At 28.9% G+C, this 230,686-nt stretch carries 205 protein-coding genes, 11 tRNA genes, 2 rRNA genes and 12 pseudogenes (2 of these 230 running past the window's edge); 128 read left to right on the top strand and 102 right to left on the bottom strand.

Going from position 1 to position 230,686, the window contains the following annotated elements; genetic code table 11:
• The 5 genes from PG913_RS02440 to PG913_RS02460 all read left to right on the top strand — a co-directional run.
• Positions 1-883: ribosomal RNA gene (locus tag PG913_RS02440) — 23S ribosomal RNA — on the top strand; it begins 1,992 nt to the left of the window's first position.
• Positions 884-988: 105 nt separating this feature from the next.
• A 5S ribosomal RNA gene (gene rrf / locus PG913_RS02445) occupies positions 989-1,097 on the top strand.
• A 504-nt stretch (positions 1,098-1,601) separates the two neighbouring features.
• Positions 1,602-3,698: a phosphate acetyltransferase gene (gene pta, locus PG913_RS02450; RefSeq protein ID WP_271231472.1), complete on the top strand. Its 2,097-nt coding sequence runs from the start codon at positions 1,602-1,604 to the stop codon at positions 3,696-3,698.
• 3 nt (positions 3,699-3,701) lie between these two features.
• A complete protein-coding gene (locus PG913_RS02455; protein ID WP_271231473.1) occupies positions 3,702-4,883 on the top strand; it encodes an acetate/propionate family kinase in 1,182 nt (393 codons plus the stop codon).
• Entirely contained in the window at positions 4,883-5,674 is a 792-nt protein-coding gene (locus PG913_RS02460) for a tRNA pseudouridine synthase A (RefSeq protein ID WP_271231474.1), read from the top strand. The genes PG913_RS02455 and PG913_RS02460 overlap by 1 nt, the downstream gene beginning before the upstream one ends.
• On the opposite strand, the gene PG913_RS02465 is transcribed toward PG913_RS02460, so the two are convergent.
• The 4 genes from PG913_RS02465 to PG913_RS02480 all read right to left on the bottom strand — a co-directional run bounded on the left by PG913_RS02465 (position 5,671) and on the right by PG913_RS02480 (position 10,339).
• On the bottom strand, positions 5,671-7,197 hold the full coding sequence (locus PG913_RS02465) for an ArnT family glycosyltransferase (RefSeq protein WP_271231475.1): 1,527 nt from the start codon (positions 7,195-7,197) through the stop codon (positions 5,671-5,673). The genes PG913_RS02460 and PG913_RS02465 overlap by 4 nt on opposite strands.
• A gap of 130 nt (positions 7,198-7,327) precedes the next feature.
• A complete protein-coding gene (locus PG913_RS02470; RefSeq protein ID WP_271231476.1) occupies positions 7,328-8,191 on the bottom strand; it encodes a lysylphosphatidylglycerol synthase transmembrane domain-containing protein in 864 nt (287 codons plus the stop codon).
• Positions 8,184-9,137: a glycosyltransferase family 2 protein gene (locus PG913_RS02475; RefSeq protein WP_271231477.1), complete on the bottom strand. Its 954-nt coding sequence runs from the start codon at positions 9,135-9,137 to the stop codon at positions 8,184-8,186. The genes PG913_RS02470 and PG913_RS02475 overlap by 8 nt, the downstream gene beginning before the upstream one ends.
• A gap of 59 nt (positions 9,138-9,196) precedes the next feature.
• Positions 9,197-10,339 carry an acyl-CoA dehydrogenase gene (locus PG913_RS02480; RefSeq protein WP_271231478.1) on the bottom strand — a complete coding sequence of 381 codons (1,143 nt, stop codon included), beginning with the start codon at positions 10,337-10,339 and terminating at the stop codon, positions 9,197-9,199.
• Between the two features lie 89 nt (positions 10,340-10,428).
• Here PG913_RS02480 and PG913_RS02485 point away from each other — a divergent pair, with 89 nt between their 5' ends.
• The 35 genes and pseudogenes from PG913_RS02485 (at position 10,429) to rfbB (ending at position 43,218) form a co-directional block, all read left to right on the top strand.
• A complete protein-coding gene (locus PG913_RS02485) occupies positions 10,429-11,487 on the top strand; it encodes an anhydro-N-acetylmuramic acid kinase (RefSeq protein ID WP_271231479.1) in 1,059 nt (352 codons plus the stop codon).
• A gap of 207 nt (positions 11,488-11,694) precedes the next feature.
• Entirely contained in the window at positions 11,695-12,927 is a 1,233-nt protein-coding gene (locus tag PG913_RS02490; protein ID WP_271231480.1) for a Glu/Leu/Phe/Val dehydrogenase dimerization domain-containing protein, read from the top strand.
• 20 nt (positions 12,928-12,947) lie between these two features.
• Positions 12,948-14,420 carry a sodium/proton antiporter NhaB gene (gene nhaB, locus PG913_RS02495; protein WP_271232114.1) on the top strand — a complete coding sequence of 491 codons (1,473 nt, stop codon included), beginning with the start codon at positions 12,948-12,950 and terminating at the stop codon, positions 14,418-14,420.
• Between the two features lie 95 nt (positions 14,421-14,515).
• Complete coding sequence (locus PG913_RS02500; protein ID WP_271232115.1) at positions 14,516-15,190, top strand: MotA/TolQ/ExbB proton channel family protein; 675 nt, start codon at positions 14,516-14,518, stop codon at positions 15,188-15,190.
• A complete protein-coding gene (locus PG913_RS02505) occupies positions 15,190-15,582 on the top strand; it encodes an ExbD/TolR family protein (RefSeq protein WP_271231481.1) in 393 nt (130 codons plus the stop codon). Before PG913_RS02500 ends, PG913_RS02505 begins: the two co-directional genes overlap by 1 nt.
• 52 nt (positions 15,583-15,634) lie before the next feature.
• On the top strand, positions 15,635-16,492 hold the full coding sequence (locus PG913_RS02510; RefSeq protein ID WP_271231482.1) for an energy transducer TonB family protein: 858 nt from the start codon (positions 15,635-15,637) through the stop codon (positions 16,490-16,492).
• Positions 16,493-16,558: 66 nt separating this feature from the next.
• Complete coding sequence (locus PG913_RS02515; RefSeq protein ID WP_271231483.1) at positions 16,559-17,767, top strand: bifunctional folylpolyglutamate synthase/dihydrofolate synthase; 1,209 nt, start codon at positions 16,559-16,561, stop codon at positions 17,765-17,767.
• A 68-nt stretch (positions 17,768-17,835) separates the two neighbouring features.
• Positions 17,836-17,910: transfer RNA gene (locus PG913_RS02520), tRNA-Val, on the top strand.
• A 30-nt stretch (positions 17,911-17,940) separates the two neighbouring features.
• A tRNA-Val gene (locus PG913_RS02525) sits at positions 17,941-18,015 on the top strand.
• Positions 18,016-18,052: 37 nt separating this feature from the next.
• Positions 18,053-18,127, top strand: a tRNA-Val gene (locus PG913_RS02530).
• Positions 18,128-18,493: 366 nt separating this feature from the next.
• Positions 18,494-19,384 (top strand): Gfo/Idh/MocA family protein, encoded by an 891-nt coding sequence (locus PG913_RS02535; RefSeq protein WP_333780779.1) that lies wholly within the window; start codon positions 18,494-18,496, stop codon positions 19,382-19,384.
• Between the two features lie 101 nt (positions 19,385-19,485).
• Positions 19,486-19,914, top strand: coding sequence for an adenylyltransferase/cytidyltransferase family protein (locus PG913_RS02540; protein ID WP_271231484.1), 429 nt, complete (start codon positions 19,486-19,488; stop codon positions 19,912-19,914).
• A 7-nt stretch (positions 19,915-19,921) separates the two neighbouring features.
• Entirely contained in the window at positions 19,922-21,247 is a 1,326-nt protein-coding gene (locus tag PG913_RS02545) for a UDP-glucose dehydrogenase family protein (RefSeq protein WP_271231485.1), read from the top strand.
• Complete coding sequence (locus tag PG913_RS02550) at positions 21,247-22,263, top strand: NAD-dependent epimerase (RefSeq protein ID WP_271231486.1); 1,017 nt, start codon at positions 21,247-21,249, stop codon at positions 22,261-22,263. The genes PG913_RS02545 and PG913_RS02550 overlap by 1 nt, the downstream gene beginning before the upstream one ends.
• Positions 22,253-22,684: a hypothetical protein gene (locus PG913_RS02555; protein WP_271231487.1), complete on the top strand. Its 432-nt coding sequence runs from the start codon at positions 22,253-22,255 to the stop codon at positions 22,682-22,684. Before PG913_RS02550 ends, PG913_RS02555 begins: the two co-directional genes overlap by 11 nt.
• A gap of 5 nt (positions 22,685-22,689) precedes the next feature.
• Positions 22,690-22,875, top strand: a pseudogene (locus PG913_RS12990) (polysaccharide biosynthesis/export family protein); the annotation flags it as partial.
• A gap of 90 nt (positions 22,876-22,965) precedes the next feature.
• The gene (locus tag PG913_RS02560; RefSeq protein ID WP_271231488.1) at positions 22,966-24,672 is read left to right on the top strand and encodes a polysaccharide biosynthesis/export family protein; all 1,707 of its coding nucleotides are present in this window, start codon (positions 22,966-22,968) and stop codon (positions 24,670-24,672) included.
• An 8-nt stretch (positions 24,673-24,680) separates the two neighbouring features.
• Complete coding sequence (locus PG913_RS02565; protein WP_271231489.1) at positions 24,681-25,766, top strand: Wzz/FepE/Etk N-terminal domain-containing protein; 1,086 nt, start codon at positions 24,681-24,683, stop codon at positions 25,764-25,766.
• 129 nt (positions 25,767-25,895) lie between these two features.
• Positions 25,896-26,891: an SDR family oxidoreductase gene (locus PG913_RS02570; RefSeq protein WP_271232116.1), complete on the top strand. Its 996-nt coding sequence runs from the start codon at positions 25,896-25,898 to the stop codon at positions 26,889-26,891.
• A 7-nt stretch (positions 26,892-26,898) separates the two neighbouring features.
• Entirely contained in the window at positions 26,899-28,182 is a 1,284-nt protein-coding gene (locus tag PG913_RS02575) for a nucleotide sugar dehydrogenase (RefSeq protein ID WP_271231490.1), read from the top strand.
• Between the two features lie 440 nt (positions 28,183-28,622).
• Positions 28,623-28,850, top strand: a complete 228-nt coding sequence (locus tag PG913_RS02580) for a hypothetical protein (protein WP_271231491.1) — start codon at positions 28,623-28,625, stop codon at positions 28,848-28,850.
• A gap of 86 nt (positions 28,851-28,936) precedes the next feature.
• Complete coding sequence (locus PG913_RS02585; protein WP_271231492.1) at positions 28,937-30,214, top strand: oligosaccharide flippase family protein; 1,278 nt, start codon at positions 28,937-28,939, stop codon at positions 30,212-30,214.
• A 199-nt stretch (positions 30,215-30,413) separates the two neighbouring features.
• The gene (locus PG913_RS02590; protein ID WP_271231493.1) at positions 30,414-31,502 is read left to right on the top strand and encodes a glycosyltransferase family 4 protein; all 1,089 of its coding nucleotides are present in this window, start codon (positions 30,414-30,416) and stop codon (positions 31,500-31,502) included.
• Positions 31,502-32,527 carry an EpsG family protein gene (locus tag PG913_RS02595; RefSeq protein WP_271231494.1) on the top strand — a complete coding sequence of 342 codons (1,026 nt, stop codon included), beginning with the start codon at positions 31,502-31,504 and terminating at the stop codon, positions 32,525-32,527. The genes PG913_RS02590 and PG913_RS02595 overlap by 1 nt, the downstream gene beginning before the upstream one ends.
• Positions 32,524-33,612, top strand: a complete 1,089-nt coding sequence (locus PG913_RS02600) for a glycosyltransferase (RefSeq protein ID WP_271231495.1) — start codon at positions 32,524-32,526, stop codon at positions 33,610-33,612. Before PG913_RS02595 ends, PG913_RS02600 begins: the two co-directional genes overlap by 4 nt.
• Before the next feature lie 23 nt (positions 33,613-33,635).
• Complete coding sequence (locus PG913_RS02605; protein WP_271231496.1) at positions 33,636-34,697, top strand: hypothetical protein; 1,062 nt, start codon at positions 33,636-33,638, stop codon at positions 34,695-34,697.
• 42 nt (positions 34,698-34,739) lie between these two features.
• Positions 34,740-35,918, top strand: coding sequence for a glycosyltransferase family 4 protein (locus PG913_RS02610; protein WP_271231497.1), 1,179 nt, complete (start codon positions 34,740-34,742; stop codon positions 35,916-35,918).
• 83 nt (positions 35,919-36,001) lie between these two features.
• Entirely contained in the window at positions 36,002-37,195 is a 1,194-nt protein-coding gene (locus PG913_RS02615) for a phenylacetate--CoA ligase family protein (RefSeq protein WP_271231498.1), read from the top strand.
• Positions 37,196-37,197: 2 nt separating this feature from the next.
• Positions 37,198-37,806, top strand: a complete 609-nt coding sequence (locus PG913_RS02620) for a sugar transferase (RefSeq protein WP_271231499.1) — start codon at positions 37,198-37,200, stop codon at positions 37,804-37,806.
• Entirely contained in the window at positions 37,784-38,326 is a 543-nt protein-coding gene (locus PG913_RS02625) for a GNAT family N-acetyltransferase (protein ID WP_271231500.1), read from the top strand. The genes PG913_RS02620 and PG913_RS02625 overlap by 23 nt, the downstream gene beginning before the upstream one ends.
• 3 nt (positions 38,327-38,329) lie before the next feature.
• Positions 38,330-39,349 (top strand): ATP-grasp domain-containing protein, encoded by a 1,020-nt coding sequence (locus PG913_RS02630; protein WP_271231501.1) that lies wholly within the window; start codon positions 38,330-38,332, stop codon positions 39,347-39,349.
• Positions 39,350-39,356: 7 nt separating this feature from the next.
• On the top strand, positions 39,357-40,493 hold the full coding sequence (locus PG913_RS02635) for a DegT/DnrJ/EryC1/StrS family aminotransferase (RefSeq protein ID WP_271231502.1): 1,137 nt from the start codon (positions 39,357-39,359) through the stop codon (positions 40,491-40,493).
• Between the two features lie 97 nt (positions 40,494-40,590).
• The gene (gene rfbA / locus PG913_RS02640; protein WP_271231503.1) at positions 40,591-41,469 is read left to right on the top strand and encodes a glucose-1-phosphate thymidylyltransferase RfbA; all 879 of its coding nucleotides are present in this window, start codon (positions 40,591-40,593) and stop codon (positions 41,467-41,469) included.
• A complete protein-coding gene (gene rfbC, locus PG913_RS02645; protein WP_271231504.1) occupies positions 41,470-42,030 on the top strand; it encodes a dTDP-4-dehydrorhamnose 3,5-epimerase in 561 nt (186 codons plus the stop codon).
• Between the two features lie 54 nt (positions 42,031-42,084).
• The gene (gene rfbB / locus PG913_RS02650; RefSeq protein WP_271231505.1) at positions 42,085-43,218 is read left to right on the top strand and encodes a dTDP-glucose 4,6-dehydratase; all 1,134 of its coding nucleotides are present in this window, start codon (positions 42,085-42,087) and stop codon (positions 43,216-43,218) included.
• Positions 43,219-43,298: 80 nt separating this feature from the next.
• On the opposite strand, the gene PG913_RS02655 is transcribed toward rfbB, so the two are convergent.
• From PG913_RS02655 to porV, 6 genes and pseudogenes are all read right to left on the bottom strand, one after another.
• Complete coding sequence (locus PG913_RS02655) at positions 43,299-45,038, bottom strand: LysM peptidoglycan-binding domain-containing protein (protein ID WP_408648495.1); 1,740 nt, start codon at positions 45,036-45,038, stop codon at positions 43,299-43,301.
• A gap of 130 nt (positions 45,039-45,168) precedes the next feature.
• Positions 45,169-46,704, bottom strand: coding sequence for a glutamine-hydrolyzing GMP synthase (guaA, locus tag PG913_RS02660; RefSeq protein WP_271231507.1), 1,536 nt, complete (start codon positions 46,702-46,704; stop codon positions 45,169-45,171).
• A gap of 62 nt (positions 46,705-46,766) precedes the next feature.
• Positions 46,767-47,832 (bottom strand): annotated as a pseudogene (locus PG913_RS02665) (3-oxoacyl-ACP synthase III family protein).
• A 155-nt stretch (positions 47,833-47,987) separates the two neighbouring features.
• Entirely contained in the window at positions 47,988-48,470 is a 483-nt protein-coding gene (locus tag PG913_RS02670) for a cytidine deaminase (RefSeq protein ID WP_271231508.1), read from the bottom strand.
• A 74-nt stretch (positions 48,471-48,544) separates the two neighbouring features.
• On the bottom strand, positions 48,545-48,748 hold the full coding sequence (locus tag PG913_RS12850) for a hypothetical protein (protein WP_333780780.1): 204 nt from the start codon (positions 48,746-48,748) through the stop codon (positions 48,545-48,547).
• Complete coding sequence (gene porV / locus PG913_RS02675; protein ID WP_333780781.1) at positions 48,720-49,622, bottom strand: type IX secretion system outer membrane channel protein PorV; 903 nt, start codon at positions 49,620-49,622, stop codon at positions 48,720-48,722. The genes PG913_RS12850 and porV overlap by 29 nt, the downstream gene beginning before the upstream one ends.
• Before the next feature lie 374 nt (positions 49,623-49,996).
• Between porV and gldJ the strand changes: the two genes are divergently transcribed.
• A complete protein-coding gene (gldJ, locus tag PG913_RS02680; RefSeq protein ID WP_271231509.1) occupies positions 49,997-51,706 on the top strand; it encodes a gliding motility lipoprotein GldJ in 1,710 nt (569 codons plus the stop codon).
• 63 nt (positions 51,707-51,769) lie between these two features.
• Positions 51,770-53,023, top strand: a complete 1,254-nt coding sequence (locus tag PG913_RS02685) for a UDP-N-acetylmuramoyl-tripeptide--D-alanyl-D-alanine ligase (RefSeq protein ID WP_271231510.1) — start codon at positions 51,770-51,772, stop codon at positions 53,021-53,023.
• Between the two features lie 139 nt (positions 53,024-53,162).
• Here the strand turns inward: PG913_RS02685 and PG913_RS02690 are convergent, their stop codons facing one another.
• From PG913_RS02690 to PG913_RS02740, 11 genes and pseudogenes are all read right to left on the bottom strand, one after another.
• Positions 53,163-55,064 (bottom strand): polysaccharide biosynthesis protein, encoded by a 1,902-nt coding sequence (locus PG913_RS02690; RefSeq protein WP_271231511.1) that lies wholly within the window; start codon positions 55,062-55,064, stop codon positions 53,163-53,165.
• A 40-nt stretch (positions 55,065-55,104) separates the two neighbouring features.
• Positions 55,105-55,620, bottom strand: a complete 516-nt coding sequence (locus PG913_RS02695; protein WP_271231512.1) for a DUF2892 domain-containing protein — start codon at positions 55,618-55,620, stop codon at positions 55,105-55,107.
• Positions 55,621-55,680: 60 nt separating this feature from the next.
• Positions 55,681-58,824 (bottom strand): cytochrome c biogenesis protein CcsA, encoded by a 3,144-nt coding sequence (ccsA, locus tag PG913_RS02700; RefSeq protein WP_271231513.1) that lies wholly within the window; start codon positions 58,822-58,824, stop codon positions 55,681-55,683.
• Positions 58,825-58,930: 106 nt separating this feature from the next.
• The gene (locus tag PG913_RS02705) at positions 58,931-59,809 is read right to left on the bottom strand and encodes a phosphatidylserine decarboxylase (RefSeq protein ID WP_271231514.1); all 879 of its coding nucleotides are present in this window, start codon (positions 59,807-59,809) and stop codon (positions 58,931-58,933) included.
• Between the two features lie 4 nt (positions 59,810-59,813).
• Positions 59,814-61,878, bottom strand: a pseudogene (gene scpA / locus PG913_RS02710) (methylmalonyl-CoA mutase).
• Positions 61,871-62,512: a hypothetical protein gene (locus tag PG913_RS02715; protein WP_271231515.1), complete on the bottom strand. Its 642-nt coding sequence runs from the start codon at positions 62,510-62,512 to the stop codon at positions 61,871-61,873. Before PG913_RS02715 ends, scpA begins: the two are co-directional and overlap by 8 nt.
• Positions 62,505-63,854 (bottom strand): methylmalonyl-CoA mutase subunit beta, encoded by a 1,350-nt coding sequence (locus PG913_RS02720; protein WP_271231516.1) that lies wholly within the window; start codon positions 63,852-63,854, stop codon positions 62,505-62,507. Before PG913_RS02720 ends, PG913_RS02715 begins: the two co-directional genes overlap by 8 nt.
• A complete protein-coding gene (locus PG913_RS02725) occupies positions 63,854-64,171 on the bottom strand; it encodes an FtsB family cell division protein (RefSeq protein ID WP_271231517.1) in 318 nt (105 codons plus the stop codon). The genes PG913_RS02720 and PG913_RS02725 overlap by 1 nt, the downstream gene beginning before the upstream one ends.
• Positions 64,172-64,173: 2 nt before the next feature.
• Entirely contained in the window at positions 64,174-64,779 is a 606-nt protein-coding gene (gene udk, locus PG913_RS02730) for a uridine kinase (RefSeq protein ID WP_271232117.1), read from the bottom strand.
• 95 nt (positions 64,780-64,874) lie between these two features.
• A tRNA-Thr gene (locus PG913_RS02735) sits at positions 64,875-64,948 on the bottom strand.
• Between the two features lie 369 nt (positions 64,949-65,317).
• A complete protein-coding gene (locus tag PG913_RS02740; RefSeq protein ID WP_058884388.1) occupies positions 65,318-65,548 on the bottom strand; it encodes a hypothetical protein in 231 nt (76 codons plus the stop codon).
• A gap of 419 nt (positions 65,549-65,967) precedes the next feature.
• Between PG913_RS02740 and PG913_RS02745 the strand changes: the two genes are divergently transcribed.
• The gene (locus PG913_RS02745) at positions 65,968-66,573 is read left to right on the top strand and encodes a DUF1684 domain-containing protein (RefSeq protein WP_271231518.1); all 606 of its coding nucleotides are present in this window, start codon (positions 65,968-65,970) and stop codon (positions 66,571-66,573) included.
• A gap of 37 nt (positions 66,574-66,610) precedes the next feature.
• Here PG913_RS02745 and PG913_RS02750 read toward each other — a convergent pair whose 3' ends face one another.
• The 4 genes from PG913_RS02750 to PG913_RS02765 all read right to left on the bottom strand — a co-directional run bounded on the left by PG913_RS02750 (position 66,611) and on the right by PG913_RS02765 (position 69,295).
• Positions 66,611-67,315: a crotonase/enoyl-CoA hydratase family protein gene (locus PG913_RS02750; RefSeq protein WP_271231519.1), complete on the bottom strand. Its 705-nt coding sequence runs from the start codon at positions 67,313-67,315 to the stop codon at positions 66,611-66,613.
• Between the two features lie 3 nt (positions 67,316-67,318).
• Complete coding sequence (crcB, locus tag PG913_RS02755; protein WP_271231520.1) at positions 67,319-67,690, bottom strand: fluoride efflux transporter CrcB; 372 nt, start codon at positions 67,688-67,690, stop codon at positions 67,319-67,321.
• A 68-nt stretch (positions 67,691-67,758) separates the two neighbouring features.
• Positions 67,759-68,733 (bottom strand): DoxX family protein, encoded by a 975-nt coding sequence (locus PG913_RS02760; protein ID WP_271231521.1) that lies wholly within the window; start codon positions 68,731-68,733, stop codon positions 67,759-67,761.
• Between the two features lie 16 nt (positions 68,734-68,749).
• The gene (locus PG913_RS02765) at positions 68,750-69,295 is read right to left on the bottom strand and encodes a DUF1599 domain-containing protein (RefSeq protein ID WP_271231522.1); all 546 of its coding nucleotides are present in this window, start codon (positions 69,293-69,295) and stop codon (positions 68,750-68,752) included.
• 87 nt (positions 69,296-69,382) lie between these two features.
• Here PG913_RS02765 and folP point away from each other — a divergent pair, with 87 nt between their 5' ends.
• Together folP and cdaA are read left to right on the top strand one after the other, a co-directional pair.
• Positions 69,383-70,156, top strand: coding sequence for a dihydropteroate synthase (folP, locus tag PG913_RS02770; protein WP_456300665.1), 774 nt, complete (start codon positions 69,383-69,385; stop codon positions 70,154-70,156).
• Positions 70,157-70,239: 83 nt separating this feature from the next.
• Positions 70,240-71,022, top strand: a complete 783-nt coding sequence (gene cdaA / locus PG913_RS02775) for a diadenylate cyclase CdaA (RefSeq protein WP_271231523.1) — start codon at positions 70,240-70,242, stop codon at positions 71,020-71,022.
• A 47-nt stretch (positions 71,023-71,069) separates the two neighbouring features.
• On the opposite strand, the gene PG913_RS02780 is transcribed toward cdaA, so the two are convergent.
• The 3 genes from PG913_RS02780 to truA all read right to left on the bottom strand — a co-directional run bounded on the left by PG913_RS02780 (position 71,070) and on the right by truA (position 74,128).
• The gene (locus tag PG913_RS02780; RefSeq protein ID WP_271231524.1) at positions 71,070-71,558 is read right to left on the bottom strand and encodes a hypothetical protein; all 489 of its coding nucleotides are present in this window, start codon (positions 71,556-71,558) and stop codon (positions 71,070-71,072) included.
• Positions 71,559-71,627: 69 nt separating this feature from the next.
• Positions 71,628-73,343, bottom strand: coding sequence for an ABC transporter ATP-binding protein (locus tag PG913_RS02785; RefSeq protein WP_408648496.1), 1,716 nt, complete (start codon positions 73,341-73,343; stop codon positions 71,628-71,630).
• Positions 73,344-73,393: 50 nt separating this feature from the next.
• Positions 73,394-74,128 (bottom strand): tRNA pseudouridine(38-40) synthase TruA, encoded by a 735-nt coding sequence (gene truA / locus PG913_RS02790; RefSeq protein ID WP_271231526.1) that lies wholly within the window; start codon positions 74,126-74,128, stop codon positions 73,394-73,396.
• A gap of 269 nt (positions 74,129-74,397) precedes the next feature.
• Here truA and PG913_RS02795 point away from each other — a divergent pair, with 269 nt between their 5' ends.
• Entirely contained in the window at positions 74,398-74,892 is a 495-nt protein-coding gene (locus tag PG913_RS02795; RefSeq protein ID WP_271231527.1) for a metallophosphoesterase family protein, read from the top strand.
• A gap of 5 nt (positions 74,893-74,897) precedes the next feature.
• Here the strand turns inward: PG913_RS02795 and PG913_RS02800 are convergent, their stop codons facing one another.
• The 4 genes from PG913_RS02800 to PG913_RS02815 form a co-directional block, all read right to left on the bottom strand.
• Positions 74,898-76,715 carry an ATP-binding protein gene (locus tag PG913_RS02800; RefSeq protein WP_271231528.1) on the bottom strand — a complete coding sequence of 606 codons (1,818 nt, stop codon included), beginning with the start codon at positions 76,713-76,715 and terminating at the stop codon, positions 74,898-74,900.
• A gap of 52 nt (positions 76,716-76,767) precedes the next feature.
• Complete coding sequence (locus PG913_RS02805; RefSeq protein ID WP_271231529.1) at positions 76,768-77,442, bottom strand: hypothetical protein; 675 nt, start codon at positions 77,440-77,442, stop codon at positions 76,768-76,770.
• Positions 77,443-77,670: 228 nt separating this feature from the next.
• Entirely contained in the window at positions 77,671-78,315 is a 645-nt protein-coding gene (locus tag PG913_RS02810) for a response regulator transcription factor (protein WP_271231530.1), read from the bottom strand.
• A 220-nt stretch (positions 78,316-78,535) separates the two neighbouring features.
• Positions 78,536-78,970 carry a DUF4293 domain-containing protein gene (locus PG913_RS02815; protein WP_271231531.1) on the bottom strand — a complete coding sequence of 145 codons (435 nt, stop codon included), beginning with the start codon at positions 78,968-78,970 and terminating at the stop codon, positions 78,536-78,538.
• A gap of 205 nt (positions 78,971-79,175) precedes the next feature.
• Here PG913_RS02815 and rho point away from each other — a divergent pair, with 205 nt between their 5' ends.
• Complete coding sequence (gene rho, locus PG913_RS02820) at positions 79,176-80,933, top strand: transcription termination factor Rho (RefSeq protein WP_271231532.1); 1,758 nt, start codon at positions 79,176-79,178, stop codon at positions 80,931-80,933.
• 51 nt (positions 80,934-80,984) lie between these two features.
• On the opposite strand, the gene PG913_RS02825 is transcribed toward rho, so the two are convergent.
• The 4 genes and pseudogenes from PG913_RS02825 to PG913_RS12860 all read right to left on the bottom strand — a co-directional run bounded on the left by PG913_RS02825 (position 80,985) and on the right by PG913_RS12860 (position 82,515).
• Positions 80,985-81,533 (bottom strand): 5-formyltetrahydrofolate cyclo-ligase, encoded by a 549-nt coding sequence (locus tag PG913_RS02825; protein ID WP_271231533.1) that lies wholly within the window; start codon positions 81,531-81,533, stop codon positions 80,985-80,987.
• Between the two features lie 2 nt (positions 81,534-81,535).
• Positions 81,536-81,902: pseudogene (locus tag PG913_RS02830) on the bottom strand (MmcQ/YjbR family DNA-binding protein).
• Positions 81,899-82,279 (bottom strand): DUF4230 domain-containing protein, encoded by a 381-nt coding sequence (locus tag PG913_RS12855; RefSeq protein ID WP_333780810.1) that lies wholly within the window; start codon positions 82,277-82,279, stop codon positions 81,899-81,901. The pseudogene PG913_RS02830 and the gene PG913_RS12855 overlap by 4 nt, the downstream one beginning before the upstream one ends.
• Positions 82,280-82,305: 26 nt before the next feature.
• Positions 82,306-82,515, bottom strand: coding sequence for a hypothetical protein (locus PG913_RS12860; RefSeq protein WP_333780782.1), 210 nt, complete (start codon positions 82,513-82,515; stop codon positions 82,306-82,308).
• 123 nt (positions 82,516-82,638) lie between these two features.
• On the opposite strand from PG913_RS12860, the gene PG913_RS02840 reads away from it, so the two are divergent.
• Positions 82,639-84,888 carry a DUF6851 domain-containing protein gene (locus PG913_RS02840; RefSeq protein WP_271231534.1) on the top strand — a complete coding sequence of 750 codons (2,250 nt, stop codon included), beginning with the start codon at positions 82,639-82,641 and terminating at the stop codon, positions 84,886-84,888.
• A gap of 34 nt (positions 84,889-84,922) precedes the next feature.
• On the opposite strand, the gene PG913_RS02845 is transcribed toward PG913_RS02840, so the two are convergent.
• Positions 84,923-84,997, bottom strand: a tRNA-Pro gene (locus tag PG913_RS02845).
• A gap of 186 nt (positions 84,998-85,183) precedes the next feature.
• Between PG913_RS02845 and trxB the strand changes: the two genes are divergently transcribed.
• Positions 85,184-86,122 (top strand): thioredoxin-disulfide reductase, encoded by a 939-nt coding sequence (trxB, locus tag PG913_RS02850; RefSeq protein WP_271231535.1) that lies wholly within the window; start codon positions 85,184-85,186, stop codon positions 86,120-86,122.
• A gap of 216 nt (positions 86,123-86,338) precedes the next feature.
• Here trxB and PG913_RS02855 read toward each other — a convergent pair whose 3' ends face one another.
• The 7 genes from PG913_RS02855 to PG913_RS02885 form a co-directional block, all read right to left on the bottom strand.
• Positions 86,339-87,175, bottom strand: coding sequence for a hypothetical protein (locus PG913_RS02855; RefSeq protein ID WP_271231536.1), 837 nt, complete (start codon positions 87,173-87,175; stop codon positions 86,339-86,341).
• A 16-nt stretch (positions 87,176-87,191) separates the two neighbouring features.
• Positions 87,192-88,319 (bottom strand): M14 family metallopeptidase, encoded by a 1,128-nt coding sequence (locus PG913_RS02860; protein WP_271231537.1) that lies wholly within the window; start codon positions 88,317-88,319, stop codon positions 87,192-87,194.
• Positions 88,320-88,483: 164 nt separating this feature from the next.
• Positions 88,484-89,125, bottom strand: a complete 642-nt coding sequence (locus PG913_RS02865) for a peroxiredoxin (protein WP_271231538.1) — start codon at positions 89,123-89,125, stop codon at positions 88,484-88,486.
• 290 nt (positions 89,126-89,415) lie between these two features.
• Positions 89,416-91,212, bottom strand: coding sequence for an acyl-CoA dehydrogenase family protein (locus PG913_RS02870; protein WP_271231539.1), 1,797 nt, complete (start codon positions 91,210-91,212; stop codon positions 89,416-89,418).
• Between the two features lie 19 nt (positions 91,213-91,231).
• Complete coding sequence (locus tag PG913_RS02875) at positions 91,232-92,422, bottom strand: acetyl-CoA C-acyltransferase (protein ID WP_271231540.1); 1,191 nt, start codon at positions 92,420-92,422, stop codon at positions 91,232-91,234.
• Positions 92,423-92,448: 26 nt separating this feature from the next.
• Positions 92,449-94,854: a 3-hydroxyacyl-CoA dehydrogenase/enoyl-CoA hydratase family protein gene (locus PG913_RS02880; protein ID WP_271231541.1), complete on the bottom strand. Its 2,406-nt coding sequence runs from the start codon at positions 94,852-94,854 to the stop codon at positions 92,449-92,451.
• A gap of 36 nt (positions 94,855-94,890) precedes the next feature.
• Complete coding sequence (locus tag PG913_RS02885) at positions 94,891-95,325, bottom strand: MarR family winged helix-turn-helix transcriptional regulator (RefSeq protein ID WP_271231542.1); 435 nt, start codon at positions 95,323-95,325, stop codon at positions 94,891-94,893.
• A gap of 201 nt (positions 95,326-95,526) precedes the next feature.
• Between PG913_RS02885 and PG913_RS02890 the strand changes: the two genes are divergently transcribed.
• The 7 genes from PG913_RS02890 to PG913_RS02920 all read left to right on the top strand — a co-directional run bounded on the left by PG913_RS02890 (position 95,527) and on the right by PG913_RS02920 (position 101,432).
• A complete protein-coding gene (locus PG913_RS02890; RefSeq protein WP_271231543.1) occupies positions 95,527-96,456 on the top strand; it encodes an ABC transporter ATP-binding protein in 930 nt (309 codons plus the stop codon).
• A gap of 4 nt (positions 96,457-96,460) precedes the next feature.
• Positions 96,461-97,780, top strand: a complete 1,320-nt coding sequence (locus tag PG913_RS02895) for an ABC transporter permease (RefSeq protein ID WP_271231544.1) — start codon at positions 96,461-96,463, stop codon at positions 97,778-97,780.
• A gap of 100 nt (positions 97,781-97,880) precedes the next feature.
• Complete coding sequence (locus PG913_RS02900) at positions 97,881-98,705, top strand: mechanosensitive ion channel family protein (RefSeq protein ID WP_271231545.1); 825 nt, start codon at positions 97,881-97,883, stop codon at positions 98,703-98,705.
• 49 nt (positions 98,706-98,754) lie between these two features.
• Positions 98,755-99,918 (top strand): sigma-54-dependent transcriptional regulator, encoded by a 1,164-nt coding sequence (locus PG913_RS02905; RefSeq protein WP_271231546.1) that lies wholly within the window; start codon positions 98,755-98,757, stop codon positions 99,916-99,918.
• A 144-nt stretch (positions 99,919-100,062) separates the two neighbouring features.
• A complete protein-coding gene (locus tag PG913_RS02910) occupies positions 100,063-100,704 on the top strand; it encodes a peroxiredoxin (protein ID WP_271231547.1) in 642 nt (213 codons plus the stop codon).
• A gap of 80 nt (positions 100,705-100,784) precedes the next feature.
• Positions 100,785-101,093, top strand: a complete 309-nt coding sequence (locus tag PG913_RS02915) for a thioredoxin family protein (protein WP_271231548.1) — start codon at positions 100,785-100,787, stop codon at positions 101,091-101,093.
• A gap of 81 nt (positions 101,094-101,174) precedes the next feature.
• A complete protein-coding gene (locus PG913_RS02920; protein ID WP_271231549.1) occupies positions 101,175-101,432 on the top strand; it encodes a DUF6952 family protein in 258 nt (85 codons plus the stop codon).
• A 51-nt stretch (positions 101,433-101,483) separates the two neighbouring features.
• Here the strand turns inward: PG913_RS02920 and PG913_RS02925 are convergent, their stop codons facing one another.
• From PG913_RS02925 to PG913_RS02945, 5 genes are all read right to left on the bottom strand, one after another.
• Positions 101,484-101,771, bottom strand: coding sequence for a YciI family protein (locus PG913_RS02925; RefSeq protein ID WP_271231550.1), 288 nt, complete (start codon positions 101,769-101,771; stop codon positions 101,484-101,486).
• Positions 101,772-101,798: 27 nt separating this feature from the next.
• The gene (locus PG913_RS02930; RefSeq protein ID WP_271231551.1) at positions 101,799-102,470 is read right to left on the bottom strand and encodes an AIM24 family protein; all 672 of its coding nucleotides are present in this window, start codon (positions 102,468-102,470) and stop codon (positions 101,799-101,801) included.
• 14 nt (positions 102,471-102,484) lie between these two features.
• On the bottom strand, positions 102,485-102,646 hold the full coding sequence (locus PG913_RS02935) for a hypothetical protein (RefSeq protein WP_271231552.1): 162 nt from the start codon (positions 102,644-102,646) through the stop codon (positions 102,485-102,487).
• Entirely contained in the window at positions 102,639-104,090 is a 1,452-nt protein-coding gene (locus PG913_RS02940; protein WP_271231553.1) for a sodium:solute symporter, read from the bottom strand. The genes PG913_RS02935 and PG913_RS02940 overlap by 8 nt, the downstream gene beginning before the upstream one ends.
• Before the next feature lie 75 nt (positions 104,091-104,165).
• The gene (locus tag PG913_RS02945) at positions 104,166-104,795 is read right to left on the bottom strand and encodes an NAD(P)H-dependent oxidoreductase (protein WP_271231554.1); all 630 of its coding nucleotides are present in this window, start codon (positions 104,793-104,795) and stop codon (positions 104,166-104,168) included.
• Positions 104,796-105,029: 234 nt separating this feature from the next.
• Here PG913_RS02945 and PG913_RS02950 point away from each other — a divergent pair, with 234 nt between their 5' ends.
• The 4 genes from PG913_RS02950 to PG913_RS02965 all read left to right on the top strand — a co-directional run bounded on the left by PG913_RS02950 (position 105,030) and on the right by PG913_RS02965 (position 109,361).
• Positions 105,030-106,301 carry a DUF2851 family protein gene (locus tag PG913_RS02950; protein WP_271231555.1) on the top strand — a complete coding sequence of 424 codons (1,272 nt, stop codon included), beginning with the start codon at positions 105,030-105,032 and terminating at the stop codon, positions 106,299-106,301.
• Positions 106,302-106,328: 27 nt separating this feature from the next.
• The gene (locus PG913_RS02955; RefSeq protein WP_271231556.1) at positions 106,329-107,006 is read left to right on the top strand and encodes an NUDIX hydrolase; all 678 of its coding nucleotides are present in this window, start codon (positions 106,329-106,331) and stop codon (positions 107,004-107,006) included.
• 112 nt (positions 107,007-107,118) lie between these two features.
• Positions 107,119-108,591, top strand: a complete 1,473-nt coding sequence (locus PG913_RS02960; RefSeq protein WP_271231557.1) for a nicotinate phosphoribosyltransferase — start codon at positions 107,119-107,121, stop codon at positions 108,589-108,591.
• Between the two features lie 11 nt (positions 108,592-108,602).
• Positions 108,603-109,361, top strand: a complete 759-nt coding sequence (locus PG913_RS02965; RefSeq protein WP_271231558.1) for a phosphoribosyltransferase family protein — start codon at positions 108,603-108,605, stop codon at positions 109,359-109,361.
• Positions 109,362-109,447: 86 nt separating this feature from the next.
• Here the strand turns inward: PG913_RS02965 and PG913_RS02970 are convergent, their stop codons facing one another.
• From PG913_RS02970 to uvrA (PG913_RS02985), 4 genes are all read right to left on the bottom strand, one after another.
• The gene (locus PG913_RS02970; RefSeq protein ID WP_271231559.1) at positions 109,448-111,901 is read right to left on the bottom strand and encodes an alpha-ketoacid dehydrogenase subunit alpha/beta; all 2,454 of its coding nucleotides are present in this window, start codon (positions 111,899-111,901) and stop codon (positions 109,448-109,450) included.
• Positions 111,902-112,020: 119 nt separating this feature from the next.
• Positions 112,021-114,792, bottom strand: a complete 2,772-nt coding sequence (locus tag PG913_RS02975; protein ID WP_271231560.1) for a gluzincin family metallopeptidase — start codon at positions 114,790-114,792, stop codon at positions 112,021-112,023.
• 105 nt (positions 114,793-114,897) lie between these two features.
• On the bottom strand, positions 114,898-115,608 hold the full coding sequence (locus tag PG913_RS02980) for an LOG family protein (RefSeq protein ID WP_271231561.1): 711 nt from the start codon (positions 115,606-115,608) through the stop codon (positions 114,898-114,900).
• A gap of 102 nt (positions 115,609-115,710) precedes the next feature.
• A complete protein-coding gene (gene uvrA / locus PG913_RS02985) occupies positions 115,711-118,545 on the bottom strand; it encodes an excinuclease ABC subunit UvrA (protein ID WP_271231562.1) in 2,835 nt (944 codons plus the stop codon).
• Between the two features lie 109 nt (positions 118,546-118,654).
• On the opposite strand from uvrA (PG913_RS02985), the gene PG913_RS02990 reads away from it, so the two are divergent.
• The 24 genes from PG913_RS02990 to PG913_RS03105 all read left to right on the top strand — a co-directional run bounded on the left by PG913_RS02990 (position 118,655) and on the right by PG913_RS03105 (position 139,804).
• Positions 118,655-118,882 (top strand): PspC domain-containing protein, encoded by a 228-nt coding sequence (locus PG913_RS02990; RefSeq protein ID WP_271231563.1) that lies wholly within the window; start codon positions 118,655-118,657, stop codon positions 118,880-118,882.
• 8 nt (positions 118,883-118,890) lie between these two features.
• Positions 118,891-119,883: a potassium channel family protein gene (locus PG913_RS02995; RefSeq protein WP_271231564.1), complete on the top strand. Its 993-nt coding sequence runs from the start codon at positions 118,891-118,893 to the stop codon at positions 119,881-119,883.
• An 11-nt stretch (positions 119,884-119,894) separates the two neighbouring features.
• Entirely contained in the window at positions 119,895-120,794 is a 900-nt protein-coding gene (locus PG913_RS03000; RefSeq protein WP_271231565.1) for an SDR family oxidoreductase, read from the top strand.
• A gap of 84 nt (positions 120,795-120,878) precedes the next feature.
• Positions 120,879-122,462, top strand: a complete 1,584-nt coding sequence (locus PG913_RS03005) for an alanine/glycine:cation symporter family protein (protein WP_271231566.1) — start codon at positions 120,879-120,881, stop codon at positions 122,460-122,462.
• Positions 122,463-122,483: 21 nt separating this feature from the next.
• Positions 122,484-123,209: a ComEA family DNA-binding protein gene (locus tag PG913_RS03010; protein ID WP_271231567.1), complete on the top strand. Its 726-nt coding sequence runs from the start codon at positions 122,484-122,486 to the stop codon at positions 123,207-123,209.
• 25 nt (positions 123,210-123,234) lie between these two features.
• Entirely contained in the window at positions 123,235-124,401 is a 1,167-nt protein-coding gene (locus PG913_RS03015) for an acyl-CoA dehydrogenase family protein (protein WP_271231568.1), read from the top strand.
• A 217-nt stretch (positions 124,402-124,618) separates the two neighbouring features.
• A complete protein-coding gene (gene rpsU / locus PG913_RS03020) occupies positions 124,619-124,816 on the top strand; it encodes a 30S ribosomal protein S21 (protein ID WP_271231569.1) in 198 nt (65 codons plus the stop codon).
• Between the two features lie 89 nt (positions 124,817-124,905).
• Positions 124,906-125,793, top strand: coding sequence for a tyrosine-type recombinase/integrase (locus PG913_RS03025; protein WP_271231570.1), 888 nt, complete (start codon positions 124,906-124,908; stop codon positions 125,791-125,793).
• A 14-nt stretch (positions 125,794-125,807) separates the two neighbouring features.
• A complete protein-coding gene (gene hpf, locus PG913_RS03030) occupies positions 125,808-126,113 on the top strand; it encodes a ribosome hibernation-promoting factor, HPF/YfiA family (RefSeq protein ID WP_271231571.1) in 306 nt (101 codons plus the stop codon).
• 105 nt (positions 126,114-126,218) lie between these two features.
• Positions 126,219-126,292 (top strand) — tRNA-Thr (locus PG913_RS03035).
• 40 nt (positions 126,293-126,332) lie between these two features.
• Positions 126,333-126,415: transfer RNA gene (locus PG913_RS03040), tRNA-Tyr, on the top strand.
• A gap of 72 nt (positions 126,416-126,487) precedes the next feature.
• Positions 126,488-126,560 (top strand) — tRNA-Gly (locus PG913_RS03045).
• 14 nt (positions 126,561-126,574) lie between these two features.
• Positions 126,575-126,647, top strand: a tRNA-Thr gene (locus tag PG913_RS03050).
• Between the two features lie 74 nt (positions 126,648-126,721).
• Positions 126,722-127,912, top strand: a complete 1,191-nt coding sequence (gene tuf / locus PG913_RS03055) for an elongation factor Tu (protein ID WP_271232118.1) — start codon at positions 126,722-126,724, stop codon at positions 127,910-127,912.
• Positions 127,913-127,979: 67 nt separating this feature from the next.
• Positions 127,980-128,051: transfer RNA gene (locus PG913_RS03060), tRNA-Trp, on the top strand.
• A gap of 53 nt (positions 128,052-128,104) precedes the next feature.
• Positions 128,105-128,296, top strand: a complete 192-nt coding sequence (secE, locus tag PG913_RS03065) for a preprotein translocase subunit SecE (protein ID WP_271231572.1) — start codon at positions 128,105-128,107, stop codon at positions 128,294-128,296.
• 2 nt (positions 128,297-128,298) lie between these two features.
• Positions 128,299-128,847, top strand: coding sequence for a transcription termination/antitermination protein NusG (nusG, locus tag PG913_RS03070; RefSeq protein ID WP_271231573.1), 549 nt, complete (start codon positions 128,299-128,301; stop codon positions 128,845-128,847).
• A 68-nt stretch (positions 128,848-128,915) separates the two neighbouring features.
• Positions 128,916-129,353: a 50S ribosomal protein L11 gene (rplK, locus tag PG913_RS03075; RefSeq protein ID WP_271231574.1), complete on the top strand. Its 438-nt coding sequence runs from the start codon at positions 128,916-128,918 to the stop codon at positions 129,351-129,353.
• A gap of 20 nt (positions 129,354-129,373) precedes the next feature.
• Positions 129,374-130,063 carry a 50S ribosomal protein L1 gene (gene rplA, locus PG913_RS03080; RefSeq protein WP_271231575.1) on the top strand — a complete coding sequence of 230 codons (690 nt, stop codon included), beginning with the start codon at positions 129,374-129,376 and terminating at the stop codon, positions 130,061-130,063.
• 18 nt (positions 130,064-130,081) lie between these two features.
• Positions 130,082-130,597 carry a 50S ribosomal protein L10 gene (gene rplJ / locus PG913_RS03085; RefSeq protein WP_271231576.1) on the top strand — a complete coding sequence of 172 codons (516 nt, stop codon included), beginning with the start codon at positions 130,082-130,084 and terminating at the stop codon, positions 130,595-130,597.
• 46 nt (positions 130,598-130,643) lie between these two features.
• On the top strand, positions 130,644-131,015 hold the full coding sequence (gene rplL / locus PG913_RS03090; RefSeq protein ID WP_271231577.1) for a 50S ribosomal protein L7/L12: 372 nt from the start codon (positions 130,644-130,646) through the stop codon (positions 131,013-131,015).
• Positions 131,016-131,246: 231 nt separating this feature from the next.
• Positions 131,247-135,059 carry a DNA-directed RNA polymerase subunit beta gene (rpoB, locus tag PG913_RS03095; RefSeq protein ID WP_271231578.1) on the top strand — a complete coding sequence of 1,271 codons (3,813 nt, stop codon included), beginning with the start codon at positions 131,247-131,249 and terminating at the stop codon, positions 135,057-135,059.
• 107 nt (positions 135,060-135,166) lie between these two features.
• On the top strand, positions 135,167-139,438 hold the full coding sequence (gene rpoC / locus PG913_RS03100) for a DNA-directed RNA polymerase subunit beta' (RefSeq protein ID WP_271232119.1): 4,272 nt from the start codon (positions 135,167-135,169) through the stop codon (positions 139,436-139,438).
• Positions 139,439-139,495: 57 nt separating this feature from the next.
• Positions 139,496-139,804, top strand: coding sequence for a DUF3467 domain-containing protein (locus PG913_RS03105; RefSeq protein WP_271231579.1), 309 nt, complete (start codon positions 139,496-139,498; stop codon positions 139,802-139,804).
• Between the two features lie 58 nt (positions 139,805-139,862).
• Here the strand turns inward: PG913_RS03105 and PG913_RS03110 are convergent, their stop codons facing one another.
• A complete protein-coding gene (locus tag PG913_RS03110) occupies positions 139,863-140,549 on the bottom strand; it encodes a Crp/Fnr family transcriptional regulator (RefSeq protein ID WP_271231580.1) in 687 nt (228 codons plus the stop codon).
• 103 nt (positions 140,550-140,652) lie between these two features.
• Between PG913_RS03110 and PG913_RS03115 the strand changes: the two are divergent.
• The 3 genes and pseudogenes from PG913_RS03115 (at position 140,653) to hemN (ending at position 144,787) form a co-directional block, all read left to right on the top strand.
• A pseudogene (locus PG913_RS03115) lies at positions 140,653-143,024 on the top strand (heavy metal translocating P-type ATPase).
• Between the two features lie 17 nt (positions 143,025-143,041).
• Entirely contained in the window at positions 143,042-143,374 is a 333-nt protein-coding gene (locus PG913_RS03120; RefSeq protein WP_271231581.1) for a cupin domain-containing protein, read from the top strand.
• A 51-nt stretch (positions 143,375-143,425) separates the two neighbouring features.
• A complete protein-coding gene (gene hemN / locus PG913_RS03125) occupies positions 143,426-144,787 on the top strand; it encodes an oxygen-independent coproporphyrinogen III oxidase (RefSeq protein WP_271231582.1) in 1,362 nt (453 codons plus the stop codon).
• Between the two features lie 122 nt (positions 144,788-144,909).
• Here the strand turns inward: hemN and PG913_RS03130 are convergent.
• A tRNA-Met gene (locus PG913_RS03130) sits at positions 144,910-144,983 on the bottom strand.
• 100 nt (positions 144,984-145,083) lie between these two features.
• Between PG913_RS03130 and PG913_RS03135 the strand changes: the two genes are divergently transcribed.
• Positions 145,084-145,464: an START-like domain-containing protein gene (locus PG913_RS03135; protein WP_271231583.1), complete on the top strand. Its 381-nt coding sequence runs from the start codon at positions 145,084-145,086 to the stop codon at positions 145,462-145,464.
• A gap of 98 nt (positions 145,465-145,562) precedes the next feature.
• Complete coding sequence (locus tag PG913_RS03140; RefSeq protein WP_271231584.1) at positions 145,563-146,393, top strand: aminotransferase class IV; 831 nt, start codon at positions 145,563-145,565, stop codon at positions 146,391-146,393.
• Here PG913_RS03140 and PG913_RS03145 read toward each other — a convergent pair.
• Both PG913_RS03145 and PG913_RS03150 read right to left on the bottom strand, forming a co-directional pair.
• Positions 146,390-146,947 (bottom strand): YqgE/AlgH family protein, encoded by a 558-nt coding sequence (locus PG913_RS03145; protein WP_271231585.1) that lies wholly within the window; start codon positions 146,945-146,947, stop codon positions 146,390-146,392. The genes PG913_RS03140 and PG913_RS03145 overlap by 4 nt on opposite strands.
• A 199-nt stretch (positions 146,948-147,146) precedes the next feature.
• Positions 147,147-148,050: pseudogene (locus PG913_RS03150) on the bottom strand (DUF6607 family protein).
• Positions 148,051-148,140: 90 nt separating this feature from the next.
• Between PG913_RS03150 and PG913_RS03155 the strand changes: the two are divergent.
• The 3 genes from PG913_RS03155 (at position 148,141) to PG913_RS03165 (ending at position 150,867) form a co-directional block, all read left to right on the top strand.
• The gene (locus PG913_RS03155; protein WP_271231586.1) at positions 148,141-148,965 is read left to right on the top strand and encodes a TonB-dependent receptor plug domain-containing protein; all 825 of its coding nucleotides are present in this window, start codon (positions 148,141-148,143) and stop codon (positions 148,963-148,965) included.
• Between the two features lie 61 nt (positions 148,966-149,026).
• Positions 149,027-150,208, top strand: coding sequence for a TonB-dependent receptor plug domain-containing protein (locus tag PG913_RS03160; RefSeq protein ID WP_271231587.1), 1,182 nt, complete (start codon positions 149,027-149,029; stop codon positions 150,206-150,208).
• Positions 150,209-150,456: 248 nt separating this feature from the next.
• A complete protein-coding gene (locus PG913_RS03165; protein WP_271232120.1) occupies positions 150,457-150,867 on the top strand; it encodes an HmuY family protein in 411 nt (136 codons plus the stop codon).
• A gap of 69 nt (positions 150,868-150,936) precedes the next feature.
• Here the strand turns inward: PG913_RS03165 and uvrA (PG913_RS03170) are convergent.
• Positions 150,937-153,728 (bottom strand): annotated as a pseudogene (gene uvrA / locus PG913_RS03170) (excinuclease ABC subunit UvrA).
• A gap of 408 nt (positions 153,729-154,136) precedes the next feature.
• On the bottom strand, positions 154,137-154,997 hold the full coding sequence (locus PG913_RS03175) for a glycosyl hydrolase family 18 protein (RefSeq protein WP_271231588.1): 861 nt from the start codon (positions 154,995-154,997) through the stop codon (positions 154,137-154,139).
• Between the two features lie 1,053 nt (positions 154,998-156,050).
• On the opposite strand from PG913_RS03175, the gene PG913_RS03180 reads away from it, so the two are divergent.
• Both PG913_RS03180 and PG913_RS03185 read left to right on the top strand, forming a co-directional pair.
• Complete coding sequence (locus tag PG913_RS03180) at positions 156,051-156,638, top strand: RNA polymerase sigma factor (RefSeq protein WP_271231589.1); 588 nt, start codon at positions 156,051-156,053, stop codon at positions 156,636-156,638.
• 64 nt (positions 156,639-156,702) lie between these two features.
• Positions 156,703-156,843: a hypothetical protein gene (locus PG913_RS03185; protein WP_271231590.1), complete on the top strand. Its 141-nt coding sequence runs from the start codon at positions 156,703-156,705 to the stop codon at positions 156,841-156,843.
• Positions 156,844-156,878: 35 nt separating this feature from the next.
• Here the strand turns inward: PG913_RS03185 and PG913_RS03190 are convergent, their stop codons facing one another.
• Complete coding sequence (locus tag PG913_RS03190) at positions 156,879-157,535, bottom strand: endonuclease III domain-containing protein (protein WP_271231591.1); 657 nt, start codon at positions 157,533-157,535, stop codon at positions 156,879-156,881.
• Positions 157,536-157,660: 125 nt separating this feature from the next.
• Between PG913_RS03190 and bcp the strand changes: the two genes are divergently transcribed.
• A complete protein-coding gene (gene bcp / locus PG913_RS03195) occupies positions 157,661-158,113 on the top strand; it encodes a thioredoxin-dependent thiol peroxidase (RefSeq protein ID WP_271231592.1) in 453 nt (150 codons plus the stop codon).
• A gap of 50 nt (positions 158,114-158,163) precedes the next feature.
• Here bcp and PG913_RS03200 read toward each other — a convergent pair whose 3' ends face one another.
• Genes PG913_RS03200 through pyrC form a run of 3 tightly spaced genes read right to left on the bottom strand, consistent with a single transcriptional unit; the run spans position 158,164 to position 162,346 of the window.
• Positions 158,164-158,796 carry an alpha/beta hydrolase gene (locus PG913_RS03200; protein ID WP_271231593.1) on the bottom strand — a complete coding sequence of 211 codons (633 nt, stop codon included), beginning with the start codon at positions 158,794-158,796 and terminating at the stop codon, positions 158,164-158,166.
• A 56-nt stretch (positions 158,797-158,852) separates the two neighbouring features.
• Positions 158,853-159,143, bottom strand: coding sequence for a hypothetical protein (locus tag PG913_RS03205; RefSeq protein WP_271231594.1), 291 nt, complete (start codon positions 159,141-159,143; stop codon positions 158,853-158,855).
• A gap of 2 nt (positions 159,144-159,145) precedes the next feature.
• Positions 159,146-162,346, bottom strand: a complete 3,201-nt coding sequence (gene pyrC / locus PG913_RS12865; protein WP_333780783.1) for a dihydroorotase — start codon at positions 162,344-162,346, stop codon at positions 159,146-159,148.
• A 363-nt stretch (positions 162,347-162,709) separates the two neighbouring features.
• Between pyrC and bshC the strand changes: the two genes are divergently transcribed.
• Both bshC and rlmF read left to right on the top strand, forming a co-directional pair.
• Positions 162,710-164,302 (top strand): bacillithiol biosynthesis cysteine-adding enzyme BshC, encoded by a 1,593-nt coding sequence (gene bshC / locus PG913_RS03220; RefSeq protein ID WP_271231595.1) that lies wholly within the window; start codon positions 162,710-162,712, stop codon positions 164,300-164,302.
• Entirely contained in the window at positions 164,303-165,157 is an 855-nt protein-coding gene (gene rlmF, locus PG913_RS03225) for a 23S rRNA (adenine(1618)-N(6))-methyltransferase RlmF (RefSeq protein WP_271231596.1), read from the top strand. It begins immediately after the preceding gene.
• Between the two features lie 136 nt (positions 165,158-165,293).
• Here the strand turns inward: rlmF and PG913_RS03230 are convergent, their stop codons facing one another.
• The 7 genes from PG913_RS03230 to PG913_RS03260 all read right to left on the bottom strand — a co-directional run bounded on the left by PG913_RS03230 (position 165,294) and on the right by PG913_RS03260 (position 171,186).
• Positions 165,294-165,905, bottom strand: coding sequence for a WbqC family protein (locus PG913_RS03230; protein WP_271231597.1), 612 nt, complete (start codon positions 165,903-165,905; stop codon positions 165,294-165,296).
• A gap of 5 nt (positions 165,906-165,910) precedes the next feature.
• The gene (gene lepB, locus PG913_RS03235; RefSeq protein WP_271231598.1) at positions 165,911-167,491 is read right to left on the bottom strand and encodes a signal peptidase I; all 1,581 of its coding nucleotides are present in this window, start codon (positions 167,489-167,491) and stop codon (positions 165,911-165,913) included.
• A 79-nt stretch (positions 167,492-167,570) separates the two neighbouring features.
• Positions 167,571-168,275, bottom strand: coding sequence for a 4-hydroxy-tetrahydrodipicolinate reductase (gene dapB, locus PG913_RS03240; RefSeq protein WP_271231599.1), 705 nt, complete (start codon positions 168,273-168,275; stop codon positions 167,571-167,573).
• Position 168,276: 1 nt separating this feature from the next.
• Complete coding sequence (locus tag PG913_RS03245; protein WP_271231600.1) at positions 168,277-168,804, bottom strand: DUF5683 domain-containing protein; 528 nt, start codon at positions 168,802-168,804, stop codon at positions 168,277-168,279.
• Positions 168,805-169,037: 233 nt separating this feature from the next.
• A complete protein-coding gene (gene dnaN / locus PG913_RS03250; RefSeq protein ID WP_271231601.1) occupies positions 169,038-170,156 on the bottom strand; it encodes a DNA polymerase III subunit beta in 1,119 nt (372 codons plus the stop codon).
• Between the two features lie 84 nt (positions 170,157-170,240).
• Positions 170,241-170,876 carry a lipid A-modifier LpxR family protein gene (locus PG913_RS03255; protein ID WP_271232122.1) on the bottom strand — a complete coding sequence of 212 codons (636 nt, stop codon included), beginning with the start codon at positions 170,874-170,876 and terminating at the stop codon, positions 170,241-170,243.
• Positions 170,877-170,913: 37 nt separating this feature from the next.
• Positions 170,914-171,186, bottom strand: coding sequence for a lipid A-modifier LpxR family protein (locus tag PG913_RS03260; protein ID WP_408648497.1), 273 nt, complete (start codon positions 171,184-171,186; stop codon positions 170,914-170,916).
• A 69-nt stretch (positions 171,187-171,255) separates the two neighbouring features.
• Between PG913_RS03260 and ppk2 (PG913_RS03265) the strand changes: the two genes are divergently transcribed.
• Together ppk2 (PG913_RS03265) and ppk2 (PG913_RS03270) are read left to right on the top strand one after the other, a co-directional pair.
• Complete coding sequence (gene ppk2, locus PG913_RS03265) at positions 171,256-172,125, top strand: polyphosphate kinase 2 (RefSeq protein WP_271231603.1); 870 nt, start codon at positions 171,256-171,258, stop codon at positions 172,123-172,125.
• A 1-nt stretch (position 172,126) separates the two neighbouring features.
• Positions 172,127-172,906, top strand: coding sequence for a polyphosphate kinase 2 (gene ppk2, locus PG913_RS03270; protein WP_271231604.1), 780 nt, complete (start codon positions 172,127-172,129; stop codon positions 172,904-172,906).
• A gap of 1 nt (position 172,907) precedes the next feature.
• Here the strand turns inward: ppk2 (PG913_RS03270) and PG913_RS03275 are convergent, their stop codons facing one another.
• A complete protein-coding gene (locus tag PG913_RS03275) occupies positions 172,908-173,540 on the bottom strand; it encodes a low molecular weight phosphatase family protein (RefSeq protein WP_271231605.1) in 633 nt (210 codons plus the stop codon).
• A 73-nt stretch (positions 173,541-173,613) separates the two neighbouring features.
• Between PG913_RS03275 and PG913_RS03280 the strand changes: the two genes are divergently transcribed.
• The 5 genes from PG913_RS03280 (at position 173,614) to PG913_RS03300 (ending at position 178,939) form a co-directional block, all read left to right on the top strand.
• A complete protein-coding gene (locus PG913_RS03280; RefSeq protein ID WP_271231606.1) occupies positions 173,614-174,171 on the top strand; it encodes a DNA mismatch repair protein MutS in 558 nt (185 codons plus the stop codon).
• An 8-nt stretch (positions 174,172-174,179) separates the two neighbouring features.
• On the top strand, positions 174,180-175,334 hold the full coding sequence (locus PG913_RS03285; protein ID WP_271231607.1) for a cysteine desulfurase family protein: 1,155 nt from the start codon (positions 174,180-174,182) through the stop codon (positions 175,332-175,334).
• 218 nt (positions 175,335-175,552) lie between these two features.
• Positions 175,553-176,416 (top strand): PorP/SprF family type IX secretion system membrane protein, encoded by an 864-nt coding sequence (locus PG913_RS03290; RefSeq protein ID WP_271231608.1) that lies wholly within the window; start codon positions 175,553-175,555, stop codon positions 176,414-176,416.
• A 553-nt stretch (positions 176,417-176,969) separates the two neighbouring features.
• Positions 176,970-178,553 carry an OmpA family protein gene (locus PG913_RS03295; RefSeq protein ID WP_271231609.1) on the top strand — a complete coding sequence of 528 codons (1,584 nt, stop codon included), beginning with the start codon at positions 176,970-176,972 and terminating at the stop codon, positions 178,551-178,553.
• Between the two features lie 5 nt (positions 178,554-178,558).
• Positions 178,559-178,939, top strand: coding sequence for a hypothetical protein (locus tag PG913_RS03300; protein ID WP_271231610.1), 381 nt, complete (start codon positions 178,559-178,561; stop codon positions 178,937-178,939).
• Positions 178,940-179,049: 110 nt separating this feature from the next.
• Here the strand turns inward: PG913_RS03300 and PG913_RS03305 are convergent, their stop codons facing one another.
• Together PG913_RS03305 and PG913_RS03310 are read right to left on the bottom strand one after the other, a co-directional pair.
• Positions 179,050-179,820, bottom strand: coding sequence for a zinc ribbon domain-containing protein (locus tag PG913_RS03305; RefSeq protein WP_271231611.1), 771 nt, complete (start codon positions 179,818-179,820; stop codon positions 179,050-179,052).
• Between the two features lie 6 nt (positions 179,821-179,826).
• Positions 179,827-180,921, bottom strand: coding sequence for a Nif3-like dinuclear metal center hexameric protein (locus PG913_RS03310; protein ID WP_271231612.1), 1,095 nt, complete (start codon positions 180,919-180,921; stop codon positions 179,827-179,829).
• Between the two features lie 212 nt (positions 180,922-181,133).
• Between PG913_RS03310 and lpxK the strand changes: the two genes are divergently transcribed.
• On the top strand, positions 181,134-182,162 hold the full coding sequence (lpxK, locus tag PG913_RS03315) for a tetraacyldisaccharide 4'-kinase (RefSeq protein ID WP_271231613.1): 1,029 nt from the start codon (positions 181,134-181,136) through the stop codon (positions 182,160-182,162).
• A 57-nt stretch (positions 182,163-182,219) separates the two neighbouring features.
• Positions 182,220-182,678 carry a thioredoxin family protein gene (locus tag PG913_RS03320; protein WP_271231614.1) on the top strand — a complete coding sequence of 153 codons (459 nt, stop codon included), beginning with the start codon at positions 182,220-182,222 and terminating at the stop codon, positions 182,676-182,678.
• A 53-nt stretch (positions 182,679-182,731) separates the two neighbouring features.
• On the opposite strand, the pseudogene PG913_RS03325 reads toward PG913_RS03320, so the two are convergent.
• From PG913_RS03325 to PG913_RS03345, 6 genes and pseudogenes are all read right to left on the bottom strand, one after another.
• Positions 182,732-183,791 (bottom strand): annotated as a pseudogene (locus PG913_RS03325) (mannose-1-phosphate guanylyltransferase).
• 19 nt (positions 183,792-183,810) lie between these two features.
• Positions 183,811-184,110 carry a hypothetical protein gene (locus tag PG913_RS12870; protein WP_333780784.1) on the bottom strand — a complete coding sequence of 100 codons (300 nt, stop codon included), beginning with the start codon at positions 184,108-184,110 and terminating at the stop codon, positions 183,811-183,813.
• Positions 184,111-184,192: 82 nt separating this feature from the next.
• Positions 184,193-184,399 carry a hypothetical protein gene (locus PG913_RS12875; protein WP_333780785.1) on the bottom strand — a complete coding sequence of 69 codons (207 nt, stop codon included), beginning with the start codon at positions 184,397-184,399 and terminating at the stop codon, positions 184,193-184,195.
• A 141-nt stretch (positions 184,400-184,540) separates the two neighbouring features.
• Positions 184,541-185,224 (bottom strand): SDR family NAD(P)-dependent oxidoreductase, encoded by a 684-nt coding sequence (locus PG913_RS03335; RefSeq protein ID WP_271231615.1) that lies wholly within the window; start codon positions 185,222-185,224, stop codon positions 184,541-184,543.
• A complete protein-coding gene (locus PG913_RS03340) occupies positions 185,217-186,677 on the bottom strand; it encodes a hypothetical protein (RefSeq protein WP_271231616.1) in 1,461 nt (486 codons plus the stop codon). The genes PG913_RS03335 and PG913_RS03340 overlap by 8 nt, the downstream gene beginning before the upstream one ends.
• Positions 186,678-186,766: 89 nt before the next feature.
• Positions 186,767-187,807 (bottom strand): glutaminyl-peptide cyclotransferase, encoded by a 1,041-nt coding sequence (locus PG913_RS03345; RefSeq protein ID WP_271231617.1) that lies wholly within the window; start codon positions 187,805-187,807, stop codon positions 186,767-186,769.
• 185 nt (positions 187,808-187,992) lie between these two features.
• Between PG913_RS03345 and PG913_RS03350 the strand changes: the two genes are divergently transcribed.
• The 5 genes from PG913_RS03350 (at position 187,993) to PG913_RS03370 (ending at position 193,593) form a co-directional block, all read left to right on the top strand.
• Positions 187,993-188,244, top strand: coding sequence for a type B 50S ribosomal protein L31 (locus PG913_RS03350; protein WP_101915121.1), 252 nt, complete (start codon positions 187,993-187,995; stop codon positions 188,242-188,244).
• A gap of 93 nt (positions 188,245-188,337) precedes the next feature.
• The gene (locus tag PG913_RS03355) at positions 188,338-189,849 is read left to right on the top strand and encodes an FMN-binding glutamate synthase family protein (protein WP_271231618.1); all 1,512 of its coding nucleotides are present in this window, start codon (positions 188,338-188,340) and stop codon (positions 189,847-189,849) included.
• Positions 189,850-189,903: 54 nt separating this feature from the next.
• On the top strand, positions 189,904-190,998 hold the full coding sequence (locus tag PG913_RS03360; protein ID WP_271231619.1) for a class I SAM-dependent methyltransferase: 1,095 nt from the start codon (positions 189,904-189,906) through the stop codon (positions 190,996-190,998).
• A gap of 161 nt (positions 190,999-191,159) precedes the next feature.
• On the top strand, positions 191,160-191,579 hold the full coding sequence (locus tag PG913_RS03365) for a hypothetical protein (protein ID WP_271231620.1): 420 nt from the start codon (positions 191,160-191,162) through the stop codon (positions 191,577-191,579).
• 85 nt (positions 191,580-191,664) lie between these two features.
• On the top strand, positions 191,665-193,593 hold the full coding sequence (locus PG913_RS03370) for a M48 family metalloprotease (protein ID WP_271231621.1): 1,929 nt from the start codon (positions 191,665-191,667) through the stop codon (positions 193,591-193,593).
• A gap of 83 nt (positions 193,594-193,676) precedes the next feature.
• Here PG913_RS03370 and PG913_RS03375 read toward each other — a convergent pair whose 3' ends face one another.
• Together PG913_RS03375 and gcvP are read right to left on the bottom strand one after the other, a co-directional pair.
• Positions 193,677-194,846 (bottom strand): histidine decarboxylase, encoded by a 1,170-nt coding sequence (locus tag PG913_RS03375; protein ID WP_271231622.1) that lies wholly within the window; start codon positions 194,844-194,846, stop codon positions 193,677-193,679.
• A 402-nt stretch (positions 194,847-195,248) separates the two neighbouring features.
• Entirely contained in the window at positions 195,249-198,104 is a 2,856-nt protein-coding gene (gene gcvP / locus PG913_RS03380; protein ID WP_271231623.1) for an aminomethyl-transferring glycine dehydrogenase, read from the bottom strand.
• A 226-nt stretch (positions 198,105-198,330) separates the two neighbouring features.
• On the opposite strand from gcvP, the gene PG913_RS03385 reads away from it, so the two are divergent.
• The 11 genes and pseudogenes from PG913_RS03385 to PG913_RS03435 all read left to right on the top strand — a co-directional run bounded on the left by PG913_RS03385 (position 198,331) and on the right by PG913_RS03435 (position 208,987).
• A complete protein-coding gene (locus tag PG913_RS03385; RefSeq protein WP_333780786.1) occupies positions 198,331-199,047 on the top strand; it encodes a hypothetical protein in 717 nt (238 codons plus the stop codon).
• 96 nt (positions 199,048-199,143) lie between these two features.
• Positions 199,144-201,033 (top strand): phosphoglycerate dehydrogenase, encoded by a 1,890-nt coding sequence (gene serA / locus PG913_RS03390; RefSeq protein WP_271231624.1) that lies wholly within the window; start codon positions 199,144-199,146, stop codon positions 201,031-201,033.
• 94 nt (positions 201,034-201,127) lie between these two features.
• Positions 201,128-202,391: pseudogene (gene kynU / locus PG913_RS03395) on the top strand (kynureninase).
• 19 nt (positions 202,392-202,410) lie between these two features.
• Positions 202,411-202,839, top strand: coding sequence for a hypothetical protein (locus PG913_RS03400; RefSeq protein ID WP_271231625.1), 429 nt, complete (start codon positions 202,411-202,413; stop codon positions 202,837-202,839).
• Positions 202,840-204,235, top strand: a pseudogene (locus PG913_RS03405) (FAD-dependent oxidoreductase). It begins immediately after the preceding gene.
• Positions 204,236-204,273: 38 nt separating this feature from the next.
• A complete protein-coding gene (locus PG913_RS03410) occupies positions 204,274-204,699 on the top strand; it encodes a RidA family protein (protein ID WP_271232124.1) in 426 nt (141 codons plus the stop codon).
• 48 nt (positions 204,700-204,747) lie between these two features.
• Positions 204,748-206,190 (top strand): aldehyde dehydrogenase, encoded by a 1,443-nt coding sequence (locus tag PG913_RS03415; protein ID WP_271231626.1) that lies wholly within the window; start codon positions 204,748-204,750, stop codon positions 206,188-206,190.
• Positions 206,183-206,401: a DUF6500 family protein gene (locus PG913_RS03420; protein WP_271231627.1), complete on the top strand. Its 219-nt coding sequence runs from the start codon at positions 206,183-206,185 to the stop codon at positions 206,399-206,401. The genes PG913_RS03415 and PG913_RS03420 overlap by 8 nt, the downstream gene beginning before the upstream one ends.
• Positions 206,402-206,403: 2 nt before the next feature.
• A complete protein-coding gene (locus tag PG913_RS03425) occupies positions 206,404-207,180 on the top strand; it encodes an SDR family oxidoreductase (RefSeq protein WP_271231628.1) in 777 nt (258 codons plus the stop codon).
• Between the two features lie 111 nt (positions 207,181-207,291).
• The gene (locus PG913_RS03430) at positions 207,292-207,822 is read left to right on the top strand and encodes a 3-hydroxyanthranilate 3,4-dioxygenase (protein ID WP_271231629.1); all 531 of its coding nucleotides are present in this window, start codon (positions 207,292-207,294) and stop codon (positions 207,820-207,822) included.
• 79 nt (positions 207,823-207,901) lie between these two features.
• Positions 207,902-208,987: an amidohydrolase family protein gene (locus PG913_RS03435; protein ID WP_271231630.1), complete on the top strand. Its 1,086-nt coding sequence runs from the start codon at positions 207,902-207,904 to the stop codon at positions 208,985-208,987.
• Between the two features lie 105 nt (positions 208,988-209,092).
• On the opposite strand, the gene PG913_RS03440 is transcribed toward PG913_RS03435, so the two are convergent.
• The 11 genes and pseudogenes from PG913_RS03440 to rsfS all read right to left on the bottom strand — a co-directional run bounded on the left by PG913_RS03440 (position 209,093) and on the right by rsfS (position 219,011).
• Positions 209,093-210,433, bottom strand: a complete 1,341-nt coding sequence (locus PG913_RS03440; protein WP_271231631.1) for a TolC family protein — start codon at positions 210,431-210,433, stop codon at positions 209,093-209,095.
• 56 nt (positions 210,434-210,489) lie between these two features.
• Positions 210,490-211,737 carry an HlyD family secretion protein gene (locus tag PG913_RS03445; protein WP_333780787.1) on the bottom strand — a complete coding sequence of 416 codons (1,248 nt, stop codon included), beginning with the start codon at positions 211,735-211,737 and terminating at the stop codon, positions 210,490-210,492.
• Between the two features lie 120 nt (positions 211,738-211,857).
• Positions 211,858-213,522, bottom strand: a complete 1,665-nt coding sequence (locus tag PG913_RS03450; protein ID WP_271231632.1) for a peptidase domain-containing ABC transporter — start codon at positions 213,520-213,522, stop codon at positions 211,858-211,860.
• Positions 213,509-214,192, bottom strand: a complete 684-nt coding sequence (locus tag PG913_RS03455) for a TetR/AcrR family transcriptional regulator (RefSeq protein WP_271231633.1) — start codon at positions 214,190-214,192, stop codon at positions 213,509-213,511. The genes PG913_RS03450 and PG913_RS03455 overlap by 14 nt, the downstream gene beginning before the upstream one ends.
• A 189-nt stretch (positions 214,193-214,381) precedes the next feature.
• Positions 214,382-215,011, bottom strand: a complete 630-nt coding sequence (locus PG913_RS03460) for a YceI family protein (protein ID WP_271231634.1) — start codon at positions 215,009-215,011, stop codon at positions 214,382-214,384.
• A gap of 5 nt (positions 215,012-215,016) precedes the next feature.
• The gene (locus PG913_RS03465; RefSeq protein ID WP_271231635.1) at positions 215,017-215,274 is read right to left on the bottom strand and encodes an acyl-CoA-binding protein; all 258 of its coding nucleotides are present in this window, start codon (positions 215,272-215,274) and stop codon (positions 215,017-215,019) included.
• Between the two features lie 8 nt (positions 215,275-215,282).
• The gene (locus PG913_RS03470) at positions 215,283-216,077 is read right to left on the bottom strand and encodes a phosphatidate cytidylyltransferase (protein ID WP_271231636.1); all 795 of its coding nucleotides are present in this window, start codon (positions 216,075-216,077) and stop codon (positions 215,283-215,285) included.
• A gap of 3 nt (positions 216,078-216,080) precedes the next feature.
• Positions 216,081-216,245 carry a hypothetical protein gene (locus tag PG913_RS03475; RefSeq protein ID WP_271231637.1) on the bottom strand — a complete coding sequence of 55 codons (165 nt, stop codon included), beginning with the start codon at positions 216,243-216,245 and terminating at the stop codon, positions 216,081-216,083.
• Positions 216,246-216,405: 160 nt separating this feature from the next.
• Positions 216,406-216,672 (bottom strand): hypothetical protein, encoded by a 267-nt coding sequence (locus PG913_RS03480; RefSeq protein ID WP_271231638.1) that lies wholly within the window; start codon positions 216,670-216,672, stop codon positions 216,406-216,408.
• 37 nt (positions 216,673-216,709) lie between these two features.
• A pseudogene (ftsH, locus tag PG913_RS03485) lies at positions 216,710-218,615 on the bottom strand (ATP-dependent zinc metalloprotease FtsH).
• A 27-nt stretch (positions 218,616-218,642) separates the two neighbouring features.
• Positions 218,643-219,011, bottom strand: coding sequence for a ribosome silencing factor (rsfS, locus tag PG913_RS03490; RefSeq protein ID WP_271231639.1), 369 nt, complete (start codon positions 219,009-219,011; stop codon positions 218,643-218,645).
• Positions 219,012-219,097: 86 nt separating this feature from the next.
• Here rsfS and PG913_RS03495 point away from each other — a divergent pair, with 86 nt between their 5' ends.
• Complete coding sequence (locus PG913_RS03495; protein ID WP_271231640.1) at positions 219,098-219,835, top strand: biotin--[acetyl-CoA-carboxylase] ligase; 738 nt, start codon at positions 219,098-219,100, stop codon at positions 219,833-219,835.
• 1 nt (position 219,836) lies between these two features.
• On the opposite strand, the gene PG913_RS03500 is transcribed toward PG913_RS03495, so the two are convergent.
• Both PG913_RS03500 and pyrE read right to left on the bottom strand, forming a co-directional pair.
• Positions 219,837-220,226 carry an SRPBCC family protein gene (locus PG913_RS03500; protein ID WP_271231641.1) on the bottom strand — a complete coding sequence of 130 codons (390 nt, stop codon included), beginning with the start codon at positions 220,224-220,226 and terminating at the stop codon, positions 219,837-219,839.
• A 6-nt stretch (positions 220,227-220,232) separates the two neighbouring features.
• Positions 220,233-220,887, bottom strand: a pseudogene (pyrE, locus tag PG913_RS03505) (orotate phosphoribosyltransferase).
• 444 nt (positions 220,888-221,331) lie between these two features.
• On the opposite strand from pyrE, the gene dnaK reads away from it, so the two are divergent.
• On the top strand, positions 221,332-223,218 hold the full coding sequence (dnaK, locus tag PG913_RS03510; protein WP_101955071.1) for a molecular chaperone DnaK: 1,887 nt from the start codon (positions 221,332-221,334) through the stop codon (positions 223,216-223,218).
• Between the two features lie 118 nt (positions 223,219-223,336).
• On the opposite strand, the gene lepB (PG913_RS03515) is transcribed toward dnaK, so the two are convergent.
• The 6 genes from lepB (PG913_RS03515) to PG913_RS03540 form a co-directional block, all read right to left on the bottom strand.
• A complete protein-coding gene (gene lepB, locus PG913_RS03515; RefSeq protein WP_271231642.1) occupies positions 223,337-224,047 on the bottom strand; it encodes a signal peptidase I in 711 nt (236 codons plus the stop codon).
• An 11-nt stretch (positions 224,048-224,058) separates the two neighbouring features.
• The gene (locus tag PG913_RS03520) at positions 224,059-225,069 is read right to left on the bottom strand and encodes an OmpA family protein (protein WP_271231643.1); all 1,011 of its coding nucleotides are present in this window, start codon (positions 225,067-225,069) and stop codon (positions 224,059-224,061) included.
• Positions 225,062-225,481 (bottom strand): hypothetical protein, encoded by a 420-nt coding sequence (locus tag PG913_RS03525; protein WP_271231644.1) that lies wholly within the window; start codon positions 225,479-225,481, stop codon positions 225,062-225,064. The genes PG913_RS03520 and PG913_RS03525 overlap by 8 nt, the downstream gene beginning before the upstream one ends.
• Before the next feature lie 10 nt (positions 225,482-225,491).
• The gene (locus PG913_RS03530) at positions 225,492-225,956 is read right to left on the bottom strand and encodes a hypothetical protein (protein WP_172505431.1); all 465 of its coding nucleotides are present in this window, start codon (positions 225,954-225,956) and stop codon (positions 225,492-225,494) included.
• Positions 225,953-227,023 carry a hypothetical protein gene (locus PG913_RS03535; protein ID WP_271231645.1) on the bottom strand — a complete coding sequence of 357 codons (1,071 nt, stop codon included), beginning with the start codon at positions 227,021-227,023 and terminating at the stop codon, positions 225,953-225,955. The genes PG913_RS03530 and PG913_RS03535 overlap by 4 nt, the downstream gene beginning before the upstream one ends.
• A 154-nt stretch (positions 227,024-227,177) precedes the next feature.
• Positions 227,178-227,318, bottom strand: coding sequence for a hypothetical protein (locus tag PG913_RS03540; protein WP_232126323.1), 141 nt, complete (start codon positions 227,316-227,318; stop codon positions 227,178-227,180).
• A gap of 294 nt (positions 227,319-227,612) precedes the next feature.
• Here PG913_RS03540 and PG913_RS03545 point away from each other — a divergent pair, with 294 nt between their 5' ends.
• Positions 227,613-228,149: a hypothetical protein gene (locus tag PG913_RS03545; protein ID WP_101955067.1), complete on the top strand. Its 537-nt coding sequence runs from the start codon at positions 227,613-227,615 to the stop codon at positions 228,147-228,149.
• A gap of 11 nt (positions 228,150-228,160) precedes the next feature.
• Here PG913_RS03545 and PG913_RS03550 read toward each other — a convergent pair whose 3' ends face one another.
• Positions 228,161-228,610, bottom strand: coding sequence for a DUF7738 domain-containing protein (locus tag PG913_RS03550; protein WP_271231646.1), 450 nt, complete (start codon positions 228,608-228,610; stop codon positions 228,161-228,163).
• A gap of 198 nt (positions 228,611-228,808) precedes the next feature.
• Between PG913_RS03550 and PG913_RS03555 the strand changes: the two genes are divergently transcribed.
• Together PG913_RS03555 and PG913_RS03560 are read left to right on the top strand one after the other, a co-directional pair.
• Positions 228,809-229,027, top strand: a complete 219-nt coding sequence (locus PG913_RS03555) for a hypothetical protein (RefSeq protein WP_271231647.1) — start codon at positions 228,809-228,811, stop codon at positions 229,025-229,027.
• 90 nt (positions 229,028-229,117) lie between these two features.
• On the top strand, positions 229,118-229,489 hold the full coding sequence (locus tag PG913_RS03560; protein ID WP_271231648.1) for a hypothetical protein: 372 nt from the start codon (positions 229,118-229,120) through the stop codon (positions 229,487-229,489).
• 4 nt (positions 229,490-229,493) lie between these two features.
• Here PG913_RS03560 and PG913_RS03565 read toward each other — a convergent pair whose 3' ends face one another.
• Positions 229,494-230,216, bottom strand: a complete 723-nt coding sequence (locus PG913_RS03565; RefSeq protein WP_271231649.1) for an AAA family ATPase — start codon at positions 230,214-230,216, stop codon at positions 229,494-229,496.
• Between the two features lie 327 nt (positions 230,217-230,543).
• Here PG913_RS03565 and PG913_RS03570 point away from each other — a divergent pair, with 327 nt between their 5' ends.
• Positions 230,544-230,686, top strand: partial view of a 3'-5' exonuclease gene (locus PG913_RS03570; RefSeq protein ID WP_271231650.1) — the 5' portion only. Its footprint extends 685 nt past the window's final position; the window shows 143 of its 828 coding nt (coding positions 1-143); the start codon lies at positions 230,544-230,546; the stop codon falls past the right edge of the window.

Genomic DNA, 230,686 nt, shown 5'->3' on the forward strand with positions numbered 1-230,686 from the left:
CTGTCTCAGCCGTGAGCTCGGTGAAATTGTAGTATCGGTGAAGATGCCGATTACCCGCAGCGGGACGAAAAGACCCCGTGAACCTTTACTATAGCTTCGTATTGGTTTTGGATAAGTAATGTGTAGGATAGGTGGGAGACTATGAAGCGGCGTCGCTAGGCGTTGTGGAGTTACCCTTGAAATACCACCCTTTGCTTATCTAGAATCTAACTCAGCAATGAGAACAGTGCGTGGTGGGTAGTTTGACTGGGGTGGTCGCCTCCAAAAGAGTAACGGAGGCTTCTAAAGGTTCCCTCAGCACGTTTGGTAACCGTGCGTAGAGTGCAATGGCATAAGGGAGCTTGACTGAGAGACATACAGGTCGATCAGGTACGAAAGTAGAGCATAGTGATCCGGTGGTTCCGCGTGGAAGGGCCATCGCTCAAAGGATAAAAGGTACTCCGGGGATAACAGGCTGATCTCCCCCAAGAGCTCACATCGACGGGGGGGTTTGGCACCTCGATGTCGGCTCGTCACATCCTGGGGCTGGAGAAGGTCCCAAGGGTTGGGCTGTTCGCCCATTAAAGTGGCACGCGAGCTGGGTTCAGAACGTCGTGAGACAGTTCGGTCTCTATCTGCTGTGGGCGTTAGAAATTTGAGTGGATTTGACTTTAGTACGAGAGGACCGAGTTGAACTAACCTCTGGTGTATCTGTTGTTCCGCCAGGAGCATTGCAGAGTAGCTACGTTGGGAAGGGATAAGCGCTGAAAGCATATAAGCGCGAAACCCACCACAAGATGAGATTTCTTTAAAGGGTCGTGGAAGATTACCACGTTGATAGGATACAGGTGTAAAGGCAGTAATGTCATAGCCGAGTATTACTAATAACCCATAAGCTTATGTAGAAGTCTTGCGCTCGAAAGGGCGCAAGCACCAACTCTTTTGATTATTTACGATATAATTTTTACCAATATGTTAACTTATACAGTTGAAATATACTGAAACGATTTAAGGTGATTATCGCAATGGGGCTCACCTCTTTCCATCCCGAACAGAGAAGTTAAGCCCATTTGCGCCGATGGTACTGCCAATGGTGGGAGAGTAGGTCGTTGCCTTTCTTTTAAACCTCAATCTTTATAGATTGAGGTTTTTTTTGCGCCAAACTGAAATAATTAAAGCCCTTTTTTAATATCTAAACGTTATGCTGAATTTATTTTAGCATTGTATAAATCTAAGAACTACGATAAATCAGGATGTGAAACTGAAATAAAATCTCTTTGACGAATTCGGTTTTATAAAATGTTTTTAAATTAAATTTTAATAAGCTCTAAAAGTTATTCAGATAGTAAATTAGCCCTCACAGATTTTTAAAACTTGTGAGGGCTTTTTATATACCTAAGAATTTTTAAAGTATTATGAATTTTTAGCCCCGATTGAAGCAATTGTTTGAGCTCTTTTTTGTTTTTTTCTTCTAAAAAAATAAAAAAAGCGAGTGCGGAAAGCGGGAATAGCTTCTAATTATTTATCTTATAAAATTAAATGAAAATAAGTCAGTTTATTATACTAACAATTATCATAAAAAATTAATTTTATTTAGCCTAATTTTGCATAAAATCAGAAATATGAATAAAGCTGTTTATATTGCTGCAAGTGAAGCTAACTCAGGAAAATCGATGTTGAGTTTAGGTTTAATGCAGTTATTACTTCGTAAAAAACCAAAAGTTGGATATTTTAGACCAATTATTGATAATCCGTTAGGAGATAAAAAAGATAATCATATTAATACAATTCTGAATTATTTTAATATAAAATGTTCTTATGAAGATTGTTATGCTTTTACTCGGTCAGATTTAATTGATAGATTAAATGATGATAAAGAAGACGAAGTTATATCTGAAATTATAGAAAAATATAAGATTTTAGAAGAACAAAATGATTTTGTAATTGTTGAAGGTACTGATTTTTCAGATCATGGTGCTGTTATTGAAATGGATTTGAACGTTTTAATTGCAAAGAATTTAGGGATTCCTGTTATTATTGTTTCGGGTGGTTTGAATAAAACATTGGACGAATTTATACAAGGTTTACGTTTAACTTATGATTCATTTGTAAATAAAGACGTTGAAGTAATTTCGGTTGTAGCCAATAAAATTGAAGACATAAATATTAATACTATTGTTGAAGAAGTTGGTAGAAATTTACCAAAATCTGTTTCTATTAATGCGATTCCTATTGATAAAAAATTAAATAATCCGACGGTTAAAGAGCTTTTAAACGAAATTAAAGCAGACGTATTATTTGGTGAACATTTATTAAATAATACGACAGGTGATATAAAAGTAGGAGCGATGCAATTATCTCATTTTTTGCATCATTTGACAGAAGAAAGTGTTGTTGTAACTCCTGCTGATAGATCGGATATTTTATTAGGAACTTTACAAGCCAATATTTCAACAAATTATCCTGCTATTTCTGGTATTGTTTTAACTGGTGGAATTGCTTTAAATTCATCAATAATTAAATTGATTGAAGGTTTAGAAAAAATTGTTCCTATTTTATCAGTTAAAGAAGGAACTTTTGCGGTTACAACAAAACTTGGTAATGTAAGATCTCATATTTATGCAGATAATGTTGATAAAATAAAAATGTCTATCAATATTTTTGAAACTCATGTTGATGTTGCGGCTTTAAATGAAAAACTTACAACTTATAAAGGAACTGATATTCTTACGCCAAGAATGTTTCAATATAATTTATTGAAAAGAGCCAAAGAAGTAAAAAAACACATCGTATTACCCGAAGGAAATGATGATAGAATTTTAATCGCTGCGTCACAACTTCAAAAAACAAATGTTGTTAAATTGACAATATTAGGTAAAAGAGTAAATATTGAAACATCAATAAAACGTTTAAATATTTCTTTTGATTTTGATGCTACCGAAATTATAAATCCTATTGAATCTGATTATTTTAGTGATTTTTCAAATACTTTATATGAGTTAAGAAAACATAAAGGATTAAGTCCTGCAATGGCAGAAGATTTAATGGCCGATGTTTCTTATTTTGGAACAATGATGGTATATAAAGGCTTGGCTGATGGAATGGTTTCTGGTGCAGCTCATACAACACAACATACTATTAAACCCGCTTTACAGTTTATAAAAACAAAACCAGGTTCTTCGGTGGTTTCTTCTATTTTCTTTATGTGTTTAGAAGATAGAGTTTCTATTTTTGGAGATTGTGCGATTAATCCAAATCCAACGGCAGAAGAATTAGCAGAAATTGCTATTTCATCCGCAGATTCTAGTATTGCTTTTGGTATTAATCCTAAAATTGCGATGTTATCGTATTCATCAGGAGCTTCAGGAAAAGGTGAAGATGTTGATACTGTTAGAAAAGCGACTGAAATTATCAAACAAAAAAGACCCGATTTAAAAGTTGAAGGTCCTATTCAATATGATGCCGCTGTTGATGCATCAATAGGAAAAAAGAAAATGCCAAATTCAAAAGTTGCAGGTCAAGCAAATGTTTTAATTTTTCCTGATTTAAATACAGGAAATAATACCTATAAAGCGGTACAAAGAGAAACAGGTGCTTTAGCAATAGGTCCAATGTTACAAGGATTAAATAAACCAGTGAACGATTTAAGTAGAGGGTGTACTGTTGATGATATTTTTAACACCATAATTTTAACTGCAATTCAAGCTCAAGACAAATAAACATTGAAAGTATTAGTTATAAATTCGGGTAGTTCATCTATAAAATATCAATTATTTGAGATGCCATCGCAAGTAGTTATTTGTTCAGGATTGATTGAAAGAATAGGATTAGAAAGAGGTACTGTTCATTATAAATCATCAGAAAATGAAATTGAAGAACAACTTGAAATTAAAAATCATAAAGAAGGATTAGAAAAAGTAGTCGCTTTATTACTCGATAAAAAAGTAGGTGTTATTACTGCTACTGATGAAATTAAAATAGTAGCTCATAGAGTTGTGCATGGTGGAAATGCTTTTACAAAAACAACCATAGTTACTGATGAAGTTAAAAATAATATCAAAGAATTATTTTCTTTAGCACCACTTCATAATCCAGCAAATTTAGAAGGAATAGAAGTTGCTGAAAGTATTTTTACAAAAGCAACACAGGTAGTTGTTTTTGATACGGCTTTTCATCAAACAATACCTGTTAAAGCTCATAAATATGCTATTCCGAATAAATTTTTAGAAGATGATAAAATTAGACTGTATGGTTTTCATGGAACAAGTCATAAATATGTTTCAGAAAAAGCAATTGCATATTTAAAGAAAGAAAACAGTAAAATAATAACGATTCATTTAGGAAATGGTTGCAGTATTACAGCTATTGAAAATGGAAAAAGTATCGATCATAGTTTAGGGTTTAGCCCTGTTTCTGGTTTAATTATGGGCTCTCGTTCTGGTGATATTGATCATTCTTTAATTTTTCATCTGATAGATAATTTAGGTTATAATGCCGATTTTGTTAATAATATGTTGCAAAAAGAAAGCGGAATGCTCGGTTTAACAGGATTTAGTGATTTACGTGATATTGAAAAAGAGGCATTAAATGGCGATAAAAATTGTCAATTGGCTTTAGATATGAATGCGTATCGAATAAAAAAATATATAGGTTCATATATTGCGGTGATGAACGGATTAGATGCCATTGTTTTTACTGCGGGTATTGGTGAAAATTCAGTACTTATAAGAAAGTTAGTTTCTAATGATATGGAGTTTTTCGGAATAGCTTTAGATGAAGATAAAAATGATATTAGAGCTAAAAAATTAACAGAGATTCATAAAGAAAACTCTAAAGTAAAAATATTGGTAATTCCTACCAATGAAGAATTAGAAATAGCAAAACAATCGTACGATTTAGTATAATGATGAATTATAAACATACCTATTTAGTTACTATTCAATATTTAGGATTTCGTTTTCATGGATGGCAAAAACAGCCAAATTTAAAAACAGGTCATTTATTTTTAGATAAAACATTAAAATTTATTTATAAAGGAATTCGCCTTAAAAGTTTAGGCGTTGGTAGAACTGATGCAAGAGTATCGGCAACTCATTTTGCTTTTCAATTATTTATTGATGAAAAAGTAGATTTTGAGCAATTTATGATTGATTTTAACGCCAATGCACCTGGCGATATGCGAGCTTTAAAAATTGAAGATATTGATAATAATTTCAACATTATTCAACATCCGAAGTTAAAAGAGTACAGATATTATTTTTCTTATGGAGAAAAAAATCATCCGTATGCCGCACCTTTTTTAACTCGTTTTAGAGATGATTTAAATATCGAAATCATGAAAGAAGGCGCAATGTTATTTGAAGGTTTTCATAATTATAAAAGATATTGTACAAAACCATCCGAAGAAACAAAGGTTGAAAGAACAATCGAATATTGTCGAATTGAAAAAAACACCGAATTAACAGCTTCTTTTTTTCCGAAAGAAAGTTTTGTTTTAATTGTTAGAGGTGAAGGTTTTTTAAGAAATCAAATCCGTTTGATAATGGGAGGATTACACAGTTTAGGAAAAGGAGAATATGATTTAGATTTTATAAAAGATAGTTTAAATCCTGAAACAGATATCGAATTTATTAAAAATATCGCTCCCGCTTCAGGATTACATTTACATAAAATAGATTTTAAAAATTTAGATTAATTAGATTTAATCTTTAATAAATACGCATTGCTAAGTTTTGAATTTCTAGTTTTCGGATTTAGAAATTTAAGGTTTAGCTTTGTTATTCTAAAGTGATCAACTTTATGTTTTTTATCAATAATAAAACCTGCTGTTTCTATGGTTTTTATTGATGTATTTCGGATAACTATCCAAACATCTTTATTGATGTTTTTTAATTGTTGCTTGGTAATATGAGGTGTATTTCTTTTAGTGTAATAATCTAACGGCCAAGAAAAATCATTTTCATATAAATACACATCATCAGCATTTATAGTATCATCTTCATTTATAATTTTTGCTATTTTTAAACCTCCTTGATATTGTAATAATTCAGGATAAAAGTAAGAATTAAGTACAAAATTTACAAAAACCATCAATAATACCGAGCTTACTACTATTTTAAGCGGAAGAACTTCTTTTTTAAGTATTGTTAATACCAGTAATATTAATAAAACTAAACTTACTAAAATGATGAAAATACTAGGTGTATTAAAAGTGAAAAATAAAAGTAAGCTAGTAATGATTACCATTATTGGAGCTATAAAATAAACAATCCCCATAAAAACTTTTAATGTTTTTTGTTTATTATCTTTCTTTAAACTGTATAAAAATCCTGCTGTAAAAACAGCTAATAGAGGAAGTAATGGATTTAAATAATGTGGTAGTTTAAATTTTGAAAAACTAATAATAAAAAGTATTATTAAAACGCTTCCAATAGTTAAAAACTCGACTCCTTCGGTTTTTTTAAACTTGTTTTTTATCCATTTTTTTAATTGATAAAATAATCCGTAATACATTAAAAATGCCCACGGTAAAAATACCCAAAGTAACGAATGAAAAAAGAAAAAATAATCAGGACTACTTTGTTTAAAACCTTTTGAAGTAGCTCTATTTATATTCTGATTCCATAATATAAACTCAATTCCTTCCCATCCGAATTGAATATAATAAGCATATAAAACAGGCGTAATACTTAAAAATAAAGCGCAAATAGCTAACAATACTTTATAAGAAAATATAACATTATATTTTTTAGTATAAATTATATGTGAAAAAACAGAAAATATAATAATAGCAACTCCATAAAAACCTTTTGTAGAAAAAGAGATTCCCATTGCAATTGCTCCTAAAATAATTGGGAGTAATTTTTTTGTAGAAACATATTCAAATAATTGCCATATAGCAAAGATGGTTGCTCCTGTTAAAACGGCATCTGTACGAACATCATGATTTGCTAAAATAATAGATTGACTTGTTAAAAAAATCAGTGAACCGTAGTGTGCAACGCTTTTATCATATAGTTTTTTAGTTAATTTAAAAACAGAATAAGCTCCAATTATTGTCGATATTAAAGCAGGAATTCTGTATGCCCATTCATACAATCCGAAGATTTTAAAAGAAATAGCCGATAACCAAAAGTGCATATGAGGCTTATCTAAATAAGGAGTTTCTCCTTTAATTAGTTCTGCAAAATTATCGCTTAAAAACATACGCATAGCCATGGTGGCGTATGTTGCGCAGAATCATTAGCCATTAAAGGCATAAATACTCCAACAATATAAATCAATGCAATTAAACAATATAAATACTTAATGTTTTTTTGTTCGTAAAAAAAGGTCATAAAATGATTTTTTATTTAATTGATATTGTTTTCAAGCTTAATTTATTCAGAATAAAAAATACACCGACTAAAGATATTATTGCAGTAATAATATTAAAAGAAAGTCCTACGCTAATAGCTATTGCTTCATCAGTATTTAAAAAACTAGAAGCTTTTAAAAAGACATATTCTCTTGCTCCAAAACCAGCAAACGAAACTACCGAAAGTACTGATGAAACCAAAAAGGTAAAACAGTAACTTAAAGCATTAACTATATCTAATCTAAAAGCTTTAAGAATACAAATAATAGTACCTATCTGTAATAATTGAATTATAATTGAATAGAAAAAACTATACGTATAATAGTTGTTTGTTTTCTTAAAAATACGATTTAATAAAAATTTACCAACAAAAAATGAAATTACAGAAGTTATAATTCCAAGTATCAGAAATAATGGATTTGAAAAGAAAAGATAACTAGCCATTGTTATCAACAATGAAAAAATGGCTAATAATCCTATAAGTCTATCAATAAAAACACATTTTGTAAGCTGTTTCGCTTTCCATCCAAATTGTTTATTCAAAATAAATACTTTGTATGCATCGCCACCAACACCTCCAGGAATAAAAAAATTATAGAACATTCCAACAAAATAAAGTTTTAAGTTGCTGAATTTATCTAAAAGAAAATCATTTTTATGAAATATGTAATTTAATCTTATTGATGATATAAACTGTGAACTTATAAATAAAATAATTGCCACTAAAAGATAAAAGGTATTAGATTTTTTATATAAATCTAATACCTGAGTAAAATCAATTTTTTTAAAAACAAAGTACAAGAGAAGAAAACTTATACTAATTTTTGCAACTGTTTTAATTAATTTCTTATTCACTTAAATGAATTTTTCTGATTGTATAAGGTCGCTTACTTTGCGATTCGTAATAAGTTCTCATTAGTAAATCGGCAATAATACCAACCGTAAAAAATTGAATACTAATAACAACAAATATAACTCCTGCAATTAATAAAGGTCTTCCCCAAATATCTTGTCCTAAAAGTTTTAAAATTAATAAGTAAAAATTAATACCTAAACCGATAAACATAAAAAATAATCCGAAATTACCGAATAAATGAATAGGGCGTTGTAAATATTTTCTTTGGAAGATAATTAACACAATATCGTTAATTACTTTTATAGTTCTACCTAATCCGTATTTAGAAACTCCATGCATTCTTGCATGATGTTTTACAGGTACTTGTGCAATTCTTGCTCCGTTAAGGTGTGCTAAAAGATTGATAAAACGGTGCATTTCACCATATAAATTTAAACCTTTAGCAATATCTTTCTTAAAAACTTTAATAGCACATCCTTGATCTTTTAAATCTAAACGAGTAGCTCTTCGGATTAAAAAGTTGGCTATTTTTGATGGAAAAGTTTTAAAAATAGAATCTTTTCTTTTTGCTCTAATTCCAGTAACAACATCCCAGTCTTCACTGTGAGCTTTATCAATCATGTGTACAATATCAGAAGGATCATTTTGCATATCTCCATCAAGAGTTACTACATAATCACCTTTTGCATAGTCAAAACCTGCTGCTAAAGCTAAACTTTGTCCATAGTTTTTTCGAAGCTCAATAAGAGCAACGTTAGGGTTTTTCATATCATTAATCTTTTTCTTGGTATTATCCGTAGAAAAATCATCAATAAAAATTATTTCATAATTAAAACCTTTTAAACTATTGGTTATTCCTTCTGTTAAAGGTATTACATTATCTTCCTCGTTATATACAGGAATAATAACAGATATGAAACCATAGTCTTTTTTGTCAGCTAGCATAGATAATTATTTTGTGCGGCAAATTTACTATAAAGAATTTTATTATTATATGTTTAAAATTAATCTTTCAAAATACCTCTTGAAATTACAATTTTTTGAATTTCAGAAGTTCCTTCGTAAATTTGAGTAATTTTAGCATCACGCATTAAACGTTCTACATGATAATCTTTTACAAAACCGTTTCCTCCATGAATTTGAACTGCTTCAACCGATTGTTCCATAGCAACTTTAGAAGCATATAATTTTGCTACTGCACCAGACATATCGTAATTATTTCCTTGATCTTTATCCCAAGCAGCTTTCATAACTAACATTCTTGCAGCTTCAATTTCTGTGTACATATCTGCTAATTTAAATGCGATTGCCTGATGATTACAGATTTCTGTACCAAAAGTTTTTCGTTCTTTTGAATATTTTAAGGCTAATTCGTAAGCTCCAGAAGCAATACCTAAAGCTTGTGCAGCAATACCAATTCTTCCGCCAGCTAAAGTTTTCATAGCGAATTTAAAACCAAATCCGTCTTCACCAATTCTATTTTCTTTTGGAATTTTCACATCGTTAAATTGAAGTGTGTGCGTATCTGAACCACGGATTCCTAATTTATCTTCTTTTGGACCTATATGAAATCCTTCAGCATCTTTTTCAACAATAAAAGCATTAATACCTTTATGTTTTTTACTTCTATCAGTTTGTGCAATGACTAAATAAACATCGGCTCTACCGCCGTTTGTAATCCAGTTTTTTGTACCGTTTAATAAATAGTAATCTCCTTTATCTTCGGCAGTTGTTGCTTGTGATGTCGCATCAGAACCTGCTTCAGGTTCACTCAAACAAAAAGCACCTATTTGTTGTCCTGTGGCTAATTTTGTTAAGTATTTTTGTTTTTGTTTTTCGTTTCCATAGGCTTCTAATCCGTAACAAACTAAAGAGTTGTTAACTGAAACCATGACAGATGCCGAAGCATCAATTTTAGAAAGCTCCTCCATTATTAATACATATGAAATAGCATCCATTCCGCTTCCTCCGTATTTTGGGTTCACCATAATACCTAAAAAACCGACATCTCCCATTTTCCTGACTAACTCTTGAGGGAATTCTTGTTTATTATCTCTTTCGATTACGCCTGGTAATAATTCTGTTTGTGCAAAATCACGTGCAGCATCACGTATCATTATGTGTTCTTCTGTTAAGCTAAAATCCATAATTTATGATTGTTATATTCGTAAAAAATTCACTCAAAGATACTTTTTTAATAATATATATTTAGTGAAGTTTTATTATTTTTACGGATATGAATGATAACTTTTATTTTACAATAGGATTGATGTCTGGCACATCATTAGATGGAATTGATTTAGTATATGTTAAATTTGATAAGAATAATTATAAGAATTTCACTATTTTATCATCTGAAACTATCTCGTATACTGATGTTTGGGTAAATAAGTTAAGGTCGGCTATTAATTTTAGTAAAACAGCTTTAAATAAATTAGATTTAGAATATGGAGATTTATTAGGAAACGAAATTAATTTATTTATCAAAAAAAATAATATTAATAAAATTGATTTTATCGCTTCTCATGGGCATACTATTTTACATCAACCTGATGATGGAATTACACTTCAAATTGGTAATGGAAAAGTAATATCAGAAATTACAAAACAAAAAGTAGTTTGTGATTTTAGAACTCAAGATGTTAATTTAGGAGGTCAAGGAGCACCTTTAGTTCCTATTGGTGATGAGTTGTTGTTTTCTGATTATCAGTATTGTGTGAACCTTGGAGGTTTTGCAAATGTATCATTTAAAGAAAAAGAACAACGTATTGCTTTTGATATCTGCCCTGTAAATATTGTGTTAAATCATTATGTTCAAAAATTAGGGTTTACTTATGATGATAAAGGTGAAATAGCTAGAACAGGTATTGTAAATAATGAATTGCTAGAAAAATTGAATTCTTTAGATTTTTATAAAAAATCAGCACCTAAGTCATTAGGATTAGAATGGGTTCAAAAAAATATTTTTCCTATTATTAATAGCTTAGAAAAAGATATTCCTACTATTTTAAGAACATTTATTGAACATTCAGCAATTCAAATAGGAAAAATAATTTATAAAAGTGATGCTGTTTTAATAACAGGAGGAGGTGTTTTTAACGATTTCTTAATAGAAAAAATTGAATTTTATTCAGAACAAAAAAATGAAAAGACAACAACAGCACTTATAAACTATAAAGAAGCGTTGATTTTTGCCTTTTTAGGGGTGTTACGTGTTGAAAATCAGGTAAATTGTTTAAGTAGTGTAACTGGGGCTGAAAAAGACCATTCTTCGGGTATTATTTTTGATAGATAGACCTGCTTTTTTAAAATAAAAAAGTTTAGCTATCATTTTTTTATAGTAAGTTTGTAACAGTATGTTTTAATCTATTTTAATAAAAATTTAAATAATAAATAAATGAATCAACTTTAGCTTTTTTACAGATAGTATTCGATTTGCAGAAAAAGAAAGTAATGACGTTTTTAAAAACGTAATTAAGAACATTTATTAAAATATTATAAAATGAAAGAATTACTTAAAATATACGAAAACAAAGAGCCAGAAATCGTTTTTCATTGGAAAGACCAAGAAACAGAAGCCGAAGGGTGGACAGTAATTAACTCTTTAAGAGGTGGTGCTGCTGGTGGAGGAACCAGAATGCGTAAAGGTTTAAATAAAAATGAAGTTTTGTCTTTGGCTAAAACAATGGAAGTGAAATTTACAGTTTCAGGACCTGCAATTGGTGGAGCAAAATCAGGAATTAATTTTGATCCTAACGATCCAAGAAAAAGAGGCGTTTTAGAGCGTTGGTATAAAGCTGTTACTCCTTTATTAAAACATTATTACGGTACAGGAGGCGATTTAAATGTTGATGCTGATAAAGATGTAATTCCTATTACAGAGAGTTGTGGAGTTTGGCATCCTCAGGAAGGAATTTTTAACGGACATTTCAAGCCAACTGAAGCAGATAAAATAAATAGAATAGGTCAATTACGTCAAGGAGTAATTAAAGTAATTGAAGACAAGCAATTTTCACCAGATTTATCTAAAAAATATACTGTTGCAGATATGTTAACAGGTTATGGCGTTGCTGAAGCAGTTAAGCATTATTACAATATTTACGGAGGAACAATTTCAGATAAAAAAGCTATTGTTCAAGGTTTTGGAAATGTTGGTTCAGCAGCAGCCTATTATTTAACACAATTAGGCGCTAAAGTTGTAGGTATTATAGACAGAGATGGAGGTGTTATTAATGAAGAAGGATTTTCTATGGAAGAAATGACTGCTTTATTTTTAGCAAAAAATGGAAATAAATTAGTTGCTGATAAAATGATTCCTTTTGATGAAATTAATGAAAAAATTTGGAATGTGCCTGCCGAAATATTTGTTCCAGCAGCAGCTTCAAGATTAGTTTCTCAAGATCAAGTTCAAAAAATGATTGATACAGGTTTAGAAGTAATATCTCCAGGAGCGAATGTTCCTTTTGCTGATAAAGAAATTTTCTTCGGTTCTATTATGGAATATACCGATAAACATTTAAGTTTATTACCTGATTTTATTTCTAATTGTGGTATTGCTAGAGTTTTTGCTTATTTAATGGAAGCTAAAGTTGTGTTGCCAATGGAAGATAAAGCAATCTTTGAAGATACATCAAATACAATTAAAAAAGCATTACAAAGAACTTTTTCTAAAAGTGCTTCAAAAACAAAAATTTGTTCAACAGCTTTTGAAATAGCTCTAAAAGAGTTGGTTTAAAGGCACAATAAATAAAAATGATGTTTAAATATTTTTTAGGGAATAGCCCTAAGTGGTTTAAAATAACCATGCTTAGTTTTTTAGTTTTCAACGTGTTTTCCTTCTTTGTTTTAGGAAAAACAATAACAGCCTGGCTTTTTATAGCTGAGTTTATTTTTACTTTGGCAATGGCATTAAAATGTTATCCTCTTTTAACGGGAGGTTTGTTAGCCATTCAAGCTGTCGCTTTAGGGTTAACAACTGCTAAAAACGCCTATCATGAAGTAGATCAGAATTTAGAAGTAGTATTACTTTTAGTTTTTATGGTTGCAGGTATTTATTTTATGAAACCTTTATTAATGTTTATTTTTAGTAAGGTTTTTACGAAAATAAAATCAAAGGTAGTATTATCATTACTTTTTGTATTTTTATCAGCTGTTTTATCAGCATTTTTAGATGCTTTAACTGTAACAGCAGTATTAATTAGTGTTGCTGTTGGTTTTTATGGAGTGTATCACAAAATACATTCTAGTTCTGCCGATTATGATCATGATGGTATTTTAGATAGAGAAGAGTTAAGTGGTGAAACATTAGAACAATTTCGTGGTTTTTTACGTAGTTTAATTATGCACGGTGTTGTTGGTACAGCTCTTGGAGGAGTTTGTACCTTAGTTGGTGAGCCTCAAAATTTACTAATTGGTGAACGATTAGGTTGGGATTTTATTCAGTTTTTCTTAAAAATGGCTCCTATTACATTACCTGTTTTAGCGGCAGGAATGGTAACTACTGTTGTTTTAGAGTTAACAGGTTGGTTTGGTTTTGGTGATAAAATGCCAGAAGTAGCTGCAAGAATTATAGATAAATATACTGAACAGGAAGATGCTAAAAGAACAGATAAAGAAAAGTATGCTTTAATTGTTCAAGGAGTATCAGCTTTATTGTTAATAGCAGGATTAGCAATGCATGTAGCTCCTGTTGGTTTTATCGGGTTAGCATTAATAATTGTACAAACAGCATTTACAGGTATTACTGATGAGCATCAATTAGGACCTGCTTTTGAGGAGGCATTACCTTTTACAGGATTATTAGTAGTCTTTTTTGTAGTTGTAGCAATGATTCATGATCAGCATTTATTTAGTCCAATAATTGATTGGGCATTAAGTCAAGATCCAGCATCTCAACCAGGGTTGTTTTACGTGGCAAACGGATTTTTATCAGCAATTAGTGATAATGTATTCGTAGCAACCGTATATATTGGTGAAGTAGAACAGGCTTTTAAAAATGGAGATATAACAAGAGAGCATTTTGAAAAATTAGCTATCGCAATTAATACAGGTACTAATTTACCAAGTGTTGCAACACCAAATGGGCAGGCAGCATTTTTATTCTTATTAACATCATCTTTAGCTCCTTTAATTAATTTATCTTATGGTAAAATGGTTAAAATGGCTTTTCCTTACACAATTGTTCTAGGAGGATTAGGTTATATTATGGTAAAATTATTATTATCGTAAATAAATAAAAAAAATAGTGTATTTTTAAATCCTGAATTTATATTCAGGATTTTTTAGTATTATATAATAATAAAATTACGTTCACGTTAGGGTACATTCAAGAGGAAACGGGTTTAGTAGATGAAATATCAGCTGAAAAAACATTATCAATAATTCAGTTAATTAAAGATGGTGGATTAGGTGGTCAAGTTATTATCGCAATTTTATTTGTGTTATTAGCTGTTGCACTTTATATCTATTTTGAGCGCTTTTTTGCAATTAAAGCAGCATCAAAAGTTGATAAAAATTTCATGAATCAAATTAGAGATCATGTAACAGGTGGGAATTTAGATGGAGCTAAAGAATTATGTGAAAGCACTAATTCACCTACTGCAAGATTAATCGGTAAAGGAATATCTAGAATAGGAAAACCTTTAGAAGATATTAATAAAGCCATCGAAAATGCAGGGAAATTAGAGGTTTATAAGTTAGAAAGAAATGTTTCAGTAATTGCAACTATTGCAGGTGCAGCTCCTATGATTGGTTTTTTAGGTACAGTAATTGGAATGATTATTGCCATACATGAAATAGCAAATTCGGGTGGTCAAATAGATATTAAATTATTATCTGACGGATTATATACAGCAATGACAACAACTGTTGCAGGTTTAATTGTAGGTATTGTAGCTTATATAACTTATAATCATTTAGTAGTTCGTACTGATAAAGTAGTGTATCAAATGGAAGCAGTATCTGTTGACTTTTTAGATTTATTAAACGAACCTGCATAATGAATTTAAAGGGAAGAAATAAAGTAGATCCAAGTTTTAATATGTCGTCAATGACGGATATTGTTTTTCTGTTGTTAATATTTTTTATGCTAACATCAACCTTAGTTACTGTTAGTGCAATTGATGTTTTATTGCCAAAAGGAGGAGGTAAAACAGAAAATAGTACGGCAATAGCTGTAAGTATTACCGAAGATTCAGCTTTTTATATTGATAAAACAAAAATAAGTGCTATCGATTTAGAGCAAGCGATACTTACTAAAGTTGGTCCTGATAAGAAGAAAACAGTAGTTATTCGAGGAGATCAAAACGTAGCATATAAAAATGTAATGAAAGTGATTGACATCGCCAATAGAAATAAATTAAAAATGATTTTAGCCGTAAAGGCAAAGTAATTATTAAATATTTCAACTTGTTTTTTTATAAATGAGTGTAAAAATAGTATCGATGAAAATATTAGAAACAGAACATAAACGAAAATCAGCCGTAATTACGGCTGTCATTTTGATGCTTTTATTATTCGGGATTTTTAATTTCGGAATGAAATATTTAGATCCACCAACTGAATATGGAATCGCGATTAATTTAGGTACTTCCGATGTTGGTAGCGGTGAACCAGTTGAAGAAACACAAGTAGCATCATCAACAGAAGAAATTTTAGAGGAAGAGTTAGAAGAAGAGGAAGAAACTTTTGAAGAAGAAGTAAGTGAAGCTTCAGAAGAAATTCAAGAAGATGTTATTACAGATGATACGGCAGAAGATGTTCCTGTTGTTGAAAAAACGACATCTGAAAAAGATATAGTTAAAGAAAGGACCAAAGAAACTCCAAAAGAAGTAAAGCCAAAGAAGAAGAAAAAACCAAGTCCATCAAAAGCCGCTACCGATGCTTTGAATAGTTTGTTAAACGGTACATCAAAAGATGGTGCAGCAACAGGTGAAGGTGATGATACTGAATCAGGCGTAAAAGGAGGTAAAGATGGAGATGCTTCTTCTAATAAATATTATGGTAATTCAGGCGGTGGTTCTGGAGGTAATTATAATTTAGCAGGAAGAAAAGCATTATCTAAACCTGTAAAACAACCAGATTGCCAAGAAGAAGGTACTATTGTGGTGAGTATTGAGGTAAATCAGAATGGAAAAGTTATAAAAGTACAAACGGGAGGTTTAAAAGGAAGTACTAGTTCTGCACCTTGTTTGGAGAAAGCAGCCAAAGAAGCAGCTTTAAAAACAACTTGGAATGCAGATGGAAATGCTCCATCAAAACAAAGAGGAACTATTATCTACAAGTTTTCTTTATCGCAATAATTAATTTTTATTATTTAAATAAATATAACCTCCGATTATTCATCGAGAGGTTATAAAACAATATATATGACATATCAAGAAACCTTAGATTGGATGTTTGCGCAATTACCAATGTATCAAAAAGAAGGTAAAACAGCATTTAAAAAAGATTTAACCAATAGTATTGCTTTAAGTAAAGAATTGGGTAATCCAGAGAAAAAGTTTAAAACTATTCATGTTGGTGGAACTAACGGAAAAGGATCTACAAGTCATATGATTGCTTCGATTTTACAAGAAGCAGGTTATAAAGTGGGGTTATATACGTCGCCACATCTTAAAAATTTTACAGAGCGTATTCGAATTAACGGGCAAGAAATTCCGCAAGAAAATATTATTGATTTTATATCTAAAAATAAACAGTTTTTAGAAGCTCAAAAATTATCGTTTTTTGAAATGACCGTAGGAATGGCTTTTAGTTATTTTGAAAGTCAAAAAGTAGATATTGCTGTTATTGAAGTAGGATTAGGAGGTAGGTTAGATTCTACAAATATTATTATTCCAGAAGTTTCAGTAATTACAAATATCGGATTAGATCATACGCAGTTTTTAGGCGAAACATTACCCGAAATAGCTTATGAAAAAGCAGGAATTATAAAAGACAATATTTCTGTTGTTATTGGCGAGCGTCAAGAAGCTGTTGAAAAAGTCTTTTTATCAAAAGCAAATGACTGTAATTCTGAAATAGTATTTGCTTCTGATGGAGATTATAGTTATAAAACTGATTTGTTAGGTGATTATCAATCGAAGAATGTAAAAACGGCAGTTAAAGCGATTAGTCAACTAAAAGATTTTGTTATTTCTGAAGAAAACATCAAAAATGGATTATTACAAGTTGCAAAAAACACAAATTTAAAAGGACGTTGGCAAATTTTACAGCAAGAACCTAAAATAATTTGTGATACAGCACATAATAAAGAAGGCTTAATTTATACTTTAGCACAACTTAAAAATGAAGTTTATGAAAAATTACATATTGTTTTAGGGGTTGTTTCTGATAAAGACTTAGAAGCTATTTTACCGATGTTTCCTCAAAATGCTACTTATTATTTTTGTAAACCCGATATCGCAAGAGGATTATCAGAAAAAAAATTAAAAGATACTGCTGAGGTGTTTAATTTAATAGGAGAATCATTTAGTTCTGTTAATCAGGCTTTTGAGTCTGCTAAATTAAGTTCAACCAGTAAAGATGTTATTTATATTGGAGGAAGTACGTTTGTAGTTGCAGAAATTTTATAAAAATAATTGAAAAAAAACATTGTTAATCTAAAAAAGAGTTGTAGATTTGCACCCGCAATTAGCATGTAGGGCGCGTAGCTCAGTTGGTTCAGAGCACTTGGTTTACACCCAAGGGGTCAGGGGTTCGAATCCCTTCGCGCCCACACTGATTCCTAATAGTTAATTGCGTATTAGGGCGCGTAGCTCAGTTGGTTCAGAGCACTTGGTTTACACCCAAGGGGTCAGGGGTTCGAATCCCTTCGCGCCCACACAGAACACCTAATAAAAAAGTCCTAAAAATATTTTGGGCGCGTAGCTCAGTTGGTTCAGAGCACTTGGTTTACACCCAAGGGGTCAGGGGTTCGAATCCCTTCGCGCCCACTGAAAGTCTCATCATTTTTGATGAGACTTTTTTTGTTTTATAATATCTATTAAAAATGTTTTTTGTAGTTTCGTGAGCTATTTTACGAAGTGTTTTAGTAAGGATGAAAATGAGTGCACCAAAAAGGACTGAGGTATGTAGGATTGCTATTAGCAAGATTGTTTGCTAATAAATATTCTGTTATTGGTTTTGATATAAAAACTAAAAGAGTAGCTGGGTTAAAAAAGGTGTAGATAAAACTTTCGAGGTTTTATCTGATTTGTTAAATGGAGTATTAGTATCTAAAGATTCAGATGAAAAAGGAAAATAGCGTTGCTTATGATGTGAAAAATTTCCTTCCTCAAGAATATAAATAAAATATTATAATGAAAAACTTTGCTTTAATTGGAGCAGCAGGATATGTAGCGCCACGTCATTTAAGAGCTATAAAAGATACAGATAATATTCTAATAGCTGCGCTTGATAAATTTGATAGTGTAGGTGTTATGGATAGTTATTTTCCGAATGCTGATTTTTTTGTAGAGTTTGAGAGATTTGACCGTCATATTGAAAAAATTAAACGTAAGCAAAATATCCAATTAGATTATGTGAGTATTTGTACACCAAATTATTTGCATGATTCCCATATACGTATGGCTTTGCGAAGAGGGGCTGATGCTATTTGTGAAAAACCTTTAGTTTTAAATCCATGGAATGTAGATGCATTACAGGATATAGAAAAAGAATCAGGAAATAAAATTAATACGATACTTCAATTACGGTTACACCCAAGTATTATCGAATTAAAAGAAAAAGTTGTTGCTGAAAAAAAACTAGGTAAACAGCAAAAATATGATGTTGATTTAACTTATATCACTTCAAGAGGAAATTGGTATGATGTTTCTTGGAAAGGTGATCAAAGTAAATCAGGAGGAATTGCAACAAATATTGGTGTTCATTTTTATGATATGCTTTCTTGGGTGTTTGGTAATGTTCAAGAAAATACAGTACATTTAAGAGAAAAAGATAAATCAGCAGGTTATTTAGAGTTTGAAAATGCAAGAGTGCGTTGGTTTTTATCAATAGATGAAAACTCATTACCTAAAGAAGTTCAAGAGAAAAATCAAAGAACATACCGTTCTATAACTGTTGATGGAGAGGAAATTGAATTTAGTGGAGGTTTTACAGATTTACATACTGAAAGTTATAAAGGTATTTTAAAAGGTAACGGTTTTGGATTAATAGATGCTAAACCATCTATCGAAATAGTTCAATGATATTAGGAATTCTCCTATCGTAATTAAGGGTGAAAAACATTTTTTTTTAAATAGATAAAAGTATATTTGCCAAGCGAAAAAGAATTAAGAAAAAGAAAAAAATGAAAATAGGTGTCACATTTAGTGCTTTCGATTTGCTTCACGCAGGTCATGTTAAAATGTTAGAAGATGCAAAACGTCAATGTGATTATCTTATCTGTTGCTTGCAAACAGACCCTACCATTGATCGTCCAGAAAAAAATAAGCCCATACAATCAGTTGTTGAAAGATATATTCAATTAAAAGGATGTAAATATGTAGATGAAGTTGTTCCTTATGCAACAGAACAAGATTTAGAAGATATATTATGTTCTTTTAAAATAGATGTACGAATATTAGGAGATGAATATGCTGATAAAAATTTTACAGGAAGAGAATACTGTGAAAAGAATGGGGTAGAATTGTTTTACAATAAAAGAGAGCATAGGTTTTCTAGTAGCGGATTAAGAAAAGAGGTCGCTGAAAAAGAAAGTCTAAAGATTAAAAACTAAAAAAAACATGAATATAGCAGTTGTCGGTTCAGGTTATGTTGGATTAGTTTCAGGAGCTTGTTTTTCTGAAATGGGAAATAAAGTTACTTGTGTAGATATTGACCAAAATAAGATAGATAAATTACTTCAAGGTGTTGTTCCTATTTATGAGCCAGGTTTAGAGAAAATGGTTCTTAAAAATACAGAACAAAAGACACTTCTTTTTACAACTAAATTAGAAGATGCTATTTCTAATGCTGAAATCGTTTTTATCGCCGTAGGAACACCTATGGGGGATGATGGTGCTGCTGATTTACAATATGTTTTGGCTGTTGCAAAGGAAATAGGTCAAAAAATGAATAGTCGCTTAATCATTGTAGACAAATCTACCGTTCCAGTAGGAACGGCTGATAAGGTGAAAATAACTATTCAAGAGCAATTAGACTTAAGAAATATTTCAATTAAATTTGATGTTGTATCTAATCCTGAATTTTTAAAAGAAGGAGATGCTATTAATGATTTTATGAAGCCTGATCGTGTAGTTATTGGTGCTGAAACTGAGTATGCTTTTGATAAAATGAGACAATTATATACGCCGTTTACCATGTCACACGAGCGTTTTATAACTATGGATATTCGTTCAGCAGAAATGACTAAGTATGCTGCAAATGCTATGTTAGCTACTAAAATTTCATTTATGAATGAAATTTCAAATATTTGTGAAAGAGTAGGTGCAGATGTAAATAATGTTAGAGTAGGAATTGGTTCTGATAGTAGAATTGGATATAGTTTTATTTATCCTGGAGCTGGTTACGGTGGATCATGTTTTCCTAAAGATGTAAAAGCTTTAAAGAAAATAGCAGAAGAAAATGGTTATAATGCACAATTAATTACTTCAGTAGAAGAGGTTAATAATCGTCAGAAATTTGTAATTTCTGCAAAAATTGTAAAAAGATTTGGTGAAGATTTATCAGGAAAAACTTTTGGTCTTTGGGGATTAGCCTTTAAACCAGGAACAGATGATATGCGAGAGTCACCAGCTATTTATGTAGTTAAAGAACTTGTAAAAAGAGGTGCTAAGGTAAAAGCATATGATCCTAAAGCAATGGGTGAAGCACAGCATTTTTATTTAAAAGACGTTCAAGGAATTTCATATTTTGAATCAAAGTATGATGTTTTAAAAGATTCTGAAGCTTTAATTATGTTAACAGAATGGAAAGAATTTCGTTCTCCTGATTTCTCTGAAATTAAAAAACAATTAAGTTCTCCTATAATTTTTGATGGAAGAAATCAATATAATGCATTTAGATTAGAAGAGCAAGGTTTTGAATATTATCAAATAGGAAAAAATTAATGAAAATATTAGTTACAGGAGCTGCTGGTTTTATTGGTTTTCATTTAAGTCAAAGACTTTTAGAAAAAGGGTTTGAGGTTGTTGGTGTTGATAATATTAACGATTATTATGACATTAATCTTAAATATGCTAGGTTAAATGAACTAGGTGTTAAAAGAGAAGAGGCATCTCTTTTTTATAAGGAGTCTAAGAGTGAATCAAATGATAAGTTTAAATTTATCAGACTTAATTTAGAAGATAAAACAGAATTATTTGAGTTATTTAAAACTCAAGAATTTGATGTTGTTTGTAACTTAGCAGCACAGGCAGGTGTGCGTTATAGTATTGAAAACCCTGATGCATATATTCAAAGTAATGTTGTAGGTTTTTTAAATATTTTAGAATGTTCTAGGCATCATGCTATAAAACATTTAGTATACGCTAGTAGTTCTAGTGTTTATGGTGCTAATGCAAAAATTCCTTTTTCAGAAGAAGATAAAGTTGATGAGCCAGTAAGTTTGTATGCAGCTACTAAAAAAAGTAACGAATTAATGGCACATACGTATAGTCATTTATACAAAATACCAACTACAGGTTTACGTTTTTTTACGGTTTATGGACCTTGGGGAAGACCTGATATGGCACCTGTTTTATTTGCTGATGCAATGATAAATAATCGTTCTATAAAAGTTTTTAATCATGGAGATATGGAACGTGATTTCACCTATATAGATGATATTGTTACAGGTATTGAAAAAATAATTGTTAAACCAATATCAACTAGAAATCTATATAAAATATATAATATTGGAAATAACGATTCGGTAAAATTATTAGATTTTATTACTGAAATAGAAAAAAATATAGGTAAAGTAGCTCAAAAAAAAATGTTACCAATGCAACCAGGTGATGTGAAAAAAACATGGGCGAATGTAGATGAATTAATTAAAGATTATAATTATCAACCTACAACTTCTTTAGATAAAGGAATTAAAGAGTTTATTAATTGGTTTAAAATATTTCAAATTGAAAAGTAAAATAACATTTAAAAAAGAAATAATAAAAGCTGTTTTTATTATTTTTCTATCATTTTTTAGTTTTGTGGTATCTGCTCAAGGTGTATCATCACAGTTGAATAATATTCAAGTTGATAATCTTTCAGATAAACAAGTTGTTAGTTATCGTGATAAAATAAAACAACAAGGGTATACTTTAGAACAAGCTTTAGTTATGGCTAAATCTAAAGGAATGCCTGAAATAGAAGCTCAAAAATTAAAAACGAGAATACTTAATTTAGGAAACTCGAGTGTAGCCAAAACAGATGGAAATAAAATATTAAAAACTCAAGATAATATTTACTTTGGGTTAACAGGAAAAAGAAGTGAAGCTCAAAAAAAGAAAAACTTTTTGGGTATGACTTTTTTAATAATCCGAGTATTTCTTTTACACCAAACTTAAATGTAATAGCTCCTGAAAATTATATTATCGGAGCAGGAGATGTTATTTCTGTTGATTTATGGGGTGCAGCTGAAGTTAATTACGATAAAAAAGTAAATAAGCAAGGAGCAATTAATATTCAAGGAGTTGGATATATTCATTTAGTAGGGTTACCTATTAAAGCTGCCAAATCAAAAATCAAAAATAATTTAAAGAAAATTTATGCTGGAATTGGAGCTTCTTCCAATAGTTATAATAAAGTTAATATTGCAGTTTCTATAAAAGAAGTACGAAATGTTCAAGTGAGTATTGTAGGTGAAGTTAAAGTACCTGGTTCATATTCGTTAAGTGCATTTTCTACTGTTTTAAATTCATTATACGCAGCAGGTGGACCAACAAAAAATGGAACACTTAGAAATATTAGGCTTTTTAGAGCAGGAGAAAAAGTTGCTGATTTTGATTTTTATGATTTTTTAGTAAACGGATTAGAGAAAGGAAACATAACAGTACAAGATCAAGATGTTATAATTGTTAAACCATACGATAAATTAGTAACAATTGAAGGAGCTGTTAAAAGACCAGGTTTGTATGAAATGAAAACTTCTGAAACTGTTTCAGATTTATTAAAATATTGTAGTGGTTTTGTTTCAAACGCATACAAACAAAATATTGTTGTTGAAAGAGTTAATGGGATTCAAAAAGAAATTTTAGAAATACCTCAAGCAAAATTATCTGTAGAAAAATTAAGAGATGGCGATTTTATAAGAATTAATCAAATTACAGATAAATTTTTAAACAAAATAACTATAACAGGAGCCGTATTTCAACCTGGAAATTATCAATATAAAGAAAATTTATCGGTTGCTGACTTATTAAAAAAAGCAGAAGGGATTACTCAAGAAGCTTTTTTAGATAGAGCTATTATCACTAGAACTTATGATCAAACAAATAAAGAAACAATTTCATTTTCATTAAAAGAAAATAACGAAAATTTGTTCTTAAAAGCAAATGATAAAGTTTATATTTTTAGTAAAAATGAGCTAAAAGAAAAAGAGTTTATTACTATTAATGGTGCTGTAAATAAAGTTAAAAAAATTGATTTTACAGAAGGTTTGCAAATAGAAGATTTAATAGCGCTTGCAGGAGGTTTAAAAGATGGTGCAGATGCTACTAATATTGATGTTTCAAGAAGATTAAAGGATGGGAGTTTTGAAACCGTTAGTAAGAATTTTAACCTTAGTGCAAATACTAGCTTGAAGGGAACTGCTAGTAATAATTTCACTTTAAAACCTTTTGATATTATTTCTGTAAGATATTTAAAAGGATATACTAAACAGAAAAATGTGTTTATTAAAGGAGAAGTTAATTTTAAAGGTGCATATTCAATAGGATTAAAAAATGAAAAAATATCAGATTTAATTAAAAAAGCAGGTGGATTAACAAAATTTGCATACGTTCAAGGAGCTTTTTTAACGAGAAAAAATAATAAAAAAGAAGATAAAAAACAATTAGAAACACTTGTTGAAAATACTTCAGGTGTTAATACATCAGAAATAAAGAAGAATAAATCGTTTAAAGTAGGAATAAATTTACATAAAATATTAGCCAAAGGAGGTGAATCATCAAAATATAATTTAATTCTAGAAGAAGGTGATGAACTGTTTATTCCTTCAGAAAGACAAACCGTAAAAGTAGAAGGAGAAGTATTGTCTCCATCATTAGTTAGATACGAAAAGTCAAGGAGTTTTAAACAGTATATTGAAAACTCTGGTGGTTTTTCTTCAAAAGCAAAGAGAAATAGGGCTTATGTAATCTATGCGAATGGTGATATTAAAACAACAAAAAGTTTTTTATTCTTTAAATCATACCCAAAAGTAAAAGCAGGCTCTGTAATTTTAGTACCTCATAAGCCTCAAAATGTTAGAAAAGTATCAACACAGGAAGTTATTGCTATAACAACAGGTTTAGCTACGTTAGGGATTTTAGTTAAAACATTAACAGATAAATAGTGAGCAATATGGAAGATAAAAATACATACAATACTTCTGATGAAGTAGATTTATTGGGTTTATTTAAAACTATTTGGAATGGAAGAAAAACAATACTTCGTTTCTTACTTATTTTTGGATTCATAGGATTATTTATTGCTATTTTTTCAGCCAAACAATATACTGCTTCTACTATTTTAGTACCTCAATTGTCAAAGAATAATAGTAGTAATTTAGGTGGGTTAGCAGCTTTAGCAGGGATTAATTTAGGTAGTGGAAATACTGAAAGTATCAGTCCAAATTTATATCCTAAAATTACAGAAAGTATTCTTTTTAAAAAAGAATTATTAAATATTCCTTTGAAATTTTCTTATCTAGAAAAAGAAGTTACCTATAAAGAATATTACCTCAAACATCAAAAAACAAACGTACTCTCTTTTGTAAAGAGTTATACTATAGGACTTCCTGGTAAATTAATTGGATTGTTTAGGAAAAAACCTAACGTTATAATAGAAACAGTAAAAGAAAACGATGGTATTCATAGGTTAGAATTACAAGAAATAAACCTTTTCAGAAACTTAGGGAATCAATTAGATTTAGATATTAATGGTAAAGAAGGGTATGTGAAAATCTCTTTTTCGATGCCTGAAGCTTTGCCTGCTGCACAAATGGCTAAAAAAGTAAAAGAGTTATTACAAAAGACAATTACTGAATTTAAGGTACAGAAAGTAAAAGAGGAATTTATTTTTATAGAAGAACGTTACAATGAATTAAAAACAGACTTCGAAAAAAAACAAGTAATATTAGCTAGTTTTAGAGATAGAAATCAAGGATTAATAACCTCACGCTCAAAATCTCGTTTACAAAGTTTACAATCTGATTATAATTTAGCACACACCGTTTATTCTGAATTAGCGAAACAATTAGAAACACAAAAAATTAAACTAAAAGAAAATACACCAGTATTTACAGTTATAGAACCTGTAAGTGTACCTCTTCTGAAATCTAAACCTAGTAGAGTAAAGATTTTTATAATATGGTTATTCCTAGGGGTTATACTAGGAGTAGGAACTATTTTTGGGAGAAATTGGATTAAAAAATTGAAAGATGATTAAAATGTGTTATTTAGTTTAAAATATTTATTTTTTATGAGAATAAAACTTAAAAGTATTTTACATTAGCTTCTTAATAATTTAATTAAACACTATAAAAATTTCTTTACTATATATAAGGTAGAGTGACATATAAAAGATGATAAAAGAAAAAAATCTAAAAATATATTAATAACAGGTGGAGCAGGTTTTATAGGTTCTAATTTAGTAGCCTATTTTTTAGAAAAAAAGTACAAGGTAACAGTGTTGGATAATTTTTCAACGGGGTATCATCATAATATTGAACCTTTTTTTAATAATCCTGATTTTAATTTAATAGAAGGAGATATTAGAGATTTAGAAACGTGTAAAAAAGCCTGTGAAAACAAAGATTATGTTTTACATCAAGCAGCTCTAGGTTCAGTTCCTCGCTCTATTGAAGACCCAGTTACAACTAATGATGTTAATACCTCAGGGTTTTTAAATATGTTAGTTGCAGCAAGAGATGCAAGTGTAAAGCGTTTTGTATATGCAGCAAGTTCATCTACTTATGGAGATTCTGAATCTTTACCAAAAGTAGAAGATGTTATAGGGAAACCATTATCACCTTACGCTATTACAAAATATGTAAACGAATTATATGCAGATGTTTTTGGTAAAATGTATGGTTTAGAATGTATTGGTTTACGATATTTTAATGTTTTTGGAAGAAAACAAAATCCAAACGGAGCTTATGCAGCGGTAATTCCTAAATTTGTAATTCAGTTGATGAATTATGAAAGCCCTATTATTAATGGAGATGGAACATATTCAAGAGATTTTACATATATCGATAATGTAATTCAAATGAATGAAAGAGCAATGCTTGCTGATTCTGAAGTTGCTATAAATACTGTTTATAATACTGCTGTTGGAGATAGAACAACTATCAAAGAAATGGTTAATTTATTGAAAGAATATCTTTCGGAATATGATGCTAAAATAGGCGATGTTGAAATTACACATGGTCCTAACAGATTAGGAGATATTCCTCATTCATTAGCATCTATTGAAAAAGCAAAGAAAAATTTAGGGTATAAGCCAACACATGAATTCGCAAAAGGATTAAAGGAGGCTGTTTCTTGGTATTGGGAAAATTTAGAAAAATAGTTAAAAGATGATTAAAAAAATTGCAGTTATAGGTTTAGGATATGTAGGATTACCATTAGCAAGATTATTTGCTACAAAGTATCCCGTAGTTGGTTTTGATATTAATGAAGCAAGAGTTTCTGATTTAAATAATGGACATGATGATACTTTAGAGGTATCTGATGAATTATTGCAATCTGTATTGATAAAAGAAAATCCATTTAAGCAAAATAATAACGGGTTATTATGTTCTGCAAATACACAAGATCTTAAAGATGCAAATATATACGTAGTAACAGTTCCAACACCTGTAGATAAAAACAATCGTCCTATTTTAACACCTTTAGTAAAGGCTAGTGAAACAATAGGTAAGGTTTTGAAAAAAGGAGATATTGTTATTTATGAATCTACTGTTTACCCTGGAGCAACAGAAGAAGAATGTATTCCTGTATTAGAAAGAGTTTCGGGAATGAAATTTAATGAAGATTTTTACGCGGGATATTCTCCAGAAAGAATTAATCCAGGAGATAAAGAGCATACGGTTGAAAAAATATTAAAAGTAACCTCAGGCTCTACACCTGAAATAGGAGTAGTAGTTGATGGAATTTATAAATCGGTAATTACTGCTGGTACACACTTAGCGCCAACGATTAAAGTTGCCGAAGCGGCAAAAGTAATTGAAAATTCACAAAGAGATATTAATATCGCTTTTGTAAATGAATTGGCAAAAATATTCAATTTAATGGATATTGATACCCACGCAGTTTTAGAAGCTGCTGGTACAAAATGGAATTTCTTACCTTTTAAACCAGGTTTAGTTGGAGGACATTGTATTGGTGTTGACCCTTACTATTTGGCACAAAAAGCACAAGAATTTGGGTATCATCCAGAAATTATTTTGGCAGGAAGAAGATTAAATGATTCTATGGGGAAATATGTTGCCGAGCAAGTGGTTAAAACCATGATTAAAAAAGATATTCCTGTAAATAAAGCAGAAGTATTAATGTTAGGAGTTACATTTAAAGAAAATTGCCCTGATGTTCGTAATACGAAAATTATTGATGTAATTCTAGCATTAGAAGATTATGGAATGAAGGTAACCACCTACGATCCTTGGGCTAATCCGACGGAAGTGAAGCATGAATACGCAATAGAAAGTATACAAGAATTACCTAAAAGACAGTTTAGTGCTATTGTTTTAGGTGTTGCTCATAATGAATTTAAAGACTTAGATTTAGTAGCAATAACAAAAGAAACTTCTATTGTTTATGATGTAAAAGGGATTTTAGAGAATAGTGATAATAGGTTGTAGAGGTTTTTTGATAAAATAATAACAATAATTTTTTATAATATTTTAATAAGAATAGAAAAGGTTATTTTCTATTCTTATTAGGATTGTTAAAAGAGAATCAAATTATTTGTTTTAGGAAGATTTTCCTGTCTTAGAGAATAATCCACTAAAAGTTATTAGAGGCTATCTAAAAGAGAATAAGAAATATAATTTTGGTGAAATTAAAAGAACTCCCTACCTTCTTCTGTAGATAATATAATTAAAACGAATAAAAAAGTTTATTATATTCATTTTAAAGATAGTAAGTTTTTAAAACAGTTACCATTTATAAATGACACTATAGCTTATTATGATGGTTGGCATTTAAATATTTATAGGGCTGAAAAATTTTCTGAAAACTATGAAAAAGAATTCCTCCAATTTTTAAATGATAATGATATTTTAAAAAATAGTCAAAACTAATGAAAATATTACTAACGGGTTTTATCTGTTTTTATCTAAGTAAAAAATTTTTAGAAAAATGTTTTCAAGTGGTTGGTATTAATGATATTAACTATTATTTTGATGTGAATCTTAAATCTGTCATATTTAAAAATATTAGTATCAGTAAATTAAGTGCTAGTCTTTTTTATCAATTTAATTTAGAAGATAAAAAAATAACGCTTTTAAAAAGAAAACGTTTAATTTAGATGTAATAAGTAAAACAACTTCTATTGTTTATGATGTGAAAGGGATTTTAGAGAATAGTGATAATAGGTTGTAGTATATAAACATAATGAGAGATAAATTTAATCAAATAAAAATTTTACTTAATAATAATAAAAAAATAATAGAGAATTATTCATTTATGACTATTTTAAAGTTGTTAAATGTGTTTTTTGGGTTGTTAGTTTATCCGTACGCTTTGAGTAAATTGGGTTCTGAAACCTATGGAATTTATATTTTGGCACTATCAACAATAATATTTCTAACTACTTTAGTTCGGTTTTCTTTAGATTTGTTAGGAACTAAAGAAATAGTAGAGAATATAACGGATTTACATAAAAAATCAGAAATAGTATCTTCTGTAGTTTTTAGTCGATTATTATTATCTTTAGTCGCTTTACTCATACTCTTTTTATTGCAATTTTTCTTTGTTTTTATTGAAGAATATTTTTATATTTATTTGCTTTGTTTTTTAACTTGTTTCTCTCAAGTGTTTTTTCACCCTTGGTATTTTCAAGCAATACAAAAAATGCGAATTGTAACTTATATACAAGTAGCTTTTAAAATTTTATCATTACCTTTTATTTTTTTATTTGTGAAAACCCCGTCAGATTTATCTTTATTTGTGGCTATTACAATGATTAGTGCTTTTTTTGGTGCTGTAATTGCTTTCATTTATTTGTTGAAAGTTGAAAGGATAAAGATATTTTGGGTTGGCTTTAAAACTGTTAAAAATTATTTAACTTTAAGTTTGCCTTTATTTTTTACACAAATAATGGTTACAATTAAATCACAATCAATAATACAATTTATAGGAGTATATTTTGGTATGCATGAAGTTGCCTTGTATGATTTAGCACAGAAAATATTTAATATCCCTACGATGCTTGTATTGAGTATAAATGCAGCTATATTTCCTAAATTTGCAAATAATCCAAGCCAGAAAAATATAAATAAGGTAATAAAATATGAGTATATTATTAGTTTTTTCTGTATGTTAAGTATAATAGTGCTGGGTAAATGGGCTGTTTTAATATTAGGTGGAGAAAAGATGCAAGAAGCATATTACATTCTTGTTATTTTAAGTTTTAATGTTTTATTTTATTTAGTTATTGGAGCGTATCATTACTTTATTTTTATCCTAAATGATAGAGCAGATTTGGTGTCTAAAAATCAATTAATAGCATTGATTAGTTTGATTGTATTTAGCACTATTGGTTTGAGTTTCTATTTTAGTATTTATGTATTTGCAGTGGCATTGGTATTATCAGGAATGGCTGAGTTAGTGTATTGTATTTTGAAATCTAAAAAAATAACAGAATTAAATAATCTTAAGCAAATTTTATAAATGAAATATTCAGTATTGGTAATAGTTCTATAATGTTTAAAAATATATTGAAGGATTTGTTAATACTTTATTGAAACTAAATGTTTTTTAGATGAAATTTAAACAGGCTATTATTATTGTAAATAAAATTATTTATATACTTGATTTAAAGTTTTTACTTGTTTGGTTAAGTTAATTAATGATTAAGAAAAAAAATACTATGAAGAAAATACTATTTACCATATCAAATGTAGAAGCAAGAGGTGGTACAGAGCGTACTACTTATATTGTTGCGAGTGGTTTGGCTGAAAGAGGATATGATGTGTATTTGTTTTCTACTAAAGGAAAGGTAGAAGATATTGCTTATGAATATAGTGATAAAATTAATTTTATTATTCAAGAAACAGGTACAAATAAATTATTTTCATTTATACGTTATATTTATTGTTTAAGTAGGTTTTTAGTGAAAAATAAAATAACTACTTTGGTTAGTGTAGAAGCAATGTCTGTATTATTTACTTTCCCTACATTGCTACTTACATTTAGAAGAAAAAAAACACAATATGTTGTTTGGGAGCATTTTAACGCTTCGGTTACATTGGATAAAAAATTAAGGGTTTGGTGTAGGATGTTAGCAAGTAAATATGCAAATACTATCGTTACTTTAACACAAAGAGATGTAGCCTTATGGCAATATAAATTCAATGTAAAAGCACAAATATTATCTATATCAAATGCATCACCTTTTGAAGTTTCTAACAAAAGATATGCTTGTGATAGTAAAAATATAATCGCGATAGGTCGTTTAAGTTACCAAAAAGGTTTTGATAAGTTAATAACTATTGTTTCAAAATTGAAAGAAACACAAGATATAACAGGTTGGAAACTTCAGATTATAGGTAGTGGGGAAAATAAAGAAGCTTTAGAAAAACAAATTAAAGATTTAGATGTTGAAGATGTAGTAGAGATGGTAGCTAATACACCTAAGATAAAAGAATATTATCAAAATGCTTCATTTTTAGCGATGACCTCTCGTTTTGAAGGATTACCTATGACATTACTTGAAGGACAATCTTATGGATTACCACTTATTGCTTATGATTGTTTAACAGGACCTTCAGAGGTAATTAATGATAGTAATAATGGATTTATAATACCCGATGATAATGAAAATTCTTTTATAAATAAATTAAAGGAGTTAATGAATAATCAAGTATTAAGAACACAAATGAGTAGACAAGCAAAACTAGATATCGCTAATTTTTCAGAAGAAAAGATTATTAATAAATGGGTTGATTTGATAAATTAATGAATAAAATATTAAAAAATATTATTCCTTGTTTTTTTGCGACTATATATGCCTTATGGTTGTCTAGGTTACCTTTTTATTTATTTAAAGATAGGGATAACTATCTTGATTATGCAACAGATTCAGAAGGCTTAATTGATTATTTTACAAGAATTAATAATGTTGTATTATTTTTTAGAGAACCTTTGTGGCTGTATTTTAATAAATGGTTAATCTTTTTAGAGGATCCTGAATTAACGGTGCAAATATTTGTGTTTTTTGTTTGTTTTTCTGTGTTTATTTTTCTTTATAAAAACACTAAAAATATTTTATTTTTTCTAATTTTTCTAATTTTTCTATTTTTTAATGTACAGGCATTTGCTATGCAGTTAGTTACTTTTAGACAAGGTATTGGTGTTGCTTTTTTATTTTGGTATATCTTGTTATTTAAAGAGCATTTAACACATAAAAAACTAATCATTTTATTTACATGTTTAGCTTTAATTCACGCTTCTTTTTTCATAATACTTGCTGTTATTATATTAGACTGGTTTTTGTTAAATTATTTAAAATTTAAAAACGTTTATTTAAGGGTATTTACATTTACTATTGTATTTTTAATCATAAATATTTTGATTGCTCAGGTTGCTAAATACTTAGGAACAAAAGCACAATTAAATGGAGAAATTAGTGTGGGCGGAGGTGCATTTTTAATGTATGGAGTTATTTTTTTATATCTTCTTTTTGTAAAATCTAAAAAACAAGAAAATAGAATACAAGAGTTTTATTATATTTTTGCTTTGTCAGGGTTAGTTATTTACCTTACTTCTTACTTTACTTCGGGTATAGGTGGACGTTTGATAGGTACTTTTATTCCATTTTTTTATTTAGCAATTATGTATAGGGCAAAAACGGAAGATTTGTTATTTGTATTATTACTAATCTTTGTAAATTCATATTTATTTTTTAAAGGAGCAATTGAAGGGTTTACTAACGTTTCAGTAGATGAATTATTAAGTGAAATATTTAGTTTTAATATATTATGAAAATACTACAAATAATAAATAGTCTAGAGACAGGTGGAGCAGAAAAATTGATGGTTGATAGTGTACCTGTCTATTCTAAACAGGTAGAATTTATTGATGTATTGTTGTTAAAAGATTCTAACACTAAATTTAGAGAAAAATTACAAAGTAAAAATATAAAAGTAACTAGCTTAACAAAAGGCTCATTATATAATCCATTATTATTTTTTAAAATTATTCCTTTTTTTAAAAAATATGATGTAATACATGCACATTTATTCCCTACATTATATTGGGTAGTGTTAGCTAAGTTAATAAGTTTTTCTAAAATATCTATCGTTTATACAGAACATAGTACAAACAATAAACGAAGAGATAATGTTATTTTTAAATTAATAGATAAATTCATTTATGCAAAATTATCAAAAATTGGTTGTATATCCGAAGGAACATTTACAAATTTAGAAGAACATATAGGAACTTCAGAAAAATTATCTGTTATCACTAATGGGATTGTATTGGAGGATTTCAATAATCAACAAGTAAAACAAAAAGCATTAACGTATGATTTTTTTTCAAAAGAAGATTTTGTGTTAATTCAGGTTTCTAGTTTCAGAGAACAAAAAGATCAAAAAACATTGATTAAATCGCTACAATTATTACCTAAAAAAGTTAAACTATTATTGGTTGGTGATGGACATTTAAGGAAAGAAAATGAAATGCTTGTAAAAGAATTAGATTTAATAGATCGTGTAAAATTCTTAGGAAATCGATATGATATTCCTGAATTAATGAATTATGCAGATGTTGATGTATTATCTTCTGTATATGAGGGTTTTGGTTTGGTTGTGGTAGAAGGAATGGCAGCAGGAAAACCTGTCATTGCAAGTAATGTTTCAGGTGTTAAAGAAATCGTTGAAAATAGTGGTTTATTATTTGAAGTAGGTAATGAAAAAGAACTATCTAAAAAAATACAGTTTTTAATGAATGAAAATAATTATAATGAAATAGCCGATAAGTGCTATTTGAGAGCACAAGATTATTCAATAAAAAAAATGGTAGATAATTACATTAAAATTTACAAATCATGTATAGTAAAAAACTAAAATTTCTTGTTTTTATACTTTTTTTGAGTTTAAACTCTTGTGTACATAGTCAAGGTTTTCATTATAAAAAAGTAGATGGTATTCCTGTTTTTATTAAAGATTTTAAAGAAGGGAAAGAATGTAGAGCTTTATTAAAAAACACAGAATACACTGATGTTACGGATTACCTTCCTGCTAATTATATTAAAGATGCAAGCGTAGATTATACCAAGTATTTACAACAGGCTATTGATGAAAACTTGAATATTGTAATGCCTAATTTTCCTATTCTAATAAATGATAAAGGGTTGTCTTTAAGGGATAATCAAAAAATGGTTTTTAAAAGAAAATCTAAATTAATTTTAAAATCTTCTGCAAAAACTAATTACGAAATGCTTCGTGTAAATAATAAAACAAATGTTTATATTTTTTCACCTAAATTAGTTGGTGATAGATACGAACATTTGAATGAAAAAGGAGAGTGGGGAATGGGTATTTCTATAAAATCTTCGAGTAACATAGAAATAATTAACCCTCAAATTAAAAAGTGTTGGGGTGACGGAATTTACTTAGGGCAAATAGGTGATAAAATAAATAAGAACATTTCAATTAATTATGGTCTTATTGATGAAAATAGAAGGAATGGAATTTCTATAATTAGTGTAGATGGGCTGTCTATATCTAATTTAACAATAGCTAATACAAACGGAACTAATCCACAAGCTGGAATTGACTTTGAACCTAATGCAAATAATGAAAATTTAAACAACATAAAAATCCAGAATATGTATACATTTAATAATAAAAATATAGGGATGTTATTTGTGTTAGGAAATTTAAATCTTGAAGATAATAGGGCAAATTTTTATATCGAGAATTTTTCTGATAGTTTTTCTAAACGATCAGTTGCATTTCATAATATGAAAAATACAAATATATATGGGAATATTTTTATTAAAAATTTCAACTCTAATAATTGTAAAAATCCTATATATGTATTCAAAAATTCGTTACCTGCAAATTTAAAAATAAAGATTGATGTTGGTGAGAATAAATTAAAGGCAACTAATATTAAGTTGATGAATATTAAGCTATTGCATGACTAATAAAAAAACTAAATTAAACACTAAAACGGAACCTTGCAATAAATGAAAAAACCAAAAATAATAAGAATTACCACCGTACCAGGCTCATTAAATAGCTTGTTAAAAGGGCAATCTAAATTTATGTCGGAAAATGGCTTTGAAGTGGTTGGTGTTTCTTCTAAAGGGGAACGATTACAACAAGTAGCAATCGAAGAACAAATACGAGTAGAAGGTATAGATATGTCTCGTAAAATAACCCCTCTTCAAGATTTAAAATCATTATGGAAAATGTATCGGTTTTTGAAAAAAGAAAAACCAGAAATTGTACATAGTCATACCCCGAAAGCAGGAACTATCGGTATGATGGCTGCAAAATTAGCAGGTGTACCATATCGTTTACACACCATTGCAGGGTTACCACTAATGGAAGCCACAGGTAAAAAACGATACTTATTAAATGCCGTAGAAAAATTAACTTATGCTTGTGCTACCAAAATATACCCTAATTCTAAAGGCTTATATGATTTTATTTTAGAACAAAAATTTACTTCAAAAAATAAATTGAAGGTAATTGCTAATGGTTCTTCTAATGGAATTAATGTAGAACACTTTAGTCCTAAGCAAATAAGTGAAATTACCAAAACAGAATTAAAAGAATCATTAGGGATTAAACAGCAAGATTTTGTTTTTATATTTGTTGGTAGGTTAGTAAGTGATAAAGGAATTAATGAGTTGGTTGAGGCTTTTCAGCAAATAAAAGATAATACAAGTAAATCAGTTAAATTACTATTAGTAGGACCAGAAGAAAGAGAATTAGATCCTTTAGATGAAAAAACCATAAAGTTAATAGATGAAGATACTAATATTATTGCAGTAGGTTATCAAAAGGATGTTAGACCCTATTTTGCAATTGCAGATGCTTTAACATTTCCTAGTTATAGAGAAGGATTTCCTAACGTAGTTATGCAAGCAGGTGCTATGGGATTGCCAAGTATAGTATCAGATATAAATGGATGTAATGAAATAATTGAAGAAAATAAAAATGGTCTAATAGTTTCAGTGAAAAGTGTAGAAGTATTAAGTAAAGCAATGCTTCAAATGCTAGAAAACGAAAATTTAAATTCTCAATTACAACAGAATAGCCGAAAAATGATTGTAAATTATTACAAACAAAGTGTAGTTTGGAATGCATTGTTAGAAGAGTATAAGATTTTGTTAAATGTCAAAGGTAAAGTATTATGAATATAAGAGAATTAGGATTTAATCTAATTGATTTTCTCAAGGGAAGCCCAGTTAAAAAGGAGTATTTAAAATATGAAAAACTCATGTTTTCTAAATATGATGAGTCTTCATATCAGGAGCAATGTAGAAGATTGAATAAGGTGTTAAAATATAGTGCTAAAAAAATCCCCTTTTACAATGGGATTAATCATAATTCTTTACAAAATTATCCTGTAGTTACTAAAGATGTTATTAGGCAACAGCAAGAAAATTTTATTAGTCCTGATTATGATATATCCAAATTAACTCAATATCATACGAGTGGTTCAACAGGAACACCTTTTTTTGTGTATTATAGTCCTTATAAAGTTTTGTGTAACCATGTATCACTTATTTACCATTATAGGGAGTTAGGCTACAATATTGGAGATAAAATGTTTTATTTTCGAGCATGGAATGATTTAAATAATATGTCTTTTTTTACAAGGTTAAAAAAGAATATGGTAATGCAAAACTGTAGTGCTACCAAATCAAATATGGATTTTTTTTTTAAGAACCTAGATACTTCTAATAACTATTTATTAGGTTATGTATCTTCTTTTGTTGCTTACAGCCAAAAGTTAAAAGATAAAAAGGTTGAAGGAGTTAATGCTATCATAACAGGTAGCGAACATCTTTCAGATTCTGACAGGAATTATATTTCTAAAGCTTTTTCAGCACCTGTATATTCTCGTTATTCAAACGAGGAAAATGGAATTATTTCTCAGCAAATTATTGAAGATTCGTCAAAATTTAGAATAAATTGGCCTGATATTTGGCTTGAGATATTAAAAATTGATAGTGATGAACCTGTATTACCTGGTGAACAGGGACGTGTGGTAATTACTGATTTATGTAATTTAGCAATGCCAATTATTCGTTATGATACAGGAGATTTGTCATCGTATGATAAAATTGATAAATATAAAAATTCATTACTATGGATGAATAATATTGACGGTCGTTTGGTAGATAGTCTTTATGATACATCAGGTGAAATATTAAATTCATTTCATATCGTAAACTTATTTTGGAATACACAAGATTATTTGGATACTTTTCAGTTTATTCAAGAAGAGCAGAAAAAATACCTTTTAAAATATGTTTCAGATATAGAAATTGATGAAATATTGTTTTCTGAAATAATCAAGAATTTGATAGGAAAAGATGCAGATTTACAATTTGAAAAAGTTGATAAAATACCTTTACTTCGTTCTGGTAAAAGAAGGTATGTAATGAATAATTATAAAAAGATATAACTATGTATAAAAATATTTTTAAAAGGGTTTTAGATTTATTACTAACGGTTATTGGTTTTACAATTTTATTTCCTGTTTTTTTAGGATTAGTTTTATTTCTTGCTATTGCTAATAGTGGAAAACCTTTTTTCTTTCAAGTTCGTCCTGGTAAAGATGAGAAGTTGTTTAAAATTATAAAGTTCAAAACAATGAACGATAAAAAAGATATTAATGGGAACTTATTACCCGATTCGGAAAGATTAACAAAGGTTGGAAATTTTGTTCGTAAAACATCATTAGATGAAATTCCTCAACTATTAAATGTTTTAAAAGGAGATATGAGTTTAATTGGACCAAGACCATTGTTGGTATCTTATTTGGAATTGTATAACGATTTAGAGAAAACAAGACATTCTGTAAAACCTGGTATTACTGGGTTAGCACAAGTAAATGGGAGAAACACAATTTCTTGGAAAGAAAAATTTAAATATGATGTGGATTATGTAGAGAATATTTCTTTTTCTTTAGATGTTAAAATTTTTCTTAAAACAATATCAAAAGTACTATCATCAAAAGATATAAGTATTCAGCCAGTGAAAAAATTAAAAGATGAAAAAAATGAAAGTTTTTAGAATAAATTCAAGGCATTTACAAGAAAGAGTTAATTGGCTCAATAAACCTGAAATTTATTCTTTTTTAAATATGCAATATCCTATTGATATTGAACAAACACAAAAGTGGTATGAAAAAATAACTAAAGATAGTTCAAGAATTGATTTTGTGTTTTCTCAAGATAATGATGTTGTTGCAATGACAGGACTAACCTCGTTAGATTTGCAAAATCAATTAGTAGAATTCTATATTTTTGTAAATCCAGAATTTCAAGGTCGTGGATTTGGAAAGAAAGCAACAGTATTTAGTTTAAACTGGGCTTTTACGAATTATAATATTAATAAAATATATTTATATACGAACGATTTTAATACAAAAGCTAATGATTTGTATATCAAATTAGGCTTTGAATTAGAAGGGAAACTTAGACAACACAAGTTTAAGGATGGTAAAAATATTGATAGATGCATATATGGATTATTAAGAAATGATTGGGAAAAAATGCCCTATTCTACAACTAATATTCAATTAGAAATATAAACTATGAACATACTATTTACATGCGCAGGTAGAAGAAATTATCTAATCAATTATTTCAAAGAAACTTTAGGGGAAAAGGGCTTGGTTTATGCGGCTGATATGCAAGCAACGGCACCTGCTTTAATTGATGCAGACAAAGCTATAATAGCCCCATCAATTTATGATGAAGGGTATATTGATTTTATTCTTGATAAAGTAAAAGAATATAATATTAAAGCAGTTATTTCATTAAATGATTTAGAGTTACCTATTTTTTCATCAAATAAAGACAGATTTTTAGAATTAGGCGTAATGCCTATTGTCTCAAATTCAGAGGTTATTAATATAGCTTTTGATAAATGGAAAACGGTTGAATTTTTAGAAAAAAATGGTTTAAAAACACCTAAAACTTATATCGAGTTAGCTAAAGCTAAAGAAGCTTTAGTTAATGGAGAATTAAAGTACCCTGTAGTGGTTAAACCAAGATGGGGAAGTGGTTCAATAGCAGTCGATTTTGCAGAGGATGAAGAGGAACTTAATTTAGTATATCAACTTCAGAGCAATAAATTGAAGAAGAGTATACTTGCAACAGCAAGTAAAGAAGATTTAGGAAGAGCAATATTAATACAAGAGAAAATCAAGGGAATTGAATACGGGATGGACGTTTTAAACGATTTTGAAGGTAATTATTATAATACTTTTCTTAGAGAAAAGTTATCAATGAGGTCTGGAGAAACAGATAAAGCGGTATCTGTAATCAATGAAAAAATATCTAACATAGGGCGTATTATCGGTGAAAAATTAAAACATATTGGAAATCTTGATTGTGATGTTTTTTCAGATGGAAAGTATTTCTACGTATTAGAATTAAACCCTAGGTTTGGAGGAGGGTATCCATTTTCACATGAAGCAGGTGTTAATACACCAGCTATATATTTAGATTGGCTTTTAGGTGTAAAGGATGTCGATAAACATAATAATTACAAAGCTGGAGTTGCTTTTGCTAAATGTGATAGATTATTAAATATAACAAAATCATTATAATTTTAATATGAAAAATAAAATTTGGCTTTCTTCTCCACATATGGGAGGTTCAGAACAAAAATACGTGCAAGAAGCATTTGATACGAATTGGATAGCACCACTTGGACCAAATGTAAACGGATTTGAAAAAGATTTAGAAAATTATATCGGCGAAAAGTCAAATGTTGCTTGTTTAGTTTCAGGAACATCAGCAATACATTTAGCTTTAATATTATCAGAAGTTGGTTTAAATGATGACGTTATTTGTCAGAGTATGACTTTTTCAGCATCGGCAAATCCGATTAAATATCAAGGTGCAAACCCTGTTTTTATCGATAGTGAAAAAGATACTTGGAATATGTGTCCGATAGCCTTAGAAGAAGCTATTGAAAAAGGAATATCAAAAGGAAAAAAACCTAAAGCTATTATTGTAGTTCATTTATATGGAATGCCTGCAAAAATGGATGAAATTTTAGCAATTTCAAAAAAATATGATATTTCTTTAATTGAAGATGCCGCCGAAGCATTAGGTGCTACTTACAAAGGGCAGAAATGTGGAACTTTTGGCGATTTTGGAATATTATCATTTAATGGAAATAAAATTATTACCACATCAGGCGGAGGTGCTTTAGTTTGTAAATCTGAAAAAGATAAACAAAAAGCCATTTTTTTAGCAACACAAGCAAGAGATGATGCACCACATTATCAACATTCAGAAGTAGGGTATAACTACAGAATGAGTAACGTTGTTGCGGGTATTGGTAGAGGACAAATGGAAGTTTTAGATAAACACATTGGTTATCGAAGAGCTAACAATGAATTTTATCAAGAGTTATTTAAAGATGTTGATGGCATAACTGTATTTAAAGAACCAACCAAAGATTATTATTCAAATCATTGGTTAAGTGCTATTATTGTTGATGAAAATATCACAGGATTTTCTAGAGAAGATTTGAGATTAAGTTTATTAGAAGACAATATAGAATCTCGCCCTTTATGGAAGCCAATGCATTTGCAACCAGTTTTTGAAAGTACTGATTATTATGGAACTGATGTATCTGAAAAATTATTTAATGATGGATTATGTTTGCCTTCAGGTTCAAATTTAACAGCTGATGATAGAAACAGAATTCAAGAAGCTGTACATAAATTATTGAAAAAATAATTACTAAAAAAGATTTAATAATAAAGTATATAAAAAATAAGCTCAAGGTAATTCTTGAGCTTATTTTTTATAAATTAGACGATATTATCATAAAAAAATGAAAGGCATTATTTTAGCAGGCGGATCAGGAACACGCTTATATCCGATTACAAAAGGAGTATCAAAACAATTACTTCCTGTGTACGATAAACCGATGATTTATTATCCGTTATCAGTTTTGATGCTTGCAGGTATCAAAGAAATTCTTATTATTTCAACACCTAATGATTTACCTAATTTTGAAAAATTATTAGGCGATGGAACTGATTTAGGAATAACGTTAACTTATGCCGAACAACCATCTCCAGATGGATTAGCACAAGCTTTTATCATTGGAGAAAAATTTATAGGAAATGATGATGTTTCCTTAATTTTAGGCGATAATATTTTTTACGGTCACGGATTGCCAGAAATGTTATCATCTGCAATTAATAATGTTCAAAATGATAAAAAAGCAACTATTTTCGGCTATTATGTAAAAGATGCAAAACGTTACGGAGTCGTTGATTTTGATGATAATGGAAACGCAATATCAATTATTGAAAAACCTGAAAATCCGAAGTCAAATTATGCAGTTGTTGGATTGTATTTTTATCCGAATAATGTTATCAAAATAGCAAAAAAAGTAGTTCCTTCAGAAAGAGGAGAGTTAGAAATTACGTCTGTAAATCAACAGTATTTAAAAGATAAACAACTAAAAGTTCAACTTATGGGACGTGGTTTTGCTTGGCTCGATACAGGTACACACGATTCATTATTAGAGGCAAGTCAATTTATTGAAACCATCGAAAAAAGACAAGGTTTAAAAGTAGCTTGTTTGGAAGAAATCGCTTTATATATGGGCTATATTTCTAAAGAAAAAGTACGTGAATTAGCTGAACCGTTAAAAAAGAATGGCTACGGACAATATTTATTAAACTTAGTAAAAGAAGCCTAAATGAAGTTTATTAAAACAGTAATTGCTGATGTGGTTATTATTGAACCAACTATTTTTAAAGATGAAAGAGGTTATTTTTATGAATCGTTTAGTCAAGAAAAATTTGATGCCAATATAGGAGAAAATATAGAAACGACTAATTTTATTCAAGATAACGAATCAAAATCTACTTTTGGAGTTTTAAGAGGTTTGCATTTTCAAAAACCACCCTTTGCACAAGCAAAATTAGTGCGATGCAATAAAGGAAAAGTTTTAGATGTTGTAGTCGATTTAAGAAAAAAATCAGCTACTTACGGTAAACACATTAGTGTTTTTTTATCCGAAGAAAATAAAAAACAATTATTTGTTCCAAGAGGTTTTGCGCATGGTTTTGTGGTTTTATCCGAAGAAGCTATTTTTTCGTATAAAGTAGATAATAAATACGCTCCTTCGCATGAAGATGGTATTTTATGGAACGATAAAACATTTAATATCGATTGGAATATTGAGCAAGAAAAAATAATTTTATCAGCAAAAGATGAAATTTTAGGAACATTTGAAAACTTTGATTCTCCTTTTTAATTAAATACTTTAAGAATTGTAAATTTGAAATCTATCTAATAAACAATTCTTTTAATGAAAAGTATTTTAATTACAGGCGGTGCAGGATTTATTGGTTCACGTGTTGTTCGGTTATTTTCGAATAAATATCCAACATATCAAATTATTAATTTAGATGCTTTAACCTATGCAGGAAATCTAGGTAATTTAACAGATGTTGAAGATAATTTAAATTACACTTTTATAAAAGGAGATATTTGTGATGAAGTTTTAGTTAAAAGTATTTTTGAAGATTATAATATAGATGCTGTAATTCATTTGGCTGCGGAATCGCATGTTGACCGTTCTATTTCAGACCCATTTTCGTTTGTTAAAACAAATGTTTTTGGAACTTTAAACCTGTTAGAAAATGCCAAAAATAGCTGGAAAAATAATTTTGAAGACAAATTATTTTATCATATTTCTACAGATGAGGTTTACGGAAGTTTAAAAGAAATAGGTTTTTTTACTGAAAAAACAGCTTACGATCCTCATTCGCCTTATTCTGCATCAAAAGCATCATCTGATCATTTTGTAAGAGCTTTTCATGATACTTATGGTTTGCCAATTGTAATTTCTAATTGTTCTAATAATTATGGACCAAATCAATTTCCAGAGAAGTTAATTCCTCTTTTTATCGATAACATCATCAATAAAAAAATATTACCTGTTTACGGAAAAGGCGAAAATATTAGAGATTGGTTATATGTAGAAGATCATGCAATGGCAATTGATGTGATTTTTCATCAAGGAAAAACAGGTCAAACTTATAATATTGGTGGCGATAATGAATGGAAAAATATTGATTTAATTAAGCTATTAATTAAAGAAGTAGATATTGCACTGCAAAATGAAATAGGTACTTCTGATTATTTAATTACATACGTTACTGATAGGGCAGGACATGATTATCGATATGCTATTGATTCATCAAAACTTAAAAATGACTTAGGTTGGAAGCCTTCTTTACAATTTGAAGAAGGTATTCAAAAAACAATTCAATGGTATTTGCATAATCAAGAATGGTTAGGAAACATAGCAAAAAAAGAAGTTGTAATTTTATTTGAAGCAATTTCCCGCTTTCCGCACTCGCTTTTTTTTGAAGAAAAATCAAAAAAAGAGCTCAAACAAATGCTTCAATCGGGGCTAGAGATTTTTACTTTATTTTAAAAACTAGACAAAACAATAAAAAAAGCGCACATTTTAAATGTGCGCTTTTTTATGTAACTTAATTACATAATGTAAATTGTTTATTTCAGTCTAGTTAAGCTAAGATCTTTATTATATTTTACAATAAATAAACCTTTATTACTCATACTTCCTGAGCTTTTCTGATAATCAAATTTGTTTTCTAAACGAAGAGATACTCCTTTATTAAAAGTATCTAATAGTTCATTTCCTGATGCTAATCTCATTAAAACATCATAAGTAATATCAAAACCTTTAATAGCGTAATCTGAAGGAATTGTATTGTTTTTTTTGTAATATTTTTTATTGAAAGTTATTACATCTTTTGAAGATTCATCAGTAAAAGCATCTGATACATATGTAAAATCAACACTTGCTAATTTATTATTTTCTATTTTATCGTACGATTTATGTTTTTCTACGGCAAAAACACGCACTTTTACATTATCAGGAATACCAATCATACTATTTAAAACATCAGCAATAGCTACATTATCGTTTGATGTTATAATCACCCAGTTATCTTTTTTAGGAGTCATTTTACTAGTAAATAATGATCTTTTAATATATCCTTTTGTAGGTTTTAGAACATGTATTTTTTTAATAGAATCATGACTTTTTAATTGAGGTACAATTTTATATATTTTACTATTAGAATCATGTTCTCCATCACCTACTACAAAAATTTGTTGCCCATTATAAGTTTCTTTTAAATGAGAAATTAAATAATCAGTATAGTTCTTTTTATCAGGAGCAGTTTTAATTAGTTTAGTTGCTGAAAATTTGTCTTGGCTACTAGAAAAGTGAGGGAATATTACAGGAACATTAATTTTACGCGCAATAACTTCTGCTTTATCTGAATAAAAAGGACCAATAACAACATCAGTATCTTTTAATTTCTCTTCAGCTAATATTGAAGTAATATTTTTACCTCTATTTCCGGTATCAAAAAGATTTACATTTATATTGATACCTTGTTTTTTTATCGAATCGATAGCTATTTCTGAACCTAAATAAAAGTCAGTAACCATATTTGCTAATTTAGCCGAGCTATTTTTTTCTTTACTGAAAATATCAACAGCATTAGCTTCAGTGTATTCTTTTGCTTTAAAAGGAAGTAAAATAGATAAGTTAATACTTGTGTTTTCCTCAATATGATCTTTATAAAAAGAATAGTTTTCATTTGGATTTACATCTCCAATTGATTTTATTTTTAATAACTGACCAACTGATAATTGATTGTTCGCTATTTCGGCATATTCAGGATTTAAACGAACTAATTCTTCTTTTGAAATATTATAAAACCGAGTTAAACTATAAACGGTTTCTTTACTTTTTACGGTGTGAGTTAAAAACTGTTCTAAAACTTCTTTTCTGTCAATTGTTATTGATTTTTCAATAGCATTTACATTTAAAACTTCTCCAACATTTAGAATATTCTTTTGAATACCTGGATAGTTAGGATTCCATTTTATTAAGTCATTCTTAGAAACATTGTATTCTTTTGTAATTCGATATACTGTTTCACCTGCTTTTACTGTATGAGTTTTATACTCATAAATGGTTTGTTTAAAAACAGTTTTAATACTGTCAATAGCAACAGGGTTTTCTGAAATTTTATCTTCAGATTTATCGGTAATAACCTCTTTTTCTTTGGCTATATTAGATGAAGAAGTTCCTTTTTTTGTTTCCGTATTTGGAATTACAATTACTGTATTTGCACTTGGTCGTCTGCCAACATCAGGATTTAAACGTAATAAATCCCTAGTCTTTATATTCAATCGGTTTGCAATGTCTCGCATTGTTTCTCCTTTTTGAACTTTATAAGAGATATACCTTTTCTGCTGACCGCAAGAAACGGTGAATGTTAAAATGCAAATTAAAAGTAAAAATTGTAACTTCTTCATCTAGTAGCTTTTTAGTGTAAGGAATTTATTCCCATTCAATTGTAGCAGGTGGTTTAGAGCTTATGTCGTAAACAACTCTGTTAACACCTTTTACGTTATTTATTATTTTGTTTGATATTTTTTGTAAAAACTCATAAGGTAAATTTACCCAATCAGCAGTCATACCATCAGTACTTTCAACGGCACGTAAAGCAACTACTTTTTCATAAGTTCTTTCATCACCCATAACTCCAACAGAGTTTACTGGTAATAAAATTGCTCCGGCTTGCCATACTTTGTCGTATAAACCATCTTCTTTTAATCCGTTGATAAAAACAGCATCTACTTCTTGTAAAATACGTACTTTTTCTTCAGTAATATCACCTAAAATACGAATAGCTAATCCAGGACCAGGAAAAGGGTGACGACCTAATAAGTCTTTATCAATTCCCATAGAAGCTCCTACACGACGAACTTCGTCTTTAAAGATCATTCTTAAAGGTTCAACTATTTTTAACTTCATAAAGTCAGGTAAACCACCTACATTATGATGACTTTTAATAGTTGCTGATGGACCTCCGTTTACAGAAACAGATTCAATTACATCAGGGTAAATAGTTCCTTGAGCTAACCATTTTGCATTTTCAATTTGATTTGCTTCAGCATCAAAAACATCAATAAAAGCTTTACCAATAGCCTTACGTTTTTCTTCAGGATCACTTAATCCTTCAAGTTCTTTCATAAAACGTGCCGAAGCATCAACTCCTTTTACGTTTAAGCCCATTCCTTCGTATTGCTTTAATACATCGGTATATTCATTTTTACGTAATAAACCATTGTTAACAAAAATACAGTGTAAGTTTGCTCCAATTGCTTTGTGTAATAATACAGCTGCTACGGTAGAATCTACGCCTCCAGACAATCCTAAAACTACTTTGTCGTTTCCAACTTTTGCTTTTATACCAGCAACTGTTTCATCAACAAAAGAATCAGGAGTCCAAGTTTGAGCTACATCAGCGATGTCAACTAAAAAGTTTTGTAATAATTGTTTACCATCTGTAGAATGATATACTTCTGGGTGAAACTGAATTGCGTATGTTGATTCTCCTTCAATTTTATAAGCAGCATTTTCTACATCGTTTGTGCTTGCTAATAAAGTTCCGTTTGTTGGTAAATTTTTAATAGTATCTGAATGACTCATCCAAACTTGACTTCCTATTGAAATTCCTTTAAGAAAAGCTTCTCCTTCTTTTACAAAAGATAAATTAGCTCTACCATATTCTCTTGTATTTGAAGGTGCTACTAATCCACCAGAAAAGTGAGCTAAGTATTGCGCTCCATAACAAACAGCTAATACAGGTTTTTTACCTCTAATTTCTGCTAAATCTGGATGTAAAACCGCTTCTGAACGAACAGAGTTTGGGCTACCAGAAAGAATTACAGCTTTAAAGTCGTTTAAATTTGTTGGAATTTTGTTATACGGATGAATTTCACAGTAAATGTTCAATTCTCTCACTCGGCGTGCAATAAGTTGTGTGTATTGCGATCCGAAATCTAAAATAAGTACGTTGTGTTGTTGCATACGCAAAAATAGTACTTAGGTTTCAGATTTTAAGTATTTGATTTTAGATTTTTTAAACTTTTTTAATGGCGATAAACAATTGCGTTTATATTCATTCCTGAACCTACAGAAGCAAGGATGATTACATCTCCTTTTTTTACTTCCTGATTTTCTATATTTCCTTTCAAAACCATATCTAATAAAGTAGGTACTGTTGCAACAGAACTGTTTCCTAATTCATGAATAGTCACGGGTGTTATTCCTTGAGGAACGGTTTTTTCAATGAAGTTTATAAAAACGTTTAATGATGGCATCATCCATTTTTTCATTGGCTTGATGGATAAATATTTTTTTAACTTCGTCAATTTCAATACCACTTTTATCTAAAGCAGTTTTCATTGCTTCGGGCACATTTTTTAAGGCAAATTCATAAATTTTACGTCCGTGCATTTTTAAATAACGAACATCTTTATCTAAATTCGGATTAAAAGAGCTTCCAAAAAATAAAAAATAAGCTTCTTCTTTGGTATATGTTTGCGTAGCATGACTTAAAATTCCGTTATTACTTCCTTCTTTTTTTTCTAAAATACAAGCTCCAGCACCATCACTATAAATCATAGAGTCACGATCATACTCATCAACAACTCTTGATAATGTTTCACTACCAATAATTAAACATTTTTTGGCGATACCTGCTTTAATAAATGCTTGTGCCTGAATAACACCTTCAACCCAACCAGGACATCCGAATAAAAGATCGTAAGCAACACAATTCGGGTTCTCTATCTCTAATAAATGTTTTACACGACTCGCTAAACTTGGTAACATATCACTTTGGATTGTACCTTTTTTGACATCACCAAAATTATGAGCAAATATTATATAATCTAAATTTTCAGGATTGATATTAGAATCTTCAATAGCTTTTTTAGCTGCTAAATAACCTAAATCAGAAGATGTATATTCATTCTTGGCATAACGACGCTCTTCAATACCTGTTATTGATTTAAATTTTTCAATAATAACAGCATTATTATTTTTAAAAGAAGTTCCATCAGCATTTAAAAATGAACTTTCTAAAAATTGATTATTTTCTTTTTTGATAGAAGGAATGTATGAACCTGTTCCTGTAATTACTGCTGATGTCATTATAATTTTTTTGATTAAGAATACAAGTAAAGCATTTAAAATTAGATTTAAGCTTTAATGAATGTTCTTTTTTAGATAATTGTAGATTTCTTAAAAAAATAGGGATATAATTAGTTATTATTAATACTAATCTTCTTTTTATTGTTGATATTTAATTACAAGTAAGAACTATCAAATGAAAAAGGTAACAAAGAAAGGAGGGAAGCTGTTTTTACAATTTTACCAATTTCTCCCATAAATAATACTTCTATCGGTTCTTTTTGATTTATTTCATATTCCGATAATGTTTGTCTACAACCTCCACAAGGACCTACAGGTTTGTTTACCGTTAAGTTTTCCGAAGCAGCAGTAATTGCTAATTTTTTTATTTTTATTCCAGGGAATTCCGAACTAACTTTCCAAACACCAACTCTTTCGGCACACATTCCTGATGGATAAGCAGCATTTTCTTGATTATTTCCTAAGATAATTTCACCATTTTCTAATAAAAAAGCAGCACCAACTTTAAATTTTGAATATGGAGCATAAGCTTTTGTTCTTGCTTCAATAGCTTTATTCATTAATAGGGTGTCGTCTTGTGTTAATTCGGCTAGATTTTCATAAACGGTAACAGAAGTTTTTAATTCTAATTTTTCCATAATAAATAGTTTTAGTCAAAAAAAGCAGCCTTTTAAAAGACTGCTTTTATATTATGATATTAAAAAACTAAACTTTAATAATTGTCGTAAAGTTCACCTAAATCAAATGATAAAGAAAAGCGTAATGTGCTTTCTAAAGGATTATTAATTTCTGATGTATTTACTAAATATGATAAATCAATATTAAATGCTTTAGCTTTAAATCCTGTACCTAAGCTTAAAAATTGTCTTTGTCCTTTTTCTTTACTTTCATTGAAAATAACCAGCTCTAAGTGCAAATGCATTATTGTATAAATACTCAGTACCTAATGCCCAAGTTGTTTCTTGAAGCTCTTCACTAAAAGGTCTATCGCTTAAAGAAGTGAACATTCCATCGAACCAACCTCTAGTTGACCCTGGAGTTGAAGGAACTAATAATTTATTAAATTCTAAATTAAGTCCTAATATGTTTTTACTATCGATTATAAAATCAAAACCACCACCTAATTTAGCATTAGTAGGAATAAAATTTTCAGTTCCAGGAGTATACTCTACTTTAGGACCAATATTTGTAATATTAAAACCTAAACGGTAACGACCATTAAAATTCCCATAATTTCTTTCATCTGATTGATAATAACCAGAAACATCAACAGCAAAAGTATTTATAGCACTAATACTATTGTCATCAACATCTAAGTTTGAATTGATGTACTTTAAGCCAATACCCATTGAAAATTTTTCACTTAATTTCATTGAGTAAATACCTGTAATAGCAAATTCACTTGGATTTTTATAACCTAAATTAATAAGCTTATCATCATTACCTAGCTTATTAAGCTCAATTTTTCCAAGAGAAAAATATTTAACATCTACTCCCCAAGCTGCATTTTCTTTAAACCTATTAACATATGAAAGATTTCCAACAAATATATCATTAGTTAAATTACTTAACCAAGGCGTGTAATTTAAACCAACACTTACTTTATTTTTATTGAAAGCGGTTTTAGCAGGGTTATGAAAAATAGAAAAAGCATCTGAAGATGTTGCTACACCTATATCGGCCATACCCCCAGCACGAGCATCAGTTGATATTAATAAAAACGGGGTTGCTGTTGTAATTTGCGTTTTAGTTTGCGCTTTAATTTGAAAGGATAGAAAAGCAATAGACAAAAAAAAGATTAATTTTTTTAATGTAATATTTTGAATTATTTAGTTGAACAAATATAAGGTTTTCTTATAAAAAGTGAATTAATAGGTTTAAGTAAAACGGTAGGTATAATTAATTATTGTAATTTTTTATAAATTCATTTGTAAATGTAATTATTCTCTAATATTTTAAGTTAAAAGTACTCTTGTAATTAGCTAAATAATATTATTTAAAGTTTTATTTTTTATTTTTTTAATATAACTTTAATACTAAATATCAAAAACATTCGTTTCTAATTTTAAGAATAAGTCTGTTTATGTTTCAATTTATATATAAATTAGTTGTTAGGAATAAGAAATATTGTAAATTGCGCCAGCCTTAAAATAGTTAAAAACACATGAAAAGCACGTTAAAATTATTTAGTTTATTGGTTATCACGACATTATTAGTTGCTTCCTGTAAAAGTAATAGTTCAAGTAAATCATCATTAACCGGATGGAACTTTAATGATCCAAATTATGGTGGATACATTAAAGGAGAAGATAAGAAAGGAAAAGAGATCCCCCCAGGAATGACTCACATAGAAGGTGGAAGTTTTACTATGGGATTAGTACAGGATGATGTAATGTTCGATTGGAATACTACACCTCAAAAAATGCACGTTCGTTCTTTTTATATGGATGAAACAGAAGTTACAAATGCTGAATACGGTTTATTTATGCAGTATACAAAAGATGTTTTTCCTCCAGAAGAAGCTCAATTTAAAAATATTTATCAATCTGTTTTACCAGATACTTTAGTTTGGAGAAAAGGATTAGGAAATACGAATTTATTATCAGAAAGTTATTTAAGACACCCTTCTTATGCAGAATACCCTGTAGTAGGTGTTAGTTGGTTACAAGCTAATAAATATTGTAAGTGGCGTACAAATGCTGTGAATTTAAAAATTCTAATGGATAAAGGTGTTATTAAAAATATTTTTAAAGAAGATTCATTAAGTTTTAAAGGTAAAAATAATTTTGATACCGATACTTATTTAACAAATCCATATGCATTGTTTGAAGGTGATTCAACAATTTATAAAAAAGGAATTCCTGTACCAAGAAAAAAAGGAGACCCTAAACCAGATAAAGATAAGTTTTCTGGAAGACAAGTTACTTCATCAGATGGTATTTTAGCTCAGAAATTTAGACTTCCTACTGAAGTTGAATGGGAATATGCTGCAAAAGCAATTTTTGAAAACCGTGAGTATAACAATATCCGTGGTAGAAAAAAATATGCTTGGAACGGTAAATATACTCGTGATAGAGATAAAAGAAGAAGAGGTGACCAATTAGGAAACTTTAAACAAGGAAAAGGAGATTATAGTGGTATTGCAGGTTGGAGTAGTGATGGATCGGATATTCCTAATGCAGCAGCAAGTTATCCTCCAAATGCTTTCGGATTATTTGATATGTCAGGTAACGTTGCAGAATGGGTACAAGATGTATATCGTCCTATAATTGATTCTGAAGCAAATGACTTTAATTATTTTAGAGGAAATATTTTTACTAAGAAATTAATAGATCAGAATGGTAAAGTAGTTATTGTTGGTGATGAATTAGGTGAAATAGAATATGATACTTTAGAAAACGGAAGAATCGTACCAAAAGAATTACCTGGTAGCGTTAAGTTTATTCCTATAACGAAGGAAGATACTTATATGAGAAGAAACTATAATTTAGCAGATAATTCAAGTTTAGGAGATGGAGATCAAGCTTCTTCTAAGGATTATCAATTAGATAAAGATCAATTAGGAGAGATGTCTAGAATGTATAACTCACCTGAAAAACCTGAAGCAGATAGAGATTCTTTAGGTAATGTAGTTGATAACTATAAGTATGATTCAAAAACAAGAGCTACTTTAATTAGTGATAAATCTAGAGTTTACAAAGGTGGTGCTTGGGCAGATAGAGAGTATTGGTTAGATCCAGCTCAAAGAAGATATTTTCCAGAGTATATGGCTACAAACTTTATCGGTTTTAGATGTGCTACTGATAAAATGGGACCAATGATGTTGAATAAACGTAAGACACCTACACCAAAGTATTCAATGAATAAAAGATAAACGATTAAATTTTATATACTAAAACCTCATTGAATTTTCAATGAGGTTTTTTATTTTTACAATATGAAGATAGCAGATTTATATAAATTATATATTCAACATGGTTTAGTTGACACGGATACAAGAAATATCAGAAAAAACACTTTGTTTTTTGCTTTAAAAGGTGATAATTTTAATGGAAATAAATTTGCTAATGATGCATTAAAAAAAGGTGCTAAATTTGCTATTATTGATGAGTCTGAGTTTAAAACTTCTGATGCTATTATTTTGGTTGAAGATGTATTAAAAACACTTCAAGAGTTGGCTAGTTATCATCGTAAAATATTAGCAATTCCTATTATTGCTATAACAGGTAGTAACGGGAAAACAACAACCAAGGAGTTAATTAATACAGTATTATCTTTAAAATATAATACAACAGCTACAAAGGGTAATTTAAATAACCATATAGGAGTGCCATTAACACTATTATCGATGACGAAAGCTACCGAAATAGGAATTGTTGAAATGGGTGCAAATCACCTTAATGAAATTGCTTTTTTATCAAAAATGATAAATCCAGATTACGGGTATATTACTAACTTTGGAAGTGCACATTTAGAAGGTTTTGGTTCTTTAGAAGGTGTTGTAAAGGCAAAATCAGAGTTGTATGATTATTTAATTAAAAATAATAAAAAGGTTTTCGTAAATTCAAAAGATGCTATTCAGATAGAAAAAACTAAAAATGCTTCGATAATTTTATTTGAAGATTCACTTATTCTTCTTGATGCAAGTCCGTTTGTGAAATTATCATTTAAATCGATACAAATAGCGACAAATTTAATTGGAACATATAATTTTTCGAATATATGTGCTGCTATTACTATTGGTACTTTTTTTAATGTTCCTGTAAAAAAAATTAAAGAATCTCTTGAAAACTATTTTCCTTCAAATAATCGGTCACAAGTAATTGATACTGATTGTAATAAAATAATACTTGATGCATATAATGCAAATCCAACAAGTATGGAAGCTGCATTAGAAAGCTTTAAAGTATTTAGTGCTAATTCTAAAGTAATTATTCTTGGTGATATGTTTGAATTAGGTGAATATAGTGATAAGGAACATCAATCGATTGTTGATTTAGCTACAAGTTTTAATTTTGATAAATTATTTTTTGTAGGTGAAAATTTTTATAAAACAGAAAATAAACACTTTATGTTTAAGACTTTTGATGACTTAAAGAACTATTTGCAAGAAAATCCTTTAAATAAAAAATCTATTTTGATTAAAGGGTCAAGAGGTATGGCTTTGGAAAGAGTAGTGAAATTTTGTTAAAAATATATTGACTAAAACCAAATTATACTATTTTTTAGAACAATAAAAAGCAGATGATATATTTATATATCATCTGCTTTTTATTGTTACCAGATAGTTTCAATAAACTAGACTTAAAATATTTTTTTTAGATAAATTTTTAACCTTTTGTAATATCTAATTTTTCGTAAACTGAATTTTTTGATTTGTATTCAGGAACAATATATTTAATAAGTTGTACTGTTTTTTGATTATTATGTTCTTTATTCGCAATACATAAATCTGATATTTTATTACTAATAACTAATGTATCTAGTTTTTGGTTTTTAGCAATCATTATCTTTTCACGGTAGGTTGGTGTTGTATTTTCTCCATTTGCTAAAAGCTCTTCATATAATTTTTCACCAGGTCTTAATCCAGTTATTTTTATATCAATATCTTCTGGAAAATTTAATCCTGATAAATGAATCATTCTTTTAGCAATTTCATAGATTTTTACAGAATTACCCATATCAAAAATATAAATTTCCCCACCATTACCCATTGTACCTGCTTCAAGTACTAAACAACAAGCTTCAGGTATGGTCATAAAATAACGTGTAATATCTTTATGAGTAACAGTTAAAGGTCCACCATTTTCAATTTGACGTTTAAAAAGAGGAATAACAGAACCGTTAGAACCTAAAACATTTCCAAATCTTGTAATTGTAAATTTTGTTGTGTGATTTTCAGAATGACTTAAACAACTGATGTACATTTCTGCAACTCTTTTAGTAGCACCCATAACATTTGTCGGGTTTACTGCCTTGTCTGTTGATACCATTACAAAACGCTCAACATTATATTTTATTGATAAATCAGCAATATTTTTTGTACCTGCAATATTTATTTTAACAGCTTCATAAGGACTTGTTTCCATTAAAGGGACATGTTTATAAGCAGCAGCATGAAAAACTTTTTGAGGTTTATGTTGTTTAAAAATTTCTGAGATTCTTTTTTCATCTCTTACATCGGCAACTATAAATGTAATATTTTTTCTGTTTTCTTGAAGAAGTTCTTGTTGAAGATCATACAAGGCTGATTCCGCCTGATCAATCAGTACTAAATGTTTATGTTTATATAAACTAAGTTGTCTTGAAATTTCAGAACCAATAGATCCAGCAGCTCCAGTAACTAAAATAACTTTGTCATTTACATCTCTTTGAACTATAGGATTGTCTATTGAAATAGGTTTCCTATCTAATAAGTCATCTATTTTAATGCTTTTAATTTGATTTGCTTCTAAATCTCCATCAATCCATTTTGAAAGTGGAGGTATAATTTTAACTTTAACACCTAAATCTAACAATCTATCAGTAAGGTAAAGTAGTTTTTCAGATTTTATATTTTGGATAGAAATAATAACTTCATCAATTTCTTTGCTTTCGATGAATTCTTTATTGATAGTTGTACTATTATAAATACGAATTCTATCTATTTTTTTTCCAGTCTTTTTTTCATTATCATCAATAAAACCTAATACTTCATATTTGTTTTCGGTATCTCTATTTAAAGCACCGTAGGTTATTAATCCAGAATTTCCAGCTCCATAAACTAATACATTTGTAATCGTTTTTAACTCTGTAGATATTATTTCAAAAAAAGCTTTAAATACATAGCGACTAATAATTAAAACTAAAATAGAAATTAAATAATGAATAATTACAATCGATTTAGGAATTGTAAAACTTGGAATAATATTAAACGTATTATTTATTAAAACAATACTAATAGTTATCATTGAAAGTAAAGTAACACCAATAAAAACGTTAAAAGCATCGCGTGTACCTGTATGTCTTACAATACCGCGGTAAGATCCAACGGTAAGAAAGCTTATTAGTGCTATAAATGATATAAAAGGGACTTGATAATATAAGTTATTAAGATCAAAATTTAAACTAGCGTTAAAACGAACAGTATATGCTAAAATAAAAGATATACAGACCAAAAGTATATCTACAATTAAAACAACCCATCGAGAAGCATATTTTTCAAAAGCTTTTAAAGCTATTTTTTTTAGCATAATTTTTTTAATTTCAAAAGTACAAAATATTAAACAAAACTTAAATTTTCTTCATTTGTTGTTTCATCATTTGCATTTGTTCTTTAAGCATACCGTGCTTATCTAATTTTTTTGCTTCCGCCATTAAAATAGTAGCTTCCCTTTTTCTACGCTTAGTCATTGCTATTCCTGCTAATTGTAGTTTTGCCATAGCTAAATCATGATCCATTGCTAAACCAAGTTTTACTGCTTTTTTTAAGAATTTTTCAGCTTGAGTTATATTTGTTTGACTTAACATGATTCCATGTAAGTAATTATAATAACCTTCTTGTTTTGGAATTAATGCTGTAGCTGGGTCTTTAATACGATCTAACCATTTTTTAGTTCCTTCAAAATTTTGTTTACGCAATTCCATAAAGGCAAGTAAAATAAATTCGTTTTTAAAATAGAAAAATACGAAAATACCCGCTAGTAAAAGAATTGAAATTCCATTCATTATATGAATTTGAGAAAATTCATAAATAGCCCATAATGATATTAATCCAGCTATAATTAGTTTTATGTTTTTATTGAACATGTTTTTTTCTTTTTAATCTACGCACAAAAGTACATTTTTCTGTTAAAATAATTACTGAGTTTATTTTTTATAAAACTTTTTATATTTAAGCCAAGCAAGTGTCCCAAGAATAAAAACAAAACCAACTGAGTAATATGCTGAAGCAGGTGTAATTACCTTGTCTCCGCTTGCGTATGAATGTAATCCTGATAAGTAAAAATTTACACCAAAATAGGTCATCATTATAGAAGCATAAGCTAATATAGACCATAAATTGAAGGTGAATCGACTTCTTAATCCAGGAATTAAACGCATATGTAACACAAAAGAATATACCATTATTGATACTAAAGCCCATGTTTCTTTAGGATCCCATCCCCAATAACGACCCCAACTTTCGTTAGCCCACATACCACCTAAAAAGTTACCTATAACAAGCATAATTAAACCTACGGTTATTGCCATTTCGTTAATTATAGTTAATTCTTTTAAATGAAGATTCATTTTAGCTTTATTCTTTTTGTTTGTGAAAACTATTAAGAATAAAGAGAAAATCCCTAAAATCATTCCTAAAGAAAAAGGACCGTAACTCGCTACAATAATTGATACGTGTACATATAACCACCAAGAATTTAAAACAGGTACTAAATTTGCAATTTCAGGATCTAACCAGTTTTGATGTGCAAAAAATAGAATTATCGCTGTTAAAAATGTTGTTGCAGCAATAGTTAAAGATGAATTTTTCCCTAACAATAAACCAAATAACATTGTTGCAAGCCCTACGAATATAATCGATTCATAAGCATTACTCCAAGGTGCATTTCCACTAATATGCCATCTAGAAGCTAATCCTAAAACATGCGCGATAAACAGTATAATTACAATACCAATTAAACCTTTTACTACATAGTTAATCCAAGGTTTATTATTAAATATTTGAAAAAATACAAATACAATCATTAATAAACTTACGTATCCGTAATATTTAGAAAGTTTAACAAATATATTTACTTCATTATAGGCAATTTCTAATTTAATTCTATCATCAGAAGGAATAACTTCAGATCCAAATTTTCTTTGAAATTTTTTAATTCCGTCTAAAATTTTATTAGTTTCTGTATAATTACCAGTTTTTTTAGATTCTTGTAATAATTGAAAATAAACAGGTAAAGATTGTCTTACAAAAACAGAATCTGTTCCTTTAAAGTTTGCTTCTGATGTTTCAGGTTGTGAAACCCATTTATTTTCATCATTATTAGGTATAGGATAGATTCTTAAAATTCCACCACCTAAAGCTTGAGAAAGTAACCAAACTCTACGTTCTATTTTTACAACATCTTTTTCAAATTTACTTTGAATTCTTTTCTTTTGAGCTTCAACAACTAAATTACTAATTTTTGAAGTACCATTACGATCATAAAAATCAATAAAACGGGCATATACAGCTTTTTCTGAAACACCTAATATTTCACGAATTTTGGTATTTCCTTCTTCTAGATAAACAAAAGGAACATTTAACCAAAACATTGGAGATTCTGTAATTGATACTAAAATTTGACTAGGTGTTAAGTCTTTAAAGTTATTTGTATGTGCTACCTTTCTAACTAATTCAGATGCAAATGTGTGTGCGGGTTTCATACGTCCGCCAGTATCTTGTATTACTAATTCACTAAATAAAGCGGCATGTTCTTTATTAACTACTGATTTTTGTAAAATAGAATCTATTTGAGCTTCAGATATTTCTTGCGGTGCTGATGTTTTATGTTGAGAAAAACTTAAAGAAGCTGTTAATAATAGTAAAACTGAAAGCATTGTTTTCTTTTTTCTTATCTTTTCTAATGAATTTTTTAAATGATCAAAACGTGTATTTTTAACAAATAATGAGGCAATTAAACCAAAAAACAATAAGAAGTAACCAATATATGTAACCCAAGTACCTATAAAATCATGATTTATAGATAAGTGAGTTTGTTCTTTATCGCCTTCAATTTTATAACTAGATTGAAATAATTTGTATCCTTTATAGTCTAAAATATTATTCATAAAAATTCTAAAATCAAAAGTTTCTTTTTTATCTATAATAGTAACTTCACTTGCAAATGAAGCTGCATTTTCTGAACCAGGATATTTTTCTAATTGAAAATCATTTAATTTTACACTAAACGGTGTTTTACGTTGCTTAGAACCATACCAAGCTCTAAAGTTTAAACCATCAATACTAAATTGTTCTTTTCCTTCTACATTAAAACTTCCACCAGTTAAATTAATGCGTTCTGTTTTTCCATTAAAAGTGACATCAAAAATAACCATGTCAAATTTTTGATCATTTTTTTCTCCTCTAAGGATTTTCATTTCTCCTTTAACAGGTGGTTCAGGAACCACAAACGGAAGCCCTGAAACTTGATATAAAGAACGAAGATTAAAATTTTGAACAGTATCTTTTTTTACGAATCCTTTTCTTTGAGTAGCCATTACTTGATAGTTACCCGCAGCTTTAGTTTGTATTTTTAAAGAGTCATTTTGCTTAAATATATTAATATTAGCACCATCTTCTTTTGCATCAAACCCAACTAAAATATTATGAATATTTTGAATAGTACCTCTTTTAATATAGTGTTCATGTCTGCTTCCGCTAGAACTTTCTACAAACTTAAGATGTTCAATACCATTTTCATCTTCAACTAATTTTTCTTCAGCCCAAGGAATATAATCAACAAGATTGAAGTTTATTTTGTAATTTTCACTATCTTTTTTAGGTTGAAAATATTCTGTAAAATTTGCAGAATTACTTCCTAAAGCTGATAATAATAATTTATTATTTGTTTCTTTTTGAAACTCATTATTATCAATAACTACGTTTAAATAATTGATATCAGATAAAAAAGTATTGGTAGTTTCTCCTTCATCAATAATCATTAAACCTTCAAAACTAATATAACGGGTAATTCCTGCACCAATTAAAATCAATAAAAAAGAGATGTGAAATAATAATACCGACCATTTTTCTTTTTTATATAAACGATATCTAAAAATATTACCAAAAAAATTGACAACAAAAAAGAGCATAATTAATTCAAACCACCAAGTATTGTAAATTAAAGCTTTAGAGGTTTGTGTTCCAAAGTCATTTTCTATAAAAGTTGCGACTCCCATGGCTACGGCAAATATTAAAAATAATACAGCCGTTAAGCGGGTAGAGTAAAGAATGTCAAAGATTTTTTTCATCTGTAAATCTGCTAAGTATAAAACTGTGCAAATTTACGTATTAATGCGTTAATATGTTTAAGATTTTAATCATTTTTAAAGAAAGAAAACGTTAAAATAAAAAGGATTATAAACCTATTTTTTCGCCCATTTTAACGAAAGTTTCAATACGTTTTTTGGTGTTTTTTAAAATATCGGCATCTATTTTTAAGTTCTTTTTATCAACAATTATAACAATAGTAGATCCTCCAAAAGCAAAATAACCCATTTCATCACCTTTTTTTACAGGTGAATTTGGTGTATATGTATCTATAATACTTCCAACCATTGTAGCACCAACAGGGGCTACAATAATATCTCCTTTTACTTCGGATGATAAAATGCAGTATTCTCGTTTGTTTTCGCAAAAAACTTTTGTAAAGTTAGATGCTAGGGCATAGGGCGAAACTGAAAAATAATCTCCTTTTATTTTGGTCATTTTTGAAGGAGTTCCTTTAAACGGAAAATGATATCGATGATAATCATTTGGCGCTAATCTTAAAATAATTAACGATGAATTTTTATGCTTTTCGGCTAAAGCATCATTTCCTAAAAATTCTTTTAGTGTAAATTGTCGTCCTTTTACAAAAAACTTATCAATATCAGCAATGTTTTCAAAAGCCAACATTTTTCCATCTCCAGGAGAAACAAATCCGTTTTCAATAGGACGTGCGCCTCGTTTTAGTTTTCTGTAGAAAAAATCATTAAAAGAAACATAATCTTTTATTGGTTTTTGAGCTTCATTCATATCGATGCCTAATTCCTTTACAAAACCTTCAATTTTAGTAATTGAATTGGGTTTATCCATTCGTTTTCCATACCAAGAAGATAAAAATTTACGTTTTGCAATTGGTAAAAGTGCCATTTTACCAAATGGATTATTGTATAATAAATTTAAAAAACCTTCACCTGGTGGTGTTTCGGTAATTTTATTTCCTGATTTTCTGTCGATGAATTGTATTTTCATAATTTTATTCTTCTATACTATCAATTAAAATAGTTAACATTTCAATAGCGGCTTGTGCAATTTTAGTACCTGTACCAAAAATACCAACAGCCCCTGCGTCGAATAAGAATTGATAATCCTGTGCGGGAATTACGCCCCCAACAATAACCATAATATCTTCACGACCGTATTTTTTTAGTTCTTCAATTACTTGAGGCACTAATGTTTTATGTCCTGCAGCTAATGATGAAATTCCTAAAATATGAACATCATTTTCAATAGCTTGCTTTGTTGCTTCTTGTGGAGTTTGAAATAAAGGACCAATATCGACATCAAAACCTAAGTCAGCATAGCCTGTTGCAACTACTTTTGCACCTCTGTCATGACCATCTTGTCCTAATTTGGTAATCATTATTCGAGGTCTTCTTCCTTCTAATTTTGCGAATTTATCGGCAAATTCAGATGCTTTTTTAAATAATTTGTCGTCTTTTATTTCTTTACTATACACACCTGAAATAGTTTTATGTACTGCTTTATGTCGTCCGAAAATACTTTCTAAGGCATCAGAAATTTCACCTAAAGTAGCTCTGTTTCTGGCTGCTTTTATTGCTAAATTTAATAAATTACCTTTTTTTGATTTTGCACATTCAGTTAAATCTGCTAAAGATTTTTTTACTTTAATTTGATTTCTTTTCGATTTTAAATCATTTAATCTCTCTATTTGAGATAATCTTACAGATTCATTATCAATCTCTAAAATTGACAAATGATCTTCTTTTTCTAACGGATATTTATTAACACCAATAATTACATCTTGAGCACTGTCTATTTTTGCTTGTTTTTTAGCGGCAGCTTCTTCAATACGCATTTTAGGAATTCCTTTTTCAATGGCTTTTGTCACGCCACCTAACTCTTCAATTTCTTGAATTAATTCCCAAGCTTTATTACTAATATCTTCGGTTAGTTGTTCTAGGTGATAGCTTCCAGCCCAAGGGTCAACTGTTTTTGTAATGTATGTTTCTTCTTGTAAAAATATTTGAGTATTTCGTGCAATACGTGCTGAAAAATCGGTAGGCAAAGAAATCGCTTCATCTAAAGCATTTGTGTGTAAACTTTGTGTTCCTCCAAATACAGCAGCCATCGCTTCTGTTGTTGTACGGGTTATATTATTAAACGGATCTTGTGCTGTTAAAGACCATCCGCTTGTTTGACAATGTGTTCTTAATACTAATGATTTTGGGTTTTTAGGATTAAATTGTTGTACAATTTTAGCCCATAACATTCTTGCAGCACGCATTTTTGCTATTTCTGTAAAATGATTCATTCCTATTCCCCAGAAAAAAGATAATCTTGGTGCAAAAGTATCAATATCCATACCTGTTTCTAAACCTTTTCGGATGTAATCTAATCCATCGGCTAAAGTATATGCTAATTCAATTTCAGCACTTGCACCTGCTTCTTGCATATGATAACCAGAAATAGAAATAGAATTATATTTTGGCATATTTTCAGATGTATATTTGAAAATATCTGCAATAATTTTCAATGGATGGGCTAGGAGGATAAATGTATGTATTACGCACCATAAACTCCTTTAAAATATCATTTTGAATAGTTCCTGATAATAATTCAGGAGCAACACCTTGCTCTTCTGCAGCTACAATATAAAATGCTAGAATAGGTAAAACAGCACCATTCATAGTCATTGAAACAGACATTTTATCTAAAGGAATTTGATCGAATAGAATTTTCATGCCTTCTACCGAATCAATAGCTACACCTGCTTTACCAACATCAGCCTGTACACGTTCATGATCTGAATCATAGCCACGATGTGTAGCTAAATCAAAAGCAACAGAAAGTCCTTTTTGACCTGCTGCTAAATTTTTCCTGTAAAAGTCATTGCTTTCTTTTGCTGTAGAAAATCCTGCGTATTGACGAATAGTCCAAGGTCTTCGAACATACATTGTTGCGTAAGGACCTCGTAAATAAGGTGCAATACCTGCTATAAAACCTTCATGTTGCTTATTTTCAACAGTTGATTTTTTGTTTACATTTAATTGTATGTTTGATAGGTCTTTTCTACTCATTGTGATCAACTCTATTTAAAATAGCATAGTAAAATTCAAAAGCTATAAAAGTTTTTAAAGTATTATTTTTAAAACGTTCTTCTTTAAAATTTAAAAAAGCATAAACTGTTGTGTAAGGGGAGGTATCAGTTACTTCTCTAAGAGTCGTAACTATATTTTTTAAATTTTTGTTTTCACTACTATTTATAAGTTGTTTAGAATATTCATCAAAATAGTTAACACAAATAATGTCATCTGTTAGCTTTAATCTTTTATGATATTTTTTTGTTGCCTCATTAAGATTATTATAATCTATAATTATTCGATTTTCAGCGAGAGATCGTTTTCTTTTCTCTTTAATTGTAATCCAAATATAATTGGTTAATTCTTTTTTTGAAAGACTTAATAATTCTAATTCTTCTATCGAAGTTATTGCTGTTAAATTTTCTTTTTGATAAGATAGATCTTTTATATATTTTGAATAAGCAATATGTGACTTTTCTTTATCAATATTGTAATATTTACATATCTGATCTTCAAACGAAGAAACCATAGCTGTAATTAACCCATTATTTCTATTTGTAAACGGATTTTGTGCTATTAATACTTGAGTTATAAAAACCAAAAAAAATATGATTAAGTTTTTTCTACTCATTTTCTAACCTTTTTAGCTCTAACTTTTCAGTTAGTCTTTTTTGAATAATAGGAAGAATAAGTGTTTTATCATTTCTGATTTTTATAAAAGGATAAAGAGATAATTTATTACTCATTAAATCTTTATTGTTTTGTATTTTATTAGAACCCACTAAAACTAATTCGCCAGCATCAAATTTTGCTTGTTCTTTATCCGAAGAATCTTTAATTTTTCGTTGAATATTACCTTCTTTCAATTGTTTTAAAAAACCGCCACCTTTTTCGATTGTTTTAAATACGATTAAGGCATTTTGTGCTAGTTGTTTGGTAATTGATTCAATATAATAAGTACCATCAGCAAAGTTTTGAGCATCAGATAATTCACATTCCTGTTGTAAAATTAAAAGTTGATTTCTTGAAATTCGTTCTCCAAATTCATTAGAATGATGAAAAATATCATCATAAGAAATATTACTGATAGTATCAGCACCTCCTAAAATTGCGCTCATACATTCTGATGTTGTACGAAGTATATTTACATTATAATCGTATAATGTTTTATTTCTTGATGTTGGTTTTACAAATAAATGTGCCTTATTATTAGTAATATCGTACTCTTTTAAAAGTGCAGCCCATAAAATTCGGAAAGCTCTAAGTTTTGCTATTTCAAAAAAATAATTACTTCCTACTGAAAAGTTAAAATGAATTTGATGTGCTATTTTATTTCCGAAATAATTTAAATATTCATTAGCATGTGCAAGGGTGTAAGCTAATTGTTGCGTGCTATTTGCACCCGCATTTTGATATATAGAAGTGTTAATACAAATAGCATTATCAGCACTTTCTATTATTTTTTTAAGTTCTTTAATTCCGTTACTAGAATTGCTAAACCAATTTCCTGTACTTGCTAAATTACCAATAAGATCAATATTAAAATAACAATTTTTTGAGTTTACAAATTTTGAAATTTCAATAATAAAATCAGGAGTTAAAAATTTAAAATTAAAGTAAAGTAAGGTGTTTTTTATATCGATATTTTTTAAAAGTGCTTTGTAATCAAAAGGAGTTTTCGCTTTAAACTCGATTGCTTTAGCACCTCTTTTTAAAGAGTCAATAGCAAAATAATTTGCTTTTTCTGCTTCTTCAATATAAATAGATTGACAAATAGTAAATCCTTTTTCAGGGGCATTTGTACTTATATTTGTTTGGTCTTCTTTAGTATAAAAGGGTTTAACGGTAATTCCTTCATCGGTTTTCCAGAGTAGCGTGTCATTATAGTCATCGCCTTTAAGGTCAACTTGAATTTTCTGCTTCCATTGAGCAGCGCTAATTTCTTGAAAATCGTTAAATAAATAATCACTCATTATTTGGGTATCGTATCAAATTCTATAATATAAATATCTTCATTTTCCTTTTTCATCAAGTATCTTTCACGAGCGTAACGTTGTAGTTGAATAGGTGTTTGAAGTTTTTCAATAGTTTTTTTATCTTTTTTGATTTTTTCTTCATGATATTCTATCCAAACTTCTAGTTTATCAATTTCTTTATTAAACTCTCTATGTGTAAGGTAAGAATTTTCATCAAAAAAAAGCATCCAAATAACAAATACAGTTAAAATAATTACATAAATATTTGTTGCTATTTTAAAAGGTAGTTTATTTTTTATCGATCTTAAGTTCATAATTATAGACGATTACTAATTACAGTTCTAACAATATCGATAGCTACAGTATTATATTTATCATTAGGAATAATAATATCTGCATATGTTTTTGTAGGTTCAATAAATTGTTGATGCATTGGTTTGAGTGTATCTTGATATCTACTTAAAACTTCATCAATATCTCTTCCTCTTTCTTTGATGTCTCTACGAATACGTCTTATTAAACGTTCGTCAGCATCAGCATGTACAAAAATTTTTATATCACAAAGATTTCTTAGTTCTTTACTGTTAAATATTAAAATTCCTTCAATAATAATTACTTTTTTAGGAAGTGTTTTTATAGTGTCATTAGTTCTGTTATGAGTTTCAAAAGAATAAATTGGTTGTTGAATAGTTTTATTATTCTTTAAATCTTTTAGATGAGTTACAAGTAAATTGAAATCTATAGATTTAGGGTGATCGAAGTTTATTTTTGCACGTTCTTCATAGTTTAAATTATCTGTTTTACTATAATAAGAATCTTGTGAGAGTAGGCAAACTTCGTTTTTAGGGAGTTCGTTTATTATTTGGTTTACAACGGTTGTTTTTCCACTACCAGTTCCGCCAGCTATACCTATTATAAATATATTCTTCATGTAGTTTTTTTAAAATCTATGATGAAAGCAAATTTAGTAAAATAACTGCATAAAAAAAGTGTTAACTTTTCAGTTAACACTTTTTGAGCCAATGGAGGGACTCGAACCCACGACCTGCTGATTACAAATCAGCTGCTCTAGCCAGCTGAGCTACATCGGCTTGTATGCCTTAAAGACACTGCAAATATATATCCTTTTTAAGAAGTGACAAAATTTTTTTTCACTTTTTTTCACTTTTTTTAAATAAATTTAGTTAACTTACTAGTTTTTAAAATTTTATATTTTTAAGAAAAATGAATATTTTTTATTTTTTTATAAGGAAATGATATTTTTCACTTCTTTTTTTGAATTTAAGAAATCATTAACCTCATGTAAAAATAGAATTTAATAAAGAATTCGTTATTAAAACAAAAAAGCTCTAGTTTTTAGCTAGAACTTTTTTCAAAAATAAATATTATTAAGAATAATATTTTAAAAAATATTATCCTATATATACGGTAAACAAAATTTGTTTACTGTTGTAATAAATTTAAGCAGTTAAAGGTTTTCCTTTTAATCGTTTTTCAATTCTTTGTTTTACTACTGTTAATCGTTTCATAGCATCCATTAAGGCACTATCTTTCGTTTCTTTATATACTTCGTTTATTTCTAGTATTAAAGATTTTACTTCTCTTGAAGCTAATATTCTATCACTAGTAGTAATAAATTTGAATTTTCTGTGTTCAAATTCGTCTGCTTTACTAATTAATTCTGAATTCATAAAATACCTACTTATGTTTAATTAAATTATCCTTTAAATTTTAGTCTGGTAATTGATTTTTGGTTTTATACAAAAGGGTCAAAACATAAAATAAAATGGGCGACAAATATATCTAATCTTTTTGTAATCTATAATAAAAACATCAAATTGTTTTATTTATTTATAAAATTTATTTATATAGTTCATTAAAATTTAATTTCCCACTTTCATCAATTAATAGATGTAATTTCTTAAGTTAAATATAGTAAATATTTATGTAAACGCCAAGTTTATTAGTGAAATTTTAACATAATACCGTTGTTTTCTTGTTAATATTGTGTGTTATTTGATTAAATAACTATGAATAAAGCATTTTAAAGATGTGTTAGTTTATTTTTTTATGTAAAACATCTAATAATTTGTTTAAAATTATAAATTCCATGAAAAATATTTTGTTATTAATTTTTATATTAACCCTTTGCTCCTGTATAGATAAAGGGAAAAGAACTGTTTTTGGTGATTCAGATTATCAAAAGGAATTGAACGCTACTTTTAAAGATGCTTCAAAATCTCCCTTAACAAAAAAAGGATTAAAAAAATTTAAAGGATTAGATTTTTTCCCTATTCTAGCTAAATATAAGGTTGTTGCAAAAATAATTAAAACAGCAGATGCACCTACTTTTAGTTTTCCGACAACTACAGATAGGGTCGTGATGTATAAAAAATATGGTGTAGTTTATTTTTCTATTGATAAAAAAGATTTTGAGTTAGCTATTTATCAAGAGGAAAACCCGAAACTTACGTATATGAATAACTTGTTTTTACCATTTTTAGATAAAACAAACGGTAAAACTAGTTATGAAGGTGGTCGTTTTATAGATGTTTTAACAACAGATGAAACCGAAAACGGAACAATTATTATTGATTTTAACGAAGCTTATAATCCTTATTGTGTATATAGTAATAGATATTCGTGCCCTATTACTCCAAGAGAAAATTATTTAGATATTGAAATTAAAGCTGGAGTAATGGCTTATAAAAAATAATTTTAATAAGCCTGTATTTTAAAATACAGGCTTGTTTTTATCTTGTAGGAGGATGTAAACCTTCTTTTATATCTTCTGCGATTGCTTCTTCTAAAGATATTAAATGAGTTTCTCTAACTTTTAATTTTGTAGCAGTGTGTGCTTTTGGGTTTAATTTTGAAAACATTTTAGCAATTTTAATTGCAGTTGGTAATAAATGATTTTCAGGAACTACTTTATCTAAAAAACCTGCTGTAACTGCATTTTCTGGAGAATACATTTCTGCATTATTTACACTACGGTTAACATAAGTAGGAGTTAAGCGTCCTTTTGCCAATTGGATACCTGCATTATGCATTGCCATTCCTATCATAACTTCATTAAAACCTATCTTAAAATCACCTTCTGTACCAATTCTATAATCTGAAGAAAGTAATAAAAAAGCTCCTTTTGCAATTGCATGACCCGTACAGGCTACAATTATCGGATAAGGAAAAGATAACATTCTGTGTGATAATCGAGATCCTTTAGTTACCAGTTCTAAGGCTGACTCTGCTGATGTTGTCACGCTTTTTAAATCATATCCAGCTGAAAAAACACCTGGTTGACCTGTTAAAATGACTACTTTTTTTTCTTGTTCAGCTTTATCTAATAATAGATTTAACGAATCAATTACTTCGTGAGATATTGCATTTACTTTTCCGTTGTTAAGCGTAATAATTACGTAATTTTCTGCGGATGTGTATTGTGTTAATTCATTCATTATTTAAATAAATTTAGTTAGAAATATTCCTGTAAAAACGGCTAAAAAACCTAAAGTAAAACTAGCAATCGTATAAAAGGCAAATGTTGTGAAATCGCCAGATTTTAAAAAAGCATGATTTTCATAAGCAAAGCTTGAAAAAGTAGTAAAACCTCCACAAAATCCCGTTGCTATTAATAAGGTATGGTTTTGAGTTATAGCTTCATTTTTAGCTGCCAAACCTAATATTATGCCAATAATTAGACTACCTAATATATTAGCTGTAAAAGTACCATAAGGAATTCCTGTTTGTTGATTATTTAAAAGTTTTCCTATTAAAAACCTTAAAACACTTCCAAATCCACCTCCTATAAAAACGAGTAATAGTTGTTTCATATACTTGCTAAAATAATAAAACCTCACTGAAATAATGAGGTTTTGTATTTTTAAAATGTAGGATATTATTATTTTAAAGTAACATCATCTGCATCTGTCCAATTCCATTTACCAACAATTATTCCTTTTTCAACGGTAACAATCCCAGGGTTTGCTCTGATTACTGTTTTTAAAGCAGTTTCATCACAAAAACCAAAAGTATAAGGTAGGTTAAATTCTTTTTGAGTTGCTGCTAAGTTTTCAATATAAGAAGCTGATAATACATAAACTTCATAACCTTTAGCTTTGGCATTTGCAGCTACTTTTGCTATTGCTGTAATTCCTTCTTTTTCAGTTTTATCAAAATTATACATTAAAAGAAGCATTGCTTTTTCTTTAGCTAACATACTTTCAAGTAAATCTCCATCATCTGTTTCAATCATAAAATCATGAATTGGAGGTATTTCATCACTATCATCTTTGTACTTCATACCTTCAGCAATATCAGTGCCTATAGCGTAGGCTCTAAAATCAATAATAGGTAAATGATTTAAAACATGATATACAACAGCCAGTGAAAGTAATACAGATATATAAGTTGTTACAGCACTTATTTTATTAGAAATAATAGGCTTTATGTATTTTAATCCAACAATTAAAATAACGATAAAAACCATAAAGACCACATTTTTATAAAAAGTTTCTTTAGGAGTTAGTTTTAAAGCATCACCAAAACACCCACAATCTGTTACTTTGTTATAGGTATATGAATACCAAGTTAAAAATAAGAAAACTAAATTTAGGCTAAACAAGCTCCAAACTGTAAGTTTAGGTTTGTAGCCAACTAAAAGCATTACACCTAAAACTAATTCAACAACAATTAATAGAATAGAAAAAGGTAATGTATAAGGAATTAAAAATTCCATATTTAATACGCCTTCACTAAAATATTCTTGAAATTTATATTGAGAACCTATAGGATCTACGAGTTTTACAAATCCTGAATAAATAAATAAAAGACCAACTAATATTCTTGAAATATGTGTTAAAAGTTTTAAAATCATGCTTAAAGTTTTTAGGTTAATTATCTAGTTTTGAGTGATGAATTAATGCAAAAATAGCATAATTAATCATGTCTTGGTAATTTGCATCAATTCCTTCAGAAACCAAAGTTTTTCCGTGATTATCTTCAATTTGTTTTACGCGAAGTAATTTTTGAAGAATTAAATCAGTTAAAGATGAAATTCGCATTTCTCTCCAAGCTTCTCCATAATCATGGTTTTTATTTTCCATTAATTCTTTGGTGATTTTTACATGTTTATCATATAAAATGGTTGCCTGATTGGTATTTAAATCTGGTTGTTCAATAACACCTAATTCTAATTGAATTAACGCCATTATTGAATAATTAATGATACCTATAAATTCTGGTTTTTCGCCTTCATCTACTTTACGTTCAGTATTTTCTTGTAATTGACGGATGCGTTGCGCTTTAATAAATAGTTGATCGGTTAATGATGGAAGCCTTAAAATTCTCCAAGCACTTCCGTAATCACTCATTTTTTTGATAAACAAACTTCTACATTCTTCTATAACGGCATCATATTGTTTGGAGGTGTTCTGCATCTTTTTTATTTAAAAGTAATCCATCAAAAGTAGTAAATATTACAAGCTTTTCATTTATTTTTACTTTGAAATTTATGATTTATAATGATGACTATTAATTGCAAAGGAAATTTAATTGACCTCACGACTCCTAAAGTAATGGGGATTTTAAATGTAACTCCCGATTCTTTTTTTGATGGCGGAAAGTATAAAAATGAAAATGATATTCTTAGTCAAACAGCTAAGATGCTAAATGATGGCGCTACTTTTATTGATATAGGCGCATATTCTTCAAAACCAGGAGCAAAAGAGGTATCCGAAGCAGAAGAAATCCAACGAATTATACCTGTAATAGAACTATTAGTACGTAATTTTCCTGAGATAATTATTTCTGTAGATTCTTTTAGAAGTGAAGTTGTAAAACAATCAATAGAAGCAGGAGCTGCACTTGTAAATGATATTTCTGGTGGAGTTTTAGACGCCAATATGTTTGATGTTGTTGCTAAATTACAAGTGCCTTATATTATGATGCACATGCAAGGAACGCCTCAAAATATGCAATTAAATCCTATTTATGATGATGTAGTAAAAGAAGTAATTTTATTTTTCGCATCACAATTAGTTAAACTTCGTGAATTAAAAGTAAACGATGTTATTATTGATGTAGGTTTTGGATTTGGAAAAACTACCGAACATAATTATGAATTATTAAAAAAATTATCATTGTTCGAAAGTTTAGAAGTGCCTATTTTAACTGGCGTTTCTAGAAAATCGATGTTATATAAATTATTAGATATTTCACCACAAAAAGCATTAAACGCAACAACCGTGGCAAATACAATCGCTTTGTTAAATGGAACGAGTATTTTAAGAGTTCAATGATGTAAAAGAGGCTGTAGAAGCAGTGAAAATTGTAAATCAGTTATCATAAAATGATTGAATTTACTAAAAAACCAATGTAATTAATGAACTTAGATTTTATTGATTTTTCGTTTCTTGATTTGCTAGATATTATTTTAGTAGCTGTCTTATTGTATTATATCTATAAATTATTAAAAGGAACTGTTGCTATAAATATTGTAATTGGTATCACCTTTATTTTTCTAATTTGGAAAGTAACTCAAGCGCTTAATATGGAAATGTTGAGTGGTATTTTAGGATATTTATTATCAGGAGGAGTTATCGCTTTGATTATTGTTTTTCAGCAAGAAATTAGAAAATTTTTATTGATGATAGGGACAACTAACTTTTCTGCTAAAAGAAATTTTTTAAATCAGTTAAAATTTATGGAAAGTGAAATTAACACTGAAATAGATATTGAAACTATTTTAAAAGCTTGTATTTCTATGGCTAAAACAAAAACAGGAGCATTATTAGTTATTGAAAAAACAAATAATCTTGATTTTTTAGTTAATACAGGTGATAAAATGAATGCTTCAGTAAACGAAGCTATTTTAGAAAGTATTTTTTATAAAAATAGTCCACTTCACGATGGAGCAACAGTTATTAGAGATAATTTTATTGTAGCAACCCGTGTAATTTTACCCGTTTCTACAAGTACTAAATTACCTGCGCGTTTTGGATTAAGACACAGAGCTGCAATTGGAGTTACAGAAAAAACAGATGCTATCTGTTTATTAGTTTCAGAAGAAACAGGAGAAATATCTTATATAAATAATGGTGAATTTGTGTTGTATAAAACGTTAGAAGATTTACTAAAAAAATTACAAAATGATTTAACACCATAAAAAAAGCTCGCAATTGCGAGCTTTTTAACTTTTATGAAAATCTAAAATTATTTAGCAGGAGCCATTTTAGATTGAATAGCGCTAATTACACTATTAAATTTCTTTGCGCTTTCAGCGTCTAAAGAAGAAACAATTTCTTTTCCTTTAGCAGCTAATTCAAGACCTTTTTTAGCTAATGGAGCACTTTTTAAAACATCACCTTTAGCAGCGATATAATCGTTTGCATAAGAAGCATAGTTATTTAAGTATTCAGAAACTTTAGGATCTTTAAATGCAGGAATAGAAACTCCAGCAAGTTTAGATTTTACAGCTTCAGTAGCAGTATTAACCGCGTTAGTTGCAGCACTTGTAGTAGCGTCAACAGCTTTAGTTGCAGCATTAGTAGTAGCATCAACAGCTTTAGTTGCAGCATTAGTAGTAGCATCAGCAGCTTTAGCAGCAGCTTCAACAGTTGCATCTTTAGCTTCTTTAGCTTTCTTACAAGAAGTTGCTAATAAAGCACCAGCAACGCACATAGTTAAAATTACTTTTTTCATCGTTTTATGATTTTTAGTTTATAGATTGATAGGACAAATGTATTCTATTGTGCTTTGTAAACAAACTAATTACGAAGTAATTTCAGTCTTAAATTGTTTTTTATATAAGTTTTTATAATAGCCTTCTTTTTTATTTAATAGTTCGGCATGATTTCCTTTTTCAACAATCTCACCTTTATCCATTACAATAATGGTATCTGCTTTTTTTATAGTTGCTAATCTATGCGCAATTACTATTGATGTTCGGTTTTTTGTGATTTTATCAGTAGCGTATTGAATCATTTTTTCGGAATTTGTATCAACAGAAGAAGTTGCTTCATCTAAAATTAAAATACTTGGTTTACTAACATAAGCACGTAAAAATGCAATTAATTGTCTTTGTCCTGATGATAACATTCCTCCACGTTCTTTAACATTATAAGAATAATCATTAGGTAAACTCATAATAAAATCATGAATACCAATTTGTTTTGCAGCTTCTTTTACTTCATCCAAAGTAATATGTTTACTTTTTAAAGATATATTATTGAAAATAGTATCAGAAAATAAAAATACATCTTGTAAGACAACGGCAATTTTTTCACGTAAAGAATTAATTTCATAGTCTTGAACAGGAACATTATCTAAGCAAATAGTACCGCTATCTATTTCGTAAAAACGATTTATTAAATTGATAATAGTAGATTTTCCTGCTCCAGTAGCACCAACAATGGCAATTGTTTCTCCTTTTTGAACATCAAAAGAAATTCCTTTTAAAATTTCTTCTCCTTTAATATAACTGAAACGAACATCTTTAAAAGAAATATTTCCTTCTAAAGTATTTGTAGTAATTGTTCCGCTTTTGGTGATTGAACTTTTGGTATCAATAATATCAAAAACACGTTCTCCAGCTACAATTCCCATTTGTAGTTGATTAAATTTATCTGCAATTTGACGTAGTGGTCTAAATAGCATTTGTGCCATTTTTATAAAACCAATAATTGCACCAACCGATACTGCGTTATCTGCAATAACTTGTAATCCGCCATACCAAACAATTAAACCAATAGCTATTGACGATAATATTTCGGCAATTGGAAAAAAGATAGAGTAGTACCAAACAGTTTTTATGTAGGCTTTTTTATGTTTATCGTTGATGCCAACAAAGTTTTGATACTCTATTTTTTCTCGATTAAAAAGCTGTACAATTTTCATTCCTGTAACTCTTTCTTGAACAAATCCGTTGAGGTTTGCTACTTGATTTCGTACATCCTGAAAAGTTGATTTAATGGCTATTTGAAATAATTTTGTTGCATAAATTAAAATTGGTAAAGTTGCCAATGCAATAAGTGCTAACCTCCAATTGGTGTATAGCATTACAGCTATAACAACAATCATTTTTAAAATATCGCTAATAATCATAAAAACACCTTGCGAAAAGAAATTGGCAATTGTTTCAATATCTGAAACAACACGAGTAACTAATTTTCCTACGGATGAATTATCAAAATAACTCATTTTAAAAGATAAAATCTTTCTAAATGTTTTACTTCGGATGTCTCTAATAACGTGTTGTCCTACCCAATTTGCGTTGTAAATAAAGCTAAATTGAAATAATACTTGCACCAATAAAGTGATTAACATGGCAATTGTATAATACAATAATCGAGTTAAATCTTTATGAGTTGTAAAATCATCGATAGCTTTCATTAAAATAACAGGGCTCAATACTGCAAATATTGCTAAAAGTATGGTAGAGCTTGCTGCTATAATAAATCGTGTACGATACTGTTTTGCAAAACTCATAAGTCTTACAAAAATTTTAATGTCAAATGCTTTTCCTGTTGTTTTGCTCACTATATATAGGGGTATGCTACTTTTGTTAAAAATAATCCTTTTGCGGGAACTGATGTTCCTGCGTTACTTCGATTTTTACTTTCTATAATTTTATTAAAATCATCAATAGTTGTTTTACCGATGCCGATATCAATTAAAGTACCAACAATAGCACGAACCATATTTCTTAAAAATCGATTTGCGCTAATATGAAACGTTAATTCATTTCCATTTAATTCCCAAACGGCATTGGTAACATCACAATTAAAAGTATGTACATCTGATTTTACCTTTGAAAAACACTCAAAATCTTCATGTTCATATAAAATTGCTGCGGCTTTATTCATCAAGTCAATATCCAATTTCTGATTATATAATTGCCAAGAGGTATCTAATGAAAACGGATTTCTACCAAGCCAAATTTTATATTCATAACTTCTGCTACTTGCATCAAAACGAGTATGTGCATCATCATGCACTAATTTACAGTTAAAAATAACAATATCATCAGGTAAAAGCGCATTTAATCTGAAAGCAAATTTTTGAGTTAAAACGGCATCTGTATCAAAATGCGCAAACATTTGCGATGCATGTACGCCTGCATCCGTTCTTCCAGCGCCTGTAATACTGATGTTTTGTCTTAAAACAGTGCTAATTGCCTTGTTTATTTTTTCTTGTACCGAAACTGCATCAGGTTGTATTTGCCAACCATGATAATTTTTTCCTTTATACGCTAATTCAATAAAATATCTCAAAAAACCACAAAATTTAAGTTGCTAAATTATGAAATAATAGATGGACTTGTTAAGGCTAATTCAATAAATATCTACAGAAATTTTCTTTTAGATAATAATTTTTTGAAGCAATTTCCCGCTTTCCGCACTCGCTTTTTTTATTTTTCAAAAGAAAAAAATAAAAAAGAGCTCAAACAATTGCTTCAATCGGGGCTAGGCATTATTACTAATTTTGATAATTAGAAAAAGAAACTAAAACTTTTTAAAGAATTGATTAATTTAGCGATAATATGAAAAAAATACTTTTACTTTCTGACACTCATAGTTACATCGACGATCAAATATTAAAATTTGTAAAACAAGCCGATGAGGTTTGGCATGCCGGTGATATTGGTAATTTAAAAGTTACTGATACCATAAAAGAATACAAACCTTTACGATGCGTTTACGGTAATATTGACGATAATAATGCCAGAGCAGAATTTCCGTTAGATAATAAATTTATCGTTGAAGGTGTTTCAGTTTGGATTACGCATATAGGCGGTTATCCGAATGCTTATAAACCTAGAGTGAGGGAGGAGTTACAGAAAAAATCACCAAAAATATTTATTAGTGGTCATTCACATATTTTAAAAGTACAATACGATCAGAAATTTAATTTATTGCATTTAAATCCAGGAGCAGCAGGAAAACATGGTTTTCATAAAGTAAGAACGATGTTGCGTTTCGAATTAAATAAAGGAGAAATAACAAAAATGGAAGTTATAGAATTAGCTAAACGCTAACTTATTTATGAAAAATTAAATGTTTCTTTATCTTGAACAGGTACAATGATATTTATTTTTGTGCCTTTATTTTTTTCGGATTTAATAGAAAATGTGCCTTTCATCATTTCAATTCTTGCAGCTATTTGTTTTAAACCGATACCATTATTAATATTACATGATTTGGTAGAAAATCCAATTCCATCATCATTAACAAAAATAGTTAATTCTCTATTTTCTTGTTTTATAATTATTTGTGCATATTTAGCTTTACTGTGTTTAAGAATATTATTAGCAAGTTCTTGAATCATATTATATATTTTTATTTCAAAATCTTGTTTGTATCTATCGATGTTTTTAGTAGAAATGTCAAACCTTAATTGAGAGTTTGAATATTTTTCAACCATATCTTTTACGGCATATTCCAAACCAAATTTCAATAAAATAGAAGACACTAATTTATGAGATAAATCTCTAACTTTTTCAGAGGCATCTAATATAATTGCTTGTGTTTTTTCAATTTCTAAAGGATGATTTCCTTTAAATTGTTTTTTTGTAGCGCTTAAATGCATATTTGCTGACGATAATAAAGCACTTACATTATCGTGTAAAATTTCGGCTATTAGTTTGCGTTCTGATTCTTTAGCATCTATCGTAGCATTTAGTATTTTTGTTTGTGCTTCCGATTTTAATTTTTCGATACTTCGCTGTTGTTTTAAATATAAATTTTTCTGACGTAATTTATAGTTATACGTAATAATACATGAAATTATAATGACAAGTAAACTTAAAGCTCCGAATAAAAATGTAGTTTTATTGTCTTTTGCTTCAATAAGTTTTCGTTGTTCTTTAACTAAGTCTACTTTTTGTTGTTCTAGAGTTTCTTTATGTTTTACGGTTATTTCTTCAACGATACCTCTAACTTCTTTTTCTCGTTGATTATCTTCAATATCGTATGATAACTCTTGATAATCATAAGCTTTATAATCTTTTAAATTTCGCATAGCCCATGCTAAATTATAGTATAGTGTAGATTTGTGTTTAACAGCTATAGGACTGTTATTGTTCTTTATTAATTCAATAGCTTCTAAATAGGTTTTTTTAGCTTTTTTGAATTGATTAAGAGATAAGTATATACTAGCAAGGTTATTTAAAGAACTAGCTTGTTTTATTTTATTATTTCTTTTTTTCTGAATATTAATTGCTTTTATGGCAAAAAACTCAGCTTTTTCAAAGAGTGAATCTTGTTGATATATATTAGATAAATTAATGTATGAAAGAGCTTTGTGTTTTAAGTTTTCTTCATTTATTAAATTAAAATTTTCTAGTTTATTATAAAAGAATATAGCAGAATCTTTGTCACTTTTTGTCTTTTCTTTAGAAGATCTATTGCTATAGATTTTTAGATAAGCACTTCCTATTCTTAGATAAATTTTTATATAAAGAGTTTCTGTGTTTATAGTATTATTTTCTTTAGAAAAAGAGTGATTTTTTTTATTAAGAAAATGTAATGCTATTTTATAATACTCTAATGACTTTTTGTAATTGTTTGTTTTATTATATATATCTGCTATTAATCTAGCAGATAAGTGAGCTAGTTTATTATTTTCCTTACTTAGTTCAAATAATAAAAAACTCTTTTTTAAAGAAGAAACATATTCTCCTTTTTTATACTTTTTTAATATATTTTGATACTTATTTTTTAAGATAGAATCATTTTGAATAATAGAGATCTGTTCTAAATCATATTTATTAATATTAGCAACTATATCACAAGAAATAAAAAAAATTAACCAAATGATTAATAATTTTATCTTTTGATTAATTTTAATATGTTTTTTCACTTGAAAAATAATTTAATAGCTAGCTCAAAAATAATTATTTTAGATGATATAACTACTCTTCTCCAGTTTCAATTATAAGTCTTGGTTTTCTTCTATGAGGAGGAGGGTCACCTTCTTCTCCTCTTCCAGCATGTGTATAATTTACAAAATCTATTCTTAATGAATTATCTTCAGACAAAGTAATAGTTTCTGAAAAGTCTAGTTGCTTAGTTCTTCCTTTAGATAAATGTACTTCATAGGTTTCTATAGCTTCATTATAACTAAATTCAGTAGTTATATTTTTATTTACTTTAAAATTAAGTAAATAAGTACCATTACTGTTTTCAGTTACGCTATATGAGTTTAAAAATTCAGTTACACCACCTTTAGCAAAGGTAATATTATCATCTTTAATAGATATTTTTTTACGTTCTCCTTTATTAGTATCTAAAAAACCAATAATTAATTGATTATTTTCTGTAATAAAGTTATTTGTATATTTCTTTGCTGTTTTGCGATTTACTTCTGATAAAATAATTTCATTTGAATTATCAGTATTTTTAACAGTATTTACAACTGTATTAGTTGTTGTATTTAAATCGATAGAATAAGCACCGTTTACATCTCTTTTAACGGTGTACGATTCTAATAATTTCTGTTGTGGTGTATTTGTTACTTCTGTTTCGTTAGAAGAACACGATGCGAAAAATAAGCTTAAAGCTAATAAAATAGGGATTGCTTTTGTCATAGTTTAATATTTAGTTGTTTTTTATAAACAAAGACGATGTACCAAAATAGACACTATTTGGGGGAGTTTTTTTCGAAAACAAAATGAAGAGGTTTTCTATTTACATGTACATCGCCAAGTTTTTTTTAATGAAGTAGTTATTAGCGATGCATATTTATAATGAATTATAGATTTCGGGGGATTTTTCTTTATTCTTAAAGAATAAGGACTTGAAGGGTCTCTATAATTTTATACAATATTGTTTTTCACAGCGTACATCGCTAAACCTACTACGTTTCTTACTTTTAATTTTTTATACAAATTTCTACGATATGATTCAATCGTTTTAACACTAACCGATAGATTTACTGCTATTTCAGTAGAGCTTTTCTCTAAGGCTATTTGTTTTAATACTTCAGTTTCTCTTTCTGTTAAATCGTTTTTATTTAAATTATTTTCTTTAATTTTAGCATCAGATACATATAACTCTAATAATCTACTTTTAACACCATCGCTAAAGTATTGCATACCATTATTAACACTTCTTATAGCATTAATAATATGATCACTAGCATCACTTTTATCAATAAAACCATTAGCACCTAATAGTATCATTTCCTGAACTAATTTAGGATCACTTAAACTAGAAAGAATTATTGTTTTAATTTTTACATTACGTGTTTTGAATGTTTTTAAAACATCAATTCCATCCATTTCTGGCATGTTGATATCTAAAACTAATACATCAGCTTTGTTTTTAGTAGACCAATCTACTACCTGTTTCCCTGTTAAAGAATGACCTTCTATTTCAAAGTCATCTTCTGTATTTAATAAAGCAATCACTCCATCTATTAAGATTTTATGATCATCAGCAATGTGAACTTTAATTTTCATTATTTACGTTTACAAATTTATACCATAAAGATAGGGTGTACAATACCCAATACCCCTAATTATGCAATAGGGTTAACCCTATCAAAATAGGGTTAACCCTATTTTATTTAAGATTTATTTAACATTTCTTACGTGTGTTAAAACCGATGTGTACCAAAAATAAAAAACCGAGATCAAAGATCTCGGTTTTTTTCGCACTAAATATACTAATATGTTAGGTTTATCGTAATCTGTCTACAGATTTTACAAGATCTTCATCCTTCTTGATGGCTTTATTTGCTAAAACTAACAGCAAAATAACAATAACAGGAAAAAACATCCCAATACCTTTCTCAGAAACTAGCGCTTCTCCAGATAATGTTTGTGACAAATATATTAATATCCCTAATAAAAAAAGATTAATCAATATGTTTAAACGCCCTAAAACAAACTGTAACTGACGGTTTTTAAATAAAAACAATGTTACTATTGATAGTAAAGCGGAAATAAAAAATAATACTGGAGTTATTTTTTCTAAAATAGAAACTCCTGAAAATAAGTCTATAATATAAATAGGTGTATTAGTTTTCGAAGTCCAAAGACTACAAATAACAGTTAAGCCTGCAGAAATAATTGCTGCAATTAATATATATATAGATTGTTTTCTTTGTATCATGTTTATTATTAGATAGCAAATGTAATATTTATTTTTTTAAAAAGAAATATTACAAGTTAAATTATTTGTATATATTTGTCAAACAAGTATAAATACCTGCACAAAAAAATTATATAGTCCCTATATAATTGAAATCATATAAAAACTTAAATACAATTCAATCCTTTTATTTAAAGAAGGGTTACATAACTTAATTATTTTACGAATGCTCGAGATTTCAGAATTAAAAACTAAAAAATTAATAGACTTACAAGTAATTGCAAAAACTATAGGTTTAACTAAAGTAAGTCAATTAAAAAAATTAGATTTGGTTTATAAAATTTTAGATGCACAAGCGGAAGCTAGCGCTAATCAACCTAAGCCTATTACTGAAAAACCAAAGAGAAGAAGAATAGAAAAACCAGAAGAAGTAACTAAAGAAACTGTTGTAGAAAAAGTAGCAGCTGTTGAGGTTAAGGTTAAAGAGGAAAAAAAACCTATCGTTAAAACAACATCAGTTGTTTCTAATAAAGAAGTAGAGAAAACAGAAATAGTTACAGAAGCAGTTGAAACTATTGAAAAAAAGATTCAAGTAGTTGGTAAAGATGTGGTTGTTAAAGAACCTAATGTTGCTAAAAACCCAAAATTAGTTGTTAAAAAACCTGCTCCAAGACCAAGACCAAGAGCAGAAGTAGAAGCAGCTAAAAAGACAGTTCCAAGACCAAGAGCAGCAGTTGAAGCAGCTAAAAAGACAGTTCCAAGACCAAGAGCAGCGGTTGAGGCAGCTAAAAAACCACAACATAAAAATCAGAATCAAAATAAACCACAACATAAAAGTGGTAATAAATATAGAGATCCTGATTTTGAATTTGATGGTATTATAGAAAGTGAAGGAGTATTAGAAATGATGCCAGACGGTTATGGTTTCTTACGCTCATCAGATTATAGTTATTTATCATCACCAGATGATATTTATGTTTCTCAATCTCAAATTAAATTATTTGGATTAAAAACTGGAGATACCGTACTAGGTAATGTACGTCCGCCGAAAGAAGGTGAAAAATACTTTCCTTTAATTAGAGTGTCAAAAATTAACGGTTTAAATCCTAATATTGTTCGTGATAGAGTTTCTTTTGAACATTTAACACCGTTGTTTTCAGATGAAAAATTTAACCTTGCTGAAAGAGGAAGTTCTTTATCAACAAGAATAATTGATTTATTTTCTCCGATAGGAAAAGGGCAACGTGGTATGATTGTATCACAACCAAAAACAGGTAAAACAATGTTATTAAAGGATGTGGCAAATGCAATTGCTGCAAATCATCCTGAAGTATACCAAATTGTTTTATTAATTGATGAAAGACCTGAAGAAGTTACTGATATGAAGCGTAATGTTCGTGGAGAAGTAGTTGCTTCTACTTTTGATGAACCTGCCGATAAACACGTTCGTGTTGCGAATATCGTTTTAGAAAAAGCAAAACGTTTAGTAGAATGTGGGCACGATGTCGTTATTTTATTAGATTCAATTACACGTTTGGCAAGAGCTTACAATACAGTTGCACCGGCTTCAGGTAAAATTTTATCAGGAGGTATTGACGCTAATGCTTTGCATAAACCAAAACGTTTCTTTGGGGCGGCTCGTAATATTGAAAATGGTGGTTCGTTAACAATTATAGCAACGGCACTTACTGAAACTGGTTCTAAAATGGATGAAGTTATCTTTGAAGAATTTAAAGGAACTGGTAATATGGAATTACAATTAGATCGTAATATTTCTAATCGTAGAATTTATCCAGCTATTGATTTAATTAAATCTAGTACTCGTAGAGATGATTTATTATTAGATCCGAAAACAGTAAAACGTATGTGGGTGTTGCGTAAATATTTAGCAGATATGAATCCTGTGGAAGCAATGACGTTTATTAATGACAGAATTAGACTTTCTAAAAATAACGATGAATTTTTAATTTCGATGAACGGATAGTTTATTGAAATCAGTTATAAAATTAAAAATCCCGCATAATTGCGGGGTTTTTTATATAGGAAATATAATATTATTAAGTGGAATATCATAATTATTAGAATCTGTAATTTCAGTAATAGGTTCAAAAAAATTAAGCCCAATAGTAATTATGTCTTTCTTACAATTTGATAAAAAACGATCGTAAAATCCTTTTCCATAGCCGACACGATAATTTTGTTTATCAGAAATTAAAAGCGGAACAAAAACTAAATCAATATTTTTAACCTCAAATTTTTTGGCGTTTATAGGTTCAGGAATTCCGTATTTACTAATTTCTAAAGTAGTGTTTTTATCAAAAATAGAATGCTCTAAAGTGTTATCAGAAAAATTACTTTTACTAATAATTATTGTTTTATTTAAGCTTCTCAAATAATCAATAATAGGGTAGGTGTCAATTTCTTTTTGATTTTTAATCGATAAAAAAACATGTATATTCTGAATATTTGAAAAATCGATATCAAAAATTTGCTTATAAATATTTTTTTCAAAAGTATGAATTTCTTTTTCTGATAAACTTTTTCTTTTCTCTTTATAGATGTTACGAAGTGCTGTTTTATTCATAATTATAATAGATGAAGTTCTTTTTGTGCTTTTTTTGTCAAACCTTTAATTACTAAATTATAAGAATGATTTATTAATTCAACGATAAATGCATCAGAAATAGTCGTATTTATTAAAACTGTATTCCAATGTTTTTTATTCATATGCCAACCAGGAAGTATGTTTTCAATGTTCAGCGCGAAGTTCTAAAGACCATTTAGGGTTGCATTTTAAATTTATTTTAGCTTCGCCTTGTTCCCAATGATTTAGGTTTGTTAAAACAAACATTTTATCCATCACTTTAAAAACAAGTGTTACATCATCAAAAGGAAAATGTTCGGTAACTCCTTTTTTAGCAATACAATAATTACGAAGCTGTTCTATATTCATTCGTTTAATAATTTTTTATCTGGCTCAGGTAATTTTAAAGATGAATAATCTAATTCCCATCCAATAGTTTCTACTAGGTTTTCCATTAAATTAATCGCTTCTAAAGCTTCTTTATTGGCAGTTTGCATTAAGTTACTTTCGGGTATTTTTTGAAGAATATGTTCTTTCGCTTCTTTATTTACCTTTGTTAAATCTTCTGAGCTAAATTTATTTAATAACCCATTTTGAATATCGTAAAAGCGTAAGTTTGGTTCTACGGATAAAACTTCTGGTTGTGGAAATTCAGATATAATTAATGCTTTGTTTTTTGTATCGGTATACATTTTAATTTTCTTGAAATCAAAACCAATATGAACTTTGGCATTAATTAAAATAATAGCCTTCTTTTTACTTGTAAATAAACCTAAAAATTTTTCTTTAGAATTTTCAACTGATGATAAATTTCAGCAAATTCTCCTTCTACAGTAATAAGTTTTGAAACTTTTTTGATTTTATCTAACAATACTACAGATTGTTTTTCAGTGATATGTTTTCTATTTACTGAAGAAAATTTTTGTAAAATAAAATAAGAAATAATTGTACCAGCTATTAAACCTAAAAAAAGTAATTCCATAACTACAAAATTACGTAAAACAAAACAAATTAGTAATTAGTTGTATAATTTATAATGAAGATTATTTTTATTAAAACAATAAAAAAGTGGTACATTTATTTTTCAATTTTTAACTTTATTATAATGAAAAAGCTTCTTTTTTATAGTAAAATACTTCTTTTTTTAACTGTATTTTCTTTAAAAACAATCACTGCACAAAGGTTATCAGGATTTAAATTTCCTGAAAAATCTAAGAATTTAACATTAGAAGATAATAAAAAAGAAGATCACTCAATAGCTAGACTTTGGAATGAAGAGTTGTTAAAAGCTATTAGAAGTGATTATGCACGTCCAACAGTTCATGCACGAAATTTATTTCACGTAAGTGTAGCTATGTATGATGCTTGGTCAGTTTATAATGATGTTGCTAAACCTTATTTAGTAGGGAATTCTGTAGAAGGATTTAAAGTTGAGTTAAAAGATTTTATTTCGAATGAAGAAACTGATATCAGTATAAAAAAAACCATCAGTTATGCTGCTTATAGATTATTAAAGCATCGTTTTAAAAACTCTCCAAATTCAGAAGTTACTTTATTATCTATAAATAAATTAATGGAATCCTTAGGTTATGATATTAGTATTATTTCTACTGATTATTCAAAAGGAAATCCGGCTTTTTTGGGTAATTATATTGCTGATAATATTATAAAATTCGGATTGCAAGATGGTTCAAATGAACAAAATCAATATGAAAACTTGCATTATAATCCAGCTAATAATCCATTAGTACCAAATTCACCAGGAAATCCATTGATAAGTAATCCTAATAGATGGCAGCCATTATCATTAGAAATTAATATTGATCAAAGCGGTAATGTAACAGGAGAAGGTACTACTGATTTTTTAAGTCCAGAATGGGGAAATGTAGTTTCTTTTGCTTTATCTGATAAAAATTTAACAAGTTATAGTCGAAATTCAAATACTTATAATGTTTATCACGATCCAGGTCGTCCACCATATATAGGAAATGATAAAAATGAATCGGACATTTATAAATGGGGATTTTCATTAGTATCTGTTTGGCAGTCGCATTTAAATTCTGATGATAATGTTTTATGGGATATTTCGCCAAAATCATTAGGGAATGTTTCTTTAGATGATTATCCTCAAAATTTTGAAGATTATAATAAATTTTATAATCTTTTAGAAGGTGGAGATATAAGTAAAGGCTATGATAATAACCCTATAACAGGAGAGATTTATGAGGAACAATATGTGTCAAGAGGTGATTATGCTAGAGTATTAGCCGAGTTTTGGGCAGATGGTCCAGATTCTGAAACACCACCAGGTCATTGGTTTACAATACTTAATTATGTAAGTGATAATCCATTATTAGAAAAAAAGTTTGAAGGAAAAGGAGAAATAGTAAGTGACTTAGAATGGGATTTAAAAACCTATTTTACTTTAGGTGCTGCAATGCACGATTCAGCTATTTCTGCATGGAGTGTTAAAGGTTGGTATGATTATATAAGACCTATATCTGCAATTCGTTATATGGCAAATCAAGGGCAAAGTACTGATGTAGATTTGCCAAATTATAATAAAAATGGTATAAATTTAATACCTAATTATATTGAAGTTGTTACAAACTCAGACCCTTTATATTTAGAAAACTTAAGTAATTTAGGTAAAATAAAATTATATACTTGGAAAGGTCATAATTTTATTGATAATCCTGATACTGATGTTGCGGGTGTAGGTTGGATTTTGGCAGAAAACTGGATGCCTTATCAACGACCTTCTTTTGTTACTCCACCTTTTGCAGGTTATGTTTCTGGGCATTCTACATATTCAAGAGCTGCGGCAGAAATAATAACATTATTAACAGGATCTGAATTTTTTCCTGGAGGATTAGGGGAATTTGTTGCTAAGAAGAATGAGTTTTTAGTTTTTGAAGAAGGACCAAGTAAAGATATTGTATTGCAGTGGGCAACTTATAAAGATGCTTCTGATCAATGTAGTTTATCAAGGATTTGGGGAGGAATTCATCCGCCAATGGATGATATTCCTGGTAGAATTATTGGTAAAAAAGTAGGTGTTGATGTTTTTAATAAAGCCATAACTTATTTTCAAGGAAATAATAATGAAAATACTTTAGAAGAAAGTAAAACGATAGTGTATCCAAACCCAATAATAAGTAATCAAGAAATTAAGATAACGAATATGAATGTACATTCAAGTATTCAATTACTTGATTTAAATGGTAAAGAAATTAAAGTAGTAACTTATTTTAATAGTATTTCAAACACACTTTTTGTAAGTACAGATAATTTATCTAGTGGATTTTATTTTTTAAAAGAAGGAAGCAGTGTTTGGAAGGTTGTTATAAAATAAAAAAAGTTCAGATTTAAAATCTGAACTTTTTTAGTCGGGGTGGCAGGATTCGAACCTGCGACCTCCTCGTCCCAAACGAGGCGCGATGACCGGGCTACGCTACACCCCGTACGGTTATCAGTTTGCAAATCTACAACAAATAAATAGATCTGCAACAAAAAAATAAAAAAAATATTATTTTTTTTTCAACACTAAAAATAACTTTCATTTATTGTGTAATAATTAAAATATATATTAAAAGAAGATATTAGATGTCAAAAAAAATTACATTTGTAGTACCAAAAAATTTTAGATGATGGCAGAAAAAATTAAATGTTTAATTATTGGTTCAGGACCAGCAGGATATACAGCTGCAATATACGCTGCAAGAGCAGATATGAAACCTGTTATGTATACAGGTATGCAAATGGGAGGGCAGTTAACAACAACAACTGAAGTTGATAACTTTCCTGGTTATGCAAATGGAACAGATGGAACTGCAATGATGAACGATTTACAAAAACAAGCAGAGCGTTTTGGCACTGAAGTTCGTTTTGGAATGGTTACAAAAGTTGATTTAAGTACCGAAGTAGGAGGTATTCATAAAGTAATTGTTGATGAATCTATTGAAATAGAAGCAGAAACAGTTATTATATCAACAGGAGCAACTGCTAAATATTTAGGCTTAGAAAGTGAACAACGTTTAATTGGTGGTGGAGTTTCGGCTTGTGCTACTTGTGATGGTTTTTTCTATAAAGGGCAAGATGTAGTAGTAGTAGGTGCTGGTGATACAGCTGCCGAAGAAGCAACTTATTTAGCTAATATTTGTAATAAAGTTACTTTATTAGTTAGAAAAGATTATATGAGAGCTTCTAAAGCAATGCAACATAGAGTTGAAAAAACTCAAAATATTGAGGTATTATATAATACTGAAATAGATGAGGTTTTAGGTGATAAAGTAGTTGAGGGTGTTCGTGCGATTAATAATCAAACAAAAGATACAACAGAAATTCCTGTAACAGGTGTTTTTATTGCTATTGGACACAAACCTAATTCTGATTTATTTAAAGGTGTTTTAAATATGGATGAAGTTGGGTATTTAATTACCGAAGGAAAATCGACTAAAACAAATTTACCAGGTGTTTTTGCCGCTGGTGATATTCAAGATAAAGAATACCGTCAAGCAGTAACAGCAGCAGGTTCAGGTTGTATGGCAGCTTTAGATGCTGAACGTTATTTAGGTGCTTTAGAATAAATAGCAATATCTTTTAAAACATAAAAGAGCGTTTACATATTTTGTAAACGCTCTTTTTTATTAGATATTTTTATGAGAAATATTTTGGGCGTTACCCAAGGGTCGCGCTTTCGCTACTCGCTTTTTTTATTTTTTTAGAAGAAAAAAACAAAAAAGAGCTCAAACAAACCGCTCTATCGCTAACGCAAATACAATAGTTATTTAAAAATATAGCTATTATTTTTTATTATTAAAAGCATCCCAATAATTTGATAGGTAGATATTTATTTTATCAAAATCATTTTTATCAAGAATATTATTAAGGGCTTCGATATATTCAAAAAATTCATTTAAATAATCTTCTTTTAAGCCATTTAAACTTGGTGAATAACAGCTATCACTATCTAAAGCATATTTAAATTCTTCCATCAATTTTTCAAGAAATAAAAGTTTGTTTTCTTGAATATAATCAGAAAGACCATTTTCTAATAAATCTTCAAATTGTTCACTTCCGTGTTGCCCGCAACAGGTTATTAATCGAGCAATCGCAAGAGAACAAGTTTCTTTGTTCCATCCGTATTGTTCAATAAGTTCTTCCATATCGCCTCCCTGATTTACTTCGTGGTCTAAATCGCAGGTTCTTAAAAAGTTGATATATTCGGGCATCCATTTTTTATCTTTACTAACTAATGATAAAATAGCTTCTGTTCCTAACGGATTTTCGCAATCTTCCCAAATTCTCGAATCATATTCGCCGTCGTCAGTTACTTTAAGGTATTTAATTGTTGCTGATGATAAAGTATTGTATTTTCTTACTTCATTAAAAAGTGCTTTTTCATCAATAAATAATACTTTTGACGTATCATTTTCATCAATTAAGTTAATATTGAAACTAAATTGATATATTTTATGTTTCTTTTTTAAATCAATAATTAATGCTGTTAATTCTGATAAAATAGTTTCGATATCATTTTCACTTATTAATACTGTATTTGATTTTTTATCAAAAATAAACTCACCTTTTAATTTAGCATTATCATTTATTTCATAATTTATTTTAAAAGTAGTTTTCATAGTTTTGTTTTATCGTTTAGTTTTTTCCTGATAAAAATTTTTCTAAAGCTGTTAAAAAAGAAGCTCCTAAAACTTCCGAACGCTCTGCCGACCATCCTTTTTCTAAATCAGGAATAGCATCATTATCTTTAAAAGGCATTTCTAAGGTAAAAGACAATGTTTTAAAAAGTTCGCCGATTTGTTTAGAGCAAACACCTAAATTTGCTTGATTTGGTAAGCTGTTTTTATATTTATAAGTATCTTGAAATTCAGGAGTTACCGCCATCCATTCATTTTTAAAGCGAATTTCTTCGGATAAAATTTTATCAGTAATACTAGGGATTCCTTGTAAACTAGTTACAAAACTATATGGAATAGCTTCATCACCATGAACATCTAATAAAAAATCTAAACCAGTTTCTTGCATTTTTTGTTTGCAGTAAAAAACTTCAGGTTCTGTATTTTTATTAGGATTTTCCCAAACACGATTATAGTTTATTCCTAAGGTATTTACTCGTAAGTTTCCTGCTATACATCCATCAATATTCATGTTTGGAATCAGATAAAAACAACAGTTTGTTAATAATTTATCAATAGTTGTATCTTTTAAAACAAAACGATTTACAATTCCATTCATAAACCACTCTGCCATACTTTCACCAGGATGCTGACGTGCAATAATCCAGATGTTTTTTTTATCGGGACTAGGTGTTCCAAATTGTAGTAGTTCAATAGTTTTTTTATTGATTGTTTCGCCTAAAATAGTAGTCGTACATAAAGGACTTTTACTGGCCGTTGCTACTAAATCAAGATGTTGCTGATAAGTAAAAGGAGTAAAGTAGGCAAAACTCACTTCGGTTTGTGTAGGTGTAATACTAAAATAAAGTTTACCGTTTTTATATTCGGTGTTTTGTAAACGAAACCAATTTTTAGCATCATAAGAAGCGTTAGTTTTATAGTTGTCCCAACCATCAGGAAATGCACTTTCGTTCGCATTTTCAATACAAAAATTATAAGTGTTGCCAATTATAGCATCGGTAATTTTAAAATTAAACCACTGAAAAAAATCAGAATTAGTGTCTTTACGTATTTTTAATTGTGTTGTGTTTTTTTGCTGTGATACAACTATAATATTACCTGCATCAAAATTTGATGTAATTTGCATAGGTTGTTTTTTGAATTAAAAAGAAATTGTTACTTAACGACTATAACTATTCTTACAAATTTAATGTTTTGTTTTTTATGTGGAGAATCACTTTTATAAAAAAACACCTTACAAATTGTAAAGTGTTTTTTATTGATGTTTATTGTAATTAATAGAAGTACTATTTAATCTAAATTTGGTTGTGGAGTCATTCTTAAATAAGGTTTAACTTCTGTGTATCCTTTAGGAAAAATCGCAGGAATATCAGCAGTTGCAATTGCTGGTACAACTACACAATCATCACCATTATTCCAGTTTGCAGGTGTTGCAACTTTATGGTTTGCTGTTAATTGTAACGAGTCAATTACTCTTAATAATTCATCAAAATTTCTACCAGTAGAAGCAGGGTAGGTAATCGTTAATTTAACTTTTTTATCTGTTCCAATAACAAATACAGATCTAACGGTAAGTTGATTATCTGCATTAGGATGTATCATGTCATATAACATGGCTACTTTTTTATCTTCATCAGCAATAATAGGAAAGTTAACAGTCGTATTTTGAGTTTCGTTAATATCTTTAACCCATCCGTTATGAGAATCAAGTCCATCAACACTTAAAGCTGCTACTTTAACATTTCTTTTGTCAAATTCTGCTTTATATTTTGCAACAGTACCTAATTCAGTAGTACATACAGGAGTATAATCTGCAGGGTGTGAAAATAAAATTCCCCAATTATCACCAAGCCAATTATGGAAATTTATTTCTCCTTCTGTTGTTTGTGCTGTAAAGTTTGGAGCTTCATCTCCTAATTTAATTGTACTCATTTTTTTTTAGTTTTTATTTGAAAGATACTATTCTTTTTTATTTGGATAGTTACTTATTTAATGCATCTAATTTAGTAAATAAAAATGAAATAGAACCTCTATAAAAGCTTTTGTAACTAGCTTTTAAAGCTAAAATAATGTTAAAAATAAATATAAAATTAATTGATTTTAAAAGTATTTTGAGCTAATAAAAAAAGGTTGTCAAATTTTGACAACCTTTTAAACAAACAACTAAATTCTACAGTTATGACATTATAGAAAATTTTGTAATTAATTATAGTATTTTATAATTAGAAGCAGTATTTATTTTCTGCTTTTAATTTTTCAGCAATCATGTTACGTAATCCAATTACATTTGGCTGATTTGCATATTTTGTAAAACGTTTTAATCCCATTAACATCATACGTTGTTCATCACCTTCAGCAAAAGAAACAATTCCTTCTTTAGCATTTTTGATGATAATATCTACCGCATTATATAAATATAATTGAGACATTGCAATTTGTTCTTTTTGAGAATCTTCTCCAAAACGTTTTGCATTTTTTTCAGTTCTTAAAATAGCAGATTCTGCCATATAAGTTTCAATTAAAATATTAGAAGCAGCAGTTAACAATTGTTGATGTTCTTCTAATTCTGTTCCAAATTTTTGAATTGCAGATCCTGCAACCATCAAGAATACTTTCTTTAATTTAGCAACTATTTGTTTTTCTTCAGAAAATAATTCAGAATAATCAGGTGTATCAAAAGAAGGAATACCTAATAATTCTTCACCAACAGCCATCGCAGGGTTTAATAAATCTACATGACCTTTCATTGCTTTTTTAACTAACATTCCAACAGAAAGTAATCTGTTAATTTCGTTTGTTCCTTCATAAATACGAGCGATACGAGCATCTCTCCAAGCAGATTCCATAGGAGTTTCTTCCGAGAATCCCATACCTCCAAAAATTTGAATTCCTTCATCAGCACAAGCTTGTACATCTTCAGAAACAGCCACTTTTAAAATAGAACATTCAATAGCATATTCTTCAACACCTTTTAATTCAGCTTCTTGATGTGTGTTTCCTTCAGCTTCACGTAAAGCAATTCTATCTTCAATGTTTTTAGCAGCTCTGTATGATGCAGATTCTCCTACATATGCATTAGTTGCCATTTCTGCTAATTTCATTTTGATAGCACCAAATTCAGAAATAGCCGTTTTAAATTGTTTACGCTCGTTTGCGTAGTTTACAGCAATACTTGTTACTCTTCTTTGAGAATCTAAACAAGCAGCGGCTAATTTAATACGACCAATATTTAAGGCATTCATGGCAATTTTAAAACCATTTCCTCTTGCCGATAACATATTTTCGATAGGCACAATCGTATCATTATAAAATACTTGACGAGTAGAAGAAGCACGAATTCCTAATTTGTGTTCTTCTTCACCTAAAGTAATTCCGTTTGCATTGTTTTTATCATATTCAACAATAAAACCAGTAATATTTTTATCATCTTCGATACGAGCAAAAACAATCATAATGTTACAAAAACCTGCGTTTGAAATCCACATTTTTTGTCCGTTTAACTTATAATGCGTTCCATCTTCCGATAGGGTAGCAGTAGTTTTTCCTGAATTAGCATCAGATCCGGCACCTGGTTCTGTTAAACAGTAAGCACCAAACCATTCTCCTGTTGCTAATTTTGGAACATATTTTTGTTTTTGAGCTTCAGTTCCGTACAAAGTAATTGGCATAGTTCCAATACCTGTGTGTGCACCAAAAGCAGTACTAAAAGAACCTGTTCCGCTTGAAATATAATCACAAGTTAACGTGGTAGAAATAAATCCCATTCCTAATCCGCCATAAGCTTCAGGAACAGAAACACCTAAGAAACCTAATTCTCCAGCTTTACGCATAACTTCTTCGGTTAAGGCGTAATCTTTTGCTTCAAAACGAGCTTTATGAGGCATAATTTCACGGTCGTTAAATTCACTAACCGCTTCTTTCATCATTTTTTGCTCTTCGGTAAAATCTTCAGGAGTAAAAACATCTTCACATTTTGTTTCTTTTACTAGAAATTGACCTCCTCTTAATAAATCTGCCATTTTTTGTTTTTTTTAGTTATTAGTTTAAGAATTCGAAAATACCTGCAGCACCTTGTCCCGTACCTACGCACATAGTTACCATACCGTATTTTCCTTGCATATTACGCTTGCGCATTTCATCGAATAATTGAACAGATAATTTAGCACCTGTACAACCTAACGGATGTCCTAATGCAATTGCACCACCATTTACGTTTATGATGTCTGCATCTAATCCTAATTCACGAATTACTGCTAAAGATTGTGAAGCAAAAGCTTCGTTTAACTCAATTAAGCTAATATCTTCTTGTTTTAATCCTGCTTGTTTTAATGCTTTTGGAATTGCAGCAACTGGACCAATTCCCATAATTCTAGGAGGTACACCAGCAGCGGCATAACTTACCATACGAGCAATTGGTTTGATGTTTAATTCTTTTACCATTTCTTCGCTCATCACCATAACAAAGGCAGCACCATCACTTGTTTGTGATGAGTTACCAGCAGTTACACTTCCGTTTGTAGCAAATACAGGACGTAAACGTTCTAAACCAGCAATGTTAGATCCTTTACGAGGTCCTTCATCTTTTGTTACTGTATATTTTCTTGTAGCTTTTTTTCCGTTTTCATCTACATAAGTTTCTTCAACTTCAATAGGAACTATTTGATCTTGAAAACGATTTTCAGCTTGTGCTCTTAAAGCTTTTAAATGTGAGTTTAAAGCAAATTCATCTTGATCTTTACGAGAAATATTATACTTTTCAGCAACCGCTTCCGCAGTATTTCCCATTCCCCAATAATAATCTGCATGACCGTCAGCAACTAAATCGTAATTTAATTCTGGTTTAAATCCTGTCATAGGTACAGAACTCATACTTTCAGCACCACCAGCAATAATACATTCTGCCATTCCTGACTGTATTTTAGCTACTGCCATACCAATTGTTTCTAATCCTGATGAACAAAAACGATTTACGGTTACTCCAGGAATGTCATCAATTTTTAATCCCATTAAAGAAATTAAACGTGCCATGTTTAAACCTTGTGATCCTTCAGGCATTGCGTTACCAACAATTACATCGTCAATACGTGTTTTATCAAAATCAGGTAACTGTTCCATTAAATATTCAATGGTTTCCGCAGCTAGTTCATCGGCTCTTTTAAAGCGAAATGCACCTCTTTTTGATTTTCCAATAGCGGTTCTATATCCTTGTACTATATATGCTGTTTTCATTTTTTTCTGATGTTTTAGAGTGAAGTTTAGTTACGTAATGGTTTTCCTGTTTTCAACATATGTTGAATACGTTCTAACGTTTTACGTTCTGTTGTTAAACTTAAAAAGGCTTCACGTTCGAGGTTTAATAAATACTGTTCAGAAACTTTTGTTGGTTCTGATAAATCTCCACCAGCCATTACGTAGGCTAACTTGTTTGCAATTTTCTGATCGTGTTCTGATATAAATCTACTTGCATACATAGAATCAGTAGCAACCATAAAAGCACCTAAGGCTTGTTTACCTAAAACTAAAACATCTTTACGAGAAGTTGGTTGTGTATAACCAGCTTCAGCCATTAATATGGCGTGTTTTTTAGCTTCGGCAATTTGACGATCTCTGTTTACAACAACAACATCTTTTCCTTTTTGTAATAAACCTAAATCGTATGCTTCGTAAGCTGAGGTACTTACTTTTGCCATACCAATAGTTAAGAAATATTCTTGCAATACGTTCAACTGAACATCTCCTGTACGGAAAGTATCTGAGGCACGTAAAGCCATTTCTTTAGAACCACCACCTCCAGGGATAACTCCAACACCAAACTCGACTAATCCCATATAGGTTTCAGCAGTGGCAACAACTTTATCAGCATGTAATGATAATTCACATCCACCACCTAAAGCCATACCGTGAGGAGCTGAAATTGTAGGAATTGAAGAATAACGCATACGCATCATGGTATCTTGAAAATACTTGATAGCCATATTTAATTCGTCATATTCTTGTTCAACAGCCATCATAAATATCATTCCAATATTTGCTCCAACCGAAAAATTTGCGCCTTGGTTACCAACTACTAATCCTTGAAAATCTTTTTCAGCTAAATCAATTGCTTTGTTTAATCCTGCTAAAACATCACCACCAATAGTGTTCATTTTAGATTGAAATTCACAATTTAAAATTCCATCACCTAAATCTTCAATAACAACCCCTGAGTTTTTAAATACTTCGTTTGTTTTTCTGATATTATCTAAAATGATAAATGAATCTTGACCTGGTTTTTTAGTTTGAGTTTTACTTGGAACATCATAAAAATAAGTAGCGCCTTCTTTAATAGTATAAAAAGAGGTTTGACCATTTGCTAACATTTCAGTAATCCAAGTAGCAGGTTCTTTACCTTCTGCTTTCATTAATTCGATACCTTCTTGAACACCTACGGCATCCCAAATTTCGAAAGGACCATTTTCCCAACCGAAACCTGCTTTCATAGCATCGTCAATTTTATATAATTCATCAGAAATTTCTGGAATTCTATTTTGAACATACGCAAACATTGCTGCGAAGTTTTTACGGTAAAATTCTCCCGCTTTATCTTTTCCGCCAACTAACACTTTAAATCTGTCAATTGGTTTGTCTATTGTTTTTGTTAATTCTAAAGTAGCAAATTTTGCACGTTTTTTAGAACGATATTCCATCGTTTCTAAATCTAAGGTCAAAATTTCTTTTTTCCCTTCAGCGTTTACAACTTTTTTATAAAAACCTTGTTTAGTTTTACTTCCTAACCATTTATTTTCCATCATTGTATCGATGAAATCAGGTAGTTTAAATAAATCGTGTGCTTCGTCGTTTGGGCAGTTTTCGTAAATACCGTTTGCAACGTGTACTAAAGTATCTAAACCAACAACATCAACAGTTCTAAAAGTTGCCGATTTTGGACGACCAATTACAGGACCTGTTAATTTATCAACCTCTTCAACGGTTAAACCTAATTCTTTTACTTGATGAAATAAAGATTGAATTCCGAAGATTCCAATTCTATTTCCAATAAAAGCAGGAGTATCTTTAGCTAAAACTGAAGTTTTTCCTAAAAATTTAGAACCATAATCCATTAAGAAATCAGTAACTTCTTGTTTACAATCAGGACCAGGAACAACTTCAAATAATTTTAAATAACGTGGAGGATTAAAAAAGTGAGTTACAGCAAAATGTTGTTGAAAATCTTCGCTTCTTCCTTCGTTCATAAACTTGATAGGAATACCAGAAGTGTTTGAAGAAATAATAGTACCAGGAGTACGGTATTTTTCTAGTTTTTCAAAAACGATTTTTTTAATATCTAATCGCTCAACAACAACTTCCATAATCCAATCTACATCGGCAACCTTTGAAATATCGTCATCTAAATTACCAGTGGTAATTCTTTCGGCGAATTTTTGAGAATAAATTGGCGATGGTTTCGATTTTAAAGAAGCACTTAAAGCGTCATTAACCAAACGATTACGAACAGCTTTATCTTCTAACGTTAGTCCTTTTGCTTTTTCTTTGTCGTTTAGTTCTCTAGGAACAATGTCTAATAATAAGACTTCAACGCCAATGTTTGCAAAATGACGTACAATACCACTTCCCATAATACCCGAACCGATAATTGCTACTTTTTTAATTCTTCTAGTCATTTGTTTTTTGGTTTTATACAGCTTTTTTTATTGGTATCAATATACCATCTTTTCTGTAATAAGTTTGTTTATGGTTGTTGTTACTTTAAAAAAAAGATTTAACTCTTCTTCTGTAAGGTGTTTTTTTACTTCATTATTAAATTGATATACATGTCCTTTTGAAATTTCACGCATTTCTTTACCATAATCAGTAAGTTTAATGATTACGCTTCTGCCATCATTTGGGTTTTTTTCTCTGTATATAATTTCTTTGTCTTCCATTGTTTTTAGTAAACGAGAAAGACTCGTTGGTTCCATTCCCATTAGTGGACCTAATGCGGTTGAAGGAGTTCCTGTTTCGAAATCGATATTCAACAAAACAAAAGCAGTTGACATTGTACTATCATGCTTTGCAGCTTGTTCGTTGTACATTTTTGCAACAGCTTGCCAAGTGGCTCTTAGTTGATGATCTATTGATTTATTTTTATCCATGTGAGCCAAAGATATAGAATTTTATTATGCATGCATAGTATTTTTAATAAAAAGTTATGCATGCATAGTAAATTTAACATTAAATTAAAGTGTAACGTTTGGAGTAAACTTGTTACTAATAAGTATAAAAATATGTAATTTTGTCATTATTGGTTTTTGAAAAAGAACAGTAAATCAACTACAAAATCAACTATAAAAAGAATGAGTAATTTATTAGAAATTAAAAATGTAGTAAAACGTTATGGCGATTATACTGCATTAAACGATGTTTCACTATCAATACCTAAAGGAAGTGTTTTTGGTTTACTTGGACCTAACGGAGCAGGAAAAACATCTTTGATTAGAATTATAAATCAAATAACCGTACCTGATAGTGGTGAAGTTATTTTAGATGGCGAAAAATTAGCACCACATCATATAGAATACATTGGATATTTACCTGAAGAAAGAGGTTTGTATAAATCGATGAAAGTAGGTGAACAAGCTTTGTACTTGGCTCAGTTGAAAGGAATGACTAAATCCGAAGCAAAAAAACGCCTTAAATATTGGTTCGATAAATTTGAAATAACTACTTGGTGGGATAAAAAATTAGAAGAGCTATCAAAAGGAATGGCGCAAAAAGTACAATTTATTGTTACGGTTTTACATCAGCCTAAATTATTAATTTTTGATGAGCCTTTTTCTGGTTTCGATCCAATTAACGCACAATTAATCGCCAAAGAAATTTTACAATTGCGAGATGAAGGCGCTACGATTATTTTTTCAACCCACAGAATGGAATCGGTAGAAGAAATGTGTGATGAAATTGCATTGATTCATAAATCGAATAAAATATTAGACGGTAAATTAGATGATATCAAACGTCAGTTTAGAACAAATACGTTTCAAGTAGGTTTAAATACAGTAAATCCGAATGAAGTATCATCAAAATTAAAAGAAAATTTTAAGGTTTTTCCTGCGGATTTTAAATTGTTAAATGATGGTTTAAAATTAAAAGTACAATTAACCCAAGGAAATTCTGCAAACGATTTGTTATCATTTTTAACCACCCAAGGACAGGTGCAACATTTTGTAGAATTAATACCAAGTGCTAACGATATTTTTATTGAGTCAATACGTAAAAACAGCTAAAAAAATGAACAAGTTAAAATTAATTATAGCACGAGAATTTAAAGCTAAAGTTAAAAATAAATCGTTTATTATGATGACTTTTTTAAGTCCTCTAATAATGATTGCTATGATGGCATTGGTTGTTTTTTTGATGAAACAAAATGATCAGAAAATTAAAGAAATTGTTTATGTAGATAATTCAGGTGTTTTTTCTAAAGATAATTTTAAAGATACTGAAACCATAAAATATCAAGATTTTACAAAATTAGGTATAGAAGAAACTAAAAAGAAAGTTGAAGAAGGAAATCATTTTGGGGTTTTATTTATACCCAAGCAAGATAGTTTAGAATTATTAGCAAAATCTGTTGAATTTTACTCAAAAGATACACCAGGTTTAACTACTATAGAAAACATAGAACGCAACGTAAATACCCATTTACGTAATTTAAAAATGAAGGAATTAGGCATCGATTTAGAAAAAATTAAAGCCACAAAAATTTCTTCGGATATAAAAATGTATAATTTTTCTGGTGAAAAATCTTCAAAAATGATTAACAATATGAAGATTGGAGTAGGAACGATTGCAGGATATTTGCTGATGATGTTTATGATTTTGTACGGAACATCGGTTATGCGTAGTGTTATCGAAGAAAAAACAAGTAGAATTGTTGAGGTTATTGTTTCATCAGTAAAACCATTTCAATTAATGTTGGGTAAAATTATCGGAAACGGAGCTGCTGGATTATTACAGTTTTTTATCTGGGGAATTTTATTATTAATAGGTGTTGTTGGGGTTTCTTTATTTATCGGAATTGATACTTCACAAGTTTTTTCACAAGATATTGATGTTGATCAAGTGGCAAAAATGCAAGAATTAATGGGGAATAAAGCCGGGTTATTTTTAGAAATTAGAAAATTACCTTGGTTTACTTTATTTTTCTTATTCATATTTTATTTCTTAGGAGGCTATATGTTGTATAGTTCATTATTTGCTGCAGTTGGTGCTGCAGTTGATAACGAAACAGATACACAACAATTTATGATGCCAATAATGCTACCGTTAATGTTAGCGGTTTATGTTGGTGCATTTACGGTAATTAACGACCCACATGGACCTGTGTCTATTATTTTTTCATATATCCCTTTAACATCGCCAATAGTTATGTTAATGCGTGTGCCATTCGGAGTTGCTTGGTGGGAAATTGCTTTATCAATGTTATTATTAGTACTTACTTTTATTGTGATTGTTTGGATTGCTGCAAAAATTTACAGAGTAGGTATTTTAATGTATGGTAAAAAACCAACCTATAAAGATTTATGGAAGTGGATTCGTTATAATGGGTAAATAATAGTAGATATAGTATCAAACAAAAAAAGTAGTTATTTTAAAAATATAACTGCTTTTTTTATGTTTAAAATGAACAAATTATTATAATTTTATTGGTATGAAAGAACTTAATAAAATATTGAATTATACGCTTCAATTTAACAAAGAAATAGGAATTAGTATTAAAGCTATTTTAATGCTATTAATTATTTTAATGCTAGCTTCCTTCTTATTAAAATACTTTGAGAAATTTGTTAAAAAAAGACTTCAAAATGAAGATGAAAATAAATTCAATACCGTTTTCTCTTTTGCTAGTTGGTTGTTATATATTATTATCTTTTTAACTACTTTAAATTCATTAGGAGTAAACGTAACCGCTATTTTTGCAGCTTCGGCAGCATTATTAATTGGTGTTGGTTTGGCGTTGCAAACTTTTTTTCAAGATATAATCTCAGGTATTTTTATTATTGTAGATCAAAGTGTGCATGTTGGTGATATTATTGAATTAGACGGAAAAGTAGGTAGAGTTGAAGAAATAAAATTAAGAACAACTCGTGCAGTAACTATTGACAATAAAGTATTGGTGATTCCTAACCATAAATATTTAACAAATAGTTTATACAATTGGACACAAAACGGTACTACAACTCGTGAATCTGTTTTAGTAGGGGTTGCCTACGGAAGCGATGTTCAGTTGGTAAAAGAATTATTATTAAAAGCAGCAAACGAACATCCGAAGGTATATCAACATCCTGCTCCTTTAGTGATTTTTGAAAACTTTGGTGATAGTGCTTTAGAGTTTAAGTTGATATTCACTTTAAATGATAGCTTTCAGGCACAAATTCCTAAAAGTGATTTGAGGTTTACAATTGATGAGTTATTTAGAACTCATCAAATATCAATTCCTTTTCCACAAAGAGATATACATATTATAAATAAATAAGTTTGATGGCGTGATTATTGTATTAATAATAACGCATAAAATTAAATATATGAGCAAAATATTAATAATAGAAGATGAAGCGGCAATCCGTAGAGTTTTAAAAAAAATTATTTCAGAAGAAAATGATACTTATCAAGTTGAAGAGGCTGAAGATGGATTAGTAGGAATTGAAATGATTAAAAATAAAGATTATGATTTAGTTTTGTGTGATATTAAAATGCCAAAAATGGATGGTGTTGAAGTATTAGAAAAAGCTAAAAAAATAAAACCTGAAACACCAATGGTAATGATTTCTGGTCACGGAGATTTAGATACCGCAGTAAATACAATGCGTTTAGGTGCTTTTGATTATATATCTAAGCCACCAGATTTAAACAGATTGTTGAATACTGTTCGTAATGCTTTGGATAAAAAAGAGTTAATTGTAGAAAACAAGCGCTTAAAGAAGAAAGTAAGCAAAGGTTATCAAATGATTGGTGAGAGTGATGCGATTACTCATATTAAAGAAATTATAGAAAAAGTAGCAGCTACGGATGCACGTGTTTTAATTACTGGACCTAACGGAACAGGAAAAGAATTAGTCGCACATTGGTTACACGAAAAATCAGATAGAGTAAAAGCAGCAATGATTGAAGTAAATTGTGCTGCTATTCCATCAGAATTAATAGAAAGTGAATTATTTGGTCATGTAAAAGGTTCTTTTACTGGAGCAAATAAAGATAGAGCAGGAAAGTTTGAAGCCGCAAACGGTGGAACTATTTTTTTAGATGAAATAGGTGACATGAGTTTATCGGCACAAGCTAAAGTATTAAGAGCTTTACAAGAAAATAAAATACAACGTGTTGGTTCGGATAAAGATATAAAAGTAAATGTGCGTATTGTTGCTGCAACAAATAAAGACTTGAAAAAAGAGATTTCAGAAGGTCGTTTTCGTGAGGATTTATATCATCGTTTAGCAGTGATTTTAATTAAAGTTCCTTCATTAAATGATAGAAGAACTGATATTCCTTTATTGGTAGATTTTTTTACTTCAAAAATTTCTGAAGAACAAGGAACTCCTAAAAAAGCATTTTCTAAAGAAGCTATTAAATTACTTCAAGAATATGATTGGACAGGTAACATTCGTGAATTACGAAATGTAGTAGAACGTTTAATTATTTTAGGAGAAAAAGAGGTTTCTGAAAAAGATGTAATATTATTTGCTAGTAAATAGGTAAAACTAATAACTTAATTAGTTTGCTATAAGAAAAGCTGATGTTTGTATAAAAAATTAGCATCAACTTTTTTGTTTTCTACTAGTTTTGCTTGGTATATTTGTAATAATAAAAATGTATAATAATCAATAAAAAATATAAAAATGGCAACAACAGTAGGTAAAAAATTTCCAGGTTTAAGCGTAGACGCAATGAACGAAATGGGAGATACTTTTAAAGTAAATGTTTTAGAAGAAGCTGTAAAAAACAAGAAAAAAGTATTATTATTTTGGTACCCAAAAGATTTTACTTTTGTATGTCCTACAGAATTACATGCTTTTCAAGCAGCTTTAGGTGAGTTTGAAAAAAGAAACACTATTGTAATTGGTGCTTCTTGTGATACTCCTGAAGTTCACTTTGCTTGGTTAAACCAATCTAAAGATAACGGAGGAATTGAAGGTGTAACTTATCCTTTATTAGCAGATAGCAACCGTAACTTATCATCAATTTTAGGTATTTTAGATATTACTGATGAGGTTTTTGATGAAGCAACTCAAACTGTGCAAGTAGTTGGAGATAATGTAACATACAGAGCTACTTATTTAATTGATGAAGAAGGAACTGTATTTCATGAAGGTGTTAACCACGTACCAGTTGGTCGTAACGTAAACGAATTTTTACGTTTAATTGATGCATATTCTCATGTTCAAACAAACGGAGAAGTATGTCCTGCAAACTGGGAAGAAGGTAAAGACGCTATGAAACCAAATGCAAAAGGAACTGCTGAATATTTAGCATCTCACTAATATTATATTTTGAAAGGAGCTAGTTCGTGTAATCATTGGGGGATGAAATACACGAACTCCTTTTTTAAAACATTAAAACTATGGTACAAGAATTAAGTCAAGATAATTTAGCAGATTTAGTAGCAGGTAACAAAAAAGTAGCTGTACAATTTTCAGCAACTTGGTGTGGTAACTGTCGTATTATGAAACCAAAATTTAAGAAGTTAGCTTCTGAAAATGAAGAAATGGTTTTTTTAATTGTTGATGCAGAGAAATTTCCAGAAAGTAGACAATTAGCAGACGTTAGTAACTTACCTACTTTTGCTACTTTTGTAGATGGTAAATTTGTAAATCAAGTACAAACAAATAAATTCGATTCTTTAAAAGAATTAATTAACGAGGTTGTATAATTTTAGTTAACTCGATCGGAATCGAGAAATTATATAAATAAGGTCTCGACTCCGATCGACCTAATAAAAAAACATTGTATTATGAAATTACCAGTTATAAAACACTTAACTTCTTTTATTGAAGAAAACGATCAGGATTATGTACTTGAAACGATTGAAACATTAGAAGCCTTAACGGAAGTTCCATCTTTAAAAGATGAAGAATTAGATGTTATTGGTGAGTTAATATCAAATATGTACGGAGCTATTGAAGTTGATAAAATGATAAAAGAAGGTACACCTAAAAAAGAAGCGTTAAATAATTTTATGAAACGTGTTTTAGGTTCTATTGATAAATAGTTTTTTAAAATATAAAAAAATCCCGAGTTTTATAACTCGGGATTTTTTTTGTTATTTTAATAAAAATTTTAGTTCATTACAGGTTTTAGTAGGAGTAAATACCGTCAATTCATAATTAGCTAAATCATGTATTTTAAAAGGGTCTTTTTCAATGATTTCTTGTAATACCGATTTATTAGTAATTTGACATAGTATTATACCACCAGTTCTGGGATTTTTTCCTCCTGAAAGAAGGAAGTTTCCTAATTTATATTGTTCATTTAGAAATTGAATATGCTCGTTTAAAAATTGGTCAATTTTATTTAATTCTGTTTTGTAAGTCAGGTTTATAAGGAACATTTTTTAATGTTTTTTGTTAATGAATTTCTATTTCATAAAATTAAATATTCCATCTAGTATTCCGCCACTACTTGTGTGTTCTCCTTTTTTTCTTGTTTGAATCCAAACTTTACCATTTCCTTTTATTGCAAATAATAACCCTTCACCAGTTGTTATAAATTCTTTAAGATTTCTTGAAATAGTTTTAATTTTTAACGTGTCTTCAAAAGCAATTAAGGCATTTTCATCAATAAAAATAGGTTTTTCAGAATTAATTTTTTGTTCAATAATTTTTCCATAACCTTTTAGAAATAATGTTCCACTTCCTACAGTTTTTAACTTTAAACCATCATTTAATGTAGTTTTCCAATCTTTTTTTTCAAGAGTAAATTCTACACCTATAGTTCTTGCAAAATGTAAATTAGGTTCAATTAAAATAGGATTATCTTCTAAAATATCAATACTGAAAATTTCGGCGTTATCTTTTGTTGATAGTGCTAATTTTAGGTTTTCTTTTGCTGTATAAATATTATATGTTAAACTTTTTCCGCCGAATATTTTAGCTATCCAGTTTTTGTAATTTCTAGCTTCAATTTTATTGTTAACAGTATACTCTCCATCGCAGTAAATTAAATTCCCTTTTTCTGTGATTAGTTTTTCATCTTTTTCAAATTCAATTCCTAAATAAGAACTTGGGTAATCAGATATTTTAAATTTCATAGTCACAATGTTTTTTATTCTTCGGCTTCTTTCTGCTCATTCATTTTTCTAACCAATGCTTTTAAACGCTCTTTATTTTGAAGCTTTTGAAGTTTAACTTTGTTTTCTTTTTGCTTCATTAAGCGAGTGTGTTTCGCTTTATTTACGGTGTTTTTTGCTTTTCCTTTTTTAGGCATTTTGATTCTTTTTTGATGTTTTTATCATTAATAATCCGAAGAAAGTAAGTAATCCATTTAAAACTAACACGAAAAATCCAAAATCAAAATTGAATAATGTCTTACTAAAATAGCTTATTAAAAATGTGAAAATAGGAGATACAATACAAATTATAGGAACTAATTTATCTTTTATATTCAGTTTTGTAAATAATCCGAAGGCATATAATCCTAATAAAGGACCATAAGTATAACCCGCAAATTGAAATATTTTAGCAATTACACTAGCATCTGCAATAAAATATTTGAAAACTAAAATTGTTGCGATTAATATAAATGAAAATAAAATGTGTATTTTCTTACGGATTTTCTCTTTTTCTTGTTCATCTGTTTTTTTATCGATTTCTAAAATATCAATACTAAAAGATGTTGTTAATGATGTTAAAGCACTATCGGCACTTGAATATGCTGCGGCAATTAATCCTAATAAAAAGAATAAAGAAGTTATCAAACCTAAATTGCCACTCATGGCAATCATCGGAAATAATTGGTCTTTATGTGCATCTAATCCGTTAATATTGGCATAATCTGTAAGTAAAACACCCAAAGCTAAAAAGAAAAAATTAACGATTACTAAAACAATCGTAAACCAAAACATATTTTTTTGAGCATCTTTTAAATTACGACACGTTAAGTTTTTCTGCATCATATCTTGATCTAAACCTGTCATAACAATTGCTATAAATGCTCCAGATAAAAACCGATTCCAAAAATAATTCCCTGCTTTTATATCATCAAAAAAGAACATTTTAGCTGATTTACTTTCAGATATATACGTAAATAAACTGTCAATTTGTAGGCTGTTTTTTATCATAATAATACAAACACCAACGGCAATTAACATGAATAAAGTTTGTAGCGTATCTGTCCACACGATGGTTTTTATACCACCTTTAAAAGTGTATAACCAAATCAATAAAATGGTAATCGTTACAGTTACCCAAAACGGAATTTCGTAAGCATCAAACAAAATTAATTGTAAAACATTGGCTACTAAAAATAAGCGAAAAGCCGCACCAATAGTTCTTGATAATAAGAAAAAAGAAGCACCAGTTTTATAGGAATAACTTCCAAAACGGTCTTCTAAATAAGTATATATTGATGTTAAATTTAAGCGATAATAAAGCGGAAGCAAAACTAAACCGATAACTGCGTAACCAACCACGTAGCCAAAAACCATTTGCATATAACTCATTTGTTGCCCTTCAACCCAGCCAGGAACTGAAATAAAAGTAACGCCAGAAAGTGAAGCGCCAATCATACCAAAGGCTACTAAATACCAAGGCGAAGAATTATCTGCTTTAAAAAAAGTGTTGTTATTTGCCGATTTACCTGTAAGGAAAGAAATCAGAATTAAAACTCCAAAATAACCAAGAATGAGGAGTACAATATGTAGTGGTTGCATATAATTTAATTACGAGTTATGAATTACGAAAGTACTAATTTAGTTTATCGTAATTCATAACTTGTAAGTATTAAATTACATTTCAATAATGATATCTTCTATATTTTTACGAACCTTTTTTAGGTCTTTCATATAATCATCTTCAGCTCTAAAACCAACAGGTAATACTAATACCGATGTTAAATTATGTTTGTCTAAACCTAAAATTTCATCATATTTTTGAGGAATAAAACCTTCCATTGGGCAAGAATCTATTTTTTCATTTGCCGCAACAGTCATTAAATTTCCTAAAGCAATATAAGCTTGGTTTTTATTCCAAACAGCTAATTCTTCTTGAGTTTTACTAGTTACAGAATCTGTAAGCATTTTTTTAAACGGCGCTAAAATTTCATCAGGCGTATTTCTTGTTTCTTTTACTAATGAAAAATAAGTATCAATATTTTTGATATCATATTCTTTAGGAATGCATAAAACTAATACATGAGATGCTTGTGCAACTTGTGGTTGATTCCAAGAATGTTGAACTAATTGTTGCTGAATTTCTTTATTTTGAAGAACCACCATTTTAACAGGTTGTAACCCGTAAGAAGAAGCTGTTAAATTAAAGGCTTCTTTTAAAATAGTTATTTGTGTTTCAGAAAGTGATTTATTTTCATCGAATTTTTTAACAGCATAACGCCATTTTAAATTTTCTACAGTATTCATGTTATATGTTTTAGTTTCCAAACAAAAATACAACTGCTTTTAATAAAAATTAGGTTTTGGTTATTAATAAAATTGATGACTTAATTTATTTAATCTATTTAATTTATAAAATATTGAGAAAAATTTATCTTATAAAATTAATAAATATTGAAAAGTAAAAGCATTGATAAAAAGTGATTTAGCTATATTTTTTATATATTAATACACTGAAAAAAGAAAAGTTAATTTACAGTTATGAAAGAAGAATTTTTACATTTTTTGTGGAAATATAAATTGTTTAGCACAACTAATTTAAAATCGATAGCTAATGAAACTATCAAAATAATTAAATCAGGATTACATAACCAAAATACAGGTCCTGATTTTTTAACAGCTCATCTAAATATAAACAATCAATTATGGATTGGAAATGTTGAAATTCATATAAATTCATCCGATTGGTATTTACATAAACATGAAGAAGATAAAAATTATGAAGCCATTATTTTACACGTAGTTTGGCAACATGATACTGTTATTTTTATGAAGAATAATCAGCCTTTACCAACGCTTCAATTAAAAGATTTTATTGATGTAACTCTTTTAGAAAACTATCAAAAATTATTTTCTAAAAAATCGAGTTGGATTTTATGTGAAAATCAAATTAATTCTGTTGATACTATTTTGATTAATAATTGGCTAGAAAAATTATATTTACAGCGTTTAGAACGTAAATCAGTTTTTATTAAAGAATTATTATCAAATTCAAATAATAATTATGAAACTGTATTATTTCAATTATTAGCTAAAAACTTCGGATTAAAAATAAATGGAGATTCTTTTTTAAGATTATCACAATCATTTGATTTTTCTGTATTACGAAAAACTAGATTTAACGAATTACAATTATCAGCATTATTATTTGGTCAGGCTGGTTTTTTTGAAGAAGAAATAGAAAATGAGTATTTTATTCAATTAAAAAATGAGTATGATTTTATTAGTCACAAACATAATTTAACACCTATTTCTAATAATTTATTTCAATTTTTTAGAATGCGACCTACAAATTTTCCAACGATTCGAATCGCTCAATTAGTTGCTTTATTTCATAAACATCAAAATTTATTTTCTCAACTTATAGAAACCAAAAAAATAGCAGATTTTTACAAGTTGTTTTCGGTTGAAGTAAATTATTTTTGGAAAACACATTACACTTTTGAAACTGAATCTAAAAAATCATCAAAAAAAATAACAAAATCATTTATTGATTTATTACTGATAAATACAATTATTCCTTTAAAATATGTTTATGAAAAAAATAGAGGAGAGGTAAATGAAGCAGATTTTTTTGAATTGATACAACAACTTAAATCAGAAAAAAATACGATTATTTCAAAATTTTTAGATTTGAAAATAAAATCAGAAAATGCTCTTAAAAGTCAAGCTTTATTAGAACTTAAAAATAATTATTGTACTGAAAAATGTTGTTTACAATGCGATATAGGTAAGAATTTATTACATAAATAATGTATTTTTGCGTATAAATAACACATAATGACACAACAAGAAATAATGCTTTCCGTAGATGCCGTAGTTTTTGGATACGAAGCGGGAAATATTTCCATATTATTGATAAAAAGAAAGTACAAACCTTTTAAAGGGAAATGGGCAATTCCAGGTGGTTTTGTGCTAGAAAATGAATCATTAGAAGATGCTGTTGAAAGAGAATTATTAGAAGAAACAGGTGTTAAAATTAATTATTTAGAGCAGTTATATACTTTTGGTCAGCCAGAAAGAGACCCTAGAAAAAGAGTTGTAACAGTTGCTTATTTCGGACTTGTAAAACCAAATTATTTTAAACTGAAAGCCAGTACTGATGCAGAGGAAGCACAATGGTTTTTTATTGATGAATTGCCTGAATTATCTTTTGATCATCAAGATATTTTAGATAAAGCAATAAATCGTTTACAAGCAAAAATAACCTATGAACCTATTGGTTTTGAATTATTAGAAAGTAAATTTCCTTTTTCAGATTTAGAAAAACTTTATTCAACACTTTTAGGAAGAGCTGTTGATAGACGTAATTTTCGAAAAAAAATAATGCATTTAAATGTTTTAGATGAATTAGATGAAAAAACATCAAAAGGTTCAGGAAGACCAGCAAAACTGTTCCAGTTTAATGAAAAACGATTTTTTCAATTAAAAAAAGAAGGAATTATTTTCGATATTTAAACAGTTAAAAATATAGTTAGTGTTTTTTTTACGCAAATTATTTGTGAGTTATAATAATATGAAATATATTTGTGTTATAATTACGCAAATAAAATAATAAATAACCAAGGCTATGAACGGATTATTATTAACAGACGGTTACAAAACAGGACATCACCAACAATATCCAAAAGGAACAGAAGAAGTATATTCTAATTGGACACCAAGAAGTAATAAATATGCGCCAAAAGGATGTGAAAAAGTAGTTTCGTTTGGACAACAATATGTAATTACTTGGTTACACGATTATTTTGAAACAAACTTTTTTAGTAAGCCAAAAGATGCAATTTGTCAAGAAATAAAAGAAGAGCTTTCTTTATATTTAGGAACAGATTATGATGTTTCTCATTATGAAAAATTGCATGATTTACAGTATTTACCAATCAAAGTAAAATCAATAAAAGAAGGCGTAGAAATACCTGTAAGAGTACCAATGTTAACAGTTGTAAATACGGTAAAAGAATTTTATTGGGTAACTAATTTTTTAGAAACCATTCTTTCAACAATGTTATGGCAACCTATGACTTCTGCTTCAATTGCATTACGATATAAAAGGATTTTTAAAAAATGGGCAACTTTAACAGATAAAGAAAATACTGGATTTATCGATTTTCAAGGACACGATTTTTCAATGAGAGGAATGGGAGGTTTACAAAGTGCCGTGTTATCAGGAATGGGACACGCAAGTGTTTTTTTAGGTTCGGATACTTTGCCAGTAATTAGTAGTTTGAGAAAATATTATAAAGCAACAGGTTTTGTTATCGGTTCGGTAAATGCAACGGAACATTCGGTGATGTGTGCAGGAACAAAAGATGATGAAATCGGGACTTTTAGAGAATTAATGAAAACATATCCTACAGGAATTTTATCCGTAGTAAGTGATACTTGGGATTTATGGAAAGTACTAACAATGTATTTACCAATTTTAAAATCGGAAATTTTAAGTAGAGAAGGAAAATTAGTAATTCGACCAGATAGCGGAGATCCTGTTGCTATTATTTGTGGTGAAAATACCGCATTAAACGGAAGTACTCCACAAGAAAAAGGTGTGGTAGAATTATTATGGGATGTTTTTGGTGGAACAATAAATGAACAAGGTTTTAAAGTATTAGATACTCATATTGGCGCTATTTATGGCGATAGTATAACTACTGAAAGAGCTGAAGAAATCTGTGAGAAATTACACGATAAAGGTTTTGCAAGTACCAATGTTGTTTTAGGAATCGGTTCATTTACGTATCAATATAACACCCGTGATACTTTTGGTTTTGCAATGAAAGCAACTTCGGTTGTTGTTAATGGCGAAAGAAGAGAAATATTTAAAGACCCAATTACTGATGATGGAATTAAAAAATCAGCAAAAGGTTTAGTTAAAGTTGTTATAGAAAATGACGAATATCGTTTAATTGATCAAGTTTCAGAAGCTGAAGAAAAAGAAGGTGAGTTAAAAGAAATTTATAAAGATGGAAAATTTTATAATACTACAACCTTAAATGAAATTAGAGAACGCATCAATAAAAATATAAATAGCAGTGTTTTAGTTTAAAAAAATAAGTTATGAAATACGAAATAAAGAAATTTAATGACGGACAGGTAACAGCTAAAATCCTTGAAAAAGAAAATTTACATGTTAAAATAAGAGGAAATAGTTATGAAGATTTATTTCGTATTGCTACAATAAAAGAAGCTTGGGATGCCGAAAATATTTTAAATAAAACTGCTACAGCTATTTTAACTATTTATTGTTTGATAGGACAACGTTCTGATAGACGTTTTAATGAAAAAGAATCTTTTGATTTAAAAGTAATTGCTAATTTTATAAATTCAATGTGTTTTGATAAAGTTGAAATCTTACATCCGCATAGCTCAATAAGTTTAGCTTTAATTAATAATTCAATAGAAATAAAAAGTTATGAGTTTGTGAAAAAAGCATATCATACTATTGGAAATCCAATATTGATAAGCCCTGATGCAGGAGCATATAAAACAACACATGAAATAGCAGAAAAATTAAAAGCAGATTTAATTCCATCAAATAAAGTACGAATAGCAGGAGTACCAAAAATAACAATTCAAGGAGATGTTAAAAATAAAGAATGTTTAATTGTTGATGATTTAGCCGATGGCGGAAGAACTTTTAATTTTTTAGCCAAAGAATTGAAAAATCAAGGTGCTACTAAAGTATTTTTATACGTAACACACGGACAGTTTAATTATGGTTTTGATGAACTAAAAGAAAATATCAATCATATTTATTGTACGAATAGTTATAAAGATATTTCTGATGATTTTGTAACTCAATTTAAAGTGATTTAAATAATTTTAGAAGATAAAAAAACTCACTAATTTTAAATTAATGAGGTTTTATTTTTATCAAAAAAAGCTTTTATAAATATTGAAATTTAGTATAAACTCTTATATTTATTAGGATTAGCTTCGCTCATAATAGCATATATTTTTTCGAAAATATCTTCAGCAGATGGTTTTGAAAAATAATCTCCATCAGTACCATAAGCTGGTCTGTGAGCTTTTGCAGTTAAAGTTTGTGGTTTGCTATCTAAATATTTGTATCCGTTTTGGTTTTCTATAATTTCTTGTAATAAATAAGCAGAAGCTCCTCCAGGAACATCTTCATCAATTACCAATAAACGATTTGTTTTAGCGATAGATTTTACGGTATCATGATTTAAATCAAAAGGTAATAAACTCTGTGCATCAATAATTTCAATATCAATACCAACTTGAGTTAATTCTTTGGCAACTTCACTTACAATTCGTAAAGTAGAACCGTAAGAAATTACCGTAATATCTGTTCCTTCTTTGATAGTTTCAACAACACCAATCGGAGTTTTAAATTCGCCTAAATTGGTTGGTAATTCTTCTTTTAAACGATATCCATTTAAGCATTCTATTACTAAAGCTGGATCATCTCCTTCTAATAAAGTATTATAAAAACCAGCAGCTTTGGTCATATTTCTAGGAACTAATACATGAATTCCACGAACATTATTTATAATTCCACCCATTGGCGAACCTGAATGCCAAATACCTTCTAAACGATGTCCTCGAGTTCTGACAATTAACGGCGCTTTTTGCTTTCCAAAAGTACGGTAACGAAGAGTTGCCAAATCGTCACTCATTATTTGCAAGGCATATAATAAATAATCTAAATATTGAATTTCAGCAATTGGGCGCAAACCACGCATTGCCATTCCAATACCTTGCCCTAAAATAGTAGCTTCACGAATTCCTGTGTCTGAGACTCTTAATTCGCCATATTTTTCTTGTAAACCTTCTAAACCTTGATTTACATCACCAATATAACCAGCGTCTTCACCAAAAATTAAAGCTTCAGGATATTTATTAAAAATGGCATCAAAATTATCACGCATAATAACACGTGCATCTACTAAGTTTTTTTTAGGAGTATATTTAGGTGCTTCTGAAACTATTTTTTGAGGAGAAAATGTTGTTTCACTGACTAAATGTGTTGAGAAATTTACAGCTGCATTATCAATAATATCTTTAATAAACTTTTGAAGCGTTTTCTTTTCTATAAAATCTTCATCTTTTAAATAACGTAAACTTTTACGAGTAGCAATTAAAATATCTTTTCTAATAGGTTCAGTAACGCTTGCTAAATCATTTCTATATTTGGTGATAAATGAGCCATTATTACTTTTTTTAGCGATTACATCTAATAAAGTAACAGCGATAGTAACTTCGGCTTTTATTTCATTTGTATAAACAGTCCAAGCATCTCTTTTTGCTTGACTTACTTGTTTTTTTGCTTGTTTTTCAATATCAAGTAATTCTTCTTCGGAATCAATAAGTTTTAAAATATTTCCATTTTCATCTTGTAATTCAAACTCTAAAACCCACTTTCTCATTTGAGTTATGCAATCAAAATCTTCTTCCCATTGTAAACGTTCGGTAGATTTATAACGTTCATGTGATCCTGATGTTGAGTGTCCTTGTGGTTGTGTTAATTCTTTTACGTGTATTAATACAGGTATATGTTGTTCTCTTGCAATTTTACCTGCCTTATTATAAACATCCATTAATTGAACATAATCCCAACCATTAACTACGAAAATTTCATAACCTTTAGTATCATTTTCTTTTTGAAATCCTTTTAAAATTTCAGAAATACTTTCTTTTGTTGTTTGATGTTTTGCGTGTACCGAAATACCGTATTCATCATCCCAAACACTCATCACCATTGGTACTTGTAAAACACCAGCAGCATTTATTGTTTCAAAAAATAAGCCTTCGGAAGTACTTGCATTTCCGATAGTACCCCAAGAAACTTCGTTTCCTTTATCAGAAAAATTAGTGAAATTTTCTAAAGATTTTACGTTTCTATAAATTTTAGAAGCCTGTGCTAAACCTAATAAACGAGGCATCTGTCCTGCAGTAGGAGAAATATCTGAAGATGAATTTTTTTGAGTAGTTAAGTTTTTCCATTTACCATCTTCATCTAACGAATGTGTTGCAAAATGACCTCCCATTTGTCGACCAGCTGACATCGGTTCAATTTCAATATTATTGTGCCCATATAACCCTGCAAAAAATTGTTGAGGACTTAATTCATCAATAGCCATCATAAATGTTTGATCTCGATAATATCCTGATCTAAAATCTCCATTTTTAAAGGCTTTTGCCATAGCTAATTGTGGAACTTCTTTACCATCACCAAAAATTCCGAATTTAGCTTTACCAGTTAAAACTTCTCTACGTCCTAATAAACTACACTCTCTACTTAAGCGAGCAATTCGGTAATCATTTAAAACATCATTTTTAAAATCTTCAAAAGAAATTTGTTCAGTATTAGCTATTTCAGTTTTTTGCATCATAATTGTCTGGTTTTTGGTCTGGTTACAAAGATAGCTTTTTTAGTTGAAGTTTAAAAATATTAGCTTTAATTGAATATTATGTAATAAACTAGTTGTTTTAGTGTATTTTGTTGCGTTATCTATAAGAAACTTCTTCTTATAAAGTTATAAATTCTATCAACACTCGTTGTAATTACAAATCTAATTTTTGTAGGATAGGCTTCTTTCGTTATTTCAAAGCCTTCGTTTGTGTAAATAGGAAAGTAAAATTCAAAAATATTTGGAAGAAAATTTAGGCGTATACCGTTTTCATAATAATATTTTGGCGAACTATTTTTATTTATCAATATAGCAAAATCATTATAAATTTCAGTTTTATTAAAAATATTAACACTTGTATTTACAGCAGTAATGAATTTATTAGAAAATTGAGGTTCTTTAAAATTAGATTTAAATCCACCTTGATTAACTATAAATTGTTGGCTAAAAAGTCCTTGGCTTTCTGAACGACCAAATAAGTTTTGTTCAAACAAATAATCAGCACCATTATTTAAAGCAAAACTATAGTAATTTCCTTCAGATTTATTGTAAAAAAAATATCCTCCAAAAAACCTTATTTGATAGCTTTTTTCTTCAGTAAAAAATTTACGATATCGAAAATCGGTTGTAATTTTACTAAACTTAGAGTGAAGTTCGGTATTAATAGCATGAGTGGTATTATTAATTGCATCAGAATTTGAGTAAATATATCTAATACTTAAAACATTGTATTTATCTTGTTCTTGTTTGTTAATTTCAACTTCTTTATCTACACTAATTAATTTTGCAACCAATACTTTAAATCCATTTTTACGAAATGTATTTTGCTTAAAAGTAACACTTATAGAAGGTGTAAAAACAGTATATTTAAGTTTTGGAGCATAATGAAAACTACTTCCACTAAAGCCATAACCTATTTTGTAAATATTAGCGTTTTTTATAAAATGATTATATGAAAAAGAATAAGAACCTGTTAAATTATTACTTTTTGTACTATAATTTGGTTTAATGCTAAATTCAAAATTCTTTTTAAGAAATGATTTATTATTGATTTTTACTCCTAATATAGCACCATCATATAAGTTATAATTAAAAGATGGATAGTAAAATAATTGATTGTAATAAGGGTTTTCTATATCTTTAAAAAAACGAAATTGTAAGGGTTTATTAATTAAATGATTGTTTACTTTTCTGAAATTATTTAAATAATTATATTCAGGATAGGTGTTTTCAAAATTTAAAGCAAGCTTATCAAAATTACCTTTTTTGATTTTAATTGTTTTTACAGAATCTATTCCTGTAACCCATTTTTTAAATTTTATTTCTTTTTTTTGTATTCCATATAGGGCAATAGGAGATGTGAAATTTCTTTTATTTTTAATGATGACTTCTAGTGAATCATTATTTTTAGTACTTTTTACTTTAGTAATTTTGTAATCAATCTTCTTAGTTGTTTTGATGTATTCATCAAAAAACCAATCTAAATTTTTAGAGGTGTTTTTTTGAAGTATCTCTTGAAACTGTTGCGTTGTACTTATTTTTAATTGATTTTTTGCGTAAAACTCTTGTATCGATTTAACTAAAGTATCTCCACCTATAAAATCTTGAAGATATAATAAACCTAAACCAGCTTTGTATTTATTAACAATTTTTCGATTGAAATTTGAAAGAGAATCCGAAGGAGTATTTAATGCTTGATCATTAAATTTACGGGTATTAAATTGATAAACAAAAGCATATTTATCTAATTGTTTTAACTTAGAAATATTATATGTTTTTAAAGGCCAGTATTTAGAATATTTTCCTAAAACAGTAACTTCAGGATAGTATTCTTTTATATATTTCATCATTAAAAAAGTTTCTAAACCATCGGTTAGCCAATAATCACTTCGTTTATCTAATAGTAAAATATCTTCGATATATTTTCTGGTAAGCGCCTTAAAAAAGTTGATTTCCCATTTAAAATTGGTAGGAAATGGATTTAACCAATGTGGAAGTCTATAAATTTCATGAAGTGAGTTTTTAGTAACAGTACTTGCATCAACAAATATTTCGGTATGTGGATGTTTTCCTAAATAACCTTCAATAAAATCAATTTGTTTATTGATAATTTTTGATGTTGTTTGATGAGGAATATTTCTTAAATAAGTATCAGTTTTTATTTCTTTATTTTTTGTTTTAAAAGAAGTGAAGTTATTAATCGAGTCGATATGAATAATAATATCTTTTTTTCGATTACCAACTAAATAATAATTAGTGTGCGTTTTTAGTGTTGTTTTATGCTGATATAAATTACTTTCAAGCGTGTATTTTTTAGGAATATCAATATTTATGATGTAGTTGGTTGGGTTTTCATATAAATCATCAATATTTAAATTACTCATTAAATGCCATTTTTTGTTATAAACAGCAGGAGTAATGTGCCAAAAACGCAAATGATATCCATTTTGTGTTTTTCCGTATCGTGTAAATTTTGCACTCGGAATCTTTACAATATAAGTAGCTGAAATTAGTACACTATCTTTAGGTTTTAGTGTTTTATTTAAAACTACTTCAATAATATCTGCTTTTATTTTTTTTAATGAAACGTGCTTGTAATTTGCATTGACACTGTAAATTTTAGTATTTCCTCTATCTTTTTCTTTTGCAAAATGAAAATTTTTTGAGTAATCTTCGATAAAACGTTTTCCTAAAGGAGTATCATTATTTTTAAAGCTGTTTGCCCAATTGTGAAGGAAAACAGATTTCAGATTATCTGATGAATTATTATAGAAAACAGTTTTTTGTTGAATATAAAGCTGATTTTTTGTTACGTCTAATTTTGCCTTTATTTCAATAGAATTTGTTTGTGCTGTTAGTGTATAACAGTACAAAAATAGGAAGCATGTAAAAAGCTGTAATTTATGTTTCAAATTTAAAATCAACTTAAATGTGAAAATAAAAAAACTCGTTGAATATTCAACGAGCTTTAAGTATTTTTAGAAATTTGGCTTTAATTGATGCTTCGCATAAAACTTATTTAAATGATCAATTGCTTCATCGGCAGTATCAACAACTCTAAATAAATTTAAATCTTTTTCACTGATATTTCCTTCTTCTAATAAGGTGTTTTTAATCCAATCTAATAAACCACCCCAGAATTTTTTTCCGACTAAAACAATAGGAAAACGACCAATTTTATTAGTTTGAATTAAGGTGATTGCTTCAAATAATTCATCCATAGTTCCAAAACCTCCAGGCATAACAACAAAACCTTGCGAATATTTTACAAACATTACTTTACGAACAAAAAAGTAATCGAAATCTAAACTTTTACCTTGATCAATCCAAGGATTATCGTGTTGTTCAAAAGGTAAATCAATATTTAAACCAACAGAAACACCTTTACCACGGTTTGCACCTTTGTTACCAGCTTCCATAATTCCAGGTCCTCCACCAGTAATTACACCAAAACCATTTTGAGTTAATTTATAAGCAACCTCTTCGGCAAGTTTATAGTATTTATGATCTGGTTTTGTTCTAGCTGAACCAAAAATAGATACACAAGGACCAATTTTACTTAATTTTTCATATCCTTCAACAAATTCAGCCATTATTTTAAAAATAGCCCACGAATCGTTTGTTTTTATCTCGTTCCAAGTTTTTGGTTGTAATTTTTCTTTTATTTTTCTATCATCATTTGGATTCATAATCTTACTTTCTTTTTATTATTAGTATAACAATTAATAAAGCTAAAAATAATTTCAATAGCTTATTTACTAATTTACTTTTTTTTATTAGAATAAGTAATTTTAAATTAATTCTTTATTTAGGAATTTAGCTGTATAACTAGTTTTATGTTTGGCTACTTTTTCAGGAGAACCAGTTATTAAAACTTCTCCACCATTTTTACCGCCTTCCATACCAATATCAATAATGTGGTCTGCAAGTTTAATAACATCCATATTATGTTCAATAATTAGGACTGTATTTCCTTTATCAGCAAGTTTATTTAGTACGTTCATTAAAACACGAATATCTTCAAAATGTAAGCCAGTAGTAGGTTCATCTAAAATATAAAAAGTATTTCCTGTATCTCTTTTTGATAATTCCGAAGCTAATTTAATACGTTGCGCTTCTCCTCCAGAAAGTGTTGTTGATTGCTGACCTAAAGTTATATATCCTAAACCAACATCTTTAATAGTTTTTAATTTTCGATGTATTTTAGGAATCAATTCAAAGAAATCGGTAGCTTCATTAATAGTCATATTTAAAATATCAGCAATTGATTTTCCTTTATATCGAATTTCTAAGGTTTCTCTGTTAAATCGTTTTCCTTGACAAGTTTCACAAGTTACGTTAACATCAGGTAAAAAGTTCATTTCGATAACTCTAACTCCGCCACCTTGACAGGTTTCACAACGTCCGCCTTTTACGTTAAAACTAAAACGCCCAGGTTTATAACCTCTAATAGCGGCTTCGGGAGTTTTAGCAAATAAACTTCTAATTTCGCCAAATGTACCCGTATATGTTGCAGGATTTGAACGAGGAGTTCTACCAATTGGAGATTGGTCAATATCAATAACTTTATCAATATGTTCTAGGCCTTCAATTTTTTTATAAGGCATTGGTTTTTTTACACCACGATAAATATGAGCATTTAAAATAGGATATAAAGTTTCATTAATTAAAGTCGATTTTCCACTTCCAGAAACACCTGTAACACAAATCATTTGTCCTAAAGGAAATTTAACAGTAACATTTTTTAAATTATTTCCTGATGCTCCAGAAAGTTTAATAAAATTTCCATTTCCTTTTCTTCGTTCTGTTGGGATGGCTATTTTTTTTCTTCCTGTTAAATAATCGGCAGTTAATGTATTGTGTAATTTTAAATCTTCAAAAGTTCCTTGACTTACAATTTCTCCTCCGTGGATTCCTGCACCTGTACCGATATCTAATACAAAATCGGCTTGTTCAATCATGTCTTTGTCATGTTCAACGACTAAAACTGAGTTTCCGATATCACGAAGTTTTATAAGCGATTTAATCAGTTTTTCATTATCACGCTGATGTAAACCGATACTTGGTTCATCTAAAATATATAAAACACCAACTAATTGCGAACCAATTTGAGTAGCTAATCGAATTCGCTGTGCTTCGCCTCCAGATAATGATTTTGAAGTTCTATCTAATGTTAAATAATCTAAACCAACATCTAATAAAAACTGTATTCTTGTGCGTATTTCTTTTAATATTTCACTAGCAATTATTAATTGTTTTTCTGATAAACTACTTTCAATATCTTTAAACCAAGCAGCTAATTCAGTCACGTCCATTTGAGCTAAATCACTAATATTTTTATTATTGAATTTAAAATGAAGCGCTTCTTTTTTTAATCTTTTTCCTTCGCAGACAGAGCAAGTGACTTCATCCATAAAGTCTTTTGCCCATCGTTTTATGGTTGTGCTTTCTGCATTTTTATATTGATTTTCTATAAAAGCGATAATTCCTTCAAAATCAATTTCATAATTTCGAGTTACACCAAGTTCTTTGGAATTTATTTCAAATTTTTCATTTCCTCCATATAAAATAATTTCCAAGGCATTTGCAGGAATTTTATTTATTGGGTCGGTAAGTTTAAAATTATGTCTGTCGGCAATTGTTTGTAATTGTTTAAAAATCCAACTACTTTTTTGATTTCCTAAAGGAACAATTCCACCATTTTTGATAGAAATACTATCATCAGGAATTAATTTTTTTATATTGATTTCATCTGTAATTCCAAGTCCGTTACAATTACCGCAAGCACCTCTTGGCGAATTAAATGAAAACGAATTTGGTTCAGGGTTTGGATATGCAATTCCTGTACTAGGACACATTAATTCACGACTAAAATAACGAGGTTTATCATCAATATGAATAGCATCAACATCAATAACCATTAAAATATTATTACCTGTATATAAGGCAGTTTTAATGGTTTCTTCTAAGCGTTTTTCTGATTTTTCATTGATAACTAAACGATCAATAACCACTTCAATATCGTGAGTTTTATATCGGTCTAGTTTCATTCCTTTAACAATTTCTTTTATTTCGCCATCAACACGAACTTTAACAAAACCTTGTTTGGCTATTTGTTCAAAAAGTTCACGATAATGTCCTTTTCTGGCTCTAATTAAAGGCGCAAGAACAGCTATACGTTTTTCGTTAAAATCTTTTAAAATCAATTTTCTGATTTGTTCATCAGAATAACTGACCATTTTTTCGTTGGTATTATACGAGTAAGCATCCGAGGCACGAGAAAAAAGTAATCGTAAAAAATCATAAATTTCCGTAATTGTTCCTACTGTTGAACGTGGACTTTTATTAGTTGTTTTTTGTTCGATAGCAATAACAGGCGATAAACCATCAATTTTATCAACATCGGGTCTTTCTAGTCCGCCTAAAAACTGACGAGCATATGCTGAAAAAGTTTCAATATATCTGCGCTGTCCTTCGGCATAAATAGTGTCGAAAGCTAATGATGATTTTCCGCTTCCGCTTAGTCCTGTAATAACAACAAGTTTTTCACGAGGAATTTTAACATCAATGTTTTTTAAGTTGTGAGCCCTAGCTCCGTATACTTCAATATATTCTTGTTCTTTCAAAGTGCGTTTTTTACCAGAAAAGCAAAGTTACAGAAACCATCTTTATTTTGAAGCTGATGTTATAAACAAATCAGTGTAATTTGGTATCTTGCAATTAAAAGGAATTAATATGAAACTTATTCATGGTGTACGCCATTTTTTTGAACGACATGGTTTTGATGTATCTTCTCGGCTTGCTGATAAATTAGGTATGCGAGCAACTAATGTGCGCTTATTTTTTATTTATATATCGTTTGTAACGGTAGGTTTATCGTTTGGTGTGTATTTAACATTGGCATTTTTATTGAAATTAAAAGATATGATTTATACTAAAAGAACATCTGTTTTTGATTTATGATAAAAGCGATGTTTAAATCAAGATTGTATAAAGCAATCTTTTTTTCGGTACTTATTTTATCAATAGGAGTAGGCGGATATTTAATTTTGTTTGATTATTCTTTTATTGATGCTTTATATATGACTATAATTACCATTACCACAATTGGTTTTGGCGAAGTTCATCCGTTTGGAACGGGGGAAAAAATATTTACTATCGGTTTAATATTATCAAGTTTATTCATTTTTGGATATGCAGTTTCCTTGTTTTCAGAATATCTAATTAGTGGGCAATTTTTTTATCAATTAAAAACAAAAAAAGTGCAAAAAAAAATAGAAAAATTAAAAGGACACACCATTGTTTGTGGATACGGTAGAAACGGAAAACAAGCTATTTCAAAATTATATAGCTACAATAAAAAGTTAGTTGTTATAGAAAAGTATGAAGATATTATTAAAGAATTAGATGAAAATGAAATATTAAATATTCAAGGAGATGCAACAACCGATGAGGCATTACTAAAAGCAGGAATTTTAAATGCAGATTATTTAATAACAGTTTTACCTTCGGATGCTGATAATTTATTTGTTGTATTAACGGCAAGTCAGTTAAATAAAAAATGTAAAATAATAAGTAGAGCTTCAGAAGAATCGTCTTGTAGTAAACTTAAAATTGCGGGTGCTGATAATGTAATTATGCCTGATAAATTAGGCGGTGCACATATGGCGTCTTTAGTAGTTACTCCTGATGTTATCGAGTTTGTAGATAGACTAACAATAGAAGGTGATACAACAGCAAATTTAGAAGAAATAAAGATTGACAACTTACCAAAAGAATATTTGAATAGAACTATTTTAGATTTAGATATACGAAAAAAGACAGGCTGTACCGTTATTGGGTATCATACAAAAAATAAAGAATATATTATCAATCCTGAAGCTTCTTTAAGTCTTAAAGCTGGAGGAAACTTAATCGTTTTAGGTCGTCCTGAACAAATAATTAAACTAAGAGAATTATTTTAATGAAAAACGAAATGAAAAAAGTAATTATTACAGGAACTAATGGATTGTTAGGGCAAAGTTTAGTTAATTTATTATTAGAAGAAAAAGAAAAATATCAAGTAATTGGTTTTTCTCGAGGAGAAAATAGAAGCGGAAGAAATGATTTTGAATATGTTTCTATTGATATTACAGATGAAAAAAACTTATTAAAAAACTTAAAAGAATATCAGCCAGATATTATTGTAAATACGGCTGCAATGACAAACGTTGACGCTTGTGAAGATAATAAAACAGCCTGTGATATTTTAAATATTGATGTTATTGAAAACTTAAAAATATTTTCAGCCGATAATAATACGCACTTAATTCATTTATCAACAGATTTTATTTTTGATGGTGAAAATGGTCCTTATAAAGAAACCGATACGCCAAATCCATTAAGTTATTATGGTATTTCTAAATTGAAATCAGAAAATATTTTAACGGCATCTAAAATTGATTATACAATCCTTAGAACTATTTTGGTATATGGAAAGGTTTTCGATATGTCACGAAGTAATATTGTACTTTGGGTAAAAAAATCCTTAGAAGATAAAAAAGAAATTACCATTGTTAATGACCAATATCGAATGCCAACTTATGTGGAAGACTTGGCATTAGTATGTAAATTAGCGATTGATAAAAAAGCTATAGGTATTTTTAATGTTTCATCAAAAACACTTTTAAGTATTTACGAAATAGCACAACAAATAGCAGAGGTATTTCAGTTAGATAAAACATTAATAAAGCCAATTACAGCAAAAATATTAAATCAAAAAGCAGTAAGACCCGCTAGAACAGGTTTTGATTTAACAAAGACAAATAATATTTTAAACTTTTATCCAAAGTCATTTAAAGAAGATTTACAGAGATTTAAAGAAAAACTAACTTAAAAACTACATTTAACGCTTAAAACTTGTTAAAAGTACATTTTTTTATGATATTGCGATAACAAATAAAAAAACTAATATATTTATATGAATAAAAGACTTCTTTCGCTGTTATTACTAATAACACCGATGTTAACATTCGCACAAGAAAAAGGTTTAGCTGAAAAGATAAATGAAGGATTCAAACCTGTTGCTGATGCTTGGGGTAGTTTTGTTTTTTACTCTATTGAATTAGGTGGAGGTGTAAAAATGCCATTGGTAATAATAATGTTATTAATGTCAGGATTAATATTTACTATTTTATTCAAATTTGTAAATATTAGATTGTTTCCAACTTCTATAAATATTGTTAAAGGAAAATATGATGATATTGATCATGTCACTTCAGATATAATGGCAGGAGATCCAACACCAGCTGGTGATGCGATTGAAACAATTAGAGTAGAAGGAGCAGATGGAGAGGTTTCTCACTTTCAGGCTTTAACAGCAGCGCTTTCAGGAACTGTAGGTTTAGGAAATATTGCTGGTGTAGCTGTGGCTTTATCTTTAGGAGGTCCAGGAGCAACTTTTTGGATGGTTATTGCAGGTTTAATAGGAATGTCTTCAAAATTTGTTGAATGTACTTTAGGAGTAAAGTATAGAGATGTTGGAGAAGATGGTACAATTTACGGTGGACCAATGTATTATTTACGAAAAGGTTTAGCCGATGTTGGTAAAAGCACTTTAGGTAAAGTATTAGCAGTTCTTTTTGCTATTATGGTTGTTGGTGGTTCTTTTGGTGGAGGTAATATGTTTCAAGCAAATCAGGCAGCGCAACAGTTTGGTAGTATGATTGGATCGAATGATTTGTCAACTGCTTTAACATTTGGAGTTGTAATGTCTATTTTAGTAGGTGTTGTAATTATTGGAGGAATTAAAAGAATTGGAAATATTACAGAGAAAATTGTACCATTTATGGTAGGTATTTATGTTTTAGCAGCTGTTGTTATTTTAGCAGCTAATTTTTCTTTAATAGGAAATGCATTCGGTCAAATTTGGGACGGAGCATTTAATGCAAAAGGTATTTCAGGAGGTATATTAGGAGTCTTAATTATTGGGTTTCAAAGAGCAGCTTTTTCTAATGAAGCAGGAGTTGGTTCAGCAGCAATTGCCCATTCAGCAGTAAAAACAAAATATCCAGCATCTGAAGGTTTAGTAGCTTTATTAGAGCCTTTTATTGATACTGTAGTAGTTTGTACTATGACAGCCTTAGTAATTATTATTACAAACAGCGATGGAAGTGTTATGACATACGGTACAAAATCACCAGATGGAGTTTTAGCTACATCAAAAGCATTTGCTTCGGTATTACCTTGGTTTCCTTACATTTTAACAATCGCAGTAGTATTATTTGCTTTTTCAACGATGTTATCTTGGTCTTATTACGGTTTACAAGGATGGATGTTTTTATTCGGTCGTTCTAAAGCAGCTGATTATGCTTATAAAATCTTATTTTGTTTATTCGTAATCATTGGTTCTGCAGCAAGTTTAGGTGCAGTAACTGATTTTTCTGATGCAATGATTTTTGCAATGGCAGTACCAAATGTTATTGGTTTATTTTTCTTATATCCTAAGGTAAAAGAAGAATTAACAATTTATTTAGACGCAATAAAAGCCAGAAAAGCATCTTAAAAAATGCATAAAATATAAATAATGAATTTATTTAAACCCCATTTCTGGTATAACAAACGCCAAAGAAATGGGGTTTTATTTTTAGTTTCAATTATATTGATACTTCAGTTTGTTTATTTTTATGTTGATTTTTCTTCGGATAAAATAATAAACACAAACTCATCAGAAATAAGTTATTTTCAAAAGCAAATAGATAGTTTAAAAATAATCGCTTTAGAAAATATAAAACCAAAAATATTTCCTTTCAACCCTAATTATATTACCGATTTTAAAGGAGGTAAATTAGGAATGAGTATTCAAGAAATTGATAGATTACATGAATACCGTAAACAACGAAAATTTGTTAATTCAGTTAAAGAATTTCAGCAAATTACAAAAATATCAGATAGCTTATTAAATGAAATTTCGCCATATTTTAAATTTCCAGATTGGGTTGTAAAACGAAACAAGTTATTAGCAAAAAATAAGAAAGTGACTTCATTTTCTTCTTCTAATTTTTCTAACGTGAGTTTTTCAACAGAAATTTCATCAGAAATAGAAAAATCAATAATTAAAAAAATCAATATAAATACTGCTAGTTTTAAAGCGATATTAAAGATTCCAAATATTGATTATGAACTTTGTAAAAAGATTTTTGAATATAGAGATGAGGTAGCTGAACTTCAGGATATATCAGAAATAAAAAATATAGATAATTTTCCAATTGATAAATATGATAGAATAGTTTTATATTTGAAAGCAGAATAGATAAAAAATAAAAAGCATATAAATTATGAATAGTATGTACTTTACTGAAGAGCATGATTTTTTTCGTGAAAGTTTTAAAGACTTTTTACAAAAAGAAGTAGTTCCTCATATAAATAAATGGGAAAAGGATGGAGCTGTAGAACGTTTTATTTGGAAGAAATTCGGTGAAATGGGCTATTTTGGATTAAATCAACCAGAAGAGTATGGTGGTTTAGGTTTAGATCTTTTTTATACTGTAATTTTTTTAGAAGAATTACAAAAAATAAATTCAGGAGGATTTGCAGCGAATATGTGGGCACACGCTTATTTAGCAATGACACATTTAAATGAAGAAGGAGATGATAGAATTAAAAAAGCATATTTAACACCAAGTATTAATGGTGATAAAATTGGCTGTTTATGTATTTCAGAACCTTTCGGTGGAAGTGATGTAGCAGGTATGAGAACTACTGCAGTTAAAAAAGGAGATACTTATGTAATTAATGGATCAAAAACATTTATTACAAACGGAGTGTATTCTGATTATTTAGTAGTTGCTGCTAAAACAAATCTTGAAGACAAGCATAAAGGAATGAGTATTTTTATTTTAGATAGAGATACACCAGGAATTTCGGCAACAAAACTAGATAAATTAGGATGGAGAGCTTCTGATACCGCAGAAATTGCGTTTGATAATGTAGTGATTCCTGCTGAAAATTTAATGGGAGAAGAAGGAAAAGGTTTTCCTTATATAATGCAACATTTTGCTTCAGAACGTTTGATTATGGCAATTAATGCACATGCAAGAGCTGAATATGCCGTAGATTATGTATTAAAATACATGAGCGAAAGAGAAGCTTTTGGTAAAACATTAGATAAATTTCAGGCTTTACGACATAAAGTAGCAGAGATGGCTTCAAAAGTTGATATGTGTAGAGAATATAACTATTCAATCACAAAAAGATTAAACGGAGGTGATTACGTTGTAAAAGAAGCAAGTATGACTAAAATGTTATCTACTAAAATGGCAGATGAGGTTATTTATGATGCATTGCAATTATTAGGTGGTTATGGTTATATGGAAGAATATCCGTTAGCTCGTTTATTAAGAGATAGTCGTTTAGGTCCTATTGGTGGAGGTACTTCTGAAATTTTAAAAGAAATTATCGCCAAAATGATAATTGATAAGAAAGAATATAAACCAGCGACTTAATTTTTTATATTAAATTGATTTTGGGCATTCCCTTGCAGGTCGCGCTTTACACTATATCTTTTTTATGAAAAATAAAAAAGGATGCCGTTTCAATCGCTAATGCAGTGAAAAACTTGAAAATAAATAAAAAAATAATAGTTAATTAAAATAAGACTCAGTACATTTGCAGTCCTAAAAATAAAAATTTAGAGACTACAATGAAAGGAGGTGCTAATATATGTTAATTATTCCAATTAAAGAAGGAGAGAATATCGATAGAGCGTTAAAACGTTACAAGCGAAAGTTTAGAGATGTAAAAATTTTAAGACAATTGCGTGATAAAAAACAGTTCAATAAACCGTCTGTTGTTAAACGTGCTCAACTTAAGAAAGCCTCTTACGTTCAAGGATTAAGAACTAAAGAAGAAGTAAGCTAGAAATAACTTACTAATCACATAAAACCTGTATTGATTAATTTCAATGCAGGTTTTTTTGTACCTTTATTTTTCATAAATACATATGATAAATGTTGATAACCGCTTTTTTAACATATTTAGAACACGAGAAAAATTATTCTAAAAATACAATTAACGCTTACCGTATAGATTTAACAGCATTCAAAGATTTTTGTATCACAGAATTTGATCAAGAAGAATTAACAACAATTCATTATAATCAAATAAGAAGTTGGATAGTTTCACTTGTTAATCAGAATATATCTAATAGAAGTGTAAATAGAAAAATAAGTTCTTTAAAAACTTTTTATAATTTTCTTCAAAAAATAGAAGAAATTGAACTGAACCCATTAGCAAAACATAAAGCCTTAAAAGTACAGCAGAAAATACAAACCCCTTTTGATACAAACGAAGTACAAGAGGTAATTGCTATTTTAAGTGAAGATACCGATTTTGAATCCGTAAGAAATAAACTAATTGTAGAATTGCTTTATTCAACAGGAATGAGAAGAATAGAATTAATTAATATCAAAGAAAAAGATATTGATTTTAGTAAAAAAGTAATAAAGGTGCTAGGTAAAAGAAATAAAGAACGTTATATAATGTTGCTATCAACAGTGTTGGAAACCTTAAATAAGTACTTGATTTTAAAAAGAAGCTATGAGTTAGAAAAAGAGGAAGCGCTTCTAATAACTGAAAAAGGGGTTAAAATTTATGAAAAACTTGTGTATCGAATAATAAATATGTACTTTAGTAGGGTGTCAACCAAAGCAAAGAAAAGCCCACATATATTAAGGCATGCTTTTGCGACACATTTACTAAATAACGGTGCGTCGTTAAATTCGGTTAAAGAATTACTAGGGCATTCAAGTTTAGCCTCTACCCAAGTATATACGCATAATAGCTTGGAGCAGATAAAAAAAGTGTATAACAAGGCTCATCCTAGAGAGTTAAATTAAAGATTGGAAAAATTATGAAAGTATTCACACAGTCAGTAAACTTTACAGCAGATAAAAGCTTGATTGATTACATTGAAAAGAAAATTGAAGGTTTAGAAAAGTTCCATGATAAAATAGTTGATGTAGAAGTTTATTTAAAAGTACAGAAAACTAGTGAAAAGGAAAATAAAATCACTGAGATCAAAATAAATATTCCAGGAGACGAATTGATGGTCAAGAAACAAACAAAAACCTTTGAAGAAGGTGTAAACATTGCTATTGACTCTTTAAAAAGAAGCTTAAAGAAGTCAAAAGAAAAGCAGCGAACTGTTTTAGTTTAATAAAAAAATTAAAAGTTTTTGAAGAAAAGCTTTAGAATATAGAAATTACTTCATATATTTGCAATCCGTTAGAAATAGCGGATTGTTTTTTATTGACAATTAAAAGCCGATGTAGCTCAGCTGGCTAGAGCAGCTGATTTGTAATCAGCAGGTCGTGGGTTCGAGTCCCTCCATTGGCTCAATAAAAAGATAAAGTTCATTAATATAATAAAATACCAAGGGGAGATACCAAAGCGGCCAACTGGGACGGACTGTAACTCCGTTGTCTTACGACTTCGCAGGTTCGAATCCTGCTCTCCCCACTTTTTTAAAATTTAATCAGTCAGTATGTTGAATTTCAACTTTTAATTCTTGACTGAAGGTTTTGGAAATGTGCGAAAGTAGCTCAGTTGGTAGAGCGTCAGCCTTCCAAGCTGAATGTCGCCAGTTCGAACCTGGTCTTTCGCTCTGAAATTGTCCACGCCGGTGTAGCTCAGTTGGTAGAGCGCATCCTTGGTAGGGATGAGGTCATCGGTTCAAATCCGATCATTGGCTCTTTTTTTAGGGTTTTTTTGAAAAAGGATTTTAAAGTAATACTAAATATATTTAACTAAAGAATTAAAATTAATATCACGGCAAAAGAAACTTACGATCGTTCGAAGCCCCACTTAAACGTTGGTACTATTGGTCACGTAGATCACGGTAAAACTACATTAACTGCTGCTATCACAAAAGTATTAGCTGATGCAGGATTCTCTGAAGCTAGAGATTTTGATCAAATCGATAACGCACCAGAAGAAAAAGAAAGAGGTATTACAATTAACTCTTCTCACGTTGAATATGCAACTCAGAACCGTCACTACGCGCACGTAGACTGTCCAGGTCACGCGGATTACGTAAAGAACATGGTAACTGGTGCTGCTCAAATGGATGGAGCTATTTTAGTAGTAGCTGCAACTGATGGTCCTATGCCACAAACACGTGAGCATATTTTATTAGGTCGTCAAGTAGGTATTCCTCGTATGGTTGTTTTCTTGAATAAAGTTGACATGGTTGATGATGAGGAGTTACTTGAGTTAGTGGAAATGGAAGTAAGGGAGTTATTATCTTTCTATGAGTATGATGGAGATAATGGTCCTGTGGTTTCAGGTTCGGCTTTAGGAGCTTTAAATGGTGAGGAGAAATGGGTTAATACTGTTTTAGAATTAATGGCTGCTGTTGATGCTTGGATTGAAGAGCCTTTAAGAGAAACTGAAAAGGATTTCTTAATGCCAATTGAAGATGTATTCTCTATTACTGGTCGTGGTACTGTTGCAACTGGTCGTATTGAAACAGGAATCATCAATTCTGGAGATCCTGTTGAGATTATAGGTATGGGTACTGAGAAGTTAACTTCTACAGTTACTGGTATTGAAATGTTCCGTCAAATCTTAGATAGAGGTGAGGCTGGAGATAATGCAGGTATCTTATTAAGAGGTATTGCTAAAGAAGATATTAAAAGAGGAATGGTTATTGTTAAGCCAGGATCTGTAACTCCACATGCTAAGTTTAAGGCTGAGGTGTATGTATTGAAAAAAGAAGAAGGTGGACGTCACACTCCATTCCATAATAACTATCGCCCTCAGTTTTACGTGCGTACTACTGATGTGACAGGAAATATTGTTTTACCTGAAGGAGTTGAAATGGTTATGCCTGGTGATAACTTAACTATTACTGTTGATTTAATTCAACCAATTGCATTAAACTTAGGTTTGCAGTTTGCTATCCGTGAAGGAGGTAGAACAGTAGGTGCAGGTCAGGTTACTGAAATTTTAGACTAATTTATTAGTTTATAAATAATATAAAAAAAGGAGTCTCTTAAATGAGAGACTCCTTTTAAAATAAAATACGGGCGTAGTTCAGCGGTAGAGCACTGGTCTCCAAAACCAGGTGTCGGGAGTTCGAATCTCTCCGTCCGTGCATAATAAAGCGAGTTATAATGATAAATTATAGCTCGCTAAAAGAATAACAACGTGAATAACTTTATAGAGTACATCAAGGGTTCTTTTGAAGAATTGAATACAAATATGACATGGTCTTCTCGTGAAGAAGCCCAAAAGTCTACTGTTGTAGTTGCGGCATTTACGATTGTTTTTGCTTTACTTGTAGCAGGAATAGATAGAGTTTTTCAAACAGGATTAGATAATTTCTTTAAAATGTTTTAATAATGGCTGACTCAGTAATGAAGTGGTATGTGGTAAGAGCAGTTGGTGGTCAAGAAAATAAGGTTAAAGCCTACATCGAGACAGAAATTGCTCGTTTTGGTTTGTCTGATTTTGTAAGTAAAGTTATCGTTCCTACAGAAAAAGTTATTCAAGTAAGAAACGGAAAGAAAGTTAACAGAGAAAGAGTTTATTTTCCAGGTTATGTAATGGTAGAGGCTAATTTAGCAGGAGAAGTACCTCACGTGATAAAATCAGTAACAGGCGTTATTGGTTTTTTAGGTGAAACAAAAGGTGGTGAACCAGTACCTATGCGTAAATCTGAAGTGAACAGGATGTTAGGAAAAGTTGATGAACTTTCTGTAAAAGATGAAAATATTGCAATTCCTTTTAACACTGGTGAAACAGTAAAAGTAATTGATGGTCCTTTTAATGGTTTTGACGGTACTGTCGAAAAAGTTAATGAGGAGAAGCGTAAGTTAGAAGTAATGGTTAAGATTTTTGGAAGAAAAACACCATTAGAGTTAAACTATATGCAAGTAGAGAAAATATAATTGTTACACCTATATTTTGATGTGTTTGAAGCTTCCATTTTAAGCATATCGTTTTTAAATCTTAAACAATGGCAAAAGAAATAAGTAAATTAGTTAAACTACAAGTTAGGGGAGGTGCTGCGAATCCGTCGCCACCAGTTGGACCCGCTTTAGGTGCTGCCGGTGTTAATATCATGGAGTTCTGTAAGCAGTTTAATGCTCGTACACAGGACAAGCAAGGTAAAGTTTTACCTGTTGTGATTACTGTTTATAAAGACAAATCTTTCGAGTTTGTTGTAAAAACACCACCAGCTGCAGTACAATTGTTAGAAGCGGCCAAAATTAAGAAGGGTTCGGGAGAACCAAATAGGAAAAAAGTAGCAAGTGTTTCTTGGGATCAGATTCGATTAATTGCAGAAGACAAAATGGTAGATATGAATGCCTTTAAAGTTGAATCAGCAATGAAAATGATAGCCGGAACCGCTCGTTCTATGGGATTAACAGTAACAGGTAATGCACCTGCTTAAACTTTAAAAGATATTTAGAAATGGCAATTACTAGAAAGCAAAAAGAAGCTCGTTCTAAGGTAGATAGCTCTAAAGTTTACAGCTTACAAGATGCATCAGCCTTAGTTAAGGAAATTACAACTGTAAAATTTGACGCATCAGTTGATTTAGCAGTACGTTTAGGAGTTGATCCTCGTAAAGCAAATCAAATGGTACGTGGTGTTGTAACATTACCTCACGGAACAGGAAAAGACGTAAAAGTATTAGCATTAGTTACTCCAGATAAAGAAGCAGAAGCTATTGCAGCTGGTGCTGATTATGTTGGACTAGATGAATACCTTCAGAAAATTAAAGGTGGTTGGACTGATGTTGATGTGATTATAACTATGCCTAGTGTTATGGGTAAGTTAGGTCCTTTAGGTCGTGTATTAGGACCAAGAGGTTTAATGCCTAACCCAAAGACAGGTACAGTAACTATGAACGTTGCAAAAGCAGTACAAGAAGTTAAAGCTGGTAAAATTGACTTTAAAGTTGATAAAACTGGTATTGTACATGCTGCTATCGGAAAAGTATCTTTTGATGCTCAGAAGATTCAGGAAAATGCAAATGAGTTATTACAAACGTTAGTTAAATTAAAGCCAACAGCGGCTAAAGGAGATTATATAAAGAGTATATTTATGTCTTCAACTATGAGTCCTAGTATTGCTGTAGATGAAAAATCTATATCATAGGCACTTAAACTTTTAATTATGACAAGAGAAGACAAATTACAAGTAATACAAGATTTAACAGCAAGATTAGCAGATACAGGTACCATCTATTTAGCAGATATTTCTGGTTTAGATGCCGTTACTACTTCAAACTTAAGAAGAGCTTGTTTTAAAGCGAACGTAGAATTAGCTGTTGTTAAAAACTCATTGCTTTCAAAAGCAATGGAAGCTTCTGATAAAGATTTCGGAGATTTACCAGATGTTTTAAAAGGAAATACTTCAATGATGATTTCAGAGGTGTCTAACGCCCCTGCAAAAGTTATTAAAGAGTTCAGAAAAAAATCAGAGAAGCCTTTATTAAAAGGTGCTTTTGTTGAAGAGTCTGTTTATGTTGGAGATGACCAATTAGACGCACTAGTTAACATTAAATCTAGAGAAGAACTTATTGGAGATATTATCTCATTATTACAATCGCCTGCTAAGAATGTTGTTTCAGCATTACAATCAGGAGGTAATAAATTATCTGGTATATTAAAGACATTATCAGAGAAATAACACGCGCACGAATAAACTAAATAATAAAATTCAAAACACAATTAAAATGGCAGATTTAAAAGATTTCGCAGAACAATTAGTTAACTTAACAGTAAAAGAAGTTAATGAATTAGCTGATATTTTAAAAGATGAGTATGGTATTGAGCCAGCAGCAGCAGCAGTAGCAGTAGCAGGTCCAGCAGCAGGAGGAGATGCAGCAGATGAGCAAACTGAATTTGATGTTATCTTAAAAGCAGCAGGTGGTTCTAAATTAGCTGTAGTAAAGTTAGTTAAAGAATTAACTGGATTAGGTTTAAAAGAAGCTAAAGCAATCGTTGATAGCGCACCAGCACCAGTAAAAGAAGGAGTAACTAAAGATGAGGCAGAAGGTCTTTTAAAATCTTTAGAAGAAGCAGGAGCTGAAGCAGAGATTAAGTAATTTATAGCCCCGGTTTAACTGGGTAAAACAATTAAGGTTTAGGTACTAGAAACATACGTTTCTAGTCCTAAACCATTTTGTGTATATATTCGTTCTTTATTTGTTACAATTGAATTTGTAATAGTACGACTGTAAAGAGCTGATTTTGAATCAGCAAAGCAATTAAAATTGCATTATTGAAACAAGAAAGTTTCAAAAAATAATATTTTTAATTTAAAAATAGCATCTCTTTTGGCAACGATAAACACTACTGAAAGAATTAACTTCGCATCATCGCAATTAGGAACCGACTATCCAGATTTTCTTGATATCCAGGTGAAATCTTTCCAAGATTTTTTCCAATTGCAAACTAAAGCTGATGAGCGAGGTGAAGAAGGTTTGTATAAAACCTTCATGGATAACTTTCCGATTACAGACACCCGTAATCAATTTGTATTAGAATTTTTAGACTACTTTGTAGATCCACCAAGATATAGCATCCAAGAATGTATTGAAAGAGGGCTAACACATAGTGTTCCTTTAAAAGCAAGATTAAAGCTTTACTGTACAGATCCTGAACACGAAGATTTTGAAACTATTGTTCAAGATGTGTATTTAGGAACTATTCCTTATATGACAAATTCTGGAACCTTCATTATTAATGGAGCAGAAAGAGTTGTTGTATCTCAATTACACCGTTCACCAGGTGTGTTTTTTGGACAATCTTTCCATGCAAATGGAACTAAGTTGTATTCTGCAAGGGTAATTCCTTTTAAAGGATCTTGGATAGAATTTGCAACAGATATCAATCAAGTAATGTATGCTTATATTGATAGAAAGAAAAAACTACCAGTAACTACGTTATTCAGAGCCATTGGTTTTGAAAGAGATAAAGATATATTAGAAATTTTTGATTTAGCAGAAGAAATTAAAGTTTCTAAAGCTGGATTAAAAAAAGTATTAGGACGTAAATTAGCTGCTAGAGTTTTAAAAACTTGGCATGAAGATTTCGTTGATGAAGATACTGGTGAAGTTGTATCTATTGAACGTAACGAAATTATTTTCGACCGTGATACCATTATAGAAAAAGATCATATTGATGAAATAATCGATGCAGGTGCTAAAACTATCTTATTACATAAGGTAGATAACGACATGGCCGATTATGCCATCATTCACAATACACTGCAGAAAGATCCTACGAATTCTGAAAAAGAAGCAGTAGAACACGTCTACAGACAATTACGTAATGCTGAGCCGCCAGATGAGGAGACAGCAAGAGGGATAATTGAAAAATTATTTTTCTCTGAGCAACGTTATAGTTTAGGTGAAGTTGGGCGTTTTAGAATGAACACCAAGTTACAGTTAAATGAGCCGATTGATCAGAAGGTATTAACTAAGAATGACATTATTACCATTATCAAATACTTAATTGAGTTAATTAACTCAAAAGCAGAAGTAGATGATATTGATCACTTATCTAACCGTCGTGTAAGAACTGTTGGTGAACAATTAGCAGGTCAGTTTGGTGTAGGTTTAGCTCGTATGGCTCGTACTATTCGTGAAAGAATGAATGTACGTGATAACGAGGTATTTACTCCTATTGATTTAATTAATGCAAAGACTTTGTCTTCTGTTATTAATTCGTTTTTTGGAACTAACCAGTTATCTCAATTTATGGATCAAACCAATCCATTAGCTGAGATTACGCACAAACGTCGTTTATCAGCACTAGGACCTGGAGGTTTATCTAGAGAAAGAGCAGGGTTCGAGGTTCGTGATGTTCACTATACACACTACGGACGTTTATGTCCAATTGAAACTCCTGAGGGACCGAATATTGGATTAATTTCATCTTTAGCAGTATTTGCAAAGGTTAACAGTTTAGGTTTTATCGAAACACCTTATAAAAAGGTTATCGAAGGAAACGTAGATGTAAACCAAGAGCATATATATTTAAGTGCTGAAGAAGAAGAAGGAATGAAGTTTGCACAATCTAATTTAGAGGTAAGTGCAGCTGGAGATTTTGTTGGAGATAAATTAATTTCAAGAGAAGGGGGAGATTTCCCTGTGGTAACACCTACTGAAATTGATTATATGGATGTTGCACCTAACCAGATTGCATCTATATCAGCATCATTAATTCCTTTCTTAGAGCATGATGATGCCAATAGAGCCTTAATGGGATCGAACATGATGCGTCAAGCAGTTCCATTATTGCGTCCAGAATCACCGATTGTAGGTACAGGATTAGAGCGTAGAGTTGCAAAAGATTCTCGTATTTTAATCAATGCTGAAGGACCTGGAGTTATTGAGTATGTTGATGCGAATAAAATCAGAATTAAGTATGATAGATCAGACGAAGAGCGTTTAGTAAGCTTTGAATCAGATGATATTTCATATAACTTAATTAAGTTTAGAAAAACAAATCAAGGTACTAACATTAACTTAAAGCCAATTGTAAAAGTTGGAGATAGAGTTGAAGAAGGTCAAGTACTTTGTGAAGGATATGCAACACAAAAAGGAGAATTAGCTTTAGGAAGAAATATGAAAGTAGCCTTTATGCCTTGGAAAGGGTATAACTTTGAGGATGCGATTGTAATTTCAGAAAAAGTTGTTCGTGAAGATATCTTTACTTCTATTCATATTGACGAATATTCATTAGATGTTCGTGATACGAAATTAGGAGCTGAAGAATTAACAAACGATATTCCTAACGTTTCAGAAGAGGCTACTAAAGACTTAGATGAAAACGGAATGATTCGTATTGGAGCAGAGGTGAACCCTGGTGATATCTTAATTGGTAAAATTACACCAAAAGGAGAATCTGATCCAACTCCTGAAGAAAAATTATTACGTGCTATTTTTGGTGATAAAGCAGGTGATGTAAAAGATGCATCATTAAAAGCTTCTCCATCATTAAGAGGTGTGGTAATTAATAAAAAATTATTTCAACGTGCTGTAAAAGATAAAACAAAACGTGCTCGTGATAAAGAAGCTATTGCTACTTTAGAAGCATCTTATGTTCATAGGTTTGAAGATTTAAAAGATTTATTAATTGAAAAATTATTTAATCTTATTACAGGAAAAACTTCTCAAGGAGTATTTAATGATTTAGGAGAGGAAGTATTACCAAAAGGTAAAAAATTCACTCAAAAAATGTTAAATTCTGTAGGTGATTTTACGCACTTACACGGAACTTGGACTACAGACAAAGACTTAAATAGATTAGTTGTTGAATTAGTTCACAATTATAAAATTAAAGTTAACGATTTACAAGGTTCTTTACGTCGTGAGAAATTCACAATTTCTGTAGGAGATGAATTACCAGCAGGAATCTTAAAACTTGCAAAAATTTATGTTGCTAAAAAACGTAAATTAAAAGTAGGAGATAAGATGGCAGGACGTCACGGAAATAAAGGTATTGTTGCTCGTATTGTTAGAGCCGAAGATATGCCTTTCTTAGCAGACGGAACACCAGTAGATATTGTACTTAACCCATTAGGGGTGCCATCTCGTATGAATATTGGTCAGATTTATGAAACTGTTCTTGGATGGGCAGGTCAAAAATTAGATCAAAAGTATGCTACACCAATTTTTGATGGAGCAAACATCGACCAGATAAACGCCTTAACTGATCAAGCAGGAATTCCACGTTACGGACATACATATTTATATGATGGAGGTACTGGTAAACGTTTCGATCAGCCAGCAACGGTAGGTATCATTTATATGATTAAGTTAGGTCACATGATTGAAGATAAAATGCATGCGCGTTCTATTGGACCTTACTCATTAATTACTCAGCAACCACTTGGAGGTAAAGCTCAATTTGGAGGTCAGCGTTTTGGAGAGATGGAAGTTTGGGCACTTGAAGCATATGGTGCATCAAGTATATTAAGAGAAATCTTAACCGTTAAATCTGATGATGTATTAGGTAGAGCCAAAACTTACGAGGCAATCGTAAAAGGTGAAACTATGCCAGAACCAGGTTTACCAGAATCATTTAATGTATTAATGCACGAACTGAAAGGTTTAGGATTAGATGTTAAATTAGAGGAATAACAAACAGTGAAATATCATTAGGTAATCGTCTTGATTACCTAATGATAAATCATTTTAAATATACGTCTCATTTAGAGGCAATTTTTAATTCGAATCCATTACTTATTATGGCAAGAAAGAACGAAAAATACACTGTTAAAAAGTTTAACAAAATTTCAATTGGTTTAGCATCACCTGAGTCTATTTTAGAGGCGTCAAGAGGTGAGGTTTTAAAGCCAGAAACTATTAATTACCGTACACATAAACCAGAAAGAGATGGTTTATTTTGTGAGCGTATATTTGGTCCTATAAAGGATTATGAGTGTGCGTGTGGTAAATACAAAAGAATCCGTTATAAAGGAATCATTTGTGATCGATGTGGAGTTGAAGTTACTGAGAAAAAAGTACGTAGAGACAGAGTAGGTCACATTAATTTAGTAGTACCAGTAGCACACATTTGGTATTTTAGATCATTGCCTAACAAAATGGGATACCTTTTAGGTTTACCATCTAAAAAGTTAGACATGATTATTTACTACGAGCGTTATGTAGTAATTCAACCAGGTGATGCTAAAACTGCTGAAGGAGAGTCATTGAATAAAATGGACTTCTTAACAGAAGAAGAGTATTTAGATATCTTAGATACACTTCCACAAGAAAACATGTATTTAGATGATACAGATCCTACTAAGTTTATTGCTAAAATGGGAGCTGAATGTTTAATCGATTTATTAGAAAGAATTGATTTAGATTCTTTATCATTTGAATTACGTCATAAAGCAAATACTGAAACTTCTAAGCAACGTAAAAACGAAGCATTAAAGCGTTTAAATGTTGTAGAAGCTTTTAGAGATTCTCAGAAAAATAGAGAAAATAATCCTGAGTGGATGATTATGAAGGCTGTACCAGTTATACCGCCAGAATTACGTCCTTTAGTGCCATTAGATGGTGGTCGTTTTGCTACTTCAGATTTAAATGATTTATATCGTCGTGTAATTATCCGTAATAATCGTTTAAAACGATTAATGGAAATTAAAGCACCTGAGGTTATTTTACGTAATGAAAAACGTATGTTACAAGAATCAGTAGATTCTTTATTTGATAACACACGTAAATCATCAGCAGTAAAAACAGAATCTAACAGACCATTAAAATCTTTATCTGATAGTTTAAAAGGGAAACAAGGTCGTTTCCGTCAAAACTTATTAGGTAAGCGTGTTGATTATTCTGCACGTTCGGTAATTGTTGTTGGACCAGAATTAAAGTTATCAGAATGTGGATTGCCAAAAGATATGGCAGCAGAATTATACAAGCCTTTTGTTATTCGTAAATTAATAGAAAGAGGTATTGTTAAAACTGTAAAATCTGCAAAGAAAATTATAGATAGAAAAGAGCCAGTTGTTTGGGATATCTTAGAAAATGTAATTAAAGGGCATCCAGTTTTATTAAACCGTGCACCTACATTACACCGTTTAGGTATTCAATCTTTTCAACCAAAATTAATTGAAGGAAAAGCGATTCGTTTACATCCATTAGCATGTTCGGCATTTAATGCGGATTTTGATGGAGATCAAATGGCTGTTCACTTACCATTAGGACCTGAAGCTATTTTAGAAGCTCAGATTTTAATGTTAGGTTCTCACAATATTTTAAACCCTGCAAATGGAGCACCAGTAACGGTACCATCTCAGGATATGGTATTGGGTCTGTATTATATGACCAAAGAAAGAAAATCTACACCTGAAGTGATTATTAAAGGTGAAGGATTAACTTTTTATTCTCCAGAAGAGGTAATTATCGCCTTAAATGAAGAGAGAGTAGACTTAAACGCAGGTATAAAAGTTCGTACAGCAGATGTTGTAGATGGTGAGCACGTAACTAGAATTGTAGCAACTACGGTTGGTAGAGTTTTATTTAATGAAAAGGTACCAAAAGAGGCTGGATATATTAATGAGGTTTTAACTAAAAAATCATTAAGAGGTATTATTGGTGATATTTTAAAAGTAACTAATATTCCTGCGGTAGGAAATTTCTTAGATGAAATTAAAAATATGGGATATAAATACGCCTTTGAAGGTGGTTTATCTTTCTCATTAGGAGATATTATTATTCCTGAAGAAAAGGAAGGAATGATTGCTGAAGCTAATAAAGAGGTTGATGTAATTGTATCTAACTATAACATGGGAATGTTAACAAATAAAGAGCGTTATAATCAGGTAATTGATATTTGGGGGTCTGCAAATAACAGATTAACAGAGTTATCTATGAAACGTTTACGTGAAGACCAACAAGGGTTTAACTCGGTATTCATGATGCTTGATTCTGGTGCAAGGGGTTCTAAAGAACAGATTCGTCAGTTAACTGGTATGCGTGGATTAATGGCAAAACCTAAAAAATCGACTGCTGGTGGTGGAGAAATTATTGAGAACCCGATTCTTTCTAACTTTAAGGAAGGATTGTCAATTCTTGAATACTTTATCTCAACTCACGGTGCTCGTAAAGGTTTAGCGGATACGGCATTAAAAACAGCCGATGCAGGTTACTTAACTCGTCGTTTAGTAGATGTATCTCAGGATGTTATTGTAAACGAAGTTGATTGTGGTACTTTAAGAGGGTTAGATGTTGCTCCATTAAAGAAAAATGATGAAATCGTTGAATCTTTAAGTGATAGAATTACGGGTCGTACTTCTTTACAAGATGTATATGCTCTTAACAGTGATGAGATTATTGTTGGTGCAGGAGAATTAATTACTTCAAAATTAGCGGATACAATTCAAGCTGCTGGTATTGATAAAGTAGAAGTTCGTTCAGCATTAACTTGTGAATCTGAAAGAGGTATTTGTGAAAAATGTTACGGACAATCTTTATCAACAGGTAAAAAAGTTCAAAGAGGTGAAGCAGTTGGTGTAATTGCAGCACAATCTATTGGAGAGCCTGGTACACAGTTAACATTACGTACTTTCCACGTTGGAGGGGTAGCAGGAAACATTTCTGAAGAGAATAAGTTAATTGCTAAATACGAAGGTAAAGTTAAAATTGAAGATTTACGTACTGTAAATGGTAAAGATAAAGAAGGAAATGAAATAGAAATAGTTATTTCACGTACTGCCGAAATCAAAATCATTGACAAAAAGACGGATATAGTATTAAGTACTAACATTATTCCTTACGGATCTATTATCTTTAATAAAGATATGAAATCTATCAAAAAAGGAGATGCAGTATGTCAGTGGGATCCATTTAACGGGGTTATCGTATCTGAATTTGGAGGTAGAGTTAAGTTTGACAACTTAGAACAAGGTATTAATTACTCTGTTGAAGTTGATGAGCAAACTGGTTTCCAAGAGAAGGTAATGATTGACTCTAAGAATAAAAAAATCATTGCTTCATTAATTATTGAAGATGCTGATGGTAATGCTTTACGTTCGTATAGTTTACCAGTAGGTGCTCACTTAATGGTTAGTGATGGTGATAAAGTTCAAACAGGTCATACTTTAGTGAAAATTCCACGTAAGTCTGGTAAAGCAGGCGATATTACAGGAGGTTTACCACGTGTAACAGAATTATTTGAAGCACGTAACCCATCGAATCCAGCAGTAATTGCTCAGATTGATGGTGTAGTATCTTTCGGTAAAATTAAGCGAGGTAATCGTGAAATTATTATTGAATCTAAAACTGGTGATATTACTAAATATTTAGTAAAATTATCTAACCAAATTTTAGTTCAAGAGAACGATTTTATTAAAGCAGGTATGCCTTTATCTGATGGAGCAACTACTCCAATAGATATTTTAAATATTCAAGGACCTTCAGCGGTACAACAATATTTAGTAAACGAAATTCAAGAAGTATATCGTTTACAGGGTGTAAAAATTAATGACAAGCATTTCGAAGTTGTAGTACGTCAAATGATGCGTAAAGTTAGAATTATTGATTCAGGAGATACATTACTTCTAGAGAATCAGTTAATTCATAAGAATGACTTTATCAAAGATAACGATGCTATATATGGAATGAAAGTTGTTGAAGATGCAGGAGATTCTGAGAACTTAAAACCAGGACAAATTGTTTCAGCTCGTCAATTAAGAGATGAAAATTCTATTTTACGTAGAGCAGATAAAAATTTAGTAGCCGCTCGTGAAGCACAACCAGCAACAGCTGAACAAATTTTACAAGGTATTACTAGAGCTTCGTTACAAACGAAATCATTTATATCAGCAGCGTCGTTCCAGGAAACTACTAAAGTATTAAATGAAGCCGCAGTAAACGGTAAAATTGATACATTAGAAGGATTAAAAGAAAATGTAATTGTTGGTAAACGTATACCAGCAGGTACAGGAATGAGATCTTACGATAAGCAAATTGTAGGGCCTAGAGAAGAAATGGAGAAAAATTTATAATTTTTAATACAAAGGCCTCTAAATTTTTTTAGAGGCCTTTTTTTTAATATTTATATTATGGAAGAGAATAAAGATCCACAATTAAATATAGAATTAGATCAAGATATTGCTGAAGGTACTTATAGTAATTTAGCAATTATTAATCATTCTGTATCAGAATTTATAGTTGATTTTATAAACATTATGCCTGGTGTACCAAAGGCTAAAGTGAAATCAAGAATTATTTTAACACCACAACATGCTAAAAGACTAGCAAAGGCTTTAGTTGAAAATGTTCAAAAATTTGAGCAAGCAAATGGTGAAATAAAAGATTATGAGCAAGTGCCAATTCCAATGAATTTTGGAGGAACAACAGGTGAAGCTTAAAAAACAAAAAACGTCTATTATAGACGTTTTTTTTGTTTTTATATTTAATGAAAGTAAATTAAAATCCTGTTGCAATATCGCTTAAAGCTTGCTTATCAAGAATAAAAACTTCTTTACCTTTTAAATTTATTATTTTTTTCTTTTTAAATTCAGAAAGCAATCGAATTGCCGATTCTGTTGCAGTACCTATAATATTTGCAATATCTTCACGAGATAATAATATATCTAAAGCCCCATTTTCGTTTTTAGAAAACTTACTATCAAGCCCCAACAATGTAGCTGCTAAACGTTGTTTTACCGTTTTTTGAGCCATATCAACAATAACATTATCTGCTGTTTTAAGTGACGATGCCATACTTTTAAGAACATCCATAGTAAATTTTGGATTTGTTTCTAAATCTCTAACAATTTCATCTTTAGGGATAAAACAAATTTCCATATCATTTACGGCTATTGCTTTTAAGTTTGAGGCTTCATCATTAATTAAACTACGTTCACCTAACAAATCACCTTTTCTTACAAGGTTTACAATTTGATCTCGTCCGTTATCACTCATTTTTGAGACTTTACAAATACCATCTTTAATACAAAAAACGCCATTTATATGTTCTCCTTCTTCAAATAAAACATCTCCTTTTTTTATAATTTTAGATGTTTTACAACCTGCAATCCGAACCAATTCATCTTTTGTGAGTGATTTTAAAGAATTAAGTTTACGGATAACGCATTGTTCACATTTGCTCATAATAGTGTTTGGTTAGGCTAGTTCAAAGATAATAAAAAGCTGATATATATCATGTTTTAATTCAGCTTCTTATAAGACCTTTGCACTAGGCAAACGAGTAAATATGGAAAACGCAAAATGTTTTCATTGTGGTAACGAATGTGATACCAAAATCATCACTATTAAAGAGAAATCTTTTTGTTGTAATGGTTGTAAGACGGTTTTTGAAATTTTTTCAGAAAATGATTTAACCTGTTACTATGATTTTCAAAACAATCCTGGAGCAATTCCAGAAGAAATTCAAGGAAAATATGATTTCCTTGACAATAAAGAAATTACCGATAAACTACTAGAGTTTAACGATGGTAATTTGCATGTTGTTAATTTATATATACCTCACATACATTGCAGTTCCTGTATTTGGGTGTTAGAAAACTTGCATAAATTACAACGGAATATCAGTTCATCACAAGTTGATTTTCCTAAAAAGACAGTTCGAATTACTTACAATACCGATATTATTTCGCTAAAAGAAATTGTATTATTATTGAGTTCTATTGGATACGAACCATATATCAGCTTAGAAGATTACGAAGTTGGCAAAAAAAAGTTGACCGAAGTTTAATTTATAAATTAGGAATTGCAGGTTTTTCTTTCGGAAATGTGATGTTTTTATCTTTTCCAGAATATTTTGAAGTAACTGGTTTTTGGTTAGAACAATATAAAGGAATATTCCGTTGGTTGATGTTTATTTTCTCATTACCCGTAGTTTTTTATGCTGGGCAAGATTATTTTATATCCGCATATAAAGGATTACGCTCTAAAATTTTAAATATTGATATTCCTATTGCTTTAGGAATTGCTGTTTTATTTATCCGAAGTTCTGCTGAAATTATTTTTGATATCGGAACTGGTTTTTTTGATAGTTTAACGGGCTTAGTTTTCTTTTTATTATTAGGGAAATTTTTTCAACAGAAAACATATAATTTCTTGTCTTTTGAACGTGATTATAAATCCTATTTTCCTATTGCGGTAACTCGAGTTTCATCCGAAGGAAAAGAAGAAAATGTGCAAATTTATGATGTTGAAAAAGGTGATAGATTATTAATTAGAAATCAAGAATTAATTCCTGTTGATGGAATTTTAATCAACGGAAATGCAAAAATTGATTACAGTTTTGTTACAGGTGAAGCAGTTCCTGTAGCTAAAAAATCGGGCGATAAATTATTTGCAGGAGGAAAGCAATTATCAGGAGTTATAGAAATGGAGGTTTTAAGTTCGGTTTCGCAAAGTTATTTAACACAATTGTGGAGTAATGATGTATTTAAGAAAGATAAAAACTCATCATTTAAAACATTAACTGATAGAATCAGTCAGAATTTTACAGTTACCGTTTTAATAATCGCTTTTGTTGCTACCGCATTTTGGCTGTATTATGATGCTAGGAAAGCTTTAAATGTATTTACCGCTGTCTTAATTATTGCCTGTCCGTGTGCGATTGCTTTAGCTGCTCCGTTTACTTTAGGAAATATGCTTCGGATTTTTGGGAAGAAGAAATTCTACTTAAAAAATGCCACTGTTGTAGAACAATTGGCGGGAATTGATAGTGTTATTTTTGATAAAACAGGAACACTTACAACAAGTAAAGAAAATCAAATTGATTATAAAGGAAATGAATTATCATCTGAAGAAAAATCAATATTAAAAAGTGCTTTACGAGCTTCAAATCATCCGTTAAGTAGAATGTTATATGGTTTTTTATCATCAGAAATGTTACCTGTTGATAGCTTTAAAGAATACACAGGAAAAGGAATTCAAGCTACTTATAAAAACAGAGTTATAAAAATTGGTTCGTCATCTTTTGTAAATAATACTGATGAAAAAATTAACTTAGATACTTCTGTTCATATTAGTTTTAATGGAATTTATAAAGGTAAATATGTTTTTAAAAATGCGTACAGAAATGGTGTAAAAGAGTTGTTTTCTGAATTAGAAGAAAATTACAATTTAGCCGTAGTTTCTGGTGATAATGAAGGAGAAAAGAAATTTTTAGAAGATTTATTACCTAAAAACACGTCGTTTTTATTTAATCAAAAGCCAGAAGATAAATTAAATTACGTTGAAAATTTACAAAATAAAGGACAAAGCGTAATGATGATTGGTGATGGTTTAAATGATGCGGGAGCTTTGGCACAAAGTAATGTTGGAATTTCATTATCGGAAAATATTAATGTGTTTTCACCTGCTTGTGATGCTATTTTAGATGCTTCAAAATTTAATGAAATTTCAGGATACATAAAAACATCAAAAAAAGCAATCAAAATAATTAAGTATAGTTTTATACTATCGTTATGTTATAATTTAATCGGATTATATTTTGCAACAACAGGACAATTAAAACCTGTAATTGCAGCAATATTGATGCCTTTAAGTTCTATTAGCATTGTTTTATTTACAACGATTGCAACAAATTTATTAGGAAAAAAAATAAAATAATTTAAAAGATAACTATTATGAAAGTAGCCTCATTTTTAGAAGATATTAAGTTTAATGAAAACAAACCAGCAGTATCATTATTATTGGATACTGATTTTTCGAAAGAAATACGTGTTGTCTTTAAAAAAGGGCAAACGATGGAGGATCATCAAGCACCTTTTGCAATAATTGTTCAGGTGATAAAAGGAGCTATTAATTTTGGTGTTGATAACGAAATTAATCAATTAAATGCTGGAGATATTATTTCGTTAAAACCTCAGGTCGTTCATAATTTAACCGCTTTAGATGAAAGTATTGTTAGGTTGTCATTATCTAAACTAGATACCTTAAAAAGAGTTGAAAACGTATAGTTTTTTATTTTGATAAAAAATTAGATTGATTATATATTTGAAAAAAAGCACATGAATTCACTGATACAAAAATACAACATTCCAGGTCCAAGATATACCAGTTATCCGACAGTTCCTTATTGGAAAAATGAAACTTTTTCAAAAGATAAATGGATTGAAACTTTTAAAAAATCGTTTATAGAAAGTAATTCATCCGAAGGAATTAGTGTGTATATTCATTTACCATTTTGTGAAAGTTTGTGTACATTTTGTGCGTGTCATAAACATATTACAAAAAGACATGAAGTAGAAGAAGATTATATTGATACTGTTTTAAAAGAATGGAATTTATATACAAATTTGGTGGATGAAACTCCGATTATAAAGGAAATTCATTTAGGTGGCGGAACACCTACTTTTTTTTCAAAAGAAAATTTAAAAAAGTTAATTGATGGTTTATTTATCAAAGCTAAAAAACATCCGAAGCACGAATTTAGTTTTGAAGGTCATCCGAATAATACCACAAAAGAACAATTACAAACCTTGTTTGATGTTGGTTTTACAAGAGTAAGTTACGGTGTGCAAGATTATAACGAAAAAGTACAAGAAGCAATACACAGAGTACAGCCTTTTGAAAATGTTGAAAAAGCAACGCGTTGGGCTAGGGAAATTGGATATACATCAATTAGTCATGATTTAATTTTCGGATTGCCATTTCAAACCAAAGCAAACGTAATTCATACGATTAATAAAACCAAAGAATTACAGCCTGATAGAATTTCGTTTTATAGTTATGCACATGTTCCTTGGGTAAAAGGTGTTGGACAACGAGGTTTTAATGATGAAGATTTACCAAAGGATGAAGCAAAACGTGAATTATACGAAATAGGGAAGGAGTTATTTGCCGAAATGGGTTACGTTGAAATAGGAATGGATCATTTTGCGTTAAAAACAGATAGTTTATATAAAGCAACTCAGGAAAAAACATTGCATCGTAATTTTATGGGGTATACTGCCAATAAAACGCAATTAATGGTTGGTTTAGGAATGTCGTCAATTTCTGATTCTTGGTACGGATTTGCACAGAATGTAAAAACCGTAAAAGAATATCAAAAAATAGTGAACGAAGGAGAAATTCCTGTTTTTAGAGGACATATTTTATCCGAAGAAGATTTAGTTATCCGAAAGCATATTTTAAATATTATGTGTCATTTTACCACTTCGTGGGATGCTCAAGATTTAAAGGTTAAAGGTATCGAAATTCTTTTAGAAAAATTACAAGAAATGGTGGCTGATGGTTTGGTTTTTATCGATGGAAATACTTTAACAGTTCCTGAAAAAGCAAGACCTTATGTTCGAAATATTTGTATGGCTTTTGATAAGCATTTACATAACAATAAACCAGATACAAAATTGTTTTCGATGACAATTTAAATTGTCATTGAAAACAATTTTGTTTATTCTGTTTGAAAACAGAATATGGTTTGGTGACTTCTTGACACACTTTTATTTTAAACAACAAAAAACCCTTTAAAAAAGGGTTTTTTGTTGTTTTGTAGCGAGAAGCAGATTTGAACTGCCGACCTCAGGGTTATGAATCCTGCGCTCTAACCAACTGAGCTATCTCGCCTTTGCGGGTGCAAATATACAACTTCTTTTTAGATACACAATAAAAAAATGAATTTTTTTTTAAGAAATAAAGATATACCTTGCCATACTAAGAAAAAAAAATGACAAAAGTTAAATACGAATTAGAATTTCCTATACACGCATCACCAAGTATGTTGTTTAATAGTTTGGCAACACCTTCAGGATTAGAGGAATGGTTTGCTGATAAAGTTAATTCTCGCGGAAAATTAATCACTTTTACTTGGGATGATTCAGAGGAAGAGGCAAAAATTTTAGCAAAGAAGACAAATGAGCGCATAAAATATAAATGGATTGAAAGTGAAGGTGATGAAAGTTATTTTGAATTTTTGATACAAGTAGATCCATTAACTAAAGATGTAGCTGTAATTATTACAGATTTTGCCGATGATGATGAAGTTGATGAAGCTAAAATGTTATGGGAAAGTCAAATTGAAAGCTTAAAGAATAGTATAGGAGCATAGTATTTTTATGCTTTATAAAAAAAACTCGGCATTTGTCGAGTTTTTTTATGGCTACTAATTGCCTAAATTGTAATTTTGCAATCAAATTTTTTAAAAAAATGATAAATTTTAACGGAAAAATAATATCAGAAAAAGAACTACAATTATCTAATGATAATAGAGCTTTTAAGTATGGAGATGCTATTTTTGAAACTGTAAGAGTATTAAATACAAAGGTTGTTTTTATTGAAGACCATTATTTTAGATTGATGGCATCAATGAGAATGTTACGTATGAAGATTCCAATGAAATTTACGCTTGAGTTTTTACAAGAAGAAATTTTAAAAATAACAAAGGAACTTCCTAAAGCTGTAAATTATAGAGTTCGATTAACTGTTTATAGAAAAGATGGAGGGTTATATAATCCAGCTTCAAACGAGATTGATTATTTAATCGAAGCAAGTGAGTTTAATCATATAGAAAAAACTAGTTATAAAGTTGATTTATATAAAGACTTTTATAACTATTCAGGTTTATTGTCAACTATAAAAACGACAAACAGAATGTTAAATACTTTGTCTGCTATTTTTGCAGATGAAAATGATTTAGATAACTGTATATTACTTAACGAACGAAAAGGAGTTGTTGAAGCAACAAATGGGAATATTTTTGTAATAAAAGACGGTATTATAAAAACTCCAGCTTTAACAGAAGGTTGCATAAAAGGAATTATCAGAAAAAAAGTAATAGAAATTTTAGAAAAACATCCTGATTACAGTATTGAAGAAACACTTATTTCTCCATTTGAACTACAAAAAGCAGATGAGGTTTTTATTACAAATGCTATTGTAGGTATTCAGTCGGTTACAAATTATAGAAAGAAAGTATTTACAACAGAAATAACTAATAAAATAAAGAGTAGCCTTAAATTATTAGCTATTACTGGTTAATTCATTTGAATATCACTTGGTGCATTTGCCCAAATTTTATATTTGCCACCTTTTTGAAGGAGTTTATTTTTCCAAAAGCTTTCGTTGTTGGTTTCTAAAATATTTTTATAATCATTTTCAGAAATAAACCAAGAGTCAATGTTTAACTCATCAATTAATTGATCTGTATCCCAACCAGAATAGCCTAAAAAGAAGCGAATATCTGTTGGTTTTAACATGTTTTCAATTAAGAGTTCTTTTAAATGATCAAAATTACCACCCCAATAAATACCATTAGCAACTTCAATGCTATTGGGAATTAATTGGGGTACTTTATGTATAAAGTACAAATTATCTTGCTCAACAGGTCCTCCTTGATATATTCTGAAATCACAATCTATTTCAGGTACTAAATCACTCAAAGTATGATTTAAGGGTCTATTTAAAATAAAACCAACAGAACTTTTTGATGTGTGTTCTGTTAGTAAAACAATAGTTCGTTTAAAAGAACTATCGTTTAAAATAGTAGGTTCTGCAATTAACAACCTACCTTTTTTGGGTTTAAGCGCAACCATAAATTTATCGTTTAAGTAATACTAAAATAGGTAAAAAATTAATAAAAGTTTAACATAATCGTTAAAATATATAATAAATAAAAAATGGTTGCTTTATTTTGTTTTTAATAGGTACAAAAATGATTATTTTATAGACTTTTTTTTACACTTTAAAGTCACTAAAAATAACTATGTTATTTTTTAGATAAATAATAGAATTTTATTCTTTTATAAAAGATTCAATAATGTTATTTATATCTTTTTCTTCTTTAATTTTATCAGAAAATAAATGTTTATATAAAGGCTTATTTTCAACTTTTCTTTTTAAAGACAAATTTGTTTTTTTAGCAAATACTTTATTCCATTTATTTCTTGCCAATTTCCATTTTGGATTATTTTTAATCCACCAGTTTTGTGCTGCTTTACAACGACTATCAGCAACTTTAACATAAGTATTATAACCTTTTTCAGATGCTAGAATAATATCTTTTTCTCCTGTTTTTCTAATAATTTTTTTATTATCTTGATCATGTGCCCATCCGTAGTTTGTAATTTCACTGACGATTACCTCTTTCAGTTACATTATAATCATTTCTTTTAGTATATTCTCTACGAGGTAAGGGAGCATCAGTAGTACTTTCCCAATAACTTTTTCCATCTATATGAACCCAAGATCCTGATCCTTCATAACGAGGACTATCATCAACTTGAAATACTTTTTGAGACCATTGTTTTTTTACGTCTTTTTTCGATTTATTTTCATACAACCAATTATTATCACCGTTATACATGTAGAAATCTTGGTTTTGATACACCCAATCCTGTCTCCAATGTTTTACAATATGTGGTTTAGCAGGATTACCTACTTGTAACAAATGCTGAATAGCTATTTTATTATTACCATTTTTTATTAACTCAGCCCATTCTAAAGCGCTATCTTTTTTTGTTTTTGATGGTTTATATAACGAATCGTTACTATTATTAAAAGTTTCTGCAAAATTAAAAGTTACTTCAAAACAACCACACATTTTTTTGATAGCGTCTTTATCTTTTGATTTTTTACTCTGAGCATTTATTGTAAATATTGATAATAGTATGAAGCTTCCTAGAATTACTTTTTTCATTTTTATGTTTTTATAAATTTCCTGTAAAAATATAAATTTTATTTAGATTGGTTTAAAATAAGTATATATATTTGTTGAAAATTATTAAGAATGTATCTAAATAAAAAAATATTTACTGCTTTTGCTTTTATTAGCTTAACTGTTTTTTCTCAAGAAAAAATAGTGGCTGATAATGAAAGCTTAGAAATATCTAATTTAGATGAGGTTATTGTTACTGCAACAAGAACCAAAAGACAGTTGTCATCTGTACCGATGCCTGTAACTTTAATAACAAAAGCTCAAATAATAAAATCGGGTACAGTAAGGTTAAAAGATATTTTAGTTGAACAAACAGGAATAACTTTAGCTTCTGATTTTGGAGGTGCAAAAGGAGTTCAAATTCAAGGAATTTCTGCGGATTATATATTAATTTTAATTGATGGACTTCCAATAGTAGGACGAGCATCTGGAAATATCGATTTAAATAGAATTACAGTTAATAATATTAAACAAATTGAAATAGTAAAAGGACCATCATCTTCTTTATATGGGTCTGAAGCAATTGGAGGAGTTATTAATATTATAACAGAACAACCTAAAAATGAAAAATTAGAAGGTTTAATAAGCTATTTAGCAAAAGGAGGAGCTACAAACCAATTGGATATAAGCACCAATGTTAAGTGGAAAAGAAAAGGTTTTGGATTGGTTTCAGGAATAAATTTAAATTCAAGTAATGGATTTGATTTATCTCCAGAAACCCTTTCAAAAACAACAGAAGCACATCAGAATTTTACAGGTAATTTACAAGTAAGTTATGATTTTTCGAAGAATTTAAAAACCGTTGTTTCTAATAGAGTTTATAAAAAATATCAAGGTAATAATAGAGAAGGTAATAAGCAAACAGATTGGAGTGTTAATGCTAAAGTAATTCAATGAAATAACGGATAATTGGACGCTAGATTATAATTTTTATACAACAAAATATAAAGCAGAAAGTATGTTTGATAGAAATGCTACTTTATATAATCAAACATTAACAAGACCCGAAATTAAATCGAAAAATAGCTTTAGTTCAGGAACTTTAATTGTAGGTGTTGGTGCTAATTTTGATGTATTAGAAAGAACAGAATTTACAGGGATAAAAAAATATAATACGCCATATATTTTAGGGCAATTTGATTTCAATCCAATTAAAAATTTAAATATTGTTATTGGAGCTAGATTTGAAGATAGTAATAATTACGAATCAGCTTTTACACCAAAAATAGCGACAAGTTATAAAGTCAATAATTGGCTTACTACAAAAGCGTCGGTTGGTTGCGGATTTAAAGCTCCTGATTTTAGACAGCTTTATTTCAATTTTAGAAACTCAGCTAGTGGATATGTAGTTTTAGGTACTCAAACTTTATATGATTTATATCCTAATTTATCAGAAATAAAAACTATTGAAAAAGAATTAAAACCAGAAACTTCTATTGGTTATAATTTTGGTTTTCAGTTAAAGCCAACAACAAATTTAAAATTTAATATCAATTTTTTCAGAAATGATATTAAAGATTTGATAGATACTTTTGATACACAATTAAACGCATCTGATTTAGGATTGCCTTTAGGTACAAGAATTTATTCTTATAAAAACATAAACGAAGTTTACACTCAGGGTATTGAACTTGATGTTAATTATAAATTAAATTCAAATTTTACTGTTTTAGGAGGATATCAATTTTTAGATACAGGTGATAAAACAGCAACATCAAAAATAAAGGCTGGTGAGGTATTTTTTAGAAGAACACCGTCTTCATCATCAGAAAAAATGACAATGTCAAATTATTTCGGTTTGCCAAATCGATCTAAACATATGGCAAATTTTAAAGTTTTTTATCAAAATTATAAACACAATTTTTCTGCAAATATTAGAGCTGTATATAAAAGTAAATATGCGTTGTTTGATACTAATAGTAGTCAGGGAATTATTGATCAATTTGATGATTTTGTTTCTTCAAACACACAAATAAATATAGCAGGAGCAAAAACATTTTTTAGCTTAATGAATTTTCAATTAGGAATAGATAATCTTTTTAATGAAAAAGAATCTGCAAATAAAAAACGTTTTGCAAATAATGATAGTGTTTTACGTTTAGGGAGAACTTATTACTGTAATGTGCAATTTAATTTTTAATATATCTATAAATCAATAGAAAATGAATATTTTAAAGTCAATTCTAATAATAACAATACTTACTTTTATTACTGTTTCATTGTAGTGATAATAATGATACATTACCAGAAGAATCAATATCTAAAAGAATAGAGAATTTATATGCACAACAAACTACTGATTATTCGGTAAATCCACCAAAAGCTTCTGGAGAATTTATTAAATTTAGTTTTAAAAAAGGAGCAATTGTAACCGATGATAATTGGGATATTGCTTTTAGAGCAACAACAATTATAGTAAACGGAGGAGAAAGTACAGGTATAAAAGAAGAACCTAATAAAACAGGAAATGCATCTTTATTATTAGTTGATGGAACATTTTCGAGTGTAAAAACAATACCTGATAATGCTATTTTTAAACAAGATGCAAAAGAAGGAGTTTTAGCATTGCCAAAAAGTACTTGGTATACTTATAATATGGCAGATCATAGTATTAATCCTGTAGCTGGAAAAATAATTATTGTAAGAACAATAGATGGTAATTATGCTAAAATGGAAATTTTAAGTTACTATAAAGATATGGATAGTTCTAATTCTGCTGATCCTCAAAATTCAGGAGGACAATATTACACTTTTAACTATGTGTATAACCCTAATACTGGAGATAAAAATCTTCAATAAAATATTGAGTTTTTGTTAATTTTTGTTATGTTAAAGCTGTCTGATTAATAACCAGACAGCTTTTCTATTTTAAGTTATTTTTTCGGCTAAATAACTAGCTGTAAACGATTTTTTGTTTTTTGCTAATTCTTCAGGAGTTCCTGTGAAAATAAGGTTTCCTCCATTTTTTCCACCTTTTAAACCAAGTTCTATTATATAATCGGCACACTTTATTAATTCAATATTGTGTTCAATTACAATAATAGAATGTCCTTTGTCTATTAAAGCATTAAAAGATGTTAATAATTTTTTAATATCATTGAAAATGAAGTCCTGTTGTTGGTTCATCAAAAATAAATAAAGTTTTATCTTTTGTATTTCCTTTCATCAAAAATGAAGCTAATTTTATACGTTGCGCTTCTCCTCCAGATAATGTTGATGATGATTGTCCTAATTGTACATAACCTAATCCAACGTCTTGCAAAGGTTTTAATTTACGAGCAATTTTATGTTGTTCTCGTTCATCGAAAAAAGTAATTGCATCATCAATAGTTAGGTTTAAAATATCATCGATTGATTTTTTACCGAAAGTAACTTCTAAAACTTCTTTTTTAAAGCGTTTTCCTTGGCAAGTATCACATTGCAAGTGTACATCTGCCATAAATTGCATTTCAATAGTAACTTCACCTTCACCTTTACAAACTTCACAACGTCCGCCTTCTACATTAAAAGAAAAATGTTTTGGCTGATAATTTCTGATGCTCGATAATTTTTGATCAGATAATAATTTACGAATATCATCATAAGCTTTTATATAAGTTACAGGATTAGACCTTGAAGAACGCCCAATAGGATTTTGATCGATAAATTCAACATTTTTTATATTTTCAAAACTTCCTGTAATATCAGTAAATTGACCTACTTTTTCGCCATATCCAACGAGCTTTTTCTGCATTGCAGGATATAAAATTTTCTTAACCAAGGTGCTTTTTCCACTTCCAGAAACACCTGTAATAACAGTTAAGGTATTCAACGGAAAAGAAACATCAATATTTTTAAGATTATTTTCACGAGCACCAATAATATTGATGGTGTTTTTTGAGTTTCTACGTATTGTAGGGATTTCAATTTTTAATTCTTCGGATAAATACTTAGCTGTTAAAGAGTCGGATTTCATAATATCATCAAAAGTACCTTCAGCAACTACGTTACCACCGTAAGTTCCTGCTTCTGGACCTATATCGATAATATAATCGGCTTCTTTCATAATATCTTCATCATGTTCAACTACAATAACGGTGTTTCCTAAATCACGTAAATCTTTAAGTACATCAATTAATTTTTCGGTATCTTTTGGATGTAAACCAATACTAGGTTCATCTAAAATATACATAGAGCCAACAAGTGAACTTCCTAATGATGTTGCTAAGTTTATTCGTTGACTTTCACCTCCAGAAAGTGTGTTTGAAGTTCTATTTAAGGTTAAATAATTTAAGCCAACATCAGTTAAAAATAGCAAGCGATTTTTAATTTCGGTAAGTAATCGTTTTCCTATTGCTAATTCGTGTTCATTTAGTTTTAAATTATTGAAAAACACTGATAATTCATCTAAAGGAAGTGTTACTAAATCTGAAATTACTTTTTCAATGTACGTGTACATAATTAGCTTCTTTTCGAAGTCTTTTTCCGTTACAATCGTTACAAGTTGTTTTTCCGCGATAGCGAGAAAGCATTACTCTATTTTGAATTTTATAGCTTTTTTCTTCTAGTTTTTTGAATAAATCGTGTATTCCTTCAAACTTATTCGTTCCGTTCCAAACTAATTCTTTTTGAATTTCAGAAAGCTCAAACCAAGGTTTATGAATAGGGATATTAAAATCGACAGCATTTAAAATTAAGTTTTCTTTATAAATTTTATAGCTATCTGTTTTAAAAGGAAAAATAGCATCTTCAAATATTGACAACCCTGTATTTGGAATTACTAATTCTTCATCAATACCAATTACGCTTCCGTAACCTTCGCAAGTAGGACAAGCTCCGTACGGATTGTTAAAACTGAATAAATGTGTATTAGGTTCTAAAAAAGTAATGCCATCTAACTCAAATTTATTACTAAATTCGGTAACGGTTTTTTCATTTAAGTTTTCAATAAAACAAACTCCTTTTCCTTCAAAAAAAGCAGTTTGAATAGCATCACCTAATCGATTATAAAAATCTTCTTCATTTTTAGTAACAATTCTATCAATGACTAAAAAGAAATCTTCATTATTAAAATTATCAATAGGAAAATCTTCAATTCTTAAAACGTTATTATTAAATTTTAAACGAGCATATCCTTGTTGAGTTAAAACTTGTAAAACAGTTTTTAAATCTCTATTTTTATTGATGATAATTGGAGCTAATAATAAAAGTTTGGTACGTTCTTCAAAATTTTTTACATGATTAAGAACATCAGAAACCGTATGTTTTTTTACTTCGCTACCTGATATTGGTGAAATAGTTTTACCAATACGAGCATATAATAATTTTATATAATCGTAAATTTCGGTTGAGGTTCCTACAGTTGACCTCGGATTTGTTGAATTTACTTTTTGCTCAATAGCAATTGCAGGAGCTATTCCTTTTATATAATCTACTTTTGGTTTGTTTAATTTTCCTAAAAATTGACGAGCGTATGATGATAAACTTTCTACATAACGTCTTTGTCCTTCGGCATATAAAGTATCAAAAGCCAATGATGATTTTCCAGAACCTGAAAGCCCTGTTATTACTACTAGTTTATTTCTAGGGATAACAACATCAATGTTTTTTAAATTATGGAGTTTTGCTCCTTTTATAATGATGTTTTCTTTGGGATTGATGCTAGAAAGGTCTCTTTTCATTTACTTAAAAAATAAGCTATAAAAATAAGGTTTCTGAATTTAATAAGCATCAAATGTTTAATAGTTTGTGAGCTTTTTATAAAGAAGAACTTCCATTACTTATCAGTAATAAAAGTTTAAAATTTTATAATAAAATAAACTATTATTTAGCTACAGTAAAAGTATAATTTGCATTATGTGAGCCTTGTTATGATTAATGTAATCAAGGTTTTAAGTGAAATACTTTAAGTTTCCTATTTCTGTTAATTGAATTTCTTAGATAGCTGTTTTCTAAATCTGATTTTATGTTGTGAAAACAATGTATTCAGTCAATAATTTTTTTTAGTGTATCTATAAAAATCAAAAGAACTCCAAAATATTACTTTTGAAACTCTTTTTTGATTTGTGTTTTTATAAAGCTGAAAGTTATTATATTTCTACTTTCATAGGATTTTCTATTTTGCTATTTTCGATTGTTTTAGCTATTGATTTACCCCATATTCCATTAATATCACTATCAACTTTCCAACCCATTACACCTCCAAATGGAATTTTGTTTGTGATAGCTGTACTTAAAATATCTTCAAAATTTTCTAGTGAAATATATCCTGTATTATTTACATCATCAGTAGTGATTGGTTTACCTACAATTAGTTTATTAGCAGGTATTCCTTGTCTGATAATACTAAGAATAGCAGTAGGGTTTTCTATATTATTATACATTTCTTCAAATAAGGATGTATAATCTTCATAAGATTGATATTCCCATTCACCTTGATTGTAGTACTGAATATTATAATAATTAATTATACCATTAGTTTTTTTTTCTATTTCACTATAGCCTTCATTAGCCATAAATAATGTAGCTTGAGGAGTATGATAAATTTCTAAAGGATAATTTTTTTCATTACTAATTTGATGCACAGTAATGGTAACATCAATTAACCATTGAATTACTTGAGATGTTATTGCTATATTTTTAATATCTAAATTAACGCCATCAAACTTATGTTGAATAGCAAAGTTAGCTAAGGCTGTACCATAATTAACTGCCTCGTAATTTAATGGATAAAGATATTTGCCTCCAGTAGCAAGAATACATTTTTTATTTTTACTTTTTAAGAATTCAAGAATTTCAGGTGTTTTTAAAACTTCTTCAGCAGCACCTGTCACACTTGTTTCAGGGTCTTGCCAAAACGAGAATAAAAGATCAGTATATCCTTCGTATTTGTTTTGAGCCTCTTCTAGAGGAGTCCAATTGTTAAAATAGCCTATTACTTTTTTTTGCATAATTATTTGGGGGTTTTATTTTGATGAAAAAAATGTGATGTAATATTACATTTGTTCTTGCTTGTTGAGTTTTATAATATCTTTTATTTTAGCGTGGTTGTGTATTTGTTTGTATCCTTTAATAAAGATAAATAGTATTGATTATCTTATTATGTAAAATTATTTTTTTATTATATAAGAGCCTGTTTAAATTTAATCTAAAAAGAGTTTTATAGTTAAGAAATTGAATCTGTCAAACTGAATTTATTTCAGTTTCACACCTTGATTTACCGTAGTTCTTCATTTTATGTGATTCTGAAATAAATTCAGAATGATGTTTATATCTTAAAAAAGATACTTTATTTGAAATTAAAACAGGCTTTAAGTATTTGGTTTAATGTTATTTTTATGAGTTTTTTTTGAAAAGGTGAAGTTTTAAGCCTGTATATCTTATTTTTTATAAGAATTTTATAGATGATTTTTTTGTGTATGTTGATAGCTTTAATACCTGTTTTTAATTACAACACTAGCCGTCTATAAGTCTGTAAAAAAGTTTAATTTTAAATAAATACATTTTTTAAGGGGGAGTTTTATTAAAAATAACGGGATTGTTATTTAAGCTAAAAAAGGGGATATGTTGAGGTTTATTTTTATGAAAAATAATATCTAACTGTCTTATTATTGCTTTAAAAGAAAAATAATTATCAGAAGGATAAATTAATGTATTAATGATTTTATAATTTGTATTTAACATGTTTTCGGGGGGTAAAATTTAATTTACTATAATTTGTTGTAATGTAATATTGTAAATATATGTAATAAGATTTTGTTAATCAGTTAATTATGTCTGAAATATGATGTGCTTATAATAATATTTGATGATTTAGAGGTTAAATCAATGAAATTTTAACTTTTTTTAATAAATATTAAACAATTCTTGCTTTTTTGAAAAAAAATCACATATTTGGAGTCTAATAATCAATTAATTACACGCCTATATCTAAAAAATTACTTTTAAAAAAAATATATCCCTTAACTAAAGAGTGCTTATAGTACTCTGTAAAAAAAAGTAATATGGTACATAAAGATATTGTAAGTGATAGTGTTTTAGTTAAAGACTACATTAACGGAAAAGAACTAGCTATAGAGTTATTGATTAAACGTCATAAGCAACGACTGTACAGTTTTATTTACAGTAAGGTACAAAATAGAGATACTACAGAGGATATATTTCAAGATACTTTTATAAAAGTAATAAGAACCTTAAAAAAAGGAAATTATAACGAAGAAGGTAAGTTTTTACCTTGGGTTATGCGTATTTCTCATAATTTAATTATTGATTTTTTTAGGAAAAAAAACAGAATGCCTAAGTTTAATAATACTGATGATTTTGATATTTTTTCGGTATTAGCAGATGGAGCATTAAATGCAGAAAATAAAATTATTAAAGAGCAAATACTAGCTGATGTAAGAGATTTGTTAGAAGAATTACCTGAAGAACAGAAAGAAGTTTTAAAAATGCGTATTTATAATGATATGAGTTTCAATGAAATTTCTGAAAATACTGGTGTAAGTATTAATACTGCTTTAGGAAGAATGAGGTATGCTTTAATTAATCTGAGAAAAATAATTGAAAAAAATAAAATTATTCTAGTTAATTAAGCAATAAAGTAATATTGTCGTCGTTAAATACTTGAAAACAAAATGAATAAAGAAAAAAAGTATGATGAGAATTTACCTAGATAAATCTTCGGATTTAAAAATGAATCCTAAAAAAGAAACTATTCAATTTTTGATTAATTTTTCTAAATCATTGAAAGTAGAAAAAACATCGTCAAATTATTTTATAGAATTAAATTTGAATTAATAACAAAAAAGCTTCAACAAATGTTGAAGCTTTTTTTATGATTTATTTTTATGGTAATCATTTAAAACTGTTTTTCTACCAATCGTTTTCGTAATAATATCATTTTCTAAATTCCAGCCACGAGCAGGAGAATATTCTCGTCCGTACCAAATTATTTGTAAATGAAGGTCGTTCCATAATTCTTCAGGAAATAATCGTTTTGCATCTTTTTCTGATTGAATTACATTTTTACCATTCGTTAAATTCCAACGATATAATAAACGATGTATGTGTGTATCAATAGGAAATGCAGGAACTCCAAAAGCCTGACTCATAACTACACCAGCAGTTTTATGACCTACGGCAGGTAATTCTTCTAGATATTCAAAACTTTGAGGAACTTCTCCATTATGTTTTTCAATCAATATTTTAGATAAACCGTGAATTCCCTTTGATTTCATAGGAGATAAACCACAAGGACGAATAATTTCTTTAATTTCTTCGATGCTCATTTTTACCATGTCATATGGATTATCGGCTTTGGCAAAAAGTAACGGGGTAATTTTATTTACTCGAACATCGGTACATTGTGCCGATAATAAAACAGCAATCAATAAAGTATATGGATCTTTATGATCTAAAGGAACAGGTATTTCAGGATATAATTCGGCTAAGGTATCAATAACAAATTGTACTTTATTTTCCTTGGTCATTTTTTATTTTTTTAATATAGATAAACAAAGGTACAAACTAACAAAGAACAACTATAAATTTATTGTTAATTCAAAGCAACTTTGTAACTTTGGTTTAATAACTAACTATTTTAAACTACAAAATTATGACAACATTAAAAGTAGGAGATAAGGCACCTAGTTTCGAGTCTGTTGATGAAAAAGGAAACACCATAAAACTTTCTGATTATCAAGGAAAAAAGTTAGTATTATTTTTTTATCCAAAGGCAAGTACACCTGGTTGTACAAATGAAGCTTGTGATTTAAGAGATAATTATCAGTCTTTTTTAGCAAAAGGATATGCTATTTTAGGTGCAAGTGCTGATTCTGCAAAGCGTCAACAAAATTGGATTAATAAACATGATTTACCTTTTCCTTTATTAGTAGATGAAGAAAAAGAAGTAATTAATGCTTTTGGTATTTGGGGACCTAAAAAATTTATGGGACGTGAGTATGATGGTATCCATAGAACAACTTTTGTTATTGATGAAAATGGAATTATTAAAGACGTTATTAGTAAAGTAAAAACCAAAGAACACGCAAGTCAAATTTTAGGATAAAATAAAAAACCGAGTTTTTAAGCTCGGTTTTTTTATTATAATTTAATTTTTTATAAACGGTTTTCTATCCATTTTTGAAAACTGTAAAAATTTTGAGGAGCAACACCACGTCCTACTGGGTATTCTGAATAATCATTTTTTAAATTATTAGCATTTAAAAATACAGGTGCTCTTCTTGCCCAATCAACAGGAATTACTTGGTCAACAGTTCCGTGAGAAATATAATAATCAGTATCACTTTTTGTTATATTTTCAGGAATTAATCCTTCATTAAGATGACCACTTAAAGCAATTACATGTTGTACTTTATTAGGGTAATTAAAACTCAAAGCATAACTTAAAATAGCTCCTTGACTAAAACCTAATAAAAATGTTTTATCAGGATTCGTGTTGTATTTTGTTTTAATTTCATCAATAAAATCTGAAACTTTATCAACAGATTCTTTTGCTTCTTCTAAATCAGAAAATTTTTCATCATTAGCATCAAAATTAATTGCATACCAAGCAAAAGCACCACCACCTATAGTATAAGGTGCTTGTGCGCTAACAATTAGCATATTATCAGGTAATTCTTGAGCAAATGAAAATAAATCTTCTTCATTACTACCATATCCGTGTAATAAAATTAATAATGGTGGATTAGTAGTTGCCTGTTTAGGCTCTCTTACAATATAATTTAACATCGAAATAAATGTGTTTTTTGTTTAAATATTTTTAAACCAATCTTGAAATTGATCTCCTAAAATAGGTATTTTTTTTCTTCACCTTTTAATGCTCCCATAAAACTAATTAACCAAAGAACGAATAAAAAAATACGAATAACGATTCCTCCAAAAAGACCAATATAATTACTAAGGATAAAACTATCTAATAATAGAAGAGCATTCAATCCAATCATTTGTCTAATATGAAAACTTGTAAAAGAATTATTTTTATCTTTATTCAATACTAGTGCTATAATAGTTCCTATAATTAAAAAATGACTAATTATAGCATTTGTTTTTCCTTCTTTCACAGTATAGTTTTCCATAGTTATATATTTAAAATTAATTGTTTATTGTTGTAAATCCCATATACTTTTCCTTTTAGCTTTTTATCTAAAAAAACACTGTTTTTTGAAGTAGATAAAATATCTTCTTCAGTAAAAATAGACGTTCCTTCAGGATTGAAAATAGATAAATTAGCAACTTCATTTTCGTTGATACTTGCTTTTTGAATACCAAAACGTTCTTTTGGATTATCAGATAAACAAGTTACAATTGTTTCTAAATCTAATACAGAATTTAAAACTCCAAAAGCAGTTTCTAAACCGATAGTTCCATCTTTTGCACTTGAAAACTCTACTTTTTTATGTTCTATATCAATCGGATTATGATCAGAAGTAATTATATCAATCGTTCCATCTTTAACTCCTTTTAATAATGCTTTGATATCATCCGAAGTTCTTAAAGGTGGATTTACTTTTTTATTTCCATCAAATTGATGTAATTCATCATCTGTTAAAAATAAGTTATGAATGGCTACACTACAGGTAACATCCAATCCTTTCTTTTTACCTTCTTTAATTAATTGTACTGATTTTTTAGTTGAAATGGTAGGAATGTGTAATTTTCCGCCTGTATATTCTAATAAAAATAAATCACGAGAAATTTGTAATTCTTCAGCTAAAGCAGGGATTCCTTTTAAACCTAAAAGAGTACTGTTTTTACCTTCATGAACAACACCTTCTCCAGCAATTGCGTTGTTTTTAGGAAAACTAAGTGCTAATCCGTTAAAATTTTGGGTATAAAGTAAGGCTACTTTTAGTAAATTATCATTTGCTATTGGTTTTTTATAATCACCAAAAGCGATAGCACCAGATTGTTGCATGTCATATAATTCCGCCATTTCAATACCTTTCGATCCTTGAGTTAACGTACCGATTGGGTATACATTTGTAGCAAATCCGTTGGCTCTATAAATTAGAAATTCAACAGCTGCTTTGTTATCAATAACAGGATTTGTATTTGGGTTTACAGCAATATCTGTAAATCCGCTTTTACCAGCTACTTGTAAACCATTTTTAATAGTTTCACGTTCTTCATATCCTGGTTCACCTAAAGAAACACTGGTGTCAAACCAACCTGTAGAAACATGTAAATTATCAAGTTTTATAATTTGATATTCTTCTTTATCGGTAATATTACTATCAATTTTAGTAATAATTCCGTCAGTAATTAAAATATCTTTAGTTTGTTGGTGGTAAGGGCTATGCGCATCAATAATAGTTGCCGATTTTAATAGCGTTGTCACTGGTTTAAAGAATTTTAAGATCAAAATTTCAACAAGCAAAGATACAATGGCAATCACTAAAAACCATTTCCAAAGCCATTGAATTTTGTATTCGTTGTTACTATTTATTAACGTTTGCTTTACTGATGTAGAAATTTTTTGGTTTTCAGTAGTTGTAATATCTAAAAAGTTTAACAAGCTTTCTTTCTTCGGATAATTAAAAGCAATATTTTTTAAAATATTTTCTTGTTGTTTTATTTGATAAAATCCAGCTGTTAATGGTTGGTTTTTTGTTGTGATTTTTACACTATTTTGAAGTGTTTGTTGTAGCGGAATAAATGAAATTTCATTATTTGAAATCGATAGTACTTCATTTTTAGAAATAATCTTATCAATAGAAATAACATTTTGTTTATCAGTAATATAATATCCTTTAGATAGTTGTAAACTTTGTTTTCCGATGGTATAAAAAACAGGAACAATTAAAGGCGAATTTATAAAATTACTTTCTTCTTTATTAAGCGGAGATGCTAAAAAATACACTTTTGAATTCACCGTATTTATTTGTTGTATAAATGGTTTTTTGTTTTCAAAAGAAACAATAGTATTGGTGTTTTTAAAAGTAGTATTATAAGCTGTTTTTACAAAAGGATATTGAAAATTACGCACTTTTTTCTCAAACACATTTTTAAATAATGGATGTTTGTAATTAATATCTGTAATTTTTAAGCTATCATTTTTTTGATTGTCATTTAATGAGTTGATATTTCCTATTTCAAGTCGATTTAATAAACTATTATAAGAAGAAATTGTTGCATTTTTAGATGGAATAATAACTAAATTTCCACCTTTTTTAGAGTAATCAATTAGACTTTTTATGAGTGTTTCTGATAAATTATCAATTTCATTTAAAACAATAAGATGTTGTTTCGGAATTAAATTATAATTTAAATTTTGTGTATTTAAAGCTGTAAAATCAAATTCATCATCACTATAAATTCGTTTTAAAAAGTTAGCATTTTTACCAATAGACAAAACTTTAATTTTAGAATTTGTATTAATCGCGAAATAAAAAGAATTATCAAACGAATAAGTATCTTTAAAATTTAATTCAATTTTACCTAAAAAATCGAAAGTATTAACAATCGAAAAAACAACTTTTTTAGTTTCATTTTTTTCGATAGAAAACAGCTGTTTATTTATTAATTTTTCTTTGTTGTAGATAGCAATAGGAACTTCTTTTTTTGCATTTCCTTGATTTTTAACAACAATTTGTATTTCGAAATTACTTGAATTATTTGTATTTACAAAAACACTATCAATAGATAAATTATTTTTTTCTTGCGGATTTAATTTTACGAAAGAAGTATTTTTAGGTAACTGATTAAGTACTGTGTTTTTTACATTCTGAAAATCAGAAATAATAATATTTTTAGTATTTTTATTTTTTAGTTGCTCACTCGAAATTTTTAATAATACAGTTTCTAAAGCTGTTTTTTTAGCCGTATTTTTAATTTCTAACAAAATATTTTTTAATTCTGAAGCTGTTTTATTTTGATGATAAGCATCATTTGTTAGCAAAGAATACATTGCTTTTTCTGAAGTGTTTTCAATAATTTCTTGTGATGATACTTGTAATAAATCACCTTTTTCACCTGCTGTATTTGTACTTAATGAATTATCTAAATAAATAAAAAAATGTTGTTGTTCATCACTTTTATGATTGCTAAAATAAGGTTGTGCAAAGGCTAAAATTAAAGCGGTAAGCAATAATAAACGAGTTGCTAAAATCAGCCATTTTTTTATGCGTGAACTTTTTCGGGTTTGTGTTACTAATTTTTTTAAAATAGCAACATTGGTAAATGTAACTTTTTCAAAACGTTGTAATTGAAATAAGTGAATCAATATCGGAATCAGTAAAAAAAATAAAAAATATAAAATTTCAGGATGTTTAAATTGCATAATTTTTTACTGTTAAGTGTACTTTTTTTAATGAATAATTAGTGTTTTTTATTAAAAACAATAAAATTAATTTGAAGCAATTTCCCGCTTTCCGCACTCGCTTTTTTTATTTTTCAAAAGAAAAAAATAAAAAAGAGCTCAAACAAATGCTTCAATCGGGGCTAGGCATTTTTACAAATAATTAAATTACAGCATAAAAACCTAAATTCATTGTAAAAATAACAAAATCTCTGATTTAAAAAATAATGTAGTTAAAAATCTGTTAGATTATTGTTTTGTTTTCGACTTAGCATCAAATTTTAGTATTTTTGAACCATGATTATAAATGATAATGATTGTAAACTTCAAGAAAAAATAAGTACATTGAAAGTAACACACATTCCTTTTAAAAAGACTGGTTTTTTCTCTAAAACAATGTTAGATTACTTAGAGCAATCTCCTGAAATAAAACCTTTTTATGCTAATTTTTCATCTTCAGAAGGATTTAAAAATCAAATAAAAACTAAAAAAGCCACTTTTTCAATAGAAAAAAGAAAAACGCTTGTTAAAGTTTTAGAAAAACAATATTTAAAAGTAACAACAACAGCAAATACGGCTCAAAATATTGCTAGTTTATCTTTAGAAAATACTTTTACAATAACCACAGGACATCAGTTAAATTTATTTACAGGACCGTTATATTTTTTATATAAAATAATTTCTGTTATTAATTTATGTGAAGATTTAAAGGCTAAAAATCCGAAGGAAAATTTTGTTCCTATTTATTGGATGGCAACAGAAGACCATGATTTTGATGAAATTAATTACTTCAATTTTAAAGGTAAAAAAGTACAATGGAATTCTACGCAAACAGGTGGAGTAGGACGTTTTTCAACAGAAGGATTAGCAGATGTTTTAGAGGTTTTATCGAATCATTTAGGAACATCAAAAAATGCAGAATATCTAAAGAAATTATTTGAAGAAGCATATATAAAGTGTGCTAATTTAGCCGATGCAACTCGTTATATTGCCAATGAATTATTTGGAGAATACGGTTTGGTAATTATTGATGCAGATGAACGAGAGTTAAAACGTGAATTTATTCCGTTTATAGAAACAGAATTAAAAAATCAAACATCGTATAAAAAAGTTACAGAAACGATTAAATCTTTAGGTGAAAATTATAAAATTCAAGTAAATCCGAGAGAAATTAATTTATTTTATTTAACAGATGAAATTCGAGAGCGTATTATTTATGAAGATGATACTTATAAAGTAAATGACACAAATATTTCTTGGAATTTAGATGAATTATTAAAAGAAGTTCATGAATTTCCTGAGCGATTTTCGCCAAATGTAATTATGCGTCCGTTGTATCAAGAAGTGATTTTGCCGAATCTTTGCTATGTTGGTGGAGGTGGAGAATTAGCTTATTGGTTAGAATTAAAAAGTTATTTTGAAGAAGTTAAAGTGCCTTTTCCAATTTTATTATTACGAAATTCGGCACAAATAATTTCTGAAAAACAAGCTGGTAAATTAGATAAATTATCAATTTCATTAGAAGAGATTTTTTTGAAACAAAATATCTTACTTAAAAATAAAATATTAGAAGTATCCGAAGAAAAAATAGATTTCACCAAACAAAAAGAGTTTTTAAAAGAACAATTTTTTAGTTTAAAATCCTTTGCCGAAAAAACAGATATATCGTTTGTAGGAGCTGTAAATGCACAAGAAAAAAAACAATTAAAAGGATTAGATAATTTAGAAAAACGTTGGTTACGAGCAGAAAAACGCAATCATAAAAATTTGGTAGATAGAATTACATTATTACAAAATGAAATATTACCAAATGGAAGTTTAGAAGAGCGTCAGCGTAATTTTTCTGAATATTATTTATCCTATGGAAATACTTTAATAAAAGAGTTAAAAAAAGGCTTAAAACCTTTACAATTAGAATTTACAGTACTGATATTTTAGATGGAAGATAAAAAAGGATTACACGAAAATAACAAGCACAAAAACGGATACGATTTTAAATTTTTAAAAGAAAAATATCCTCAAATTTCAGAGTTTGTTATTGAAAAATTTGATAAAGAAACTATTGATTTTTCAGACCCTGTTGCTGTTAAAGAATTTAATAAAGCATTGTTATTTGCTTATTATAATATTAAAGATTGGAATTTTCCTGATGAAAATTTATGTCCTCCAATTCCGGGTAGAGTAGATTATATTCATCATTTAGCCGATTTAATTCCTGATGAAAAAGAAGTAACCGTGTTAGATATTGGTACAGGTGCAAGCTGTGTGTATCCGTTATTAGGAGCATCGGTTTATGACTGGAATTTTGTAGCAACTGATATAGATTTAGATTCATTAGATTATTCACAAGATATTATTGATGATAATAATTTAGATGCTAAAATTAAATTACGTCAACAATTTGATGAGTTAAATGTTTTAAAAGGAATAACAGAAGAAGATGATGCTTTTACTTTAACAATGTGTAATCCTCCGTTTTATAAATCGGAAGAAGAAGCAAGAGGTGCAAATAGAAGAAAATCGAGAAATTTAGGAAATAATACAGTTCGTAATTTTGCAGGAAACTCAAATGAATTATGGTATTTAGGAGGTGAAAAAGCTTTTTTACATACTTATTTATACGAAAGTTCATTACAACCAGAATTGAGTAAATGGTTTACTAGTTTAGTATCAAAAAAAGAAAATGTAAAAAGTTTACAAGATTCTGCTAAAAAACTAAAAGTAAAAGAATTTAAAGTAATTCCTATGAGCCAAGGAAATAAAGTAACACGTATTGTTTGCTGGAGGTTTTAAGGAATATTGATGAGATTTTTTATCCGTAGTAATTTTTTAAGTGATAAAAAATAAAATTAAAAATCTCAGATAAATTAATTTATCTGAGATTTTTTTGTGTAAAATTTAAAGGTAATAAGTTGTTTTTTAGTATCGTTTAAATTTTAATATTTTCTAAAAAAGTACTCGTATTTGGTCCTTCCATAAAAAGTAAATCTAAGATAGATAAATTAGGAATAAAGCCATGTTTATCATCAAAAATTTGAATGTAACGTTCCATTTCAATTTCAATACCCTTTTTAGCGATTGCTAAATTTCTAAAATCAGGAATATTTGGTGTTACTTCATAAACTTCGGTTTTTGTAAACGATTCCGTAATTTGTAAAGCATCTGTAATAAATAAATGTGTATCAATATTTACATCTTGTAAATACGTATATTTTTTATGAAATATTTTAGCAATATCATCTTCAAAAAACTCAAAAAAAGGCGATGACTTATAAGCTGATTGTAATGATTTAAAGTGTTGTGTTTGCCACTGTGATTCATTATCAACTAAGGTATCTTTTGTTTTTTTTCTGTCTTCTTTATAAAGATGTTTTACAGGAATATTTAATGATAATTTTCCGTTAGCACCATAAATATAACATCGGTTTCGGTAGGTTTGTTTTTGATAATTATCATCAAATTCAAAAACTACCGAATCAGCGTTATAAATTGTTGTGTATTGCGAAATAGGAGCAAAGTATGTTGGTATAAAAAGTGACATTTTAATTATTTCTTTTTACCTTTTTTAAAACTATAAAATGTGTAACCTGCAATAAGCATTATTGCTAACCATAAATAAGAAGTAGGTTTTCCGCTACCGCCTACGGTTGTAAACATTCTATCCCAACGAATAGAGTTTATTTTAGATGCAAAACCAGGTGCATTAGGATTCCAACTTAACCAAATCATTACAGGTTTACCAACAACATGATCAAAAGGAACATATCCCCAGCTTCTTGCATCCAATGATTTTTGACGATTGTCTCCCATCATCCAGTAATAATCTTGCTTAAAAGTATAGCTTTCTGCTTTTTTTCCGTTGATGTAAATATCATCTCCAAAAATTGTTAAATCATTGTTTTCGTATCTTCGGATAATTTGCTCGTAAAACGGAATTGTATCTTCATTTAAGGCAACTGTAGCTCCTGCTTTTGGAATATAAAGTGGTCCGAAATTATCATTTGACCAAGCGTATTTAGGGCTATGAGGAAAAACACTCGAATCATAAGTACCACTTGGCGTTAAATATTTTGTAACACTTTTTACAATAGTATTTTTTCTTAAAGAAGTTGCTTCGTTATCAGTAAGGTTTAAGTAATAAATGCCATCGTTAGACATTTGCCCCTCACCATTTCTGTTAAATTCACGGATTGTTTCGTTAGATAATTTTTTACCTTCCGTATCCACTTTAAAATACCATTGTGGTTTTGCTCTATCTGGTAAAATTGTTTTTTTACCGTTAATAAATACGTAACCATCACGAACTTCTAAAGTATCACCAGCAATACCAGTGGCTCTTTTTACGTAATTTGTTCTTTTATCAATAGGCTTATAAGTTGCTTTTCCTGATTTGTCTCCCCACATAGTTTTTAAACTATCAGAGGGCCAACTAAACACAACAATATCGTTGCGTTTAATTTCCTGAAAACCAGGTATACGCATATAAGGTAAAGATGATTTATTTAAAAATCCATCTTTGTTTTTATCATCAGAAATAAAAGATTTAGAACCTAAAATAGGAAGCGTATCATGTGCCATTGGAGCTGCTATAGTTGTAGTTGGTATACGAGCTCCGTAATGAAATTTACTGACAAATAAATAATCTCCTACTAATAACGTTTTTTCTAAAGAAGAAGTAGGAATCGTGTAAGGTTGCATAAAATACGTGTGAACCAAAGTGGCTGCGATAATAGCAAATGCAATAGAACTTACCCATTCTCCTAAAGGAGAATTTGGTTGTAAACTTCTGTTTTCTATATAAGGTGTTTTTGTAATATAGTTGACATAATAAATATAAAATCCTAAGGTGAAAACGGCTAATAATGTATCAGTTCTTTTGTTAAAACCGAAACTTCTACAGGTTTCTATCCAAAGAATAGGAAACATTAATAAGTTTACAATTGGAATAAATAATAAAATTACCCACCATTTTGGGCGATTAATTATTTGCATTAAAACAATTGCGTTATAAACAGGTATTGCCGCTTCCCAAGCTTTTTTACCAGCTTTAACATACAATTTCCAAGTTCCTAAAAAATGAATAACTTGTACTATTAAGAAGAATATAAACCATTCTATAAATGTCATAATATATCTATTTTGTGTTCCTATATTAGGAATCTAATTCAATGTTATTAGTGTGTTTTATTAGGTGTTTGTTACGTAATTAACCTAAATTTAACACATCTCTCATAGTGTGAACCCCTTTTTTATCAACTAACCATTCAGCGGCAACAACAGCACCTAAAGCAAAACCTTGTCTGTTATGAGCGGTGTGTTTTATGTCGATAGTATCAATAGAAGAACTATAACTTGTAGTATGAGTTCCTGGTACTTCTGGAGTTCTGATAGCTGTAATAGGAATGTTTTCTTCGGATGTTTTAGTATCTAATTCCCAAGCTTTTTTATTCTTACTGTGTTCAATAATTCCTTCAGCTAAAGTAATTGCTGTACCACTAGGAGCATCTAATTTTTGTGTATGATGAATTTCTTCAATAGAAATATTATACTCATCTAAAGTACTCATCATTTTAGCAAGTTGTTTGTTTAATTCAAAAAACACATTAACACCTAAACTAAAGTTTGAAGCATAAATAAATGCTCCTTTATTTTGGTTACATAATTCAACAGCTGAATCATATTTATCTAACCAACCAGTTGTTCCTGAAACAACAGGTACGTTGTTGTTTAAACAAAGACTAATATTTTTAAAAGCAACATCAGGGATGCTAAAATCAATAGCAACATCAGTATCTGTGATATCGTATTTTTCTACTCCTGAGTCTTTTATAACTATTTCGTGACCTCTTTGTAAAGAAATTTTTTCAATTTCTTTACCCATTTTACCATAACCAAGTAATGCTATTTTCATATTAAAAAGAATATTTTAAAGTTAAACCAACTTTTGGTGCTTCTATAAATAAAGGATCTGGATATACCATTGGTTCTAATGATAAACTGTCATCCGTATTAAATTGTAATAAGTGAGCATTTACACTCGCTTCAACAATTTGTAAGACATATAATAAAACACCTGTTAAAAGAGATAAGTCTCTATTTTTTCGAAGTACTTTTTGTGCATTTTCTAAACCAGGAGTAGAGATTAATTCTTTTCCTGTATCATCAGTAAATTCATCTTTTAAACCTTGTGTTCTTAGTTTAAAAGCAGTTCTATATTTATCATATTGATTACTATTATCTACATAAAAATAAACACTAGTACCAATAGCAGCCCAAACAATAGGAGCTTTCCAATATTTTTTATTATAAATTTGTCCACCTCCAGGAAAAATAGCTGAATAAAAAGCTGCTTTTGTTGGAGATAACGGATTGTATTTGTCACTACTTATTTGTAGTTGATTAACTTTTACAGCTATAGAATCTTTTTGAGCAACTGACATTTGGCTCAAAAAAAGACTCCAAAAAACGAATATGAGAGTACGAGTATGCAATTGCTTTAAATAAATTTGAATACAGTTAAAATCTTCTTATAACTAGTTTTGAAAAAAGGTAAAATTACAACTATTTATCTTTTTTTTTAGTGAAAATTGTTAAGAAATAAATGTACAATAATTGATTGATACAAAAAAAGCCACATACTTGAATATGTGGCTTTTATATTTATAGGTGTTTTTTATCCGTTTAACATTACTGGCATAACTAACATAGTAACCTGTTCACCTTCATCTGTTCCATCAATAGGAGTTAAAATTCCTGCTCTATTTGGTAAAGACATTTCAATTAAAACATCGTTTGAATTTAAATTATTAAGCATTTCGCTTAAAAAACGAGAGTTAAATCCGATTTGTACGTCATCTCCTTGATAATCACAATGTAAACGTTCATCAGCTTTATTAGAATAATCTAAATCTTCAGCAGAAATATTTAATTCTGTTCCTGCCATTTTTAAACGAATTTGATGTGTTGTTTTACTAGAGAAAATAGAAACACGACGTACAGAGTTTAAAAAAGAAGCTCTATCTACAGTTAATTTATTTGGATTCTCTTTAGGAATTACAGCTTCGTAATTAGGATATTTTCCATCAATTAAACGACAAATTAATACAACGTTTTCAAAAGTGAATTTAGCGTTTGTATCATTATATTCAACAATAACATTGTTTTCTGATCCACTTAAAATTCCTTTTAATAAGTTTAAAGGTTTTTTAGGTACGATGAATTCTGCTGATTTATCGGCAGTAACATCAGTACGAGTATATTTTACTAACTTATGAGCATCGGTAGCAACAAAAGTTAATGCTTTAGCGTTGAATTGAAAAAAGACACCACTCATTACAGGTCTTAAATCGTCATTTCCTGCTGCGAAAATTGTTTTTGAAATTGCAGTAGCTAAAATATGTGATGGAATTTCGGTACTACTTGGAGCTGGTAACTCAACAGCTTTAGGGAATTCTTCTCCGCTAAAATATGCCATATCATATTTACCTTGTTCAGAAATAATTTCAATAATACTATCACTTGCTACATTAAAAGTAAGTGGTTGCTCAGGAAATGTTTTTAAGGTATCTAACAATAAACGAGCGTTTATAGCTATTGATCCAGCATCGCTGCTTTCTACATCTATAATTGAACTCATCGTTGTTTCAAGATCTGACGATGATACTTGAAGTTCACTATTAGTTAGTTCGAACAGGAAGTTATCTAAAATAGGTAATGTGTTATTGCTGTTTATAACACCTCCTAAAACTTGTAATTGTTTTAATAACTGAGAGCTAGATACGATAAATTTCATTGAGTATGTTTTCTGTTTATTAGATTTACAAATATATCTTAATTTGATGATTTTAAAAATTATTTTTTCGTCTAGATAAATAATTTAATTAAATTGGTAATTAAGTTGGATTGTTCCGTAAAAATTTTTGTTAGGCACACGCACACTTTTTAGTTTTTTAGTGTGATAATTTATCGCGTAGCCAAAATTAAAACGATTTACTGTAAAACGTATTCCTAATTCTGTGGTAAAATTAAAAGGTTTAATATCGTAAGTAATAGGACTTGTATTATTTAAAAAACTTCCTTCAATTGTTGCGTCATACATAACATAATTAAACATTGGTTTCAAATAAATGAATGATTCAGTTTTATTAAGATAATTTGTATGACTATCATTTAAATTACTGTTAAATGCAATTGAATTTATGATTCCTTGAAGTGGTTTTAAGCCAATTCGTCCATAAAAACCTGTAGCCAAATTAGTATAAACAGTTCCTAATTCTAATCTGTTAACCCAATTAATATCAAAATAATTATTACTAGCTAAACTTTTAATATAATCAATATTTAAATTGATACCAATAGCTTTTTTAATTTGATATTTCCATCCGATTGCTTTTTCATAGCCGTATATAGTATGCACAAAATCCTGAAGTTCTTTACTCATTGCATTACTACCAAGGGTACCTACTTGTATTGATGTTTTTAATATGTTTTCATTTTTATAAAATCGATTGATACCAAAACTACCAAATAAATATCCTGCAAAAGGTCGATCATGATCTCATGTATTGATTTACAGTTGCTTTAAATGGCGTGTACATATGATGCCCAAGCTGAATTTCAAATGTTTTTTTCTCAATATTTTCCGATGTTTTTTGACTTAAATATCGGTAGGTTAAAAGTACTCCGTTTGTATAATACCTGTCTTGTGTTGGTGAAATGAATAAATCATTATCATTTAAAAAATTAAACTCTTTACTGTATTTCTGTTGAGACAAAAGAGTGAAAGAGTATAGGGTTAAAAATAAAAAGATTTTTTGTTTCATAGAAGTTTATATCGTCTTATTTTAGCAATGTAGGGTTAAATTAGTAGTAATTCAACATAATTTGTTAAAATGAAAAATAGAGAAAAGCTTACAATTGCCGATTTTGAAAGTGTTGCAACAAATGAGCAACTATTAAATTTGATTGAAGAAAAAGGAATATCGATTAACAAGGTTAATGATCATTTAATATATGAACAAGAATTAAAAAAACTTCAGATAGAGTTAGTTAAACTTCAACAGTGGGTTGCTAAGAATAATAAACGAGTAGCTATCATTTTTGAAGGAAGAGATGCCGCAGGAAAAGGAGGGAATATTCGTCGTTTTATGGAGCATTTAAATCCGAGATCTATGCGTTTGGTTGCATTAAATAAACCAACGGATGTTGAAAGAGGACAATGGTATTTTCAACGTTATATTAAAGAACTACCAAACCCAGGAGAAATTGTTTTTTTTGATAGAAGTTGGTATAATAGAGCTGTAGTTGAACCTGTAATGGATTTCTGTTCAAAAGATCAGTATAATAAATTCTTGGTTCAAGTACCAGAATTTGAACATATGTTACACGAAGACGGAGTAACTATTATTAAGTTTTGGTTATCTATTTCGAAAGATGAACAAATGCGTCGATTTGATGCAAGAAATGACAATCCTTTAAAAAGATGGAAGTTTAGTCCTGTTGATAAAAAAGGACAAGAGTTGTGGACTAAATATACCTTTTATAAAAACGAAATGTTTACCAGAACACACACTACTTATAGTCCGTGGATAGTCGTAAAAACAAATGACAAAAAGAAAGCACGAACAGAGTGTATCAGACATGTATTATCTCAGTTTGATTATCAAGAAGAAGTAGATGAAGCATTAAAATTAAATACCAATACCAATCCTGATCCTAATATAGTAATGCGTTATTATCGATCAGCAAATTATTTAGATTAATATGGAAAGTTTAACACAGAAAGACGTTAATAAATTAAATTCTAATAAAGGGTTAAAAGCTATTTTATCTAAACCGTTTAATTTAGAAAAAGCAATTCGTTATGTAGACTATGGACGTAAACTGAAAAAATTACAAGTAGAATTAATTCGTTTACAAACTTGGGGTATTAATAATGATGAACGTATTATTATTATTTTAGAAGGAAGAGATGCCGCTGGTAAAGGAGGAGCTATACGTAGAATGACAGAAAGAATTAATCCACGTCATATGCGAATTGTAGCTTTACCTAAACCTAATGAAGACGAAAAAGGACAATGGTATTTTCAACGATATGTAGAGCAGTTTCCTAAAGCAGGAGAAATTGTTTTTTTTGATAGAAGTTGGTATAACAGAGCAGTGGTTGAACCTGTTAATGGGTTTTGTACAAAAGAAGAGCATGATATCTTTATGAATCAGGTGAACGATTTTGAAAGAATGATTTTAGAGTCAGGTATTCGATTGGTAAAAATTTATATGTCTATCAATAAAAAAGAACAAGAAAAACGTTTTAAAGAGATTGTGAATAATCCATTAAAACAATGGAAAATTACTCCTGTAGATTTAAAGGCGCAAGAGCTTTGGGATGATTATACCGATTACAAACGAGCTATGTTTTCTAAAACAAATACAGCAATATCACCATGGAAAGTGATTAGAGCAAATAGAAAAACAATAGCACGTATTAATGTAATAAACCATGTATTAAAAAGTATACCATATGATAAAGATACAGTAGTGTAAACTACTGTTCTTTTTTTATCATATTAAAAATGAAAAATATTTCGCCAGCAATTTGTTTGCTGGTTTTTAAATAACCTTCTGTAACTAAATCTGTATTATCAGTACTTTTAGGGTCTGAATATGGTAAGTGAAATCTAGATATTGCATCGGGTATAAAAGGGCAATTTTCATCAGCGCTATCACAAGTTGTAATGGCAATATATGGATAGGCATTATTAGGATCATCATAGATTTTCGAAAAACCTAAAATGTTATTCTTAGAGCCTTTAAAAGATATTACGTAATGTGGGTTTTGATGAGAGAAATCTTTAATGTTAAATTCAAAACCTGTTTTTTGTAAGCTTTTTACAGTATTTCTATGAAAAGCAGTAACTTCTGTTCCTCCTGAGTAAGCGAAAATATTTTTTAAATTAAAGTATTCAATAGCAAAAAAACTCCAAACTTGTGCGAATTGACTTCTTCTAGAATTGTGAGTACAAATAAAATTTAAATTGATTCTTTCTCTTTCCTTATATTCACTAATAATTAGGTTAGCTATATTAGTCAGTAGTTCTTTACGTGTATCACTAATTATTATTTCTTTTGTAGCTTCTTCAAAGAATATTTTTGTATTGATATTTTTAGTGTTTATCATTTTTTTACAGTTCTTTTGCAATATGCAATTATTGCAAAAATACAATGTAAAGCTCTTTTTTTGAATTAAGTAAATGTTAAGTATGTGTTTAGAAATAGGAAATAAAGTAGCGGTATTAGATGCTGATATTAGAGGAGTTATAGCACGAAAAGAAAACGATCTTTTTTTTGTTAAGGATGAAGATGGAATGGAGTTTCCTTTTTTAGCATCGGAGTTAATTAAAATAGAGGTATCTCAGTATGAGATAAGTAAACATGTACGTGTTAACAAATCATTATTAAAAGAAAAAACTCAAGAACCAATTAAAAAGAAAAAATCCTTTTTTGTAAAGGATAAAAATGAAGTAGTCATGGAGGTAGATTTACATGCTGAAAAATTAGTAAAATCTACTAGAGGAATGGATAATTACGATGTATTGTCGTTGCAATTAGAAACAGCAAAACATAAATTAGAATACTGTATTTCAAAAAGTATTTCAAAACTTGTGTTAATTCACGGAGTTGGTGAAGGAACTTTAAAATCGGAATTAGATTATTTATTGAATAATTATCCTGTAAAATATTACGATGCTTCTTATCAAAAATATGGTAAAGGAGCTACTGAAATTTATATTTTTCAAAACCCAAATTAATTTACTTTATGAAAACTATTTATTTAGATAATGCTGCTACTACGCCTATGTTGCCTGATGTTGTTGAGGTAATGCAACAATCAATGTTACATAATTTTGGCAATCCATCTTCAGTTCATCAATTTGGAAGAAAAGCAAAATCAGCTGTTGAAACAGCACGAAAAAATATTGCGAAACATTTTAACGTATCTCCAAGTGAAATAATTTTTACAGCGGGTGGTACTGAAGCAGACAATTTAATATTATACAATGCTGTTTTAAATTTAGGTGTAACAAGAATTATTACTTCTGAAATAGAACATCACGCTGTTTTACGAACTGTTCAATATCTTCAAGATAAACACCAAATAATTGTGGAATTTATCCCTATAAATAATCAAGGAGAAGTCGAATTAAATGAATTAGATACTATTTTAAAAAAATCAACACAAAAAACTTTGGTTAGTTTAATGTATGTAAATAATGAAATAGGTAACTTATTACCAATTGATGCGGTTGTTGAAGTATGTAAAGAGAATAACGCTTATTTTCATTCTGATACTGTACAGGCAATTGGACATTATCAATTAGATTTACAAAAAACACCTATAGATTTTATTGCAGCAAGTGCGCATAAATTTCACGGACCAAAAGGTGTTGGTTTTGCATATGTAAAAAAAGGTGTTTCGATAAAACCTTTGTTACACGGAGGTGAGCAAGAAAAAGGGGCAAGAGCAAGTACGGAGAATGTACATGCTATTTTAGGAATGGAAAAAGCTTTAGATATTTCGTACGAGTATTTAGAGGAAGATAAAAATCATATTGAAGGAGTAAAAAAATATTTTATAAAGCAATTAAAAACACAGTTTAAAAATATTGAATTTAATGGTTTTTCTGAAAGTTTAGAAAAAAGTAGTTATACAATATTAAATGTACGTTTTCCTGTACAGGATAAAATGATGCTTTTTAATTTAGATTTACAAGGAATTGCAGCTTCAGGAGGAAGTGCTTGTCAGAGTGGAGCAAGTAAAGGTTCTCATGTATTGCGAGCTTTTTTAGATGAAAAAGCTACTGAAAAAACATCTGTACGTTTTTCATTTAGTAAATTAACAACACTAAATGATGTTAAATTTACTATTGAAAAACTAAAAAAAATAAAAGTAATTCAACATTTTTTGGTTTAATATTAAAAAAATAGATTGATATTATTTAGAATTAATTTAAGTATTCTTATCTTTCTATGAAAATGGTGTTTTTGAATTTTTTATCTATCATATTATTTTTTACATCAAAAATAAAGCTGTTGATTTGTAATCAAAAATTACGAATAATATCTTTATTATCAGGAGTATAAGGTATATTTTTAGTGTTATTAAAAGAAATAAACATAAAAGTACATAAAATGAAGTTATTTTTGAATATAATCTTAGTATTTGTCTTTAGTATTTGTGCATTAACAAATGTAACAGCACAGCAAGATCCTCAATATTCACAGTATATGTATAATACTATGAATGTAAATCCTGCCTATGCAGGTTCTAAAGACTTTGGTGTTATTACAGTTTTAGGAAGAACGCAGTGGGTTGGTTTTGAAGGTGCTCCAAAAACTCAAAATATAAGTTATCACACTCCGTTAGGGGATTCTGGATTAGGTTTAGGAATTAATATAATGAATGATGAAATTGGTCCTTCAAAAGAAATTTATTTAGATGCAAACGCATCATATACCATTGAAACCGATTTAGAAGGTAATTTAGCTTTTGGTTTACGTTTAGGAGGACGTTTTTTGAATATTGATTGGAGTAAAGGAAAGGCTGATGAGCAAGAAGCTGTTTTTGGAGAAAATATAAGTAAATTTTTACCAACTATTGGAGCAGGGATTTATTATTATAAACCAGAATGGTATGTTGGATTATCAGTGCCTAATATTTTAAGGTCAGAACATTATGATAATAAAAAACAGTTAGGGCAAACAGCTGTTGAAAAAATGCATTTTTTCTTAATAGCAGGGTATGTGTATGATATAAATTATGATTTAAAATTTAAACCAGCACTACTAGTAAAAGCTGTTTCAGGAGCTCCTTTATCTTTAGATGTATCGGCTAATTTATTGTTTAAAGAAAAATTTAGAGCAGGTTTAGGATGGAGATGGGATGACGCTATAAGTGCTCTTTTAGGTTTTCAAGCATCGGAAAGTTTACTTGTTGGGTATTCATACGATTTAACAACATCTAATTATAATGTAACAAATTCAGGAACTCATTGAAATTATGTTACAATACGAATTATCAAGAGGTGTAAAATATAGATCTCCTAGATTCTTTTAAAATGATATTATATGAGTTTAAAAAAATCTTATTATTATTAATACTGATAATAGCTGTTAAAAATTTTGGTCAAAGTAAAAGAGTTGCTGATCGATATTTTAATGAATTCTCATATCTACAATCAGCTAAGCTATATAAAGCTTTAGTTCAAAAAAAGGAGATACATCTAAACATGTTCTAAGTCGTTTAGCTGCATCTTATTATAATAATTCAGAAACACTACAAGCTGAAATTTGGTATAAAAAATTACTAGAAGTTCATAAAGATATTTTAGAAGATAAATATTTATTTAAGTACGCTCAAGTATTAAGAAGTAACGGAAAGTATAAAAAATCAGACTCAATTTTTTTATTATTATCTCCTTCGGATAAGAGTAATAGAAAAGAAGAACTTGAAAATGAAAATTATTTATCAGATTATTCTAATGAAGATATTCAAGTTGGAGTTAGAAATTTATCTATTAATACAGCGTATTCTGATTTTGGAGGTTTTTTGTTAAATGGAAAATCGTATTACACTTCTGCAGTGCCAAAAGGAGGTAAAAAAGAACGTATTTATAAATGGAATAATCAACCTTTTTTAAATGTTTATAAGGCAGATGAAAAAATAAGATCTTTTAATAAAAATCAAAAAGATACGATTTTAACACTCGTTAATAAACGTTTACTTACCGCTCCAATTAGTTCAGAGTTTCATGAATCTAATCCAGTTTTTACAAAAGATGGGAAAACCCTTTATTTTACAAGAAATAATGTAAAATTAAATGCTAAAAAACCAAAAACAGATAAAAAAAATACATCAAATTTAAAAATTTACAAAGCAAGTTTTATTAATGGATTTTGGGTAAATGTCAAAGAATTACCATTTAATAATGATGCTTATTCAATTGGACATCCAGCATTAAGTGCTGATGAAAAAACATTGTACTTTGTTTCTAATATGCCAGGTGGTTTCGGAGCTACAGATATTTATAAAGTAGCTGTTTTAGGAGATAATAATTATGGAATTCCTATCAATTTAGGTGAGAATATTAATACTTCAGATAAAGAAATGTTTCCTTTTGCTGCTGAAGATGGGAATTTATATTTTTCATCAAACGGACATTTAGGCTTTGGTCTTTTAGATATTTTTCAATCAAAAATAATAAAAGATTCGACTTATTTAAAAGCTAGGAATTTAGGACGTCCTTTTAATAGTCAAAGAGATGATTTTTCTTTTTATATAAATGAAGATGGTAAAAAAGGTTTCTTTTCTTCGAACAGAAAAGAAGGAAAAGGTGATGATGATATTTATAGTTTTTATATGTATACTGATTCTCCTGTTTGTAGTCAATCGATAGAAGGTACTGTAAAAGAAACGGTAAACAATACGTTAATTCAAGGAGCACTTGTAACACTGGTTGATAATAAAGGTAAGGTAATTAGTGAAACATTATCCGACACTAAAGGTAAGTACTTTTTCAAGAGTGTTTTATGTGATGGTAAGTATACTGTTTTTGCTAAAAAATTAAATCATAAACCAAAAAACATAAAACAAATTACTGTAGTTAAAGAGCAAGTTAGTATCGTAAATTTAGATTTAATTCCTTTAGTTATAGGAAATCAAATAGTTATTAATCCAATATTTTTTGATTATGCGACATCAATTATAAGAGAAGATGCTCAATATGAATTAGAAAATATTGTGTCGGTAATGACAAGTAACCCAGAAATAAGTATTAAAATTGAATCACATACTGATAGTAGAGGTACTAAAGATTACAATAGAAAATTATCTGATAAAAGAGCTAAATCAACAAAAAAATATATACTTGAAAGGGGGATTGATAAAAATAGAATTATAAGTGCTATTGGTTACGGAGAAGATAAGTTATTAAATAAATGTAACGATTTTAGTAATTGTTCAGAAGAAGAGCATCAAAGAAACAGACGCTCTTATTTTTATATTACTAAAGGTGCTGAAGTTATAAAAAAGAGAGAAGTATTAGAAAAAATGAAACCGAGAAAACTAACTCCTAAAAAGAATAATTTTTTGCTTTTTTTGAAGAATAATTTTAAAAATAAGAATCAAAAATAATATTAATGGAAGATCTGTTTAAAGACGATTATCAAATATTAGAAGAAGAACCTTATGAATGTTTTTTAAATAGATTTAAAGGATTTGGAAAAGAACTATATACTGAGATAAAACTTCAAATTCCTTTAGTTTTTAAAAACTTAAAATTGTATAAAGCAATAAAACTTAGAAAAGAATACAATGGAGTTTGTCTTCAAGATTTAGATAGTTATGCGCATTATTCTTTTGATAAAATAATATTTAGAATTTATATTGATCCTGATTCAGAAGTTATCGGAATTCACAATTATGACCTTCTTTTTGAAACAGGGTTTTGGTCAGAAAACCCTACAAAAGAGATAGTTAGTTTTATAAAAAAGGAAATTATATCCAATAATTATATGTGATTACACTTACGAAAGCTTTTAGTTTTTTTTATTCTATCAAAATTTTTCAAAAATAAAAAAAGCGCTCATTTTTGAGCGCTTTTAAAATATATTGTAAAGTAAAATTTTGATTATACAAATAAGTTATCAATCTTTTCTTTTTCTTCTTGAGCTAAAGCAGCATCAACTAAAATACGTCCACTATGCTCATCAATTGTAATTTTCTTACGATTAGCAATTTCTAATTGTACCTGAGGAGGTATCGTAAAGAAAGAACCACCAGCAGCACCACGCTCAATTGCTACAACAGCTAAACCGTTTCTTACTTTTGTACGTATTCTGTTATATGCAGTTAATAAGTGTTTGTCGATAGATTGCGCATATTCTTCAGATTTCTCTTTTAATAATTGCTCTTCTTTTTCAGTTTCTTTTAAAATATCATCAAGCTCATTTTTTTTATGAGTTAAATGTGCTTGTTGTTGTTTTACTTTTTCCTTAGTTTTTTCAACAACTCCATTTTTTTGAGTTATTTTAACTTTGTACTCTTTAATTCTTTTTTCAGATAATTCAATTTCTAATTCTTGAAATTCAATTTCTTTTGTTAAAGCTTCAAATTCACGATTGTTACGAACATTTTGTTGTTGCTCTTCGTATTTTGTGATTAAAGCTTTAGATTCTACAATTGCAGATTTTTTATTACTAATATCAGTATCTAAACTACCAGCTTCTTCTTTTAATTTAGAAAGTCTAGTATTTAATCCGGCAACTTCATCTTCTAAATCTTCAACTTCTAAAGGTAATTCACCACGAACGTTTCTGATTTCGTCAATTCTAGAATCGATTAACTGTAAATCGTATAACGCTCTTAATTTTTCTTCTACCGTTACTTCTTTTTTTGCCATCTCTGTTTATATATAGTGTATTGGATTTGTACTTTCTTCGCTTAAAGCAATCGCAAAAGTACTAAATTTTTTGCTAAGATAATCAACCAAAAGGTTTTTTGTAAACTGTTCACTCTCATAATGTCCAACATCGGCAAGGACTATTTTTCCTTCGGCTTGAAAAAATTCATGATATTTAAAATCGGCACTTATATAAGCATCTGCATTTTGTTGTATCGCATTTTTTATAGCAAAACTTCCCGAACCACCTAAAACAGCTACTTTTTTAATTGGTTTTTCTAATAATTCAGAATAACGAATACAATCAGTTTTAAATGTTTTTTTTACAAAAGATAAAAATTTATGTTCATTCATCGGAGTTTTAAACTCGCCAATCATTCCCATTCCTATATTCTGATGACTATTATCTAAAGTAATTATTTCATAAGCAACCTCTTCATACGGATGATTATTAAATAATGTTTTAAGTATTTTTCCTTCTAAATTATTGATGAAAGTTACCGAAATAGCTATTTCTTCTTCGGATATAAATTCACCTTTTTCACCTATTTTTGGATTTGAATTTTCATTTCCTTTATAGGTTGTTATTCCTTCAGAATTAAAAGAGCAATTATCGTAATTTCCGATACTTCCTGCACCTGCTTCAAAAAGTTTTGTGCGTAATTTTTCGGCATTTTTAATTGGAACATAGGTTGTCATTTTTTTTATAATCCCTTTTTTAGGAATTAATGTTTGACAGTTTTCTAAGCCTAAAACTTCACACATTTTAGCTGAAACACCATTGTTTACATTATCTAAAGCAGTATGTGTTGCATAAATTGCAATGTTATTTTGAATCGCTTTTAAAACAACACGTTCTACATAATTTTTGCCATTTAATTTTTTTAATCCGCTAAAAATAATAGGATGGAAGCTTACAATTAAATTACAATTTTTAGCAATTGCTTCATCAACAGTTTTTTCTAAAGTATCTAGTGTTACTAAAACACCTGTAACTTTTGTAGAATAATCGCCAATTAATAAGCCAACATTGTCAAAACTTTCGGCATAAGCCAGCGGAGCTAGTTCTTCAATATAATTTGTAACGTCTTTTATTTGCATTTTTTTTAATTTAAAAAAGATGTTTCAAAGTTACTAAAACTTGCTTTTGATATGTTTTTTATTTTAAAAGATGAACAATTTTTAAATCTGAGTACAAATACCTAGCCCCGATTGAAGCAATTGTTTGAGCTCTTTTTTATTTTTCTTTTCGAAAAAAAAAAGCGAGTGCGGAAAGCGGGAAATTGCTTCAAATTATTTTTACTTTTGATGTTATGAAATTACTTCGATTTTTATTGTTTCCGTTTGCTATTTTATACGATGTTATTACAACAATTCGTAATTGGTTTTTTGATATAAATGTTTTAAAATCGACTTCTTTTAAAGTTCCTGTTATTTCGGTAGGAAATTTAAGCGTTGGTGGAACAGGAAAATCGCCACAAATTGAATTTTTAATCCGATTATTAAAAGATGATTATAAAGTTGCCGTTTTAAGTCGTGGATATAAACGAAAAACGGAAGGTTTTCAATTGTTAAATGACACACATTCTGCTGCTGATGTTGGCGATGAACCGTTACAATTTTACACGAAATTTAAAAATGATGCGACTATTGCAGTTGATGCCGATAGAACAAATGGGATTCAAAATTTATTAAAAAATGATGCAGATTTACAAGTTGTTTTGTTAGATGATGCGTATCAGCACCGAAAAGTAACGGCAAGTACAAGTATTTTATTGACAAAATATAATGATTTATATATTGATGATTTTATAGTACCTACTGGAAATTTAAGAGAAGCGAGAAGAGGAGCAAAGCGTGCAAAAATTATTATTGTAACAAAATGTCCTGAAAATTTATCTGAAGAAAAACAACAAGAAATTATTAAAAAGATAAAACCGAAAGCGCATCAGCAAGTATTTTTTACAACGATTTCTTATGATGAAAATTTAAAAGGACTCGATACAGATTTGACAATATCAGATTTAAAAAATAAAGAAGTTTTATTGGTTACAGGAATTGCGAATCCTGTTTCATTATTACAGTTTTTATCTGAAGAAAAAATAAGCTACAAACATTTAAAATATCCTGATCATTATGATTTTAAAACAAGTGATGTTGAAAAAATAAAAATGGAGTTTAATCAATTACCTTCTGACAATAAAATAATACTAACTACAGAAAAAGATTATATGCGATTACAATATAAACTACAAAATGTATGTTATGTATGTATAAAAAGTGCTTTTTTAAATAACGAAGAAATATTTAATGATTTTATTATCACGCAAATAAAATGTTAATTTTTTTTATTTTTGGTATTATTTTTGATATTTTTGAAGTAATAAACAATAATCATAATGAGAAATATATTTTTTATTTTAGTATTTTTTTTAGGAGTAAACACTTCTTTTGCTCAACAAAGTGTTCTAGATGGAAACGTAAAATGGGAAGAGTCTTTTGATAGCGCAATTAAAAAAGCTAAAAGTGAAGATAAACCATTATTGCTTTTTTTTACTGGTTCGGATTGGTGTCCGCCTTGTCAACAAGTAGATAGAGAATTATTTAATACAGATAAATTTAAAGGGTTTTCAGATGAAAACTTAATTTTATATAAAGCTGATTTCCCTAGAAATAGAGATTTAGTTCCTTTATGTACCAAGCAACAAAATAGCAAATTACAAAATAGATATGGAATTAGTGCTTATCCTACAGTGTTAGTTGTAAACGCTAAAGGAAATGTTTTAGGTAAGAAAAAAGGTGCTTATATGGCAGAATATTATTATCCTTTTTTAGAAAAAATTATAAAAAATAACTAAATAAAAAACGAAGCTATTAAGCTTCGTTTTTTATTTAGTTATTTTTTATAGTATTAAAATTTTTGATTAGCAGCTGCACTAATTTGTTTAATATCTTGTTCATCTTTTTTAGGACAAATTAAAATAACATCTTCTTTTTCTACAATAATAAAATCATTTAAACCTTGAATGATTATTTTTTTACCACTTTCTGTGCTAACCATATTTCCGTTTGCATCTCTAAAAATAGCATTTGCGCCTACAACAGCATTTTGCTGAGTATCTTTATTTAATTTTTGATATAACGAACCCCAAGTTCCTAAATCGTTCCATCCAAAATCGACGGGTAGTATATGTACATTATTTGAAGGTTCCATAATTCCGTAATCAATCGAAATATTTTCACATTTCTCATAATTATTTTTTATAAACTTACTTTCATCATTAGTATTATAAACAGTAGTACTGTTTAAAGTAGTTAACATATTTGGTAAATGAGTTTTAAAAGCATTTAAAATACTTTTTGTAGACCAAACAAAAATACCTGCATTCCATAAATAATCGCCACTAGCTAAAAATTCTTCAGCTTTTACTATGTTTGGTTTTTCGGTAAAGTTTTTTACTTTTTTAATTTCTGAAATATTTTCTTCAAACTTAATATAACCATAACCTGTATTTGGAGCATCAGGCTGAATACCTAATGTCATTAAAATATCATTTTTAACTGATGCTTCAAAGCTTGTTTTTATATTTCTTAAAAATTCAGTTTCGTCTTCAATCCAGTGGTCTGAAGGAGCAACTAACATTACAGCATCAGGATTTTTACTATTTATTTTTAAAGCAGCATATAAAATACACGGAGCTGTATTACGCATTGCTGGCTCTAACAATAATTGTTTTTTTGTGGTTTTTAGTAACTGTTTTAAAACTAATTCTTCGTAACGTTCATTTGTTGAAATTAAGATGTTTTCAGCAGGAATTAATTGATTAATTCGATTAAAAGTACGTTGAATTAATGATTCTCCAGTACCTAACATATCATTGAAATTGTTTTGGGTATTCTTGTGTGCTTACAGGCCAAAACCTAGAGCCAATACCACCTGCCATAATTACTGCGTAATAATTGTTATTCATAAGCTGTTAATTTTTTTAATTATAGATTTACTACTTCTGTATTTTGATTAAAAAGATACACCCGTTTATTTGTTAAATTTAAGCATTCATAAAGTGTTCTTCGTTTATTTCCTTTTTTATAGATGTTATCTTTAAATTTAAAAGTAGTTCCTTTTATAATTTCAAAGATAAATTTTTTACCATTTTCAGCTTTTCCACCTCGTAAAGCTAATGATAAATGAATATCAGAGTCGGTACTTGCTTTTGGGTTTTTAAGATAATTAGCTAAGTAAGGAAGCATTTTCTTCGGATAAATAGCAGGATGTAAAAAAGGTAGCATTAAATGTTGAAAAACGGTTTTCCAATGTCTTCCGTGAGGTTGTACTAGTCCAAATTTTTTATGCGTAACATGATGTGCAATTTCATTGAATTAACGTTAATAAAAATTGATGCTTATTTAAATTATTATTAACTGTTATTTGTGTTTCTCCGTTTGAAAAAGTTCTAAAATCACCATGTTTACTTTGTCGTTGATTTACAATTTTTAGGTTGATTTTATGGTCGTTAATTAAATATTCAACTAACGGAACAGCTTTTTCAGGGATATATTTTTGGAGTATAGCTTGCAAATTTTATTTGTTCGAATGATTTTATTTTGAAATTAAATATAAGAAAAAAAATTGTATCAAGAACTAGCGAACTAATTTCTTAATACAATTTTTTAGTAACGAATATTAAATTAAAATTATTCTAAAAAATAATCGATTTTTTTATGGATTAGAGCTAGAAACTTGTAATACTTTTCCGTTGTAAAATTTGTTTCCTGTTAATGAAAAATCAAAAATATAATCTGCCATTTCTTTTGCTGATAAAGGAGCAACATAACCAGGAAAAGCTTCTTCAAGCATTTCTGTTTGTACAGCACCTAAAGCTAAAACATTAAAAGCGATTTGTTGTTCTTTATATTCTTCAGCTAATAATTCTGATAAAGTAATTACTGCACCTTTTGCCGAGCTATAAGCTGCTAAACCAGGGAATTTTAAGCTTCCTTGAATTCCGCCCATAGAACTAACAGTAACAACATGACTTCCTTTTTGCATAAACGGAATCATGTTTTTTGTTAACTCAGCAACAGCAAAAACATTCACTTTATAAACTTCTTCAAAATCAGAAGTTGTTAATTCTTCAAATGGTTTGTTGATTAATTTCCCAGCATTATTTATTAAAATATCTACTTTATTCCATTCTTTTTTAATAAAATCGGTAGCTTTTTTTAAATCATCATTATTTGATAAATCAACAGATAATGTTGTTATGTTTTTATTATTTACAGCTTCTAAAGGTTTTGTATTTCTTGATAAAGCTAATACATTATTTCCTTCGTTTGCAAATTTTTGAGCTAATTCAAAACCAATTCCTCGGCTAGTTCCTGTAATTATTATGTTTTTACTCATCTTTAAAAGTTATATGTTGATATGCTCCAATGTCAGTGTTTGGTAATCGGCTAACGCCTAAAATATCTTCTGAAACAGCAGAAGATTTTGCTTTATTAATGGCATCGGAATCTTCTCCGATATTAAAATCATTTAAAATGATGTCTTTAAAATTAGGTGTTCCGTTTAAAATAATATTTTGATAATGTAGGATATCATCAAAATTTAATTCTTTATTGTTTTTGAAAGAGTTATTAAAATCATTAAATCGAATCATTGAGTTTTCGATATTGTAATTAAAGACTGTTTCATCTCGTTTATCTAAAATAAATTCAATATTATTAGTTCCTTCTATAATACAATTAGTAAAATTAGCGAGAGTTAAATCATTTGTGTCAGTTTTTACTTCATCATTACTATCAATAGATGTAAAATAATTATTGATTAAAACAGTCGGCGATTGACGTATGCTATAATTCCAATAATTCGCAAAAGTTGAATGTGTAAAAGTGTAATTACCGCCAAAAGTACAAGCTAAAGAGTTTTGTCCTGCGTTTCCGATAACAATATTTTCACCTTTAATATAGGTGTTTTTTCCTAAGATTCCATAATTAGAACTGTTATAAATTTCAGAGTTTTTGATAGAAAGTGTAGGTGATGTTTCTGTACCTTCAACTAAAAGACCGATTGTTCCATTTCTGATAATCGTATGATTAATTTCATTTTCGATACTTCCTTCACGCATCCAAATACTTCCCCATTGACCAGGTATTTTACTATAACGATATTCTAACCTGTCTCCTTCAAAAGTTACTTTTTTATCAAGTGTTCCCTTAATTTTTAGGCTAGCTTTTTTATCAATAATTAAACCTGAATTTTTATGGAAATAAATTTTTGCACCAGCATTAATAGTTAATGTTTTATTCGAAGGAACAGTAGCATAACCATAAATAACATATGACCTTTCATCAGTAAAATTTAATTCATCATCAGTTAAAAATCGACCTTGAATATCGGTGCTTTCGCCATCAATAATTATGGTTTCGATTTCTGTGTTTTTTTTTGATGGAAATATAAAATAAGCATCTTGTATTAAAGTAACTAAATCAACATTTTGCTGATTGTTTCCATTATCAAATAATAATTTATCAGTATATAATGGATCTGAAACAGTGTTAAAATCGACGGTAGTTTCTATAAAAACATACATACTATCATTTGCTAAAAGATCGATATCAGCAAAATGTTTTCCTGATAATCCATCAACATTTAAACGATATTTTGAATCGATTCCGTTTTCTAATTTAATTTCAGGAATTGTAATTGATTTATTACTTCTATTATAGACTTTTAAACTGTAAGTAGTAGAGCCGATATTTGAAAAAATAGTATCTAAAAATACGGTATCTTTTGAGAATTCTAACTTTCCAAAATTAGGAATTGTATTAAAATCTTTTCTACATTGAACTAACAACAATTAAAATAATAATAGATAAAATTAGTAGTAAATATCTCATATATAATGTTGTTAGTTTTTTAAGTAACGTTTAAAATTGAAAGGTATTATTTTTTAATCAATTCAATTTCAAATAATTTTCCCCAGTGTTTTCCTGTAACAAATAAACGGTTGTTTTCTTTATCATAAGCAATTCCGTTTAAAACATCATCGTTGGCATCTAAAGTTTGATTTTTTGCAACAATATCTTTTAATCCGTTTAAGTTAGCAACACCATCAACAGCTCCTGTTTTAGGATTGATAATTAAAATAGAATTTTGTTGCCATTTATTGGCGTAAATTTTTCCATTGATTAATTCAATTTCGTTTAAATTATCAATAGCATATTTATTTGTGTAAACCTGAATATTTCTTTTTTCAGCTTGATTTTTAGCATTCAAAAACCAAATTTTATTAGTTCCGTCAGATTTTATTAATTCAGTATCGTTATGTGTTAATCCCCAACCTTGATTACTGTTTTTATAATCAAATTCTCCAAGCTGTTTAAAAGTTTCTAAATCATAAATAAAACCTTTTCTCGATTGCCACGTTAACCAATAAATTTTATTGTTAAAAATGGTCATTCCTTCACCGAAATATTTTTTATCTAAATCAATTTTTTGAATAACTTCACCTGTTTTTAAGTCAACTTTTCGTAAAGTAGATTCACCTTTACGACCTGTTGTTTCGTATAAAAAGTCATTTTTAAATTCTAAACCTTGTGTATAAGCATCTTTATCGTGTGGATAGGTATTTATAATTTTGTAAGAATATACTGCTGGAGCATTTTGTGCTAAAACCTCAATAGCCGCTGTAATTTTTTTCGATTTCTTCGGATAAAAAGCTAGCGCAGTAACTTCGTGCTTACCAACTCCAAAATCGGTAGTATTAATATTAACGCTTGTTTCAGTTTTGTTTACACGCTTTTTTTGAACAAATAAATGAACAGAATCTATTTTATCACCTTTAAGTTGTTCAAACTTAATAGCTGCTTTATCTCCTAAAGTAGTTTTTTTAGAGGTATTTAGTTTAAATTGATAGTCAGATTGACTACAAGAAGTGATGGTAACTATTGATAAAGCTAAGGCTAAGTAGGAGTAAATACGCATATTTTATGGTTTGATTTCTTATTTATTCGATTACACTACAAATTAAAACAATTTATTTGTTTGAAAATTAAAAAATATGGTTAAATTTGCAACCTCAAACAGCTAAAAATATTTTTTAGTGTAAAACTTTACCATTTTTACAATGTTTGATAAAAAAATTAAACAATATTTAAAAGTCATTTAAGATGCGTAAAGGAATACATCCAGAAAATTATAGAATGGTAGCTTTTAAAGATATGTCTAACGGAGATGTATTTTTAACACGTTCAACTGCTAACACTAAAGAAACTTTAGACGTAGAAGGAACAGAGTATCCATTAATCAAATTAGAAATTTCAAGAACTTCTCACCCTTTCTATACAGGTAAATCTAAATTAATTGATACTGCAGGACGTATTGATAAGTTCAAAAATAAATACTCGAAGTTTAAAAAATAATTTCAAGTATCTACAATATTTAAAAGCTCTAACACTAGTTAGAGCTTTTTTTATGCCAAAAAACGTGTATTTTAGCCTATAAAATTTATAAAAATGAGAGATACTATTCTAGCTATTATAATTGTTGTAAATGTTTTGTGTGGAGTGTTAGTGTATTTTATGCCTGAAATGGGGAATTATATTTTATTAACCATTGCATCGGCAGTAACTTTATTAGCTTTATATGATGCTTTTATTCAGCAAAACCATTCTTTAATGCGTTCTTTTCCTGTTGTGGCTCGATTGCGATGGGTTTTTGAAGAAGAACGTGAAAAAATTCAACAATATTTTATTGAAGATGATTTAAACGGAACGCCTATTAATCGTGAAAAAAGAAGTCTTGTTTATCAGCGTTCTAAAAAAGAAATTGAAACTGTTCCTTTTGGTACACAACATAATTTATATGAAAAAGGATATGAATTTGTAAAACATTCTTTATTTCCAAAAGATCATCATCATATTACTGGAGAAAGAGTTCTTATTGGTTCAGATAAATGTACTCAAAAATATGATGCTTCTATTATTAATATTTCGGCAATGTCTTTTGGTTCGTTAAGTAAAAACGCAATTATGGCGTTAAATCAAGGTGCGAAAATGGCTGATTTTGCACATAATACTGGCGAAGGTGGAATTTCACCATATCATTTACAAGGTGGTGATTTAATTTTTCAAGTAGGAACAGGTTATTTTGGAGCAGGAAAAAGTGTAAATGGAAAGCGTGTTTTTGATGCAGAAATTTTTAAAGAAAATGCCATCCGTCCTGAAGTAAAAATGATTGAAATTAAGTTTTCGCAAGGAGCTAAACCAGGTCACGGAGGTATTTTACCAGCCAAAAAAAACACAGAAGAAATTGCAAAAATCCGTTCTGTAGAACCTTTTACAAGAGTTGATTCTCCTCCAGGTCATTCGGCTTTTTCTAATTTTGATGAAATGATTATTTTTATTCAAGAAGTCAGAGATTTATCCGAAGGAAAACCTGTAGGAATTAAATTTTGTGTGGGTGATAATGATGAAATTGAAGCAATGATAAAAGCTTTTGCTGATGCGAATAATTATCCTGATTTTATTGCAGTTGATGGAGGTGAAGGAGGTACAGGTTCTGCGCCAATAGAATTTTCGAATTATATAGGAACACCATTATTAGACGGTTTGGCTTTTGTTAATAAAACTTTGAAAAAATATAAACTAAGAAATCAAATAAAAATTATAGCAAGTGGTAAGGCTATTGATGCTTTTGATATTGTAAAATACAAAGCATTGGGTGCCGATGTAATTGGTATGGCACGTAGTTTTATGTTAAGTTTAGGTTGTATTCAAGCGCGTGAATGTAATTTAGATACTTGTCCTGTTGGTGTTGCAACGCAAGAGGAAGATTTGGTAGAAGCTTTAGTGGTTGGCGATAAAAATGTTCGTGTTAAAAACTATCATAATAAAACTATTGAAGCCGTAAAAGAAGTGGTTGCAGCTATGGGAAAAGAATCGATTGCCGATATTAATGCAACACATATTTTTAGAAGAAATAAAGCAGGAGAAATACAGTCTTTAGATGCCGTATACGATTTATAAAAATAATAATTAATTAAATATCAGTTCGAAATTCGTGGAGAACTTATCAATATAATGGAAACAAAATTACAATTAAACGCTAAAAAATATCAATTAGAAAGGTATCCTAAAACTGATGACAAATCATTACGTGCTTGGAGCAATGCAGAGTTATTAACACTTGATTATATTACCGATTTACAGGTAAATAATATTCATTTATACAATGATAGATTTGGTATTTTTAATACGTTATTAAATACCAAAAAATTAACGACTATTTGGGCGTATGCAAGTCAGAAAAAAGCAATTACTCAAAATTTAAATTTAAATAATTTACCTACGGATGTTGTTTATAAAACACCTTTAGATACTTTAGAAAAGGTTGATTTAGCTTTAATTAAATTACCAAAATCGGTAGAGTTGTTTGAGTTGTTTTTAGAACAAATCTATAAAAATGCCGATGAAAATACTGTGGTTGTTTGTGGTTTTATGACGAAATATTTTTCTCATTCTTATCTGAAAAAAGCCGAAAGATATTTTGAAGAAGTAGAACAAACCAATGCTTGGAAAAAAGCAAGATTGTTAGTTTTAAAAACGCCTAAAAAAGACATTCAAGAAAAAGAATTATTGAATGAAATTCCTTGGAAAGAAGATTCTATAAAGCAATATTATGGTGTTTTTTCTTCGGATAAAATTGATTACGGAACACAGTTTTTCTTAGAAAATTTAAAAGTACAGGAAAACGAACTAAAAGTGTTAGATGTTGCTTCTGGTAACGGTGTTATTGCTTACGATGTTTTGGCTCAAAACCCAAAGGCGGAAGTAACTTTAGTCGATGATTTTAATGTAGCAATTGCTTCTTCTAAATTAAATATAACAGCAGAAAATGCAAAATTTGTTTGCGCTGATAATTTAGATGATTTAGAAACAGCAAGTTTTGATTTAGTAGTTTCTAATCCACCGTTTCACTTTGAACACGAAAATAATATTGAAGTAACAATTGCTTTATTTAAAGGAGTAGCACGTTGTTTAAAATCAAGCGGACGTTTTGTATTAGTAGCAAATACACATTTGAATTACAAAACGCATTTAGAGAAAGTTTTTACCAATATAAAAATAATAGGAAACACTAAAAAGTTTCATATTATTGAATGTAAAAATCATTAAGATTTTCATAATTATGAAATTATCTTTTAAAGCCTTTTATTTATAAAATTTAAATAAAAGATATAATCTTGTTTAGTAGAAATATTAAACAAGATTAAAATTATTTTATATATTTATCGCTATTATTTAAGTAATAATAGCGATAAAATTAAATATAAAAGATGAATCAGAAATTAATTAAAGAAAATCATAGTTATAAAATTTTTCACCCTGATTCATTTACTTTACAAAACTTAAAAGAGTATTTAAAAAATATTTTTTCTGAATCAAAAGCTAAACAAAAATATCACCTAGAAATAGAAAATGATAATTTATATATTACAACTGAATTAGTTTATAAAGGGAGTGAAAAATTAAAATATAAAGAATATCAGTTTTATCAAACGAATAATAATACGCTTAAAATTGTTTGTAAAAAAGTAAAAGTCGAAGAGGAAATTATTGAAAAATACGAGTCAATAAATTCTAAAAAAGATACCTTAATTAAAGAAGTTATTTCTTTTATAAACGACTTGTTAGACTTAAATAATAGCTTTACAAATAAAAATAATTTTATCTCTTCATTGTCTTTAGAGCATTGAAAATAATATTCTGTATTTCTGTAATCCTCAAGAAATAGTATTGTCTTGTTTGCCAGTTACTAGCGTAAAAAGTGAGGTTTTTAAATTGTCTAAAAATAATGAGTATTATATATTATTGACAAATTTTAGAACGCAAATAGTTATAATAAATGAAGAGCAAGAAACAGTGTTTTTTGATATTTCAAAATACGAATTAATATACAAAGAGAAAATAGGTAAAGATTATATATCTAGCGATAAATTTTCATTTTACACAGAATTTTGGAATAGTAATTTACTTGCTTCGATACAACATATTTTAAGAAAGATAACTTCTAACAGAGTTGCTATTTTTACAGATGTTTTATGGAATAATTATGCGAAAGGAGAAAAAGAAATAGCGAATATAGAAGCGATGTATCATTTCGGATACAAGCAAACCAATATTACCAAGACTTTATTTAAAGCAATATTAGTTCCTGCTTTTACCAAAAAAGAATTTACAGAAACAGCCTTAGAAGAATGTGCTTTATTTGATTTAATTCAAGCGAATATAAATACAGGAACTATAATTACAGCGATTTTTACTGAATGGGAAATATCTTTAAAGGAACAACTGAAGTTTTTATCTTTTTTAATATCGAATAAAGAATGTTTTACGTTGATTAACATCACCGATTTTTATGATAAATTAGTTGAAACCTTTATAAATGATAAGAAAAATAAAAAAGATATTGAATTCAATCTAAAATATATTGATTATTTAAAAGAAACTGAGCAATCTTATAAAGCGATTCCTTTTGCTGAAAAAGTCTTATCTGAATTAGAAGAAAATAGCATTCTCGAAATGTTATCCGATAATAAAATAAATATTATAGGAGGTGAAGACGTTAATTTAATCCGTATAAAAATTTTAGAAGACTTAGTGTTTTTTAAAAAAGAAATAGGTGAAGCTTATAAAACTGAATTAGTAGCGTTAGCAGTAATGCAACCTTTGTTATTATCGCGTATAAAGGAATTAAAAACATTAAATGATTTTAGAATTACTGAAAAAGCAAATACGATTATAAGCTTATTTGAAACTTTAGATTTTTTTACAGATTCTAAAGAAGCTTCAATTATTTTAAGTAAAGAATATTCAAAAGAGTATTTGTACGATAAAGTATTTCCGAAATGTTTTAAAGAAGAAAAAGGTTTTTTAGATAGTTTTACCAAAATTATAGCACAAGTAGATGGACCTGATTATAAGGAAGTACTTAAATTTTCAGAAAAAATAACAAATCAAAATTACCCGATAGTACATGAGGTTTTTGAAACTGTAAAAACGTCTTTATCATTGCCTAATATTCAATGTTTTTTAGGAAGAGGTGATTATTCAGGTAGTTTAATAGGAGTAGAAAATACTCCTGATTTTTTATTAATCGGTTCTGATTATCTGAAAATTTCAAGTAATACTTATTTATCAAAAGTAGAATTGCAATTTGCAATGACACTTGAATTGAGCCATATTTTATTTGAGCATACCAAAATTACTTCTGGCGATGTTTGGAGAGGCGCAAAAAATAAAAGTGTTGATATGGTTCAAACACTACTTGTTGCACTTCCTATTTTGGGTTCTTTAGGTGGCGTTTTAGGTAAATTATCTAGTGTATCGAATTTTTCTAAAGTTTTTAATAATATTGATAAGGTAACGAATGTTTTAGATAAAGGACAATTATTTATTGAATATGGAAGTAAAATAGAAAATGTTATTTCTAAAGATACAGAAAAAGAGAGAAGTTTATTAATAACATCAAGGTTAATGGAGGTTTCAGCTGATAGTATCGGTTTGTTACTTACAGAAAATTTAGAAGCTTGTGTACGTACTATGTTTAAAGTGTCGGCAAATTATAATGTTATTAAAGAAATTATAGATACTAAAGGAATTTTTTACTTTTTAAATTTAAAAAATGAAAAAGACGAGTTTATTAATCAAGAATATGTTTTTAGATTAAAATCACTTTTAAGTTTCTATCTTATTACAGATTTTGAATAATATTTTTTTGAAAATAAACATGATATTAAAACAAAAAAACCTCACTAATTAAGTGAGGTTTTACTATTTACTTGTAATATAAGTTAACTTAATGAGTAATCAAAAGTAGCTTCTTCTTCAATAGTAGGTTCTGTACAGTTTTTTATATCGTTGATAAAATTATCAATTTGTGTTTTTGTTACGTTTGGCATACAGATTACATGTGAAATATCGCCTTCGGTTGCTAATTGCCATTTATCTTTAATTGTTTTAGATGTTTTAGGTAAAACTACTGTAATAGCATTAGGGTTTCTCCACGCTTTAATTCCAATATTATTTAATTCTTTTTCACAATATTCAGCAACTTCTAAACTATTTTGATAGCGTTTTTGTAAACCTTCTACACCTAATTTTTTTAAGGCATACCATAAAAATAATGGAGAATGTCCGTTACGAGAACCTGTTATAGTCGTATCTAACGAGCCGATATACGAAATTCCTTTTGCTATGCGATCTCGATTAGAACGCTTTGCCATTAATACGCCTGTTGGAATTGGAGAGCCAATAAATTTATGTCCGCTAATAGAAATACTATCTGCGCCATCCATAAAATCGAAGGGTAAGCGAGGTTGCATAAAAGCACCAAATGAACCTGCTAAAGCAGCATCGCAATGAATATAATTATCTTGAATAGCTAGGTTACCTAAAATGCGTTTTATTTTAGAAATATCATCTTTTGCTTCTTTCATTGTTGTTCCAAAAGTAGCCAACACAATTACAGGTTTATGACGATTCATTCGTACGGTACTTTCAAAATCTTCATAATCTATTTCTCCGTTTTCTTGCGATTTTATAACAATACTAGGAATGTTTAATAAATGAATGTTTTTACGAATACTATAATGTGTAGATTCTGAATAATAAACAATTGCCTTTGGATATAATTCACGAGCAAGATATAAACCGTATAAATTACTTTCAGAACCTCCGTTGGTTACATATCCCCAAAAATCTTTAGGATTTGCTCTAAATAATTTGGCGAAAAAAGCAACAACTTCACGTTCCATTTCGTGTGTTTGTACTTGATAAGTTCCTTTTTCAAAGGGATCACCTAGATTGTTGATAGGAAACTGAAAGAATTCGTTTAAGTCAGAATAATCAAAATCTTTTGAAACAGGATATCCTAAAAAACTATCACGAGCCGTTGTTAATTGTTCTTTAAGCCTATTTAATTTTTGTTGATTTTCTTCGGATAAATTTTTAAAACCTGCCATCTTTATGATATTTAGCCATCAAAAGTAGTTGAATGGATAATATGAGTCAGTTTTTATGTTAAAGTTTAGATTATTTTTCTGTTTATTTTATTTATTTAGATAAAAAATCTAAAATTATGTTTTTGGAATACTTTTAATAGAAAAAACACAGTTTTATAAAGATATTATTTTCTGATAAAAAAGGTGAATTCATGCACTTTTTTTAAGGTTGTTCAGGTTTTTAGCCCCGATTGAAGCAATTGTTTGAGCTCTTTTTTGTTTTTTTCTTTTAAAAACAAAAAAAGCGAGTGCGGAAAGCGGGAATAGCTTCAAATAAAATTAATAGAGAAAAATAATTTCAAAAAAAAACCTCACCATTTCTGATGAGGTTTTCGAATTTATAAAAAATTTATAAAGAAGATTTTAAGCTTCTTCATCAATATAATCTTCAATTGGGTTACAAGAACAAATTAAGTTTCTGTCTCCAAAAGCATCATCTACTCTACGAACAGAAGGCCAGAATTTGTTATCAGCAACATAATCTAAAGGAAATGCCGCTTGTTTTCTAGAATATGGTAAAGACCATTCATCAGAAGTTAACATATCTTGTGTATGTGGTGCATTTTTTAAAGGATTGTTAGCATCTTCTTTGGTTGCATTTGCAATTTCTTTACGAATAGCAATCATTGCATCACAAAAACGATCTAATTCTCCAACACTTTCAGATTCTGTTGGCTCAACCATAATAGTTCCTGCAACTGGGAAAGAAACTGTTGGTGCGTGGAAACCGTAATCCATTAAACGTTTAGCTATATCAACAACTTCGATTCCGTTTTCTTTAAAAGAACGACAATCTAAAATCATTTCGTGCGCAGCTCTGTTCATTTCACCAGAATACAACGTTTCATAATGCCCTTGTAAACGCTCTTTAATATAGTTTGCGTTTAAAATAGCTAATCTAGTTGAGTTTGTTAATCCGTCAGCACCTAACATAGTTATGTATCCGTAAGAGATTAAACAAGCTAAAGCAGACCCCCAAGGAGCAGCAGAAATAGCCGTAATAGCTTTTTCTCCACCAGTAGGAATTAACGGGTTTGTAGGTAAAAATGGTACTAATTGAGGAGCAACACAAATAGGTCCAACTCCTGGTCCACCACCACCGTGAGGAATAGCAAATGTTTTATGTAAGTTTAAGTGACAAACATCTGCACCAATAGTTGCAGGATTTGTTAAACCAACTTGCGCATTCATATTTGCACCATCCATGTACACTTGTCCACCGTTATCGTGAATAATTTGTGTAATTTCTTTAATAGCTCTTTCGTAAACTCCATGTGTTGAAGGGTACGTTACCATTAATGCAGCTAAATTATCTTTATGCTTTTCAGCTTTAGCACGTAAATCTTCAACATCAATATTTCCTCTTTCATCAGTTTTGGTAACAACCACTTTCATACCAGCCATAACTGCTGATGCTGGGTTTGTTCCGTGTGCCGATGCAGGAATTAAACAAATATTTCTGTTAGTATCTCCGTTAGCTTTGTGATAAGCACGAATTACCATTAATCCAGCAAATTCTCCTTGAGCACCAGAATTTGGCTGTAAAGAAGTTCCTGCAAAACCAGTAATAACATTTAATTGCTCTTCTAAGTTCTTTAAAACTGTTTGGTATCCTTCAGCTTGATTTAATGGTACAAATGGGTGAATATTTCCCCACTGAGCATTACTTAAAGGTAACATTTCAGAAGCAGCATTTAATTTCATTGTACATGATCCTAAAGAAATCATTGAATGATTTAAAGCTAAATCTTTACGCTCTAATTTTTTGATATAACGCATCATATCAGTTTCTGAATGATACGTGTTAAATACTTCGTTTTCTAAGAAAGGAGTACTTCTTAATACATTAGGAGCAATTACTTCTGTTGAAGTATATTCTGTAACGGTAGTATTTTTAATATTGAAAGCTTCTGAAAAACAAGCAACAATTGCATTGATTTCTTTAAAACTAACAGTTTCATTTACTGAAATAGAAATATGATTATCATCAATATAATTAAAGTTGATGTTATTTGCTTCAGCAACAGTACGTAATTTTTTTGCTTCAACTTCAACTAAAATAGTATCGAAATACGATTTATTTTTTTGTTTGAAACCTAGTTGTTCTAAAGCAGTAGCTAAAGTATTTGCTGTTGTATGAACTCTATCAGCAATATATTTTAAACCATCTTGACCATGATACACAGCATACATACCAGCCATAACAGCTAATAATACTTGTGCAGTACAAATGTTAGAAGTAGCTTTTTCACGTTTAATATGTTGTTCACGTGTTTGTAAAGCCATACGTAAAGCACGCCCACCGTCAACATCTTTAGTAACACCAATTACACGACCTGGAAGACTACGTTTGTAAGCTTCTTTTGTAGCAAAGTAACCAGCGTGAGGTCCTCCATATCCTAAAGGAATTCCAAAACGTTGTGTTGTTCCTACAACTACAGCAGCTCCAAATTCACCTGGTGCTTTTAATTTTACTAATGATAAAATATCAGCAGCAACAGCTACTTTTATATTTTTTTCGTTACAGTTTGCAACAAATGAAGTATAATCAGATACTTGACCATGTTTTCCTGGGTACTGAATAATAGCTCCAAAAAACTCTTCTGAAAAATCAAATTCTTCACGGTTTCCGATAACTAATTCAATTCCGATAGGAATAGAACGGGTTTGTAAAACTGATAATGTTTGAGGTAAAATATCTTCAGAAACAAAGAATTTATTAACGCCTGCTTTTTTCTGAGCACGTTCACGTACGTCAAATAATAAAGCCATAGCTTCAGCAGCAGCAGTTGCTTCATCTAATAAAGAAGCATTTGCAAGTTCCATACCTGTTAAATCACAAACCATAGTTTGATAATTTAATAGCGCTTCTAAACGACCTTGAGCAATTTCTGCTTGATACGGAGTATAAGCAGTATACCAACTTGGGTTTTCTAAAATATTACGTAAAATTACACTAGGCACAATAGCTTCGTGATATCCTAAACCGATATAACTCTTAAAAACTTTATTTTTAGCACCTAATTCGTTAATATGACTTAAATATTCATATTCACTCATTGCAGCATCTAAATCTAATTCGTTTTTAAGGCGAATATCATCAGGAATAGTTTCAAAAATTAATTGATCTATACTATCAGCTTTGATAGTTTTTAGCATTTTATCTTGACCCTTCGAGTTAGGACCAATATGTCTTAGTTGAAATGAATTTGTGTTCATCCTGTGTTGTTTATTTTTAGTGGTTCAAAAATAACAAAATTGTGTAGTTTATATCCCTTTTTTTCTTTTAAAATTGATAAGTTATTAACTTAATGAATAGGTTATAAACATAAAAACTATTTTTGTGGCATTGAATCCTTTAAAAAAACTTTTTAATTTTTATATAAATTCTAGTTTTCACGTAGCTTTAGCGGTGTATTCTTTTGTGCGAATTACAGAGCTATATTTGAGATTAACTCATAATGAATCATTAGATTATTTTCTCTTTTTCGGAACAATTACAGGCTATAATTTTGTAAAATATGCGGGTGTTGCTAAATTACATCACAGAAGTCTGACAACACATCTAAAAATAATTCAGATTTTTTCGTTGGGCTGTTTTTTGCTGATGTGTTTTTACGCAAGTAAATTAAGCACGCAAACATTACTATTTTTCTCGCCTTTCGGATTGTTAACTTTCTTATATGCAGTTCCTTTTTTAAGTGGATTTCAAAAAAACTTACGAAGCATAAGTTATTTAAAAATAGTAATTGTTGCTTTAGTTTGGACGGGAGCTACTGTTTTTTTACCGATTTTTGATATTGATGGTCAGTTTACAAACCAACTTTATTTAATAGGGATACAACGTTTTTTACTTGTTGTAGTTTTAATTTTGCCTTTTGATATTAGAGATGTAAAATACGATGCTGTTTCTTTACAAACAATTCCAAAAAAAATTGGGATTAAAAAAACCAAAAAACTAGGATATATTTTACTCTCACTTTGTTTACTGATTGAATTTATAATAACACCAAATCCTGATTTTAAACGAGTGTTTTTATTCGTTTTTACCGTTGTTTTAGTTTTATTGATGAGGTCATCAGATAAAAAATCTAATTATTATACCTCATTTTTTGTCGAATCAGTTCCTATTATTTGGTGGATACTGTTATTAATGGCTTGATTTTATTATTGATAAAAAACATAAAACTTATTATTTTTATAACATCATTAACTAATATCATTTGTATTTTTGGTTACTCACTTGTAATATAATACTATGGCACTAAAAAGAAGTTTTGTTTTCGATTTTGATAGTACGCTAACAAAAGTAGAAGCATTAGATGTTTTAGCAGAAATTACTTTAATCGGAAATCCGAAGAAAGAAGCAATTATTAATGAAATAATAGCAATAACAAATCAAGGAATTGATGGCGAAATATCCTTTACGGAATCTCTAGAAAAACGTATTCGATTATTAAATGCTAAAAAAACTGATTTACCTTTATTGATTAAAGAATTAAGGCAAAAAGTTTCTCGTTCGATAGAAACTAATAAAGCTTTTTTTAAAGATTTTTCAGATGATATTTACATTATATCCGCAGGTTTTAAAGAGTTTATAGTTCCGATAGTTGCCGAATATAATATTCCTTCGGAAAGAGTGTATGCAAATACTTTTCAGTTTGATGAAAATGATGTAATTATTGGTTTTGATACTGAAAATCCACTTTCAAAACACAATGGAAAAATTGAGTGCTTACAAAACTTAAATTTAACTGGAGAAATACAAGTTATTGGAGACGGTTATAGTGATGCCGTAACTAAAAAAGCAGGTGTTGCAGATACTTTTTTTGCCTATACTGAAAATGTACAAAGAGCAAAAACAATTGAAAATGCCGATCATATTACGCCTAATTTAGATGAATTTTTATACCTAAACAATTTGCCAAGAAATATATCATATCCAAAGAATAGAATCAAAATTTTATTATTAGAAAACGTACATTCTGATGCGTTTACCAAATTAACAGCCGATGGTTTTACAGTAGAAACTGTATCAAAAAGTTTATCCGAAGAAGAATTAATTATCAAGTTAAAAGATGTTCATGTTTTAGGAATTCGCTCAAAAACACAAGTAACAAAAAAAGTAATTGAAGCTGCGGATAAATTAATGGTTGTCGCTGCTTTTTGCATTGGAACAAAACAAATTAATTTAGATGCTTGTCAAGAAAATGGTGTAGTTGTTTTTAATGCTCCTTATAGTAATACTCGTTCGGTTGTTGAGTTAGCGATTGGTGAAATTATTATGTTAATGCGTAGTGTTTTTCAACGAAGTACAGAAATTCATAATGGTAAGTGGAATAAAACAGCGCAAGGTTCAAGAGAGGTTCGTGGTAAAAAATTAGGAATTGTTGGCTATGGAAATATAGGAAAACAATTATCTGTTTTAGCTGAATCTTTAGGTATGGATGTTTATTATTATGATGTTGAAGATACTTTAGCTCTAGGAAATGCTAAAAGAATAACGACATTAAAAGAATTATTAAATATTTCGGATGTAATAACTTTACATGTTGATGATAACGCTGCTAACAAAAATTATATTGGAGCAGAAGAGATTGCTCAAATGAAAGATGGTGTTCATTTAGTAAATCTTTCTCGTGGATTTGTGGTAAATATTGATGCTTTAGTTGATGGATTAAAATCGGGTAAAATTGCAGGAGCTGCTGTTGATGTATATCCTGAAGAACCTGCAAAAAATGGCGAGTTTTACACTCCTTTAAAAGGTTTGCCTAACGTAATTTTAACGCCTCATGTTGGCGGAAGTACAGAGGAAGCTCAAAAAGATATTGCCGATTTTGTGCCAAGTAAAATAATGGCATACATGAATTCTGGAAATACTGTTGATGCTGTAAATTTTCCAAATATCAGATTACCACGTCAAACAAATGCACATCGATTTTTACATATTCATAAAAATGTATCAGGAGTTATGGCAAAAATCAATAAAGTATTGGCTAAATATGAACTGAATATTACAGGTCAATATTTATCGACAGATGCTAAAGTTGGTTACGTTATTACCGATGTAAATAAAATATATGATGATGAAGTAATTACTAAACTTCGTAAAATAGAAGGAACGATTAAGTTTCGAATTTTATATTAAATATTTAAAACAAAAAGAAAGCTATTTGATAAATTACTAATAGATTAAAAAATGATTGTTTTATCTTTGAAAAACAATCATTTTTTTTATTTAGATGGATTATCAAAACACATTAGACTACGCACAACAACAAGACAAAGAAGATAAGTTAGCACACTTGCGCAATCAATTTCATATTCCGAAAGATAAAAAAGGTAACGACTGGTTATATTTTACAGGAAATTCATTAGGATTACAGCCTAAATCAACAAAAAAATATATCAATCAAGAATTAGATGATTGGGCAAAATATGGCGTAGAAGGTCATTTTGAAGGAGAAACTCCTTGGTTACCTTATCAGTGAATTTTTAACCGAAAACATGGCAAAAATAGTGGGAGCAAAACCACTAGAAGTTGTTGTTATGAATACTTTAACTACAAACTTACATTTGTTGATGGTGTCTTTTTATCAGCCTACCAAAAAGAAATATAAAATTGTAATAGAATCTGATGCTTTTCCTTCGGATAGATATGCGGTACAATCGCAATTAAATTTTCATGGTTTTGATGCATCCGAAGGTTTAATAGAATGGAAACCAAGAAAAGGCGAAGAATTATTAAATATTGAAGATTTAGAAACAATTATTTCTGAACAAGGAGATGAAATCGCATTGCTATTAATTGGCGGTGTAAATTATTACACAGGACAATATTTAGATTTAAAGCGAATTGCTGAAATAGGGCATTCAAAAGACTGTTTTGTAGGAATTGATTTAGCACACGGAGCAGGAAATATTTTTCCCGAATTGCATAATTCAGGCGTAGATTTTGCAGCTTGGTGTACTTACAAATACTTAAATTCAGGACCTGGAAGTTTAGCAGGATTATTTGTTCACGAAAAACACGCTACTAATAAAGAGTTACCTCGTTTTGCAGGTTGGTGGAATCATAACAAAGAAACACGTTTTAATATGCGTCAACCTTTTGATGTAATGGCTGGTGCTGAAGGTTGGCAATTATCGAATCCTCCAATATTATCAATGGCAGCAATTAAAGCTTCTTTAGATATGTTTGCAGAAGTAGGAATGGAAGCTTTGCGAGAAAAATCAGAAAAATTAACTGGATATTTTGAGTTTTTAATCAACGAAATAAATTCAGAACATATTAAAATTATCACACCATCAAATCCAAAAGAAAGAGGGTGTCAATTATCTATTCAAGTTAAAAATGCAGATAAAAATTTACACAAAAAGCTAACCGAAAATAATATTATTACCGATTGGCGTGAGCCAGATGTTATCCGTTGCGCACCAACGCCAATGTATAATTCTTTTGAAGATGTTTATAAAATGGTAAGTATTTTAAAAGGATTGTTATAATAAATTAATTATTTGTGAAATGAAAAAAATTATACTTCTTTCTTCTGTTTTATTTTTAATGAATTGTTCTTCTGCTAAAATTTGTAAAAGAATTACAGAAGAAACTTTAGTTTACACTTTTAATAACGAATTAAATATTTTAGAAAAAGGAGGACATTATAAAAATGAATTTGGAAATATTTTAATAGAAGATTGTTCAATTAAAAATAACATTCTGAACCTCACATTAAAGATTATTGATGTTTATGGAGAGGAAGATGAAGAGCAAAATATTAAAGTGTATCTTTTTCAAAAAGAAGAATTAGGTTTTAAAGAGAAGTTACTACTAAAAGAAAGTTTTAATTCTTCTCTAATTAATTTGAAAGTTAGTAAAAATAGTAAGACACAAAATCTAATTGTTTTCAAGTTTAATAATTCTTGGGAGAATATAATTATTAAGAGATTATAAATGAATAAAAAAGACAATATATTAATAATAGGTGCAGGTTTATGTGGAAGTTTATTAGCTTTACGATTGGCACAAAGAGGATACAAAGTCGCCGTATATGAAAGCAGACCTGATTTAAGAACTATTGATATTTCAGCGGGTCGTTCTATAAATTTAGCATTATCCGACCGAGGATTTAAAGCCTTGCGTTTAGCGGGTGTTGCCGAAAAAGCTCGTGAAATTTGTATTCCAATGTATGGAAGATTGATTCATGATATTGAAGGAAATACATTTTCATCAAATTATTCGGGTAGAGATAACGAATGTATCAATTCAATTTCAAGAGGAGATTTAAATGCTATTTTATTAACAGAAGCCGAAAAACATTGAAAATGTAACTATTCATTTTAATAAAAAATGTACATCTATAAATATCGAAAATACAATAGCACACTTTAAAGATTATCATACAAAAGAAGAGTTTTTTATAAATGCTGAGGTAATTTTTGGTACTGATGGAGCTGGTTCTGTTTTGCGTAAAAGCTACTATTTAGAACGAAAATTCTTGTTTAGTTATTCTCAGAATTATTTATCTCACGGATATAAAGAACTTGAAATTCCTGCGGATAAAATAGGGAATCATCAAATAAGTAACGAGCATTTACATATTTGGCCTCGTGGTGCGTATATGTTAATTGCATTGCCAAATATGGACGGTAGTTTTACTGTTACGCTGTTTTTAAGTTATGATGAAGGAAAATATAATTTCAATAATTTAACATCTGAAGAAAAAATAACCGAGTTTTTTGAAACACAATTTCCTGATGCGTTAAAATTAATTCCGAGTATTAAAGAAGAGTTTTTAAATAATCCGACAGGAGCTTTGGGAACGGTAAAATGTTCGCCTTGGCATTATCAGAATAAAACCATTTTATTAGGAGATGCAGCGCACGCAATCGTACCATTTTACGGACAAGGAATGAATGCTTCTTTTGAAGATATTACAGTTTTTGATGAAATTCTTAATCAAAATTTAGGCGATTGGGAAACTGTTTTTAAAACTTACGAAAAAATAAGAAAAGAAAATACGGATGCTATTGCCGATTTAGCAATTGATAATTTTCACGAAATGAAAAATCATGTTGCTAATCCGTTATTTAAGGAAAAGAGAAAATTAGAAATGGATTTAGAAAAAGCGTTTCCAAATGAGTATTTTTCTAAATATTCGATGGTTACTTTTAAAGAAGATATTCCATATTCAGAAGCAATGAAAAAAGGACGTGCTCAAGATAAAGCATTGTTAAATTTGGTAGCTGATTCTGATTTTAAACAAACTGATAATTTACGTGATATTCTTAAAAAAGTACAAGAAGAAACAACAGAAATTTTAAAGGAAGATAAAATAGCAGGATTGTAAAAATAATTTAGATTTTATCGATTTTTAAAATCGATGAGATTTATTATCTAACAAATAAAAATGGAAAAAAAGTAACACCAAGAGGAGCGTATCCACATGTAAAAGTTGTCGGAGATTTTATTTTTGTATCAGGAACAAGTTCACGTAGAGCAGATAATACTATTGCAGGAGTTGATATTATTGATGAAATGGGAACAAAGTACTTAAATGCAGAAACTCAAACACGTGAAGTTTTAAAAAATATTGATAAAAATTTACAAACGGTAGGCGCAAGTATAAAAGATGTTGTTGATGTTTCTACATTTTTGGTAAATATGAATGATTTTGCAGGATATAATAAAGCGTATGCCGAGTTTTTTGATAAAGAAACAGGTCCAACTCGAACTACTGTTGCTGTACATCAATTACCGCATCCTGATTTGGTAGTGGAAATTAAAGTTACAGCTTATAAGAAAGTGAACTAAACGATATATTATAGGTTTTAAAATCTATAAGATTTAGAGAATCAAAATATGAATATCAAAAATTATATAAACGGTGAATTTATCAATCCAATTCAAAATAATTGGATACATAATTATAATCCATCAATTGGAGAAATATATGGGCAAATTCCTAATTCAACAAAAGAAGATGTAGCACTTGCATACGAATCAGCTGAAAAAGCATTTCCAAGTTGGTCGAATACAACTTTAGAAGAACGAAGCGTTATTTTATCAAAAATTTCAGAATTGATAAAAGAAAAGTTGACTTTTTTAGCTGAAGCGGAATCTAAAGATAATGGGAAACCTATCAGTTTAGCAAAACAAATTGATATTCCAAGAGCAGCAAGTAATTTTCAGTTTTTTGCAAATGCTATAACGCAGTTTTCTTCGGAAGCGCATGAAAGTGTTGGTTTAAATGCGATGAATTTTACTTTACGTCAGCCAATTGGAGTTGTTGGTTGTATTTCGCCTTGGAATTTGCCGTTATATTTATTTACGTGGAAAATAGCACCAGCCATAGCCGCGGGAAATTGTGTCGTTGCTAAACCAAGTGAAATTACACCAATGACAGCATATTTATTAGGTGAAATTTGTACTGAAGCAGGTTTGCCGAAAGGAGTTTTAAATATTGTTCACGGATTGGGAATAACTACAGGAAAGGCAATTGTTGAGCATCCGAATATAAAAGCAATTTCTTTTACAGGTGGAACTACAACAGGAGCAAATATTGCTAGAGTTGCAGCCCCGATGTTTAAAAAATTATCGTTAGAGTTAGGAGGAAAGAATCCGAATTTGATTTTTGCCGATTGTGATTATGATAAAATGTTAGCAACGACTGTTAAATCTTCATTTGCTAATCAAGGGCAAATTTGCTTGTGCGGAAGTAGAATTTTTGTAGAAGAAAAAATATACGAACAATTTAAGAAAGATTTTATTCAAAAAGTATCTGAATTAAAAGTAGGGAATCCTGCTAATAATGACACAAGTATTGGTGCTTTGGTATCAAAAGAGCATCTAGAAAAAGTAAAATCATATATTGATATTGCTGAGCAAGAAGGCGGAAAAATTCTTTTCGGAGGAAATAAAGTCATCGTAAAAGGATATGAAAATGGTTATTATTTACAACCGACAATTATTGAAGTTTCTGATAATAAATGCAGATTAAATCAAGAAGAAATTTTTGGTCCTGTAGTTACTATTATGTCTTTTAAAACCGATGAAGAAGCTTTGACTTTGGCAAATAATGTTAAATATGGGTTATCGGCAACGCTATGGACAAATAATTTAAATAGAACGATGCAATTATCAAAACAATTAAATACAGGAATTGTTTGGGTGAATACTTGGTTATTAAGAGATTTGAGAACGCCTTTTGGCGGACAAAAACAAAGTGGCGTAGGAAGAGAAGGAGGTTTTGAAGCACTTCGTTTTTTTACAGAACCTAAAAATATTTGTATTAGCTATGAATAAAGAAATAAGACAAAAAATTATTGAAGTTTGTGATGCTAAAATTGATAAAAAAGGAACAAATGTAGGCTTATCTTTCTATGCATTTTTTAAGAATAAAAATGATAATCCGAAGTTATTAATAGAAGTTGCAAAATGGTGGATTGAAACACATCAATTAGATCATTTTGAAAAAGCTGTTAAAATTAAAACAATAATTCAAAATAACGATTAGATATGAATTTAAATATACAAAATAAAAATGCCTTAGTTTGCGGAAGTACTCAAGGTATTGGTTTAGCATCGGCAATTGGTTTAGCTAACGAAGGAGTAAATATAACTTTAGTTGCTCGTAATGAAGAGAAACTAAAAAAAGTGTTAGCAGAATTACCAAATGATAATCAAAATCATGATTATATAGTTGCTGATTTTTCTAATCCGAAGGAATTAAAAGAAAGAATTGAAGCTTCAAAATTGAATTTTCATATTTTAGTAAATAACACAGGAGGTCCTGCCGGTGGCGCTATTTTTAATGCCGAATTATCAGAATTTGAAAACGCTTTTACACAGCATTTAAAATGTAATCATGTGTTAGTACAAGCAGTTGTTCCGTTTATGAAAGATGCTGGTTTTGGTAGAGTTATCAATATAATATCTACATCAGTAAAACAACCTTTGGATGGTTTAGGAGTTTCAAATACTATTCGTGGTGCGGTTGCTAGTTGGTCTAAAACATTGGCGAATGAATTAGGTGCGTTTAATATCACGGTAAATAATGTATTACCTGGTGCTACAGGAACAGAAAGGTTAAAAGAAATTATCAATAATAAAGCAGAAAAAATAGGTTTGTCTGTTGAGGTCGTTTCTCAAAATATGATGAACGCTTCACCTGCCAAACGTTTCGCAAAACCTGAAGAAGTTGCTAATGCAGTAGTATTTTTAGCAAGTGAAAAAGCTAGTTTTATTAATGGAATAAATGTTCCTGTTGATGGTGGAAGAACGAAAAGTTTGTAAATAAAAACGAAATTTGCGTTAGGGATTGAAGCGGCATCCTTTTTATAATTTTTTTTATAAAAAGATATAGCGGAAAGCCCGACCTTTAGGGAACGCCCAAAATATATAAATATGAATTTAGTACAGCCTTTAAATTTTAAAAAGTGGATTGATGAAAATCGTCATTTATTAAAACCGCCCGTTGGAAATAAACAGGTGTGGGATAATGGCGATTATATCGTAATGGTTGTTGGAGGACCTAACAATAGAAAGGATTATCATTATAACGAAACTCCAGAATTTTTTTATCAGGTACAAGGGGATATGGTTCTGAAAATTATTGATGATAAAGGCAAAATGATTGATGTAGAAATTAATGAAGGAGATATTTATTTATTGCCTGCTAAAGTTCCGCATTCGCCACAACGTAAAGAAAATACTGTTGGTTTGGTTATTGAATATCCAAGGTCGGAAGGAATGTTGGATGCATTAGAATGGTATTGTGAAAATTGCGGAAATCAGTTATACAGAGAAGAGTTTTCTTTAGATAATATTGAAACTGATATGCCTGTTATTTTTGATAAATATTATTCTGATGCTCAAAAATGTACGTGTTCTAATTGCGGAACAATTATGAATCCTCCGAATAAAATTAAAAAATAAAGATGTTGTTTGATAATATAAAAACAGCGTAATTTATAGTTAAAAATATTGCAACGATTATTGCCAAATAATAAAAGAAATGGAAAAACGTAAACTACGAATAAACGGACATTCACATTTATTACCTTATCCTGAGCAAATACCTCAGTTTATGAAGGAAAAAGAAATTTTTTGGGTAGATGATGAGCGTAAACATATGTTACAAAAAGGTTGGAAACGTCCTGTAACAGATTCTAGTTTTTTCTTAGATGAGAAATTACGTTGGATGGAAAAAAATAAGTTAGATCATGCGGTGGTTTTAAATTTATCGCAATTATATGGTAACGGATTGCGTTTGGAAGAAATGAAAAAAGCTTTGCGTTTTCAGAATGATTTTAACGCAAAAGTACAACACGATCATCCTGATAAATTTACTTGTGGTTTTGTAGTTCACCCTGGTTTTATTTACGGTGCTTTGTATGAAATGGAACGTTGTGTTGAAGAATTAGGTTTAAAAGTTTTATGCTTACCAACGCATTTTATGGATTCGATAGGGCAGTGGCGTTGTGTTTTTGATAAAGAAAATGACCGTATTTTTGAATTAGCTGATAAGTATAAACTAGCTATTGAAATTCATCCGTATGATGGTGATAAAATGATAAAATTAGAAAACACAAATTGGCGTTTTCATTTAATTTGGATGTTGGCACAATGTGGTGATGCGTATCATTTTTATACGTTAAACGGAATGCAAGAGCGTTTTAAAAATATCAGAACTTGTTTTGCGCACGGCGGACAATTGGCACAAATGAATTTAGGACGTAGGATTCAAGGTTTTGATGGTCGTCCTGATTTATTTGAAGGAAAAACGCATCCAAGAAAAGCGGTTGGTCATCCAAATATTTTCTTTGATACCTTGGTACATGATACCGATTCGTTAAAATTAATGATTGATAAACAAGGGTCGAATCAAATTATTATGGGCTTAGATGATCCGTATCCGTTAGGAGAAATGGAAAATGATGCACAATCTTCTTATCCTGGGAAATTGTTAGATTTAGCTATTGATAGAGATATTATCAATGAAAAACAATATCACGAAATTTGGGAAGATAACACCTTACGTTGGTTATTTGGTGATGATGAAAAAGCAAAACAAGATTTAATAACAAAGATTTTAGGCTAATTTTTTTAGACTATTTTTAATATATCAACAAAAAAACACCGCTTTATTACAAGTTTAGTTCTTGTTACAAAGCGGTTTTTTTATAAATGAAAAATAAATTATTATTTAGATATCTGTTAATTTACCCAGTAATTTGAGTAGCTTACTTTTTGTTTTAGCGTATTCATATTCGTTTTTTATGGCTTTTAAATTAGTTTCAATTAATTTAACTTCTCTGTAATTTATTAAAAATAACGAGCTTTCACCTAACGAAAATTTTCGTTCTTCACTTTTAACAATTGTTTTGTAATTGTTAACTAAGTTTTTTAAGATATTGTGTTGTTTTTCGTACGATTCAATTTCTTGTTTGGTAGCTTTAATTTTATTTTGTAAAATTATTTTTGTTGATGAAATTTCAAAATCTAAATCTTGTAATTTTATTTTTGCAATTTTTAAATCACCTCTAGATTTTCTTAAAAATAACGGAACACTAACTTGCAACGAGTTTTTGTAATTTGAAGCGTTAAAAGAATCAAAATTATTTACTTCTGATGATAATAAATTATACTGAAAATCTATTTTAGGAAGTAGGTTGTTTATTTTTAATCGTTTATTTATCTGTAAATTATTCTTTTTTAAGGCTAATAATTTTAACTTCGGATGTTGTTCTAAATCGTTTTTATCTAAATCAATTTCCGATGTTTTTAATAGCTTATCAACTTTAGAAAATGTTTTAACATCAGGAATCATAGTGTTTTTTAATTCCATAGGAATATTATTATTAATCCACAAATAATTCGAAAAAGCTAACTTTGATTTTAAATGTTTAATACGTGCTTTTTCTAAATCTAATTTTCTGTTTTCAAGATTTATACTTGTTTCTAAAGTATCTACGGCAGCTTTATCACCTGCTTTAAAATTTTTAATAACATTCTTGTGTCTTATCGTTGCATTGGCATAATAATTTTTAAACACACTATATTGTTGATAATATTGTGTCCAATTTAAGTATGCCGAAATAGCATCAAACAAAACATTATTAACTAATAACTGCTGTTCTAATCCACTTTGTTTGGTATATATTTTGGCTTTTTTTAACGTAGCCATTCTTTTATTGATAAATAAATTTTTAGCTAACGGAATAGATATTCCTACATTATACAAACCATTTTTAGGAGTTTTATATTGAGGATTTAAATACTTACCCGAATTATTTTCATAGCTTCCTTTTAACTCAATACCATACCAAGTAGGAATTTTAAAAGATGAAACCAATGTTTTATAATACTCGGTATCTTTAAAGTTTTTATTACTGTAATCAACTTCAATTTTAGGGTCAAAACTACCTCTAGCTTTTAATAATTTTGCTTGATTTGTATTAACAATAAGTTTTGCTTGCTTTATAATAGGATGATATTTTTTTACATATCCTAAACTTTCTTCTAAAGAAAGTGTGTTGTTAGGCATATTTTGAGAAAAGGAAACAAAACTTATAAATAGATATAAAAAGGATATATTTTTCATTATTTCTTTTTCTTTGAATCGGTTGTTTTTGCGTTTGGCTGATAAAAATTAGGCGGAAAACTGTTAATTTGTCGCCATAATTCATACCAAATAGGTACATTTTCTAAAAGCGCAATTGTTTTTGCTCCTGAGCCGACTCTAATAGCTTTTGGCCGTGGTTGTTTATCATTATTAGGAACAATTAATGCTCTGTATTTACCATTACTACTAATAAAATTTTCGATAGCAATAATTTTAGCTTCATAAGTTCCAGATGACATATTAGGCCATCCACTAAAAACAATTGCAGGCCAACCATCAAACTGAACACGTACTTTTTCATTGATATGTATCAACGGTAAATCGATAGGTTTTATATACATTTCTACTGCTAAATCGTATATAGCAGGCATAATATTTATTAATTGTTCGCCTTCTTTAAAAGTTTCTCCAATACCTGATTTTATTGCCTTATTTATGTAGCCATCAAGTGGAGCCGTTATATATAATAAAGAGCTTCTTTTATTATAATTAGCTAGGCTTGTTTGTAGTTTAGAAACTTGAACTTCTGTTTCGTATGCGCCAGATTCAGCAGTGTATAAACTACTTTGTGCTTTTGATAATTTATCAGTATAAGTAGCCATTATTCCTGAAATAGCTAATTGTGCATTGATAATATTGTTTTTAGAAGTTAACAATTTGTTTTTCTGAGAAATAATTTTAGCTGAAAATTCTTGAAGTTTTGCACTTTTTTCTTCAACATCTTTAGTAGCTTTTAAACCTTCTTTTTGTAAAGTAAAAGTTCTATCATATTGAATTTTGGCGATATTTTGTTTTAAAATAACGGTTTCTAAATCAATACTATCAGTTTTAACTTTTAAGTAAGCTTGTTGTAATTTGTTTTTTGCTTGTTTCGATTTTAATTGTTGTTCGTTTCTTATCGCTGAAATTTGTCTTTTTAAAGCGCCTATTTTATTACCATACGATTTACCAGAAAGACTTTTAGAATTTAATTGATTTCCTGTTCTTTCGGCAAGTTTTGCATCAAAATAATTACTTTTTATTTCAGAGATACGTAAAATAGTATCGCCTTTTTTTACAAAATCACCTTCTTGCACAAACCATTCTTCAATTCTTCCAGGAATTTGAGATTGCAAGGTTTGTGGTCGTTGATTAGGTTTTAAAGTAGTAACATTACCTGTGCTAGAAACATTTTGAGTCCATGGTAAAAATAAAGTAACAATTATTGCGAATAAAAAGAATAACAAAAATTTTCTAAATAATTTATGATGCTCTTTTTTAAATATTTTTTTCCTGATTTAAAATCAGCCAAATTAATTTGATTAGAAATACTATTATTAGATATATTTAACATTATCTCTTATAATTTATTGGTTAATGATAATTCCTTTATTAAGTGTAATTTTCTTATTACATTTTTCTTCCCATTTATCATTACTACTAACAATAATTAAGCTCCAATTTTGCGCAGGATTTGTAATAAAATCTATAATTTTAGTGGCTTCTTTCTTTTCTATTTGATCTAAAGGATCTTCTAAAATTAAAAGTTTAGGGGTTTTTATAATTGCTCTTGCTAAAATTATTTTTTTGGCAACTGTGTAACCAATATTTCTACCTTCAGGTTTTAGGTAAGTATCTAAACCGTTAGATTGATATTTTAAAAAATTAGTTAAACCAACAATATCAAATATTTCATAAATTTTATCATCTGTAATTGTTTTATCACCAAAAGTTACATTTTGTCTGATAGTACCTTTAAAAGGTGTTTCTTCGGATAATGATAAACCAAGGTTTGCTCTGTAATCATTTATAAGTAAGCTTTTTATTGATAAATCATTTACAAAAATGTTTCCTGATGATGGCTCAATTAATCCTGAAATTAATTGTACTAAGTTTGATTTAGCAGAACTACTTTCGCCTTGAATTAGTATTCTGTCTTTTGGTTTTATAACAAATGAAATGTCTTTTAAAATAGGGTTGTCTTTTCGATAAAGAAAGTATGAAATATTTTGAATTTCAATAGTAAAAGGTTTTAAGTTACTAACTTTACTACCTTTTTGATTTTCAATAGGTTTATCTATTACTTGTCCTAGTTTTTCAATAGAAGTTAATACATCGTAAAATGATTCTAAACCTAAAATTAATTTTTCAACAGAGCTTATTACTAATAAAATAATTATTTCTGCGGCAACAAATTGTCCGATATTCATTTTTTGATTTAAAACTAAAAAACCTCCCATCAATAATAAACCAGCTGTTACAATAACTTTAAAACTAATCATTTGAATGTATTGAATGATTAATATTTTAAAATGACTTTCTCTTGATTTTAAATAATCAGAGACTAAGTTGTCGCTTTTATCTAAAGCTAATTTTGTTTTTCCTGATAATTTAAAACTGATAATTGTTCTGGCTATTTCTTGTAACCAATGTGCTACTTTATATTTATTTTTAGATTCATTTAAACTAGTTTCTAATCCAATTTTAGCAGTGTATTTAAATACAATGTAAATTAATAATAGTAGTAAAAATCCGAATAAAATAAAAAAAGGATGATAAAATGATAATAATAATAAAGCAAAAATAATTTGTAAAAAAGCCGAAGGAACATCAATTAAAACTTTTGAAATTCCTTTTTGAATGGTAAGTGTATCAAAAAAACGATTGGCTAATTCAGGGGGATAATAATTTCTTAATTCGCTCATTTTTATTTTAGGAAAACGATAACTAAGTTCTAAAGACGCTCTTGTAAAAATACGTTGTTGTATGGTTTCTATAATTCTAATTTGCATTAGTTTTAATACGCCACTAAAAGCTACGCCACCTGTAACAAGTATTACAAGTACTACCCACGATGCTGAAATTTCAGCTCCTTGTAATAAATTGATAATTGCTTGTATTCCTAAAGGAAGTGATAAAGCTACAATTCCTTCAAATATTGCGTAATAAGATATTTGTAAAATATCTTTTTTTTCTAATTTTAAAAGTCCTAAAAAACGTTGCCAAGGTGTCAATGGATTATTTCCTGTCATTTGAAAGCGTGTTAAGAGTTAAATCAATAAAAAATGAAGTTGGAGAAATAGCATTGTCGCAATTTGTTAGCGATTTAAAATGTTGCTTAATAAATTGTTGATGCAATGCACCTTCAATAATTGTACTAGCTAGTGTAAGCGGATGCTGATAGCTATTGTTATAATTGCTTATTATATCAGCTAAACGTTTTACAACTTCTTTATATAATTTAAAAAAACCTTCTTTATTTTCGGTATCAACTTCTTTTGTTGAATATGATTTAGAGTTCTCATTAATTATAATTAAGTTTAATAAAACCTCATTAATATGCGAGAAATTACTGTCTTGTTCGGTTGTTTTAGTAAGTACTTCAATAGCTTTTATTAATTTTTCTTCTGAATTATTAATACTGTAAGTTTCTATAACTAATTGATATTGTATCCAACCCCAATACCAAGAAGTTAAATAGACAAGTAGTTTGTGTTTACTTTCAAAATATCTGTAAATAGAGCTTTCATTAGAGCCGATTAATTTACCTAATTTTTTAAAATTGAAGCTTTCAAAACCAATATCTTCTATTAATTTAATACTGTTTTCTATAATTCGTTTGCCTAAATCGGATGTTTCAGGGTCTTTAATATATATCCCAACAGGGATTTCAATTTTAATATTTGATAGAAAAGTTTTCATAAGTAAAAATTATATCCGCAAATATAATAGTATTACTATTAAGTAAGGGTGTTGTTGTGTTAATTTAATGATAAATTGTTATTAATTTTTTTTGATATAAAATTTATAAAGAATTATTAAGGAAATATACAACATAAAAAAAGCCTTAGATTTTAATCTAAGGCTTTTTTATGTTGTATAAAATGAGTTTTATTTAAAAGTAGATGTTATATTAATAGCTACTTCATTCCATGTTTTAGAAACTCCATCAGCTCCTTTGTGTAAGTCTTTACAAACTTCATTTAAAGATGCTAAAGCTTTTTCTGCATTCCAATCTGAAATTTTTAAAGTAGTTTTTAAGTTAAAAACCTTATCGTTTACAGTATATTTAAAAGGAAGTTTTTTTGTAACTCCGTTCATAGTTATATTAGAATAACCTATTGAATCATTTTCTAAGACTAATTTTCCTGAAAGTAATTTTGTATTATCCATAATACCGAAAAAGAATTTTTTTATTTTAAAATCTCTTCCACTATCTTTTGTGAAAATACTACTTACAGGGATAGAAAATTCGGTATTGTTAATTGCTTCTTTAATAGTTTTTCCTTCACCGTTAGAAGTTATTGTTATTTTTTCAAAACGACCATTAACAGGTTTTTTCTCAGTTGTTTTATATGCTGTCCAATTTATTTTATTATCTGCATTTTGTACTGAAAAATTTGCTTTAATTGCTACTTTAGTTTCTTTTTTTACAATTATTTCTTTTTTTTCTTCTGATTTACAAGAAACAAAGTTACCAATTGCAACAAGTACGAATAAAGAGTAAATGATTTTTTTCATGATAATTATTTTATAAATAAATTTACTAGATTGATATATTCTTGTTTTGCTTCATCTTCACTCATACCTTTTAATTGAACCCAAGCATTAAATTTAAAAGCATTTCTTAAATCATTATTAGCATTAAAAGTGAATTTATCCCCTTTAATAGCCTGTTTAGAATAAGCATAAAACTTAAGCATAACATCAGGAGGTAGCTTTTTTTTAAAGTTAGAAGCTTTTTTGTATGCTTCTTCAAATGCTATGTCTAAATTATTTGCCATAAAAAATATTACATTATATAATGTATATACAAATATACGAAGGGAGCAAGGAAAAACAAACTATCAAGCCTATCTAATAATCCTCCATGTCCTGGCATAATAGTACCACTGTCTTTAACGTTGGCTTGTCTTTTAAATTTTGATTCGACTAAATCGCCTAAAGAACCAAATATAGCTACAATAATTGCTATAATTATCCAGTTTAAAACTAAAAATTGATTTGCATATGTTCCTATTAAAAAAGCTAGTAATACTGCAAATAATAAACCACCAATAAAACCTTCAATTGTTTTTTTAGGAGATACAGATTCAAATAATTTATGTTTTCCAAAGTTTTTACCAACTAAAAATGCAAAACTATCATTTGTCCAAATTAATAAAATGATATATATAATGATATTTGGATGATATTCATTTGCAATAAAAGGTAATTTTATTAAAAAATAAAAAGGTAAAATTAAATAAATACTATGTAAAACTAGTTTTTTTAGTCTTGTATTTGTTTTTATTGGTTTTGTACTTATCAGATAATAAAGTAATCCGATTACTCCAATTAAAGAGAAACTAATTAAAAAAATATTAAAATAAAATGGTATTTCTATAGTTGATATATAGATGCTAAAAGCTAAAATTAGATAAGGGATTACATTTTTTATAGCAAGTATTCTTGAGAATTCAAAAACACATATAGCTGAAAAAATAGCAATTAATCCTATATATGATTGTGCTGAAAAAAGAATAGCAGAAATAAAAATGATTGCATAAACAAGTCCTGAAATACTTCTTGTTATAATATTGCGCATAGTTTATAAATCTTCAAAGAGAAGTAGATATAAATTTTTTGAGTTACTATTACCATAACTTAAAAAACTTTCGTCTTCAACCTCTATTTTATAGTTTGTTATTGAACTAATGTTTGTAGGGATATTACCACTAAAATGTGCTTTTATACCTGTTAATCCTTCGCTCATATTTTTTACCAATTGACTTGTTGTTGCGTATACAATAAAGTTTTCTGAGTGAGAAGGTAGTTTTTCACTACCTAATTGATTAGATGAAAATAAAATATCACCATTATTGGCAATTAAGTGTTCGCAAGAAGTAAAAAAAGGTGTAGATTTAGAGTGTTTTTCAATGGATATAAGTTCCTGTTTTTCTAGTAATCTTTAAAAGATTAAAATCAGAACAAGTAACTTCTTTCCAGTTGTTTTCTTGTAAAATCTGGATTAAATTTATAGATACTTCATCCATTGAAGTACAATATAAAAATTTACCACCTTTATTAATAAAGTTATGTACAAAGGAATCATCTAATGATAAATTAACTTCCTGTTCGTTAATTAATTTATCATTAGATGATTTTTGATATGATTGATATAATTTTTTAAAAAAGTTCATTCAAATAAAAACTATTCTTCAATTATTGGATTTGTTTTTATTTCTTTTTTTCAAAAGGCCTTTCTCCAAATATTTTCTCCAAATCAGCTTTAAACATTACTTCTTTTTCAAGTAGTAATGAAGCAAGTTGGCTAAGTTTATCTTCATGTTCACTCAAAAGATCAATGGCTCTTTGGTATTGTCCTTCAATCATTTTAGATATTTCTTCGTCAATAACTTTAGCAGTATCATCACTATAAGGTTTTACGAACCCATCATTTCCTGATGAATCATAATAGGTAACATTACCTACTTTTTCGTTTAAACCATATACAGTAACCATAGCACGAGCCTGTTTTGTAACTTTTTCTAAATCACTTAATGCTCCTGTAGAAATTTTATTGAAAATTAACTTTTCTGCAGCTCTACCACCCATAGTAGCACACATTTCATCAAGCATTTGCTCTGTTTGAATAATTTTTCTTTCTTCAGGAAGATACCAAGCAGCACCTAATGATTGACCACGAGGAACGATAGTAACTTTTACTAACGGAGCAGCGTGTTCTAACATCCAACTTACAGTAGCATGACCAGCTTCAGTGAAAAGCAATTACTTCTTTTTCTTTAGGAGTAATTACCTTATTTTTCTTTTCTAAACCACCTACAATTCTATCAACAGCATCTAAAAAGTCTTGGTGTTCAATAGCTTCTTTGTTGTTTCTTGCAGCAATTAAAGCAGCTTCATTACAAAGGTTAGCAATATCTGCACCAGAAAAACCAGGTGTTTGTTGAGCTAATAATTCTAAATCAGCATTTTCAGCTAATTTTAATGGTTTAATATGTACTTCAAAAATTTCTCTACGTTCGTGTAAATCTGGTAAATCAACATAAATTTGACGGTCAAAACGACCTGCACGCATCAAGGCTTTATCTAAAACATCGGCACGGTTTGTAGCAGCTAATACAATAACATTTGTATCTGTTCCAAAACCATCCATTTCTGTTAAAAGCTGATTTAACGTGTTTTCACGTTCATCATTACCACCAGTCATACTATTTTTTCCTCTTGCACGACCAATTGCATCAATCTCATCAATAAAAATAATAGAAGGCGATTTTTGTTGAGCTTGTTTAAATAAATCTCTTACACGAGAAGCACCTACACCAACAAACATTTCAACAAAATCAGAACCTGATAATGAAAAGAAAGGAACGCCTGCTTCACCAGCTACTGCTTTGGCTAATAAAGTTTTTCCTGTTCCAGGAGGTCCTACTAATAAAGCACCTTTAGGTATTTTACCACCTAATTTAGTGTATTTTTCAGGTGTTTTTAAGAAGTCTACAATTTCTTGAATTTCTTCTTTTGCACCTTCCAAACCAGCTACGTCTTTAAAAGTTGTTTTAACTTTAGTATCTTGATCAAAAAGTTTTGCTTTTGATTTACCAATGTTAAAAATTTGACCACCGCCACCACCAGCACCAGCACCACCGCCAGACATTCTTTTCATAAAGAAAATCCAAACACCTATTAATATGATAAAAGGTAGAAAGTCAAATAGTGTTGTTATTAAACTTGTAGGTTCTACATTTTTTCTATCAAAATCAAGATTCTTTTCAGCTTTCTCTTTTTTGATTTCGTTTTCGAAATTTTGTAAATCACCAAAATTATAAGTGTATAAAGGAGCACCTTTTCTGTAAAAAGGAGATTCCGTTATTTTTTTATGCTCTTCTTTTTTCTCTGCATCACTTTTTAAGAATACCTGAGCAACATTGTTGTTTTCAATAATGATTTTTTGAATATCATTTTGTAATAAAATTTTATTGAACTCATTTTTTGAAATATTACGAGACCCTAAATTACTTGAGTTTAAAAAACTCAATCCTAATAGAATAACTAATATTGGTATATATAGCCAAAATGAATTAAAAGTAAATTTTGGAGCATTTTTTTTCTTATCACTCATAAAATTATGTGTCTAAATTATTAGGAACTATTTTGGGTTAATTTGCGTGATTTTAGCATCACCCCAAAGACTTTCAATATCGTAATAGTCACGTATTTGTTTTTGAAAAACATGAACAACAACGTGTACATAATCCATTAAAACCCATTCCGAATTTCCTTGTCCTTCAATGTGCCAAGCCTTATCTTTAAGTTCTTTACTTACCATTTTCTGTACCGAGTTAGAAATGGCACTTACTTGTGTGTTTGAGTTTCCTGAGCAGATTATAAAATAATCGCAAACAGTGTTTTCTATTTCTCTTAAATCTAGTAATTGGATGTCTTCTCCTTTTACTTCTTCAATCCCTTTTATAATCACAGATATTAAATCGTCTGTGCTTGCTTGTTTTTTAGTCATCAAAAAAATTATATTTTTAGCAAAGTTATTATATTTTTGCGAGTAATTTACTTAATATTGATACTTGTTTTATTCGCAAACCTTATATGAAAATAATCAAACTTGATGCCATTGATTCTACCAATTCTTTTTTAAAGGATATGTCAGCAAAAGTTAGTCTAGATAATTTTACGGTAGTAGTTGCTAAAAAGCAAACTTTAGGTAGAGGGCAAATGAATGCTAATTGGAATTCAGAAGAAGGTAAAAGCTTAACCTTTAGTGTGTTTTGTAAGTTTTGTAATCTTTCTATTACTGATTATAAGTATTTGAATTATAGTGTTTCTTTAAGTGTTTATGAAGCTGTTAATTCGTTAAAATTACCTCGATTGGCTATTAAATGGCCTAACGACATTCTGTCAGAAAATAAAAAAATAGCAGGTATTTTAATTGAAAATACTTTAAATATAAAAAATATTAGTTCTTCAGTTATAGGAATTGGGCTTAATGTGAATCAAAATATTTTTTCAGATGCGCTACCAAATGCTTCATCTATTAAAAATATTTTAGGTAAAGATGAAGATATTGACCTCGATTTATTGTTAAATAAAGTATTAGTAAGTTTAAAAGAAAAATTAGAGCGATTAAATAAAAAAGAATATTTATCTTTAGAAAAAGAATATTTAGCTGTTTTATATAAAAAAAATGTTCCGAGTATGTTTAAAACAAATCAGAACATTTTATTTATGGGTAAAATTATTGGAGTTTCAAGTATTGGAAAGCTCCAAATAGAATTAGAAAACGAAACACTTAAAGAATTTGATATAAAAGAGGTTTCGTTTGCTTAATTTATATTTTTGAGATATTTTCAGTTAAAGTTTCAATAAACTTGGTTAATGGTTTTTTTACCATCATTGCCATCATCGGATTGAAATCTCCTTGAAAACTTAAAATAACCTCACTTTCGTTTTCAGAAATTTCAGAAATATCAGAAGACAATGTAAATGGTAATTTACTACTTGCCGCACCTAAAGTAATATTTGAATATTCGGTTTTTTCTTTCATAACCAATCTTATTTCTGGCATTCCTTTTAAACCAAAAATAAAACTATCACCATCTACTTCAAATTTTTGAGTATTTTCAGGCATCAATTGCTCAAAATTCTCTAATTTTATTAAAAAGTCAAAAACTTCTTTGGTAGATTTTTTTACGATTACTTTGTTTCCTTCAATATTCATATTGCTTTATTTTTCTTCGTTTTGTTTCCACTCACTAGGTGACACTCTCCATTCATCTAACATTCTTAGTTCTTTACTATCAATGTATTTACTGTCTAATGCCTGTTCAAGTAAATACTTATAGTTACTTAATGTGGTAAGTTCTATGTTGTCTCTTTTAAAGTTTTCGGTAGCAATGTCAAATCCGTAAGAAAAAATAGCAATCATACCTTTAACTGTTGCTTTAGCTTCTTTTAAAGCTTTTACAGCATTTAAACTACTAGTACCTGTGCTTATTAAGTCTTCAATAACAACTACGTTTTGTCCACTTTCTAAATGACCTTCTATTTGGTTTTTACGTCCATGTTTTTTAGGTTCTGGTCGTACATATACAAAAGGAACACCTAATTCTTGAGCAACTAGCATACCGATAGCAATTGCTCCAGTAGCTACACCTGCAATAACATCTGGTTTACCATGTTTTTCTTCTACTAATTTTGCAATTTCTTCTTTTAAGAAATTTCTAACAGGTACATAAGACAATGTAACTCTGTTATCACAATAAATAGGTGATTTCCATCCAGATGCCCATGTAAATGGTTCAATGTGGGCTTAGTTTAATCGCCTTTATTTGCAGAAGAAGTTCTGCTGTTTTTTTTGCTGTATCTTTGTTGAAATCCATAGCGCAAATGTATAAAGTTTTTATGAATGATAAAGAAATAATTGTTAGAACTTCGTTGGAAATAAAGAGGTTTTAATTATTTTTAAATATAAAAATACAATTATTCTACGAATTATTTACGTCTTAAAATAAGATGAAATAAAAATATTTTATTAAGATATTAATCTTAAGTTCTTGTTAAGTAGTGTTTTGTTTGAATATGTAAGTTCGATTATATGATAACAATAAAATTAGTTGTCAATTAAAATTTAAGATATTAGTTTTAAAAAAAAATGCCATAAAATATAATTTAAATACTAAAAAGTCATAAAGAAATGACACTATGTCATTGTTGAAAAAAAAATAACTTAATTTTTCTGCCAAATCAAAAGTAATGAGCTGTTGGCACACACTTTGACTATTGTTATTTGTAAAATTGAATTAAAATTTAAGATAAATATTATTATGAGTAAAATTATAGGAATTGATTTAGGAACTACAAATTCATGTGTTTCTGTAATGGAGGGTAACGAACCTGTTGTTATACCTAATGCAGAAGGAAAAAGAACTACGCCATCTATCGTAGCATTTATTGAAGGTGGAGAACGTAAAGTTGGTGATCCAGCAAAGCGTCAAGCAGTAACTAATCCTACAAAAACAGTTTATTCTATTAAACGTTTTATGGGTAATAAATTCTCTGATTCTTCAAAAGAAGCTGCAAGAGTACCTTATAGCGTTGTAAAAGGTGATAATGATACTCCACGTGTAGATATTGATGGTCGTTTATATACGCCTCAAGAAATTTCTGCAATGGTTTTACAGAAAATGAAAAAAACAGCTGAAGACTATTTAGGAACTGATGTTTCTGAAGCAGTAATTACTGTCCCAGCATACTTTAACGATGCACAACGTCAAGCTACAAAAGAAGCTGGTGAAATTGCTGGTTTAACAGTTAGAAGAATTATTAACGAACCAACTGCAGCTGCTTTAGCTTATGGTTTAGATAAATCTCATGACGATAAAAAAATCGTTGTTTTTGATTTTGGTGGTGGAACACATGATGTTTCTATCTTAGAATTAGGAGACGGTGTTTTCGAAGTATTAGCTACTGATGGTGATACTCACTTAGGTGGAGATGATGTTGATGAAAGAATTATCAACTGGTTAGCTGAAGAATTTCAAGCGGAAGAGTCAATGGACTTACGTAAAGATCCAATGTCTTTACAACGTTTAAAAGAAGCTGCTGAAAAAGCTAAGATTGAATTATCTAGCACAACTTCATCTGAAATTAACTTACCTTATATTACTGCTACTGCTTCAGGACCTAAGCATTTAGTTAGAACTTTAACTAGAGCTAAATTTGAAGCTTTAATTGATGATTTAATCAAAAGAACTATTGAGCCTTGTGCTACTGCTTTAAAAAATGCTGATTTAACTATCGACGAAATTGACGAAGTTGTATTAGTAGGTGGTTCTACTCGTATTCCTGCTATTCAGGAAGCTGTTCAAAATTTCTTTAAAAAATCACCAAGTAAAGGAGTAAATCCTGATGAAGTTGTTTCTTTAGGAGCAGCTATTCAAGGTGGAGTTTTATCTGGAGATGTAAAAGACGTATTATTATTAGATGTTACGCCTTTATCTTTAGGAATTGAAACTATGGGTAACGTATTTACGAAGTTAATTGATGCAAATACTACGATTCCTACAAAGAAATCTCAAGTATTTTCTACTGCTGCTGATAACCAGCCTTCTGTAGATATTCACGTTTTACAAGGTGAAAGAGCAATGGCTGCTGATAACAATACTATCGGTCGTTTCTTATTAACTGATATTCCACCAGCACAAAGAGGTGTTCCTCAAATTGAAGTAACTTTTGATATTGATGCAAACGGAATTATCAAAGTTTCTGCTTCTGATAAAGCTACTGGTAAAACTCAGGACATTAAAATTGAAGCTTCTTCTGGATTATCTGAAGATGAAATCAAGAAAATGAAAGCTGATGCTGAAGCAAATGCTGATGCTGATGCAAAAGCAAAAGAAACTGCTGAAAAAATCAATGAAGCTGATTCTATGATTTTTCAAACTGAAAAGCAATTAAAAGAATTTGGTGAAAAATTATCTGCGGATAAAAAAGCGCCAATCGAAGCTGGTTTAGTTGAATTAAAAGCTGCTCACGAAGCTGGAGATGTTGCAAGAATTGAAGGTGCTTTAACTATTGTTAATGACGCATGGAAAGCTGCTTCTGAAGAGATGTATGCTGATAAAGGTGCAGGAGCTCAGCAAGCGGCACAGCCAAAAGCTGATGACCAAGCTGATAACGTTGAAGATGTAGAATTCGAAGAAGTTAAGTAATTTTAACTTTTAAGTATATTTTATACTTTATATATATTAAAACGCAATCATTAATTTGATTGCGTTTTTTTTTGTGTTTATAGCTTTTTTGTAAAAAACTTCTCTTAAGTTTTTATTACTAATATAATGTATAAAGTAATTTACCTAGAATCGTAGTTTCTTTTATTAAGCCATAACCTCTAGAATCTCTTGAGTGGTGTCTATAATCACCCATAACAAAATAGTAATTGTTTTTAAAAGTGTATGGTTTGTTAATAACAGAAGCGTACTCTAGTGTAGTTTCATTCTCAATAATATGTTGATATAAACTAAAATTATTATCTGTAATTACAATTGAATGATTTTTTTTAGGAATCCATAAAGAACCAAGGTTATCCATTGTCCAATTACGACCATAAAATTTGAGAGCTTTAGTATTAATTAATTTTTTATATTTATTCTTATTTGTAAGTTTTGAGATTTCAATATTTGATATATCTTTTAATCTATAATTATTAATAGACGAATCAAAATACTTATACTGATGCATAATATGTGGAGATTCTTTTGCTTTTGCTGATGTATTCATAATTTTTAAAGTATCATTTGAAATGCCAACAATACGTTTAATAGTTTTATTAGGTGTATTTGAGTCATTATAAACAATAATATCATTGTGTTTATAGGAATTGGTAGTTTTATTTACGAAAACTATACTGCCAATTGTCATAGTAGGTAACATTGATCTTGATGATACAATAAAATAGTCAATTAAAAGTAATTTTACAGTAACCATTAAAATTACTATTAATAGTAAGGACTCTTTATAATATTTTTTTATTAAGTTCATTTAATTTAATCTTATAATTTCACAAACTGGAGGTTTTCTATAATGATTTGAGGTATTAAAATTCCACTTTTTTTTAAACTTTTTTTAACAGTAATACGATTTTTATTAATGCCATTAGCAACTAAATAAGTTATTGTTAAATTTATTTTCTTTTTATTTTCTTGTCTATCATATTTACTAAAACGACCACCTACTGGTTTGTTAGGCATACTTCCATCATAATTATAAGCAAATAATTCTATTTTAAGTTTAGGATATTTAAGCATAAGTTTACTTAGTAAGTACAACATTTTTCTAGAAGTTGGTTTTATTCCTATTACTCGTTTCCAAGTTATACGATCATCTAAAGTGTATAGTATTTTAGTATCTAATGCACGTTTAATTTTTGTATTAAAGAATAATTTTTCAAAATCGTTAATTTCGTCTGCTGTTACTATTCTCGATATACTATCAAGTGCTTTTTGTTTTATCTTAAATTCTTTCTCTTTTTTATCTTTATCGTATAAAATATTTTCACTTAAGTTTACAAAATCATTGTAACGAAGTATTTTAGGTTTGTTTTTTTTTACTTTGGTTATTGGTTTTAGTACAGTCTTGTTTTTTAGTAAAGACTTTTTAGTAATAAGTTTACATATAATATCTACTCGTCTATTTTCTTTACGTTGCTTATTAGCACTACTCGTATTTTTTAATATATCTAATTCACCTTTATATTTTAAGTTAAATGGTAAATTCTTACTAAAATATTCAAGACTAATTTTTTTGGTGTTAGTAGCTCTTTTTTTAGATAAAATTAGGTTGTAATTACTACTTGCATTATCATCACAATACCCTATAAAAGTGATGTGTTTAATTTTTTGTTTATTTGCTTCTATGAAGTTTAATAACTTTTTTTTCTCTGTAGTTTTAATTTTATCTGAATCAATATTAAAATATACCTTATGAGTAATGGTAGTTTTTTGTGCTACCAAAATTATTGGGCATAGAAATAAAATTATTGTATATATAATTTGTTTATTCATTATTTAAAAAATTATAAACTTCGGGTACTTTAGTATCCGAAATATTAAAAAAATTGATTACTTCACTATTTACAAAATGTATTAAAAGGGGTTTTGATACACTTGTTTGATAATCATATATACTAGATTCATTGTCAAAAAATTTCTTATGTTTTAAATTTTTTATTTGATGCTTAAATACAGATTCTTCTTCTAAACCGATTAAGATTACAGTTAGGTTAGTGGGTTTGGTTTTTGCAAGTATATTAAGATTTAGTTTTGTACTAAGGCAAGTATTACATTCATTTACAGGTAACACATAAAACATATTGTTTTTTAGGTCTGTTGTTTTTATGTTGTGAATATCAGTTAAATACCTAGTGAATTGTTTTGTGTATTTATATTTTTTTTGAGGTGAAGTACAGGCTGTCATAAATAAACAGCTACTCCACAATAAAACTCCCTTCAAGAATATTATTTTTTTTATCAAATTCTTTTAATTTTCTTTTTGTTTTAATAACTAGTTTGTAATAATGTTTTCTCTTTTCTTTAGCAACAAAGCTTCCATATTGTTTATTCCAAGATTGGAATTTTTGAAAGTTTAAAGTTTCTCCACTTTTTAAGTCAAAAATAGATGTACGAGCAAAACTTACCAGTTTATCATCGATATAGAGAAAATAACCCCAATGTTTTTTATTTGCAGAAACATTTCCCTTATTACCAATAGTTACATAAGGTATAATTCGAGTACCAAGTTTTACAATAGAATCGATACCTATTAATTTGTGTATATATAAATCTGTTTTTTTTACTTTAGAGTTTATAACTACCTCGTCAAGAGTAATAGGCTTTAACTGTGCATTTGCCAACCCGAAGAATAATAATGCTATAATTAGTGATAATTTCATTGTTCTATTTTTAATTTGTATTTGCTTAACTTATTTTTGGTAGTTAAAATAAAACCATCTGAAGTACCAAGCATTTGTTTATAATTTTTAGGCATTCTATATTCGCCTACATAATTAAAATTTGCATCTAAAAAAATTAAATACTTTTTTCTATTAAAACTATTATTATAGAGTCCATTTTTTTTGAAAGGTTTTTGCTCATCAAAATAAACTCTTGAATATATCTTTAATTTTTTATGATAAAAAACTTTTCCATAATACGCTGTTGAATGCATTAATTTTCTATTTTCTTCAATATTATCAGCATCATGTAATTTTAAAGGATGTTTAATTTTTTTGGAATATTTACTTGTGAAATTTACATTTTTAATAAATATACTACGCAAATATACTTGTATTTTGTGGTTTACTGGATAGGAGATAATTACTGTATCTCCTTTAAAAAGCACCTCTTTATTCGACAATGTATTACTTCCGAAAGTGAAAGCACCTCTTGTACCGTAAACTCCTTTAGGAGAAGCATATTTAGCAACCCATCTACGTAATTTTACATCATATACCCCAATCCTTTTAGTTTTTTCAAACCCTTCTAACAAGTGAGAGTCATAAGGAGTTAAGCCTACATGAAACTGTTTTTTTACTTCATCGTATTTTAATGTATTAAAATCTATATTAAAATTAACATCATTAAAATTAATCATTAAATTAATCTTGTTGAAAAAAAAATTAGTTGTTTTAAAATTTATTTTTCCTAATGGGTATTCATAACGAGTATCTGCTTTAATATTAAAAATAATAAGTTTTTCTGGATTAGATTGTAAAATAGCTATTGAATCTTTATTAATTGGTACTATTGCATTTAAAAATCCATAAATAGAGTCTTTTATTTTTATATTGCTTATTTTGTTTTTATTAAAATTGTAATAATATATTTTGTTTTTTTTAGCAAAATATAACAAACTGTCTTGATGAAAATACGTTGTATTTGACTTAAATAAATCAAGATTTGTGCTTATTGATGAACTATCTATAATTGTAACATTATTAGAGTTTGTATTAGCAGGCAAGACAGGGGTGTTTTCTTTTTTAAATGTTGAGTCTGTACAAGAATAAAATAAAAAAGAGATCACTACCAGCACTTGAAGTTTAAAAATATAAAGCAAGTTGATATTAATATCAACTTGCTTTCTGTGAGAAAAAAAGTTATCTCTCGGCATGTGCTTATCTTGTTCCTATACAAGCACTGTGCCACCATGAACCCCTACAATAACCTCTTTGAGTCTGATGATTCTCTATCCATTCACCTGTTCCTCTGTTAAAGTCCCATCCTGCAACTCCTGCATCAACTTTTTCAGGTTTCATTGAAATAAGCACAAACTACCAACACAGAAATGTATGTTGCTTTTTAAATTCTTCATAGTTTATTTTTAAATTAGTTTTTCAAATTTATGCTTTTTTTAGAATAAAGAATAAAGAATAAAGAATAAAATTTTAATTTTAGTGTTTTGTGTTTTTAAATAGTTGTAAGTCAGTATTTTTTGGTTTGTAATTTTAACTTTTAAGTATGTTTTATACTAAAAACGCAATCATTAATTTGATTGCGTTTTTTTGTTTCTGTTTTTATCAAAATCGAAACTCTTTACTTATTTTTGACAAATGAAATATCATAAATTTAATTTTTTTAAACATACTTATTGCGAATTTGAATCAAAAGAAATGACTTTTTTTGATGATAAATCAGCACATTATAAAAGTAAATCAGGCAGTTTGTATTTTTATGCCGATAACGGCGTGTATCGATACTCAAATCATTGGGGAAGAGTGGCAAATTGTCGTTGGAAAATTCAAGGAATAGAAGTGTATAAAAGTCAAGATTATTATGTAGGTTTTGCTACTTGGAACGATTTTTATTCGTTAAATAATTCCGATAAAGTGTATTATTTACAGGTAAATTATACAAGTAAACAAGCTAATATTCAGCGCTTAAAAACCCAAGATAAAAGTGATTACTTTTTAATGACTTCTGAATTTGCACATCAGCGTTTAAAACAAATACAAACTTTATTTAAAGAATATAAATGGGCGGCTTATTTTGAGCAAGATATTGATGTTTTAAGAAAGATAATGATCAATAAATTAATAACAAGCACTAAAACAATTCAAGAATTAAAAAGGGAGTTAAAAGCACTTTAAAATTTTAAAAATTATTTTTTTGCATAAATTTTATTAACCCCTAAATTAAAACCTAATCGAAAATCATTGTCTGTTCCAAGCCTATGAATGGCAACTTTTCCTAAGGGAATTTTACTAAATTCACTATAAGTAATAGGCTGATTGTTTAAATATAATTCGCCTTTAAATAATTTTTTAGTCGTATAAATATTCTTAGTTTTAATATTGTTATTAGTGTATTGATAGGCATTTATAGACAAAATATGATTGCTGTTGGTGTAGCTACAATAAATGCCGTGAATATCCCAAAAAAGATAGTGATTTGTTGTTTGTAGCTCTCTTTCGGGCTTGCCTAAAATAGCAACTAAAGTGGTGTAATTTGTAGGAAAAGTAATAGGTGTTTCATTGATGGTAATAAAATCAATATCGCATTTAATAATTATTTTTTCAGTTTTTTTCTTTTTAAAAAAGTTAAATTTCATAGGCTATTTTATAGGTAAGCAAATATTTTTTAAGAAGTAAATTGCGAATTTAAAGAATAAAATTTAACTTTTAAGTAAGTTTGTATAGCTTCTAATCAAAGAAAATAACAAGAAGTAATAGTCTAGTGTTTTTTTAGAGAGATAAAGTTACTTTTACTTTATATAGGAAGTATTTTAACCATGTAAATAATAAAAAAAATGAGTGTTACAAGAAATATTAAATGCCCAAAATGTGGGTTATTTAATACAGATAAAGAGTATTGTCAAAGTTGTAATACGTTAATTTCTTACGAAAAAAAACGAGCTTTAAAAGAAGAAGAGTTTATCCAAAAAGAGGTAATTAAAGCTAAATATAAAATAGCAAATCCTAATTTAGCAGAACGTTTAAAAAATCATCCTTTTTTTTATATAGAATAATTGGATGGATTTTATACTCAGCCTTTTTATTAGTGAGTACTATAGGCGCTGGTTTGGCTTGGTTTATTGCGATGGTAGCAGCTGGTTAAAATGAAAAAAAGTCTTTATATTTATTTTATATTTTCATTATTACTAGGCTCAATAATTTATTTTGCTTCAAAAATAAATATTCAACTTCCAAAAATAATTCGTTTTTATGTGAACGATTTTTTAATTATTCCAATAGTATTAATCCCTAATTTATTGATTTTAAGATGGAGTAAGAATGATGAAACCTATCAAATTCCTATTTGGATAATTTTATATTGCTGTAGTTTATACGCATTTTTATACGAATATATTTTACCAAAATTTCATCCAAGATATACGGCTGATATCATCGATGTTATTTTATATTTTATAAGTGGATTTCTTTTTTTTATCCTTCAGAAATCGTTAAAAACTAAACAAAAAAAATACTAATTTATTAATTTTGAACTAACTTTTTTTGTTTTTCTAACTGAATGATGTTAGTTTTTACTTGTTGATAAACAATATCTTTAACTTCCGCATAAGATATATTATAATAACGTTTAATATTGTTGATGTTTTCAGGGAATTTAGCTAACATACTATCATAATAAATATCTAGTTTTTCACTTGTAGGTAGCTTGTATTTCAGTTTTATTTGAAACCTTCTTAATACTGCTGTGTCAATAATATCAATATGATTTGTAGCACATATAAGCATTGCTGTATCAGATAAATTGTCAATTTGCTGAATTAAAGTATTTACTAAACGCTTCATTTCACCAGAATCTTTGGTGTCGTAATCTCTTGTTTTACCAATAAAATCAAACTCATCAATAAATAAAATGGCGTTTTCATAAGAAGCTTCTCTAAATATTTCAGCAATATTTTTACCTGTTTCTCCTAGTTTAGAAGATACAAAACCACCTAAATTAAGAGTAATTACTTTTTTATCTAAAGCCTTACCAATAGCGTTTGCAGTAGCTGTTTTTCCGCAACCTGTATGTCCGTGTAGCATTATTTTGTTATCAACAGGAATATCAAATTCGCTTAGCGCTTTGATGTAACTAAACTCTTCTATTAGTTGGTCAATACTCTTTTTTATTTTTTTACTTAAATGAAGTTCATCAAGTGTTAAAACTTTCTTTTTTGTTTTTAAAGTAGTACTATGGTATGCCATATTTATTTTTTTGCAAAGATAAAAAATATCATTTTAAGGCTGTCAAATAAATTGATAATAGTAGTTTGTATAATGGCTGAAAAAATTAAAAAAAATGTAAATTCTATATCAAAAATAAATACTAAAAGAATATATTTTTTGTATTTTTATGGTATATTAAGCATTGTAAATAAGTGTAAAAACTTATGGTTTTTGGCAATAATTAGTAATGAGTATTTTAGCTACAATATCATTTGTTAAAAACTTCAAAAACAAATGCTAAAAAGAAAATAATAAAACAAAAAATAACAAAACTTCGTTAAATAACGAATAATTGCCAATAAACAGATGGAATTAAATTTAACAAAACCAATTATATTTTTCGATTTAGAAACAACAGGTATCAATATCGCAAAAGATAGAGTTGTAGAAATAGCTATTTTAAAAGTGTTTCCAAATGGAAATAAAGAAAGCAAAACTTGGTTGGTGAA

It is taken from the genome of Tenacibaculum pacificus (assembly GCF_027941775.1).
Classification (GTDB): Bacteria; Bacteroidota; Bacteroidia; order Flavobacteriales; family Flavobacteriaceae; genus Polaribacter; species Polaribacter pacificus_A.

What these genes read in the sequence shown, in the direction of transcription:
- PG913_RS03440 (WP_271231631.1), bottom strand. Translation starts at nt 210,433, where the DNA reads ATGCCTAACAACACACTTTCTTTAGAAGAAAGTTTAGGATATGTAAAA.
- PG913_RS03520 (WP_271231643.1), bottom strand. Translation starts at nt 225,069, where the DNA reads ATGAATAAACAAATTATATATACAATAATTTTATTTCTATGCCCAATA.
- PG913_RS02980 (WP_271231561.1), bottom strand. Translation starts at nt 115,608, where the DNA reads ATGAATCCAAATGATGATAGAAAAATAAAAGAAAAATTACAACCAAAA.
- lpxK (WP_271231613.1), top strand. Translation starts at nt 181,134, where the DNA reads ATGAAATTACTTCGATTTTTATTGTTTCCGTTTGCTATTTTATACGAT.
- PG913_RS03205 (WP_271231594.1), bottom strand. Translation starts at nt 159,143, where the DNA reads ATGGAAAACTATACTGTGAAAGAAGGAAAAACAAATGCTATAATTAGT.
- PG913_RS03450 (WP_271231632.1), bottom strand. Translation starts at nt 213,522, where the DNA reads ATGACAGGAAATAATCCATTGACACCTTGGCAACGTTTTTTAGGACTT.
- PG913_RS02925 (WP_271231550.1), bottom strand. Translation starts at nt 101,771, where the DNA reads ATGTTCCTTATAAACCTGACTTACAAAACAGAATTAAATAAAATTGAC.
- PG913_RS02815 (WP_271231531.1), bottom strand. Translation starts at nt 78,970, where the DNA reads ATGATACAAAGAAAACAATCTATATATATATTAATTGCAGCAATTATT.
- serA (WP_271231624.1), top strand. Translation starts at nt 199,144, where the DNA reads ATGGCACTAAAAAGAAGTTTTGTTTTCGATTTTGATAGTACGCTAACA.
- dnaN (WP_271231601.1), bottom strand. Translation starts at nt 170,156, where the DNA reads ATGAAATTTATCGTATCTAGCTCTCAGTTATTAAAACAATTACAAGTT.
- PG913_RS03475 (WP_271231637.1), bottom strand. Translation starts at nt 216,245, where the DNA reads ATGAGCGAAGGATTAACAGGTATAAAAGCACATTTTAGTGGTAATATC.
- ppk2 (WP_271231603.1), top strand. Translation starts at nt 171,256, where the DNA reads ATGAAAAATAGAGAAAAGCTTACAATTGCCGATTTTGAAAGTGTTGCA.
- rho (WP_271231532.1), top strand. Translation starts at nt 79,176, where the DNA reads ATGCTCGAGATTTCAGAATTAAAAACTAAAAAATTAATAGACTTACAA.
- PG913_RS03015 (WP_271231568.1), top strand. Translation starts at nt 123,235, where the DNA reads ATGAATAGTATGTACTTTACTGAAGAGCATGATTTTTTTCGTGAAAGT.
- PG913_RS02485 (WP_271231479.1), top strand. Translation starts at nt 10,429, where the DNA reads ATGAATGATAACTTTTATTTTACAATAGGATTGATGTCTGGCACATCA.
- PG913_RS02895 (WP_271231544.1), top strand. Translation starts at nt 96,461, where the DNA reads ATGAACAAGTTAAAATTAATTATAGCACGAGAATTTAAAGCTAAAGTT.
- PG913_RS02880 (WP_271231541.1), bottom strand. Translation starts at nt 94,854, where the DNA reads ATGACTAGAAGAATTAAAAAAGTAGCAATTATCGGTTCGGGTATTATG.
- PG913_RS03155 (WP_271231586.1), top strand. Translation starts at nt 148,141, where the DNA reads ATGTATCTAAATAAAAAAATATTTACTGCTTTTGCTTTTATTAGCTTA.
- PG913_RS02765 (WP_271231522.1), bottom strand. Translation starts at nt 69,295, where the DNA reads ATGCAGAACACCTCCAAACAATATGATGCCGTTATAGAAGAATGTAGA.
- PG913_RS03305 (WP_271231611.1), bottom strand. Translation starts at nt 179,820, where the DNA reads ATGGCAAAAAAAGAAGTAACGGTAGAAGAAAAATTAAGAGCGTTATAC.
- PG913_RS03260 (WP_408648497.1), bottom strand. Translation starts at nt 171,186, where the DNA reads ATGAAACAAAAAATCTTTTTATTTTTAACCCTATACTCTTTCACTCTT.
- PG913_RS02465 (WP_271231475.1), bottom strand. Translation starts at nt 7,197, where the DNA reads ATGGCTATGCGTATGTTTTTAAGCGATAATTTTGCAGAACTAATTAAA.
- PG913_RS02785 (WP_408648496.1), bottom strand. Translation starts at nt 73,343, where the DNA reads ATGAGTTTTGCAAAACAGTATCGTACACGATTTATTATAGCAGCAAGC.
- PG913_RS02990 (WP_271231563.1), top strand. Translation starts at nt 118,655, where the DNA reads ATGAAACTTATTCATGGTGTACGCCATTTTTTTGAACGACATGGTTTT.
- PG913_RS02940 (WP_271231553.1), bottom strand. Translation starts at nt 104,090, where the DNA reads ATGCAACCACTACATATTGTACTCCTCATTCTTGGTTATTTTGGAGTT.
- PG913_RS03010 (WP_271231567.1), top strand. Translation starts at nt 122,484, where the DNA reads ATGAATTTATTTAAACCCCATTTCTGGTATAACAAACGCCAAAGAAAT.
- PG913_RS03350 (WP_101915121.1), top strand. Translation starts at nt 187,993, where the DNA reads ATGCGTAAAGGAATACATCCAGAAAATTATAGAATGGTAGCTTTTAAA.
- PG913_RS02870 (WP_271231539.1), bottom strand. Translation starts at nt 91,212, where the DNA reads ATGGCAGATTTATTAAGAGGAGGTCAATTTCTAGTAAAAGAAACAAAA.
- PG913_RS03290 (WP_271231608.1), top strand. Translation starts at nt 175,553, where the DNA reads ATGAAGTTATTTTTGAATATAATCTTAGTATTTGTCTTTAGTATTTGT.
- PG913_RS02590 (WP_271231493.1), top strand. Translation starts at nt 30,414, where the DNA reads ATGAAGAAAATACTATTTACCATATCAAATGTAGAAGCAAGAGGTGGT.
- PG913_RS03465 (WP_271231635.1), bottom strand. Translation starts at nt 215,274, where the DNA reads ATGGCAAATAATTTAGACATAGCATTTGAAGAAGCATACAAAAAAGCT.
- PG913_RS03365 (WP_271231620.1), top strand. Translation starts at nt 191,160, where the DNA reads ATGAATCAGAAATTAATTAAAGAAAATCATAGTTATAAAATTTTTCAC.
- PG913_RS03285 (WP_271231607.1), top strand. Translation starts at nt 174,180, where the DNA reads ATGAAAACTATTTATTTAGATAATGCTGCTACTACGCCTATGTTGCCT.
- gcvP (WP_271231623.1), bottom strand. Translation starts at nt 198,104, where the DNA reads ATGAACACAAATTCATTTCAACTAAGACATATTGGTCCTAACTCGAAG.
- PG913_RS02915 (WP_271231548.1), top strand. Translation starts at nt 100,785, where the DNA reads ATGGTACAAGAATTAAGTCAAGATAATTTAGCAGATTTAGTAGCAGGT.
- PG913_RS02810 (WP_271231530.1), bottom strand. Translation starts at nt 78,315, where the DNA reads ATGAAAATTAAAGTTCACATTGCTGATGATCATAAAATCTTAATAGAT.
- rplL (WP_271231577.1), top strand. Translation starts at nt 130,644, where the DNA reads ATGGCAGATTTAAAAGATTTCGCAGAACAATTAGTTAACTTAACAGTA.
- PG913_RS02550 (WP_271231486.1), top strand. Translation starts at nt 21,247, where the DNA reads ATGAAAATATTAGTTACAGGAGCTGCTGGTTTTATTGGTTTTCATTTA.
- PG913_RS02720 (WP_271231516.1), bottom strand. Translation starts at nt 63,854, where the DNA reads ATGAGTGATTATTTATTTAACGATTTTCAAGAAATTAGCGCTGCTCAA.
- PG913_RS03345 (WP_271231617.1), bottom strand. Translation starts at nt 187,807, where the DNA reads ATGCGTATTTACTCCTACTTAGCCTTAGCTTTATCAATAGTTACCATC.
- PG913_RS02490 (WP_271231480.1), top strand. Translation starts at nt 11,695, where the DNA reads ATGAAAGAATTACTTAAAATATACGAAAACAAAGAGCCAGAAATCGTT.
- PG913_RS03470 (WP_271231636.1), bottom strand. Translation starts at nt 216,077, where the DNA reads ATGCGCAATATTATAACAAGAAGTATTTCAGGACTTGTTTATGCAATC.
- PG913_RS02540 (WP_271231484.1), top strand. Translation starts at nt 19,486, where the DNA reads ATGAAAATAGGTGTCACATTTAGTGCTTTCGATTTGCTTCACGCAGGT.
- PG913_RS02635 (WP_271231502.1), top strand. Translation starts at nt 39,357, where the DNA reads ATGAAAAATAAAATTTGGCTTTCTTCTCCACATATGGGAGGTTCAGAA.
- trxB (WP_271231535.1), top strand. Translation starts at nt 85,184, where the DNA reads ATGGCAGAAAAAATTAAATGTTTAATTATTGGTTCAGGACCAGCAGGA.
- PG913_RS03375 (WP_271231622.1), bottom strand. Translation starts at nt 194,846, where the DNA reads ATGGCAGGTTTTAAAAATTTATCCGAAGAAAATCAACAAAAATTAAAT.
- PG913_RS12860 (WP_333780782.1), bottom strand. Translation starts at nt 82,515, where the DNA reads ATGGAATTACTTTTTTTAGGTTTAATAGCTGGTACAATTATTTCTTAT.
- PG913_RS02600 (WP_271231495.1), top strand. Translation starts at nt 32,524, where the DNA reads ATGAAAATACTACAAATAATAAATAGTCTAGAGACAGGTGGAGCAGAA.
- lepB (WP_271231642.1), bottom strand. Translation starts at nt 224,047, where the DNA reads ATGAACTTAATAAAAAAATATTATAAAGAGTCCTTACTATTAATAGTA.
- PG913_RS03300 (WP_271231610.1), top strand. Translation starts at nt 178,559, where the DNA reads ATGGAAGATCTGTTTAAAGACGATTATCAAATATTAGAAGAAGAACCT.
- PG913_RS02780 (WP_271231524.1), bottom strand. Translation starts at nt 71,558, where the DNA reads ATGAAAAAAGTAATTTTAACTATGTGCGTTGCTGGTGCTTTATTAGCA.
- PG913_RS03460 (WP_271231634.1), bottom strand. Translation starts at nt 215,011, where the DNA reads ATGAAAAAAATCATTTACTCTTTATTCGTACTTGTTGCAATTGGTAAC.
- PG913_RS02795 (WP_271231527.1), top strand. Translation starts at nt 74,398, where the DNA reads ATGAAAAAAATACTTTTACTTTCTGACACTCATAGTTACATCGACGAT.
- rplA (WP_271231575.1), top strand. Translation starts at nt 129,374, where the DNA reads ATGGCAATTACTAGAAAGCAAAAAGAAGCTCGTTCTAAGGTAGATAGC.
- PG913_RS02715 (WP_271231515.1), bottom strand. Translation starts at nt 62,512, where the DNA reads ATGAGTAGAAAAAACTTAATCATATTTTTTTTGGTTTTTATAACTCAA.
- PG913_RS02890 (WP_271231543.1), top strand. Translation starts at nt 95,527, where the DNA reads ATGAGTAATTTATTAGAAATTAAAAATGTAGTAAAACGTTATGGCGAT.
- PG913_RS02670 (WP_271231508.1), bottom strand. Translation starts at nt 48,470, where the DNA reads ATGGAAAAATTAGAATTAAAAACTTCTGTTACCGTTTATGAAAATCTA.
- PG913_RS03230 (WP_271231597.1), bottom strand. Translation starts at nt 165,905, where the DNA reads ATGTCACTTTTTATACCAACATACTTTGCTCCTATTTCGCAATACACA.
- PG913_RS02725 (WP_271231517.1), bottom strand. Translation starts at nt 64,171, where the DNA reads ATGAACTTAAGATCGATAAAAAATAAACTACCTTTTAAAATAGCAACA.
- PG913_RS02630 (WP_271231501.1), top strand. Translation starts at nt 38,330, where the DNA reads ATGAACATACTATTTACATGCGCAGGTAGAAGAAATTATCTAATCAAT.
- PG913_RS02955 (WP_271231556.1), top strand. Translation starts at nt 106,329, where the DNA reads ATGACACAACAAGAAATAATGCTTTCCGTAGATGCCGTAGTTTTTGGA.
- PG913_RS03025 (WP_271231570.1), top strand. Translation starts at nt 124,906, where the DNA reads ATGTTGATAACCGCTTTTTTAACATATTTAGAACACGAGAAAAATTAT.
- PG913_RS02655 (WP_408648495.1), bottom strand. Translation starts at nt 45,038, where the DNA reads ATGCGAGACATTGCAAACCGATTGAATATAAAGACTAGGGATTTATTA.
- PG913_RS03555 (WP_271231647.1), top strand. Translation starts at nt 228,809, where the DNA reads ATGAGTGTTACAAGAAATATTAAATGCCCAAAATGTGGGTTATTTAAT.
- PG913_RS02930 (WP_271231551.1), bottom strand. Translation starts at nt 102,470, where the DNA reads ATGAAATTTAAAATATCTGATTACCCAAGTTCTTATTTAGGAATTGAA.
- PG913_RS02875 (WP_271231540.1), bottom strand. Translation starts at nt 92,422, where the DNA reads ATGAAAACAGCATATATAGTACAAGGATATAGAACCGCTATTGGAAAA.
- PG913_RS03530 (WP_172505431.1), bottom strand. Translation starts at nt 225,956, where the DNA reads ATGAAATTATCACTAATTATAGCATTATTATTCTTCGGGTTGGCAAAT.
- rplJ (WP_271231576.1), top strand. Translation starts at nt 130,082, where the DNA reads ATGACAAGAGAAGACAAATTACAAGTAATACAAGATTTAACAGCAAGA.
- folP (WP_456300665.1), top strand. Translation starts at nt 69,383, where the DNA reads ATGACTATTAATTGCAAAGGAAATTTAATTGACCTCACGACTCCTAAA.
- PG913_RS02685 (WP_271231510.1), top strand. Translation starts at nt 51,770, where the DNA reads ATGAAGATAGCAGATTTATATAAATTATATATTCAACATGGTTTAGTT.
- PG913_RS03005 (WP_271231566.1), top strand. Translation starts at nt 120,879, where the DNA reads ATGAATAAAAGACTTCTTTCGCTGTTATTACTAATAACACCGATGTTA.
- dapB (WP_271231599.1), bottom strand. Translation starts at nt 168,275, where the DNA reads ATGAAAATAGCATTACTTGGTTATGGTAAAATGGGTAAAGAAATTGAA.
- PG913_RS03400 (WP_271231625.1), top strand. Translation starts at nt 202,411, where the DNA reads ATGAAAAAAATTATACTTCTTTCTTCTGTTTTATTTTTAATGAATTGT.
- PG913_RS02910 (WP_271231547.1), top strand. Translation starts at nt 100,063, where the DNA reads ATGGCAACAACAGTAGGTAAAAAATTTCCAGGTTTAAGCGTAGACGCA.
- PG913_RS03110 (WP_271231580.1), bottom strand. Translation starts at nt 140,549, where the DNA reads ATGAGCAAATGTGAACAATGCGTTATCCGTAAACTTAATTCTTTAAAA.
- PG913_RS02740 (WP_058884388.1), bottom strand. Translation starts at nt 65,548, where the DNA reads ATGAATTCAGAATTAATTAGTAAAGCAGACGAATTTGAACACAGAAAA.
- PG913_RS02620 (WP_271231499.1), top strand. Translation starts at nt 37,198, where the DNA reads ATGTATAAAAATATTTTTAAAAGGGTTTTAGATTTATTACTAACGGTT.
- PG913_RS03525 (WP_271231644.1), bottom strand. Translation starts at nt 225,481, where the DNA reads ATGACAGCCTGTACTTCACCTCAAAAAAAATATAAATACACAAAACAA.
- PG913_RS02900 (WP_271231545.1), top strand. Translation starts at nt 97,881, where the DNA reads ATGAAAGAACTTAATAAAATATTGAATTATACGCTTCAATTTAACAAA.
- pta (WP_271231472.1), top strand. Translation starts at nt 1,602, where the DNA reads ATGAATAAAGCTGTTTATATTGCTGCAAGTGAAGCTAACTCAGGAAAA.
- PG913_RS03360 (WP_271231619.1), top strand. Translation starts at nt 189,904, where the DNA reads ATGGAAACAAAATTACAATTAAACGCTAAAAAATATCAATTAGAAAGG.
- nusG (WP_271231573.1), top strand. Translation starts at nt 128,299, where the DNA reads ATGGCTGACTCAGTAATGAAGTGGTATGTGGTAAGAGCAGTTGGTGGT.
- PG913_RS02585 (WP_271231492.1), top strand. Translation starts at nt 28,937, where the DNA reads ATGAGAGATAAATTTAATCAAATAAAAATTTTACTTAATAATAATAAA.
- rfbB (WP_271231505.1), top strand. Translation starts at nt 42,085, where the DNA reads ATGAAAAGTATTTTAATTACAGGCGGTGCAGGATTTATTGGTTCACGT.
- PG913_RS02505 (WP_271231481.1), top strand. Translation starts at nt 15,190, where the DNA reads ATGAATTTAAAGGGAAGAAATAAAGTAGATCCAAGTTTTAATATGTCG.
- PG913_RS02760 (WP_271231521.1), bottom strand. Translation starts at nt 68,733, where the DNA reads ATGATTTTAAAACTTTTAACACATATTTCAAGAATATTAGTTGGTCTT.
- PG913_RS02885 (WP_271231542.1), bottom strand. Translation starts at nt 95,325, where the DNA reads ATGGATAAAAATAAATCAATAGATCATCAACTAAGAGCCACTTGGCAA.
- PG913_RS02515 (WP_271231483.1), top strand. Translation starts at nt 16,559, where the DNA reads ATGACATATCAAGAAACCTTAGATTGGATGTTTGCGCAATTACCAATG.
- PG913_RS02615 (WP_271231498.1), top strand. Translation starts at nt 36,002, where the DNA reads ATGTTTTCTAAATATGATGAGTCTTCATATCAGGAGCAATGTAGAAGA.
- PG913_RS02475 (WP_271231477.1), bottom strand. Translation starts at nt 9,137, where the DNA reads ATGCTAGCTGACAAAAAAGACTATGGTTTCATATCTGTTATTATTCCT.
- pyrC (WP_333780783.1), bottom strand. Translation starts at nt 162,346, where the DNA reads ATGCAATTTAAACATCCTGAAATTTTATATTTTTTATTTTTTTTACTG.
- PG913_RS02950 (WP_271231555.1), top strand. Translation starts at nt 105,030, where the DNA reads ATGAAAGAAGAATTTTTACATTTTTTGTGGAAATATAAATTGTTTAGC.
- PG913_RS03560 (WP_271231648.1), top strand. Translation starts at nt 229,118, where the DNA reads ATGAAAAAAAGTCTTTATATTTATTTTATATTTTCATTATTACTAGGC.
- PG913_RS02575 (WP_271231490.1), top strand. Translation starts at nt 26,899, where the DNA reads ATGATTAAAAAAATTGCAGTTATAGGTTTAGGATATGTAGGATTACCA.
- PG913_RS03280 (WP_271231606.1), top strand. Translation starts at nt 173,614, where the DNA reads ATGTTAAGTATGTGTTTAGAAATAGGAAATAAAGTAGCGGTATTAGAT.
- ppk2 (WP_271231604.1), top strand. Translation starts at nt 172,127, where the DNA reads ATGGAAAGTTTAACACAGAAAGACGTTAATAAATTAAATTCTAATAAA.
- PG913_RS03565 (WP_271231649.1), bottom strand. Translation starts at nt 230,216, where the DNA reads ATGGCATACCATAGTACTACTTTAAAAACAAAAAAGAAAGTTTTAACA.
- PG913_RS02595 (WP_271231494.1), top strand. Translation starts at nt 31,502, where the DNA reads ATGAATAAAATATTAAAAAATATTATTCCTTGTTTTTTTGCGACTATA.
- PG913_RS03355 (WP_271231618.1), top strand. Translation starts at nt 188,338, where the DNA reads ATGAGAGATACTATTCTAGCTATTATAATTGTTGTAAATGTTTTGTGT.
- nhaB (WP_271232114.1), top strand. Translation starts at nt 12,948, where the DNA reads ATGTTTAAATATTTTTTAGGGAATAGCCCTAAGTGGTTTAAAATAACC.
- PG913_RS03145 (WP_271231585.1), bottom strand. Translation starts at nt 146,947, where the DNA reads ATGGTTGCGCTTAAACCCAAAAAAGGTAGGTTGTTAATTGCAGAACCT.
- PG913_RS03105 (WP_271231579.1), top strand. Translation starts at nt 139,496, where the DNA reads ATGGAAGAGAATAAAGATCCACAATTAAATATAGAATTAGATCAAGAT.
- PG913_RS02920 (WP_271231549.1), top strand. Translation starts at nt 101,175, where the DNA reads ATGAAATTACCAGTTATAAAACACTTAACTTCTTTTATTGAAGAAAAC.
- guaA (WP_271231507.1), bottom strand. Translation starts at nt 46,704, where the DNA reads ATGCAACAACACAACGTACTTATTTTAGATTTCGGATCGCAATACACA.
- PG913_RS02995 (WP_271231564.1), top strand. Translation starts at nt 118,891, where the DNA reads ATGTTTAAATCAAGATTGTATAAAGCAATCTTTTTTTCGGTACTTATT.
- PG913_RS02745 (WP_271231518.1), top strand. Translation starts at nt 65,968, where the DNA reads ATGAAAAATATTTTGTTATTAATTTTTATATTAACCCTTTGCTCCTGT.
- PG913_RS02535 (WP_333780779.1), top strand. Translation starts at nt 18,494, where the DNA reads ATGAAAAACTTTGCTTTAATTGGAGCAGCAGGATATGTAGCGCCACGT.
- rpoC (WP_271232119.1), top strand. Translation starts at nt 135,167, where the DNA reads ATGGCAAGAAAGAACGAAAAATACACTGTTAAAAAGTTTAACAAAATT.
- PG913_RS02860 (WP_271231537.1), bottom strand. Translation starts at nt 88,319, where the DNA reads ATGCAAATTACATCAAATTTTGATGCAGGTAATATTATAGTTGTATCA.
- rfbA (WP_271231503.1), top strand. Translation starts at nt 40,591, where the DNA reads ATGAAAGGCATTATTTTAGCAGGCGGATCAGGAACACGCTTATATCCG.
- PG913_RS03415 (WP_271231626.1), top strand. Translation starts at nt 204,748, where the DNA reads ATGAATATCAAAAATTATATAAACGGTGAATTTATCAATCCAATTCAA.
- PG913_RS03140 (WP_271231584.1), top strand. Translation starts at nt 145,563, where the DNA reads ATGATAAATTTTAACGGAAAAATAATATCAGAAAAAGAACTACAATTA.
- PG913_RS03000 (WP_271231565.1), top strand. Translation starts at nt 119,895, where the DNA reads ATGAAAAAAGTAATTATTACAGGAACTAATGGATTGTTAGGGCAAAGT.
- PG913_RS02545 (WP_271231485.1), top strand. Translation starts at nt 19,922, where the DNA reads ATGAATATAGCAGTTGTCGGTTCAGGTTATGTTGGATTAGTTTCAGGA.
- PG913_RS03545 (WP_101955067.1), top strand. Translation starts at nt 227,613, where the DNA reads ATGAAATATCATAAATTTAATTTTTTTAAACATACTTATTGCGAATTT.
- PG913_RS02855 (WP_271231536.1), bottom strand. Translation starts at nt 87,175, where the DNA reads ATGAAAACTACTTTTAAAATAAATTATGAAATAAATGATAATGCTAAA.
- PG913_RS03420 (WP_271231627.1), top strand. Translation starts at nt 206,183, where the DNA reads ATGAATAAAGAAATAAGACAAAAAATTATTGAAGTTTGTGATGCTAAA.
- PG913_RS02945 (WP_271231554.1), bottom strand. Translation starts at nt 104,795, where the DNA reads ATGAATACTGTAGAAAATTTAAAATGGCGTTATGCTGTTAAAAAATTC.
- PG913_RS03425 (WP_271231628.1), top strand. Translation starts at nt 206,404, where the DNA reads ATGAATTTAAATATACAAAATAAAAATGCCTTAGTTTGCGGAAGTACT.
- PG913_RS03120 (WP_271231581.1), top strand. Translation starts at nt 143,042, where the DNA reads ATGAAAGTAGCCTCATTTTTAGAAGATATTAAGTTTAATGAAAACAAA.
- PG913_RS02750 (WP_271231519.1), bottom strand. Translation starts at nt 67,315, where the DNA reads ATGAATGAATTAACACAATACACATCCGCAGAAAATTACGTAATTATT.
- PG913_RS03320 (WP_271231614.1), top strand. Translation starts at nt 182,220, where the DNA reads ATGAGAAATATATTTTTTATTTTAGTATTTTTTTTAGGAGTAAACACT.
- PG913_RS03435 (WP_271231630.1), top strand. Translation starts at nt 207,902, where the DNA reads ATGGAAAAACGTAAACTACGAATAAACGGACATTCACATTTATTACCT.
- hemN (WP_271231582.1), top strand. Translation starts at nt 143,426, where the DNA reads ATGAATTCACTGATACAAAAATACAACATTCCAGGTCCAAGATATACC.
- rfbC (WP_271231504.1), top strand. Translation starts at nt 41,470, where the DNA reads ATGAAGTTTATTAAAACAGTAATTGCTGATGTGGTTATTATTGAACCA.
- rpsU (WP_271231569.1), top strand. Translation starts at nt 124,619, where the DNA reads ATGTTAATTATTCCAATTAAAGAAGGAGAGAATATCGATAGAGCGTTA.
- PG913_RS03175 (WP_271231588.1), bottom strand. Translation starts at nt 154,997, where the DNA reads ATGCAAAAAAAAGTAATAGGCTATTTTAACAATTGGACTCCTCTAGAA.
- PG913_RS12870 (WP_333780784.1), bottom strand. Translation starts at nt 184,110, where the DNA reads ATGCTACCTTTTTTACATCCTGCTATTTATCCGAAGAAAATGCTTCCT.
- PG913_RS02695 (WP_271231512.1), bottom strand. Translation starts at nt 55,620, where the DNA reads ATGTTCAATAAAAACATAAAACTAATTATAGCTGGATTAATATCATTA.
- PG913_RS03455 (WP_271231633.1), bottom strand. Translation starts at nt 214,192, where the DNA reads ATGAAAACTTTTCTATCAAATATTAAAATTGAAATCCCTGTTGGGATA.
- PG913_RS02565 (WP_271231489.1), top strand. Translation starts at nt 24,681, where the DNA reads ATGGAAGATAAAAATACATACAATACTTCTGATGAAGTAGATTTATTG.
- cdaA (WP_271231523.1), top strand. Translation starts at nt 70,240, where the DNA reads ATGAACTTAGATTTTATTGATTTTTCGTTTCTTGATTTGCTAGATATT.
- PG913_RS02960 (WP_271231557.1), top strand. Translation starts at nt 107,119, where the DNA reads ATGAACGGATTATTATTAACAGACGGTTACAAAACAGGACATCACCAA.
- crcB (WP_271231520.1), bottom strand. Translation starts at nt 67,690, where the DNA reads ATGAAACAACTATTACTCGTTTTTATAGGAGGTGGATTTGGAAGTGTT.
- dnaK (WP_101955071.1), top strand. Translation starts at nt 221,332, where the DNA reads ATGAGTAAAATTATAGGAATTGATTTAGGAACTACAAATTCATGTGTT.
- PG913_RS03200 (WP_271231593.1), bottom strand. Translation starts at nt 158,796, where the DNA reads ATGTTAAATTATATTGTAAGAGAGCCTAAACAGGCAACTACTAATCCA.
- PG913_RS03540 (WP_232126323.1), bottom strand. Translation starts at nt 227,318, where the DNA reads ATGAAACCTGAAAAAGTTGATGCAGGAGTTGCAGGATGGGACTTTAAC.
- PG913_RS03335 (WP_271231615.1), bottom strand. Translation starts at nt 185,224, where the DNA reads ATGAGTAAAAACATAATAATTACAGGAACTAGCCGAGGAATTGGTTTT.
- PG913_RS02625 (WP_271231500.1), top strand. Translation starts at nt 37,784, where the DNA reads ATGAAAAAAATGAAAGTTTTTAGAATAAATTCAAGGCATTTACAAGAA.
- gldJ (WP_271231509.1), top strand. Translation starts at nt 49,997, where the DNA reads ATGAAAAGCACGTTAAAATTATTTAGTTTATTGGTTATCACGACATTA.
- rlmF (WP_271231596.1), top strand. Translation starts at nt 164,303, where the DNA reads ATGGAAGATAAAAAAGGATTACACGAAAATAACAAGCACAAAAACGGA.
- PG913_RS02805 (WP_271231529.1), bottom strand. Translation starts at nt 77,442, where the DNA reads ATGACAAAAGCAATCCCTATTTTATTAGCTTTAAGCTTATTTTTCGCA.
- PG913_RS02965 (WP_271231558.1), top strand. Translation starts at nt 108,603, where the DNA reads ATGAAATACGAAATAAAGAAATTTAATGACGGACAGGTAACAGCTAAA.
- PG913_RS02580 (WP_271231491.1), top strand. Translation starts at nt 28,623, where the DNA reads ATGAAAATATTACTAACGGGTTTTATCTGTTTTTATCTAAGTAAAAAA.
- rplK (WP_271231574.1), top strand. Translation starts at nt 128,916, where the DNA reads ATGGCAAAAGAAATAAGTAAATTAGTTAAACTACAAGTTAGGGGAGGT.
- rsfS (WP_271231639.1), bottom strand. Translation starts at nt 219,011, where the DNA reads ATGACTAAAAAACAAGCAAGCACAGACGATTTAATATCTGTGATTATA.
- PG913_RS02970 (WP_271231559.1), bottom strand. Translation starts at nt 111,901, where the DNA reads ATGATGCAAAAAACTGAAATAGCTAATACTGAACAAATTTCTTTTGAA.
- PG913_RS02840 (WP_271231534.1), top strand. Translation starts at nt 82,639, where the DNA reads ATGAAAAAGCTTCTTTTTTATAGTAAAATACTTCTTTTTTTAACTGTA.
- PG913_RS03185 (WP_271231590.1), top strand. Translation starts at nt 156,703, where the DNA reads ATGAGAATTTACCTAGATAAATCTTCGGATTTAAAAATGAATCCTAAA.
- PG913_RS03160 (WP_271231587.1), top strand. Translation starts at nt 149,027, where the DNA reads ATGTTTGATAGAAATGCTACTTTATATAATCAAACATTAACAAGACCC.
- PG913_RS03480 (WP_271231638.1), bottom strand. Translation starts at nt 216,672, where the DNA reads ATGAACTTTTTTAAAAAATTATATCAATCATATCAAAAATCATCTAAT.
- PG913_RS02825 (WP_271231533.1), bottom strand. Translation starts at nt 81,533, where the DNA reads ATGAATAAAACAGCACTTCGTAACATCTATAAAGAGAAAAGAAAAAGT.
- PG913_RS02460 (WP_271231474.1), top strand. Translation starts at nt 4,883, where the DNA reads ATGATGAATTATAAACATACCTATTTAGTTACTATTCAATATTTAGGA.
- PG913_RS02905 (WP_271231546.1), top strand. Translation starts at nt 98,755, where the DNA reads ATGAGCAAAATATTAATAATAGAAGATGAAGCGGCAATCCGTAGAGTT.
- PG913_RS02865 (WP_271231538.1), bottom strand. Translation starts at nt 89,125, where the DNA reads ATGAGTACAATTAAATTAGGAGATGAAGCTCCAAACTTTACAGCACAA.
- PG913_RS02610 (WP_271231497.1), top strand. Translation starts at nt 34,740, where the DNA reads ATGAAAAAACCAAAAATAATAAGAATTACCACCGTACCAGGCTCATTA.
- PG913_RS02510 (WP_271231482.1), top strand. Translation starts at nt 15,635, where the DNA reads ATGAAAATATTAGAAACAGAACATAAACGAAAATCAGCCGTAATTACG.
- PG913_RS02935 (WP_271231552.1), bottom strand. Translation starts at nt 102,646, where the DNA reads ATGCCTAAAAAAGGAAAAGCAAAAAACACCGTAAATAAAGCGAAACAC.
- lepB (WP_271231598.1), bottom strand. Translation starts at nt 167,491, where the DNA reads ATGACATTTATAGAATGGTTTATATTCTTCTTAATAGTACAAGTTATT.
- PG913_RS03180 (WP_271231589.1), top strand. Translation starts at nt 156,051, where the DNA reads ATGGTACATAAAGATATTGTAAGTGATAGTGTTTTAGTTAAAGACTAC.
- PG913_RS02705 (WP_271231514.1), bottom strand. Translation starts at nt 59,809, where the DNA reads ATGAAAATACAATTCATCGACAGAAAATCAGGAAATAAAATTACCGAA.
- PG913_RS03310 (WP_271231612.1), bottom strand. Translation starts at nt 180,921, where the DNA reads ATGCAAATAAAAGACGTTACAAATTATATTGAAGAACTAGCTCCGCTG.
- PG913_RS03245 (WP_271231600.1), bottom strand. Translation starts at nt 168,804, where the DNA reads ATGTCAGTTGCTCAAAAAGATTCTATAGCTGTAAAAGTTAATCAACTA.
- PG913_RS03190 (WP_271231591.1), bottom strand. Translation starts at nt 157,535, where the DNA reads ATGACCAAGGAAAATAAAGTACAATTTGTTATTGATACCTTAGCCGAA.
- hpf (WP_271231571.1), top strand. Translation starts at nt 125,808, where the DNA reads ATGAAAGTATTCACACAGTCAGTAAACTTTACAGCAGATAAAAGCTTG.
- PG913_RS03550 (WP_271231646.1), bottom strand. Translation starts at nt 228,610, where the DNA reads ATGAAATTTAACTTTTTTAAAAAGAAAAAAACTGAAAAAATAATTATT.
- PG913_RS03495 (WP_271231640.1), top strand. Translation starts at nt 219,098, where the DNA reads ATGAAAATAATCAAACTTGATGCCATTGATTCTACCAATTCTTTTTTA.
- PG913_RS03135 (WP_271231583.1), top strand. Translation starts at nt 145,084, where the DNA reads ATGACAAAAGTTAAATACGAATTAGAATTTCCTATACACGCATCACCA.
- bcp (WP_271231592.1), top strand. Translation starts at nt 157,661, where the DNA reads ATGACAACATTAAAAGTAGGAGATAAGGCACCTAGTTTCGAGTCTGTT.
- ccsA (WP_271231513.1), bottom strand. Translation starts at nt 58,824, where the DNA reads ATGAAAAAAATCTTTGACATTCTTTACTCTACCCGCTTAACGGCTGTA.
- PG913_RS02690 (WP_271231511.1), bottom strand. Translation starts at nt 55,064, where the DNA reads ATGCTAAAAAAAATAGCTTTAAAAGCTTTTGAAAAATATGCTTCTCGA.
- PG913_RS03430 (WP_271231629.1), top strand. Translation starts at nt 207,292, where the DNA reads ATGAATTTAGTACAGCCTTTAAATTTTAAAAAGTGGATTGATGAAAAT.
- PG913_RS03275 (WP_271231605.1), bottom strand. Translation starts at nt 173,540, where the DNA reads ATGATAAACACTAAAAATATCAATACAAAAATATTCTTTGAAGAAGCT.
- PG913_RS02480 (WP_271231478.1), bottom strand. Translation starts at nt 10,339, where the DNA reads ATGGATTTTAGCTTAACAGAAGAACACATAATGATACGTGATGCTGCA.
- PG913_RS03500 (WP_271231641.1), bottom strand. Translation starts at nt 220,226, where the DNA reads ATGAATATTGAAGGAAACAAAGTAATCGTAAAAAAATCTACCAAAGAA.